Source organism: Stenotrophomonas sp. Steno-Z10-BAI, assembly GCF_056393115.1.
Window position 1 is genome coordinate 1 of sequence record NZ_JBWJOZ010000002.1, and the last position, 226,602, is coordinate 226,602.

A 226,602-nucleotide genomic window follows, 5' to 3' on the forward strand; every position below is an offset into this window, starting at 1 on the left:
ACTGTCCGGCGCCTCGAAAAGCGGCGTGCGGCCAAGATTAGGAGCGGTAGTGCCGGCCGCTGGCCGGCTCCCCAGCCGTGCAGGACAAGTCCAGCGGGCGAGCTAAGATGAGGTCTTTCCACCGGAACCCCTGCCATGACCACTGCCTTCGATTTCCCGTTCGTGGATCTGTCCGGCCAGCCGCAGGCGTTGGCGCAGTATCGGGGCAAGGTGTTGTTGCTGGTCAATGTGGCCAGCAAGTGCGGCTTTACGCCGCAGTACGAGGGGCTGGAAGCGCTGTGGCGGGAGTTCGGGGCGGGGGGGCTGGTGGTGATCGGGTTTCCCTGCGATCAGTTCGGGCACCAGGAGCCGGGCGATGCGGCGCAGATCGGGGAATTCTGTTCGCTGACCTATGGGGTCAGTTTCCCGATGTCGGACAAGGTGGAGGTCAACGGCGCCGGCGCAGATCCGCTGTGGCAGTGGCTCAAGGCCGAGAAGGCCGGGGTGTTGGGCACGCGCGGGATCAAGTGGAACTTCAGCAAGTTCCTGGTCGGCCGCGATGGGCAGGTGCTGGCGCGCTACGCGCCGACCGACACGCCGGCATCGCTGCGCGGGGATATCGAGGCGGCGCTGGGCTGAGGCGGTTGCCCGACCACGACGGGCCGGGATCGGGGAGTGCCGGCCGCTGGCCGGCTGCTCGTGTTGCATGATCTTCGCCGGCCCAGCCACGCATGGCGTGGCTCTACGTCATTTTTCGACGAAGGCGCGCTCGAACACGTAGTGGCCCGGCGTGCCGATGCGCGGGGAGGTCTGGAAGCCGCGGCTGTCCAGCACGGTGCGCAAGTCGGCCAGCATCTGCGGGCTGCCGCAGATCATGGCGCGGTCGTTTTCCGGATCCAGCGGCGGCAGGCCGAGGGTCTTCTGCATCTCGCCGCTTTCCATCAGCGAGGTCAGCCGGCCCTGGTTGGGGAAGGCTTCGCGGGTCACGGCCGGGTAGTAGAGCAGCTTGTCGCCGATCATCTCGCCGAGGAATTCGTGCTCGCGCAGTTCCTTCTCGAACAGGTCGCGGTAGGCCAAGTCCTTTTCGTAGCGCACGCCGTGGGTGAGGATCACCTTGTCGAAGCGCTCGTAGGTTTCCGGGTCCTTGATCACCGACAGCCACGGCGCCAGGCCGGTGCCGGTGCCGAGCAGGTACAGGTGCTTGCCCGGGTGCAGGTCGCTGATCAGCAGGGTGCCGGTGGGCTTCTTGCCGACCAGCACTTTGTCGCCCGGCTGGATGTGCTGCAGGCGCGAGGTCAGCGGGCCGTCCTGGACCTTGATGCTGAAGAACTCCAGGTTTTCTTCCCAGTTGGCACTGGCGATGGAGTACGCGCGCAGCAGCGGCCGCGCCTCGGTTTCCAGGCCGATCATCACGAACTGGCCGTTCTCGAAGCGGAAGCCGCTGTCGCGGGTCGTGGTGAAGCTGAAGTAGGCGTCGGTCCAGTGACGGACCTCAAGCACCGTTTCGGCGCCAAAAGCGGAAGACATGGGGGTGGGGTTCTGGTCGGTTTCGTCGGGTCTAGTTTATCTCAAATGAGATAAATTCTCATTGACTGGCTGGACAGGCCCGCCAGGCGTGGGTTTCAGCGGTAGCCAGCGGCCTGCAGCTCGAACAGTTCGGCGTAGCGGCCGCCCTGGGTCATCAGTTCGGCGTGGGTCCCGCTGGCCTCGATCCGGCCGCCGGCCAGCACCAGGATGCGGTCGGCCATGCGCACCGAGGAGAAGCGGTGCGAGATCAGCACCGCGGTGCGGTTGTCGGACAGTTCCTTGAAGCGCTGGAACACCTCGAACTCGCTGCGGGCATCCAGGGCCGCGGTCGGTTCATCGAGGATCATGACCTGCGCATCGCGCATGTAGGCGCGGGCGATCGCGATCTTCTGCCATTGCCCACCGGACAGGTCCACGCCCATCTTGAAGCGGCGGCCGATGAGCTGGTCGTAGCCGCCGGGCAGGCCGGCGATCACTTCATCGGCCATGCCACGGCGCGCAGCATCGCGGATGCGGGCGTCGTCGGTCATCGCCTCGACCAGGCCGACGCCGATGTTCTCGCCGGCGCTGAGGTTGTAGCGCACGAAGTCCTGGAAGATCACGCCCATGTTGGCCCGCAGGTCATCGAGGTCGTAATCGCGCAGGTCGCGGCCATCAAGCAGGATGCGGCCTTCATCGGGGTCGTACAGGCGGGCCAGCAGCTTGACCAGGGTGGTCTTGCCGGCACCGTTCTCGCCGACCAGCGCCAGCACTTCGCCGGCGCGCAGGTCGAAATCCAGATGGCGCACCGCCCAGCTTTCGGCATCGGGATAGCGGAAGCCGACGTTCTCGAACACGAAGCCCTGGGTGATCGGTTGTGGGATGGCGATGGCGTCCGGGCGCGAATGGATCTCCGGTTCGATCTGGAAGAACGAAAACAGGTCGTCCAGATACAGCGCTTGCCCAGCGACCTGCGAAAAACCGATCAGCAGGCCTTCCAGCAGCTGGCGCAGGCGCAGGAAACTGCCGGCCAGGAAGGTGAGGTCGCCGATCGAGAAATCGCCGCGCACGGTGCGCCAGGCGATGTAAGCGTACGCGGCGTAGTACCCGAGCGTTCCCAGCGCGGCGAGCAGCGTGCCCCAGATCGCACGCTTGCGCGCCAGGGCGCGGTTGGCGAGGTAGAACTTCTCGGCCAGCCGTTTGTAGCGGTCGATCAGGAAGCGATGGAGGTTGAAGATCTTCACCTCCTTGGCGGTCTCAACGCTGGCCCCGATCTGGCGCAGGTACTCCAGCTGGCGGCGCTCGGGCGTCCACTGGAAATTGAGGCTGTAGCCGGCAGCGTTGAAATGCGATTCGCCGATGAACGCCGGGATCAGCGCCACCGCGAGGAGCAGGATCAACCAGGGCGCGTACACGATCAGGCCGACCGCGAGACTGGCCACGGTGATGCTGTCCTGCACCTGGCCGAACAGCTGGCTCATCAGGTTCATCCGGCCCATGGTCTGGCGGCGTGCGCGGTCCAGCTTGTCCTGCAGGTCGGGGTCTTCGAAATCCTCCAGGTCCAGTTCGGCGGCGTGTTCCATCAGGCGCACGCTGGTGACGTTGGTGAACAGCTCCGACAGCAACGTATCGGCGTAGCTGACCATGCGGCCGAGCAGGTCCGAGGCCATGGCCAGGCCGAACTCGAGTGCGAGCAGACCGAGCAGCGGGTTCAGCAGCCCGCTGGAAAGTGCCTCGCCGAACGGCGGGAAGCCCGCATCGTGCTGGCTGAGCAGTACCGCCGCATCGATGATCAGCTTGCCGACATACAGCATCGCCACCGGCAGCAACGCACGGATCACGCGCAGGCCGAGGCTGGCCAGGGTCAGCCCGGGGCTGGTCTGCCAGACCTGACGCAGGAACGGGGGCAGATTGCGCATCGCGTTGACGCGCTCGCGCAGGCTGGGATTCTTCTGGCCGGGTGCACCGGCAGCGGGGGAGGCGGGCATGGGCGACATTGTGCGCGTCGTGACCGTGGTTGATGCATGAATTCAATGCACGCGCAGATTGCGGACGCATACGCACCGCAGCGCGGGAGTGCGCGCGGACCGCAGCCCGGCAGTGCCGGCCGCTGGCCGGCTCCAGGTGGCAGCCAGCATCGTGCAGAGCCGGCCAGCGGACGGCACTACCCGGCGCTTACGGCAGGGGCGGCAACAGCCCGGCGCCGAGGCGGTTCCAGGCATTGATCACCGCGATGCCCATGCTCAGGTCGCTGATGCCCTTTTCATCGAAGTGGGGGGGCAGTGCGTCGTAGGCCGCATCGGAGGGCGCTGCGGTGCTGAGCCGGGTCAGCGCTTCGGCCCAGCCCAGCGCGGCGCGCTCGCGCCCATCGAAGAAGCGGCTCTCGTGCCAGGCCGGCAGCGTATCGAGCTTGCGCGGTTCGATCCCCCCCTTGCGCAGGGTGGTGCCGTGCATGTCCATGCAGTAGCCGCAGCCATTGATCTGCGAGACACGCAGGAACACCAGCTCCATCAACACAGGATCGATGGAGCTGTCGTGGACGGCCTTGCTGGTGGCCAGCAGGCCCTTGAAGGCCTCGGCGGCCAGACGGGTGTACGGAACGCGGGGTAAAGCGGACATGCGGCTACTCCATGACGGCCGCAATGGCCGTCTTCATCAGGAGGACGCGCCAGCCTCGCGCGCTGTGACAAGCGCAGTGAGTTTTTCCGGATTGAGCACGCTGAGCACGCGCACGATGTGCCCCGCATCGACCGTGATCATCGTGACCGAGTGCAACTGGTCCCCGGCAAAGCGCAGGATCGCCGGCTCGCCGTTGACCTGGCCCAGTAGGGCTGGATGCTGGCCGTTGCGGCGCGCGATCGCCCAGTACAGCTGCGCGATGCGCTCGGCGCCGAGCAGGGGACGGATTGCCGCCGTCACGCGGCCACCGCCATCGGAGATCATCTCGGCGTTGGCGTCGAGCAGCGCGCGGATCGCCGCCAGGTCGCCCTGCTGGGAGGCGTCCATGAAGCGTGCCAGGAGGTTGCGGTGCTGCGCCGGCGAGACCGCGAAGCGCGGGGCCCCGGTCTGCAGCCGCTGCCGCGCCCGATGGACCAGCTGCCGGCAGTTGGCCGGGGTGTGCTCCAGCAGCGGGGCGATGTCCGGGTAGTCGTACTCGAACACGTGCTTGAGCAGGAAGGCGGCACGCTCGTCCGGCGTGAGCTGCTCCAGCAGCGCCAGGAACGCCACGGAGACCTCGTCGGCCAGCGCGTGGCGCTGGGCCGGGTCCTGCAGCGGGTCCGGGTCCAGGGAGATCTCCAGCGGCTCGGGCAGCCACGGCCCCACGTACTCCACGTGTGCGCTGCGCCGGGCGCGCAGCCGGTCCAGGCCCAGCCGGGTGGTGGCGGTGACCAGCCAGCCTTCCGGGTCGCGGATCACGGTGGTGTCGGCGCCCTGCCAGCGCAGCCAGGCATCCTGGACGATGTCCTCGGCGTCGCTGCGGCTGCCCAGCAGGCGGTAGGCCAGGGCGAACAGGCGGGGGCGGTGGGTCTGGAAGGTATCGGTCGGGGTCATGCCGGAAGGACGCGGCCGGGCAGGCCGCTGTGACAAGGCTGGGCGGCCACTGTGCACCAAACGCCGCGGCCGCGAGCGATTCTCAACGCCGCCCGGCGGTAGTTGTTAAAATCGGCGGTTCAACCCCGCCAGCCTCCAGCAAGCGAGCAAGTCGTGACATCGATCAAGCAGGAAGACCTCATCCAGTCCATCGCCGACGCGCTGCAGTACATCTCGTACTACCACCCGGTCGATTACATCAAGAGCCTCAACGCTGCCTACGAGCGCGAAGAGTCGCCGGCCGCGAAGGAGGCGATGGCCCAGATCCTGATCAACTCGCGGATGTGCGCCGAAGGCCACCGGCCGATCTGCCAGGACACCGGCATCGTGACCGTGTTCCTGGAAATCGGCATGAACGTGCGTTGGGACGACGCCACGATGGGCGTGGAGGACATGGCCAACGAAGGCGTGCGCCGTGCCTACAACTACCCGGACAACAAGCTGCGCGCCTCGGTGCTGGCCGATCCGGCCGGCAAGCGCATCAACACCAGGGACAACACCCCGGGCGTGGTCAACGTCAAGGTGGTGCCGGGTGACACCGTCGAGGTGATCGTCGCGGCCAAGGGCGGCGGTTCGGAAGCCAAGTCCAAGTTCGCCATGCTCAACCCGTCCGATTCGATCGTGGACTGGGTCCTCAAGACCGTGCCGACCATGGGCGCCGGCTGGTGCCCGCCGGGCATGCTCGGCATCGGCATCGGCGGTACCGCCGAGAAGGCGATGCTGCTGGCCAAGGAGTCGCTGATGGAGCCGATCGACATCAACGAGCTCAAGGCCCGTGGCGCCTCCAACCGTGCCGAAGAACTGCGCCTGGAACTGTTCGACAAGGTGAACGCGTTGGGCATCGGCGCGCAGGGCCTGGGCGGCCTGACCACTGTGCTGGACATCAAGGTCAAGGATTTCCCCACCCACGCGGCCAACCTGCCGGTGGCGATGATCCCGAACTGCGCGGCCACCCGCCATGCGCATTTCACGCTGGATGGCAGCGGCCCGGTGATGCTCGATCCGCCGTCGCTGGAAGACTGGCCGCAGATCACCTATGACGCCTCCAAGGGCACCCGGGTCGATCTGGACACGATCACTCCGGAAGACGTCGCCAGCTGGACGCCGGGCCAGACCCTGCTGCTCAACGGCAAGCTGCTGACCGGCCGCGACGCCGCGCACAAGCGCATGGTGGAGATGCTGGACAAGGGCGAGCCGCTGCCGGTCGACCTCAAGGGCCGCTTCATCTACTACGTCGGCCCGGTCGATCCGGTGCGCGACGAAGTGGTGGGCCCGGCCGGCCCGACCACCGCCACCCGCATGGACAAGTTCACCCGCCAGGTGCTGGAACAGACCGGCCTGCTGGGCATGGTCGGCAAGGCCGAGCGCGGCCCGGCGGCGATCGAAGCGATCCGTGACAACAAGTCGGCCTACCTGATGGCGGTCGGCGGCTCGGCGTACCTGGTCTCCAAGGCGATCAAGGCGGCCAAGGTGGTGGGCTTCGCGGATCTGGGCATGGAAGCGATCTACGAGTTCACCGTGAAGGACATGCCGGTGACCGTGGCGGTGGATTCCACCGGCGAGTCCGTGCACCAGACCGGCCCGCGCGAATGGCAGGCCCGCATCGGCAAGATTCCAGTTGTGGTCGCCTGAGGCCTCCGGTCGCGGCAACGCTGGAAACGAAAACGGCGCCCCAGGGCGCCGTTTTTCGTGGCTGACGCTGGCAGGCACCGACCGTTGGCCGCTACTTCCCCTCAGCGGCGCGCGTCCACCAGCATGCGCACCGCCAGCGCGCCGAGCACCGTGCCCATCAGGCCACGCTGTACCGTCTGCCAGCGCGGGCGCCCGGCCAGAAAGGTGGCGATACTGCCGGCGGCCAGTACGATCAGTGCGTTGACACTGACGCTGGTTGCGATCTGCACCAGCCCGAGCACCACCGATTGCACCATCACGCTGCCATGCCCACGGGGCTGGATGAACTGCGGCAGCAGCGAGAGATACATCACGGCGATCTTCGGATTGAGCAGCGCGGTGAACAGGCCCATGCCGAACAATCTGCGCGGGCTGTCATGGTCCAGCGTGCGCAGCTGGAACGGCGAACGTCCGCCAGGGCGCAGCGCCTGCCAGGCGAGGTAAAGCAGATACGCCGCGCCGGCGAAACGCAACACATCGTAGGCATGCGGCACTGCCATCAGCAGCGCGGTGATGCCCAGTGCCGCGCACACCAGATACACCAGAAAACCCAGCGCGACACCGCTCAGCGAGATCAGCCCGGCGGTGCGTCCCTGGCAGATCGAGCGCGAGATCAGATAGATCATGTTCGGCCCGGGCGTCAGCACCATCCCCAGCGAAATCAGACCGAAGGCGAGCAGAGCGGACGAATCGGGCATGGGGGGATCCTGGGCTGGCGGCGGGGCAGAGGACGCATTCTGCGAGCGTCCGCGGCGCAGTGGCAGAGACAGAACGCGTCCCCATCGCCCGTGCTCTGTACCCATGTGATGGCACGGAGCGCGGGCGCATACTGTGCGCCTCCCTCAAGAGGCCCTGAGCATGCGCACCACGTTGTATGGATCGCCGAGTACCGCCGCCCTGGTCGTCCATTGGCTCTTGCTGGAACTGCAGATCGAGCACGATCTGGTGCTGCTGGATTTCGACAAGCGCGAGCACAAGGATGCAGCGTATCTCGCCTTGAATCCCGCGGGCCTGGTGCCGACGCTGGTGCTGGACGGGCAGGTATTGACCGAAGCGGCAGCGATCGCGCTGCATCTGGCAGACCGCCACCCGGAAGCGGCCCTGCTGCCAGCACCGGGGTCTGCCGACCGCGCCGAGGCGTACCGCTGGATGTTCTGGTGCGCCAGCACCGTACAGCCGGCGTACCGGGCGTGGTTCTACCCGCAGGAAATGGCGGACCCCGAGCACGTGGACACGACCCGCCAGCGTGCGCGCGAGCGGTTGGAAGGCGCCTGGCAGCATCTGACCGAGCACCTGTCCACGCGCGGCCCGTATGTGCTGGGCGAGTCGTTGAGCGTGGTCGATTTCATGTTGGTGATGCTGATGCGCTGGTCGCGCAACATGCCCACGCCCAGTGACACCTGGCCGGCATTGAAGGCCTACGCGGATCGCCTGAAAGCACGGCCGGCGTTCGCCGAGGTCTACCGGCGCGAGGGCATCACCGACTGGCGCTGACAGGGTTCAGTCGACGTACTGGTCGAAGGTCCGTCGTGCACGGAATGGCATCAGGTGCTGGTTGAGCAGCCCCTTGGGCACGGTCTCCAGTTTCATGACGCCGTATTCCTGCGGCCATTCGCGCTGATCCCGGGGCAGTTTGAAGGTGCCCATCAGCATGTCCACCAGCGGTAGGTGGATGGCGTAGTTGACGTCGACGTACTCCTGCTGCCGCGCGTGATGCCAGTGGTGGTAGCGCGGCAGCACCAGCAGGTACTCCAGCCAGCCGAAACGGATGCCCAGGTTGGCGTGGGCAAGCACCGCCTGCAGACCCACCAGGATCACGTAGGCATTGATCGCCGGGGTCGAGAAGCCGAGTACCAGCAGTGGCAGCAGCACGCAGCTGCGGGTGATGACGATTTCGACGAAATGGATGCGCGAGCCGGCCAGCCAATCCATGTGCCGGCTGGAGTGGTGCACGGCGTGGAAGCGCCAGAGCCATGGGGTGTTGTGATACGCGCGGTGCAGAAGTGCCTGGGCCATGTCCGCGACGAATACCGCGATCAGGAACTGCAGCCACACCGGCATCGACTGGATCAGTGTCTTGAGCGCAGGGAACGCGGCTAGCCCGGCAATGGTCGAGGTCGAGGCGGTCACCAGGATCAGGATGAACTGCACCAGCACGTGGCTCATGAAGAAATAGCCGACATCGGTACGCCATCCCGGCCGTAGCGGCGAGAGTACGTGTTTGCCGAGGTAGCGCTCCAGCGGCACGAATACCAGTGCCGAGAAGAACAGCGACAGCACGAACCAGTCCAGACCCAGCGAGTAGGGTGTCTGCCCGATCGCATCGAACTGCACGTTGGTACCCCCCAGCAGCACCGCCAGGGTGGCGCTGCCGACGCCGATCGTGGCAATCCGCTTGTTGCGGTCGCGCAGGATCGCCAGGGTGCCCATGATGAAGGCGGCGGCCAGCCCGACCAGCAGCAGGTGGCGGGCGAACTGTTCGTTGTAGACCGCGCGGAACTCGCGGCTGGTCAACAGATCCGGAAAATGGAAGCAGGCCACGCCCATCAGGCTTAGCAGGCCCAGCAGAGCCGAGCCGTAGGCGAAGAACGAGCGTTGTGGTCGGGCCATCCGCTGGCATCCAGGTGAAAGGGCGGGGCTATTGTGGGCGCCGGAGCCGGCGTAACGGAAGAGGCATTTGCGGCTGCGGTGGCAGCCCGGGTATTAATTTGGAAAACAAGCAGTGCTACATTCCGGGCATGCACACATGCCGGCCATGGCCGGATGCTTTCGACACGGAGCACGACGATGCCGAGGATGCTTTCCGCCCTGCTGTTGATCCTGCTGGTCACCGCCTGCAGCAGTGGTGGCGATTTCCACACCGCCCCGCCCAGCCTGCGCGAGGTCACCGCCGCCAATCAGTGCATGCAGCAGTGCCAACGCCAGTACGACAGTTGCATGACCAACCGGACGGGATTTGGCAGCGGCGACAGCTGTGGCGCCGGGGTGGCGACCCAGCGCGACGCGAAGTGCGACAAGATCGACAACCCGGAGCTGCGCAAGGCATGCCAGGCCAGCAGCGACTACTGCCGCAACCGGCTGCCCGCGCTGACCTGCGGCGAGGATAACAGCCGGTGCACCAGCCGCTGCGGGGGCAGCTGAGGCACGGCCTTAGGCCGGCAGGATCGCCAGCACCGTCTCCGGCGGCCGGCACAGGCGTGCACCGCGCGGGGTCTCCACGATCGGGCGGTTGATCAGCTCCGGGTGGGCGACCATCGCCTCGATCAGCGCGGCATCGGGCAACGCGTCGTCGTCCAGCCCGAGCGAACCATAGGCCGGCTCCTTGCTGCGCAGCAACGCGCGCGGGGCGATGCCCATGCGCGTGATCAGCCCTGCGAGCGTGGCACGGTCCGGCGGCGTCTTCAGGTACTCGACCACCACCGGCTCGATGCCGTGTTCACGCAGGATCTCCAGCGCCCCGCGCGAGTTGCTGCAGCGCGGGTTGTGCCAGATCGTCACGGCCATCAATACCACTCCAGCAGCGACACACCCAGGCCGACATAGGTGGCCTTGTGGTTGTAATCGATCATGCTCTCGCCGTAACCATCGAAGATCTGCACGTGGCCGCGCAGCAGATTGCTGATCGGGAAGCCGTAATCGAGCTGCAGCGCACCGTGCGAACGGTCGCCGCCGCGCAGCGAGTGACGCGCCATCAGCGAGACTTCGTGACCGTTCTTGTTCCAGGTCAGGGTGGCGTCACCGCGGCCCATGTAATCGGAGATGTCCGGGTTGTTGTCGTCCTTGCGATCTTCCGGAATGCGATACCACGGGCGCAGCACCAGCGCCCAGTTTTCGCGGTCCAGGCCGACGGTGGCGATCACCCGGTTCCAGCTGCGCGACAGGGGATCGGCGCGACCGTTGGACATGTGGTTGATGCTGATCCCGCTCATGCGCCCGCGCCAGCCGCCGATCGAGTAGCCGTTGCGGAACATCAGCATCACTTCCGGCTCGTAATTGGTCTCACGGAACGGGCGCGAGTTGTCGGCGTTGTAGGCCTGCCAGCGCGAGCTCTGCGTGTAGCCGGCCCAGATGTCGCCGTTGTCGCCGAACAGGTTCTCCACGATCTTGGTCTTGAAGCTGAGCTGGAACTTCAGTTCCGCGCTGTCCAGCTGCTGCGAGGTGGTGACCGTGTTGACCGGATTGGGCGACTGCGGCATCTGGTTCTTGTCGCTGGTCCAGAACGCGGGAAGCAGGTAGACCGGCTTGTAGGCGCGCAGCTGGAACGCGCCGAGCTTGGAGTCCTGCGCGAGCTCCCAGCGGCTGTCGAGCAGCGAGCCCTTGCCGGCATTGGCCAGCGCATCTTCATGGCCGTCGTTCTTGAACACTTCTCCGAGGCGCTGCTTGACCCGCTGCGTCGCGGGCGCGTCGGCGTCGGCACTGCGGGCGGCATGACGTTCTTCCCGGCGCTCCTGCTTGGCGGCGGTGGCAGCGGCATCGGCGGCCAGGGTGACCTCGGGCGTACGCCCGAACAGCGTGTCGTAGCAGGCCAGGCGCGCTGCGTCTGTGTCCACCTGGGCGCAGGCCTCCGGCGAGGCCGGGGTGGGCGCGGCTTCCTGGGCAGCAGCAGGCAGCGCCGCGCAGGCCAGGGCCAGGGCGGTGAACAGGGCGGAGCGGGAATGGGGAATGGTCATGGGAGCAGGGCCGCGTGACAAGAATGAATGGGTCAACCGGCACAGTGTGGCCGCTGAGGACTATTCCCGCCAGCGCACGACACGGTCGATCTGATCCGGTTTATGCCGGTCAATGGTGTGGTCAGGGCGTGAAGCCGTCACGCCGCCGCCGGTCAGAAGAACCACGCGAACGCGAACAGGCCCAGCATCGCGATCACCAGCGCCAGTTTCAAGGCGAACCCGAGCAGGATGCCAACCCAGGTTGCCAGGCCCACCTTGGTCGAACGGCCGAGCTCGCGGGTATGCCAATACTCGCCCAGCAGCGCACCGGCCAGCGGCCCGACGAACAGGCCGATCGGCATGAAGAACAGCCCGGCGATGCTGCCGATGAAGGTGCCCCACAGCGCCTTGCGGCTGGCGCCGACCCGCTGGGCGCCGACCACCGTGGCGAGGATGTCCACCGCGAAGGAGAGCAGGGTCAGCCGCCCCAGTACCGCCAGGGGCATCCAGCCCACATGGACAAACCCATCTGCCCATGCCGCCAGCAGCAGGCCGGCGAACACCAGGGGAATTCCGGGCAGGGCCGGGAGGAGGATGCCGGCGATGCCGACCAGTACCAGGAGGGCTGCTAGCAGATACAAGATGAATGAAGGGTCCATGCTGTCGAGTATGGTTCCTGAAATGGGGTTGACATCGGAAGCTTTTAGCTAGTTGCTTTTTCGTTTTGCCCGGGTTAAGTTGCAGACGCTGAGCTTGGCAAGGTCACCGTGGATCGTGGCCTGATGATGGTAGATCTTCCAGATCCGCTGCATCGTTGCACCCCGCTTCCCCTTGCTGTCAGCCGCCTGTACGGGTGTATCCAACAACAAGACAGTTAGGGAGTAGCTGAGATGGCTGAGAAGGGCACCGTCAAGTGGTTCAACGACGCGAAGGGTTTCGGGTTCATCAGCCGTGAGAGCGGCGAAGATGTGTTCGTGCACTTCCGTGCGATCGAATCCCAGGGCTTCAAGAGCCTGAAGGAAGGTCAAGCGGTCGAGTTCGAAGTGGTCACGGGCCAGAAGGGCCTGCAGGCCGACAAGGTCAAGCCGCTCTGAGCGCAGACCGGGTCCTGCCTGGTTGAAACACGAAAAGGGCCCGCTTGCGCGGGCCCTTTTTTATTTACGTGTGCGTTGCGCCGATCAGCGCAGGATCACCTTGCCGTTGACCACGCGGACGTAGGTGTTCTCGCGGATACCACCCAGATCACGCTGGTTGACGACGACGGTACGGCCGTCATCCATACGCACGGTGATGTCGAACGTATCGCTGGTCACGTTCTTCTGGATCTGGTTGCCGGCCAGCGCACCACCCACCGCGCCTCCGGCGGCGGCGATGTTCTTGTTGCCACGGCTGCCACCGGTGTGGTCGGAGATCTCATGGCCGGCGACGGCGCCGACGATGCCACCCAGCACCGCGCCGGTCGCGCTCGGTGCGCTGCGGCCCGAAGCGACCTGATTGATACGGGTCACGATGCCGCAGTCCGCGCAGCGGTTGGTGTTGTAGTTGCCGCCGGAATTGCCGTAACCGTTGTTGTAACCACTGCTGCCGTAGCCCGGCGAGGTGGTGGCACAGCCAGCCAGGGCGACGGTGGCAACGGCAGCGGCGGCAATCAGTTGAATCTTCATGGTGTATCTCCTGGCCAGAGGGGTGGTCGAATGCGTCTGGTGCGCATGGAGCAGATCGTGTCCTGTGCTGCGTGAACAGCGTGCCAATCCCGGTGCGCCAGGGTGGCTGGAAGATGAATCAGCGGAAATCCTGGTGGCAGGCCTTGCAGTCTGTCTGGATCTTCTCCACCAGCGTAGCCATGCCCGGGCAGTCGGTCGGCGGCGCGGCCAGGGCCTCATTGAGGGTGGCGCGCAGGGCGCTGGCGTGCTGCTGGAAGCCTTGGCTGTCCTTCAGGCCGGGAAAGGCCAGGTCCAGATCATTGGAGAGCGAGCGCAGCGTCTGCAGCCGCGGCACGGTGTCGGCCAGGCTGCAGCGGTTCTGCGCCTGCGCCGCCTGAAGCAACTGCACCTGGCGGTTCATCACGTGCATCAGCGAATCCGGGAAGGGGTCCTGGCGGGCCTGGATCGCGCGCGAGACCATCACCGTGGCGATCAGGCCGATCACCAGGCCAAGCAGGCCGACGAACAGATAGCGGTACGCGGCGGACGGGCGGCGGGGCGGGGACATAGGGTCGTTCATGGTGAGGGCTTCGGTGAGGGTGGCTGCGGCGATGGTACGACGCGTCCTGTCCACGGCGCGTCCCGGACCGCCCTGTGCACATTAAAATAGGGGCATGAAGAACGACGTATTGCGCGAACGATTTGCCGGCATCGACCGGTTGTATGGGGTAGGCACCGTGGATCTGCTTGCCACCCGCCGGGTGGCGGTGGTGGGCATGGGCGGCGTCGGCTCGTGGGTGGTCGAAGCGCTGGCGCGCACGGCGCTGGGTCATCTGACCCTGATCGATGCCGATGACATCTGCGTGTCCAACACCAACCGGCAGCTGCCGGCGCTGGCCGGCCAGTACGGCCGCAACAAGGCCGAGGCGATGGCCGAGCGCTGCCGGGCGATCAACCCGGACATCAGCGTCGATGCGGTCGCCTCTTTCTTGACCGTGTCCAACATGGTCGAGCTGCTGGACCGCGATTTCGATCTGGTGATCGATGCCTGCGACAGCTTCCGGGTCAAGGTCGAGACCATCGCCTGGTGCCGCCGCCGCAAGCTGCCGATCCTGACCGTGGGCGCGGCCGGCGGTCGTACCGATCCCACCCTGGTGCGGATCCGCGATGTCTCGCGCACCGAACACGACGCGATGATGGCGCTGATCCGCAAGAAGCTGCGCAGCGATTTCAACTTCCCCAAGAACGCCTCGCGTTACTTCGGCGTGCCGGCGGTGTACTCGCTGGAAAACGTGAAGTACCCGCAGGCCGACGGCAGCGTGTGTGGCATCCGCCCGAACCTCGGGGCCGACGCGGCGCTGAAGCTGGACTGCGGCGCCGGGCTGGGCGCGGCCACGCATATCACCGGCGCGTTCGCGTTCGCGGCGGTGGGCAAGGCGCTGGAGATGTTGATGAAGAAGCCGGCCACGGCGGTCACGGCTGACTGAGCCGCTGCGGTCACGCAGTGGACCGGCTTACGCGTCCAACCCGAGGCCGGGCCGGTCCGCGACGACTTTCGCCACAAAGTCCATGACCGTGCGTACCGATGGCGAGCGCCGGAGGTCACGGTGCACCACCAGCCAGATGTCACGCGAGAACGGCGCCCCGTCATGCTCCAGCGGAGTCAGTCCGGGCGCGGCATCACCCAGAAAGCGCGGCAACGCGGCCACGCCCGCTCCGGCCAGAGCGGCTGCCCGATGACTGCTGATGTCGCTCAGTTCGCACGCCACGGTCCGGCTTCCCGCGATCTGCAGCAGCCACTGCTGCTGGGGCATGTCAGCAAACTGCGTGTCATAGGCAATGAAGGCCCAGTCTTCGGGCCGACGGGTGGCGACGTACTCGTGGCTGGCATAGAGCGCGAACGGCATTCGTCCGATTCTGCGCACAACGCTGCTGGCTTCCTTGGGACGGACCAGCCGCAGAGCCACATCCGCCTCGCGGCGGGCGAGTGATACCTGCTGGGCTTGGGCCGACACGGAAAGTTGAATGCCGGGCTGCGCTGCCCGGAAGTCGGCAACCCGTTCCGCCAGCAGGTGCGCCACCAGCACTGGCGGTGCACTAAGCGTCACCCTGGCATTGACGGCCTCCTGGCTGGCCCGGCTCACGCGGGCGACAGCAAATGCTGAGGCGTCCATGGCCTTGGCGTGCTCGTAAATCTGGACGCCCATCGCGGTAAGGCGGACGGAGCGTGGCAAGCGCTCGACCAGCGCAACCTGCAGTTCGACCTCCAGCGCCGCAACACGACGGCTGACGGTTGCATGGTCGACATGCAACGCCCGAGCCGCGCCTGACAAGGTGCCGTCGCGCGCAACCGCCAGGAAATGACGGAGATTCTCCCAGTCGAACATCGGTGCGTTTTCGCAGGTATGGAGTGTGATTTCGGGGAATTTTCGAGGGTGCTCGCCAAGCCTAGCATGGGCGGTCTCTTCTGCTTGTGGGACCCCAATGACAGCTTTTTCTGCTTCCGCGCGCGGTACGCTCTGGGCCGCCGCGCTCGGCTTCGTGGTGGTGCTGCTGGACATCAGTGTGGTCAATGTTGCACTGGATGCCCTGCAGCATGAATTTTCAACCGATGTGGCCGGCTTGCAGTGGGTGGTCAATGCCTACACCTTGGCTTTCGCCGCTCTGCTGCTTACCAGCGGGGCGCTGGGCGACCGCTTCGGCGCGCGCCGGCTCTATCTCTCGGGCTTGGTGGTGTTCACTCTGGCGTCGGCTGCCTGCGGGCTTTCGGGCAGTCTGACTGTGATGGTCGGGGCCAGACTGATCCAGGGCATGGGCGCGGCGTTGCTGGTACCCAACTCGCTGGTCATGGTGCAGCAGGCATTTCCGGACAGCCAGGCACGTAGTCGTGCCGTCGGTTGGTGGGGCGCTCTCGGGGGAGCGGCTCTGGCTGCCGGTCCCGTGCTGGGCGGAGTGCTGGTAGCGCATGCAGGCTGGCGCAGCGTGTTTCTGATCAACCTTCCGATGGGTTTGATCGGGATCTGCCTGACGCTTCGGCATGCGGCGCCTTCCGGCGGCGGACATCGGCGTGGCCTCGATTGGAGTGGGCAGGTGGCTGCCATGGTTGCGCTGGCAGCGACGACCATGACCCTGATCGAGGCAGGTCAGCTGGGTTGGGGGCATGGCGTGGTGCGCGGAGGGGCCCTGTTGGCGCTCATGTCCCTCACGGCCTTCCTCTGGATTGAAGCTCGCAGCACCTCACCCATGCTGCCATTGAATCTGTTTCGGAATCACACGTTCTCCATCGTCTCGCTGGCAGGCGTCGCGGTGAATTTCGCCTATTACGGGCTGATTTTTGTGTTCAGTCTGTTTTTTCAGATGCAGCAGCATCTATCCCCGCAACAGACCGGCCTGGCCTTTCTGCCGATGACCCTCGTTCTGGTCGCACTCAATGTGGTGGCGGGGCGCCTGATTACGCGGCTCGGTCCCAGGTTGCTGATGTTCATGGGTCTTGCGCTGGCAGGATCGGGTTACCTGTTGTTGATGCCGGTGAGCATCGGGGGCCATTACGCGCTGTTGATCGTACCGATGCTGATGGCGGCAAGCGGGGTCGCCTTGGTGGTGCCGACCATGACCAACGCGACGCTTGCATCGATCGACCGGTCGCGGGCAGGCATCGCCTCCAGCGTACTGAACTGTGCGCGACAGGTCGGCGGCATGCTGGGTGTCGCCCTGTTCGGCAGCCTGATCGGCGATGGCGCGCCGGATGCATTCATGCATGGCATGCACATCTCGATCGGCATGTCGGCGGCAGCGCTATTGCTGGCGAGCGTCCTGTGCTGGTCTGGCATGCGGCCGGGGCCGCTCCACCCGTTGCGCGCTTCAGGAGAAACCGTGAAGCCCGAATAGGCTGCGCGCATTGGCCGTGGTCTGCGCGGCAATCACTTCGGCCCGCTCCCCGCGCAGTCGCGCCACCGTCTCCAGGATCACCGGCAAGCGTGCCGGTTCATTACGCTCTCCGCGGATCCCAGCATCCGGCTGATCCGGCGCATCGGTTTCCAGGAGCAGCTGCTCCAGCGGCATGCTGGCGACCAGGCGGTGCAGGCGCTGGGCGCGGTCATAGGTGAGCGGGCCGCCCAGTCCGATCAGGAAGCCCAGCTGGTGCAGTTGCCGCGCCTGCTCGGGGCTGCCGGAGAAGCTGTGCACCACGCCGCGCAGCCCGCCGATCTGCTTGATCGCCGCGATCACCGCATCCACCGCGCGGCGCGCATGCACGATCACCGGCAGGTCGAATTCGCGTGCCAGCCGCAGCTGGCCCAGGAAGTAGTGCAGCTGAGCGTCCACGTCCAGACCCTCCACGAAGAAGTCCAGCCCGCATTCCCCAACCGCGCAGGGGCGCTCGCGTTCGAGCCACGCACGCAGAGCCTCCAGGTGTTCGGGGCGGTGCTGGTCCAGAAACATCGGGTGCAGTCCGTAGGCCGAGTGCAGCCCGTCGGCCAGCCGGCACGCATCGCGCAGGCCGGGCCAACTGGCGGCAGTGACGGCGGGAACGACCTGGGCCATGACGCCGGCCGCGCGCGCGCGCGCGATCACTTCAGGGCGATCCGCATCGAACTCGCCCGCATCCAGGTGGCAGTGGCTGTCGATCAACCTCACGCGCGGCGCTTGGCCGGCAGCGGCGGGGGAAGCTTGTCGCCGCGTCGCTTCCAGTTGGCCAGCAGCAGTGTGCCCAGGCCAAACAGGACTTCATCCACGAACGGCAGCGGATCGGGAATCACCAGCGTCACTGCGAACAGGGCGGCGGTGATCTTGAACAGGGTGGGGTAGCGCAGCCGACGGGCCCATTCCAGCACCGGCAACAGTATGGGATTGGACATGAGGCACTCCTGGGCAGATGCTGTAAACGCTATCACGAGCCCAAGGCTCACCGAACCTGAATGGGCGACCGGATGTTCACGATCCGTGGAGATTCCGTTCAGGGTGGCCGTGCTGGAATTCACTCAAGAACGTTGCGGATCGTCCGCAAGGAGCCGGTTATGAAAAGTACAACTACTACTGCGTTGGTCGCTGCGGGTGCGCTGCTGGTTGGCGGTATCGCCACCGCTGCCTTCATGAAGGGCGGCAGTTCCTCGCCCGATGCGGTGACCGCTGCTCAGACCCGGCCCACTCTGGACACCACGCCACTGGCCGACGATGGCGCGCGCACCGATCAGCTGGCCATTGAAGACAAGGCGGGCAAGCTCGAGTACGCCGACATCGTCAAGGTCGATCCGCTGACCAAGAAGGAAAAGGCCTACGCCACCGTGATCGGCACCGAGCCGGTGCGCGAGACCTCCAGCACGCAGACGCCGCATGAAGTCTGCCAGGACGTGGTGGTGCAGGAACGCCTGCCCGAGCGCGACGGCAACGTTGGCGGTACCGTCGCCGGTGCGGTCATCGGTGGCCTGCTGGGCAACCAGGTCGGTGGTGGCAATGGCCGCAAGGCCGCCACGGCCGCCGGTGCCGTTGCCGGCGGCATGATCGGCAACCAGGTGGACAAGCGCCATGTGGGTGGCCGCGTGGTCAACCGCACCGAGCGCCAGTGCCATACCGAAACCGCGACCTCCGAGTCGACCCGCGTGACCGGCTACAACGTGACCTACCGCAATGAAGACGGCACCACCGGCACCATGCGCATGGCTAGCAAGCCGGGCAACCGCATCCCGATGGGCACCACCAATGCGGTCACCGGTTACAACGTGACCTACCGTTACGACGGCGCCGAGAAGACCGTGAAGATGGACAACAAGCCGAGCAGCGATCGCCTGCCGATGATCGATGGCCAGCTGGTCACCCAGACCGCTGCACTGGATGCGAACAGGCAGTAAGTTCCTGCAGCTCCAAATGCACCACCCGCACGCCGGCATCTGCCGGCGTGCTGCGTTTTGGGGCGAGCCGCACGGCACGCCGATCACGGCATCTGCGATCATGCCGGCACGCATGCAACACACGAGGGCGCCATGAGCATTTTCGACCTCCAGCTGGAGACCGACCGTCTGATCCTGCGCCCACCGCGCGCCGAGGATTTCGATGCCTTCCTGCGCTTCTGCTCGGACCCCGAGGTGATGCAGCACCTCGGTGGCGTGCAGGCCCCGTCGCAGGCGTGGCGCAGTTTCAGCTGCCTGGTCGGCAGTTGGCATCTGTACGGGTTTTCGATGTTTTCGGTGATCGAAAAGAGCAGCGGTGAGTGGGTCGGCCGCATGGGCCCCTGGCAGCCGCTGGACTGGCCGGGCACCGAGGTCGGCTGGAGCATCCGCCGCGAGAGTTGGGGCAGGGGCTATGCGCCCGAAGCGGCCGTGGCCAGCATGGACTGGGCGTTCGACACGCTGGGCTGGGACGAGGTCATCCACACCATCGATGCCGCCAACGAAAACTCCAAGGTCGTCGCGCGCAAGCTGGGCAGCTCGCTGCTGCGCATGGGCGAGCTGCCGCCGCCGCATGCCGGCAAGCCAATCGAGATCTGGGGCCAGTCGCGGCAGCAGTGGCAGCAGCGCCGCGCCGGGCAGCGGTGATGCTGCACCCGCGCTTGGCAAAGGCGATGGGGTGAGGCCAGACTCGGCATCGCGGGCGAGCCGCCCGCGGTGCATGGCCAAGAGGGTGCGATGACGTCGTTGCGGGCTCCATTGACGGTGTACGGCATGTCCGTGTCGGGCAACTGCCACAAGGTGCGGCTGCTGCTGGAGCAGCTGGGGACGCGCTACCACTGGGTCGAGGTCGACAGCGCGCACGGCCAGACCCATACGCCGGATTTCCTGGCGATCAATCCCAATGCCAAGGTGCCGCTGGTGCAGCGCGATGATGGGCGTGTGCTGCCCGAATCCAACGCGATCCTGTTCTGGCTGGCCGAGGGCACGCCGTATCTATCCACGGATGGCTGGGAGCGCGCACAGACGCTGCGCTGGATGTTCTTCGAACAGTACAGTCACGAACCGTGCCTGGCGGTCGCACGTTTCATCAGCGGCTGGACACCCTTGGACTCGCCGCGCCGCAACGAGCTGCCGCGCCTGCGCGAGCGCTCGGCACAGGCCCTGGCGGTGATGGAAGAGCACCTGGTCACGTCGCCTTGGTTCAGTGGCCGCGCGTACGGCATCGCCGATATCGCGCTGTTCGCTTACACCGATGTCGCGGCGGATGGCGGCATCGCGCTGGCCCCGTATCCGGCCGTCCAGGCCTGGCTGCAGCGCGTGCGCGAGCAGCCGCGCTTCATCCCCATGCCCGTACCGCTGCCGGAGGTGCAGGCCCTGTTCGCGCAGTCCCGCTGAGTTCGTGCGGTTATCCGCCTACGCAACACGTCCCGGAGGGTGATGCATGTTTGCCGTGGTTCCCGATCCGATTCCCGCGCGCATGAAGGGCCTCAACCGGGCCGAGATCTGCGACGCCAACTTCATCGATTTCGTGCAGCAGTGGCGTGGCGAGCCTGCGCCGAGGCCAGCCCCCGGCAGCCCCGTCCTGCCCGGCAGCACGCTGGATGCGCAGGGCTTTGCCGACCTCTTCGAGTCGCAGCTGATCAGCCGCCACCTGGACCTGATGGCGCGCGTGCTGCGGGTGCAGAACAAGGTCTTCTACACCATCGGTTCGTCCGGGCATGAAGGCAATGCGCTGGTGGCGCGGCTGGCCCGGCATACCGATCCGGCCTTCCTGCATTACCGCTCCGGCGGCTTCATGGCCGAGCGCTTCCGCAAGCTGCCGGGCATGGATCCGGTGATGGATGCGGCGCTTTCGTTTGCGGCCAGTCGGGACGATCCTGCCAGCGGCGGACGCCACAAGGTGTGGGGCAGCAAGCCCCTGTGGGTACTGCCGCAGACCTCGACGATCGCCTCGCACCTGCCCAAGGCCCTGGGCACCGCGCTGGCCATCGAAAGCGGGCGACGCATCGGTCACACGCTGCCGATTCCCGAGGACAGCGTGGTGATCTGCTCCTTCGGCGATGCCTCGGCCAACCACGCCACCGCGCAGACCGCGTTCAACACGGCGGCGTGGGCGGCCTACCAGCGGCTGCCCGCGCCGATCCTGTTCGTCTGCGAAGACAACGGCATCGGCATTTCGGTCAAGACCCCGGACGGCTGGATCGCGCAGAGTTTCGCGCACCGCCCGGGCCTGGATTACTTCTTCGCTGATGGGCTGGATCTGGTCGAGGGGCATGCGCAGGTCGAGCGCGCGCTGGCGCATTGCCGGCAGACCCGCCGTCCGACCTTCCTGCACCTGCGTACCACGCGTCTGATGGGCCATGCGGGCACCGATTTCGAGATCGAATGGCGGCCGTTGCCGGAGCTGTGCGCCGCCGAGGCCAGCGATCCGCTGCTGCGCTCGGCGGCGATCGCGATGCAGTCCGGGTGGATGACCGCCGCGCAGGTGCTCGATCTGTACGAGCGCGTGCGCGCGCGCTGCTTCGCCGCGGCCGCCGAGGCGGACCGACGCCCGAAGCTGACCGCTCTCGCCGAGGTCATCGCCCCACTGGCGCCGTACTCGCCGGCGGCGGTGCATGCCGAAGCTACGCGCGTGGCCGCCGATGACGCGCGTGCTGCCGCATTTGGGGGTGCGTCGCAGTTGCCGGAAATACAGCCGCCGCGCCATCTGGCGATCCAGATCAACCAGGCCCTGCACGATCTGATGGCCAAGTACCCGGCCACGCTGCTGTTTGGCGAGGACGTCGCGCAGAAAGGTGGGGTGTACACGGTCAGCAAGGGTCTGCTCAAGGCGTTTGGCCCACGCCGCGTGTTCAACACCCTGCTGGACGAAACCATGATCCTGGGCATGGCGCAGGGCCTGGCCAACCTGGGCATGCTGCCGATCCCGGAGATCCAGTACCTGGCTTACCTGCACAACGCGGCCGACCAGCTGCGTGGCGAGGCGTGCTCGCTGCAGTTCTTCTCCAACGATCAGTACCGCAACCCGATGCTGGTGCGCATTGCCGGGCTGGGCTACCAGAAGGGCTTCGGCGGGCATTTCCACAACGACAACTCGATCGCTGCGCTGCGCGACATTCCCGGCCTGGTGGTCGGTTGTCCCTCGCGCGGCGACGATGCGGCGATGATGCTACGCACCCTGGCGGCGCTGGCGACCGTCGATGGCCGCGTCGCGGTGTTCCTCGAGCCGATCGCGCTGTACATGACCAAGGACCTGCACGCGCCGGGCGATGGCCAATGGCTGTTCCCGTATCCGGCCGCCGACCAGGCACTGGTGCTCGGCGAGGGCCGGGTCTACGCGCCGGAGGCCAGTGACCTGGTCATCTTCACCTACGGCAATGGCGTGCCGATGAGCCTGCGGGCGGCACGGGCGATCGAGCAGCAGCTGGGTTGGCAGGTGCGCGTGGTCGATCTGCGCTGGCTGGTGCCGCTCAATGCCGGTTTCATCGCTGGCCAGGCTGCCGATGCCCAGCGCGTGCTGGTGGTCGATGAGGGGCGGCACAGCGCCGGGGTGGGCGAGGGCGTGATCACCGCGCTGGTCGAGGCCGGGCTGGGGCACCTGCCGATCCGGCGGGTATGCGGGGCCGATACCTACACGCCGCTGGCGGGGGCAGCATTGTGCGTGCTTCCAAGCGACAATGCGGTATTGAACGCCGCCCTCGCGCTGGCGCAGGACCATTGATACATGTGTGGATTGGCAGGCATGTTGCTGCCCGCTCCGGCAAGGGAGCAGGCAGCACTGGAAGAACAGGCGCGGCGCATGGGCGACGCATTGGTGCACCGCGGCCCGGATGACAGCGGGGTGTGGGCCGATGCCTCGGCCGGCATCGCGCTGGCGCACCGCCGGCTGAGCATCCTGGATCTTTCGCCGCTGGGCCATCAGCCGATGACCTCCGTGGATGGCCGTTATGTGCTGGCCTACAACGGCGAGGTCTACAACTTTGCCGAGCTGCGCGCCGAGCTGGAAGCGCTGGGCCACGGCTTCCGCGGCCATTCGGATACCGAAGTGCTGCTCGCGGCGATCACCGAATGGGGCTTGGACGAGACCCTGCAGCGCAGCAACGGCATGTTCGCCATCGCTTTGTGGGACCGCGCCGAGCACTGCCTGTGGCTGGCCCGCGACCGGGTCGGCAAGAAACCGCTGTACTACGGCTGGGCCGGTGAAACGCTGGTGTTCGGCTCCGAGCTCAAGGCCCTGTGGCAGCACCCGGCCTTCGACAACGAGGTCGACCGCGATGCGCTGACCCTGCTGCTGCGGCTGGATTACATTCCCGCGCCGCACTGCATCCACGAACGCTGTTTCAAGCTGATGCCCGGCCGCGTGCTGCGGCTGGACGCCGAGGCGGTAGCCGCCGGTGCTGCCGCGCATCGCCCGGACCAGTTGCAGCAGCCGTTCTGGAACGCGCGCGAGCGCATGCAGCAGGCCCTGGCCGCGCCGTTCACCGGTAACGATGCCGAGGCCGAAGAACGTCTGGATGCCGTGCTGCGCGACGCGGTGGCGCTGCGCATGGTGGCCGATGTGCCGGTCGGCGTCTTCCTCTCCGGCGGCACCGATTCCTCGGTGGTGGCCGCCTTGATGCAGGCACAGTCGAGCCAGCCGGTGCACAGTTTCAGCATCGGCTTCACCGGTTCGGACCATGACGAGGCGCCGCTGGCCAAGTCGCTGGCCCAGCACCTGGGCTGCGATCACACCGAGCTGTATGTCAGCGGTGCAGACGCGCTCGCGGTGGTGCCCAGCCTGCCGGCGATGTTCGATGAACCCTTCGCCGATGCCTCGCAGGTGCCCACGGCGCTGGTTGCCAAGCTGGCGCGGCAGGGCGTGACCGTGGCGCTGTCCGGCGACGGTGGCGATGAACTGTTCTTCGGCTACACCCGTTACCAGCGGGCGATGCGCAACTGGCGCCTACTGGGCAAGGTGCCGGCGCCGCTGCGCCGCTGGATGGCCAGCCATGCGCACACGCAGGGCGAGGCCTCGCGCACGGGCGGGCTGGCCGCGCTGCTGGCCGAGTCGGGCGCGCGCGGCATTGGTGATGTCTACCGCAACCGCATTTCGCGCTGGCGCGATCCGGTGGCCGCCGTTCGCGGCGCACAGGCGGCCGGCAGTTTCTACGACCTGGCCGATCCGCTGCACGGTGCCGGCTCACCGGCGGACGCGATGATGCTGGCCGATTTCAGTACCTATCTGCCCGATGATCTGCTGTGCAAAGTGGACCGCACCAGCATGGCGGTCAGCCTGGAGGCGCGTGCACCGCTGCTGGACTGGCGGGTGGCCGAGTTCGCCTGGTCGCTGCCGATGGCGATGAAACAGCGCGATGGCGTCAGCAAGTACCTGCTCAAGCGCGTGCTGGGCCGCTATGTGCCGCAGGATATGGTGCACCGCCCCAAACGCGGCTTCGGGGCCCCGGTCAGCGCGTGGCTCAAAGGCGACCTGCGTGGCTGGGCCGATGAACTGCTGGATCCGGCGCGGCTGGCCGAGGAGGGGGTGTTCAACGTCGAGGCGGTGGCGCCGCTGTGGCAGCAGTTCAAGCAGGGCGAGCGCAAGTGGCACACGCATCTGTGGAACGTGCTGATGTTCCAGGCCTGGCAGGCGCATTGGCGCAACGCACGCGCCGAAGTGACCCGCGCATAGCGCCACGCGTGCGGGTACGTCTGGCCGGAAGGCAGCCACCCATGGGTGGCTGACGTCGCCTTCACCGTTGCCGAAGGTGGGCCCGCCTAGGCTGGGCCTTTCCCCCAACGGAGCGAACGTGATGGCCGAATACAAGATCGCCGTACTGGTCGGCAGCCTGCGCAAGGGCTCGCACAATCAGGCGTTGGCCCACGCGCTGGAGAAACTGGCCGCCGGCAAGGCGGTGTTCTCGTATGTGGAGATCGGTGACCTGCCGTTGTACAACCAGGATTTCGACAAGGACTACCCGAGCCAGGGCCTCCGCCTGAAGCAGCAGATCCGGGATGCCGATGCGGTGCTGTTCGTCACCCCCGAATACAACCGCTCGGTCCCGGGCGTGCTCAAGAACGCCATCGACCTGGGCTCGCGCCCGTATGGCGACAGCGCCTTCGCCGGCAAGCCCGCAGCGGTGATCGGCGCCTCGATCGGGGTGATCGGCACTGCGCTGGCCCAACAGCACCTGCGCAACATCCTGGCCTACCTGGACATGCCGGTGCTGGGCCAGCCCGAGGCCTTCCTGCACTTCAAGGAAGGGCTGATCGACGCCCACGGCACGATCAGCAACGAGGGCACCAAGGACTTCCTGCAGGGCTTCGTGGACACGTTCATTGCCTGGGTCGGCACCCACGGCGGTACGCACTGATCCACCGCGAGCGGGTCATGCATCTGCGATAATGGCGTGGACGGACGTCGCAAGGGCGTCCGTCGCACGCGATGCGACGGCCCCGGCCGATCGTACCGGCAGGCGCCGGTATCCCCAGCTCATCCACTGTTTATCCACAGGTTTGTGCATGGCTGCGGGGCTCGCCGCGTGCCTACCATGTCCCACGCCTCACACTGCAGGAAGTACGCCCCCATGTCCGCCCGTTCTGGCTTCCGTTCCGACCGCAAAGACCGCGGTGACCGCTTTGATCGCGATGAGATGCGCATCGACGCCCTGCGCGTGCCGCCGCATTCGATCGAGGCCGAACAGGCGGTGCTGGGCGGGCTGATGCTGGCCCCGGAGAGCTATGATCGGGTCAACGACCAGCTGACCGAAACCGACTTCTACCGCCGCGATCACCAGATGATCTACCGCGCGATCCGCGAGCTGTCCGAACGTGACCGCCCGTTCGATGCGGTGACGCTGGGCGAGTGGTTCGAATCGCAGGGCAAGATGGAGCTGGTTGGTGATGGCGCGTACCTGATCGAGCTGGCCAGCACCACGCCGTCGGCCGCCAACATCAGTGCCTACGCGGAGATCGTGCGTGACAAGGCGGTGCTGCGTCAGCTGATCCAGGTCGGCACGGACATCGTCAACGACGGCTTCCAGCCCGAAGGCCGCGAAAGCAGCGAGCTGCTCTCGGCAGCGGAAAAATCCGTGTTCGCGATCGCCGAGCAGGGCGCGCGCGGCCGTACTGATTTCGTGGCGATGCCCGGTGCGTTGAAAGACGCCTTCGAAGAGCTGCGCAACCGCTTCGAGAACGGCGGCAACATCACCGGCCTGCCGACCGGCTATACCGATTTCGATGCGATGACCGCCGGCCTGCAGCCGACCGATCTGATCATCCTGGCTGCGCGACCGGCCATGGGCAAGACCACGCTGGCGCTGAACATCGCCGAGTACGCCGCGATCAAGTCCAAGAAGGGCGTGGCGGTGTTCTCGATGGAAATGTCGGCCTCGCAGCTGGCCATGCGTCTGATTTCCTCCAACGGCCGCATCAACGCCCAGCGCCTGCGTACCGGTCAGCTGGAAGATGAGGATTGGAGCCGGGTGACCGGTGCGATCCGGATGCTGAAGGAAACCAAGATCTTCATCGACGATACGCCGGGCGTGTCGCCGGAAATCCTGCGTTCCAAGTGCCGCCGCCTCAAGCGCGAGCACGACCTGGGCCTGATCGTGATCGACTACCTGCAGCTGATGAGCGTGCCGGGCAACAGCGAAAACCGCGCGACCGAAATCTCGGAGATCTCGCGGTCGTTGAAGGGCCTGGCCAAGGAACTCAACGTGCCGGTCATCGCGCTCTCCCAGCTCAACCGCTCGCTGGAAACGCGTACCGACAAGCGCCCGGTGATGGCCGATCTTCGTGAATCCGGCGCTATCGAGCAGGATGCGGACATGATCGTGTTCATCTACCGCGACGACTACTACAACAAGGAAACCTCGCCGGACAAGGGCCTGGCCGAGATCATCATCGGCAAGCACCGAGGCGGCCCGACCGGCTCGTGCAAGCTCAAGTTCTTCGGCGAATACACCCGGTTCGACAACCTGTCGCACGATTCGGTGGGTTCGTTCGAGTAACGCCGAAGGCGTTACGGTAGTGCCGGCCGCTGGCCGGCTCCTATGGAACTGTCATCGTGCAGAGCCGGCCAGCGGCCGGCACTGCCGTTTCATCGGCGTATCCCGGGTTTCGTCGCAAACCCGTTGCAGTGCGCCCGGGCAGGGCGCGATGGTGGTCTCCGGGCGGCAGGGTGCCGCCAACGGAGACGTGCGATGAAGACCCTGTTCGCCTTGGGGGTGTGGTGCCTGCTGTTCGTGCTGTGCTGGCCGCTGGCGGTTCTGGCCCTGGTGGCGTGGCCGTTCGTGTGGCTGTTGAGCCTGCCGTTCCGGCTGGTGGGCATCACCTTCTCGGCACTGTTCGCGTTCCTGGGCGCGCTGCTCATGCTGCCGGCGCGGGTCCTGGGGGGCGGGCGCACGGCGACGGCCTGAACAACACCGCGATCGGGTAGTGCCGGCCGCTGGCCGGCTGCTCTTCTGTCGGGATGGCGTGGAGCCGGCCAGCGGCCGGCACTACCGATGGCGTGGAGCCGGCCAGCGGCCGGCACAGTACCTGTCGCCCACAAAAAACCCCGCCGAGGCGGGGTTTTTCGTTACGGCACCAACGCCGGCTCAGTTCGCCTTGTGGATCGCGCGCTTGCTGACGGCCATAGCGGCGTCATGCACCACTTCGGACAACGACGGGTGGGCGTGGCAGATGCGCGCCAGGTCGTCGGCCGAACCGCTGAACTCCATGGTCAGCACGCCTTCGTGCACCAGCTCGGAGACATTCGCGCCAACCAGGTGCATGCCCAGGATGCGATCGGTCTCGGCATGCGCCAGGACCTTCACGAAGCCGGTCGGCTCGATCATCGCCACGGCACGGCCGTTGGCGGCGAACGGGAAGCTGCCCGCCTTGTACGGGATGCCTTCGTCCTTGAGCTGCTGCTCGGTCTTGCCGACCCAGGCCAGCTCCGGCTCGGTGTAGATCACCCACGGGATGGTGTCGAAGTTGACGTGGCCCGGCAGGCCCGCGATCAGCTCGGCCACGGCGATGCCTTCTTCGAAGCCCTTGTGCGCCAGCATCGGGCCGCGCACGCAGTCACCGACCGCCCAGACGCCATTGACGCCGGTGTGGCAGTGCGCGTCCACTTCGATCTGGCCACGCTCGTTGATCTTGACGCCGGTGCCTTCGGCCAGCAGGCCCTTGGTGGCGGCGCGACGGCCAACGGCCACCAGCAGCTTGTCCACGATCAGGCTCTTCTCGCCTTCACCATCGGTGTAGGTCAGGGCGACTTCCTTCTTCTTGCCCTTGCCGGTCACCTCGGCCTTGGAGACCTTGGCGCCCAGACGGATGTCCAGGCCCTGCTTCTTGAATTCCTTCAAGGCGGTCTTGGCCACTTCGGCATCGGCGGCCGCCAGGAAGTCCGGCAGGGCTTCCAGGATGGTCACTTCCGAACCGAGGCGCTTCCAGACGCTGCCCAGTTCCAGGCCGATCACGCCGGCACCGATCACGGCCAGGCGGGCGGGGACTTCGGTGAAGTCCAGGCCGCCGACGTTGTCGACGATGGTCTCGCCGTCGAACTTGGCGAACGGCAGTTCGATCGAATCCGAACCGGCGGCGATGATGACGTTGGTGCCCTTCAGCTCGACTTCCGAGCCGTCGTGCTGCTTCACCTTGACGATGTTGCCCGGCTGCAGCTCACCGAAACCGTAATACGCGGTGACCTTGTTCGCCTTGAACAGCATGGCGATGCCGCCGGTGAACTGCTTGACGATCTTGTCCTTGCGGCCAACCATCGCCTCGACGTCCATCTTGGCGTCCTTGAAGCTGATGCCGTGGTCGCCAAAGATGTGGCCCATGTTCCAGAACTGGCGCGAGGAATCCAGCAGCGCCTTGGACGGGATGCAGCCCACGCGCAAGCAGGTGCCGCCCAGGGCCGGCTTGCCGTCCTTGCCCAGCGCAGCGTCGATGCAGGCGGTCTTCAGACCCAGCTGCGCGGCGCGGATGGCGGCATGGTAGCCGGCCGGGCCGGCACCGATGACGACGACGTCGAATTGTTCAGCCATTGAGATATTCCTTGTTTCTTTACCAGAACCCCTCCGCGCAGGCGCGGAGGGGTGGGAGGTCTTACAGGCCGAACAGCATGCGGCCCGGGTTTTCCAGCTGGTTCTTGATGTCCACCAGGAACTGGACCGAGTCCTTGCCATCGATGATGCGGTGATCGTAGGACAGCGCCAGGTACATCATCGGCGCGATCACGACCTGGCCGTTCTGGGCGATCGGACGCTCCTTGATGGCGTGCATGCCCAGGATGGCGCTCTGCGGCGGGTTGATGATCGGGGTCGACAGCAGCGAGCCGAAGGTGCCGCCGTTGGTCACGGTGAAGGTGCCGCCCTGCAGTTCTTCCAGGCTCAGCTTGCCGTCACGGGCCTTCTTGGCGTAGTCGGCGATGGTCTTTTCGATGTCGGCGAAGGACATGCGCTCGACGTTGCGCAGGACCGGGGTCACCAGACCCTTCTCGGTCGACACGGCGATCGAGATGTCCGAGTAGCCGTGATAGATGATGTCATCACCATCGATCGAGGCATTGACCAGCGGGAAGCGCTGCAGCGCGTTGGCGGCGGCCTTCACGAAGAAGCTCATGAAGCCCAGCTTGATGCCGTGAGCCTTGACGAACTCGTCCTGCAGATCCTTGCGCGCGGCCGAGACCTTGGACAGGTCGACCTCGTTGAAGGTGGTCAGCATCGCGGTGCCGTTCTTGGACTGCATCAGGCGCTCGGCGATGCGCTTGCGGATGCGGGTCATCGGCACGCGTTCTTCCGGACGTGCGCCACCGGACTTGCCGGCGCCACCGTTACGGGCGAAGTTGACGATGTCTTCCTTGGTCACTGCGCCACGACGGCCGGTGCCGTCCACGTCGGCCGGGTTCACGCCTTCAGTGATGGCGGTGAAGCGGGCGCCCGGGGGCAGGGAGTCGGCAGCGGACTTGGCGGCCGGTGCGGGCGCTGCGGCAGCGGCCGGAGCCGCCGCCTTGGCCGGTGCGGCCTCGGCCTTCTTCTCTTCCGCGGCCGGCGCCGGGGCATCGGCCACGGCGCCTTCTTCGATGATCGCCACGACCTGGCTGGAGGTCACAGTGGCGCCCACCTCGAACTTGATCTCCTTCAGCACGCCGTCGACCGGCGACGGCACTTCCAGGACGACCTTGTCGGTTTCCAGATCAAGCAGGTTTTCATCGCGCTTGACGGCATCGCCGACCTTCTTGTGCCAGGTGGCGATGGTGCCGTCGGCGACGGATTCGGGCAGTACCGGGGCTTTGACTTCGGTGGCCATGCGGGAGCTTCCTGGTTTGTCTTTTCTAGAATGAGGGGGAGAGTTATTCAGCGACCGAGTCGTTGAACGGGTTGACCAGGGCATCGGCGATCAGCTTCTGCTGTTCGATGATGTGGTCAGCCATGTGTCCAGCGGCCGGCGATGCCGAACGGGCGCGACCTGCGTAATGGATGCTCTGGCCATCGGCCAGGCACGCCTGCAGGTGGTGACGGATCTGGTACCAGGCACCCTGGTTCTGCGGTTCTTCCTGACACCACACCACATCGGCCGCCTTGCCATACTTCTTCAGCTCTGCTGCCAGTGCCACGCGCGGGAACGGATACAGCTGCTCCACGCGGATGATGGCGACATCGTCCTGGTCACGCTTGGTCTGGTCTTCCAGCAGGTCGTAGTAGACCTTGCCCGAGCACAGCACCACGCGCTTGACCTTCTTGGCGTCTGCGTTGGCATCGCCGATCAGGTGCTGGAACTCGCCGTTGGCCAGTTCCTCCAGGGTCGACACGGCCAGCTTGTGGCGCAGCAGCGACTTGGGCGACATCACGATCAGCGGCTTGCGGGTGGTCATGCGCATCTGGCGACGCAGCATGTGGTACGCCTGCGCCGGGGTCGACGGCACGCACACCAGCATGTTCTCCAGCGCGCACAGCTGCAGGAAGCGCTCCAGGCGCGCGGAGCTGTGCTCCGGGCCCTGGCCTTCGTAACCGTGCGGCAGCAGCAGGGTCAGGCCGGTGATGCGGCCCCACTTGGCTTCGCCGGCGGCGATGAACTGATCGATCACGACCTGGGCGCCGTTGGCGAAATCGCCGAACTGGCCTTCCCAGATGCACAGGGTGTTCGGATCGGTGGTGGAGAAGCCGTACTCATAGGCCATCACCGCTTCTTCGCTGAGCAGCGAATCGATGATGGTGGCCTGTTCCGGCGACTCGACCAGCTGGCGCAGCGGCAGGTAGTAGTTGTCGGTCTTCTGGTCGTGCAGGATCGCGTGGCGGTGCGTGAACGTACCGCGGCCCACGTCCTGGCCGACCAGGCGCAGGTTGTTGCCTTCGTCGAGGATCGTGGCGTAGGCCAGGTTCTCGGCAAAGCCCCAGTCGCCCGGGATCTCGCCGGCGGCCATCTTGCGGCGGTCGTCATAGACCTTGGCCACGCGCGAGTGCAGTTCCACGCCTTCAGGCACGGTGTTGATCATCTGCGCCAGCTGCTTGACCTTCTCCATGCCGACCGCGGTGGAGACCGCGTCGGAGAGCTTGCCGTTGAGCAGCTTGGGCCAATCCACGTACATCTTGCTGGTGGCCGGGGTCTTTTCGACCTGGGCCAGCTCGGTGGTGACTTCGCCGGCATCGAGCTTGTTGCGGTAGGCATCGACCAGCGCCTTGCCGCCACCGGCTTCGATCACGCCGGCAGCTTCCAGCGCCGCGGCGTACAGCTCGCGGGTGGTCTGGTGCTTGCGGATCACCTGGTACATCAGCGGCTGGGTGATCGCCGGTTCGTCGGCCTCGTTATGGCCCCAACGGCGGTAGCACATCAGATCGATGACCACGTCCTTGGCGAACTTCTGGCGGAACTCGAAGGCCAGCTGGGCAGCAAACACCACGGCTTCCGGATCGTCGCCATTCACGTGCAGCACCGGGGCGGCGATCATCTTGGCCACGTCGGTGGCGTAGCGCGTGGAGCGCGTATCCAGCGGGTTGGAGGTGGTGAAACCGACCTGGTTGTTGACCACGATGTGCACCGTGCCACCGACGGCGAAGCCGCGGGCCTGGGACATCTGGAACAGCTCCATCACCACGCCCTGGCCGGAGAAGGCCGCGTCGCCGTGGATCAGGATCGGCATCACCTGCTTGCGGGCGGTATCGCCACGACGTTCCTGGCGCGAGCGCACGCTGCCGGCCACGACGGGATCGGCGATTTCCAGGTGCGACGGGTTGAACGCCAGCGCCAGGTGGACGGCGCCGCCCGGGGTGGAGACGTCGGCGGAGAAGCCCATGTGGTACTTCACGTCGCCGGCGGAGGCGTGGTCATCGTGCTCGAACTTGCCTTCGAACTCGTCGAACAGCTTGCGCGGGCTCTTGCCGAGTGTATTGACCAGCACGTTCAGGCGGCCGCGGTGGGCCATGCCGATCACCACGTCCTTGACGCCATCCTTGCCAGCGTCACGGATGATGGTGTCCATCATCGGGATCAGCGCATCGCCGCCTTCCAGCGAGAAGCGCTTCTGGCCGACGTACTTGGTGTGCAGGTAGCGCTCCAGACCCTCGGCAGCCGTCAGGCGCTCCAGGGTGCGGCGCTGGGTATCGGCATCCAGGTTGTAGTTGCCACCGGCCAGTTCCAGGCGCTGGTACAGCCACTGGCGCTGCTCGACCTCGGAGATGTGCATGAATTCCGCACCGATCGAGCCGGTGTAGGTCTTCTTCAGGCGCTCCAGCAGGTCGCGCAGTTTCATGCGCGGCTGCCCGGCGACACCGCCGGTGCTGAACTCACTGCCCAGGTCGCTTTCCGACAGGCTGTGGAACGGCAGGCCCAGATCCGGCGGATTGGTCGGCGCGGTCAGGCTCAGCGGGTCCAGGCGGGCGGCCATGTGGCCACGCGAACGGTAGGCGGTGATCAGGCGGCCGACATTGCGCTCGCGCTCGTCGCCGGCACCGGCGGCGGTGCCGCTCTTGACGGCATTCCTGGCGGCGTCGGCAATGTGGGCGATGACGGCCGAATGCGGAATATCACCGGCTTCGCGGCCCTGGAAGCCGTCGAAGTAGGTCTTCCATTTGGGATCGACACTGTCCGGAGAAACGAGGTACTGCTCGTACAGATCCTCGATATAGGAGGCGTTGCCGCCGGCGAGCTGCGAAGATTGCGCAAACTGCTTCAGTTGATTGTCCACGATGGAGAGTCGGATTCGCTTGTGGGGTAAGGCTTCGATGATCCGGCAGGGAAAAGTGAATAGCCCTGCGCGGGCGGTATCTAACACCCCAAATTGTACCCCCATCGAGACAGGAAGGGGCACCGTACGGGCCAGTGCGGGGACCGCGGTGTCATTCCCAGACAGGTTCGGGAGCGTGGGGTGAGCTACAGGCCCAGTGCGCGCAGTTCGCTGCAATCACGCGAACGTTCCCATACGCGCTGCAAACCGTCCTGCAACGGTCGTGAACGTGCCGGCTGGGACAAGGCCGCCTCACCGTCGAAGCGGTGGCCACTCAGACGAAAGTAGTAGTCGCCGGCGTCATTGAGCAGACAGGCCGATGCCGTGGCGCGGTCGATCGGATCGCTTGCTTCGCGCACCCGGAAGACGCTCGGCAGGCGCTGCAGCAGGGTCAACAGGGGCGAGCCGGCCTGACGGATGGCGGCGCTGTCGTGGACGATCAGCCAGGCATGTTTGTCGTGGCGGGCGGTGGCGTAGCGGCGCAGCGCCTCCAGCACCGGCGGTGCATCAAGCAGGCCGGGGTCGAGTTGGCGGCTGTGGATCCAGAGCTGGCGGCGGGCGCGGTGGACCAGCGCGGTGGTGATCGCCACGGCGTCCTCGGCCCGGTCGATCGCGACCGCCCCGGACAGGGCCAGGCGCATGTGCTGGTGGGCGATGCCGGCCTCTTCGAACACCTCGCCCTCGGGCAGGAAGCCCTGCCGGGTGTAGAACACGCGGGCCGGCAGCTGCGCATGCAGCCCGACCTCGCGCCAGCCACGGGCCCGGGCCTGCTCGATCAGGGCCTGCAGCAGGGCGTCGCCAACGCCTTTGCCGCGCCATGCCGCAAGCACCGCCATCCGGCCGATCCGGCCATCCGGGGTGAGCCGGCCAGCACCGATCGGCGTGCCGTCGGTGTCCCGGGCCAGCACGTGCACGCTCAGGGGATCGAGCGCGTCGATCTCCAGCTCGTCCGGTACCTGCTGTTCCTCGACGAACACGGTGAACCGCACCCGGTGCAGCGCGGCGTGCTGCGCCGGGTAATCGACCACGTCAACCTGGAAACCGGAGGCGGCCATGGCGGGCGGGCGGATCAGCCGCGCGGGGGCTCGTCCTTGCCGTCGGTCTCGTCGCTGTCGTCGAAATCGACGATCACTTCGATGCCGTCGTCATGGATGGTGACCTCGTGCACATCGGCCTGGATGGCCTCGTCATCGATGACCTCGACCGCGTCGGTGCCGTCGACGATGTCGTACTCGGCGACGTAGTCGTCTTCGTCCTCGAACCCGGCATCGTCCACCAGCTGGTAGAAGCCGCCGGCGACCAGCGCCTGCACGGCATCGCGGCCCTTGGCCGAGAGCTTCTGGTACAGCGCCGCGCCGATCTGTTCGGCGCCGGCCAGCACCTGCGCATCCTTGACCGGCAGGGCGAAGTCCAGGCCGCTGCAGTACAGGCTGGCACCGCGCTTGGCACGACGCCAGGCCAGCCGCGCCCACGGGTGGCGCTGCAGTTCCACGCCTGCGCCCAGTGCGGCTTCGATTTCTTCGCGCGGCAGCGGTTCGCCGTGCGCCATCACTTCCCCGGCGGCGCGGTAGGTGGTGATGAAGCGGCCGAACCAGTCGCCCAGCTTGTCCGGGTCGTTCATGCGGATGGCGTTGAGCGCTTCGACCACGCGGTTCATCGAGACCACGTCGATCTCGTTCGGGTCCTCGGGCACCTTCAGGTCCGGATCCTGGTAACGGATGGACTCGTCGGCACCGTCGATCAGGGTATCGAGGTAGTCGCTGATCAGCTCGGCGGAGGCCGGGGCGCGCATGCCGAAGGAGAAGGTCAGGCAGGGGTCTTCGGCGACGCCGTTGTGCGGCACATTCGGCGGCAGGTAGAGCATGTCGCCCGGGGCCAGCACCCAGTCGTGGGTCGGCTTGAAGCGGCGCAGCAGCTTGAGTTCGACGTCGTCGCGGAAATCCAGCGGCGGGCGCTTGCCCTTGATGGATTCGCTGGCGTCGATCTGCCAGCGGCGATGGCCATGGGCCTGCAGCAGGAAGACATCGTACTGGTCCACATGGGCGCCGACCGAGCCGCCGGTGGCGGCGAAGCTGATCATCACGTCATCCATGCGCCAGCGCGGCAGGAAGTTGAAGTGGCTGATCAGGGCGCGCACGTCGGCGTCCCACTTGTCCACGTCCTGGACCAACAGGGTCCAGTCGTGGTCGGGCATGCCGGGGAATTCCTCTTCCTGGAACGGGCCGGTGCGCACGCTCCAGCCATCGGTGACGCGATCGTGCGTGATCAGGCGCGACAGCGCGCCTTCTTCACAGGCCAGACCGGCGAGGTCTTCGGGCTGCACCGGGGTTTCGAAATCCGGGAAGGCGCCACGGATGAGCAGCGGGCGCTTCTGCCAGTAATCGCGCAGGAAGGTGGCGGCGGGCATGCCCAGCGGCAGGCCGGGGCGGGCCTGGATGTCGATGACGGGGGTTTTGGTCTTGCGTGCGGCCATGGGGGAGATCCTTGCAGCGTATAGACGGGTATTGGGGGGCGCGACGGTGCCGCGCCCATGCCTTCAGATCGCCTTGGCCAGGTCCGCCGCCAGGCCGATGTAGCCGCCCGGGGTCAGGGCGCGCAGGCTCTGCTTGGCGTCGGCCGGCAGCTCCAGGGATTCGACGAAGGCCTGCATCGATTCGGTGGTGATGCCCTGGCCACGGGTGAGGGCCTTGAGCTGTTCGTAAGGGTTGGGCAGGCCGTGGCGGCGCATGACGGTCTGCACGGCTTCGGCCAGCACTTCCCACGCGGCGTCCAGGTCGGCGTCCAGGCGTTCCGGGTTCACGGTCAGCTTGCCCAGGCCCTTGGCCAACGAGTCCAGGGCGACCTGGGTGTGGCCGAACGCGGTGCCGACCGCACGCAGCACGGTGGAGTCGGTCAGGTCACGCTGCCAGCGGCTGATCGGCAGCTTGGCGCTGAAATGCTCGAACAGGGCGTTGGCGATGCCGAAGTTGCCTTCGGCGTTTTCGAAATCGATCGGGTTGACCTTGTGCGGCATGGTCGACGAGCCGACTTCGCCTTCCTTGAGCTTCTGCTTGAAGTAGCCCAGCGAGATATAGCCCCAGACGTCGCGGGCCAGGTCGATCAGGATGATGTTGGCGCGGCGCGCGGCATCGCCGATCTCGGCGACGTTGTCATGCGGTTCGATCTGGGTGGTGTACGGGTTGAACACCAGGCCGAGGCTTTCCACGAAGCGCTGGGCGAAGGCCGGCCAGTCCACGTCCGGGTAGGCGATGACGTGGGCGTTGTAGTTGCCCACCGCGCCGTTGATCTTGCCGGTCAGCTCCACTGCGGCGATCTGGCGGCGCTGGCGCTCCAGACGGGCCACGACGTTGGCCACTTCCTTGCCCAGGGTGGTCGGCGAGGCGGTCTGGCCGTGGGTGCGCGACAGCATCGGCTGGGCAGCCTGGGCGTGGGCCAGGGCGCGCAGCACGCCGGCGATGTTGTCCAGCGACGGCAGCAGCACCTCGCGGCGGGCCTGCTCAAGCATCAGGCCGTAGCTGAGGTTGTTGATGTCTTCGCTGGTACAGGCGAAATGCACGAACTCCAGCGCCGGGCCCAGCTCGGCATCGGCGGTGAGCTGCTCCTTGATGAAGTACTCCACGGCCTTGACGTCGTGGTTGGTGGTGCGCTCGATCTCCTTCACCCGCGCGGCGTGGGCCGGGGCGAAGTCATCGGCCAGGGCCCGCAGGCGCGCGGTGGCAGCGGCCGAGAACGGGGCCAGTTCGACGATGCCCGGCTCATTGGCCAGTGCCAGCAGCCATTCCACTTCCACCTTCACGCGGGCCTTGATCAGGCCGTATTCGGAGAAGATCGGGCGCAGGGCATCGACCTTGCCGGCGTAGCGGCCATCGAGCGGGGACAGGGCGAGCAGGGCGAATTCGGACATGGCAGGGCGCAGATCGGTGGCAGCGGGGGCCGTCATTCTACGCTGCCCCGGCGTCCTCGGCCTGTGCCATGCGCACCGTCACCGCCTGGATACGGTGCCCGGCCATGCGCTTGATCGTGAACAGGTGCCCGTCGATCTCCAGCTGCTCGCCTTCCTCGGGCAGGCGCTGGAGCTGGTGCACGATCAGCCCGCCGACCGAATTGAGGTGGTCCGGCGCGCTCAGGTCATGCCCCAGCAGGCGCTCCAGCCGGAAGATGGAGGTCGAGCCAGCCACCAGCAGGGTGCCGTCCGCGCCGCGGGTCGGGGCGTCCTTGATGACATGCGGGTGCTCGTCCTCGATATCGCCGACCACCACTTCCAGCAGGTCTTCCAGGGTGAAGTAGCCCAGGATGCGGCCGTGTTCTTCCACGCACAGTGCCAGGTGGGTGGTGCCGGTGCGGAAGCGTTCCAGCACCAGCGGCACCGGGGTCTCCAGCGCGATCAGGTTGGCCGGGCGCAGCAGCGGGCGCAGATCGTCGGTTGGGTTGCCGCGGGCGATTTCCACCAGCAGGTCCTTCATGTGCAGGATGCCGAGCACTTCCTCGCCGTCGCGGTCGAACCACGGGTAGCGGCTGTAGCGGCTCTCGGCGAACTCGGCCATCACGTCGGCCAGGCTCATCCCGTCGCGGAACGAACGCATATGGTCGCGTGAGCGCATCAGGTCGCCGGCCACCAGTTCGGGCAGTTCCAGGGCGTGGCTCATCAGGGTGAGGTCCTGGTCCGGCGCGCTGCCGGTGGGCTGCTGGCGGCCCACGATGAGCTTGAGCTCCTCGCGTGAATAACGGTGCGAGGTGTGCTCCACATCCCCCCAGCCGGCCAGGCGCAGCAGCGCGTTGGCGCTGTTGTTGAGCAGCCAGATGGCCGGGTACATCGCCCAGTAGAACAGGTACAGCGGTGCGGCCGTCCACAGTGACATCGCTTCCGGGCGGCGGATCGCCATCGACTTCGGCGCCAGTTCGCCCAGCACGATGTGCAGGAACGAGATGATGCTGAAGGCGATGATGAAAGCGGTCAGGCGCGAGGCTTCCGGGGTCAACCCCAGCGTATCGAACAGCGGCTGCAGCAGATGCGCGAACGCCGGTTCACCCACCCAGCCCAGGCCCAGCGAGGACAGCGTGATGCCCAGCTGGCAGGCGGACAGATACGCATCCAGGTGCGCGTGCACGTTGAGCAGCAGGCGCCCACGCCAGCCGTTTTTTTCCGCAAGGCCCACGGCCTGGGTGTGGCGCAGCTTGACCAGCGCGAACTCGGCGGCCACGAAGAAACCGTTGAGCACCACCAGCAGCAGCGCCAGCGCAAGGAGCAGGAGGTTGCCGATCATTCGCGGCCCCGCAGCGGCGCTGCCAGGGGCGAGGGGGTACCCGCGGTCGCCGGGGCGGCGAGGGCGGTCATCGGTGCGTGCGCGGCGGCACGCCCGGTACTACTGTCGGGATCGTCACCCATGGGGGCGGCAGGCTGTCTGAATGGAAGCGAATCCCGAGTCTAGCCGATCCATCGCGGCCTTGGGTTTCAACGGCGCTTGGGAGTATCGTGATGCGAGCCGCCAGCCAGGGAATCAGGCCCGTTGCCAGCCGCAGGTTCCCTTTCATCCACGAAAGATGTGCGGAGTTGAAGCAATGAGCAAGGGTTTCAGGATTGAACACGACAGCATGGGCGAGCTGCAGGTGCCCGCCGATGCATTGTGGGGCGCGCAGACCCAGCGCGCCGTCGATAATTTCCCGGTGTCGGGCCAACGTATGCCGCGTGGTTTCATCCGCGCGCTCGGCCTGGTCAAAGGCGCTGCGGCGAACGTCAATGTCGAGCTGGGCCATCTGCCGCGCAACATCGGCAAGGCCATCGAAGCGGCGGCGGCGGACGTTGCCGACGGCCGCCACGACGCGCACTTCCCGATCGATGTGTACCAGACCGGTTCGGGCACCTCCTCGAACATGAATGCCAACGAGGTCATCGCCACGCTCGCCAACCGCGCGGGCAAGGCCGGCAAGACCGCGGTGCATCCCAACGATCACGTCAACCAGGGGCAGAGCTCCAACGATGTGATTCCCACCGCGCTGCGTGTCTCCGCGCTGCTGGGCGTGCATGAGCAGCTGCTGCCTTCGCTGGTGCACCTGCGCAAGACCATCGACAAGCGCGGCCGCGCACTGCGCAAGGTGGTCAAGACCGGCCGCACCCATCTGATGGATGCGATGCCGCTGACCTTCGAACAGGAATTCGGCGCGTGGTCGGCGCAGTTGTTCTCGGCCCAGGATCGGATCGAAGACAGCCTCAAGCGGCTGCGTCGCCTGCCATTGGGTGGCACGGCGATCGGCACCGGCATCAATGCCGACCCGCGCTTCGGCGCGCTGGTGGCCAAGCAGCTCAAGCAGCAGACCGGCATCAAGTTCGACAGCGCGGAAAACAAATTCGAAGGCCTCGCCGCACAGGACGATGCGGTCGAACTGTCCGGCCAGCTCAACGCGTTGGCCGTGGCGCTGATCAAGATCGCCAACGACCTGCGCTGGATGAATGCCGGGCCGCTGGCCGGGCTGGGCGAGATCGAACTGCCGGCGCTGCAGCCGGGCAGCTCGATCATGCCGGGCAAGGTCAATCCGGTGATTCCCGAAGCTACCGTGATGGTGTGCGCCCAGGTGATCGGCCACCACACCGCGATCACCGTGGCCGGCCAGACCGGCAACTTCCAGTTGAACGTGACGCTGCCGCTGATCGCGGCCAACCTGCTTGATGGCATCCATCTGCTGGCCAACATCACCCGTCTGCTCGCCGATACCGCGATCGCCGGGTTGAAGGTGCGCGAGGATCGCGTCCGCGAGGCACTGGATCGCAACCCGATCCTGGTGACCGCCTTGAACCCGATCATCGGCTACGAGAAGGCGGCGGCAATTGCCAAGCGCGCCTACAAGGAACAACGCCCGGTGCTGGACGTGGCCAAGGAAGACAGTGGCCTGTCCGAAGCCGAACTGCGCAGGCTGCTGGATCCGGCGGCACTGACTGCCGGTGGCATCCATGGCGGTGGAGGTGGGGGCGGTTGACCGCTCGCACTACCTGAAACGAAAAACGGGCCGAACGGCCCGTTTTTTTGTGCGTGAGCCCCCTAGCGGCCGGCGGGCCCCAGGGCAAAATCAAGGAGGAGGCCGTCGCCGCCAGGCGGCGGACGGGGGACATTTGCCCAGGGGCCTGCCGGTCACTGCGGGGCTCGCGCACACACTCAGTGGCGAGCGGCCTGCAGGTTGCCGAAGGTTTCGGTGTAGTCCTTGAATTCCGGAATCTTCGTGATCAGGTCCGGCGGGATCGGCTGCATGCCCTCGGGGACCTGGATCTTCACCGAGCGCTTGGCCGGGTCCGGCGGGGCGTCGGTCAGGGTGTTCTGGCGCAGCACCTGCAGCTGGCCGAACATGCCCTGCAGCATCGCCTGCTGCTCTTCGTTGAGCGGAATTTCGATCTCATCGATTTTCATGTGCCCGTTGGGCAGGATGATAATGTTCGGCGCAGGCGCGCGGCGCACGGTGACCATGCCGTCGCTGACGGTGATCTTCGGCTTGCTGCGCTCGGCGCGGTGATTGCGGTACTCCTGATCGCAACCGGTGGCGACCAGGCAGAACAGGGCGAACAGCAACAGACTCAGCTTCTTCATGAGCAGGCAACGCATGCGACGGGAAGGGGGATTGTAGTCCTCCGGCGCCGGGAAGGGCCTGCCTGCGACGCATCGTCGCAGGCAGTGCCGGGATTACTTGCCGCAGTCGTCGATGTCGCTCTGGTCCATCGTTGCGTAGGGCTGGAAGGCCGGCAGCGCAGCGGCCAGCGCCTGCTGCTTCACCATCATGCCGGGTAGCAGCCCGCACAGCTTCTTGGCCTGGTCCTCGATTTTCCTGGCCTCGTCGTTCACGCGCGCCTCGATGCCCTGGGTGTCGCCGGAGAACATGCCCTTGATGGCTTCGCCGGCCGCCTTCACGCCGAGATTGGCACCGGCCACGCCGATCTCCATGCCGGCACTGGCCAGCTGCTCGACCTGCTTGCGGTAGTCCAGCAGCAGCGCACGCTGGTGGGCATCCACGGTAACGGCCTTGCCATCAATGAGCAGGTCGCCCTGCGGGCTGATCTCCGCCTTCGGGGTCTTCCCGTTGGCGATGGAAATGTTGCCCTGGCTGATCTCCCGGCGGGCCTTCTCGGTGGCCTCCTGCACGGTCTTGCCGATGCCATCGGTATCCAGCGCGCTGGTCGCCGGGGCGGCGGCGCTCTGGTCGGCGGGCGCCTTGCCCTTGCCACTGTCGGGGGCGGTACAGGCTGCGATCGGCAGGCACAACAGCAGGGCAGGCAGCAGCAGTCGAGTCGTCATGATGCGTATCCGTCAGAGGAGAAGAGAGGCTTACTTGCCGCGCGGCAGTTCCACCCGGCCGCGCACGTTGCTGTGGCGGATGTCGCCGCTGCCGCTGTTGGCCACGCGCAGGTCGCCGCCGACATCGCGCGCGGTGACATCGCCGGAGCCATGGCGGTCCACGGTGACGCTGCCGCCGATATCGCGCAGGTCGGTGTCGCCGGAGCCGACGGTGCCGACGCGCACGTTGCCCTTGGCTTTGCGCACATCGGTATCACCGGAGCCGACCACGCCGATCTCGACGTTGCCACCCACGGTATCCAGCTCGAAGTCGCCCGAGCCGATCGTGCCGACCTTGGCATCGCCGCGGATGTTGCGGGCCTTGAAATCGCCGGAACCGACCGAGAGCAGGTTCAGCGCACCGGCACCGTCGAGGATGACATCGCCCGAGCCGACCGCTGCGGTCACCAGGCCTTTGATCTGCTGAACCTTGATGTCACCCGAGCCGACGTCGGCGCTCAGCGAGTGCGCACCGGTGACGCTGGCATCGCCGGAGCCGACCTTGAGCTGGACCAGGATCGAGTCCGGTACGGTGCCGCGCATGTCCAGGTAGGCATAGCTGCTGCCGCTGATGGTGAGCGTGTTGCGGGCGTCGCGCTGCAGGCGGACGACCAGCTTGTCGCCGACCTTCTGCTGGGTCACGGTCAGTTCGCGCAGCCAATCCGCATTGGAGGCGCAGGCGCGCCCCCCGAGCTGGGCCGCACCCGGCCCGGCCTGCAGCACCAGGTCGTGCTGGTTCACTTCGAACACCACCGCCTTGGCGCCGGCCAGGTCGAGCTTGAGGTCACGCACTTCGTTGAACTTGCACTGCGGTTCATCGGCGAGGGCGGTCAGCGGCAGCAACAACAGGGAAGCAACAGCGAGCATGCGGATCATGGGTGGCTCCTCAGTGAAGGGCGGGGATCAGATTTCGCCGGCGCGGCGGCGCAGGCGGATGGCCAGGAACAGGAACACCACGCCGACGGCGGCACCGATCCACAGTTCCGGCATGGCGAAGGTAGCCAGCTGGTGGCTCGGGCCCAGTTCGTTGACCAGGTTGTCCATGTTGCCGTTGCCGCTGAACATCGACTCGCCGCGGTAGAACTGGTCGCTGGCCGGGACCGCGCTGAGCAGCAGGCGGCCCACGATGTGCTTCCAGAACCAGCCGCCGGTCAGGTCGAACAGGGTCATCACCTTGGTGGTGCTGACGATGATGCCGGCGAACAGCGGCAGCATCACCGCCCACAGGAACGGCTTGGTTTTGGCCCACGCCGAGCACAGCAGCAGCCAGCCGACGGTCGGCAACGCCCAGAGCAGGTAGACCGGGATCCAGGACAGATGACCGGCGAGAATGGTCAATGGGCTGGCCGGTCCCCAGATCAACATCATCGGGTCGCCGCCGTGAGCGATCACCACGATCGAGATCATCACCAGGAAGCCGAACATGGTCAGGGCCGAGGCGATCACCGCGATGATCGGGGCGATCAACAACGCGCTCAGCGCCTTGGACAGGACGGTGGACGTATCCGACAGCGGCAGCGACTTCCAGAACAGGATGCTGCGATCGCGACGGTCGTCGTACAGGGCGCCCAGGCAGTAGAAGAACACCACGAAGGCGAGCACGATCAGCGGCCAGCCCGAGCTCAGGATCAGGGTCAGATCCAGGCCGTTGGCCAGGTCATGCAGGTTCTTGGCATCGAGCTTGCTGGTCAGCAGGCTCAGGTCCAGTCCGTTGATGCTGACGTTTTCGTCGTTGAGGTGGAGGCCGCCACTCTTGACCGCACGGTGCATGGCCACCAGGCCCAACACGATGCCGAGCAGGCTCATCACCAGCGAGATGCCACCGGCGATCACCGGCGCATACAGGAACCCGCCACGGTTTTCCCAGTACTCACGCTTGAGCAGCCACTTGAACGAACTGGCCTTGCTGATGGGGTGGTTGACGGTGTTCATGCGTAGGTTCCCTTCATGATGGCCACGAACAGATCCGCCAGCCCCGGGCTGCGGATTTCCCCCAAGGGCGTGAGTTGGGCGCGTGGCACCCCGTCGAACAGCAGCACGGTCTTGCCGAAGGGCAGGGCGCGTTCGTCGATCGGCTTGAGTGCGCGCGCGGCCTCGACGGCATCGGCCGACACCAGCACTTCGGTATAGCGCTCGCCGATGTCTTCCATATCGGTGGTGAGCACGATGCGGCCATCACGGATGAACATCACATCGGTGAGGATGTGCTCGATCTCTTCCACCTGGTGGGTGGTGACGATGATCGTCTTCTGCTCATCGAAGTAGTCCTCCAGCAGACGCTGGTAGAACTCCTTGCGGTACAGGATGTCCAGGCCCAGGGTCGGCTCGTCCAGCACCAGCACCTTGGCATCGATGGCCATCACCAGGGCCAGGTGCAGCTGCACGATCATGCCCTTGGACAGTTCGCGCACGCGCTGCTTGGGATGCAGCTTGGTGGAGGCCAGGAAGCGCTCGCAGCGCGCCCGGTCGAAACGCGGATGGGTGCCGGCGACGAAATCGATCGCCTCGCGCACCTTCATCCAGCGCGGCAGCACCGCCACGTCGGCGATGAAGCACACATCGTTCATCAGGGCATTTCGCTGCTCGGTCGGGTCCAGCCCGAGCACGCGCAGCTCGCCTTCCACCGAGGTCAGGCCGAGCAGCGCCTTGAGCAGGGTGGTCTTGCCGGCGCCGTTGGGGCCGATCAGGCCGGTGATGCGGCCGGGCGCGATCGTGAAGCTGGTGTTGTCCAGCGCCACGGTCTGTTTATAGGCCTTGCGCAGGCCTCGAGCGGAAATGACGACATCACTTGCAACGGCATTCATGAGGATTTCCCCTGGGGCAGCAATTCGTCGAGGTTCAGGCCCAGGCGCTGGATGCGCTCCAGGACCAGCGGCCATTCTTCATTGAGGAACCGGTCGCGCTCGCTGCTGCGCAGCTGCGTGGCCGCTTCCTCGGTCATGAACATGCCCAGGCCGCGGCGCTTTTCGACCAGGCCTTCATCAGCCAGTTCCTGGTAGGCGCGCGATACGGTGATGGGGTTGAGCTGGTACTCGGCGGCAACCTGCCGGACCGAAGGCAAGGCGTCGCCGGGCTTGATGATGCCGTCAAGCATCATGGCGATCACGCGCTCTTTCAGCTGGCGGTAGATCGGAGCACCATCGCTCCATTGAATATCGCTCATGGTCAGCTCCGTGGGTTCAGCGACTGCGCGAATGAGAAGTAAGGCATGGACAGGGAGCTGTGCAGCCGGCGGGGGGGCGTGGGGGCGCCGTTGGCGGTCCCTGCCTCGATGACGCCTGCGTCCTGCGGGCCTTCAAACACATCGGCGCTGGCAGGGCTGCCAGCGTCACCGGAGGGGATGCCGAACCAGCCGAGCAGGAGCAGCGCCGAGGCGGCGGTGACGGCTTTGGCGGCGTGGCGGTGGCGCATGCGGTTCATGGGCTTCCCCTGTCTAGGTGACTGGTGTTGTATGCAACTATAACACCGGCACGCCGAAGATCAACAGGGGGCGATACCCAACTGATGGCAGGGGCCTGGCGGCCCCGTCCGGAATCTCCCAAGTCTTTGAATGGAAAGGATGTTTGTTGGATGCGCGACGGCGACATGCGCCAGCGCACATTCATTGATGTCAATGGTATGGCAAGCCGTAAGCGCATTCAGGCAATGGGATGCGGATGCCCGCTACCGCAACCGACACCGCCAAACGCGGCAAAGCAGCCCCCGAATGCGCTGGGCCCGCGCCCTGCATGGGGCGCTGCGACCGCGTTGCTGGCGTGTGCCTGAAACCGGCGGACCGGCGGCGTCCGGCGGCAAAAACACCGGTGATATAGTGCCCGCCGCAGCCTTGGCAGCCCTTGCCAGGCCCGTTCACCCCCTCGTTGTCCCCACTTTGGAGTGTCGCGATGCACCACGTGTCTCTGTCGTCTGTCCGTCGCGACCGCGCTGCGCGCCGGGCGCCTTGGTCCCTGCTGTTGCTGGCGGCCAGCCTGCTGGTGGGCGCGTCGGCCCAGGCGGCCGACCTGCTGGATGTGAGCTACCGCCCGCTGGCGGGCAAGGGTGAGGTCAATCTGGCCAAGCAGTACGGTGGCAAGGTGCTGTTGGTGGTCAATACGGCCAGCAAGTGCGGTTTCACCCCGCAGTACGAAGGCCTGGAGGCGCTGCAGCGCAAGTACGCCGCGCGTGGTTTCTCGGTGCTGGGCTTCCCCTCCAACGACTTCAAGGGTCAGGAGCCGGGCGATGAGAGCCAGATCCAGGAGTTCTGCACGCTGACCTACGGCGTGAAGTTCCCGATGTTCCAGAAGGTGGTGGTGACCGGGCCGGAAGCGACGCCGCTGTACCGCAGTCTCGCCACCGCCACGGGCGTGTCCCCGGGCTGGAACTTCCACAAGTATCTGATCGGCCGCGATGGCCGGGTGGTAGCGCAGTTCCCGAGCAAGGTCACGCCGGACGATCCGAAGCTGGTGGCGGCGATCGAACGTGAACTCTCTGTCACCACCAACACGCGCTGACGATATCGACATCTCGGACGCGCGTGCGACAATGGTTGCTTTCGCGCCGACGTCGGCGTCCAGTCACTTCCAGGAATGCAGCGAATGAAGATGGGAATGCGCGGCGCCGCGGCGTCGGTTCTGATTCTGGCGATGGGTGCCACCGGTACCGCGATGTCGCAACAACCAGCCGCCCGCGCGGCTGTCAAGGAGACTTCCACTTTGAACACCCAACGGGAAAAGCTCGGCTACGCCATCGGTATCGATGTGGCCAATTCGTTCGGTCCGATCTCCAGCGAGATCGACCTGGCCGCCCTGCGTCGCGGTGTGACCAATGCCTTTGAAGGCAAGCAGCCGCTGATCAGCCAGGAAGAGGCGCAGAAGACCGATGCCGCCCTGCGCCAGGCCGTGATGGCCAAGAGCGGCCAGCCGGTTCCGGGCGTTGCGCCGGGCACCGCGCCGCCGAAGGTGGACCGTGAAAAGGTCGGCCTGATGCTGGGCAGCTTCGCCGTGGGCCCGTCGCTGGCACCGCTGAAGGACGATCTGGACCTGGACGCGCTGTTCGATGCGGTCAGCACCACCTTCAACAACGGCACTCCGAAGATGAGCGCCGAGCAGGCCAAGGCCACGCTGGAAGGCTTCATGAAGGGCAAGCAGGCTGAAATGGACGCCAAGTCCGCCGCCCAGGCCGGTACCAACCGCGTGGATGGCAACAACTTCCTGGCCAAGAACAAGACCGCGCCGGGCGTGGTGACCACCGCCTCGGGCCTGCAGTACCAGGTGCTGCGCCCGGGTTCGGGCGAGCGCCCGATGCCGACCAGCAAGGTGCGCGTGAACTACGAAGGCAAGCTGCTCGACGGCACCGTGTTCGACAGCAGCTACCAGCGTGGCCAGCCGATCGAGTTCGGTCTGGACCAGGTGATCAAGGGGTGGTCCGAAGGCGTTTCGCTGATGCCGACCGGCTCGAAGTACCGCTTCTGGATTCCGGGCGAGCTGGCCTATGGCGAGCAGGGCACCCCGGGTGGCCCGATCGGTCCGAACGCGACGCTGACGTTCGACGTCGAGCTGCTGAACGTTCTGCCGTAACGGATCTGGAGCACCACCGCCCATGCGCGTTGCGATTTTCGGTACCGGCTACGTCGGTCTTGTCACGGGTACCTGCCTGGCCGAGGTTGGCCACCAGGTGATCTGTGTCGATATCGACCAGGCCAAGGTCGACGGCCTCAACAACGGGATCGTTCCGATCTATGAGCCCGGCCTGGAGCCGATGGTCAAGGCCAACCACGATGCGTCGCGGTTGACCTTCACCTCCGACGCCGCCGCCGCGATCGCGCATGGCCAGGTGATTTTCATTGCCGTGGGCACGCCACCGGACGAGGACGGCAGTGCCGACCTGCAGTACGTGCTGGCCGTGGCCCGCACCATCGGCCGGCACATCACCGTGCCGGTGGTGGTGGTGAACAAATCGACCGTGCCGGTAGGCACGGCCGACAAAGTCCGTGAGGCCATCGCGCAGGCGCTGGCCGACCGCGGCGTGGAGATCGCGTTCGACGTGGTCTCCAACCCCGAATTCCTCAAGGAAGGTGACGCGGTCGCCGACTGCATGCGGCCGGACCGCATCGTGGTGGGCGCGTCCAATCCCGAATCGGTCGCGCTGATGCGCCGCCTGTATGCGCCGTTCAACCGCAACCACGACCGCGTGGTGGAGATGGACGTGCGCTCGGCGGAGCTGACCAAGTACGCGGCCAACGCGATGCTGGCGACCAAGATTTCGTTCATGAACGAAATCGCCAACATCGCCGAGAAGGTCGGTGCCGATATCGAGCAGGTCCGCCAGGGCATCGGCTCGGATCCGCGCATCGGCTGGCACTTCATCTACCCCGGCGCCGGGTACGGTGGCTCGTGCTTCCCCAAGGATGTGCAGGCGCTGGCCCGGACCGCCCAGCAGTACGGCCATGAGCCGAAGCTGTTGAACGCGGTCGAAGCCGTCAACGAACACCAGAAGGGCCATCTGTACGCCCTGATCCAGCGCCACTACGACCGTGGCGAGGATGAAGGCGTGCGCGGCAAGACCTTCGCGGTGTGGGGCCTGGCGTTCAAGCCCAACACCGATGACATGCGTGAAGCCTCCAGCCGCCGCCTGCTGGCGCAGCTGTGGGAGGCCGGTGCGCAGGTGCGCGCCTACGATCCTGAAGCGACCGAAGAAGCGCGCCGCATTTTCGGTGAGCGCGATGATCTGGTGTTCTGCGACAACGCTTATGACGCCCTCGAGGGCGCCGATGCGCTGGTCGTGGTGACCGAATGGAAGCAGTTCCGCAGCCCGGATTTCGTCCGCCTGCGTGAAATGCTCAACGATGCGGTCGTGTTCGACGGCCGCAATCTGTACGACCCGCAGGACATCGAAGCCGCGGGCCTGGCTTATTACGGCATTGGCCGGGGACGTTCGTTGAATGCATGAGTCCACACCCTCCGAGCGCGAACAGGCACTGGAAGCACGCCTGATCGAGCTGGAAATGCGCGTCTCCTTCCAGGAGCAGGCGTTGGCCGAACTGAGCGAGGCCCTGGCCGATGCGCGCATGGAAGGCAACCGCAATGCCGACCTGACCCGCATCCTGCTCGAAGACCTCGGCAAGGTCCGCACCGCGTTGTATTCCGATTCGGCCGAAGAGCCGCCGCCGCCGCACTACTGATCTGACGTCATGAGCGATACTCTCCGCGACCAGCTGCTGGGCCTTGGCTTCAAAGCCGCGCCCAAACCCGAACGAACCAACGACCGCAAGCCGGATCGTCGACCCGACGCGCGCCGCGATGGCCGCCCGGCCGGCAAGCCGCAGGGCGCGCGCCCGGCCGGCAAGCCCGGCGAGGGCCAGCGGCCCGCCCGCGACGGCGAGCGCCGCCCGCAGGGCAAGGGCCGCCCCGCTGGTGCCCGCCCGCCGCAGGGCGCACCCGGCAAGCCGCGCTCGCGCGAGGACATCGACCTCGCCAAGGCGTATGCGATCCGTGCGCAGAAGGAAAAAGACGACCGTATCGAGGCCGAGCGCCTGAAGCAGGAAGAAGCCCGTCTGCGTCGCGAAGCCAAGGCCAAGCTGGAGGTCCTGCTGGAAGGCAAGTCCCTCAACGCTGAAGCGGCCGACATCGCGCGCCACTTCCCGTACGGCGGCAAGATCAAGCGTATCTACGTCACCGCCGACCAGCTCAGGGCACTCAATGCCGGCGAGCTCGGCGTGCTGCAGCAGAACGGCCGCTATGTGCTGGTGACTGCCGCGGTGCTGGCCGAAGCCGAAGCGGTGTTCGCACCGTCGGTGGCGCTGAAGGTCGATCCGGATGCGCCGGCCGGTGAAGATCCGTATGCCGATCCGCAGTACCAGGTGCCCGACGACCTGGTCTGGTAAACCAACGCAACCATTGTTGAACGCACTGGGCGCCGTGAGGCGCCCAGTGCATGTCAGGAGCAGGGCCATGCAGGAACGCAGTCCCGGGTATTTCCCGCATATCGATGGCCTGCGTGCGATCGCGGTCCTGGCGGTCATCCTCTATCACCTCAAGGCGAGCTGGTTGCCGGGCGGCTTCACTGGTGTGGACGTGTTCTTCGTCATCTCCGGTTTCGTGGTCAGCGCCTCGGTGGATCGCCTGCCGGCGGTCGGCGGCTGGGCCGGGCTGGCACGCTTCTATGCGCGCCGCATGCGTCGCATCGCTCCGGCACTGGTGGTCTGCCTGCTGGTAACGGCGATGCTCAGCGCGTTGCTGATTCCCGAATCCTGGCTCAGCGAGACCAGCGACAAGACCGGCCGGATGGCGTTCGTCGGGCTGAGCAACTGGGTGCTCGCCAGCACCGGCAACGATTACTTCTCGCCGCGCACCGAGTTCAATCCGTACACCCATACCTGGTCGCTGGGTGTGGAAGAGCAGTTCTATCTGCTGTTCCCGCTGTTGTTCCTGGCGTGGGCCAAAGGCCCGCGTGGGCGCTGGCTGTCGCTGGGCCTGTTCGGCGTGGCAACCGTGGCATCGCTGGGCTATGCGGTGTTCCGCGCGCGACAGGGCGGCCATGAGATCGATGCGTTCTACCTCACGACCACGCGCTTCTGGCAGCTGGGCGCTGGCGTGCTGCTGTTCCAGCTGCTGTCCCTGAGCGGGCGGTTCACGCCGCCGCCGGTGCCGCCGCGCGGTATCAGCTGGCGCTCGCCGCTGCTGGTGCTGAGCCTTGCGGCGCTGGGCTATGGTTTGTGGGCCGCACGGCCGGGGCATTCGCCATGGATCGATGGGCTGTGGCCGGTAGTGGGCACGCTGGGGTTGCTGGGCCTGCTGCAGCGCTCACCCGGGGGCTGGGTCGGGCGGGCGCTGGCGACCACACCGATGGTGACGATCGGTCGGCTGTCCTACTCGCTGTACCTGTGGCACTGGCCGGTCTTCGTGCTGTTCCGCTGGACGGTGGGCCTGGAGACGGTGGCCACCGGCGGCGCCGCGCTGCTGTGCGTGGCACTGTTGTCCTGGCTGTCGTGGCGCTGGGTGGAACAGCCCCTGCGGCATGGTGCGCGCTGGGGCGTCAGCAACGCGCGCTGGGTCGTGGTCGGGCTGGGCGTACTGGTGCTTGGCGCCGGCCTGCAGGCGGCGCTGGTCAAGACCCAGCAGTACACCTCGCTCAGCGTGGTCAGCCGTGCCCCGCTGGACTGGTATCCGTATGCCAAGGGGTTGAAGAAGGAGATCCCCGACTGCCGCGTGCGGGTCAGCAACGTGCCGGTGCTGGGCGGGCAAGCGCGTCTGTATGCGCGTGGTGAGTGCCCGGGACGCACCGCATCCACCCGCCAACTGTTCGTGGCCGGCGATTCGCATGCGCTGGCCTACCACGAAATGCTGCAGCGCCTGGCTGTGCTGGATGGAGCGCCGATCCGACTGTATGGCAGCGGAGGTTGCGCGCTGGTCGGGCTGCGCGCTTGGCAGGGGCCCAATCCGGCGTGCGAGGCCTATGCGCGCAATGTGCTGGACGATATCCAGGCGCGTGCGCAGCCGGGCGATGTGGTGCTGTTGGCAGGGCTGCGGCTGCCGCGCCTGTCCGAACAGTACGCACTGTTCGATGTCGCGCAGGTTCGCGCTGCCCATCTCAGCGAGGCGGCCAATGCAGGCCGTACCGCCGAAATATCCCACTGGATCGAGCAGCTCACGCCGCTGGCCGATCGCGGTGTTCACATCGTGCTGGAGGCGCCCAAACCCGTTTTGCCAGCGCCCCCGTACCGGTGCTCGGATGTGTTCAACCGGCACAATCCGATCTGCGCCAACGGCATGACCGTGCCGCGCACCGAGATCGAGCAGTTGCGTGCGCCGGTATTGGCCGGCCTGCAGCAGGTGGCTGCAGGTCTGCCCGGCGCGTCGATCTGGGATCCGATGCCGTTGCTGTGCCCCGGCGAGCAATGCCTGCCGACACGTGAGGGCAAGCCGCTGTTCTTCGATGGTGATCATCTCAGCGGCTATGGCAATCGTCTGCTGCTGCCTGATTTCCAGGCGCAGCTGAAGCGGTGGGAGACGACGGCACCCGCCGTCGCCCCCTGAATCACACACCCCGCGATCAGTCGCGGGTAGCCGTGTCTGCAGCGGCCTCGATCGGGCCGGCGACCTGCTGGCCGGCCTGCCAGACCGCGCCAATGCGCTGCGTGTTGGCGATATCCACCAGCGGATCGGCATCGAGCACCAGCAGGTCGGCGCGCTTGCCGGCGGCAATGCGGCCGCGGTCGGTCAGCCCCAGCAATGCCGCCGCTTGCGTGGTGGCGACCTGCAAGGCTTCGGAGGGCGTCAGCCCGGCTGCCACCAACAGCTGCAGTTCGCGATGTTCGGCCACGCCGATCACCCGTTGCGGCATCGCGCCGGCATCGGTGCCGAAGCCGAGCTTCACTCCCGCCGCATGCAGGCGGCGCACGTTGTCCAGATTGGTCACGACCGCCTTGCGCGCGGCGGGTATGCCGTCGCTGGCCAGCTGGCTGCGCTGCCAGTCCGGCTGCGACCAGCGCGCCAGCACATCGGCGTGCAGTGCCTGGCGCAGGAAGGGCTGCTGCAATGCCAGCGGATGCTCGGCATACCAGTAATTGGCCTCGTCGATGGCGATGGTGGGGATGTACCAGGTGCCCTGGTCGCGCATCTTCCGCGCCAGCATCGGGTCCACCGCGCGGTCGCGGATACCGTGGGCGAGGATGTCGACCTTGGCATCGACCAGGTCGCGGGCCTGCTCCAGATCGTGGATGTGCGCGGCAACCTTGAGCCCGCGCGCATGCGCTTCGGCGATGGCGGCGCGATACACCTCCGGAGTCATCATCGGGCGTTTGCCACCGAGGTCGTCCACCCACAGCTTGATCAGGTCCACGCCATCGGCATGCTGGGTGGCCACGGCCGCGCGCGCCTCTTCGGCGTTGCGCGGGCGTGCCACCGGATCGTGGCGCAGGCCCATGGTGTCGGCCGGGGGCGCACCCTCCGGGGCGCCGATACCGCCGCCGGCACCGTACAGCTGTGCGCCCAGGCGGGGATCGGTGTTCACCGCTTTGCGGATGGCGAAAAAGTCCGCGCCGTTCATGCCCAGCGCGGTCACCGTGGTGATGCCGTAGCGCTGGAACTGGCGCAGGTCGCGCACCACGTTGTCATGGGTGTAGAAACGGTCACCGTGCTCCAGCCCCTGCGTATTGCCGACGTGGGCATGGTCGCTGACCAGCCCGGGCAACAGGGTCTTGCCGGTGTAATCGATGCGGCGCGCACCGGTGGCGGCCGCCGGCAGCGGCGTGCCGACATGCACGATCCGCGCGCCGTCGATCAGCACTGGCGTGATGCCGAGGTCGCGGGTGCCATCGAAGACACGGGCGTTTTCGAACAGGATCGGCTCGGCTGCGGCAGGCAGGGCGGTGGTGGCGGCAAGCAGCAGCGCCCACAGGCGGGTCGGTCGCATCGGCGGCTCCAGTCAGGGGGAGCCTTGAGCCTACCCCATCCGGGGATCGGGTTGCCGGCCAGTGGCCGGCACTACCGGCAGCGGACAATCAGTGCGTGCGCGCCCGCAGCAGCGGCAGGCTGATCGCGAAGAAGCACAGCAAGGCCCCGGCCAACGCAAACCCGCTGCCCGCGAGGAACGCGGTACGGCCCTGATCGATCGGCCACAACTGGCCCGCGATCAGTGCGCCGAGCACGCCGCCCACTCCGGAGGAGAAGCCGTACAACAAACCCTGGCCATGGCCGTTCAGGCGCCCGGGGAAGTAGGTGGCCAGCATCTGCATCGCGGCGGCGAAGAAGGCGGCAAAACCGAGCGCATGCGCAGTCTGGGCGAGGAGCATCACCGGCAGGTTCTCCGGGAACAGCGCGGTCACCGCCCAGCGCACCGTGGAACTGAGCAGGGCGATCAGCAGCATCCAGCTGGCGTCATAGCGGCGGAAGAAGCGGCCGATGGTGAAGAACACACCCACTTCGAACACCACCCCGACCGTCCACAGCACGCCCAGCGTGGAGGTCGCGTAGCCGTGGTGATCCATGTAGACCGAGAAGAAGGTGTAATAGGGGCCGAACGACAGCTGCTCCATGAACGCGGCCAGGAAGAACGCCAGCACCTGCGGCTTGCGCACGATCGCCCAGAATCCACTGGCATCACCGTCGCTGCGCTGCAGGTTGCGTGCGTAGTGGTTGGCAAAGCCCGAGGCGGTCAGCAGGCCGAACAGCGGCAGCATCAACCACGGCAGCAGATGTGCGTTGCCGGCGCCGCCGTCGCCTTCGATGATCCAGCCGAACAGCATCACCACGGCGATGAAGCCCAGCGAGCCCCACACCCGGATCAGCCCATAGCGATGGCTGTCGCTGCCCAGGTGGGTCAACGTGATCGATTCGAACTGTGGCATCACCGCGTTGTAGAAGAAACAGAACGCGATCATCGCCGGGTACAGCCACGGCTGCGGCAACGGCAGCAGGAACGCGCAGAAGGTCAGCAGGGTGATCACGCAGCCCAGTCGCAGCCAGAAGATCGGGCGCGGCGAGGCGGCGGCGAGGGAGGTCCAGGTGGTGGGCGCCACGATGCGGGTGGCATACCAGATGCCCATCATCACGCTGATCGCGGTGACGCTCATGCCGCGCGAGGTCAGGAACAACGACCAGTACGGTGTGAACGCGCCCAGAGCGGCGTAGTAGAACAGGTAGAACGAGGACAGGCGGACGGCCGGTACGGCGTCGCGGGGGAGGGCGGTCATGCGGGATCTCGGTGACGACCGGTGCATTATGGACGCGCGCACCCGGGCACGGGGTGGGCGACCGCCTTATTCCGGATCGTAATCCAGATTGGACGCCAGCCAGCGCTCGGCCTGTACACGGTCCACGCCCTTGCGCTTGGCGTAATCGACCACCTGCTCGCGGGTGACACGGCCGACCACGAAATACTGGCTCTGCGGGTGGCTGAAGTAGTAGCCCGACACCGCCGCGGTGGGCAGCATCGCAAAGCTCTCGGTCAGCTGCATGTCCGCGTTGCGCTCGGCATCCAGCAAGCGGAACAGCGTGGCTTTCTCGCTGTGCTCGGGGCAGGCCGGGTAGCCGGGCGCAGGGCGGATGCCGGCGTACTTCTCGGCGATCAGCGATTCGTTGTCCAGCTGCTCATCGGGCTGGTAGCCCCAGTAATCCATGCGCACGTGCTGGTGCAGGCGCTCGGCCAGGGCCTCGGCCAGGCGGTCGGCCAGTGCCTTGAGCAGGATCGCGTTGTAGTCGTCGTGGTCGGCCTCGAAGCGGGCCACGTGCGGGTCGATGCCGATGCCGGCGGTCACCGCGAACGCGCCGATCCAGTCCTGCTTGCCGCTGTCGGCCGGGGCGATGAAATCGGCCAGGCAGAAATCCGGGCGCTCGACCGGCTTGTCCACCTGCTGGCGCAGGAAGTGCAGCTCGGCCGGGCCATTGTCGGTACGCAGGTGCACATCATCGCCAACGCTGTTGGCCGGCCACAGGCCGAATACGGCCTTGGCGGTCAGCCACTTCTCCTCGACGATGCGGGTGAGCATCGCGCGGGCGTCCTTGTATAGATCGGTGGCCTGCGGGCCGACGATCTCATCGGTGAGGATCGCCGGGAACTTGCCGGCCAGTTCCCAGGCCTGGAAGAACGGCGTCCAGTCGATCACCTCGACCAGGTCGGCCAGCGGGTAATCGTCGAGCACATGCAGGCCCGGCTTGCGCGGTGCCGGCGGTGTGTAGGTGGCCCAGTCGCCCACGAACCGCTGGGCGCGTGCCTTGGCGAGGGTGACCAACCGCTTGGCGTCGCCACGATTGCGGTGGCGCTGGCGGATGTCGGCGTAGTCGGCCTCGTTGGCAGCCACGAAGGCATCGCGCAGCTCTCGCGAGATCAGCGATTGCGCCACGCCGACCGCGCGCGAGGCGTCCTTCACCCACACCGTGGGTGCCTTGTAGTGCGGATCGATCTTCAGCGCGGTGTGCGCGCGCGAGGTGGTCGCACCGCCGATCATCAGCGGCATCGTGAAGCCCTGGCGCTCCATCTCGCGCGCGACGTGGCTCATCTCTTCCAGCGAGGGCGTGATCAGGCCGGACAGGCCGATGATGTCGGCGTTCTCGGCGCGCGCGGCATCCAGGATCTTCTGTGCCGGCACCATCACGCCCAGATCGATCACGTCGAAGTTGTTGCAGGCCAGGACCACGCCGACGATGTTCTTGCCGATGTCGTGCACGTCACCCTTGACCGTGGCCATGATGATCTTGCCGTTGCTCTTGGCAGTGTCGCCGCTGCGGGCCTTTTCCGCCTCGATGTACGGCAGCAGGTAGGCCACCGCCTTCTTCATCACGCGTGCGGACTTGACCACCTGCGGCAGGAACATCTTGCCGGCGCCAAACAGGTCGCCCACGATGTTCATGCCGTCCATCAGCGGTCCTTCGATCACATCCAGCGGACGGGTCGAGCGCGCACGGGCTTCTTCGGTGTCCTGCTCGACCCACGCATCCATGCCGTGCACCAGCGCATGCGCGAGGCGATCATTGACCGGCTTTTCGCGCCAGGCGAGGTCTTCGCCGCGCACTTCGCCCTTCTTGCCCTTGTAGCGCTCGGCAATTTCCAGCAGGCGCTCGGTGCCGTCACTGCGGCGGTTGAGGATCACATCCTCCACGCGCTCGCGCAGCTCGGCGTCCAGATCATCGTAGATCGGCATCGCGCCCGCGTTGACGATGCCCATGTCCATGCCCGCGCCGATGGCATGGAACAGGAACACCGAGTGGATCGCCTGGCGCACGGTTTCATTGCCGCGGAACGAGAACGACACGTTGGAGACGCCGCCGGAGACATGGCAGTGCGGCAGGGTGCGTTTGATGATGCGGGTGGCTTCGATGAAGTCGACCGCGTAGTTGTCGTGCTCTTCGATGCCGGTGGCGACGGCGAAGATGTTCGGGTCGAAGATGATGTCTTGGGGCGGGAAGCCGACCTGCTCGGTCAGGACCCGGTAGGCGCGGGTGCAGATCTCGACCTTGCGCGCGCAGGTATCGGCCTGGCCGTCCTCATCGAAGGCCATCACCACGGCGGCCGCACCGTAGCGCAGCACCTTGCGTGCCTGTTCGATGAACTGCGCTTCGCCTTCCTTGAGCGAGATCGAGTTGACCACGCTCTTGCCCTGCAGGCACTTCAGACCCGCTTCGATCACGCTCCACTTGGAGGAGTCGACCATCACCGGAATCCGGGCGATGTCCGGCTCGGACATGATCAGGTTGAGGTAGCGCGTCATCGCCTTTTCGGAATCGATCAGGCCCTCGTCCATGTTGACGTCGAGGATCTGCGCGCCGTTGGCGACCTGCTGGCGCGCCACTTCCACCGCCTCTTCATAGCGTTCTTCCTTCACCAGCTTGCGGAACTGCGCGCTGCCGGTGACGTTGGTGCGCTCCCCGATGTTGACGAACAGCAGGTCCGGGGTGATGACCAGCGGCTCGAGACCGGACAGGCGGGTGTGGCGGGAAGACGTCATGGGCAGGCTGGCACGGGCTGGCGGAGGAGGGTCAACGACAACGGGAGCGTGGGGCGGATGCGGTCATGCCGCGTCTTCCAGCGGTGGTGCGGGCAGGCGGCGCGGCGGCAGATCGGCCACCGCTTCGGCAATCGCGCGGATGTGCGCCGGGGTGGTGCCGCAGCAGCCGCCCACCAGGTTGAGCAGACCGGCGCTGGCGAACTCGCGCAGCGTGGTGGCCATTTCTTCCGGGGTTTCGTCGTACTCGCCGAAGGCATTGGGCAGGCCGGCATTGGGATGCGCGCTGACCAGACACTCGGCCACAGTGGACAATGTCTCCACGTGGGGCCGCATGTCGCTGGCGCCGAGCGCGCAGTTCAGCCCGATCGACAGCGGCCGGCCATGCGCGACCGAGGCGTAGAACGCCTCGGCCGTCTGCCCGGAGAGGGTGCGGCCGGAGGCATCGGTGATCGTGCCGGAGATCATCACCGGCAGTCGACCACCGCGCGCATCGAACACTTCTTCGATGGCGAACAGCGCGGCCTTGGCGTTGAGCGTATCGAAGATGGTTTCCACCATCAGGGTGTCGGCGCCACCGTCGATCAGGCCATCGATGGCTTCGCGGTAGGTCTCGCGCAGCGCATCGAAGCTGGTATTGCGGAAGCCGGGATCGTTCACGTCCGGGCTGATCGACGCGGTGCGGCTGGTCGGGCCGAGCACGCCGATCACGAAGCGCGGTTTGCCCGGCGTGGTCGCCGCGACTGCATCGCAGCAGGCACGCGCCACTGCAGCACCGGCTTTGTTGAGCTCGTAGACCAGGTGTTCAAGGTGGTAGTCGGCCTGGCTGACCGAGGTCGCATTGAACGTATTGGTCTCGACCAGATCGGCGCCGGCCTCCAGGTACGCGGTATGGATGCCGCCGATCACCTCCGGGCGGGTCAGCAACAGCAGGTCGTTGTTGCCCTTGAGGTCATGTCCCTCCGGCGTGTCACCGGTCGCGGCATGATCGCAGCCGGGCCCGTGCTGGTGGTCGTAACCGCCGGCGAAGCGCGCGCCGCGGTAATCGTCCTCTTCCAGCCCATGGCGCTGGATCATCGTGCCCATGGCGCCATCGATGATCAGGATGCGCTGGGCCAGCGCCGTTTCCAGCGCATGCACGCGGTCGGGGTGGAGCCAGGGCAGGGATGGCATGGGCAGACCTCAGGGCTTGCTGGCAATCAGCGAAATGACTTCGAAATGCGGCGGGCGCTTCTCGCGGGTCACGGTTTCCAGGCTGGAAACGACCAGGCCGGCCTTCTCCACGAACTTGCGCAGTTCCTTGTCGCTGAAGCCGAGGTTGACGTGGCCATAGGCATCCACGGCCGCACGGTGTTCGTGGCGGGCCAGGCTGCACAGCAGCAGGCGCCCGCCTGGGCGCAGCACGCGCGCACCCTCGGCGACGGCCTGGGCCGGCTTGGCCGCATAGGTCAGTGCGTGCATCAGCACGACCAGGTCGAAACTCTGGTCGGGGAAGGGCAGGGCATGCATATCGCCTTCGCGCACTTCCACATTGGCCAGCCGGCGCAGGCGCTCGCTGGCAGCGGCGACCACGCGCGCGCTGGTGTCGATACAGATGTAGCGCTTGGCGTGCGGCGCCACAAGCTCGGCCAGCACGCCGTCACCGGAGGCGATATCGAGCACGTCACCGGTTTCCAGCAACGGCAGGGCGGTGCGCGCCAGCGCTTCCCAGGTGCGACCCGGGGAATAATGGCGCTCCATGTCGCCAGCGACGCTGTCGGCCCAGTTCTGGTCCGCCGCTCGGCTGGCCATGACGGCAGCCACGCGTTCAGCGTCCTGGCGCAGCAGCGGGTCGTCGCTGCCGGTGCTCAGGGCATGCCACAATGCGCGCTGCGCCGGATCCAGCGCGGCGTCATCGAAGCGGTAATACGCCGAGACGCCAGAGCGACGGTCGCGTACCAGGCCGGCTTCCTTGAGCCGGGCCAGGTGGGTGGACACCCGCGGCTGCGCCAGCGTGGTGATGGCCGACAGCTCGGCCACAGTGAGTTCTTCCTGCTCCAGCAGCGCCAGCAGGCGCACCCGGGTGGCGTCGGCAAACACTTTCAGCCGGACGGACCAGTCCTCGAGATCCATAAATATCTACCTATCGCGATATAGAGATATTTTCGTCCTTTGGCGGCGGTGCGGTCAAGTCAGGCGTGCTTTCCCCGGCCCCCGGTACAATCGCCCGACCGGGCCGCGCGCACTGCGGCCCTTATCACTCTGTACCCGGGAGGGTGTTGTGGATTTCAGTTTTACCGAAGAGCAGTTGATGCTGCAGGACGTTGCGCGCCGAATCGCGCAGGAAAAAATCGCGCCCAGCGCCGAACACCACGACCGCACCGGCGAGTTCCCGCTGGAGAACATTCGCCTGCTGGGCGAGAACGGGCTGATGGGCATTGAAGTGCCCGAAGCCTACGGCGGTGCGGGCATGGACCCGATCGCCTACGTCCTGGCGATGGTGGAGGTCGCCGCCGGGGACGCTGCGCATTCGACGATCATGTCGGTCAACAACTCGCTGTTCTGCAACGGCATCCTGACCCACGGCAGCGAAGCGCAGAAGCAGAAGTATGTGCGCGCCATCGCCGAGGGCGAGGCCATCGGTGCGTTCGCGCTGACCGAGCCGCAGTCCGGTTCGGATGCGACAGCCATGCGCTGCCGCGCGGTCAAGCAGGCCGACGGCACCTACGTGATCAACGGCAAGAAGAGCTGGATCACCTCCGGCCCGGTGGCCAAGTACATCGTGCTGTTTGCGATGACCGATCCGGAACAGGGCGCGCGTGGCATCACCGCCTTCATGATCGACACCGACAAGGCCGGCTTCCACCGGGGCAAGACCGAGCCGAAGCTGGGCATCCGCGCCTCGGCCACCTGCGAAATCGAGTTCCAGGACTACGTGGCCAGCGCCGACGACGTGCTGGGCAAGGAAGGTGAGGGCTTCAAGATCGCCATGGGCGTGCTTGACGCCGGCCGCATCGGCATCGCCTCCCAGGCCATCGGCATCGCCCGCGCTGCCTATGAGGCCACGATCGAGTACGTGAAGGACCGCAAGGCCTTCGGCGCGGCGATCGGCACTTTCCAGATGACCCAAGCGAAGATCGCCGACATGAAGTGCAAGCTGGATGCAGCCCTGCTGCTGACGCTGCGCGCGGCGTGGGTGAAGGGGCAGGGCAAGCGCTTCAGCAACGAAGCGGCGATCGCCAAGCTGACCGCCTCCGAAGCGGCGATGTGGATTACCCACCAGGCCGTGCAGATCCACGGTGGCATGGGCTATTCCAAGGAAATGCCGCTGGAGCGCTACTTCCGTGATGCCAAGATCACCGAGATCTACGAGGGCACCTCGGAAATCCAGCGGTTGGTGATCGCGCGCAACGAGACCGGGCTGCGCTGATCGATAGGACAGCGGCGCCCGTTGGGCGCCGCTGGTCGGTCCGGGGCCTCTGAAGTGGCCTTGAGAGGTTGCGGACGCTCCAGCGTCGGATCAAGGTAGGTGCCGACCGCTGGTCGGAACGCGGGGTAGTGCAGAATGTGCGGCCCCGTTCTGCAGGTCACCCCATGGTTATTTATCGAGGCGCAGGGTTCCTGACCCTGCTCACCCCCATTGCCGCCCTGTTGCTGCTGATGTGGCTGTGGCCGGATCCTGCGGTTGCCAAAGGCAATACCTCGCTGGCGCAGCTGCTGGTCGGATTCGGCATCGGCGCAGCGATCAATGTCGTGCTCGGCATCGTGCTCAACCGCGGCCCGCGCGCGGTGGGCGAGCATGCCCGCCATCACTTCTTCTACATGCCAATGCAGTGGCCGTCGTTGGTGATCGTGTTGGTATGCGCGGCAGTAGCGTTGCTGCGCTGAGACCATTTGGTAGTGCCGGCCGTCGGCCGGCAACCCGGCGATCCTTGCCTGGCAGGTGCCCGGAGCAGCCGGCCAGCGGCCGTCATTACCTGGTCCCCCGATGCGTGCCTTCGCTCAGCCACACATGGTGTGGCTCTACCCGTCATGCGGCGCACACAAAAAAGCCCCGGCTCGCGCCGGGGCTTCTTCATTCCAGCGTGACCACCCGCGGTGGTCACCTGGCGGTGGGGCAACCGTGGCTGCCCCTGTGCATCAACGATCCGGACGGTGGGCCGTATTGGCTTCGCCCTGGCGTTCCAGGAACTCCTTGGACGGTTCGTCCAGCTTGTCACCCAGCATGCGGCGGACCACCACGAAGAACACCGGGATCATCAGCAGACCCAGGAAGGTGGCGAACACCATGCCGCCGATCACGCCGGTACCGATGGCGTGACGCGCGTTGGCACCGGCACCGGTGGAGATGGCCATCGGCACCACGCCCATGATGAAGGCGAACGAGGTCATCAGGATCGGGCGGAAACGCAGGCGGGAGGCTTCGATGGTCGCCTCGCGCAGGTTCTTGCCTGCAGCCCGCTGCTCCACCGCGAACTCCACGATCAGGATCGCGTTCTTCGCCGCCAGGCCGATCACCGTGATCAGGCCGATCTTGAAGTACAGATCGTTCGGCAGGCCACGTGCCAGCGAGAAGGCCAGGGCGCCGAGGACACCCAGTGGCACCACCAGCAGCACCGCCACCGGGATCGACCAGCTTTCATACAGCGCGGCCAGGCAGAGGAACACCACCACGATGGACAGCACCAGCAGCAGGGTCGCGGCGTTGCCGGCCAGGATTTCCTGGTAGGACATGCCCGACCAGTCGTAGCCGAAGCCGGCTGGCAGGTCGTCGTTGACGATCCGCTCCATCGCCTGCATCGCCTCGCCCGAGCTGCGCCCGGCCGCCTGCGAACCGACGATGTTGACCGCCGAGTAGCCGTTGTAGCGGCTCAGCGACGGCGGTGCGGACACCCACTCGGACTTCACCACGGTGCTCAGCGGGATCATCGCCTGCGTGCCGTCGGGATTGGTCTGCAGCGTGCTGGGCGTGTAGAAGCTGTTCAACGATTCCGCACCGGTGCGATACGGGCCATCGGCCTGCAGGGTCACGCGCTTGATGCGGCCTTCGTAGAAGAAGTCGTTGACGTACACCGGGGCCAGCATCAGCTGGATGGTGCTGTACACGTCCGACACCGACAGGCCCATGGTCTGCGCCTGCACGCGGTCCACGTGCAACTGCAGCTGCGGGGCGTTTTCCAGGCCGTTCGGGCGCACGCCGGTCAGCAGGTCGCTTTCCTGCGCCGCCTTGCCGAGCAGGATGTTGCGGGCCTGCGTCAGCTGCTCATAGCCCACGCCGCCACGGTCCTGCAGCCACATGTCGAAGCCGCCGAACTGGCCCAGGCCCTGCACGGTCGGCAGGTTGACCACGAAGATCTGCGCTTCCTTGATCCCGTAGAACGCGCCGTTCATGTTGTTGATGAACTCGGGCACCGTGATGTCACGGTCCGCCCAGGGCTTGAGGCGGATGAAGCCCATGCCCACGTTTTCACCGGAGCCGACGAAGCTGAAACCAGCCACCTGCAGCATGCCTTCGAAGCCATCCTGCTTTTCCAGGATGCCGCGCATCTGGGCAAAGGCGTGGTTGGTCTGCGACTTGGTCGAGCCCGGCGGCAGCTGCACGATCGCCAGCGCGTAGCCCTGGTCTTCTTCGGGCAGGAAGCTGCCCGGCATGCGCGTGAACAGGAAACCGCACAGCACGGTCAGCACCACGAACAGGATCATCCAGCGCGGGGCATGCTTCACCGCCGAGGTGATGTGGCCCACGTAGGTGTTGCTGACCTTGTCGTAGTACTTGTTGAAGGTGCGGTAGACGATGTTCGGCTTGTCGTTGTGCGTCGGCTTGAGGAACGTCGCGCACAGCGCCGGGGTGAAGCCCAGGGCCAGGAAGGCCGAGAAGGCCATCGCGATGGCGATGGTCAGCGCGAACTGCTTGTAGATCTCACCGGCGGCGCCGCCCTGCAGGGCCGACGGAATGAACACCGCGGCCAGCACCACGGTGATGGCCACCACCGCACCGGTGATCTGGGTCATGGCCTTCTGGGTGGCGGCCTTGGGCGGCAGCTTCTCCTCGGTCATGATGCGTTCGACGTTCTCGATGACCACGATGGCGTCATCGACCACGATGCCGATCGCCAGCACCATCGCAAACAGCGTCAGCTGGTTGATGGTGAAGCCGATGATGCTCATGCCCAGGAACGTGCCCAGCAGTGCGACCGGGATGACCAGGGTCGGGATCAGCGTGGCGCGGAAGTTCTGCAGGAAGATCAGCATCACCAGGAACACCAGCACGACCGCTTCGATCAGGGTCTTGACCACTTCCTCGATCGAGATCTTCACGAAGGTGGTGCTGTCGTACGGCGAGAACCAGCTGACACCGGCCGGGAAGCTCGGCTTGAGCTCATCCATCTTCGAGGTGACCGCATTGGCCACGTTCAGCGCGTTGGCGCCCGGCAGCAGCTGGATCGCGAAGGCACCGGTCGGCTTGCCGTTGTACTGGGTGTCAAAGCCGTAGTTGTTCGCACCGAAGGCGATCCGGGCGACGTCCTTGAGCAGCACGCGCGAGCCGTCGGCATTGGCGCGCAGGATGATGTTCTCGAACTCTTCCGGCGAGCTGAAGCGGCCTTCGGCCGACACGGTCGCGGTGAAGTAGTGCCCCTCGGGCGAGGGATCCGAGCCCAGCGAACCGGCCGCGAACTGCACGTTCTGGTCCTTGATCGCGGCCAGTACCTGGGTGGCCGACAGGCCGTAACCCTGCATCTTTTCCGGGTTGAGCCAGATATTCATGGCGTACTCGGAACCGAACTGCTGGGTGCTGCCCACGCCGGGGATACGCGAGATCTGGTCGAGCACGCGCGAACCGACGATGTCGTTGAGGGCGTCGCGGTCGATCGAGGCGCTGTCGGACTGCAGGGCCACCACCATCAGGAAGCCGGCGTTGGCCTTGGCCACCACCACGCCCTGCTGGGTCACTTCGGTCGGCAGGCGAGGCGTTGCCAGCGAGACCTTGTTCTGCACCTGGACCTGGGCGATATCGGCATCGGTGCCGGTTTCGAAGGTCAGGGTGATGGTGACGCGGCCGTTGGAGGCCGAAGAGGAGCTGAAGTACAGCAGGTGATCGATACCGGTCAGCTGCTGCTCGATCACCTGGGTGACCGACTTTTCGGCGGTGTCGGCGCTGGCGCCGGGGTAGGTGGCGCTCACCGTCACCTGGGGAGGCGCGATGCTCGGGTAGGACTCCACGCCCAGACCCAGGATCGAGATCACGCCCGCAAGCGAGATCAGGATCGCGACCACCCAGGCGAATACCGGGTGTTCAATGAAAAATTTAGGCATGACGGAGGATTCCCGTTATTGCTTGTTCGGTTCGGCAGCCGGAGCGGCGTCGGACTTTGCGGCGGCGGCATCAGCCGGGGCGGCCGCGGCATCGGGCTTGGCGGCAGCCGCCGGAGCAGCACCTGCCGGAGCAGCACCCGCCGGCGCCTGGCCATTGCCGTTGCCGGCAGCCGGGTTCCACGGGGCAGCCTTGGCCGGTTCGCCTTCCTTGACCTTCTGCACGCCGGCGACGATGACCTGATCGCCCGCATCCAGACCGCCGCTGACCAGCCAGTTGCTGCCCTGCTGGCCTTCGCTCTTCACATTCTTGCGGGCAACCTTGCCGTCCTTGCCCACCACCAGCACGTAGCCGCCGGTGGTGTCGCGCTGCAGCGCCTGCAGGGGCACCAGGTAGGCGTTGTTGCGCTCACCCAGGGTCGCCTGGAAGCTGACGAAGGCACCCGGCAGCAGGATCTGCTGCGGGTTGGGCAGCACCGCGCGCAGCGAGACCGCGCCGGTGGCCGGGTCGACCGTGGTCGAGGAGAAATCCAGTGTGCCCGGCTGGTCGTAGACGGTGCCGTCAGCCAGCTTCACCTGCACGGTGGACTTGCCGTCACCACTAAGGGCCAGTGCGCCCTTGGCCTGGGCCGCGCGCATCTGGGTCAGCTCATCCACGCTCATCGAGAAGTTCACGTACAGCGGGTCGAGCTGATCCACGGTGGTCAGCAGGGTCACATCGCCCTGGCCAACCAGCGCACCTTCAGTGACCTGCTGCTTGCCAGCGCGGCCGCTGATCGGCGAGCGCACTTCGGCATAGCCGAGGTTGATCTTCGCGCTGGCCAGCGAGGCCTGGGCCTGCTGCACGGCGGCAGCGGCAGTGCGCTCGGTGGCTTCGGCTGCATCCAGGTCGGACTTGGAGACGTAGGCCTGCGGCGCCAGCGAGCGGGCGCGGTTGGCAGCGGCCTTGGCATTGGCGGCGGTGGCCTGGGCCGAGGCCAGTTCGGCCTGCGCAGCATTGAGCGAGGCACGCAGGGGGGCTGGATCGATCAGGAACAGCACCTGGCCTTCCTTCACATCCGAGCCTTCCTGATAGACGCGCTTGAGCAGCACGCCCGGCACGCGGGCCCGGACGTCGGCACTGCGGAACGGCGAAAGGCGGCCGACCAGTTCACGCTGCAACGGCAGGGTCTGCGGCTTGGCCTCGATCACGCCCACCTCCGGCGGCGGCGGGGCCTGCTGCTCTTCCTTCTTGCAGGCGGTCAACGCAAGGGCGACTGCGCACGTCAGGGCAAGGGTGCGGAGTGGGGCGATCATCAGGAGAAGCTCCGGTGTTGGTTTGAATACGAAGCCGTGGCGGCTTCGGGCGCGGCGAACGCGCGCAGGAAGCTGTCAACGGAGAATTCTGCCCAGCGGCGGCGCACGGCGGCGTCAGCGCGATGGGGGATATGGAAGCGCTGTTTTTCGACATCCAAGCCGGCGATCATGCTCAATAGCAGTTCAGCCATGAAGTGCGGGTCGTCATGCCTCAATTGGCCCCGGGCAGAGCGTGTTGCCAGCCATTCAGATACATGAAGCGCCAGGGCCCCGGCGCCGTCCTGATAGAGGGTACGGGCTTCCTGGGGGAACTGGCTGGATTCTGTCGCGATCAGCCTTCGGGCCTGGACCACATGCGGCTGGTTGAAATGGTCCAGGTAGTCGTTGGCGAACTGCAGCAGGCTGCCACGCAGGTCATCACCGTCGAGTGAGCGCAGCCCGGCGGTCGCGCGGCAGACATGCCGCTGCATCACCCGGCGCAGCAGTTCCTGCTTGCTGCCGTAGCGGCTGTAGAGCGTCTGCTTGGAGCAGCCCGCGTGCTGGGCCACGGCGTCCATGCTCAATTGCATGCCGTGGCTGGCCAGCAGTTCGCGCACAGCATCGAACACGCGATGATCGCGCGCGTCCATGGCGCTGGCGGCGGGGGGTGGGGGAGTCACGGGGTGGACTATACCGTCCAGTTCAGAATTGTAGAAGCCTTGTCTTTCCGTCGCGTTTGATGACCAACGTCAAGTTGCAACCGAAGCGGCCGATGCTGCGTCGGATGAAACCCCGATGCGTTGATCCGTACCCGTCCGAACTGACGGTGGCGATGTAAACGGGACCCAACCCGAATCACCTTATTCCGTCCTGCAGCAAGGTATTTCTGTGCGGTAGGCCTACAATTTCATTTTCCCAACTGAGCAACACGCACCGCTCCGTCATGAAACCGCAGAAACCAGCAGCCAAGACCGTGAAAAACAAATCCAAACCAGCCGATACGCAGACTGTTTCGCCAGTGGGCTTCTCGCTGGAGCCGGTGTACACGGCCTTGCGCAAGCGCTACCCGTCGGCCGGGCAGGCCGAGGCAGTGGCTTTTGCCGCCGACTTCTACAAGCGCATGGAGGCGGACGAGTTCCCGCACCACAGCGCCGAGGAGTGGGCTGCACTGGCAGCGGACACGCTGGAATTTGCGCGCGTGCGCAAGTCCGGCAAGGCCAACGTCCGCGTGTTCAACCCGACGCTGAAGAGCAACGGGTGGGAGTCGCCGCACACGGTGCTGCAGATCGTCAACGACGATATGCCGTTCCTGGTCGACACCGTCACGATGTCGCTGGCCGAGCATGGCGTCGGCGTGCACGTGCTGGGTCACCCGGTGATCCGTTTCGCGCGTGACAAGGCCGGCAAGCTGACCGGTGTCAGCGACGGCACCGCCGAATCGGTGATGCTGCTGGAGATCGACCGCCAGCCGGCCGAGGCGATGGCCGACGTTGAGAAGGCGATCATCAAGGCGCTGGACGAGGTGCGTGCCATCGTCCGCGATTGGGACGCGATGCGTGCCAAGGCGCAGAGCCTGGCCGACGACCTCGGCAGCCGCCAGCTGCCCGTCGATGCCGCCTCGCGCGCTGAGGCGCAGGAGTTCCTGCGCTGGGCCGCCGACAACCACTTCACCTTCTTCGGTTACCGCGAATACCGCGTCGAGAAGCAGGGCAAGGAAGACGTGCTGGCGCCGTTGAACGACACCGGCCTGGGCCTGATGCGCGGGCAGGACAAGTCCGCTGCACGTCCGGTCAAGACCCTCGCCGCGCAGGGCCTCAATGCCACCACCGGGTTGAAGGACGCGCTGATCCTGACCAAGACCAATGCCCGCTCGCGCGTGCATCGCGCCGGTTACATGGATTACATCGGCGTGCTCGAATTCGACGCCAAGGGCAAGATCATCGGCGAGCAGCGCTTCCTGGGTCTGTTCACCTCCAGCGCGTACAACCGCCGCCCGTGGGAAATCCCGCTGGTGCGCCAGCGCCACGAATACGTGATGAGCAAGTCCGGCCTGGCACCGAGCAGCCACAGCGGCAAGGCCCTGCGCCACATCCTGGAAACCCTGCCGCGCGAAGAGCTGTTCCAGTCCAGCGAGGACGAACTGTTCCGCACCGCCATGGGCGTGCTGGGCCTGCAGGAGCGCGTGCGCAGCCGTCTGTTCCTGCGCCGTGACAAGTACAGCCGTTTCATCTCCGCGCTGGTGTACCTGCCGCGCGAACGCTTCAACACCGATGTGCGCCTGCGCATCGAAGCCATGCTCAAGGACGCCCTGCAGGGCGAGTACGTGGACAGCTCGGTCGTGCTCGGTGAGTCGCCGCTGGCCCAGGTGCACCTGATCGTGCGCCCGAAGGCTGGCCAGACCCTGGAAGTGGATACCAGCGCACTGGAGCAGAAGCTTGCCCAGGTGCTGCGCAACTGGCAGGACGATCTGCGCGAAGCGCTGGTGGCCCGTCACGGTGAGGGCGAAGGCCTGCGCATCGCGGCGCGTATCGGCAAGGCGTTGCCGGCCGGCTACATCGAAGACTCCAGCACCGAGATCGCCGCCAATGACGTCAGCCAGCTGGATGCGCTGACCGGCCCGGACGATCTGCGCCTGAGCCTGCAGGCCGTGCAGCGCGAAGGCGGCGATGGCCTGCGCCTGAAGCTGTATCGCCAGTTGGACGATATTCCGCTGTCCGATGCGCTGCCGATGATGGAAAACATGGGCCTGCGTGTCATCGCCGAGCGTCCGTACCGTCTGACGGTCGATAACGCCCCGGTGTATGTGCAGGACTTCGAAGTGGAATCGGTGGCCGGTGCGATCGATGCGCCGAGCGTTGATGCCGCCTTCGGTGAAACCTTCGCCCGCGTGTGGCACGGCGATGCCGAGAACGACGGCTTCAACCGCCTCGTGCTCGCCGCCGGCCTGCACTGGCGCCAGGTGGCGATGCTGCGTGGCTACTGCAAGTACCTGCTGCAGACCGGCGTGCCGTTCTCGCAGGCCTATGTGGAAGGCACCTTCACCCGTTACCCGCTGCTGGCCCGCCTGCTGGTGGAGTTGTTCGAAGCCCGCTTCGATCCGGCCACCGGCCACGAGAGCAAGGACGCGATCGCCGAGGGCCAGGCCCAGCTGCGCGCGCACCTGACCGTGCTCGCCGGCGGTGACGAAGCCACCCTGAAAGTGCTCAAGACCGTGGTCGATGCGCGCAAGGGCGACCGCACCGTGCAGATGGACGCCGCGCGCGATGCGCTGCTCAAGCTGATGGACCGCGTCTCCAGCCTCGATGAAGACCGCATCCTGCGCAGCTTCATGGGCGTGATCGATGCGACCCTGCGCACCAGCTACTACCAGACCGATGCCGAGGGCCGCCCGGGCCACGTCATCAGCTTCAAGTTCGATTCGGCGCTGGTGCCGGACCTGCCCAAGCCGCGCCCGTACCGCGAAATCTTCGTGTACGGCCCGCGCGTGGAAGGTACCCACCTGCGTTTCGGTGCCGTCGCCCGTGGCGGCCTGCGCTGGTCGGACCGTCGCGAAGATTTCCGTACCGAGGTGCTGGGCCTGGTCAAGGCACAGATGGTCAAGAACACCGTGATCGTGCCGGTCGGCGCGAAGGGCGGCTTCTTCGCCAAGATGCCGCCGGTCAACGGTGACCGTGATGCGGTGTTCGCCAACGGCGTGGCCTGCTACAAGCTGTTCATCCAGGGCCTGCTGGACATCACCGACAACATCGTCAACAACAAGATCGTGCCGCCGGTGGACGTGGTCCGCCACGACATGGACGACCCGTACCTGGTGGTGGCCGCCGACAAGGGCACCGCGACCTTCTCCGACATCGCCAACGGCCTGGCCGTGGCGCACGGCTTCTGGATGGGCGATGCGTTCGCCTCCGGTGGCTCGGTCGGTTACGACCACAAGGGCATGGGCATCACCGCACGTGGCGCGTGGGAGTCGGTCAAGCGCCACTTCCGTGCGCTGGGCCGTGACAGCCAGAGCCAGGACTTCACCGCGGTCGGCGTGGGCGACATGTCCGGCGACGTGTTCGGCAACGGCATGCTGTTGTCGCGCCACATCCGCCTGGTGGCTGCATTCGATCACCGCCACATCTTCCTGGACCCGAACCCGGATGCGGCCACGACCTTCGTCGAGCGCGAGCGTCTGTTCACCGTGCCGCGCTCCAGCTGGGCCGATTACGATGCCAAGCTGATCAGCAAGGGCGGCGGCGTGTACCCGCGTACGCTGAAGTCGATCGAGATCACCCCGCAGGTGCGTGAGGTGCTCGGCCTGGACGAGGGCATCAAGTCGATGACCCCGAACGATCTGATGAGCGCGATCCTCAAGGCGCCGGTCGATCTGTTGTGGAACGGCGGCATCGGTACCTACGTCAAGGCGGCCAGCGAGCAGCACAGCGATGTCGGCGACCGCGCCAACAACGCGCTGCGCGTCAATGGCGGCGAGCTGCGCTGCAAGGTGGTGGGCGAGGGCGGCAACCTGGGCATGACCCAGCTGGGCCGTATCGAAGCCGCCCAGGCCGGCGTGCTGCTCAACACCGACTTCATCGACAACTCGGCCGGTGTGGACACCTCCGATCACGAAGTCAACATCAAGATCCTGCTCAACGATGTGGTGCGTGCCAAAAAGTTGACCGTCGAACAGCGCAACAAGCTGCTGGCCTCGATGACCGACGAAGTGGCCGCGCTGGTGCTGATGGACAACTACCGTCAGAACCAGGCGCTGAGCCTGATGGAACGCATGGCGGTCAAGCGCCTGGGTTCCAAGCAGCACTTCATCCGCACCCTGGAACAGCAGGGCCTGCTGGATCGCCAGATCGAGTACCTGCCCTCGGATGCGGAACTGTCCGCACGCAAGGCGCGTGGCCAGGGCCTGACCCGTCCGGAACTGTCGGTGCTGTTGTCCTACTCCAAGCTGGTGGCCTTCCAGCAGCTGCTCGAGTCGGACATTCCGGAAGATCCCTACCTGTCCAAGGAGCTGCAGCGCTACTTCCCGACGCCGCTGCAGAAGAAGTACGCCGATGCGATGGAGCGTCACCGCCTGAAGCGCGAAATCATCGCCACGGCCGTGACCAACCAGACCATCAACCGCATGGGCGCCACCTTCCTGATGCGCATGCAGGAAGACACAGGCCGCACCGTGGCCGAGGTCGCCAAGGCGTACACGATCAGCCGTGAAACGCTGGATGCACGCGCCCTGTGGGCACAGATCGACGCCCTCGACGGCACGTTGCCTGAGTCGGTGCAGATCGACGCGCTGGAAGTGATCTGGAAGCTGCAGCGTTCGTTCGTGCGCTGGCTGCTCTCGCGCCCGGGCGCCATGCCGGGCATCACCGAAGCGGTCAACCGCTACCAGGCTGCCTTCAACGACATCCGCGACGCGTCGGGCGTGCTGCCCGATTCGCAGCGCCCGGCCTACGAGGCCAGCGTGCAGGAGTGGAAGGACAAGGGCCTGCCGCCGGCGTTGTCGCAGCAGCTCTCGGAACTGCAGTTCCTGGAGCCGGCGTTCGACATCATCGAGCTGGCCCGCACCCGCAAGCTCAAGCCGGTGGACGTCTCCAAGGTCCACTTCCGCCTGGGCGACGCCCTGCAGCTGCCGTGGCTGTTCGAACAGATCGACGCGCTGGAGGTCAACGGCCGCTGGCACGCCGTGGCCCGTGGCGTGCTGCGCGACGAGCTGGCCGCCCACCATCGCAACCTGGCTGCCCAGGTCCTGTCGATGAAGGGCAGCAGCGCCGAAGCCAAGGTCGCCGCCTGGATGGGGCGCGATGACAGCAGCCTGCGCTTCACCCTGGCGATGCTGGCCGAGCTGGCCGAGCAGAAGACCCTGGACTACCCGACCGTCTCGGTCGCGGTGCAGCGCCTGGGTCAGCTGGCCTCGCATGGTGCGTAAGCGCATTCGCGCTGACGCCCCACGGTTTGCTTTGCAAACCGTGGGGCCCATGCAAACGATGCTTCCAGACCCCCGCGCCTTCGGCGCGCCCCCCTGACTCAGGGGGGCTCTGCTCCAGAGGGATGGGCGGGGGCCGGTAACGGCATTGCATGAGAAACACACGGCTCCGCTTCGGCGGGGCCGTTTTCGTTTCCGTTCGTGCCGGCCCGCGACCGGCACGAACGGTTATGCTCTTGCCGGCATACCCCACCCGGATTCACCGATGAGCGACACCCCCCGTATCGCCTTCCTGGCCAGTTCCACCGAAGCGGCGCAGCTCGCCCTGGCACAGATGCGGGCCCGCTACGGCGACTACGCGCCCGAGCAGGCCGAGGTGCTGTGCCCGTTGGGCGGTGATGGCTTCCTGCTGCAGACCCTGCATCGCTACGGCGCGCTGGATCGGCCCGTGTTCGGCATGAAGCTGGGCACGGTCGGGTTCCTGATGAACCAGTTCCGTGATGACGATCTGCCCGCGCGCCTGGCGGCCGCCGAGCCGGCCAACCTGCGGCCGCTGGAGATGCTGGCCCTGACCGAGTCCGGCACCACCACCGGGTCGCTGGCCTACAACGACGTCTCGCTGCTGCGCCAGACCCGCCAGGCCGCGCATATCGGCATCGACCTCAACGGCCAGGAACGCGTGGCCGAGCTGATCGGCGACGGGGTGCTGGTCGCCACGCCTGCCGGCAGCACGGCGTACAACTATTCCGCGCATGGCCCGATCCTTCCGCTGGGCTCGCACACGATCGCGCTGACCCCGTTGGCGCCGTACCGTCCGCGCCGCTGGCGCGGGGCGATCCTCAAGGCCGACACCGAAGTGCGGTTCCGCGTTCTCGACCCCTACAAGCGCCCGGTCAGCGTCACCGCCGATTCGCATGAAACCCGCGATGTGGTGGAAGTGACCATCCGTGAATCGCGCGAACGCCGCGTCACCATGCTGTTCGACCCGGAGCACAATCTGGAAGACCGGATCCTGAGCGAGCAGTTCATGTTCTGACGGCGCACGGCCGTGGCGGCCATGCTCTGTGGGAGAATGGCTGGCCGGCCGCTGCGGCCGCATTGGATTGCTGATTGCCATGGGCGACAACACCCCCCGTTTGCTGACCGTTGCCGTGACGTCGCGGGCCCTGTTCGATCTGGAAGAGGGGCACGCGCTGTTCGAGGCCGAAGGCGTCGATGCCTACGCCGAGTACCAGCGCAAGCACGAAGATGATGTGCTGCGCCCCGGCGTGGCCTTCCCGGTGGTGCGAAAGCTGCTCGCGCTCAACCAGGGCCAGTCACCGGAACAGCCGCGGGTGGAAGTGATCCTGCTGTCGCGCAACTCGGCCGATACCGGCCTGCGCATCTTCAATTCGATCCAGCACTACGACCTGGGCATCATCCGCGCGACCTTCACCGCGGGCGAGCCGACCTGGCCGTATGTGAAGCCGTTCGGCACCGATCTGTTCCTGTCGGCCAACCCCGAATCGGTGCGGCGCGCGCTGCTGCACGGGATCGCTGCCGCGACCATCCTGCCCAAGCCGCCGGGCGAGACCATCGCCGCGGCCGAACAGGTCGATCTGGGCCGTCCGCTCGGCCAGCTGCGGATCGCCTTCGATGGTGATGCGGTGATCTTTGGCGATGAGAGCGAACGCATCTCGCGCGAGCAGGGCGTGGAAGCCTTCGGCCGCCATGAGCGTGAGAACGCCCGTGAGCCGCTCAGCGGTGGCCCGTTCCGCAACTTCCTCTCGGCGCTGCATACGCTGCAGGCCGTGTTCCCCTCGGGCGAAGATGCGCCGATCCGCACTGCGCTGGTGACGGCGCGCTCGGCGCCGGCGCACGAGCGGGTGATCCGCACGCTGCGCGAGTGGGGCGTGCGTCTGGACGAAGCGCTGTTCCTCGGCGGCCGGCACAAGGGCCCGTTCCTGGAAGCCTTCGGCGCGGACATCTTCTTCGACGATTCGCAGCACAACATCGACAGCGCGCTGCAGCACCAGAGCGTGGCCGCCGGGCACGTGCCGCACGGGGTCGCCAACGACGGTTGATGCGCCACGGGGGTGCGTGGGTTCCAGGTACCGACCCACGGTCGGTACCTACGGGATCGGCAGGACCGACGGCGCAGTGGTGTCAGGATTGAGCGGCAGGCGGATATCGACCAGCCGCCAGCGCAGCCCCGAGCGCTGCAGGATGAAGACCACCGGCGCGCCCTGCGGCGTGTAGGTGGTGGCGGTGAACCGCGACAGCGACTCGAATCGGTGAGTGGCGCCCTTCAGGGGCCGCGCCGGCCGTGGCGCCGCATAGGCGTCATTGCTGGGGCTGTCCAGATCGTTGCTGGCGCGCTTCCACAGGGTGTGGCCCTCCAGCAGCGCACCGATGCCGGTGGGGGTGACCAGCGCGTCCACGGCGGTCGCGCTGAGCCGGTCGCCGGCCGAGAGCAGCAACGCGCCAAACAGGCTGGACTGCATGTCCGGACCCGCGCGGCGGACCACGTAATCGCTCAGCTGGGCGCGCAGGTTGGCGCGCAGCATCGGGAAATCCACGTAACGGTCGAGTTTGGCGGTATCGCGCTGTTCGATCGCGCGGCTGAGGCCATGCACGGTCACGTAGGGGCCGCTGAACACGATGCCGGCCAGCACCAGCAGCACGCTGACCAGCAACCAGAGCAGCTTCTTCATCGGGTCTGCCTTGTCGTCATAGTGCCCAGCTTGACCCAGCGGGCGTCAGTGCACGTGAAGTTCAGAACTCCAGGTCCAGCGCCGCGCACAGGTAATCCACGAAGGGCGCGAGCGTGACCAGGTCGGCCGCGATGGTCTGGCGCAGGCGCGGGCCGGTCATCGTGGCGTCGTCCAGCGAGCGCCAGAACACCCAGTTGCGGTGCTTGAGATCGTCGATGAACTCGAAGTCCGGCTCGAACCCGCGCGGGGCCCGCACCAGCTTTTCGCTTTCCTCGAAATCAAACGTCTTGCGCAGCACCGGCGAATGCGCGGCGGCCTTCCAGCTGCCGGGGTTGTCGACGATGAAGTGCCGCACCTTGCGCTGGGTGGCCGGCTCGGGATGCCACAGCCCCGCGCCGACGAAGCTCTCGCCCGGCTGCAGGTGGATATAGAACGACGGCGCTGGAACCTGCTTGCGGCGCTCATGGAACAGGCGCGCGCCCTGCCAGCTCTTGTAGGGCGACTTGTCGTTGGAAAAGCGCGCATCGCGGTAGATGCGGAACAGCGAGCCACCCACGGTGCGCGGGTCGGCCCGGAAGTGCTCGCTGACCGCGGCCAGGTCCGGCTGCAGATCGGTGATCAGGCGCAGGAACGGCTGGCGGACGTGCGCTTCGTACGTCGGCTTGTGCTCGTTGAACCAGGTCTTGTCGTTGTTGCGGGCCAGGCCACGCAGGAACGTGAAGGTCGCCGGGCTGAAATAGGTGCTCATAGGCTGCTCTGCAGGTGGGTGCCCCAGTCGCGCAGCTGCTGCAGCAGGGCGAGCTTGCCGGCATCGTCGGCATGCTCTGCGGCCAGTGCATCCAGCTGCGCGGTGAACTGCGGCAGGGTCTGTTCGCCCAGCGATGCATCGCCGAGCAGGCGCTGGCGACGATAGTCGTTCCAGCGTGAGCGCTCGGTGGTGTCCAGGGTGTCCGGGTAGTTGCGGGCGCGGTACCGGAACAGCAGCTCGGGCATGCGCGGATCGCGCAGGCGCTCGGCGAAGCTGGCCAGTTCGGCCGGTGGGCTGGTGCGGATGCGCGACATCAGGGATTTGTCGCCGTCGGCCAGGAAGCCGTCATACAGCGACGCATCGACATCGCTTGGCGCCAGGGTGCGCTCGCCGGAGTACACCTGGCGGACCTTCTCGGCCAGGGCCGGGCCGATCTGGCGCAGGCGCTCGGCCTTGGCCTCGATCGCGGCCGGGTCGATACCCAGGCGCGCATGGTCGGCCGGGCGAAGATGGTTCCAGGCGACCAGCGCCGGGACCTTGTTGAGGTGCACTTCCTTGAGCGGCACGCGCTGCTCGCCCTCGGCCATGTCGGCCGCGCGGGTGTACAGGCGTGCGGCGATGGTTTCCGGCGGCAGATCGAGCAGCGGCTCGATATCGCCGTCCAGATCGAGCGCGATGATGCGGTTGTTGATGAAGGGATGGCGCGCCACTGGCAGTACCGGTGCGGCGCACATGCGTTGGGCGGGGTAGCGCATCGAGATGTGCAGCACCGGCTGCATTGCATCCACATCCAGCAGGCTACCCACGAAGCGCTTGTCGCGCAGCTTCAGCGCGTAGTCCCACAGCCGTGGCTGGGCCTGCTTGAACAGCTTCGCCAGGCCGATTGTCGCGTACACATCGGACAGCGCTTCATGCGCATCGCCCTGACGGACGTTGTTGGCCGTGGCCAGGTGCTCGAGCTTGAACGAGGTGGCGCCGTCTTCGCGCTGCGGCCAGACAATCCCGTCCGGGCGCAGCGCATGCAGCAGCCGCATCATGTCCAGCAGATCCCAGCGCGAATTGCCGTTGCGCCACTCGCGCTCGTAGGGGTCGTAGAAGTTGCGGAACAGCCCGTGGCGGACGAACTCATCGTCGAAGCGCAGCGTGTTGTAGCCCAGCGAGCAGGTGCCCGGCTGCGCCATCAGGTCGTTGATCCGCGCGAACGCCTCGGCCTCGGTGACGCCGGCGCTCAGCGCGTGCTGCGGGGTGATGCCGGTGATCAGGGTCGCGATCGGCGAGGGCAGCAGATCATCGGCCGGTTTGACGTAGAAGCTGACCGGTTCTTCGAGGATGTTCAGATCCGCATCGGTGCGGATACCGGCGAACTGCGCGATGCGCGTGCGGCGCGGGTCCTGACCGAAGGTTTCCAGGTCATAGAACAGGAAGCTGTCGGCCATCAGTGCGCACCCTCCAGGACGGGCAGTTGCTCGTGGACCAGCCGCTCCAGTGCGGCCCAGTCGATATGCGCCAGGCTGTCGTGCCCGGCAGTAGCTTGCTCCAGCATGCGCCGCTGCAGCTCGGTGCGCGCCAGCGCAACGGCGTACGGGGTCCGCAGGAAGGTGACCATCGTGTAATGCGGCACGAAGCGGGTCGGCCAGCGCGCCTGCAGCGCCTGTTCCAGTTCGCGCTGCAGCAGGAACTGCGGATCGGCCACGCGGTCGCGCATCTCCAGGTAGTTCTCCAGCGCCATCTGCTGGATCGCCTCGGCATTCGGCTTGCGGTCCGCTTCGAATGCAGCGAAGGCCTCGCCCAGCGAATCCTGCTCCAGCAGATGCGCGGCCAGGGCGATGCAATCCTCGAAGGCGCAGTTCATGCCTTGGCCGTGGAACGGCACCATTGCGTGCGCGGCATCGCCGATCAGCACCGCGCGGCCCTTCATGTGCCAGTGCTTGAGATGCAGCGTGCCGAGCAGGCCCGGCGGATGCTGCTCCCAGTCGCGGCGCAGGTTCGGGATAAGCGCCAGCGCATCGGGGAAGTCGCGCGCGAACAGCGCCTCGGCCTCGGCTCCGCTGTTGGTGGTGGCAAAGCTCGGATCGCCCTCGTTGGGCAGGAACAGCGTGACCGTGAACGTGCCTTCGTCGTTCGGCAACGCGATGCACATGTAGTGCCCGCGCGGCCAGATATGCAGTGCGTTGGCCTCGATCCGGAACCCACCATCGTCGGTCGGCGGGATCTCCAGCTCCTTGTAGGAGTGATCCAGGAAGTCGATGCGCTCGTCCAGCGGCTGCTTGCGGTTCATCGCCGCGCGCAGCGCCGAACCGGCACCGTCGGCCCCGATCAGGGTATCGAAGCGGATATCGTGCGGCTGGTCGTCGCGGTCATCGATGAAGCGTGCGTAGCCCGCATCGAAGTCCACCGTATGCAGGCGCCGGTGGAAGTGCACGGTGGCACCGGCATCCTCGGCCAGCTGCAGCAACGTGGTGTTGAGGTCCTTGCGATGGATCGACCAGATCACCTCGCTGTCGTCCCGCCCGTAGCGCTGCAGCTGCGGTTCGCCCTCGCGCGGGTGAATCATGCGCCCACGCATCATCACCGCCTTGGCCATGACCGCGTTTTCGACCCCGGCCTGGCGCAGCGCATGCCGGCCACGTTCGGCGAGCGCCAGATTGATCGAACGACCGGACTCGTAATCGCTCACGCGCGGATCGCCGCGGCGCTCATACAAGGTGATCTGCCAGCCCTGGCGGGACAGCAGGATGGCCAGCAATGAACCGGCCAGGCCAGCGCCGATGATGCTCAGCGAGCGGGAGGGGGTAGCGATCAAGGCGATGTCCGTGGGGGCGGGGAGGGCGGTCGGGTCAGAGACCGGCCCAGGCTTCCACTTCCTCGACGAAGTGGTGCAGGTCGAGGTAGCGGTTGTACAGCGGTGTCGGCGAGATGCGGATCACGTCGGGCTCGCGCCAGTCGCCGAGCACGCCCACGGTCTGCAGGTACTCGAACAGGCTGCGGCCGCGCTCGCGGCCACCGGCCACACGCAGCGAGAGCTGGCAGCCTCGGCGCTCCGGCTCGGAAGGCGTCAGCACCTCCAGCACACCGGACAGGCGCGCACGCACCAGCGCATCCAGCATCCCGGTCAGGCGCAGCGATTTGGTCCGCAGCGCATCGATGCCACCGGCTTTGTCGACGACATCAAGGGCAGCGCGCAGCGGGGCCAGACCCAGCACCGGCGGATTGCTGAGCTGCCAGCCTTCGGCACCGACCGCGGGCACGAACTGCGGCGCCATCTTGAAGCGGGTGGCTTCTTCATGGCCCCACCAGCCGGCGAAGCGCGGCAGCGTGGCATCGCGGTGATGGCGTTCGTGCACGAAGCAGCCGGCCACGGCGCCCGGGCCGGCGTTGAGGTACTTGTAATGGCACCACACGGCGAAATCCGGCGCGATATCGTGCAGCTGCAGCGGCACATTGCCGACCGAATGCGCCAGATCGAAACCGACGCGGGCGCCCTGCAGACGCGCCATGCGGGTGATGGCGTCCAGATCGAACACCTGGCCACTGCGGTACTGCACGCCGGGCCACAGCACCAGCGCCAGGCGCGGCCCGTGTTCGGTGATCGCGCGTTCGATCGCCTGCAGCGAGATCGTGCCGTTGGGCTCATCGGGCTGCACCTCGATCAGATCGGTATCGGGGTTGAAGCCATGGAAGCGGATCTGCGAGTCCACTGCATGCCGATCCGTCGGGAAGGCGCCGGCCTCCATGAGGATGACGGGGCGCTCGGCGGTGGGCCGGTAGAAGCTGACCATCATCAGGTGCAGGTTGACGCTGAGGGTGTTCATCGCCACGACTTCGCTGGGCAGGGCGCCCACCACGCGAGCGAGCTGTTCGCTCACCAGGCGGTGGTAGTGCAGCCACTGGGTGTCGCCGGTGAAGTGGCCTTCGACGGCCAGCGAGGCCCATTTATCCATGACTTCCTGGACGGCGGCACGTGCGCCGCGCGGCTGCAGACCCAGCGAGTTGCCGACGAAGTAGGTCTGGTCGCGGTGGTTGTGCTGGGGGAAGACGAATTCGTTGCGCAGGGCGCGCAGCGGGTCGGCGGCGTCCAGGGCAACGGCATGGGTGCGGCTGAGGAGTTCGGACATGGTGCAACCGGCGGTGTCAGTGAGCCGACAGTTTATCCGGGTGTTGGGGGTGTGGGCTGAATCTGGCTTGCGGTGCTGATTTGGCGTGGGCTGGCAGCTGGCGCTCTAGCTGGAGGCCGGAGCCAACGCCAACGCCAGCGCCAAAGCCAAAGCCAAAGCCAATGCGTACGGAGTGACGTTCCAGTGTACGGGCCGGTGTGGGTGGGTCTGCTGGACCCGCCGCAAGTACGTCCGTGTAGGCTCGTAGTGCGGCATCCATGCCGCACACGGTCCTGCAGACCCACCCACACCGACCCGCTGACAATTGGTCGGTGCGTACGGGAAAAGGCGGGCGCCTGCGCCTTGGACTGTTCACTGGTGCAGTTTGAGCGCGGAGGCCGGGTGAGCCAACAGCGGTGGACGATGCATCCACTTGCCGACGCTTGGCACTGTCCGCCGTGATCGGACACAACGGTATTGCTCGCTCACCCAATTTGCCGGTCTTCGCTCAACTTTCGGAGCTGGTCCAGACTTAATCGCAGTCGCAGTCGCAGTCGCAGTCGTTCATGCCTGCGCCGAGGTTGGCGGCGCTGGGACCAGCGCAGCTTGGTTTTGCTTGTGAGGCTGCGGCGCAGTATCAGCAGAAGCAGTCACGGCAGCAGAAGCAGCAGAAGCAGCAGAAGCAGCAGAAGCAGCAGAAGCAGCAGAAGCAGCAGAAGCAGCAGAAGCAGCAGAAGCAGCAGAAGCAGCAGAAGCAGCAGAAGCAGCAGAAGCAGCAGAAGCAGCAGAGGCCGCGCTAGCTCCAGCGTTGCTCTTTTCCATGCGCACCGCGAAGTGTGGATGGGTCGGTGGGGGTGGGTTTCCGGGACCGTGTGCGGCATGGATGCCGCACTACGAGCCTACATGGACGTACTTGCGGCGGGTCCAGGAAACCCGCCCCCGCCGGCCCACTCCCAGTCCACTCAACGGCTGGCTTTCAAGCTTTCAAGCTTCCAAGCTTCCAAGCTTCCAAGCCATCACCCCTCAACAGCGACCTTCGCAGGCAACGGATCCACGTGTCCGCACGCATCGCACGTGCGCAACTCCAGCGACGAGTGATAGCGGTCGAACACCTTCGGCAGATCCGTCTCGATGTTCTCCAGTGCGAAAAACTCCTCGTACAACTTGTGATTGCACCGCTCGCAGAACCACATCAGCCCATCGCGCTCATGCGCCAGCCGCTTGCGCTCCACCACCAGGCCCACACCGCCCGGCGGGCGGCGCGGCGAATGTGGCACACCGCCCGGCAACAGGAAGATCTCGCCCGCGCGGATGGGAATGTCGCGCACCGCGCCATCCTCCTGCACCTTCAGCGTCATCTCCCCTTCAAGCTGATAGAACCACTCCGGGCCCTCGTCGTAATGGAAATCCGTGCGGCTGTTCGGGCCGCCGACCACCATCACGATGAAATCGCCGTTCTCGATCATCTTGTTGCCGACCGGCGGTTTCAACAGATGCCGGTGTTCTTCGATCCAGCCGAGCAGATTGATGGGCGAGGCAAGCATGGGCGATGTCCGTAAAAGGAAGAATCAGTCGCGCCGACCGTGGCGCGGCACGTAGGACAGCGCCTTATCGTAGGCCGGCTGCAGGTCTTCCGGTGCGCCCACGTCGATGCCCATCTCGCGCACCCGGCCATCCTTCAGGCTGTATACCCAGCCGTGCACCATCAGCTTCTGGCCGCGTGCCCACGCGTCCTGCACGATCGTCGAGCGGCAGGCGTTGACCACCTGCTCGATCACGTTCAACTCGCACAGGCGCGCATGCTTCAGCGCAGGATCCTCGATCGCGTCCATGATGGCCGAGTGTTTCTGCGCCACATCGCCGACATGGCGCAGCCAGTTGTCGGCCAGGCCTACGCGCGTGTTGTTCAAGCTGGCGTGCACGCCGCCGCAGCCGTAATGGCCCACGATCAGGATGTGCTTCACCTTCAGCTGATCCACGGCGTACTGGATCACGCTCAGGCAGTTCAGATCCGTATGCACCACGACGTTGGCCACGTTGCGGTGCACGAAGACTTCGCCCGGTGCCATGCCGATGATCTGGTTGGCCGGCACGCGCGAATCGGAACAGCCGATCCACAGGTATTCCGGGTGCTGCTGCTTGGCCAGCTGGTGGAAGAACTCCGGGTCTTCTTTCTCGATCCGGTCCGCCCATTCGCGGTTGTTCTGCAGCAGCTTGTGGATGTCTTTCATCGTGCGGGGTCCCTGACGTCGGGTGGGGGCAAGGCGCGGCCAGGGTGGCCGCGTCGTCGCAGGAGTGGGGAAGGTCAGTCGGCGGCAGGACCGCCCTCGCGGCGCCAGCGCATCCACTGCGCCAGCTCGCGTGATGCCGGGGCGTCCAGCGCCGACAGTGCATCGATCACGCTGGACTGGTTGGCCTCGGGGTGGTTCTGGCTGAGCTTGAGTTTGATCTGCACCTGGGCCGGGCGGAAGCGGAAGCCGACGATGCCGGCGAGCATGCGCTGTTGGCGCGGCTCGATCGGCAGCAGGTCCCAGTGGCCGCCGACCTGTGCTTCATAGTGCGCGCTCAGGCCGTCCAGCATGGCGATCAATGTGTCCGGATCGGTGGTCGGTTCCAGCACCCCGCGCAGTTCCGCAGCGGCGTAGTTCCAGGTCGGGACGCGTGCCTGTGCTTCCTTGTCCGGGTACCACCCCGGCGATACATACGCATGCGGGCCGTGCACCAGCATCAACGCGGGGCCTGCATGGCCCGCCTGCGGGTTGGGCTTGGCCCAGTGGCCTTCGATCAGGATGCCGTCAGCATCGCGCCGGTAGAGCACCGGCATCCGCGTGGCCTGCGGCAGGCCGTCGGCCCCGGTCGTGACGAGGGTGACGAACGCATCGCGCGCCAGCAGTCGGTCCAGCCAGATCAGGTCGGTCTCGACGAAGGCGGACGGGATGAACATCGTCGGTTACGCGCGGGCGCCCAGGCTCTGGACCATGCGGCCGTGCAATGCGTCATCGCTGTCGGCCTGTGGCGGCTGCACTTCATGCAGCGAGAAGCCGCGCACCAGGGCGTCTTCTTCATCCAGACCGTCGTAGGCGACGAACTCGGCGTCGAACAGCTGCGAGCGCGCGGTGTCTTCGCTGTCATAGCTCAGCGTGTTGCCGTCGCTGTCCAGCACTTCGGCGGTGCCGGCCGGGCGCACGCGCAGGCGGGCCCAGATCAGGGTGTTGCCCAGGCTGGCCAGGAACCACTCGTCGTGGTGGGAGGTGTCGTCGTTCATGTGATTACCATCGAAAGCAGCCAGAGCAGGGCAGCCATGCCCAGTCCAGCAAGCAGCGTAAGCAGGGAAAGCCAGGCCGGCGCGGCCAGGCCGGTCAGCGAGCGGTCGGTGCTCTGGCGATAGTCGCGCCCGAGCAGCCAGCGCAGCGCATCCGGGCGCAGAAATGCGCCCGTGCCGAAACGATCCGCCAGCGCCGGGTGGCGGTCGCGGATGTGGACCAGGGTCAGCGGCCAGAAGATCACGAAGGCACTGAACCCGGCGATCGCCACGCCGACGAAACACAGCGCGAAGAACAGGGTCATGGTTCAGTGCCTCCGTAGGTCGATCAGAATTCGGCGCTGCCCGGTGCGCGCGGGTAGGGGATCGCATCGCGGATGTTGCTCAGCCCGCAGACGTAGACCACCAGGCGCTCGAAGCCCAGGCCGAAGCCGGCGTGCGGCACCGAACCGTAGCGGCGGAAATCGCGGTACCAGCCGTAGTGCGCCGGATCCAGGCCGAACTGCGCCATGCGCGCATCCAGCACATCCAGGCGCTCTTCACGCTGGCTGCCGCCGATGATCTCGCCGATGCCCGGGGCCAGCACGTCCATCGCCGCAACGGTCTTGCCGTCGTCGTTCAGGCGCATGTAGAACGCCTTGATGTGCTCGGGGTAGTTGGTCACCACCACCGGGCGGCCGATGTGTTCTTCGGTCAGCCAGCGCTCGTGCTCGGTCTGCAGGTCCAGGCCCCATTCGACCGGGAAGTCGAACTTCTTGCCCGAGTTCTGCAGCAGCTTCACCGCTTCGGTGTAGTCGATCTGCTCGAACGGGGCGTTGATGAAGCCTTCCAGCTTGGTGATCGCGTTCTTGTCCACGCGCTCGGCCAGGAAGGCCAGGTCATCGCCACGCTCATCGAGCACCGCGCGGAACAGGTACTTCAGGAACTGCTCGGCCAGGCGCGCGTCTTCGGCCAGATCGGCGAAGGCGATTTCCGGCTCGATCATCCAGAACTCCGCCAGATGGCGGGTCGTGTTGGAGTTCTCGGCACGGAAGGTCGGGCCGAAGGTGTAGACCTTGCTCAGCGCCAGGCAGTAGGCCTCGACGTTCAGCTGGCCGGACACGGTCAGGAAGGTTTCCTTGCCGAAGAAATCGCGGCTGAAATCCACCTCGCCCTTTTCGTTGCGCGGCAGGTTGGCCATGTCCAGGGTCGAGACCCGGAACATCTGGCCGGCACCTTCGGCATCGGACGTGGTCACGATCGGGGTGCTGATCCAGTTGAAGCCGTTCTGGTGGAAGAACCGGTGCACGGCCTGGGCCAGGCAGTTGCGGATGCGGGTGACCGCACCGAACAGGTTCGTGCGCGGGCGCAGGTGCGCCACTTCCCGCAGGAACTCCGGGCTCATCGGCTTGGGCTGGATCGGGTAGGTCAGCGGGTCTTCGACCAGGCCGACGATCTCGATGTCGCTGGCCTGGATCTCGAAGGACTGGCCCTTGCCCTGGGATTTGACCAGGGTACCGCGGGCGATCACCGAGCAGCCCGGGGTCAGGCTCTTGATGTCGTCGAAATTGGCCAGGGTGTCATTGGCCACCACCTGGATGGGGGCGAAGCAGGAGCCATCGGTGACATTGACGAAGGCAAGCGCCGCAGAGCCGCGCACCGTGCGGACCCATCCGCGTACTGTTGCCTCGCCGCCTTCCGGGATCTTCCCGGCAAGCGCATGTTCAACGCTGACCACCGTCATGACTTGAATCCTCTGTTGATCGACTCGATCTCTGAACACGGAGTTTAACGGGTGCGGTGTTCGGCTTGCGAGGCATTTCTCGCGTCCCCCGGGGCTGCGCGCCGTGTGAACCGCAGCTGCGGCCGCCGAGGCCGGGCCGCGCCATACCCTCTATAATGATCACGATCCGCTGGAGTTGCCTGTCATGGCCGTAAGCCTTACCCCTGTTGCCTTTGCCCGTGTGCAGAAGTTCGTCGAGCAGACCCCCGGTGCGCTGGGCCTGCGTTTCGGCGTGACCCGCACCGGCTGTTCCGGCTGGGGGCACATCACCGATCTGGCCCGCGATGAGCGCGAAGGCGACACCGTTTTCGAGCAGGACGGGGTCCGCATCTATGTGGATGCCACCAGCCTGGAGCTGGTGGACGGCACCGAGATAGACTTCGGCAAGCACGGCCTGAGCGAGACCTTCACGTTCAGGAACCCGAACGCGACCGCGGAATGCGGCTGCGGCGAGAGCTTCACGACCGAGGCCGACAAGGCCTGATCGCCTGCGCGCCGGGCCTGTTCCGCCCGCCCGGCTTGCCTGCAACCCCTTCTGCTGCCACAATGCGCGGCTTCCTGCCTGATTCCGGGCAGGACCCTTGCCCCACCGCGTTCACCTGCGGGGGGCTGTCCGGCCCTCAAAGGGCCACATCCGAAAGGTAAAAACACATGAGTCGTCATTACGAAGTCGTGTTCCTGGTCCATCCGGACCAGAGCGAACAGGTCCCGGCCATGATCGAGCGCTACAAGGCGCTGGTCGAGAACGGCAACGGCACCATCCATCGTCTGGAAGATTGGGGCCGTCGTCAGCTGGCTTACCCGATCCAGAACCTGGTGAAGGCCCACTACGTCATGCTCAACATCGAGTGCGACCAGGCCGTGCTGAGCGAGCTGGTGGAAAGCTTCCGCTTCAACGACGCCGTGCTGCGCAACCTCGTCATCAAGCGTGACGAAGCTGACACCGAGCAGTCGCTGATCATGAAGAGCAAGGACGAGAAGGGTGACAAGCCCGAGCGTGGCGAGCGTCGTCGTCGTGATGACGAAGAAGGTGAAACCACCCCCGCCGCCGCTGACACCGATGCCGGCGAAGACGCCGCTTCGGCCGCTTAAGGAGCACTGACATGTCCAAGTTCTTCCGTCGTCGCAAGTTCTGCAAGTTCACGGCCGAAGGTGTCAAGGAGATCGATTACAAGGATCTCAACACCCTGCGCCAGTACCTCACCGAGAACGGCAAGATCGTGCCGAGCCGCGTGACCGGTACCAAGTCGAAGTACCAGCGCCAGCTGGCAACGGCCGTCAAGCGCGCCCGTTTCCTGGCCCTGATCCCGTACACCGACAACCACGACGTCTGATGAAGGCTGGCGACTTCGAGTCGCCGCTTTCGCGGATCCGGCCGCCCGCGCTGTAAAGCGTCGGGCGGTTTAAGGATTCGCCGTTCGGATATTCGGACAGCCATCCGCTGCGGGGCCTGAGCCTCGCTAACGAATACATATTTGGAGCTACACCATGAAGCTGATTCTTCTTCAGAAGGTCACCAACCTCGGCGGTCTGGGCGATCTGGTCGACGTGAAGCCGGGCTACGGCCGCAACTTCCTCGTCCCGACCGGCAAGGCCGTTCCGGCCACCGCGACCAACGTGGCTGAGTTCGAAGCCAAGCGCGCTGATTACGAAGCCAAGGCCCAGTCGATCCACGCTGACGCCGAAGCCCGCAAGGCGAAGCTGGAAGGCAAGAGCGTCACGATCGCTGCGAACGCCTCGACCGAAGGCAAGCTGTACGGTTCGGTTGGCCCGCGCGATATCGCCGAAGCCTTCACCGCTGTCGGCCTGCCGCTGGAAAAGAGCGAAGTGATCCTGGGCGAAGGCGCGTTCCGCAACGTGGGCGAGTACGAGGTGACTGTTCACCTGCACGCCGACGTGGAAACCACCGTCAAGGTGGTTGTGGAAGCCGAAAAGGCCTGATCCCTGCCGAAAGGCGGGAGTCACTGAAACGGGCGCCCGCGAGGGTGCCCGTTTTTGTTTGTGGCAACGGCAACGGCAACGGCTGGGCGCCTTGATGACATCGGTGGGAGTGCGCCGGGTAGCCTGGGCCGGGACCCGCCGTAAACCCGTCCCTGGGGGCTCGAAATGCGCCATCCATGGCGCATTACGGTCCCGGCCCAGGCTACCCGGCACCCTCCAGCCAAATGTCCGGTCCGGGCGGTTGGAAGAGCTGGCGTCCGCCGGCTGTGGCGGGCGGTACCCAAGCCGGCATGTTGGTGGTCCAGCTCTCAGGTAGATCCACGCCATGCGTGGATGTTCTTGCTTCCCCGTCGCCCAGCCACGCATGGCGTGGCTCTCCCGCGCCGTTCCGACGCACAGACGATGGCGGCTCAGCTCGATTTGAGTCATTCCGCTCGGGTCAGGCCAGGCCAGGTCAATCCAAGGCTGCCATGCCTTGGCTCTCAGCCTGCACACCAGCCATGTGTCTACGGGATGGCGTGGGTGGGGTGGCGGGACCATAAGGCGCCATGGATGGCGCCTTATGAGCCCCCATGGGTGAGAGCGCATTGCTTGCGAGGCATTGCCTCGCATGCGTTCGAACGCACAGCCGCCAGCGGCTGGGCCGGACCGCGGAGCGGGGTTCACGGCGGCTCCCGCGACCCCACCCACGCCGTCCCGCCACGCACCAACCTGAAATGCCGCTTCTGCTCTGGCTCTGGCTACGGCTGCACGGCCACGGCCACGGCCAACACCAGCCCCCGCAGCCCGCCGAACACCTGCCCCGTTATACTCAGGCTATCGCGTCGCCCCCGGGGCCATTGAAACCCTGCAACATCAATGGCTTGAAGGGTAAATCCGCTCCGTAATCCACCATGGTGGGGGTCGCTTCAGGCCTTCGCCCGGAAAACCATCACGCCATGCGTCTGTCCACGATCAAGCTGTCCGGATTCAAATCCTTCGTCGATCCGACCACGCTGCACCTGCCGACCAACATGACCGGCGTGGTGGGCCCCAATGGCTGTGGCAAATCGAACATCATCGACGCCGTGCGCTGGGTCATGGGCGAAAGCTCCGCCAGCCGCCTGCGCGGCGACTCGCTCACCGACGTCATCTTCTCCGGCTCCTCTGCCCGCAAGCCCGTTTCGCAGGCTGCCGTCGAACTGATCTTCGACAACACCGACCACACCATCACCGGCGAGTACGCCTCGTTCAACGAGATCTCGGTGAAGCGTACCGTCAGCCGCGATGGCAGCAGCAACTACTACCTCAACGGCACCAAGTGCCGCCGCCGCGACATCACCGATCTGTTCCTCGGCACCGGCCTGGGGCCGCGCAGCTACTCGATCATCGAGCAGGGCATGATCAGCAAGATCATCGAGGCCCGGCCCGAAGACCTGCGTGTGTATCTGGAAGAAGCCGCCGGCATCTCCAAGTACAAGGAGCGCCGCAAGGAAACTGAAACCCGCATCCGGCATACCCGCGAAAACCTGGATCGCCTGGGCGACCTGCGTGAGGAAATCGGTAAGCAGCTCGAGCACCTCAAGCGCCAGGCGCGCCAGGCCGAGCAGTACCAGGCGCTGCAGGAAGAGCGCAAGGTCAAGGATGCCGAGTGGAAGGCGCTGGAGTACCGCGGCCTGGATGGGCGCTTGGGCGGCCTGCGCGAAGCGCTGTCGCGCGAGGAAACGCGCCTGCAGCAGTTGATCGCCGAACAGCGTGACGCCGAAGCCCGCATTGAAACCAGCCGCCTGCGCCGCGAAGAGGCCTCCGATGCGCTCAACACCGCGCAGGCCGAGGTGTACCAGGTCGGCAGCACGTTGGCCCGACTGGAACAGCAGATCCAGCATCAGCGCGAAATGTCGCAGCGACTCAACAAGGCGCGCGACGAAGCCCAGCAGGCGCTGGCCGATCTGGGTCAGCACATCAGTGGCGATGAGGCCAAGCTGATGGTGCTGCGCGAGGCGGTCGATGACGCCGAGCCGCGCCTGGAGCAGCTGCAGGAAGAGAACGAAATCAAGCAGGAAGCCCTGCGCGACGCCGAGGCCCGTCTGGCCGATTGGCAGCAGCGCTGGGAAGCCCATACCCGCAATACCTCGGAAGCCTCGCGCGCCGGTGAAGTTGAACGTACCCGCGTGGACTATCTGGACCGCCAGGTGCTGGAAGCTGACCGCCGCCGCGAGTCGCTGCAGGCCGAACGTGCCGGGCTGGATCTGGACGCATTGGCCGAGGTGTTCGAGGAGCTGCACATCCAGCACGAGACCCAGAAGGCCTCGCTGGACACGCTCAACGAGCAGGTGGAAGAACGCAAACTTGTCGTGGCCGGGCTGCAGGATCGCCAGCGTACCGGCCAGACCGAGCTGGCCGAGATCCGCAAGCAGGCCCAGGCCGCACGCGGCCGCTTGTCCTCGCTGGAAACCCTGCAGCAGGCCGCGCTGGGCCAGGAGCAGGGCGCCGCGGTGGCATGGCTGAAGGCGCGTGGGCTGGATTCCGGCGCGCGCGTCGGTGAGCGCCTGACCGTGGAGAGTGGCTGGGAAAACGCCGTGGAAAGCGCGCTCGGTCAGCTGATCGAAGGTGTGTTGGTCGATGCACCGGAATCGCTGGTGGATGCGCTGGGCGAACTCGGCGAAGGCCGCATCGCGCTGGTCTCTGCCGAGCAGGCCGCGCTGGACGTCGCCCCGACCTCCTTGGCCGCGAAAGTGCAGGGCCCGACGGCGATCCGTCGCCTGCTGGCGCGCCTGCATGCCGCCGAGGATCTCGAGGCCGCGCGTGCACTGCAGGCGACGCTGGGTGAGGGCGATTCGGTCATTACCCGCGGTGGCGAGCGCTTGGGCGAAGGTTGGGTGCGCGTGTCCCGCTCCGGCGCGGCCAGGCAGGGCGCGCTGCTGCGTGAGCGCGAGATCGTCACCCTGCGCGAGCAGATTGAAACCCTGCAGGACCGCGAAGCGGCCCTGGAACAGCAGTTGTCCGGTTTCCGTGACCAGTTGCTGGCGGGTGAGCAGCAGCGCGAAGACGCGCAGCGCCAGCTGTACCTGGCGCATCGCAGCGTGTCCGAACTCGGCGGTCAGCTGCAGAGCCAGCAGGGCAAAGTGGAGGCCGCACGCACCCGCATCGATCGCATCGAAGGCGAGCTGGTGCAACTGCTGGAAACGCTGGATGCCGGCCGCGAGCAGGTGCGCGAAGCGCGCGCGCGGCTGGACGATGCGGTCACCAGCATGGGCGATCTGGAATCGGTCCGCGCCGCGCTGGAGGGCGAGCGCCGCCAGCTCACCGATGCGCGCGATCAGGCGCGCGACCAGGCGCGCAACGTACGCGAGGCGGCGCACTCGCTGGCCCTGACCCTGGAATCACAACGGGCGCAGATCGCCTCGCTGAGCCAGGCACTGGAGCGCATGAGCACGCAGCGCGGGCAGCTGGATACACGCTTGGGCGAACTGCACTCGCAGCTCGACGAAGGCGATTCGCCGGTCAAGACGCTCGAAGCCGAACACCAGAACGCGCTCGGCGAGCGCGTGCGTGCAGACCGCGTGCTCGGTGAGGCCCGTACGCTGCTGGATGGCATCGATGCCGAGCTGCGCACCTTCGAACAGACCCGCCATCAGCGCGACGAACAGGCGCTGGCGCAGCGCGAGCGGATTTCCCAGCGCAAGCTGGATCAGCAGGCGCTGGTGCTCAGCGCCGACCAGCTGTCGGCCTCGGTGGAGAAGGCCGGGTTCGTGCTGCAGGACGTGATCAACGGCCTGCCCGAGGATGCGCGCATCACCGACTGGGAGCAGACGGTCCATCAGATCGACGGCCGCATGCGCCGCCTGGAGCCGGTGAACCTGGCCGCCATCCAGGAATACGGCGAGGCCTCGCAGCGTTCGGAATACCTGGACGCCCAGAACACCGACCTCACCACCGCGCTGGAAACCCTGGAAGACGCGATCCGCAAGATCGACCGCGAGACCCGCGGCCGCTTCAAGGACACCTTCGACCGGGTCAATGCCGGCGTGCAGCAGCTGTATCCGCGCCTGTTCGGTGGTGGCCACGCGTATCTGGAATTGACAGGTGAAGACCTGCTCGACACCGGTGTTGCGATCATGGCGCGGCCGCCGGGCAAGCGGGTATCGAGCATCTCGCTGCTGTCCGGTGGCGAGAAGGCGATGACCGCGGTGGCGCTGGTGTTTGCGATCTTCCAGCTCAACCCGGCGCCGTTCTGCCTGCTGGACGAGGTGGACGCGCCACTGGACGAAGCCAACGTCGGCCGCCTGGCCAACATGGTCAAGGAAATGAGCGAGAAGGTTCAGTTCCTGTTTGTGAGCCACAACAAGGCCACGATGGAGGCGGCGCACCAGCTTTCCGGCGTGACCATGCGCGAACCGGGCGTCAGCCGACTGGTCAGTGTCGACCTGGAGGAAGCCGCACGATTGGCGGGCGCGGCGTGACGTGCCATCCTTAAGTACCTGAATGATTTAGCCGGAGAACCTCCCGAATGTCCGACATGGCACTGCTCCGCATCGGCATCCTGGCCGCCGGCCTGCTGTTGATCGCTGCGATCTTCCTGTTTGGCCGTCCGAAAAAGAAAATGCAGGGCCGCCGCGTCGAGGGTGCCGAAGGCACCAACGGCCAGCGCCGCGAGCCCGTACTGGGCGAGGGCGAGATCCCGGCCGACGGCGCTGCGCCCGTGGTGGGCGAAGACGGCGTGACCCAGCCCGAACTCGGCCTGCCCGAGGTGGATGCCGGTCCGGCCAGTGACCTTGGCAAGCGCACCACCCAGGATTTCGACAAGATCGTCTCGCTGTTCGTGGCCGCCCGTGCCGGTGAGCAGCTGCGTGGCGAAGACATCGTCGTCGCTGCGGAAAAGACCGGCCTGGTGTTCGGCCACATGAATGTCTTCCACCGTCTGGTCGAAGGCCACCCCGAGCGCGGCCCGATCTTCTCGATGGCCAGCATCATGAAGCCGGGCAGCTTCGACATGGCCAACATCCGCGAGATGGAAACGCCGGCGATCGCCTTCTTCCTGACCCTGCCGGCCCCGCTGACCGCGCTGGACGCCTGGGAAAAGATGCTGCCGACCGTACAGCGCATGGGCGAACTGCTCGATGGCGTGGTGCTCGATGACAGCCGCAACGCCCTGGGCCGCCAGCGCATCGCGCACATCCGCGACGAACTGCGTGCCTACGACCGCCAGCACCAGGCCCCGCCGCTGACCAAAGCACCGCGTTGGTGATGATGTAGAGCCGACCAACGGTCGGCGCTACATTTACCCGTTGCGGCTGACCACCGCCTCGAACGCCTCACGGAACCGGGCCATCTCGGCCTCGGTGCCGACCGTTACCCGTACCCGCTGCGGCCAGATCGGCCAGCTGCGGCCGATGACCACGCCGCGCTCGGCCATCGCCGCGGAAAATGCTGCGCCGTCGCGCTGCACATCGACCACGAAACAGTTCGCTTCGGAAGGCACGCAGGTAAAACCGCGCTTGCCCAGCCAGCTGATGGTCTCCTGCCGCACCACGGCATTCTCTGCGTTGCGCTGCGCAATCAACCCCGGATCGCGCAGGCTCGCCAGGCCGGCGGCCACCGCCGTGACCGGCAGCGGGTTGTCGCCCAGGCTGGCCAGTTCCTTCAGCCGATCCGGATGCGCAGCCGCCACACCCAGGCGCAGGCCGGCCATGCCGTAGAGCTTGGAGAAGGTGCGCAGCACGATCACGTCATCGCGCTGCATCACCTGGGCAATCACCGAGCGTTGTTCGCTGTATTGCAGGTAGGCCTCATCGACCAGCACCCGGGTCTGCGCAGGCTTGTTGGCCAGCAGCCAGGCGATGTCGGCCGCCGGGGTGATCGAGCCGGTGGGATTGTTGGGGTTGCACAGGTACAGCAAGCCGGCATTGACCGCCGCGGCAGCGGCCGCCATCGCACGCACGTCGTGTGCCCCGTCGGCGCGCAGCGGCACCTTGGCCACCGTGGCCCCACGCGCAGCGGCAAGATCGCCCAGCGCCTCGAAGGTGGGATCGGCGACCACCAGCCCCGCGCCAGGCGAGGTCCAGAGCACTGCCGCCCGGTTCAGTGGCTCGCTGGAGCCCGGATACAGCCGCGCGTGATCCTTGCCGATGCCTTCCTGCTGGGCGAACAGGTCGCGCAGCTCGCCGGCCAGCGCAAACAGATACCGTCCGCTACCGGCGACGATGTCGCGTGCCGCGGCCTGCGCGGCGGGCGATGGCCCATACGGGCATTCGTTGAAGTTCAGCAGCACCGGTCCCGCACTGGCGGGGAGCGTGCGCGACGGCGCGGCCGATGCAGGCAGTGCACCCAGGCCGGACAACGCAAGGCCGGTGCCGGCCAACTGCAGGAACGAGCGACGGGAAGCGACGAGGGCAGGGGTCACGGGGCACCGGAAACAAGGGGTTTGGCGCACGCTAGCGCCACGGCGGATCGGCGGCAAGCGTTCTTCACTGCGCGCAGGAGCGGGGGGAGGGGTAAAATTGAATGCCCCACCAGGATCGCCTTCCGCATGACCCCCAGCCCCGCCGCACGTGCCGACGTCCTGCGCCGCCAGATCGAGGAGGCCGGCAAGGCCTACCACGAGCGCGACGAGCAGCTGATTCCCGACGTCGAGTACGACCGGCTGGTGCGCGAGCTGGAAGCGATCGAGCAGGCGCACCCCGAGCTCATCACCGCAGACTCGCCCACCCGGCAGGTGGGGGGGAAGGCTTCTTCGCGCTTCGCCGAGGTCCGCCATGCGGTGCCGATGCTGTCGCTGGGCAACGCCTTCAGCGATGAGGAAGTCCAGGATTTCGTGCGCCGCATCGGCGAGCGCCTGCGCCGCAGTACGCTGCATTTTTCAGCCGAACCCAAACTCGACGGCCTGGCGATCAGCCTGCGCTACGAGAATGGCCGCTTCGTCCAGGGCGCAACCCGGGGTGATGGCGCCACCGGTGAGGATGTCAGTGCCAATCTGCGCCAGATCAGTGTGATCCCGCAGACGCTCAAAGGCGAGGGCTGGCCTGGGGTGTTGGAAGTACGCGGCGAGGTCTACATGGCCCGCGCCGATTTCGAGGCCTACAACGCCGATGCCCGCCTGCATGACGGCAAGGTGCTGGCCAATCCGCGCAACGCCGCGGCCGGCTCGCTGCGCCAGCTGGATCCGAAGATGAGCGCCAAGCGCAAGCTCAGTTTCTACGCCTATGGCATCGGCCAGGTCGACGGCGGTGAACTGCCGCCCACCCACTCGGCCACGCTGGCCCAGCTGCGTGCATGGGGCTTCCCGGTCAGCGACCTGTGCCAGGTGGTGGAGGGCGCGGAGGGGCTGCTCGCCTATTACCGTGATATCGGCGAGCGCCGCGATGGCCTGGCCTTCGATATCGATGGGGTGGTCTACAAGCTCGATGACCGTGCCGGCCAGGAACAGATGGGCTTCGTCGCGCGTGCACCGCGCTGGGCGATCGCGCACAAGTTCCCGGCGCAGGAACAGACCACCACGGTGGAGGCGATCGAGATCCAGATCGGCCGCACCGGTGCGGCGACTCCGGTGGCGCGTCTGGCGCCGGTCGCGGTAGCTGGCGTGATCGTCTCCAACGCGACGCTGCACAACGCCGACCAGATCGCGCGTCTGGATGTCCGCGTGGGCGATACGGTGATCGTGCGCCGCGCCGGCGATGTGATCCCGGAAGTGGTCAGCGTGATCGCCGATCGCCGCCCCGCCGGTACCACACCGTGGCAGATGCCCTCGCAGTGCCCGGTGTGCGGCTCGGAGATCGTCCGCGAAGAGGGCGAGGCCGCCTGGCGCTGCTCGGGTGAGTTGAGCTGCCCGGCGCAGCGCAAGGAAGCCATCGCGCACTTCGCCTCGCGCCGTGCGATGGATATCGACGGATTGGGCGGCAAGTACATCGAGACGCTGGTCGATGCCGGCATCGTGCGCGGCGTGTCGGATCTGTACCGTCTGCAGCGCGATCAACTGCTGCAGCTCAAGCTGGTGCTGGATGCCGAATCGCCCGAGGCGCTGGCCAGCCAGATCGGCCTGCATCTGCCGCCGGAAGGCAGTGGCGACTATCTCCGCGGGCTGCTCAAGCTGGATGGCAGCGATGCGGGATGGCGCGCGCAGGCGCTGGCGATGCCGGCCACGTTCACCTGGAACACGAAGAAGATCGCCACCAAGTGGGCCGACAATCTGATCGGCGCCATCGACGCCAGCCGTACCACCACGCTGGAGCGCCTGTTGTTCGCGCTGGGCATCGAGCATGTCGGTGAAAGCACCGCCAAGGCCCTGGCGACCTGGTTCGGCGATCTGCAGCTGATCCGCCACCTGCCGTGGCCGCTGTTCAAGCGCGTGCCCGATATCGGCGGCGAAGTCGCGCGCTCGCTCGGCCACTTCTTCGAACAGGCCGGCAACCAGGAGGCGATCGATGCCCTGCTGCAGGTCGGTCAGGTGCGCATCAGCGATGTGCACCCGCCGATCGCCAAGCTGCGCGAGGGTCTGGATTTCGCGCAGTTGTTGGTCGAGGCGGAGATTCCGGGCATCACCCGCCTGCGCGCCGAGAAGCTGGCCGCCGTGCTGCCGGACGCTGCCGCGCTGCTGGATGCCGAGCCGGTACGCTTCGTGGCCGCCGGCCTGCCCAACGAGGTGGCCATGGGCCTGGCCGACTGGCTGGACAGCGAGGGCCACGGCCCGATGCTGCTCAAGGCCGAGGAGTACCGCCAGAGGCTGCTGGCGCTGGCGCCGGAACAGGCCGAGCAGGCAGCAGGTCCGCTGGAGGGCCAGACCGCCGTGCTGACCGGAACGTTGTCGCAGATGAATCGCGATGAGGCCAAGGCGCGCCTGGAAGCGTTGGGCGCCAAGGTGGCCGGCAGTGTGTCCAAGAAGACCTCGTTCGTGGTGGCGGGCGCCGAGGCCGGCTCCAAGCTGACCAAGGCGCAGGAGCTGGGCGTGCCGGTCTGGGACGAAGACCAGCTGGTCGCTTTCCTCGCGCAGCATTGAACAAGAGAGATCGCATGCAGACCATTCCCCTTGATTTCCGCCTGGCCACCGTGGCTGACACCGCGCTGTTGATCGGGCTGATGCGTGATTTCTACGCCGAAGATAAACTCGATTTCGACGACACCCGGGTCCGCAATGCCTTGGCCGCACTGCTGGAAGATCCGCGCAATGGCGAAGTGTTGTTGTGGCTGGACGAGGCGGGCGCTGTGGTGGGTTATGGGGCGCTGGCGATGGGCTTCAGCCTGGAGCAGGGCGGTCATTTCGCGCTGCTGGACGAGCTCTACCTGGCCCATGCCGCGCGCGGCCGAGGGCGCGGCAAGCAGGCGCTGGCGATTCTGGAGCAGCGTGCCAATGCGCGGGGCGTGGAACGCATGCGCCTGGAGGTAAACCACCACAACGAACTGGCGCGCCGGTTGTACCTGGGCACCGGCTATGTGGATGACACCCGCGATCTGCTCACCCTGCCGTTGGCCCAGCGCCTGAAGGACGCGCGCGCATGATCGCCGCGCTGCGCCAGCGTGCCGCGCTCAACGCGCTGATCCGCAGCTTCTTCGCCGCGCGCGATGTGCTGGAGGTGGAAACGCCGATCCTCTCCGCCGCCGGCAATACCGAGCCGAACATCGACAGCTTCCACACCCGCTTCAGCGGGCACGTGGATGCAGGCACGCCGCAACGCTGGCTACGCACCTCGCCGGAGTTTCCGCTCAAGCGGCTGCTCGCCGCCGGGGTGGGGGACTGTTACGAACTCGGCCGCGTGTTCCGTAATGGCGAGGCCGGTGGCCGCCACAACCCCGAGTTCACCATGCTGGAGTGGTATCGGGTCGGCTGGGATCAACGCCGCTTGATGGGCGAGACCGCCGAGCTGGTGCGCGCCGCGCTGCAGCTGGTCCAGCGCGAGGCCACGTTGGAGGTGATCGATTACCGCGGTCTCTACCAGCGGCACATCGGGCTGGACCCGTTCCAGGCCAACCTGGAACAGCTGCAGGCGCCGCTGGCCGAGGTCCGCATCGATGCCGATGGGCTCACCCGCGACGATTGGCTCGATCTGCTGATGACCCACTGCATCCAGCCGCACTTCCATGACGACACCATGACGGTCGTGCATGACTGGCCCGCGACCCAGGCGGCACTGGCCCGGATCCGTCCCGGTACACCGCCCCTGGCCGAGCGTTTCGAGCTGTACCTGGGCAGTGTCGAACTGGCCAATGGCTATCACGAGCTGAACGACGCGGTTGAGCAACGCGCGCGTTTCGAGCGCGACCATGCGATACGCACCGCACGTGGCGACGTGCTGCCGCCGCTGGATGAACACCTGCTCGCAGCGCTGCCGGACCTGCCCGATTGCGCGGGTGTCGCGGTCGGTGTGGACCGCTTGTTGATGGCGATGAACGGCACCGGCCGGATCGCCGATGTGCTGGCTCTGGATTTCGCCCACGCCTGAGGCGTTTTGACGCATTCGCGTCTTGCGCGGCCTGCATGATGATGCTCTGATCACACCGGATGTCCGAAGGTGGTCAGGTGATCGTTCAGGCGTGGCAGGGATCGAGTTGATGAAGCTGTTGGTAGGCGCGGGCATGCCCTTGTGGCCGGTGTTGCTGTGGACTGCGCTGATGCCGGAGACGGCCCTCGCGCAGGCGGGCGGCTATGCCGGCGAAGTGGTGCGCTGCGAATCGCGCGATATGGGATGGGTGCACTGCGATATTCCCACTGAGCGCGGCGTGGATCTGATCCGCCAGCTGTCCGACAACAGTTGTGTGCGTGGTTCGGAGTGGGGCACCGATCGCTCCGGCGTCTGGGTCACCCTGGGCTGTCGCGCCGAGTTCCGCGCGCGCACGGCCGTTGCCGCCACCCGCGCCGATGGAGAGCGTCGCACGCGCCGCGTCGTGCGCTGTGAATCCAATGGCCGCCCGCAGAGCTGTCCGGTGGTGTTGCAGGGTGCGCCGGTGCGCCTGCTTCGCCAGCTCACCTCGCTGCCGTGCCGCGAAGGTCACAGCTGGGGTTACCGCCGCAACGAGATCTGGGTGACCCGCGGTTGCCAGGGCGAGTTCGAGGTCGGTGCCGCCGATGGCAGCGGCTTCCTCAACGTGCCACGCATTCTCGTGTGCGAATCCAAATCCCGTCAGCGCCGCTTCTGTGGCGCCGGGATCACCCACGGTGCCACGCTCAACAAGCAGCTCTCCGGCACGCCCTGCGAGCAGGGCAGCAGTTGGGGCTGGGACAGCCGCGGGGTCTGGGTGGACAAGGGCTGCAGGGCCGAGTTCGCGGTCAACTGAGCACGCGATTCCGCCCGCATCGGCGCGCCGCTACAATGGCCCGATGAACGCATCCACCGACATCGATTACGCCCGTTACGACCATATCCGCCCGATCCTGTGGACCGGCGAGAGCCTGCAGCTGCTCGATCAGCGCAAACTGCCGTTCATTGTCGAGCACGTGGAGTGCCGCGACAGCGACGCGGTCGCCGAGGCCATCCACGCGCTGACCGTGCGCGGCGCGCCGGCGATCGGCATTGCGGCCGCCTGGGGTGTGGTGCTGGCGGCCAACGAGGTGCAGGCCGATGATGGCGCCCAGGCGCTGCTGAAGCTGGAACCTGCGCTGCAGCGCCTCAATGCCTCCCGCCCGACCGCCGTGAATCTGGCCTGGGCGCTGGCCCGGATGCGCCGCGCGCTGGCCCCGGCCGGTGCCGACTGGCAGCAGGTGCTGGCCGCCGAGGCCCAGGCGATCGCCGAGGAGGACCTGGCCGCCAACCGTCACATGGGCGCGCTGGGCGCTGGCTTGATCGAGGCGGGCAGCGGCGTGCTGACCCATTGCAACACCGGCTCGCTGGCCACCGCCGGCTTCGGTACCGCGTTGGGCGTGATCCGTGCCGGCATGGCCCAGCACCGCATCGCCCGCGTGTTCGCCGGTGAGACCCGGCCGTGGCTGCAGGGCGCGCGCCTGACCGTGTGGGAGCTGCAGCAGGACGGCATCGACGCCACCCTGATCGCCGATTCGGCGGCCTCGCACCTGATGAAGACCGGTGCGGTGCAGTGGGTCATCGTGGGTGCGGACCGCATCTGCGCCAACGGGGATACCGCCAACAAGATCGGCACCTACCAGCTGGCCATCGCCGCCCGCCACCACGGCGTGAAGTTCATGGTGGTGGCGCCGTCCTCCACCGTGGACATGGACACCGCCGACGGCGAGCAGATCGAGATCGAGCAGCGCGACCCGGGCGAGCTGTACGGGGTGGGCGGGACCCGCACCGTGGCCGAGGGCATCGCCGCCTGGAACCCGGTGTTCGATGTCACCCCGGGCAGCCTGATCGATGCCATCGTGACCGAACGCGGGGTGATCCTGAGCCCGACAGTGGCCAACATGCAGGCCGCCTTCGGCTGAGGCCTGCTGCGGCCCGCGCCACGACCAAGGGTCGTGGCCTGCCCGGTAGCGGCCAACCGTTGGTCGGTACCGCCGATGAGCATGGGTCGGTACCCACCCCAGCGTCCGGCAACGCCCTCGTAAGTTCCTGATTCTTGCCGGTAAAACCCCCGTAAAAGCAGGCGGAGAACGGCCTGCTGTGGTAGAATCCAACGGTTAATCGAGATTCCGGCGCAACTGCCCCGAAAGGGCGGTCGTGACGGACTGGACCGCTACCAGACAACGGAACCCGAATGGCAGAAACCGCCAAGGAAATCATCCAGGTCAACCTGGAAGACGAGATGCGCAAGAGTTACCTCGATTACGCGATGAGCGTGATCGTGGGGCGCGCACTCCCGGATGCGCGCGATGGCCTCAAGCCGGTGCATCGCCGCGTGCTGTTCGCGATGAGTGAACTCAACGCGCACGCCAACAAGCCTTACTTCAAGTCGGCGCGTATCGTCGGTGACGTCATCGGTAAGTACCACCCGCATGGCGATCAGTCGGTGTACGACACGCTGGTGCGTCTGGCGCAGCCGTTCTCGCTGCGTTACATGCTGGTCGATGGCCAGGGTAACTTCGGCTCGGTCGACGGCGACTCCGCCGCTGCGATGCGATACACCGAAGCCCGCATGTCCAAGCTCACCCATGAGCTGATGGCGGACATCGAGAAGGAAACGGTCGATTTCCAGCCCAACTACGACGAGAAGGAACTGGAGCCGACGGTCATGCCGACCCGGTTCCCGAACCTGCTGGTCAATGGTTCGGCCGGTATCGCGGTGGGCATGGCGACCAACATCCCGCCGCACAACCTGACCGAATCGATCAACGCCTGCATCGCGCTGATCGACAATCCCGAGATCGACGTCGACGGCCTGATGGAGTTCATCCCGGGCCCGGACTTCCCGACCGCAGGCATCATCAACGGCACCGCCGGCATCGTTGCCGGGTACCGGACCGGTCGTGGCCGTGTGCGCATCCGCGCCAAGGCCGAGGTCGAAGTGGCTGACAACGGCCGCGAATCGATCATCGTGACCGAGATCCCGTACCAGGTGAACAAGGCCCGATTGATCGAGAAGATCGCCGAGCTGGTCAAGGAAAAGAAGCTCGAAGGCATCAGTGAACTGCGCGATGAGTCCGACAAGGACGGCATGCGCATCTTCATCGAGATCAAGCGTGGCGAGTCGGCGGAAGTGGTGTTGAACAACCTCTACCAGCAGACCCAGATGGAGTCGGTGTTCGGCATCAACATGGTGGCGCTGGTGGATGGCCGCCCGCAGTTGATGAACCTCAAGCAGATGCTCGAGGCCTTCGTGCGTCACCGCCGCGAAGTGGTCACCCGCCGCACCGTGTTCGAGCTGCGCAAGGCGCGTGCCCGTGCGCACGTGCTGGAAGGCCTGACTGTCGCGCTGGCCAACATCGACGAGATGATCGAACTGATCAAGACCTCGCCGAACCCCACCGAAGCGCGCGAACGCATGCTCGCCCGCCTGTGGGAGCCGGGCCTGGTCGGCTCGATGCTGGGCGCCGCCGGTGCCGAAGCGTCGCGTCCGGATGATCTGCCCAAGGGTGTGGGCCTGCTCGAGGGCGGCTACCAGCTGACCGAGATCCAGGCGACGCAGATCCTGGAAATGCGCCTGCATCGCCTGACCGGGCTGGAGCAGGACCGCCTGACCGACGAGTACAAGCAGCTGCTGGAAGTGATCGCCGGGCTGATCGAAATCCTGGAAGATCCCGACCGTCTGCTGCAGGTCATCCGCGAAGAGCTGATCAACGTGCGTACCGAGTTCGGTGACGAACGCCGCACCGAGATCCGCCACAGCGAAGAAGACCTGGACATCCTCGACCTGATCGCCCCGGAAGACGTGGTGGTCACCCTGTCGCACGCCGGCTATGCCAAGCGCCAGCCGGTCAGCGCCTACCGGGCCCAGCGCCGCGGTGGCCGTGGCCGCAGCGCCGCGTCGACCAAGGAAGAGGATTTCATCGAACAGCTGTGGCTGGTCAACACGCACGATACGTTGCTGACCTTCACCAGCGCGGGCAAGGTATTCTGGCTGCCGGTGCATCAGCTGCCGGAAGCCGGTTCCAACGCCCGTGGCCGCCCGATCATCAACTGGATTCCGCTGGAAGCCGGTGAGCGGGTGCAGGCCGTGCTGCCGGTCCGCGAGTATGCCGAAGGCCAGTTCGTGTTCTTCGCCACCCGCAACGGCACCGTCAAGAAGACCCCGCTCAGCGAGTTCGCCTTCCGTCTGGCACGCGGCAAGATCGCGATCAACCTCGATGAGGGTGACGCGCTGGTCGGCGTCGGCCTGACCGATGGTGAGCGCGACATCCTGCTGTTCGCCTCCAACGGCAAGACCGTGCGCTTTGGTGAGGACAAGGTCCGCTCGATGGGCCGTACCGCTACCGGCGTGCGCGGCATCAAGATGCCCAAGGGCGAGGAAGTGGTCAGTCTGATCGTCGCCGAGAGTGCGGGTGGCAGTGAAGACGAGAACGAGGACGAGAGCCAGGTCGACGAGACCGTGATCGACAGCGGCGATGCCGTGATCGAGAACGGGGCTGACGATGACAACGCGCTGTACATCCTGACCGCGACCGAGAACGGCTACGGCAAGCGCACCCCGCTGCCGGATTACCCACGCAAGGGCCGTGGCACGCAGGGCGTGATCGGCATCCAGACCACCGAGCGCAACGGCAAGCTGGTGCGTGCGGTGCTTATGGGGCCGCGCGACGAAGTGCTGCTGATTTCCGATGGTGGCACCCTGGTGCGCACCCGTGGTTCGGAAATCTCGCGCGTCGGCCGCAACACGCAGGGCGTGACCCTGATCCGTCTGTCCAAGGAAGAGAAACTCCAGGCGGTGGAACGCATGGACGCCTCGCTGGACGAGGGTGTGGAAGAAGAGACACCGGCAGCCATCGAGGCCAGCCCGGCAGTGACACCCCCGGAGGCGTAAGCCCTGCCAGTGGGAGTCATACGGAGAACGCCGGCACACGCCGGCGTTTTTCGTTGTGGGGCAGGGGCTTGCCGGGTTTCATCGTCGGCTGTGCCGACGTTGGCGACCGCTGCAAAGAACGCGCAACGTTCACGACCCCGGTGGGATAAGAGCCGCGGGGCCGGCAGCAATGTCGGCGATCTTCGCGCTTCAGGAGAGACCGATGTCCACCACGACGCAGACCCGCCGCCCCCGCCATTGGCTGGTGGCTGTGCTGGCCATTGTCATTCTGTTGCTGGGGGTTGTATTCACCGCAGGGGGCGCTTGGCTCGCCAGCCTCGGTGGTTCCTGGTACTACGTGCTGGCCGGTGTCGGCCTGTTGATCTCTGGCGTACAGCTGTGGCGGGGCCGTTACAGCGGCGCGCTGTGGTTTGCGCTGGTGTTCGTCGGCACGCTGCTGTGGACATGGTGGGAGTCAGGCAGCAATTACTGGCGCTGGGTACCGCGCCTGGGCCTGATCGTGGCCATCGGCTTCGTGCTGTCGCTGCTGTTGCCCACGCTGGATCGCCCGGTCTCACGCAAGGTCTCGCGTGGCATCGCCGGCGTGCTCGCGCTCGTGTTCGTCGCCGCCTTCACCCTGGCCTTCGTGCCGCACGGCGTTACCGCCGCCGAGGGCGCGTTCCCCGAACCGATGACCAGCACCGGCCTGGCACCGACCGCCGATGCGCCCCTGCAGCCGGCCGACCGCCCGGTGGATGGCGACTGGGCCGCCTATGGCCGCAACAATGCCGCCACGCGCTTCTCGCCGCTGCAGCAGATCACCCCGGATAACGTGGCCAAGCTGGAGCAGGCCTGGTTGTTCCGCACCGGTGATCTGCCGGAGAAGCGCTGGGGCGCGGAAACCACGCCGCTGAAAGTCGGCGACAGCCTCTACCTGTGCACCGCGCGCAATCAGCTGGTCGCGCTCAACGCGGCCGATGGCACCGAGCGCTGGCGCTACGACCCGAAGATCAAGGACACGTCCATTCCGTACACCGCGGCCTGCCGTGGCGTCTCCTATTACGAAGTGCCGGCCACCGCGCAGGACACCGCGCTGAACGATGTCGCCGCCGATCTTGCCGTCCCCAGTGGCGTGCCGGTGCTGACCCAGGTGCCGCGCGGCGCCTGTGCCGCCCGCATCATTGAAGGCACCCTGGATGGCCGCCTGATCGCGGTCGATGCCGCCACCGGCAAGCTGTGCACAGGCTTCGGCAACAACGGTCAGGTGGACATCACCGTTGGCATGGGCGACAGCCCCGCCGGCTATGTCTCCATCACCTCGCCGCCGGCGATCGTGCAGGGCGTGATCGTGACCGGCCACCAGGTGCTGGATGGCCAGCGCCGCGACGCCCCCTCGGGCGTGATCCAGGCCTACGATGCCGTGACCGGCAAGCTGCGCTGGGCGTGGGATATGGTCCGCCCGGAACGCAACGGCGCACCGCCGGCCGGCGAGACCTATACCCGCGGCACCCCGAACATGTGGACCACCGCGACCGGTGACGACGAACTCGGCCTGGTCTACCTGCCGATGGGCAACTCGGCCGGCGATTACTGGAGTGGCTCGCGCACCGAGAACGAAAACAGATACGCCACGTCGCTGGTCGCCATCGACGTCAACACCGGCAAGCCGGCCTGGCACTTCCAGGCCGTGCGCAAGGACGTCTGGGATTACGACATGGGTTCGCAGGCGACCCTGATCGACTACCCGACCGCCGCCGGCAAAGTCCCGGCGCTGCTGCTGCCGACCAAGCAGGGCGACATGTACATCCTCGACCGCCGCACCGGCAAGCTGCTGACCCCGGCCGAAGAGCGCAAAGTGCCCACCGGCGGCGTCGAGCCGGAGCAGCGTTCCCCGACCCAGCTGTTCTCGCTGTATCACACGCTGCGCAAGCCGGACCTCACCGAGCGCGACATGTGGGGCATGACCCCGATCGATCAGCTGGTGTGCCGCATCCAGTTCCGCGAGGCCAGCTACGAAGGTTTCTACACCCCGCCGACCGCGGACCGTCACTCCATCGAATATCCCGGCTACAACGGTGGCTCGGACTGGGGCAGCGTGGCCGTGGATCCGCGCCGCGGCGTGATCGTGGCCAACTACAACGACATGCCCAACTACAACCGGCTGGTGCCGCGCGAAAAGGCGGACAAGCTGGGTTGGGTGCCGCGCGAGGAGATCACCGCCGACAAGGGCGGTGCCGAAGGCGCAGGCGATCCGCAGGTGGGCACGCCGTACGCCATCGACGTCAACGCTGGCTGGCGCCTGCCGTTCACCAAGCTGCTGTGCAAGGAGCCGCCGTACGGTGGCATCCGCGCGGTCGACCTGCGTACCGGCAAGACCCTGTGGGACCGCCCGTTCGGCAGCGCCCGTGGCAATGGCCCGTTCGGCATCCGCTCCGGCCTGCCGATCGAGATCGGCACGCCGAACAACGGTGGCTCGGTGGTCACCGCCAGCGGACTGATCTTCATTGCGGCCGCGACCGACGATCTGCTGCGCGCGATCGACCTGAAGACCGGCAAGGAACTCTGGCACACCAAACTGCCGGCCGGTGGGCAGGCCAACCCGATGATCTATGAATTTGGCGGGCGCCAGTATGTGGTCATCATGGCCGGTGGCCACCACTTCATGGAAACCCCGGCTGGCGATTACGTGATCGCTTACGCGCTGCCCAAAGGGTGAGGAGAGCCCCCGGCGCTACGCCGGTACCCGCACCATCTTACGCATCAGATGCTCCACTACACCGGCTGGATTCGCCGTGCGGCCCACATGCGTGCTCGACATCTGCACCACCGAGCTGCGTTTGGCGGTCAAGAAATGGAAACGTGCACGCGCCGGCAACTGCGCGATGGGGCCTGCGTTCGCATCGCCGCGGCAGATTGCCACGATGGCATCCAGCCACGGCTGCAGCCCTTCAATATCCAGGGCGGGCGCGAAGGCGCGCAGCCGGTCCAGATCCAGTTCGATCGCCGCTTCCAGGTGCTTGGCGCCCGGGCAGGACACGATGACCCCGACGTTGATGAACTCTTCGCGTTCCACGCGGGGCACCACGCGGATCACCGCATAGTCATACGTGTGCAGTGTGGGCACGGACGGCCTCCTGTACAAAGGCCGCGCGAACGCGAAGGCGGTGTTGCAGGTAATCGACATAGGCCTGGCGGTAGGCGGCCGGGCTGTCGAACACGGGTTCATCCACCAGCCAGCTGTCCGGCACCAGGCCGACGATGCGTTCGATCTCCGCATCGGGCAGCATCACCGCAAGACCGGCATCGACCTCGGCAATCTGCGTGGCGAAGGGCAGCAGTACATGATCGCGGATCAGCACGAAGGGCTTCTTGCAGGCCTCGCCCGCACTGGCCCAATCGTGATGGAAGTACATTGCTGCACCATGGTCGATCAGGTACAGCTTGCGATGCCACACCATCAGGTTGGGATTGCGCGCGGTGCGGTCCACGTTGCTGGTGAACGCATCGAACCACACGATCTTCGAGGCGAGTTCCGCATCGGGCTGCATCGCGGCCGGGTCGTAGTTGATCGCGCCGGGCAGGTAATCACTGCCCAGGTTCAGGCCTTCGCTGGCGCGGATCAGGTCCTGGATCTCCGGGTCCGGCTCGGTCCGCGCGAACTCGCGGTCGAGCTCGACGAACACGATCTCGGGGATCGGCAGGCCCAGCGTCCGCGCGATCTCGCCGGCGATCAGCTCGGCGATCAGGGCCTTCGGCCCTTGGCCAGCGCCGCGGAATTTGAGCACCACCATGCCGTCGTCGTCGGTCTCGACCACGGCGGGCAGGGAGCCGCCTTCGCGCAGCGGGGTGACATAACGAAGGGCGTGCACGGTTCGCACAGCGGCACCCGGAAGCAATGGAACGACAAGGGTACCGCACCGCGATACCGGTCTCGATGGCCGCCTGCGGCAGGCTTTGCCGGATCAGGTGAAAAGCCGCCGGCCATTTCTTCTGGCCCATCCTCGGGAAGGACGGCAGTGCTAGATTCGAGACGTGCCGACCGACGACCCTGCCGCGCCGGCTCCCACCATATCCAAGGGGACACGCATGCTTGCTCGTACGTTCTGGTCCACGGCGTTCACCGTGACAGCCTTCGCCACGCTGGGCACGATGCCGGCCCATGCCAGTGGCTACGCCACACCACCGGAGCGCCTGCTCAAGGTGCTCAAGGCACCGCCGCCGCCGATACCCAGTGTCGACCCGACCGGCCAGCGCCTGCTGCTGACGACCACGCAGACCTATCCCTCGATCACCCGCGTTGCCCAGCCGTACCTGAAGCTGGCCGGTGTGCGCCTGGAGCCCAAAAACCGCAGCCGCCACGACACGCCCGGCGGCTATGGCATTCCGCCGTGCGTGGGCGACTTCACCGTGGTGGAGACCGCCACCGGCCGCTCCACCAAGGTCGCCTTGCCCAGCGGTTGCGCCGGCATGGCGCTGTGGTCGGCTGACGGCCAGCGCTTCGCGTTCCAGAACGTGGCCGATGACAGCGTGCAGCTGTGGGTCGGCGATGCGGCCACCGGTCAGGTCCGCCAGGTGCCGAAGGTGGCGCTCAATCCGATTTTTGGCAGCACCGTGCAGTGGCTCGGTGGCAGCCAGCAGCTGCTGGTCAAGCTGGTACCCGCAAAGCAAGGTCCGGCGCCAAGCGCCGAAGGGGCGATCGGCCCGGACATCCAGGAATCGCTGGGGACGGCGGGCGAAAGCAGTACCTACGAAGCCCGCGATACGCTGACCAGTGCGTACGACGAGGCGCTGTTCGCCTATTACGGCCAGTCGCAGCTGGCGGTCGTGGATACCACCTCCAACACCGTGCGCACCGTGGGTGCCCCGGCGTTGCTGGACAGCGTCGGGGCCGCACCGGATGGCGTGCATGTGCTCACCAGCACGCTCAAGGCACCGTTCTCGCACGCGGTGACCTACCAGCGTTTCGCCAATGACGTGGCGGTGCTGGATCTCGCCAGCGGCCGCAGCACGCCGATTGCCAGCCTGCCGCTGGCCGACCGCGTACCGGTACACGGCGTGCCGGAAGGCCCACGCGATTTCGATTGGCGCGCCACCGATCCAGCCACACTGGTCTACGCCGAGGCGCTGGACAAGGGCGACTGGAAAGTCACCGTCCCGCATCGCGACCGCGTGCTGATGCTCAAGGCTCCGTTCACCGCCAAGCCGACGGAGATCGCCCGCACCGCGCAGCGCTTCGAAGGCCTTGCCTGGACCGCGCAGCCGGACGTTGCCTTCCTTGATGAGAACGACGAGAACCGGCATTGGCGCCAGACCCGCATCGTCAACGTGGACAAGCCGAAGCAGGAAGGTCGCCTGCTGTGGGATCTTTCCAGCGATGAGTTGTACGAGGACCCGGGCAATTTCGTTTACCAGCGCCTGCCCAACGGCGCCTACGTGGTGCGCCAGGAAGGCAACAGCGTGTTCCTGCGCGGGCAGGGTGCTTCGCCGCAGGGGGATCGTCCCTTCCTGGATGCACTCAACCTCGGCAGCCTGAAAACCGAGCGCCTGTTCCGCAGCGATGCCGATGCCTATGAGCAGTTCATCGGCTTCAGCGCGATGCCTGGCCACCTCCTCACGTGGCACCAGTCGGTGACCGATGCGCCGAATGCGTTCGTGCGCCTGTTGGGCGAGCGGGTCGCCGCCGCCACGCCGGGCGAAGCGCAGTTCGCGTCGAAGCCGGACGCACTGACCCACCTGGTGGACCCGACCCCCGAAGTGCGTCAGATCAAGAAGCGCCTGGTGACCTACAAGCGCGCCGATGGCGTGGACCTGTCGTTCACCCTGTACACGCCGCCGGGTTACAAGGAAGGCCAGCGCGTCCCAGCGATTCTCTACGCGTACCCGGCCGACTTCGCCAACGCGGCGCAGGCGGGGCAGGTGTCCGGTTCGCAGCAGACCTTCACCCGCCTGGCGCCGTACCGGCTGATGCTGCTGGCCGGCTACGCGATCATCGACAACGCCTCGTTCCCGATCGTCGGCGACCCGAAAACCGCCTACAACACGTATCTGGAACAGCTTGAAGCCGATGCGAAGGCCGCAGTGGACAAGGCCGTGGAGCTGGGCGTGGTCGACCGCAACCGGATCGGTGTCACTGGGCACAGCCATGGGGGCCTGATGACCGCCAACCTGATCGCGCATACCGACCTGTTCAAGGCCGGGGTCGCCACCAGCGGCTCGTACAACAAGACCTTCACCCCGTTCGGGTTCCAGAACGAACGTCGCTCGGTCTGGCAGGCGCAGGACGTGTACCTGAAGGCCTCGCCGTTCTTCTACGCCGACAAGATCAAGCTGCCGCTGCTGCTGGTCCACGGCGAGGATGACGCCAACCCGGGCACTGAGCCATTCCAGTCGCGCAAGCTGTTCCAGGCGATCCGCGGCAATGGCGGCACCACCCGCCTGGTGATGCTGCCGCACGAACCGCATTGGTACACCGCGCTGGAATCCAATGAGCAGCTGGTGTCGGAAATGCTGACCTGGTTCGACACCTATGTGAAGAATGCGCCGCCGGCCAAACGCTGAGGCGAGACATCGGTAGCGCCGCTCATCAGTAAGCCGCGATACGCATCAGACCCACGGCCGCCCTCAATGGGCGGCCGTTCTGCATTCCTGGGCGGGGGATGGAATTACACTCGGGTCAGACCACAAGGACGCAGGCATGGATATCCAGTCTTGGGGACCGGCGGGCAGCGGGATCGTTGGCGGCATCATCGCCACATGGCTCGTCGCGTACTGGGCGAGGGGACTGCAGACGCACTACCGTGGCTGGTCCAGGGCCTCGCTGCGGCGCCGTCACCGCACCACGACCCGGGTCGCCAACATCCTGTTTTTCGTGGGGCTGTTCAGTGGCTTGGCCCTGTACCCGCTGGGCGGATTTGCCCACAACGATCACCGGCCGGCGTTCCTCGGCTTCGGGCTTGCCTCGCTGTTGCCCCTGCTGGCACTGGTCGTCATTCCGTTCCTGACCGGCCGAAGCATACGGGAAGCGTTCGTTGCCTTCGCGATCGGCCAAGGGGCGCCGGTATGGGCCACCTATCTGCCGCTGGCTGGCGGCCTGGTCTGCCTGGTCGTGGCACTGGTGGGCTTTCTTCCCATCGGCCGTTGAGATGGCGGACCGACGCGCGACGGGTGGACCTCGCCCGGCCCGGCGGGCAAAGTGCGCTTCAAGGGGATGCCGGGGACCGGGGAGCGAGGGATCGAATGCAGCAGACACCATTACAACCCACCGGTCCCGCCACGCGGCGTCGGTGCAGCCGCTGGCTGTTCGTCCTGGCAGCGCTGGCGTTCGCCCCGCTCATGGCGGTGGCGCAGACCGCTCCCGCGCCCGTTGATTCCGCAACGCAGGTTCCCGACCGCCCCCGCACCTGCCTGGTCCTTGGCGGTGGCGGTGCCCGCGGCGCGGCCCATATCGGCGTGCTCAAGGTGCTCGAGCGCGAGCGCGTACCGATCGACTGCATCGTCGGCACCTCGATGGGCGCGGTGGTCGGCGGCCTGTATGCCTCCGGCTACACCGCCGATGAGATCGAGGCGGTGCTGGACCGGATCGACTGGGCCGAGGTGCTGCGCGACAAACCGCCACGCGATGAGCGCAGCATGCGTCGCAAGGAAGATGACCTGCGCCTGCTGGGCGGCGTCGAAGTCGGCCTGAGCAACGGCAAGATCGCGTTCCCGCAGGGCCTGATCCAGGGCCAGAAGCTGGAGATGCTGCTGCGCCGCCTGTTGCTGCCGACCTGGCAGGTGCGCGATTTCGACCAGCTGCCGATTCCGTTCCGGGCGATTGCCACGGACATCGTCAGCGGCGAGAAAGTCGTGTTCGCGCAGGGCGACCTGGCCTTGGCGATCCGCGCGAGCATGTCGGTGCCGGGCGTGTTCGCGCCGGTCCGCTATGAGGACCATCTGCTGGTCGATGGCGGCGTGGTCGACAACGTGCCGATCGACGAAGCGCGCCGGCTGGGCGCGCAGCGGCTGATCGTCTCGGGGGTCGGCTCGCCGCTGATGACCGAGGCGCAACTGGATTCGCCGCTGGCGATCAGCCACCAGATGGCCAGCGTGCTGATGCAGCGCGAAGTACTGGCGCAGTTGGCCACGCTCGGGCCACAGGATCTGCTGATCACACCGCCGCTGGGCGATATGGGCAGCCAGGATTTCAACCGCTCACCACAGGCGGTCGGCGTCGGTGAGCAGGCCACGCAGGCCGAGGTCGCGGCAGTTCGTCGCTTCCAGGTGGATCACACCCGCTACGCCGCCTTCCAGCGCCAGCATCGGCCGCCGGCATATGAAGCGCCGATCGTGGCCTTCATCGATGTGCTGCGCGATAAGACACGTACCGCGCGCTATATCGAGCAGCGCCTGAAGCCGGAGGTCGGCCAGCCGCTGGCGCCGGACCGCGTGGAGCAGAACGTGGCCACGGCCTACGGCGAAGGCCGCTACCAGCAGGTGCAGTGGCGGCTGGAAGAGCGCGACGGGCAACAGGGCCTGGTGCTTGCACCGCAGGACAAACGTTGGGGTCCGGATTTCCTGCATTTCGCGCTGCGCCTGTCCGATGATTTCGACGGCAGCAGCAACTACCAGCTCATCACCGAGCTGACCCGTACCGGCCTCAGCGAGCAGGGCGCGGAGCTGAAACTGCGCGTGGGGCTGGGCGAAGTCGAAGAGGCCTTCGCCGAGTACTACCGGCCGTTCGGCAGCAGTGGCCGGCATGCGCTGTCCACCTATGCCAAGTACCGCGCCACCGATCTGGACCTCGCCCTGATGCGCGGCGGCGCACTCGCCGAGTTCCGTTACAGCCAGTGGCTGGGCGGCTTGCGCTGGGCATACTCGCCGCATCCGGATTGGGAAATCGCGCTGTTCGGCGAGCGTGGCCGTGAGCGCCTGCGCCTGGACGTCGGCAACCCGACCGAGCTGGGCAATTACCGCGCGGACATGGGCAGCCTCGGTTGGCAGCTTCGGCACGATTCGATCGACAGTTCGGCTTTCCCGAGTCGCGGCCAGCGCCTGTCGCTCACGCGGCAGCACTATCTCGATGCACTGGGCACCGACAATTCGGCGGCGGTCACGCGGGTGCAGTGGGATGGGGCATGGGCGCACGGTCACAACCGCTGGCTCGGTGGCCTACGCGCCTCCTCCGCACACGGTGGCGATGATCTGCTGGCCACCTACGGTTTCCTGGGTGGGTTGGGAAATCTGTCTGGCTATCCGGAAGAATCCATCTTCGCGCCACAGACCGCGCTGGCGAGAGTGGAGTATTACCGTCGCGTCGCGCACGCCGATTCGCTGCTGACCATCCCGCTGTACGTCGGTGGCAGCGTGGAGTGGGGCGGATTCTGGCAGCGCCGCGAGGATGTCAGCCTGGATGGCATGCAGACCGCAGGCAGCCTGTTCGTCGGTGCCGATACGTTCCTGGGACCGGTGTTCCTCGGCTACGGCCGCGCGCAGGGTGGGCACACTTCGTTCTATCTGACCTTTGGCTCACTGCTGCGGACGCTGGATGGGTTCTGATGGGTTCTGCGCTTTATCCTGTGCAGCCATGTTGTTGGTGTGATGCCGATGAAATCGATGTTCCTGGCCGTGGTGCTCCTGCTGTCTGCCGGCCACGTGCATGCCGCTGATGCACCGTCGCTGCCGCCAGCGTGGACGCAGATCGGCATCACCGTCGGCATGCCATACGCGCAGGCCAAGGCGCTGCTCATCAAGGCCGGATGGCTTGTATCCGCGCCCGACAACGAGGGCACGCCCGTCTTTGCCGCGCATCCCGAAGTGGATTGCGGGCAGGGCTGGGACGCGATCTGTTCGGCAGGCTTCCATCGCGGAAACGAGGCTTACGGGTTGGTGCTCACACCGACCGATGATGACAAACTGCTGGTGCAAGGCGTCTTCTGAAAGGAGTGACACGGATGTCCAAACCTGACGTGGTGGTATTCGATTTCGACTTGACGCTGACCGGATGGGAGACCGCAAGCCGGTTCTTCAAAACGCTGCTGCGACGCCAGCCGTGGCGGATCGCCGGTGTGGTGCTGGCGCTGCCGGTGCTGGTTCCGCTTTGGGCGCTGCCGCACACGCGGCGGCTGCCCGTCCGCTTCTCGGTCTGGATGGCCACGTTCGGACGTAGCGGTGAGGCGCTGGCTGCGCTTGCGGTCGCGCATGCCGACGAGGTGTTTGGCGGACCGGAGCCGGTGTTCCTGGCGCAAGGCGTGGAACGGCTGCGCAACCATCTCGCGCAGGGCGACCAGGTGGTCATCGCCACGGGGTGTTGGGAGCCGCTGGCGCAGGCGCTGCTCGAACGCGAGGGTCTGCAGGACGTCCCATTGGTCGCCTCCACCCTGCGCCCCTGCCTGGGAGGGTGGGTCAGCGAGCGGCATTGCCTGGGTGAGAACAAGATTCCGATGCTGGCCGAGCGCGGTTATCCGCCGCCGTGGCGCGTCGCCTACACCGACCACTGCGCCGATCTGCCGCTGTTGCGCAACAGCGCGCAGTGGTATCTGGTCAGCCCGGGGGAGGAGTGCCTGCGCCTGATCGAACAGACAATGATGACCAAGGCGCAGATCCTTCCCTGGCGCGACGCCTGAGCGCTCCTGTCACTGCGCGACCAGCGCGAGCCTCAGTCCTCTTTCATCGCCACTTCCGCCGCAAGCAACGCTTGCGCGGCCCTGCTCAGTTCCGGCGAAGGCACGATGGGCGCGCCGATGGCCTCCATCATCTGATCGGTGGAGACGAACCGGCGATGCCGGCGGTCGTAGATGCCGGTGATCAGCAGGGCACGCGTGGCGACCTTTTCCTCCTCGCCGATCAGCACCCGCTGCTCCATGATGATGCGCGTGCCGACCCAGCCGGCCAGCCGCGTCTCCAGCACGAAGCGCTGGAACGGCTTGAGCTCGCGCCGGAACTGGATGCTGCCGCCACTGACGATCGGGGCCCACTTCGAGCGCCATGCCACCCGGCCCAGGCCCATGCGGAATACCAGATCGAGCCGGCCCAGGTCGAAGATCGTCCAATAGCGGCCGTTGGTCATGTGCAGGTTGCTGTCGATGTCGTTGGGCAGCACCCGGAAGGTCAATCGCGACACGGCCAGCGGGGCGGTGAGTTTGGCTCGGAACGGCGTGGACAGCAGCAGGAACAGCAGGCGGAACCAGAGATTCATGGGCGTGGGTGCTCATCTATAACAGTCGTCATAATTCAAATACGCTAATCTATGACACTCGTCTTAGCAAGGAGTCCGGCCCATGAGCGCACGTCATTCCGATGCACCGCAGCGCGTTGTGGCTGCGGCCGCGGAAATGCTGGCCACCTACGGACTCAATGCCTCCAGCGTCCGCGAGGTCGCCAGGCGCGCGCAGGCGCCGTTCGGTTCTACGTATCACCACTTCCCGGGCGGCAAGCAGCAGGTGCTGGCCGAAGCCACGACATTGGCGGGTGCCAAGGTGGATGCGCTGCTCGATACCTGCCTGCAGGGAGCGGCCCCCGAGGGGCTGCACCTGTTCCTGGCCGCGTGGCGCGAGCGCTTGATCCGTTCGGATTTCCACGTGGGCTGCCCGGTGCTCGCGGCGGCGGTCGAAGAGCCGATCGACGATGCCCCCGACGATGCACGGCGGGCCGCGGCCGAGGTATTCGCGCGCTGGGAAGCGCGGCTGACCGAAGCGCTGGCCCGCGGTGGCCGCTCGCCCGAGCAGGCCAATGGCATTGCCACCATGATCATCGCCAGCATCGAGGGCGCGGTGGCGATGAGCCGGGCCACGCGCGACATCGGCCCGTTCGATCGCGTCGCAGCGCAGCTTGTTTCCCTGGTCGCCGATCGCTGAGACTGTCGGCCTGCCGCAACCGGAGTGCCGCGCTTTGACCGCCTTGATCCGTTCCACCGTGTTTGCCGCGACGCTTGCCGCATGCGCCCTGCATCCGAGTGCGCACGCGCAGGAATCGCCTGCGACCAACCCGTTGTATCGGGTGCCTGCCGACCAGGCGACGCCCGCGCAGGTCACGGAGATGCAGCAGCGCCTGCTGGACTGGCCGCAACTGCAGCGCTACCGGGCCGAGAATGCGGCGTTGGCGCCGGTCGCGCCGGGGACCAGGCGCGTGGTGTTCTACGGTGACTCGATCACCGAAGGCTGGGGGCCAACCGGCAGTGAGCGTTTCTTCCCGGGCAAGCCCTACGTCAACCGCGGCATCTCCGGGCAGACCACGGCGCAGATGCTGCTGCGCTTCCAGCAGGATGTCATCGCCCTGAAGCCGGCGGTGGTGGTCATCCTCGCCGGCACCAACGACATCGCGGGCAACACCGGGCCGACCACGCAGGCGATGATCGAAGACAATCTGCACGCGATGGTGGAACTGGCGCAGGCGCACAACATCCGCATCGTGCTGGCGTCTGTCCTGCCGGTCAGCGACTACCCGTGGCAACCCGGCGTGCAGCCTGCGGGCAAGGTGACGGCGCTCAACCGGGCATTGCGTGCGTATGCGGAGCAGCAGGGGCTGGTCTATCTGGATTACCACACCGCCATGACCAACAAAGACGGCGGCCTCGACCCGCAACTGGCCGCCGATGGCGTGCATCCCACGCCGGCAGGTTATGCGCGGATGGTACCGTTGGCCGAAGCGGCGATCGCGCGGGCGCAGGCGCGTTGACGATGAACAATCCCTACTCGGTGGCGGTACGAGCCTCGCTCCCGCCTGCCTCGCGCGGCTACGGCCTGCTGGCGGTGGGCGTGCTGAGCAGTGGCTTGACCGCGATCGTGATGACCGCCATCGGGTTCTTTGTGGTGCCGCAGTTCCAGGAGGTGTTCACCAGCTTCGGCGTGGCGCTGCCGTGGCTCACGCGCGCGCTGATCCACGGGTATGGCTGGGCCTGGATCGCGCCGGTGCTGGTGCTGCTGCAGTGGTTTCGCGGCCCGGGCGGCCTGTATCGCCCCCATCTGGCGGCCGTGCTGGGCGTGCTGGCGATGCTGGGCGGTGCGCTGGTGACTGTGTTCGGGCTGTATCTGCCGATGTTCCAGATCGGCGCGGTGGTGTGAGGCACCGCGCCGTCCGCAGCGCTCAATCGAAGCGCCAACGCACCCCGGCGTACACACCACGCCCATCACCGGGCGTCGAGCGCGCGACATCCTTGCCCGCGTCGTCGTAGCCCGGCGTGACCGTGGCGGCGTAGTGGCGGTCGGTGAGATTGCGCAGCTCCGCCCAGGCCTGCCAGCGGCCGCCGGGGGCGTCGTAACCGATGCGGGTGCCGAAGATGACGTGACTATCGGCGGCCATGCTGTTGGCATAGTCGACGAACATTTTCGACGCGTACTCGGTGTTCAGCCCGGCGTAGAAGCCGGCCGGGTGGTCGTAGCGCAGTTCGGCCTGGTAGTAGTGGCGCGGCAGGCCGGGCAGGCGATTGCTGCCGAAGCGCGCATCATCGCGGTAGCGGAAGTCGCTGAAGGTGTAAGCCTGGCGCAACGACAGCCGCCCGCCGACGCCTTGCCACAGCGCACTGTCCAGACCAGCTTCGATGCCGCGGTGCACGGTCGGGCTGGCGTTGGATTCGGCGATGAACAGGTTCGGCACCGGCTGCACTTCCACGGTGAGCAGTTCGTGGTTGAGGCGAGCGTAATAGCTGGTCAGCTCCCAGCGGCCGAGTGCGCTGTCGCCGCGCGCGCCGAGTTCCAGCGTGGTCGCGGTCTGGTTGTCCAGGTTCACCGGCGCGCGCTGGCGGCCGGTGGAGGCACCGTTGCCGGCGGTGAAGTACTGGTTCGAGCCCCAGATCATCGACCACGGGTGCGCCGGTTCCACCGAACGGCTCAGGTTGCCGAACCACTGTGTCTGCGGCGTCTGCTGCCAGGTGAAGCCCAGCCGCGGCGCATAGTCCCATTGGCGCTCGGACAGCCGTTCCGGCGTGGCCGGCCAGGTGACCTGCACATCGCGGCGGGTGTGGATCAACGCCATGCCGGTCTGCAGGCGCAGCGTGTCGCTCAGCGCCAGATCATTGCCGACGTGCAGCACGCTGTCGGTGCCGTAATGCTCAACGTCGCGGGTGTGCGTGCCGGCCGCATACCCGTTGCTGGAAAAGCGCAGGGTCTCGCGCACGTCGGCATCCAGATCGTGGGTGACGCGCAGGCCGATCGTGGTCACGCTGTCATGCCCGAACAGCGCGTGCCGGCGGCGGTAGTCGAGCGTGCCGTTGAGGTTGGCGTAGTCCAGCTGCTGGCGGTACAGGCTCTCGTTCAAGTCCATCGGGTACTTGTGGTACACGAGGCCGGCCTGCAGCGACGAATCTGCATCGATGGTGTAGGTGGTGGTATTGCCGACCCACGTGCTGCCCGGCTGCGGGCGGCGTGCGTCGATGGCCACGTTGGCCGGGTTGGCGGCGCGGGGATCGTTGCGGATCTGCGCGCGGGTCAGGCGTCCCGGAGTTTCGTGATCGGTCTCGCGGTAGCGCAGGAAGAAGCGCGTTTCCAGATCCGGGGTGAGCTGCCAGCCGAGGTTGGCCACCGCACCCTTGCCCTTGCCGGCGGCGTGCTGCTGATAGCCGTCGTACTCGGTGTCGGTGTAGGCGATGAAGTAATCGACAGCGTCCCGCACGCCACCCAGGCTGATCCCGCGCTTCTGGTAGCCGCGTGCGCCAGCTTCGTAGTGCAGCTCCAGCCCGGGCGTATCGCGGCCACTGCGGGTGATGTAGTTGATCGCACCGCCCAAGGCCAGCGCGCCGCGCTCGAACCCGTTGGCGCCGCGCAGGACCTCGACGCGGCTCAGCCACAGCGGCTCCAGCAGCTCGTAAGGCGTGCCACCCGGGCCGGTCAGCGGCAGGCCATCCAGCGAGACCGACAGGCCGGAGGCATGCGCACCCGGCGCCCGGTTGAGGCCCGAGCCGCGGATGGAGACCTTGACGCCTTCGTTGCCGGCGCTCTGCGCGCTGATGCCGGGCTGATAGGCCAGCACATCGGCCGTGCTGGCGACGCGGCCCTGGCCGACCTCCGCCAGATCCACCACGTTGCCCGCACCGGGGACCCGGTCCAGCGCGCGGCGCGCCGCCTCGGTGGCGTCGGCGGCGGTGACGTTCACCGCATCCAGGGTGACCGCCTGACCGGCGGGCGCCGCATGGGCGATGTCGGTGGCGGCAAGGCTGGCCAGCAAGGCAGCCGCGAGCAGGGACAGGGAAGGGGCGGTGGAGCGATTCGGGAGGGCAGTCATTCGTGCGCGGTATCAGTGCGGACACGGCCCACGTCGCCGCAGCACCCTGTCAACTTCATGTGGGGCGCGCAAGTTAACAGGATGTTGCGGGTTCGTCACCCTTGTGGGGCGTATGGGTGACGAACGCCGACGGCGGGATGTCCGTAGTGCCGGCCGCTGGCCGGCTCGCCAGGATCTACGCGATCCCGTCGCGTGAGAACCATGATTGCGTGGTTGCCGGCCAGCGGCCGGCACTACCGGGCCGCTGCCAGAGCTTTCGACTTGGCGTACAGCCGTTCGGCCTGCTTCAGGTCACCCAGCGCGGAGTAGGTCTCCGCCAAGCTGTCCCAGGCATTGGGCGAGCGTGGGAACAGCGTGGTGTTGAGGGTGAAGATGTGCACGGCGGTGGCGTGGCCCAGGTTTTCGGCCACCGCGTAGCCAACGCGGTTGATGTCCCGCTCCAGCATCGGCTGACCACCGCGCCCGGTAGTGATGAGCCACTGTTTCAACGCGGTTGTGCGTGCGGCCGTCGGGGGCTCCAGTGCGTAGGTGATCAGCCTTTCCGACAGGGCCTCGCGAGGGAATTGCATCGGGGCCACCACCGCCATGGTGCTGTCCACCAGCGTGCGCGACCACACATTCTTCGCACTGCCGTTGGTGAGGTAGAGGAAGCTGTAGGTATCCCCGCCCAAGTCGTCCAGGAAGGCAATCCGTGCACGTACCCGCGTGCCACCGTCATGCCCCACGAAGCGGTAGTCGCCGCTTTCTTCGAATTCCCAACCCGTGGAGAAGCCGCTGCGTTGTCCGCTGCTCAGCAGCTGTGGCTGCCACAGCTGCTGCAGCGTGGCACGACCCACCAGCTCACCACGGGTCAGGGCCAGCAGGAAGCGGTCCAGATCACCGACGGTTGTATGCAGCGCGGCATGCCCGTAGGCATAGGAGGGCCAGGCGATGTCGTCTTCGCGCTGCAGGGCGCCCTGCTTGCCGATGTAGGCGATGGCGATCTCGTGGCGCGCATCCGTCGCCGGGCCGAGCGAGGTATGCGTCATCGACAGCGGACGCAGCACGCGGTCTTGGACGATCTGCGCATAGGGCTGCTGGTACTGCGCTTCCAAAAGCGCGGTGAGGACCAGATAGTTTGTCTGCGTATACCGATTGGCAGTGCCCGGCGTGAACTGCAGTGGTGCGCCGGCGAGTGCCTTGAACACCTCCGCCGCCGTGGTCGGGAAGCGGTTGCCCTGCGAGGTGATCACCTCACCTTCCCGATACTGGAAATACTCGGGAACGCCGGACGCATGGTTGAGGAACTGCCGCACGGTGATCGTCTGCCAGGCCTCGGGCAGATCGGGAAGATAGCGGCTGGCCGGTGCATCCAGCTCGACCCTGCCGGCCTCCACCCGTTGCATGACCAGAGCGCTGACCAGCAGTTTGGCCAGGGAGTAAGTGTTGAACACCGTCTCGGGTGTTACCGGTTGGTGCGTGGTGAGGTCGGCCTCTCCGGCGACGGCCTGCGCAAGCAGCATGCCGTTGTGCCGTATCAGCACTGCCTGGCCGGCGATGCCATAGCGCGCGGCGTTGGTGTGCATCTGCTCGCCGATGCGGCGGTGCAGTTCATCGGCACTAGTGTCCTCCGGCGGCAGGTAAGCGGCCAATAGCAGCACAAACACGAAGGCGAAGCGAAGCGTGGCCGGACATCCTTGGGGGTTGCCGTACAGTAGGGACAGCGCGGCTCCGGATCAACTCTACTCCCGTCATGCCGCCCTTACGGGGCGGGCAGCTCTTCACTGTTGGAAAGTGTGGCCCCAAGGGGGCCGACGGGTGGCTCCCCATAGATGAAGCGCTTGCTTGAAACAAACCCGACGATCTCTGAAACATCCGGCGGCGGAGACAGATAAACGATGTTGCATCCCTCGGCCTCCCTCGTTGATCCGTAGCGAATGGCATCGAAACCATCTGCGATAGCACAGTCAGCGATGAATCGCGAGAAGGCGTATTCGGGCTTTCTCCATCCTTCGTTCCTCGCTGGGGAGGCAACCAGAATGGATTGAGCTACAGCCTTGAGTACGTCATCCTCTTCGCCGTCTTCGGAGATCTCTTCAAGATCCAGAATTGCAAGCAGATGACCGATGGGATTGAGCTGCGCGACTACGTATTCTTGCCCCGTCTTTCCGACTTCTGCCAGCGCCGTTTTCTGCGACGTTGCGGCGTAGAGCATCGGATGCCCGGCGTGATTGAATCTACCCTCGGTTACCAATCTGCCGGGTGGAGGTGAAAAGGTTTGCAGATCCTTTGGATCTTGCCCAAGTCGAGCAAGACCCAAAGCATCTCGGGCACGGTATAAGGGTCGATCCATCACCTTGTTCGATACAGGTCGGAGCTGACTGATTCGATCGCGCACCTTTCTCGCGAACTCATTCTCAAGAAGCAGGAAAGGAGTGTGTGCCGCCAGAACGGCAGTTTCGGCGATCTGGCGCTCGACTTCGTCCGAGTTGTTGAAGGTGTGCTCGTAGATCCAGAAGTTGCAGGCACCGAAGGAACCACACCTTGTGCACTGCGCAAAGTGCCTAAGCGTACTGAACTCCCCTTCGCTGTAAATATCTCGGATCCGGGAGCTATCCAAGTAGTCATCCATATCGATGGATGACGTCTGGAAGTCCATCCTTCTGTTTATGATCCCAGGCCAGTGCTTTGCAAAATCGTCGAAACAATCGTCGCAGCAGCAGATGCTAGATGAGAATGATGAGTCAATTTCATCCGAGAGAATGTCATTGAAAGTCGCGATATCCTCCATGGAGACCGGCAGTGATGCTTCGGTGGCGCCTGGCGGAAGGTGGGTTGAGTCAATCCCTGGTGTGGTTATGTTGCGCATTCTGGACGCCAGTGTATGGATGGAGATTTTGATTGGTGCGGTCTGGTATGGCCGATCGACGGAATTTGGTCCCGAAGTGGAATCTGTCGAGTTTCCCTCCTCCGTTGATGTGTCCATCAGGGGGTGGCGAGCCTTGGAGATGCGGGCTGGGAAATCGGGAAGGTTCCAACTAGGGAGGCGGGGTTCTGTGGGCCTGCCCAGAATCTCAGGCAGATCCAATTGCTTTTCCTTCGCGCAGTACACCGCGATCTCATTCCACGTATCCGGCGACAGGGCGCGTGTTGGTGCGCACCTTGTCAATTCCATGTTGGTCGCGATAGTCAACAGGATTGACGTGGCTAGTCACCTTTGGCGAATCCGGTCTTTGAATAGAATGGGCTTCCGAAAAAGCTATTCGTCGAGAGAGGTAAGCCGCCGGAGAACCGCCTCTTCAGGTTTTGCAATAGCCGAGAGCACGTTCTCAGCAACCTTGTCCATCAATTTGCTCCCCCAAAAGGGATCACTAGTATCATAATAAATGACGCGAATGTGCTTTAGGTCGAATGGAACATCTGTTTCGTTTCCGCAGACCAATACCACCGGCTTTTCAAGCGCGTGGGCTAAGCCAAGCTCATAGAAGACGTTGGGATTGCGGGTTGTCAATTCAGCGACCAGCACTTTTGCGGAATTGATACCCGACCATATCTGATCGATGATATTTCCGGTGCCGAATATTTCATTGTCGGCACGGATAGGCTTTAGTCCAGCCTTCTCGATCGCAGGCTTATAGACGTGGTGGTAGTAGTCTCCGTGAGGGGATGCAAAGGGCATAACAACAAAGCAGGTGTCACCAGCATCAACCTTGACTGTTCGGTCAAGTTTTTTGAATGTGCGGGTATTTCCTGGTACGGAATCGTGGCTGGAGGATGCATCCAGAATTCGGTATTTTCCATCGCTCTCAGAGATCAGGTCTGCTGAGCGAAGGGACTCAATAAATACCTCTTGGAACTCAATGACCTTGTCGGCAGGGATGCCGAATGTGTCGGTTAGGGTGTTGTGGAAGAATTGACTATCGGGAAGGTGCTCGCCGCGATAGTGTTCATATACTTCAGAAATCACTGGTGCCGAAGATACCGCGTCTCTAAGTCCGCTTAGTCGATCTTCTGAATCCTTGGGGCGGAGGACCTGCTTGGCTCGATCTGTGACTTGGATTAGACCCTGCTGTGGGCGACTTAAGAAGCCATATTTTATGCCTGAGCTCACCTCAACAATAAATGGCCCGGTGGCTGATATACCTAGAAAGGCAGCTGCTTCCTTGGCTGTACAGGGTCGTCCAGCGTTCTGCTCAAGTATGGCCTTAGGAATTCTAAGAGATCTTTCTACTGATTGACGTGGATAATTGGGGGTCGAATTTGCCGATGATCCTGCTTCTTTCGGCTTCTTGTCTGAGGCCTTTTTTGCAGTCTTTGTGGCAGGTTTCACGGGCTTCTTGGGCTCGAGCTTTCGATTCTTCGCAGTCTTGCGAGCAGCCATGACTTATTTCCTTATATGAATTTTAGGTTGCGACTACCGGCTTTGCCCGACGCACCTTCCTTCAGGCAAACACTCGGGAGTCTCATGGGGAGGGACGCCGACCAACTCGCTTTCTAATTCGTAGTGTGTTGCAGCATGAGTGCAGCAGGGCTGTCAAAGCCAAGTGCCCGCTACTTCATAGCTCAAAGGACAAGGCAAATCCAGCCTTTTGTCCTTCCTACGCTCCACGGGAATCTCATATATAGCATCTGCATTCCGCCGAGGATCGGCTCGTTCGACACGGCGCGCGCTGCGCTTGGCCCCACCTCGGTGCAGTGAAACACGGGCGCTCCGCTGGCGGCGCCGAGAGCGGTGCATCGAACAAACGTCTTCTGGGAGCGGCATCCCAGGCGCTCTGCAAGGCTTTGGCCTTGAGGTTGGGGGAGGCATCACTGATCTTGTCTAGGTGGTGGCATCCGATTGTCACCGGGACCTTCAGGTTGCTCTTTGCTTTTCCTCGACGTCGAACGCATCACTGGTGGAAAGGCGATTTCCAGTACTTCGCTCCTTGGGCTTCAATCACCAATTCAAGGAACTCCTCCAAATTATTGGCGATTTCGGACCAGTGACTTCTCTCATCGAGAGGGTGGACCACATGAATTCGACCGTAGCCAGATATGAGAAGGAGTTCCGTGTCTCCAAGAAAACGTCCGAAAACAACATCGCCGGGCCGTACGTCCAACGGTCTTGCGTTGCTGAATGAGCGAGTCTGGTCCAGCAGTCGTACTGGAGAGAGTAGCTCAGTACCCCACTGTCCGAATGCCTCGTTCTCGAACAAGCGGGCAGTCTCAAAACTTCGCCACACTTCAATCGGTGTGTGGGGCATATCCCGCACGCATTGATCTTCAGGTGAGCAGCTTGCCGCTTGGGCAAACGTGCACGGCAGTAGGAAAGGACACCTTTCGCCATGATGAAAAGCTGATCGGGCGGTGGACCAGTATCGGAGAAGGTTGGCAACGAGTTCTTGAATGGCCGCTATGCTGGGGCGATCGGTGGCAGGACGTGGAGCAGGCGAACCACGCCAGCTTCGTCCGCCACGAGTTGGGGTCGTTCCAGAGGCCGCAGGCGGACAGGATGGCCAGCGACGAAAGGCCGGAAAAGACCCCGCGGAGCTCTGTAGCTCCCGACGGCTGGTCGGGAGCTACCCACATCAGCCCAGAATCCCAGGCAGATCCAGCCCCTTTTCCTTAGCGCAGTCCACCGCGATCGCATACCCCGCATCGGCATGCCGCATCACGCCCGTGGCCGGGTCATTCCACAGCACGCGCGCGATGCGTTTGGCTGCCGCTTCGGTGCCATCGCAGACGATGACCATGCCCGAATGCTGCGAGAAGCCCATGCCGACGCCGCCGCCGTGGTGCAGCGAGACCCAGGTGGCGCCACTGGCGGTGTTGAGCAGGGCGTTGAGCAGCGGCCAGTCGGAAACGGCATCGGAGCCGTCCTGCATGGCCTCGGTTTCGCGGTTGGGCGAGGCGACGCTGCCCGAATCCAGGTGATCACGGCCGATCACCACCGGCGCCTTCAGTTCGCCATTGGCGACCATCTCGTTGAAGGCCAGACCGAGTCGATCACGATCGCCCAGGCCGACCCAGCAGATGCGCGCGGGCAGGCCCTGGAACTTGATCTTTTCGGCGGCCATGTCCAGCCAGCGGTGCAGGTGCGGGTTGTCCGGGATCAGCTCCTTGACCTTGGCGTCGGTCTTGGCGATGTCTTCCGGATCGCCGCTCAGCGCGGCCCAGCGGAACGGGCCGATGCCGCGACAGAACAGCGGGCGGATGTAGGCGGGCACGAAGCCGGGGAAGTCGAAGGCATCTTCCACGCCTTCTTCCAGCGCCATCTGGCGCAGGTTGTTGCCGTAATCCACGGTCGGTACGCCGAGCGAGTGGAAGCCGAGCATGGCGCGGATGTGGTTGGCCATCGATTCGCGCGCGGCGGCTTCCACTTCCTTCGGCGCGCAGACGCGCTTGGCGTCCCATTCTTCCACCGTCCAGCCCTGCGGCAGGTAACCGTTGACCGGGTCGTGCGCGGAGGTCTGGTCGGTCAGCAGGTCCGGCTTCACGCCGCGGATCAGCAGCTCGTCCAGCACGTCGGCGACGTTGCCGAGCAGGCCGACCGAGAGCGGCTTCTTGGCGGTGCACGACGCTTCGATCAGGCGCAGCGCTTCGTCGAGGTCGTCGGTCCAGGTGTCCAGATACCCGGTGCGCAGGCGCATCTCGATGCTGCTCTTGCGGCATTCCACCGCCAGGCAGGAGGCGCCGGCCATCACCGCAGCCAGCGGCTGCGCGCCGCCCATGCCGCCCAGCCCACCGGTGAACAGCCACTTGCCGGCCAGGCTGCCGTTGTAGTGCTGGCGGCCCATCTCCACGAAGGTCTCGTAGGTGCCCTGCACGATGCCCTGGGCGCCGATGTAGATCCAGCTGCCGGCGGTCATCTGGCCGTACATGGCCAGGCCCTTTTTATCGAGCTCGTTGAAGTGGTCCCAGTTGGCCCAGCGCGGCACGAGGTTGGAGTTGGCGATCAGCACGCGCGGGGCATCCACATGGGTGCGGAACACGCCGACCGGCTTGCCCGACTGCACCAGCAGGGTCTGGTCATCTTCGAGCCGCTGCAGGGTCTCGATGATCTTGTCGTAGCTCTCCCAGTCGCGCGCGGCGCGGCCGATGCCGCCGTAGACCACCAGCTCCTGCGGGCGCTCGGCCACGTCCGGGTGCAGGTTGTTCATCAGCATGCGCAGCGGGGCTTCGGTCAGCCAGCTCTTGCAGGTCAGCGTGGTGCCGGTCGGGGCGAGGATGGTGCGGGTGGAATCGAGACGGGTCATGCAGCACTCCGGGACGTAGCGAAGTCGAGACAGGCATCGAGCACCTGCTGCAGCGTGGCGCGCAGCGGGGCGGCGTGATCGGGATCCAATGGCGTGGGCCAGCTGTGCTCATCCACGGCCTCGGGCTCGTGCATGTAGCCGCGGCAGGCCAGCTCCATCTGCAGCGTGTGCACGCCGCCGGGGATGTCGCTGTAATGGCGGGTGATGTAGCCGCCCTTGAAGCGGCCGTTGCGCACATGGCTCATGCCGCTCATCGCGCACAGATTGTCGACCACGTCGGTCAACGCGTTGTCGCAGGTGGTATCGCCGTTGGTGCCGAGGTTGAACTGTGGCAGCTGGCCATCGAACAGGTGCGGGATGTGCGAGCGGATCGAGTGCGCGTCGTACACCACCACGGTGCCGTGCCGGGCACGCAGTCGCGCGATCTCCGCCGCGAGGGCGTCGTGGTAAGGCGCGAACCAGGTATCGCGGCGGCGCGCGATCTCCGCCTCGTCCGGGCCGTGGCCATCGCGGTACAGCGGCTGGTTGTCGAAGGTGGTCAGCGGGCACAGGCCGGTGGTGTTCTGGCCCGGGTACAGCGAGGTGCCGCTGGGGTCGCGGTTGACGTCGATGACCGAGCGCGACACCGCGGTGCGCACGGTGGTGGCGCCCATCTGCTGCGCGAAGGCGTACAGCTCATGCACCCACCAGTCGGCGTCGCGGCGGGCCAGCCACGGCGACACGAACTGCGCGGCCAGTGCATCGGGCAGCTCGGTGCCGGTGTGCGGGAAGCTGACGATCAACGGCACATCGCCGCGGTGGATCTGCAGCCAATCCGGTTGGGAAGTCATGCCAGCGGCTCCAGTGGCGGCAGGATGTCGTCCAGCCCGGCAGCCAGCACGCCACTGCGCACCAGGTCGGTCGCGGCCACCATGTCCGGGTGGAAGTAACGGTCGTCTTCCAGCGTCGGCACCTGCGCGCGCAGGCGCTGGCGTACGGCTTCAAGTGCATCGCTGGAGCGCAGCGGGGCATGGAAATCGCAGCCCTGTGCAGCGGCCAGCAGCTCGATGCCGATCACGTTGGCGGCGTTCTCGGCCATCGCCATCAGGCGGCGCGCACCGTGTGCGGCCATCGAGACGTGGTCTTCCTGGTTGGCCGAGGTCGGGATCGAGTCGACGCTGGCCGGATAGGCGCGCTGCTTGTTTTCCGAGACCAGCGCCGCGGCGGTGACCTGCGGAATCATGAAGCCGGAATTCAAGCCGGGCTTCGGGGTGAGGAAGGCGGGCAGGCCGGACAGGGCCGGGTCGACCAGCATCGCGGTGCGGCGCTCGCTGATCGAGCCGATCTCGCACACGGCCATCGCCAGCATGTCCGCCGCGAAAGCGACCGGCTCGGCGTGGAAGTTGCCACCGCTCAGCGCCTCGTTGGTATCGGTGAATACCAGCGGATTGTCGGACACACCGTTGGCTTCGATCGCCAGCGTGGTGGCGGCCTGGCGCATCACGTCGAACGCGGCGCCCATGACCTGCGGCTGGCAGCGCAGGCAGTACGGATCCTGCACGCGCACGTCGTTGTCGCGGTGCGATTCGCGGATCGCCGAGCCCTGCATCAGGGTACGCAGCGCGGCGGCGGTGGCGATCTGTCCGCGCTGGCCGCGGATGCTGTGGATGCGCGGGTCGAACGGGGTGTCCGAACCCTTGGCCGCTTCCACCGAGAGCGCGCCGGTGACCAACGCCGCGCGGAACACGGTATCGATCGCGAACAGACCGGCCAGTGCATAGGCGGTGGAGTACTGGGTGCCGTTGAGCAGGGCCAGGCCTTCCTTCGCGCCCAGCACCAGCGGGGCCAGGCCGACCTTGGCCAGCGCCTCGGCCGCCGGCAGGCGCTCGCCCGCCACGAAGGCTTCGCCGACGCCGATCATCACGCTCGCCAGGTGCGAGAGCGGGGCCAGATCGCCGGAGGCGCCGACCGAGCCCTGGCACGGAATCACCGGAATGAAGTCGTGCTGCAGGAAGGCTTCCAGCAGGGCCAGGGTCTGCGGGCGGATGCCCGAGGCGCCCTGGGCCAGGCTGGCCAGTTTCAACGCCATCATCAGGCGCACCACCGGCGCCGGCATCGGCTCGCCGACGCCGGCGGCATGCGAAAGCACGATATTGCGCTGCAGGGTTTCCAGATCGTCGCGCTCGATGCGCACGCTGGCCAGCTTGCCGAAGCCGGTATTGATGCCGTACACCGGCGCGCCCTTGGCGACGATGTCGGCCACGGTCTGCGCGCTGCGCAGCACGGCCGCGGCCGAGGCCGGGTCCAGCCGCACCCGCGCGCCGTCATGGATCGCGCGCCATTGCGCCAGCGTGACGGCGCCGGGGTGCAGGGTCAGGGTAGTGCTCATGAAATCTCCAGACATCACTAGATTCAGACGGGTTGGCCGCGCATCACGCGGCTGTGCAGAGGGTTGAAACCCATGCGGTAGACAAGGTCGGCAGGCGCCTCGATGTCCCACAGGGCGAGGTTGCAGTCCAGGCCGACCGCCAGCCGTCCGATCCGGTCCTGGCGGCCAAGGGCGCGCGCCGCTTCACGGGTGAAGCCGGCGATGCACTCCGCCACGGTCATGCGGAACAGGGTGGCGGCCATGTTCATCGCCAGCAGCGGGCTGGTCAGCGGCGAGGTACCGGGGTTGGAATCGGTGGCCAGCGCCAGCGGTACGCCGGCGGCGCGCAGTGCGGCGATCGGGGGCAGGGTGGTATCGCGGGTGAAATAGAACGCGCCCGGCAGCAGCACGGCCACGGTACCGGCGCTGCGCATCGCGTCGATGCCGTCGGCGTCGAGGTGTTCGATATGGTCGGCCGACAGTGCGCCGTGACGTGCCGCCAGGGCAGCACCGTGCTGGTTGCTGAGCTGCTCGGCGTGGATCTTGATCGCCAGCCCGTGTTGCTGCGCGGCGAGGAAGACCTGCTCGGCCTGCGCGGCGCTGAAGGCGATGTTCTCGCAGAACACGTCCACCGCTTCGGCCAGCCCGGCCGCCGCAACGGCCGGAATCATGACGTTGCAGACCTCGTCGATGTACTCCTGCGCCTGTCGGCCGGGCGGGATCGCATGCGCGCCGAGGAAGGTCGGCACGATCTCGACCGCGCGCTGGCGGCCCAGTTCGCGCGCGACGGTCAGCTGCTTGGTCTCATCGGCCAGGGTCAGCCCGTAACCGGATTTGATCTCGAGCGTGGTGATGCCTTCGGCCAGCATGGCGTCCAGCCGCGGCAGGCTGGCGGCCAGCAGGTCGGCCTCGCTGGCGGCGCGGGTGGCACGCACGGTGGAGACGATGCCGCCGCCGGCGCGGGCGATGTCGGCATAGCTCACGCCCTGCAGGCGCTGTTCGAACTCGCCAGCGCGGTTGCCGGCATAGACCAGGTGGGTGTGGCAGTCGATCAGGCCGGGGCTGATCCAGCGTCCGGCGCAGTCGATACGCTGGGCCGGCTGCAGATGATCGGCCGAACCCGCCGCCCCGACATGCACGATGCGGCCATTGCTGGCGGCGATCACGCCATTCTCGATCACGCCCAGGCCCGGGCCATCGACGGTGATCAGGTTGGCGTGGTACCAGAGGGTGTCACAGTGCATGGCAGCAACCACATCGGTGTATATGTCTATACAATATAGGCACCTCTTCCGGGATGTCCAGTGATGTCAGCCACCCCCGCACCGATCCTTCGTTTCCACGCTGCCCATGCGCTGCTGCCGCAGGGCTGGGCGCGCGATGTGCGCATCCTCAGCCAGGGTGGCACGCTCCTCGAGGTGACCGAAGGTGTGTCGGCCGAGCCGGGCGATACCGCGCTGGCGATCGCGGTGCCGGGCCTGGGCAATCTGCATAGCCACGCTTTCCAGCGCGGCATGGCCGGGCTGACTGAGATCGGTGGCAACAGCGGCGACAGCTTCTGGAGCTGGCGCGAGCTGATGTACCGCTTCCTGGCGCATCTGCAGCCCGAGGCGATGCAGGCGATCGCCGAGCAGGCCTATGTGGAGATGCTGGAATCCGGCTTCACCCGGGTCGGCGAGTTCCATTACCTGCACCATGGCCCGGACGGCGCGCCGTATGCCAACCGTGCCGAAATGGCCGAGCGCATCGCGGCCGCTGCCCACTCCAGTGGCATCGGCCTGACCCTGTTGCCGGTGTTCTACGCGCATGCCGATTTCGGCGGCGCCGCGCCGAATCCGGCCCAGCGGCGGCTGATCCACGATGTCGACGGCTTTGCGGAACTGCTGCAGGGCTGCACGCGCGCGCTGCAGGACCAGGACGATGCGGTGCTCGGCTTTGCCCCGCACAGCCTGCGCGCGGTGACCGGCGAGGAACTGTCCGCGCTGCTGCCGCTCAACACCGGACCGGTCCACATCCACATCGCCGAACAGACCCGCGAGGTCGATGCCTGCGTCGCCTGGAGCGGCATGCGGCCGGTGCAGTGGCTGTACGAACACGCGCCGGTGGATGCGCGCTGGTGCCTGGTGCATGCCACCCACATCACCGAGGCGGAGATGCAGCAGATCGTCGCCAGCCATGCGGTGGCCGGGCTGTGCCCGATCACCGAGGCGAACCTGGGCGACGGTCTGTTCCCGATGCAGGCCTTCGCGCGCGCCGGTGGCCGGTTCGGCGTGGGCTCGGATTCCAACGTGCTGATCGATGCCGCCGAAGAGCTGCGCCTGCTCGAGTACGGCCAGCGCCTGCAACTGCGCGGGCGCAACGTGCTGGCCCCGGGCGATGGGCAGTCCACCGGCCGCTGGCTGTACGAACAGTCGTTGAACGGTGCTGCGCAGGCCCTGGGCGTGACCACCGGACTGCAGGCAGGTGCACCGGCTGACATCGTCGAACTCGATCCGGACCACCCGGCGCTGATCGCCCGCGACGGTGATGCCTTGCTTGACAGCTGGGTGTTCGCCGCACGTAATGGCGCCGTGCGATCGGTGTGGCGCCAAGGGCGCCAGTGGGTCCGTGAGGGTCGCCACCCGCAACGCGAGGCGGTGGCCGCACGGTTCGCCGCGGCACTTCGACCGTTGTTGAGGGTCTGATCCGGCCCTCCCATGCAGGAATCCAGAGTGACGGGCAAGAAAGCAGCAACCCTCAATCAGCGCATCCGTGCTGATCTGGAAAGCCGCATCCTCAGTGGACAGTGGGCGCCTGGCTTCCGCATCCCCTACGAACACGAGCTGATGGAGCAGTACGGCTGCTCGCGGATGACCGTGAACAAGGTGCTGACCGCGCTGGCCGAGAGCGGCATGATCGAGCGCCGCCGCCGTGCGGGCTCGTTCGTCGCGCGCCAGCCGCCGCACCTGGAACAGGTGGCGCTGGAGATTCCTGATATCGCGATGGCGGTGGAAGCGCGCGGGCACGTCTATGCCTACCAGCTGCTGGAGCGTGCCTACCGGCGCCCGCGCGAGCAGGTGGCCGAAGAGACCACCCTGGCCGGCGGCGAGAAGCTGCTGGCGATCCGCTGCCTGCACCTGGCCGATGGCCGGCCGTTGGCGCTGGAGCACCGCCTGATCAGCCCGGTCGGCGTGCCGGAGGTGCTGGAGGTGGATTTCGAGACGACCGCGCCGGGCAGCTGGCTGCTGCAGAACGTCTCCTGGACGCGCGCGCAGCACCGGATCAGTGCCTGGGGCGCGGATGAGGCGGCCGCGACGCTGCTGCAGGTCAAACCCGGCACGGCGTGCCTGGTGATCGACCGCCTCACCTGGCGCGGTGAGCAACCGATCACCTGCGTGCGGCAGATGTTCCTGGGCGATGCCTACGATCTGGTCGCCCGGTTCTCGCCGGGCGCGCGCTGAGCCCTACAGCGTGGTGCACTGCCGCCAGCGGACCGGCTCATCCACGCCGGGGCGCGGGTTGAGCTGGATGCGCACCGTGCGCAGCGCCGGGTAGCGGGTCACTTCCTCGCAGATCAGCGGCCAGATCGTGTCGATCTCGCCGGTGCGGTTGATCGCCAGCGTCTGCCGGGTCAGCCAGATGCCACTGGCCACGCCGGGGCGGCTGGCCACGTTGCGGGACAGCTCCTGCTGGTAGCGGTCCAGCGTGGCGTCGTCCGGGTTCGCTTCCATTGCAGGCGGAGCGGCGTCGGCCGCGCCGCCAGCGGCCTGCGGGGCTGCCGGCGCAGGCGTCGCAGCAGTGGGCTGGGTGCCGGCCGGCGCGGGTGCTTTCGCTGCAGCCGGCGCGGCCGCCGCGGTTTCATCGTCGGCCCACTCCTTTTCCAGCCCGGCGGTCAGCGAGCCCAGCCCGACCATCAGGCCCAACGTCGCCGCGCCCAGTGCCGCGATCGAGATACGGCGGAGGGCTTCGCCACGGGCACCGGCCTCGACCCGGGCCTCCATGTCGCCCGGCAGGTAGGGCTTCAGCAACGGCCACAGCAGCGGGCCATCGAGGACCTCGACGCTCTGTTTCTCAGCGGCGATGCGTCCATCGCGCTCCACCTTGCCCTCGGTGATCAGGATGCCGCCACGGGCACCGGCTAGGCGCGCGGCGGCACCCAGTTCGTTCACGGCCGCCGTGCCGATCCGGTAGGCGCGGCCATGCTTGCAGGAGAGCAGCCAGCGCTGCGGACCGTCGTGCATCAGGAAATCGCTGCGCGGTTCGCGACTGTCTGCGGTCTCGTCCGGTACATCCTGCAGCCCGCGCTGCTCGTGCATCGCGCGCCGGACGATCAGGGAAAACTCGCGCCAGTGCATGCCGGCCAAGGCATTCAGGCCGAGCTGAGTCTCCTTGCGCTTCCGTTTGATCAGCCAGAAGTAGGCCGTGGCCAGGAACCAGACGATGAGGGCCAACAGCAGGGCCAGAATCCAGGAGAGCATGCAGGGGGATATGAACAGGGAAGTGCGATAGACAGTTTATATGCGCCTTTGCACGTCTGCGGCGCGTCGTTGTCGGCGCGGTTCGCATCCGGCGGTCACGTCGGTGACGGCCGTCTCACTTTGCGGGGCCTTGCGCTAGCAGCGCCCACAAAAAACCCGCCAATCCAGAGCCGTGAGGGGAGGGAACAAACGGCGGTGGAAGCGATTGGCGGGTCGATTTCGATTGTCAACAAAGTCGTGCTGCTTTGCAACAATCGACGCAGCGGGTCAGTTCAGGCGTCGGAGGTCGGCGACTGGTGCGTGCCCGGCGATGGATCGGCCGACGGCGAGGCATTGCGGGCCTCGGCACGGTTGACCCGGGTGTTGAGCGCGTCGATCCGGGCATTGAGCGCGGCGACATCCTCGGCGGTGGGGATGTGCAGACGCTTGAGCACGCCCTGGACCCGGTCATCGAAGGCCTTCTCGACCTTGTCCCAGGTGCCGCTGGCCTTTTCGCGGGCCTCGCCGAGGTGTTCCTCGACATTGTCGCGCCAGCGCGGCGTATCGCCGGTCTGCTCGCGGTTGCGGGCCTCGATGTTCTCGCCTTCCTTGACCAGGTTGTCGAAGACACGGCTGCCTTCGGCCTGCGCACGCCCGAAGGCGCCCAGACCGGCCAGCCAGATCTGCTGGGCCGAATCGGTCAGCTTGCGCGAGAAGCGCTCGGCCTGATCCTGCAGCGAGGGCTTCTCGCCGGGGATGCGATCGTCGAAGTCGTTGGGTGAATTCATGGGGCGATCCCTTGGGTGGACACCCTTGGATCGTATGCATCGCCGGCTTCAAGCGATGTGATGGCCGGCGCCTGTGCAGCGCCGGGCCGGGCGTCGGTTCAGCCGAGCTTTTCCTGCAGCACGCGCTGGATCTCGCTTTCCACCATGCCCTTCATGGCCGAGAGCAGGAAGCCGAGCTTGGCGGTGACCTGCACCTGGCCGGGCTGCAGCGCGATCGCGCCGTCCACGCCGGAGCCGCTGAAGTTCAACACGTCGCCCACCCAGTTGGACTGCAGACCGAAACGCTCGGACAGTTTGGCGGCGACTTCTTCGATGGCTTTGCGCGCATTTTCGGCGGGCAGGGCGTGGGCGTGACGGATATCGATGGTGGACATACAGCCTCCTGGCGGACAACGGCGCGGATTTGGGCGTGCATTGTGCGCATCCTCAGGCACAACTCCAAGGTCTGCGTCACACTTCTTCTTCCCTGACATTCAACCTGCTAGGCTGCGCCGCGTGCAGAACCTGCTAGTTCACTTTACTCACCGCCAACATCCCGACCAGCCCCTGCGGCCCGGGGTGCAGCGCATCGTGCGTCATGCATCGGGCACCGTCCGGCTTGGCGATGACACCCCCGGCACCTTGCTGCTTGCCCAGTTCTGCCTGGATGACCGCGGTCTGTGGCTGCAGGTCGCCAACGGCATCCGCGGCATTCACGTCAACGGCCGCCCGGTGCGCCGGATGGCGCTGCTGCGCGCCGGCGACGCCGTCTACGCCGACGGCGTGGAGATGGTGGTGCAGGGCGATTGCGAAGCGGTCGCGCACGCGCCGCCACGCAGCGATGAGGGCGGCGACGACCAGCGCCTGTTGCGTGGGGTCGGCGGCCAGCACCACGGGCGCAGCTTCACGCTGGACCGGCCGCGCGTGATCGGCCGCGGACCCGAGGCGGACATCGTGATCGATGACCCCGCCTTCGCCGAGCAGCACGCCCGCCTGGAGCAGCACGGCGAGCGTCTGCTGTTGCGCGACCTGGGCGCGGGTGAGTCCACGCGGGTCAATGGCGTCACCGTTCGCCATTGCTGGCTGCAGCCGGGTGACCAGCTGGTCTTCGATGCCCAACACCGTTTCGTGCTCGAAGTCCCGCACGACGGCCGCAAGCGCATCGTGATCGAAGAAGAGGACGACGGCTTCGACGCACGCCAGCGCCCGGAACCGGTGGCCGCGCCCAAACGCGTGAGACGCTGGCCGTGGCTGCTGGCCAGCGCGTTGCTGCTGGCCGCAGCGCTGAGCGGGCTGCTCTGGTTCGGGGCGCGGTAGTGCCGGCCGCTGGCCGGCAACCAGGCACGTCTCGCGTGGGCCATTAGATTCGTTTGCAACCAAATTCGCCTTGTGCTGCAAGGCCTAAAGGCTGGTGCGCTGCGGCATACTAGGGGTCTTGCCCCATAGGTGTGACATGACGCGCGCGTTCAATTTCAGTGCCGGCCCTGCAACGTTGCCGGAATCGGTCCTGCGCCAGGCGCAGGAAGAGATGTTGGAGTGGAACGGCGCGGGCGCCTCCATTGTCGAAATGAGCCACCGCGGCCCGGAGTTCATGGCCGTCGCCGCCCAGGCCGAGGCCGATCTGCGTCGCCTGATCGGCATCCCGGACGACTACGCGGTGCTGTTTCTGGCCGGTGGCGCGACCACCCAGCAGGCCCTGCTCGCGCTCAACTTCGCCCAGCCCGGCCAGACCGTGGATTACGTGCTCACCGGGCACTGGGGCAAGACCGCGATCAAGCAGGTCAGCCCTTACGTCACGGTCAACGTCGCCGCGAGCAGTGAAGCCAACGGCTTCCACGACATCCCGGCGCGCGCCAGCTGGCAGCTTTCCGATGACGCGGCCTACGTGCACATCACCGCCAACGAAACCATCCACGGGGTGGAGTTCCGTGACACCCCGGACGTGGGCGAGGTGCCGCTGTTCGCCGATTTCAGCTCCTCGATCGCCAGCGAGCCGCTGGATGTCAGCCGGTACGGCCTGATCTATGCCGGCGCGCAGAAGAACCTCGGCCCGGTCGGCGTGTCGGTGGTGATCGTGCGCCGCGACCTGCTTGAGCGCAGCGGCCAGCCGCGTGCGGACATCTTCGATTACCGCTCGCACGTTGCGCGCGATTCCATGCTCAACACCCCGCCCACCTGGAACTGGTACCTGGCCGGGCTGGTGTTCCAATGGATGCTGGCCGAAGGCGGCGTGGAAGCATTCGCCCGCCGCAACGCGGTCAAGTCGGGCCTGATCTATGAGGCGATCGACCAGTCCGGCGGCTTCTACCGCAATGAGGTCGTCGCGGCCGCACGCTCGCGCATGAACATCCCGTTCTTCCTGCCCGACGAGGCGCTCAACGCGCGTTTCGTCAGTGAATCCAAAGCCGCCGGCCTGCTGGCGCTGAAGGGCCACAAGGCGGTCGGCGGCATCCGCGCCTCGCTGTACAACGCCATGCCGGTGGAGGGCGCGCAGGCGCTGGCCGCCTTCATGCGCGATTTCCAGCAGCGCAACGGCTGACGCATTCGTTTTTCCCGGGGCGCCCGCCGCCCCACTGCAATTGGAACCCAGATGGCCACCAAACCCGCCAAGCCCAAGGCTGCCAAGCCAGCGCCGACCCCGCCCAAGGCGGCTGCTCCCGCGAAGAAGGCCAAGGCCGCCAAGCGCGACGCCGCGCCGGCCGTTGCCGCGCCCGTGCTGTCGGACGTGCGCGCCAAGATCGACCATATCGACCGCAGCATCCAGGCGCTCATCGCCGAGCGCGCCAACTTCGCCCACCAGGTCGGCAAGGCCAAGGGCAAGCTTGCTGCCGCGGTGGATTACTACCGCCCCGAGCGCGAAGCGCAGGTGCTGCGCATGGTGGTGGACCGCAACGAGGGCCCGCTCAGCGATGAAGTGCTGGTCCACGTCTACCGCGAAATCATGTCGGCCTGCCTGGCCCAGCAGGAGCCGCTGAAGATCGGCTATCTCGGCCCGGAAGGTACCTTCAGCCAGCAGGCCGTGCTCAAGCACTTCGGCCGCTCGGCGCTGGGCCTGCCGTTGGCCAGCATCGAAGAAGTGTTCCAGGAAGTGGAAGCGGGCAACGCCGATTTCGGCGTGGTGCCGGTGGAGAACTCGGGGCAGGGCACCATCCAGATCACCCTGGATATGTTCCTGACCTCCAACCTGAAGATCTGCGGCGAAGTGGAACTGCGCGTGCAGCAGTACCTGATGTCGCGCAGTGGCCGGCTGGAGGATGTCGAGCGCGTCTACGGCCACCCGCAGTCGTTCATGCAGACCTCCTCGTGGCTGCGCGCCAACCTGCCCAAGGCCGAGAAGATTCCGGTCTCCAGCAATGCCGAAGGCGCGCGCCGCGCCCGCAATGCCGATGATGCCGCCGCGATTGGTGGCGAGAGCGCCGGGCATGTGTACGGCCTGAAGAAGGTGGTGACCAAGCCGATCCAGAACGACGCGGACAACACCACGCGCTTCCTGGTCATCGGCCGCAACATCTTCCCGACCTCCGGCCACGACCGCACCTCGGTGCTGGTGTTCATCCACGACAAGCCCGGTGCGCTGTTCGATGTGCTCAGCCCGTTCGCGCGGCATGGCATCAGCATGAACCGGATCGAGTCGCGCCCCTCGCACAACGCCAAGTGGGAGTACGGCTTCTTCATCGATCTGGCCGGCCATGTCGACGACGAGGCGATGCAGGCGGCCTTGGCCGAGCTCAAAGCGCACTCGGCGCAGATCAAGATCCTCGGCTCCTATCCGGTCGCCGTGCCCTGATCCGACCGGCGTAGCCGCCTCGCGCGCTGCGCTCGGCCCGGCGCCCGTAGGGGCGCTGCGGCCCCTCCCGCACACCGTTGCATCGCCGCCGCGGCGGCCCGCCCCCTAGGATTTCCGATGACCGCATCTCCGTACTGGATCGCCCACAAGGGCCAGCCCCTGCAGGGCAGCCTGACCATTCCCGGCGACAAGTCTGTCTCGCACCGCTCGGTGATGTTTGCCGCGCTGGCCGATGGCGTGTCGCGTATCGATGGCTTCCTGGAAGGCGAAGACACCCGCGCCACCGCGGCGATTTTTTCGCAGATGGGCGTGCGCATCGACACCCCGTCGCCCTCGCAGCGCATCGTGCACGGCGTCGGCGTGGATGGACTGAAGGCACCGAGCGCCCCGCTGGATTGCGGCAATGCCGGCACCGGCATGCGTCTGCTGGCCGGGCTGCTGGCTGCACAGCCGTTTGACTCGGTGATGGTCGGGGATGAATCGCTGTCGCGCCGCCCGATGCGCCGCGTGACCGGTCCGCTGGCCGAGATGGGCGCGAAGATCGATACCGAGGCCGATGGCACCCCGCCGCTGCGTGTACACGGGGGGCAGGCGCTGCACGGCATCGCGTTCGCCTCGCCGGTCGCCAGCGCGCAGGTCAAATCCGCCGTGCTGCTGGCCAGCCTGTATGCCGAGGGCGAAACCTCGGTCACCGAGCCGCATCCGACCCGGGATTACAGCGAGCGCATGCTGCGCGCGTTCGGCGTGGATATCGAGTTCTCCCCGGGCAAGGCACGCCTGCGTGGTGGCCAGCGGCTGCGCCCGACCGATATCGTGGTGCCGGCCGATTTCTCCTCGGCCGCGTTCTTCCTGGTGGCGGCGAGCGTCATCCCGGGTTCCGAACTGCGCCTGCGTGCGGTGGGCCTCAACCCGCGCCGTACCGGGCTGCTGGCGGCGCTGCGCCTGATGGGCGCGGACATCACCGAAGAAAACCATGCCGAGCAGGGTGGGGAAGCGGTGGCCGATCTGGTGGTGCGCTACGCACCGCTGCACGGTGCCGAGATTCCCGAAGCGCTGGTGCCGGACATGATCGATGAGTTCCCGGCGTTGTTCGTCGCGGCGGCAGCGGCGCAGGGCAACACGGTGGTGCGCGGTGCGGCCGAACTGCGGGTCAAGGAATCGGACCGCCTGGCCGCGATGGCAACCGGCCTGCGTACCCTGGGCGTGCAGGTCGATGAAACCGATGACGGCGCGACGATCCATGGCGGCGCCGTGCTTGGCAGCGGCACCATCGAGAGTCACGGCGATCACCGCATCGCGATGGCCTTCGCGATTGCCGGCCAGCTCAGCAGTGGCGAGGTGCGCGTCAATGACATCGCCAACGTGGCGACGTCCTTCCCGGACTTCGATGGCCTGGCGACGGGCGCCGGCTTCGGGCTTCGCGCCGCTTGAGGTAGCGCCCGGCTCTGTCCGGCGGCTGCGTCGAGACCTGGGTGGTTGCCGGGCAGCGCCCGGCACTACCTGTCGCCGTGGCGTCGATACGCGGGATGAAAAAAGGGAGGCCATTGGCCTCCCTTTTCGTTTCCGCCTCAGCGCCTCCGTTTAGCGCTCGGTGCGGAAATCCACCGGCACGCGCACCACGCTGGCCACGGCACGGCCGTTGTGCATCGCCGGCTCGAACTTCCAGTCGCGCACGGTGGTCAGTACCGCTCGATCCAGATCGCGATCACGCGTGCCACTACGCTGCACGATATTCGCCTCGGTCACCTGGCCGCGGGTATCCACGTTGAGGCTGGCCACCACGCTGCCCTGCACGCCGCTGCGCAGGGCAGTGCGCGGGTAAGCCGGCTTGGCGTTGCTTGCCAGCGGACGGGCCTCGCGGTTTCGCACGGCCGGCGTCGCCTTGCGCTGCTCGGCCGCCGGTGCGGCCTGGCGCTCAGCAGGTGCCGGCGTGGTGGCCACGGGTGCAGTTTCGGTGGCGGGCAACATGCGCTGGCCCACCGGCGCGTCGTTCGTATCGCCCGGGGTGGCATACCGCAACCACACCAGCGCGGCGGCGAACATCGCCACGATCAACGCCACCCACAACCAGGGGGAGGTGCGGCGATGGTGGGGCTCATCGATCACGTCGCGCTGATGCTGCGGCGAATGGGGCATGTCCGGGGCATGGGTAACACTCATGGCTGACTCCTGGTGTCGATGTGACACCCGCAGTCTTGCCCGGACACGGTTGTGGATGTGTCAGCGCAACGTCAACGCGACGACTGCATTCCCATCGAGGTTCAGTTTGCTGAGCCGTTGCACAATCGCCGCACGTGGCGGCGATGATTCACTGCGGCGTGAAGTCGAACGGCACTTCCAGGCTGCCAGGCACGGGCACACCGTTGTTCTGCGCCGGCTGGAAACGCCAGCGACGCACCGCATCGGACGCCGCGCGGTCAAGGTCGCGTGAACCGCTGCGCTGGATCAACGTCACGGCCGAGGGATAGCCGGTGGCATCCACATCCACGCGGACCACCACCGTGCCGCGGTCACCGCGGCGCAATGCGGCGGGCGGGTAACTCGGCGGCGGCGACTGGTCGGCAATCGGCTGCGGGCGGTCGCTCGGCGCCATGGCCGTGGGCGCGGCGGGTGCGGCGGCCGCAGCCGGGGCGGACGGCGGTGGCGGCGGGGCCGTCTCCACCAGCTGCGGCTTTTCCTCGTTGACCGGCGGGGCCTTGGCGTCGGGCATGTCGCTGGAGCCGGCGGCAGCGGCCAGCGGCTCGGGCAGCGGCACCACGTCGGCCACCTGGGCGGGGGTCTGCGCGGCCGGGTCGGCCTTGTAGAAGTCGGTGTTGCGGCTGCTCAGCCATACCACCAGGAACAGCAGCAGGCCCACGCCGAAGGCGATCGCGGCGATCACGAGGCTGCGGCGGGGCAGATGGAAGGTGATGTTCTTGCCAGAAGTCGAGCGGGAAGCAGACATGGGGCATACCGTATGGATCACCGCGATTCTGCCACGCCCGGGATGAACCGGCGGCAGAAAAACGCATAACAGGCGATAATCCCCCTCCGAATCCGTAGACCCCTCTGCCGCCATGCTCGATCCAGCCCTGCTCCGCCAACAGCCCGCCGACCTTGCCGAACGCCTGCGCTCCTCGCGCGGTTTCGAGCTGGATGTCTCCGGGCTGGAGTCGCTGGAAGCCGATCGCAAGCGCATCCAGGTGCGCACGCAGGAGCTGCAGAGCCTGCGCAACAGCCGTTCCAAGGCGATCGGCCAGGCCAAGGCCAAGGGCGAAGATGTCTCGGCGATCATGGCCGAGGTGGCCGCGTTCGCCGATGAGCTGAAGGCCTCGGAAGTGGCCCTGGATGAGTTGCGCGAGAAGATTGAAGCGATCGCGCTGGGCATTCCGAACCTGCCCGCCGAGGATGTGCCGGCCGGCAAGGATGAGTCGGAGAATGTCGAACAGAAGCGCTGGGGCACCCCGCGCGCGTTCGATTTCCCGGTGCTTGATCATGTCGAGCTGGGCGCCCGCAACCGCTGGCTGGATGGCGAGACCGCGGCCAAGCTGTCCGGCTCGCGTTTCACCGTGCTGCGTGGCCCGATCGCGCGGCTGCACCGTGCGCTGGCGCAGTTCATGCTAGACCTGCACACCGGCGAGCATGGCTACGAAGAGACCAATGTGCCGGCGCTGGTCAATGCCGAGTCGCTGCGCGGTACCAGCCAGCTGCCGAAGTTCGAGGACGATCTGTTCAAGACGGCCGTGGGCGATTCCACGCGCTACCTGATTCCGACCTCGGAAGTGCCGCTGACCAACATCGTGCGCGATGACATCATCGATGCCGACCAGCTGCCGCTGCGCATGACCGCCCATTCGCTGTGCTTCCGTGCCGAAGCCGGCAGTGGCGGCCGCGACGTGCGCGGCATGATCCGCCAGCATCAGTTCGAGAAGGTGGAGCTGGTCGCCGCGTGCACCCCGGCGCAGAGCGATGAAGAGCACCAGCGCATGACCCGCTGTGCGGAAGTCGTGCTGGAGAAACTCGGCCTGCCGTACCGCAAGGTGCTGCTGTGCACCGGCGACATGGGCTTTTCGGCCATCAAGACCTATGACCTGGAAGTGTGGCTGCCCTCGCAGGACACCTACCGCGAGATCTCCTCGTGCTCCAACTGCGGTGATTTCCAGGCGCGCCGCATGCAGGCACGCTGGCGCAACCCGGAAACCACCAAGCCCGAGCTGCTGCACACGCTCAACGGCTCCGGCGTGGCGGTCGGCCGCGCGATGATTGCAGTGATGGAGAACTACCAGAACGCCGACGGCAGCATCACCGTGCCGGATGCGCTCAAGCCCTACATGGGCGGTGTCGAGATCATCGGTTGATCCAGCGCCGTGACGCATGAAAAAAACCCGCCGGAAGGCGGGTTTTTTGTGGGTGGCTACCGGGGCGTCATCGGCGTCAACACGCCCATCGGCAACCAGCCAGAGGACGTGCCGCCGACCACCTCGCACCACACCCAGCTGTTGAGCTCGCGCTCACCGCGCACCTGCTGGCCCACGTCGACATCCAGTTCGCGCGCACAGTAAGCCTCGGCCGCTACCGCATCGCCCTGTGCGTTGCCGCCGATCACCTGCGCCGGCACCCACCCAGCGGCCTGGCCCGGCGTCTGGCACAGATACCAGTTGTCCCAGCCTTCGGGCCCCTGATAGCGCTCGCCGACCTGCAGTGCGTCGCCGGGTTGCAGGGTGATCGGATGTGGGAATTCGCTGCGGTGGGCGGCGGTGACGCGGTAGTCCATGCGGGCTGATCCAGAGAAGGACGGATCAGCATAGCGATCTGCGCGACCGCCTTGGGTCGAATGCGTCACGTCGGGTGCTTCCGGTCCAGAGCCTGATCGAGTAAGGCGGAACTCCGTTGTGCTGTCGGTGCAGAGCTCCATCGATCACCAGATGAATTCCCGGCCAGCGCGGAACCCTCTGCCCACAAGGCGCGCAGGGCAAAGGGGGCGGTTCTGGAGTTTCCGGCGGAGTCCGTGGGATGTGACCTGCGTCCACTCGCGCAGCCGGGCGGCAACGACGATGGATAACGTCATTCACCTCCCGCAGGACCATCCCCGTGAACGCAGTGGGCACAACAACGCCGCCTTTCCACCCGGCAGGGGCTGCTGCGTGGATGCTTCTGGTGATCGCCTGGCTGTGCTTCCTGATTCCCTTTCCGGGGCTGGGGCTCTTCATCGGCTGGCCACTGAATCTGGTGGCCTTCACCCTGGCCATCGTGGCGATGTCCAGCGGTGGGGTGACCAGGGGTCTCGCACCGTTGCTGCTCTCGCTGATGGTCTCGCCGATGGTGTACTTCGTTGGCATCGCCATCTTTGCCGGAACGCTGAGCGCAGTCAGCGCCCCGCGGGAAGATGCGCACGCCGCCGAGACCGAGAGCGAGGCGATCAGCGTGCTGGCCGACACCATCGAGCTGGCCGCGCGGCAGCTGTATCTGGACTACCAGGCCAATGAGATCGCCGCCGACGTGCTCTACAAGGGCAAGCCCCTGGTGATCTCCGGCGATGTGGAGGCCATCCAGGGCGATTCTCTGGATCAGCCCGTCGTCCACTTGTCCGCCGGCCCTGACGCGCGGGTGCTGCTGATGGGGCTGACAACGACGGATGCCGCCGGCCTGCGTAAAGGCGAGGCCATCACCGCGGCCTGCACCGGCGATGGCATGGCACGGGAGACCCCGGCAATGCGCCATTGTGACCTGAGGTAGGTTACAGGGGGCCAGGCGCGCCGCGGCGGCAGGACGCCGGCAGCCGGCAGCCAGGCAAAAAGATGGCCCCGAAAGGGGCCATCAGGGGGAGCGCCGGCAGGGGAGAGAGAACCGGCGTCCCACCACCACACCGTCACGACGAGGGGGAGGGAACGGTGTGGGTCGCCTGACTCACGCCGCGGCGAGTGCTTCCGGCTGCGGCAGCGCGGCCAGCGCCTGCGCAATCGCATCGGTGCGGTGCTGCGGCGAATAGGCAATGCCCTCGGCACGCACGAACTCGACGTTGTCGATGCCGAAGAAGGCGAACACTTGGCGCAGGTACGGATCCTGGAAGTCGGTCGGGGCGCCGGTATGCAGGCCACCGCGGCTGCTGGCCACGATCACGCGCTTGCCGCCGGCCAGGCCCACCGGGCCGTTTTCGGTGTACTTGAAGGTGCGCCCGGCCACGGCCAGGCGGTCAATCCACGCCTTGAGGGTGGAGGCGACGCTGAAGTTGTACATTGGGGAGCCAATGACCACCACGTCGGCGGCGAGGAACTGTTCCAGGACCTGCTCGGCATCGGCCACTTCGGCCGGGTCGGACTGGGCCAGCGACGAGCTGCGCAGGTGCGGGACCGGCTGGGCGTCGAGGTCGCGGTAGCTCACCTCCAGGCCCGGCACCTGGTCGCGCCACTGCTGGACCACGGCGGCGGAGAGCTGGCGGGAGACCGAGTTGTCGCCAAGCACGCTGGCGTCGATGTGAAGAAGCTTCATGGCAATCACCTGTTATCTGGGGAGGGGCGGGGCAGGGCGCCGCCGACGGAGATCAGGTTAGGTTGTTGCCTGTTTGGAATAAAGGTGGTTGAATACCACGTATTGTTCTATATCTGGAACTTCGGTATGCAAGACCTCAACGACCTCTACTACTTCGCCATGGTGGTGGATCATGGTGGCTTCGCCGCAGCAGAACGCGCGCTCGGCATCCCCAAATCCCGCCTGAGCCGCCGTATCAGCCAGCTGGAAACCGACCTGGGCGTGCGCCTGCTGCAGCGCTCCACGCGCCGCTTCGCGGTGACCGACGTCGGCACCAGCGTGCATCGCCACGCGCAGACCATGCTTGCCGAGGCCCAGGCCGCACGCGAGGTGGTGGATCGCCTCAGCGCCGAGCCGCGCGGCCTGGTGCGCGCCAGCGTGCCGGTCTCACTCGCGCAGATGCAGCTGCCCAAGCTGCTGCCGATCTTCCTGGCGCAGTACCCCAAGGTGCGGCTGCAGCTGAACATCAGCAACCGCCGCGTGGACATCATCAACGAAGGCTACGACGTCGCCCTGCGCGTACGTTCGCGCCTGGATGACGATGGCAGCCTGGTGATGCGCAGCTTCGGCCAGGTGCAGGAATTGCTGGTGGCCAGCCCCAAGTACCTCGACCGCGCCGGCCGCCCGAAAGACCCGGACGAGCTGACCAATCACGTCACCCTGAGCATCAGCGAAGACGAAGCCCGTCAGCGCTGGGAACTGCACGGCCCGGAAGGCGCGGTCCGCCGCGTGGACCTGCAGCCGCGCGTGGCCGGCTTCGACTTCCCGCTGCTGCAGAGCATGGTCAAGGACGGCTTCGGCATCACCATGCTGCCGGAAACCGTCTGCGCCGACGCCGTGCGCAACGGCGAACTGGAAGTGGTGCTGCCGGACTGGTCGCTGCCGCAGGGCATCTGCCACGCCGTGTTCGCCTCCCGCCGCGGCCTCCTTCCGGCGGTGCGGGTGTTCATCGACTTCCTGGCCGAACACCTGCCGCCGCAGCTGGAGGCTTCGCGCCTGGATTGCGGTGGCGCGTGCGAGCGGGCCAAGGAAAAGATCAAGGCCAGTGCCTTGGGCGCGTTGGCGGTGGATGCCGGGTGAGCCGCGCAGGTCTTGGGTAAATCGGGCCTGTCATGCGAGAATGCGGCCCCGGCCAAGCGCCGGACCGCACACCGGAGAGATGGCCGAGCGGTTTAAGGCACCGGTCTTGAAAACCGGCGAAGGGTCATTCCTTCCGTGGGTTCGAATCCCACTCTCTCCGCCAGATACGCAAAGCGCCCCGAAAGGGGCGTTTTGCGTATCTGGCGGAGAGAAAAGGGTGCCGAGGCCACGCGGGTTCGACGGATTCGCCGGGAGCGAATCCGGACAGCCGAACGGCTGGCCCTGGAGCGCGCAGCGCGGAAGGGTTGGGTGCATGGATGCACCCAACAATCTCAGGCCACCGATCGCTATCAGCACGGAGCGCCCCAAAAGGGGCGTTTTGCGTATCTGGCGGAGAGAAAAGGGTGCCGACGCCGCGCGGGTTCGACGGATTCGCCGGGAGCGAATCCGGACAGCCGGACGGCTGGCCCTGGAGCGCGCAGCGCGGAAGGGTTGGGTGCATGGATGCACCCAACAATCCCTGGCCACCGGTCTCTATCAGCACGGAGCGCCCCGGAAGGGGCGTTTTGCGTATCTGGCGGAGAGAAAAGGGTGCCGACGCCACGCAGGTTCGACGGATTCGCCGGGAACGAATCCGGACAGCCGAATGGCTGGCCCTGGAGCGCGCAGCGCGGAAGGGTTGGGTGCATGGATGCACCCAACAATCCCTGGCCGCCGATCCCTATCAGCGCAAAGCGCCCCGAAAAGGGCGTGACACATCACCGCTGATCGCATTCGACCAGCGGTAGCGCGTTCCGATGCGATCGCTAACCAATTGCAGCCCGTTCACGAAGTTCAGGCAGCTTGAGCCACTGACCAAACTGCCCGCTATGCCAAGGCCAAGCGATGTCCCCGCCGAGTCGCGCCAGGCGAGTGCCCCATGACCCGCTTGTACGCGCGACTAAAGGCAGCCTGCGACGCGTACCCAAGACGCTCTGCCACTATCTCGATGGATAGGCTTTGCTGGCTCAGCCATTGACTCGCCAATTGCATACGCAGCTCAGTCACGTATCGCAGAGGCGCGGTCCCTATGACGGTCTGGAACCGGTCCGCAAAGACAGATCGCGAGATGTTGGATTCTGCAGCCAGCGCTTCGACGGTCCAGTCACGTCCAGGGTCTCTGTGTAGAGCAAGCAACGACAGCGACAAACGAGGGTCGCGCATGGCCATGACCAGGCCGGCGGCTCCGTCGCAACCGCGCTCGACCCAGTCACGCACGATCATGGCGGCGACGGCATCCGCCAGCCGGGCGAGTATGCCTGCATAGCCAATACGTCCGGAGCACACCTCGCGCTTCATCGCGTCGACCATCGGCAACAGCCCAGGGAACGCAGCGGCGTTGCCATCGGCCAACATCACGGCCGGCATCAACTTGCTCAACCCTTGCATGCCACCGAGATCGAACAGCATGCATCCGTGGAAAAGCACTGCGCTTGGCACGGAATGTGTACTCGGGCACGTGTCTATCCCGCTCACCGTGTCACCCAGTGGGGCGGCCTCTATCGTTTCCAGGCACTGGACGGGATGGTCCTCGCCCGACACCAGTGCGTGGCCTTCTCCGCGGGGAAGAAGCACGACATCCCCGGCGGACAGAAGGTGTTGGCTGCCATCCGCGCCTCGAAGGATCGCACTGCCCACTGCCAGGTAATGGAAGTAGGCATGGCCTGGCTTCGGGGGAAATCCAAGTCCAAAGGTCGGCCCGGTCTGGATGCGTCGGTATTGGACGCCATGCAGTCGCATGCCGGTCAGCAGCTCGCTGATCAGGTCGGAGGGCTGGGACTGGTGTGGAGCGTGGATCATTGAGCGGACCGGGGCTTCGATCAAAAATATAGGTTGGACAATCATAGATCATCCTGCCCTGCCTCCCTAGACTCTCGGCTGCACGAATGTACTGGGATCTGTGATGAGCAATAACGTAGTTGATGCCGCGAACACGCCTGATTCTGTGGACAGGGGGAGCGGGGAGCCTTCTTCATCGGCATGGGTGGCGGTGTTTTCGCTGGCCATGGGGGTCTTCGGGCTGCTCACGGCGGAATATCTACCGGCCAGTCTGTTGACGCCGATGGCGGCGGACCTCGGGGTGTCGGAGGCGCTGGCCGGCCAAGCGGTGACGGTCACCGCAGTTGTGGCGCTGTTTGCTGGCCTGCTTGTGCCGCGGCTGACCCGTTCGATAGACAGGCGGCGGGTGCTGCTGGGTTTCACGGCTCTGATGATCCTCTCCAACGTCTTGGTGGCGTTGTCATCCAGCATGGGGGTCCTGCTGCTGATGCGCGTGCTTCTGGGCATTGCGCTGGGCGGTTTCTGGAGCATGGCAGCGGCCGTGGCCATGCGGTTGGTGCCGTCACAGCGCGTGCCTCGCGCGCTGTCCATCATCTTCAGCGGGATTGCGGTCGGCACGGTGGTGTCGGTTCCTTTGGGGAGCTACCTCGGCGGGTTGCTGGGCTGGCGCAGCGCCTTCTGGGCGGCGACGGCGGTAGGGGGACTCACGTTTGCGTTCCAGTGGTTCACGCTGCCCCGAATGGCGCCGCGCAAGGCGGCGACCCCTGAGTCGGTGGTGGGGCTCCTACGCCGGCCGGGTGTTGCAGTCGGAATGCTCGGTTGCGTTCTGGCACACACCGGTCAGTACTCGCTCTTTACCTATATCCGCCCAGCGTTGGAGAGCTTGGGGCAGATGAGCGCTGATGGCCTGGCGCTGATTCTGCTCGGCTTTGGTGTGGCGAACTTTGTCGGCACACTGCTGGCCGGCTGGCTCATGGAGCGCAGTATGAAGGTCACGTTGGTGATCATGCCTGCCGTGGTTGGCGTAGCTGCTCTGGGCATGCTCCTGTTGCCGGTGGGCGCTGGCGGGCTGTCACTCCTGGTCGCGCTCTGGGGCCTGGCCTTCGGTGGCGTGCCGGTGGCGTGGTCGAGCTGGGTCGCACGTGCGGTGCCCGATCAGGCCGAGAGTGCGGGCGGGATGGTGGTTGCAGCGGTGCAGTCCTCCATCGCCGCGGGCGCTGCCTTGGGCGGCCTGGTGTTCGGATTGGGCGGCATCGTCGCAGTCCTCACTGTGGCTGCAGCGGTGATGCTCCTCGCCAGTCTGCTCATTGCGTTGCGGGTCAGGGTGAACTCGCCGACGTTCTCGGCAGGCCCGGCGTTTCATATGTGACGACCCCACCAGGAACACACGTCCGAATTGAAGGGCCGTCGATGTGGTCGGCGTCCTTTCTCCACCTCCGCTAAAATGTTCAGCCCTGTTTGAACTGGCGCCCGCATACGAGCATGCGCTTAGAGGACGTTGTTGTTGATGATGTTGAAAGGTCTGGTGGTGTTGTTGTTGGTTTTTGCTTCGGTTCCTGGCATGGCAGCAGAGCTGGTTGGCCGCGCGACGGTCACGGATGGGGACACGCTTACCGTGGCGAAGCAGCGCATCCGCCTCTGGGGCATCGATGCGCCGGAAAGCGCCCAGCAATGCACCGCCAAAGACGGACGTCCCTGGCCCTGTGGCCGGCGGTCAGCCGCCGTGCTGGATGAGTATCTGCTGGACAAGACCGTTCGTTGCCAGCCCAAGGACACCGACCGCTACGGCCGGGTGGTGGCGGAGTGCTTTGTCCAGGGGGCGTCGGTCAATCGGTGGATGGTGCGCTCCGGTTGGGCGGTCGCGTATCGCCAGTACGCCACGGCATTCATCGCGGACGAAGCCGACGCGCGCCAGCACCAGCGGAACCTCTGGCAGGGGCCATTCCAGATGCCAGCTGACTATCGGCGCAGCAAGCGTGACCAGACGGCACGACAAGCCCCGGTGGCCGCTCAGTCGTCGTCGGGCGGGTGCCGCATCAAGGGCAACATCTCCCGCGAGGGCAGGAAGATCTACCATGTGCCCGGCCAGCGGGACTACGAGCGCACGCGCATCGACCTGAGCCACGGCGAGCGCATGTTCTGCAGCCCTGCGGATGCCATGCGCGCAGGGTGGCAGCCGGCGAAGCGCTGAGCGTCTCAAACCCTCCCATACAGGCGGCGACGCAGCGCGCCCGCCACTGCCGCGATAGCCATCGCAGGCAACGCCAGCACCAGTGCGTAGACCACTCCGGCCAGCAACAACGGACCAACGCCTGACATCACGGCCACCACCGGCACTTGCAGCACCATGAGCAACAGTCCCCATAGCCAGGCCTTACGGGGAAAACACGCGCCTAGCACTGCGGCAATGGCCAGTGCGAGGGGATAGACGACGGTCCAGAACGCAGGCGCGTCCCAAGGCTCGCCGCCGGGCGTCCGCCAGGCCACCAGCACCCAGAACACCACGCCGACCTTCAGCGTGACAGCACTTGCTGCAATGGAATTTCCCGTTATCCGCATTGTTGGGCTCCCGCACGAACATGCAGGATGCCACTGTTGCGTTGACGGTGTATGACCAGCACCGGCATCGGGACACACGCCCGCCAGCGCAGAAAACGGCAGCCTCCTATCTGACCGCCTTGCCATACATCTCCGACAGCATCGCCTTGTACGCCGCCAACGGCTGCAAGCCCACCGCACGCCGCCGTGCATCCAGCGTTTCCATATCCTCGGTGGGCCGCAGTTCCATCGCGCCATCGGCAGCATCCCCGAACTGCGTTCCGTAACGCTGCGATTTCCCCTGCGCCAGCAACACGCGATCCGTAAGCAGCGCCACGTCAGCGGCATCGGCATCGCCGGCTTCAGCGGCTTTCTGCATCAAGCCCAGTGCCTGCGCCTGGAACGCGGGATCATGATCGGCATGCTGCACGATCACCCATGCGGCCTTGGCCCCATCGCGGTCGACGCGCGCGATACCCGGCCAGCCCTTCTCGGCGATGATGCCCTTCAGCCAGGTCGCATTGGCTTCCTTCACCGGCGCGGTCTGCCCCCACGCATCTCCGCCGCCTGCCGCGATGGCGGCATGTTGTGCTGCCTGATCCTTGGCCTCACGCGCCAACAGTTCAAGTCGCAGGGGCGCATCGCGCAGCGTCTCGCGCTTCTTCTCTTCGGCGATCACGCGCTGCAGCACCGCCGGCCACGCCGGATCGTCACGCAGTGCGTCCAGCCCGGGCCGTTGTTTCGTGCGCAGGTCGCCCAGCGCAAGGCGACCGCTCGCGAGCAGGGCATCAACGTATGCAAACGCCTCAGCATGATCGCCCGCAGCGGCTGTGCATTCGATCAACAGGAGTTCGCCGCCGTCGGGGAAGGGGATGTCCTGCCTGTACAGCTCACCCAAGGTGGTGCTGCAGGCGGCATAGTCCTCGTTGCCGTAGTGATCCAGCGCGGAGAAGAAGCTGGGCGGCTCAGCGGCGGTTGCCGCGGCGGCTGCGAACAGGGCGACAGTCAGCGTTGCTGCCCGGGTTGCCGGGTAGGAGCGTATCAACCTTGAACGCATCGCAGTTCTTCCACGCAGGGCGTACAGGAAACGTAGCCGCTACCTGCCAGGGAGTTCAAGCCCTCATCCCGCCGTCAGGGGCATGCGCGTCGAATCCTGCTGCCTCACAGGCTGTAGCCGATGGGCGGGCGCATGATGCCCTCAGCCCAGCCCTGGAAGCCGTATGTCCACTCCCGCGCCAGAGAACGGAAAGTACGACGTGATGATTATCGGCGGCAGCTACGCCGGCATGTCCGCAGCGCTGCAGCTTGTGCGCGCCCGGCGCAACGTGCTGATCATCGACGGGGGAAAGCCACGCAACCGCAATGCCCGCGTCGCCCATGGCTTCCTCGGCAGGGAAGGCCTGCCGCCGGCGGACATTGCCTCCCAGGCCCGCGACGAGCTGCTGCGCTATCCCACCCTGACCTGGCTCACCGGTACGGCGGTGGCGGCGCAGCCGATCGATGACGGCAGACGCTTCAAGATCCGGGTTGAAGCGGGCCAGACATTCGTGGCGGATCGAGTGATCCTGGCCCACGGGGTAACCGACGACCTGCCCGACATCGAAGGCATCGGCGAGCGCTGGGGCCGAAGCGTTTTTCATTGCCCGTACTGCCACGGCTACGAGGTGTTTGAGGGGCGCATCGGGGTGATTGGCTGCGCGAAGGATGGCGGTGCGGCCCAGGCGCTGCTGCTGTGCGATTGGGGGCAGATCACGCTGTTCTGCAGCGAGGCATCCGCCAGGATCGATGCCGAGCAGCGTGCACGGCTGGAGGCGTGCGGCGTCGTGATCGAGTCGGCCCAGGTGCAGCGCGTGGAGGACGCCGCCACCGTGGTGCTCGCCGATGGACGAAGCGTCGCGGTGGATGCGCTGTTCATCTCGCCGCACTCGCGGCTGTCCAGTGATCTGGCCGAGCAATTGGGCTGTGAGCTGAAGGATGGCGGCTGCATCACCACCGATTCGGCTAAGCAGACTACGGTGCCGGGTGTCTTCGCCTGCGGCGACGCGGCCCGGATGGCGGGCAGCATCGCGCTGGCAGTGGGTGAGGGCGCGCTGGCGGGGGTGGCGGTGCACCACGCATTGATGGGGTTGCTGGAGTGATGCGATCTTTAATGTAACTAAGAATGTTACATTATGCGCCACTGTGAACAAGGTGGCCTGCATGTCCTTCTCCAATCCCGATGCCGTCGCCCAGTACACCGACAACCTGGTCCGCCAGGTACCCGGCGTCCAGGCGTTGCATCAGATGGCCCACGTTCTGCTCGCCGAACACGTACCGCCACATGGGCGCGTATTGGTGCTCGGGGCTGGCGGTGGCATGGAGTTGAAGGCCTTTGCCGAGGCGAGTCCTGCCTGGCACTTCACCGGCGTGGATCCTTCCGCCGAGATGCTGGGGCTCGCCAAGCGCGTGCTCGGGGGTGCGCTGTCGGCCCGGGTGGAACTCATCGCAGGCTATATCGACAGTGCGCCAGCTACCGCATTCGATGGCGCCACCTGCTTGCTGACGCTGCATTTTCTCTCGGCCGAAGAGCGCCTGCGTACGCTGCGTGCACTACGGCGTCGGCTCGCGCCTGGTGCACCGCTGATCATTGCGCACCATAGCGTGCCGGGCGATCCGGCAGAGAAGCGCCGGTGGTTCCAGCGCTGGGCGGCGTTCGTGACAGCGCGTGGACTGGGCGGTGAGACGGCCGCTGTACGAGCCGATACGATCACCAACCGATTGCCCACCCTGTCGCCGGAGGAAGAAGTCGAGCTGCTGGAGGAGGCAGGATTCGAGCGGCCGAGTCTGTTCTATGCCGCGCTTTCGTTCAGAGGTTGGGTGGCGTACGCCGGCGATGCACACGGCTAGCCTCCCACTGCTCTCTGCCCGATGTGGGTCAGAGAGCGGTGGGGTCAAGACTCAGCGGCGAGCGTCGTCGCGCGCCTTGCCCACGTCGCTTTGGACTTCGCCAACACCCTTCTGGATCTTGCCTTCCACTTCCTTCGTCTTGTCGCCGGTGACCTTGCCCACGACTTCCTTTACGGTGCCCTTGACCTGGTTCTTGGCGCCTTCAGTGCGATTCTTGTCCATGGTTGACTCCACAATTGGTTAGAGAGAGGGCCCGTGTTGCTGGGCATCTCCACCCTGACGGCAGCGCGGTGGCGCGAAGGTGAAATCTGCGCGCGGGCCCGGAATCCGTTCAAGCGCCGGAAAGGTTGATGCTCACGTGCGCTGCACGTCACTCATCCGCATCGCGTTCATCCCATCCATCGCCATCCCATGGCTGCGGTTCGGTGCTGGCTACGGTGGTATCCGGATCGACAGGCTCCAACAGGGTGTAATCGTCACGCGAAGGATCACGAAACGCGCGGCTGACCGGATAGGCCTCCAACGCCGCGGTGGAGGCGCGGGCACGCAATGCCGCAGGCGTCTGGAAGGCGCCACTCAACCAGTCCAGGGCGGTGGCCGGCGCGATGCAGATCGGCCCGTCCGGTGTGAGTGGGGAAGGGATCGCACTGTTGGGGCCGGTCAATACGGTGAAGCTGTCCAGCTGCTGGCCGTCGTCGCTTTCCCAGTGCTCCCACAAGCCGGCTGCGAGCAGGGCAAGGCCATCCGTGCGCTGCACGAACAGGGGCCAGGGGGGGCGGCGCTCGCGATCCCATTTGTAGTAGCCGGTCATGGGCAGCACGCACGGGCGCTGCGCCCAGGCCTGCGCGTAGATGCGGCTGCGTGGCGCGCGGTCAAGCCGTGCGGTCACCGTGGTATACGGCGTGGCCGGCTCCTTGGACCAACGCGGCACCAGGCCCCACACCATGTCGGCCACGGCGATGGAGCCGTCATGGTCGCGCGCGAGCACCGTGGCCACGCCACCCTTGGCGATGTTGTAGTGGTCCGGCGCGGCCGCCAGCGTCCGCGCCAACTCAGCAGGAAGGCCGGCGGGGAGTGACTCGCTATCAGCGATGGCTTGTGCGAAGCGGCGCATGGCAGCTGAGCATCCAACGGCATCCGTGACGGCATCGTGCGCAGCGCCTGCGATGTTGCACGCGTTGCAAGGGAGTCACGTGTCGGGATGGGGTTCCCCCAACGCTGCCCGCCGCGCCTGGAACACCTCCGGCGTCTGCGGTTTCACGAACAGCGCGACCAGCTCCGGGTACTCGGCTTTCACCGCCTTTTCAATGCGCGTGATGCAGGCCTCGATCTGCGGGGTGGTGCGATCATCCTCGAACTCCGCACTCAGCATCGCGACCACCTGGTCCGGGCCCATCTGCATCGTGGTCACGCCATTGGCGCGGCGCAGGTCCGCATCGTGGGTGGCGACGGCAAGAATACGTTTGGCGACGGCCGGGTGCGCGGGCTCACCGACCAGCAGGCCCTTGGTCTCGCGGGCGAGCAGGAAGGCGGTGACCGCGAGCACGCCGGCGATGCACAGCGACGCCACGCCATCCAGGACCGGCATGTCCAGCAACTGCGCGGCAAGCAGGCCGACCAGAGCAAAACCCAGGCCGAGCAGGGCGGCGCTGTCTTCCAGCAGCACGGTGAAGGTGGAGGGGTCCTTGCTGCGGCGGAACGCCTCGAAGTAACCCATCGCCCCCTTGGTGGCGCGGAATTCGCGCAGCGCGATCCACCATGAGGTGCCTTCGAACACAAAGGAGATGCCCAGCACCACGTAACTGATCAGGTGGTTGGTGGCCGGCTCGGGGGTGCGGATGTGCTGGATGCCTTCATAGGCCGATACACCGGCACCGGCTGCGAACACCAGCAGCGCCACGATGAAACTCCAGAAGTACAGCTCGCGCCCGTAGCCGAAGGGATGGAGCGTATCCGGCTTCTGCTCGGCACGGCGCAGGCCGTACAACAGCAGCAACTCGTTGATGGTGTCCACCAGCGAGTGGACGCCCTCGCTGAGCATGGCCGAGCTGCCGGAGATGCCGGCGGCGACGAACTTGGCGATGGCAATGGCCAGGTTGCCGGCGAGGGCGGCATAGATGACGAGACGGGAGCCCGTTGGCTTGGCCATGGCAGTGGTGGGGTGGGGAGGTGCGCGCATCATCGCCAACGGTGCGTCCCGGGCGCGTGCACATCGATCCAGGCGCTGGCACCGCCTGCCGGCCTTGACATGGATTTGCCCCGCTTGGCTTACATTGCTTTCCGCCTTCCGGCTGGCCCCCGCTGCCTGCCGTTCCCCCAGCTCCTGCAATGCCTTCAGTTCAAGGTTCGGTGCCCCGATGATGTCCATCCTTCCCTGGTCTGCCGCGCAGCTGCGCGGCACGCGCGCCCCGGTGGTTCTGGAGCGGTGCGCATGAGCGCAGTGGCGGGGCGCTTTCCCGGCAGCACCGGGCCGATGGCCGAGCAGGTCCGTGCACTGGATTGGCAGGCGACCCCGGTGGGGCCGATCGAGACCTGGCCGGGCGCGCTGCGCAATGCGGTCAATCTGATCCTGGCCTCGCCCGAAAGCATGTACGTGGTCTGGGGCGATGACCTGACGTTCTTCTTCAACGATGCCTACAGCCCGATTCTGGGGCCCCGCCTGGAGGGCGCGCTCGGCGCGCCGTTGAGGGAGCTGTGGGCCGATGCCTGGGGTGCCGTACGCGCGCCGATCGAGAACGCCTTTGCCGGTGAATCCTCCCGCTACGAGAACCTGCCGGTGGCGATGAGCCGTCAGGGCGTGCCTGAAGAGACCTGGTGGACGTTCTCGTTTTCGCCGATCTTCCTCGACGATGGCAGGGTCGGTGGCGCGTTCTGCGTGACCAACGAGGTGACCAGCATCATCGTGGCCCAGCAGCGCCTGGCCAAGGAGAACGAGCGGCTCATCGCGCTGTTCGACAAGTCGCCGATGTTCATGGCCTTCCTCAGCGGGCCTGAGCATCGGGTCGAGCTGGCCAATCCGGGTTACCAACGGCTGGTCGGCAATCGCCATGTGCTGGGCAAGTCGATCCGGGAGGCGCTGCCGGAAATCGTCGACCAGGGTTTCATGCCGCTGTTGGATGAGGTGTACCGCACCGGCACACCGTATATCGGCAGCGAGGTGGTGTACGACGCGCCGTTCCCGTCCGATCCGTCCTCGGCCCGGCGCATGCTGGATATCGTCTTCCAGCCTGTGGCCGGTGAGGATGGCAGCACGGCAGGCGTATTCGTTCAGGGCCTGGATGTCACCTCCCACATCGAGCTGCAGCGCACGATGCGGCAGGTGGAGGCGCGCAATCGCCAGATCATCGACAGTGCCAGCGATTACGCGATCGTCGCCTCGGACCTGCAGGGCAAGGTGACCCTGTGGAATGCCGGGGCCGAGCACATCTTCGGCTGGACCGAGGCGGAGATGCTGGGTCAGAACGTGGAGGTGATCTACACCGCTGACGATATCCAGGCCAAGCGGTTGCGGCACAACCAGGGCGTCTCGATGGCCTCGGGTGGGGTCAGTGGTGAGCGCTGGCTGGCGCGCAGGTCCGGCGAGCGCTTCTGGGCCAGCGGGGCGATGACCGTGCTGCGCGATGAAGATGGCGCCGTGCTGGGCTTCGTCAAGGTACTGGGCGACCGCACCCAGGAGCGCCGCGCCAGCGATGCACTGGCCCATAGCGAGCGCCGCCTCGGCGCGCTGGTGAGCGCCTCCTCGCAGTCGCTGTATGCGGTCACCGCGGACTGGCGCGAGATGCGTCAGATCCTGGCGACCGGGCCGGTGGCACCGGACGAGAGCCTGCCTGCGGTCACCGACTGGCGAGAACGCTACGTACACCCCGATGATCGTGCCCTGCTTGAGCAGGCCATTGCGCGTGCGATGGCGCAGCGGCTGCCGCTGGAACTGGAGCACCGCAGCCTGCTGGCCGATGGCAGTGTGCGTTGGGTGCAGATGCGTGCGGTGCCCTTGCTGGACAGCGCCGGTGAGATCACCGAGTGGTTCGGCACCGCCTCGGATGTGACCGAGCGGCGTCAGGCCGAAGAGCAGCTGCGCGAGTTGACCTTGACCCTGGAAGAGCGCGTGCAGACCCGCAGCGCCGCGTTGCAGGTGGCCGAGGAGCGGCTGCGGCAGAGTCAGAAGATGGAGGCCGTGGGTCAGTTGACCGGTGGCCTGGCGCATGACTTCAACAACCTGCTGACCGCCATCTCGGTGGGGCTGGAGCTGCTGGAGCTGCGGATCGATCAGGGGCGGTATGACGACATCGGCCGCTACCTGGAGATGGCGCAGTCCAGCGCGTCGCGTGCCACGGCGCTCACCCAGCGCTTGCTGGCGTTCTCCCGCCGGCAGACGCTCGCGCCCACGCCGGTGGTGGCTGATGCGATGGTGCGCGGCATGCTGGATATCATTTCGCGCACGCTGGGGCCTTCGATCGCGATCTCCACGCAGTTGGCGTCCGATCCCTGGGCGGTACTGGTGGATGTGCCGCAGATGGAAAATGCGCTGCTGAATCTGTGCATCAATGCCCGCGACGCGATGCCTCAGGGTGGCCCGCTGCTGATCAGCGCGGCCAACGTGAGCCTGCGTGGCGAGGGCGCGGCGGCGCTGGATACGCCGCCGGGCGATTACGTCCGGCTGGCCGTCAAGGACGCGGGGACCGGCATGGAGGCGGCGGTGATCGAAAAAGTATTCGAGCCGTTCTTCACCACCAAGCCGATCGGGCAGGGGACCGGCCTGGGGCTGTCGATGATCTATGGCTTCACCCGCCAATCCGGCGGGCAGGTGCGGATCGATTCCCAGGTTGGCCACGGCACCACGGTGGAACTCTACCTGCCGCGCTTCGTCGGCGAGACCCCTGCGGACGCCGCCCAAGAACCCTCACAGGACCTGCCGGCGCGTTCAGCGCCCAGCGTCGGCACCATTCTGGTGGTGGAAGACGAGGAAGCGATCCGCGCGCTGTTGACCGAGGTCCTTGGCGGCGCGGGTTATAGGGTGTTGCAGGCACCGGAAGGAGGCCAGGCCATCGACCTGCTGCGCTCCGACGAGACGATCGACCTGCTGATCACCGATGTGGGGCTGACCGGTGGGCTCAATGGCCGTCAGGTCGCTGACGCCGGCCGCCAGGTGCGTCCCGCGTTGCCAGTGTTGTTCATCACCGGCTACGCGGCGTCGGCAGCGGTGGGCGCGGGCCAGCTGGAGGACGGCATGGAAGTGCTGACCAAGCCCTTCACGACCGCCGAACTGGAGCGACGCGCCCGCGCGCTGTTGGCGATCAGGAACCCGTCGTAGCCAGGCCAGCTGCTGTCAGAGCAGGGACCTGACCGAGGTCACCAGTTGCTTGAGCGTGAATGGCTTGCGCAGCAGTTTGATCTCCTCGCCGCGGAAGTCGGGCCGGGCCCCGGCGGGCCCCGCGTAGCCGGTCACCAGCAGGATCGGCATGGCCGGGTGCAGGGTCGTGGCGATCGTGGCCAGATCGCGACCGTCCATGCCGGGCAGGCCGACATCGGACACCAGCAGGTCGAACGGGCCGTCGTGCCTGAGGCAACCCAGCGCGGCCTCGGCATCGCCGACGTCGAGGACATCGAAGCCATCGTCGTTGAGGATGTCCTTGGTCATCTCCCGGATGGGCGCATCGTCTTCGACGAGAAGCACGCGGCATCGTGGGTGGGTTCGTGCGGCAGTCATTGCGGGCGGAGATCCTCGTGGCGTGCAGCCACCGGTGCGGATCTCCACCTTAGCGCCGGTGCGTGTTAGCCGGCCGTGCATCGCGTGCCAGCCCCATGTCATCAGCGGGGGCGGGTGCCCGTCACGGCACCGCCTGGCATGGCCTCAGTTCAGGCGCTGCCGCTCTGGGTGGGGCTTTCATCCAACAGGGCAGTGCGGATGGACCGCGCCAGATCGCTGCGGGTGAAGGGCTTGGCCAACAGGGCGATGGTGCGGCCAACGGTGCCGCTTGCGTCGATATCGCGCGGATAACCCGAGGTGAACAGCACCCGCAGGCCGGGCTTGCGGACCAGTGCCTGCTTGGCCAGGGCCCAGCCGGACATGCCCGGCATCACGATGTCGGAGAACAGCAGGTCCACGCTGACGTCGGTGCGATCCAGCAGCCGCAGCGCCGAGGGGCCGTCATGCGCCTCGAGCACGCGATAGCCCAGCTGGCGCAGGGTATCGACGGTGTAAGCGCGCACATCGTCGTTGTCCTCGGCGACCAGCACGGTCGTTTCCGCCTCGACCTCGAAGGCGTCCAGCGCCTGTGCATCGGCCGGGCGCACGCTCGGCAGGGCGGAGGCCGAGCGCGGGAACAGCAGCGTGATCGTGGTGCCGCTGCCCTCGGTGGAATCGAGCAGAACGTGCCCGCCGGATTGCTTGGCGAAGCCATACACCATCGACAGGCCCAACCCGGTGCCACGGCCAACCTCCTTGGTGGTGAAGAACGGCTCGAACACCCGCGCCATGACCTCCGGCGGCATGCCCTGGCCGCTGTCGCGGACGCGCACCATGGCGTACTGGCCGGGCGGAACGTCCGGGTGCTGCGCCGCGTAATCCTTGTCCAGGTGGATGTTGTCCATCTCGATCGTCAGGCGGCCGCCCTCGGGCATGGCATCGCGTGCATTCACCGCCAGGTTGAGGATCGAGGCTTCCAGCTGGCTCGGATCGATCTCCACGCACCAGATATCCGGGCTGTGCACCATGTCGATCTGCACCAGCTCGCCCAGCGACCGTTTGAGCATGTCCTGCATGCCGCGCATTTCTTCGTTCAGATCCACCGGCAGGTTCTTCAGCGGCTGCCGACGCGAGAAGGCGAGCAGGCGCTGGGTGACGTTGGCCGCACGCATGACGCCCTTCATCGCGTTGTCTAGCGCGCGTGAGGAATTGCCTGCCGTGTCGCCGAGCCGGTCGGTCAGCATCTTGGCGTACTCGATGTTGCCGGCGATGACGGTCAGGATGTTGTTGAAATCATGCGCGATGCCACCGGTCAGCTGGCCCACCGCCTCGATTTTCTGGCTGTGCCGCAGCGCTTCTTCAGCCTGCCGCCGCGCGGTGGTTTCCACGGCCTCGGAGACGACGGCGGTGATCCGTGCCTGATGGTCGAACAGGGGGCGGAAGGAGAAATCGAACGTGCGCTTGCCGGTTGGCAGGCGCAGTTCCAGTTCGTGGCGCGACGCCGTGCCCGCCGCAGCCTCCAGGATGGCCGTGCAGACCACGCCGGGAACGCCGGGCGTGTCGGCGAACCAGGCCGATTCGCAATAAAGGCTGCCGCGCACGTCCTGCTTGTCGGCGAGGATGGCCGCCAGCGAGGCCGAATTGGTGTCGATGATGTGGCCATCCAGGGTCAGCAGGTTCTGGTGCTGGAAACTGGATTCGAACAGCGCCTGCAGGCGGCTTTCACTGCGGTGCAGCGCGGACGTCCGCTCATCGACCTGGCGTTCCAGGGATTCGTTGCTGGCCTTGAGCAGCGACTGCGCATGCTTGAGCTCGCTGATGTCGCGCGCCATGGCGTAATAGCCCAGCACCGCGCCATCCGGCGCCAGCTCGGGCACGCAGTCCACCTGTGCGTGGCGGGGCGTACCGTCGCTGCGCAGCGAGAGCAGGTCGAAGCTCACCTTTTCGCCGAGCAGGACCCGCTCCAGGTGCTGCTGGATGCTGTTGAAGGTGTCCTCGCCGACGACCTCGCGGGTATGTCGGCCGATCAGGCTCTCCGGCGTGCGGCCGTGCCACTCGACATAGGCGTTGTTGGCGAAACGGTAGCGGTGGTCATGGCCGAAGTAGGCGATCAGCGCGGGCAGCGAATCGGTGATCAGCTTCAGCCGCTGGTGGCTGTCGTGCAGTTCGGCCTCGATACGCAGCAGCCGGCGGCGCTCCTGGGCTTCATGGATGCCCCGGACCACGGCATCGGGCAGGCGCTGCAGGCGCGATTTGACTACATAGTCGCGCGCGCCGCGCTTGAGCGCCTGCACGGCGAGTTCTTCGGTAAGCGTGCCGGAAACGAAGATGAAAGGAATCCCGGGGGCGATCTCGCTGGCCAGGGCGAGGGCAGCGTCGCCATCGAAGCCTGGCAGCACGTGGTCGGCCAGGATCACATCGAACGAGGCGGTGGTCAGGGCATCGAGCATGCCCTGGTGCGACCAGGTGCGTTCGGCCGTGAACGGGAGCCCGGCGCGGCGCAGCTGCGCGGTGATCAGCTCTGCATCCAGTGCACTGTCTTCGACCATCAGGATCCTGATGGTCTTTGTTGTGGCGGCCTCAGCCATCGTTTGTACTCTTCCCACCGAACAGGGTGCCGTGCGGTGGCGGCTGATTGGTGATGCCCCAGAACATGCCCAGCCCCTGGATCGCCTCGAGGAACTCCTTGAAATCCACCGGCTTGACCACGAAGGCGTTGACGCCCAGTTCGTAGCTGCGGATCAGATCCTGTTCTTCCCGCGAGGAGGTCAGCATCACCACCGGGGTGCTGCTCAGGGCGCGGTCGCTGCGGATTTCCTTGAGGACTTCCAGGCCGTTGAGCTTGGGCAGTTTCAAATCCAGCAGCACCACCACCGGGCCGCCGTGCATGGCGCCTGCATAGGGACCCTGGCAGCGGAGATACTCCAGCGCTTCCACGCCGTCGCGCACATGGGTCACGTCGTTGAGCAGCTGGCAGCGCGCAAGCGCCGCCATCGTCAATTCGGCGTCTTTCGGGTTGTCTTCTACGAGCAGGATCGGTCGCAGATCTCTCATAGGTGGTCTCCATCAGCAAAGGGAATGGTGAAATAGAAGGTGGCGCCGGCGCCGACCTGGCCTTCGGCCCAGGTGCGGCCGCCATGGCGGGTGATGATGCGGTGCACGTTGGCCAGGCCGATGCCGGTGCCTTCGTACTCATCGACGTGATGCAGCCGCTGGAACACGCCGAACAGCTTGTCCACATAGCGCATGTCGAAACCGCAGCCGTTGTCTTTCACGAAGAAGATGTCCTCCGTGTCATTGCGTTGGTGACCCACCTCGATGCGTGGCTCGGGCGTGTCACGGGTGAACTTGATCGCGTTGGACAGCAGGTTCTGCCAGACCAGCCGCAGCATGCCGGGGTCGGCCAGTACCCTGGGCAGCGTCCTGATCTCCCAGGCGATGGCACGGCCGGTGTATTCCATGTCCAGCTTGTGGCGCACGTCATCCGCCAGGGCGGTCATGTCCATCGCGATCTGGCCCATCGTCGAGCGGCCCATCTGCGAGAAGCTGAGCAGATCATCCACCAGCGTCCCTGCCGATTTTGCCGACTCCACGATGGTCTCGAGGAATCTCTTTTCTGAATCGTTCAATCGCTCGCCGGCCGACGACCACAGCAGTTCGGAGTAGCCCACGATGTGGCGGAATGGTGCGCGCAGGTCATGACTGACCGAATAGGAGAACGCTTCGAGCTCCTTGTTGCTGCGGAGCAACTGTTCATTCAACGCCGCCATCTCCTCGGCCTTGCGCAGCACGATGTCCACGATCGCGGTGCGCAGTTCCAGCGCGGCATCACGGTCCACCTCGTTCCAGGGCAGCGACTGCTCGCGCACCGTCTGCTTCCAGCCTTCGAAGGAGGTGCGCGGCGACAGCGGCTGCTCGCTTTCTTCCTTGCGCGGATCACCGCCCCAGCGGACGGTGCGGACCACCTCCGGCCGGAACCAGATCACGAAGCTGTCGTGGATCTGCGAGATGGAGATGGCCAGCACGCCACTGGCGACGCCGGCGAAGGCTTCGGCGTGCTTCCATTGCTGCGGGAGCGTGTCGGTGCAGAAGATGTCGCCCTCGATAGGCTGGGCGGTCAACCACTGGACCAGCTGCATCACCTGGCGCTGGCTCGGGCAGTCGCCGTGCAGGATGCATTCGCCACGGTGCACGATCGCCGCACCGGCCGATTGGGTCAGCGCGAGCAGGCTGCGTTGATCGCGGCCCAGCGCGGCCATGAAGTCGGTATCGCCGGCCATCCGGCCGAGCAGCCGCACCTGGATGGCGCGGCGTGCAATGCGTTCTTCGACCTGCACCGCGCGCTGCTTCAGCGAAATCTGCAGCGACAGGATCTGGCCAATGAACTCGCAGGCCGTGCGCACGTGGTACGGCACCCGGCGCGCGCGCCGGTTATGGCAGGAGATCAGGCCCCACAGTTCGCCCTCGCACAGCACCGAGACCGACATCGATGCACCGGTGCCCATGTTGCGCATGTACTGCAGGTGCACCGGGGAGACGCTGCGCAGCATGGCCGGGCCGAGGTCGGTGGGCGGCGCCTCGGCGATCGCGGGCACGCGCACCAGCGGTACCGGGGTGTAGTGGCTGTCAGCGATCAGCCGGATCCGGTTCTGCCGGTACAGCTCACGCGCCTGCGCGGGAATGTCCGATTCCGGGAAGCGCAGATCCAGGTAGGAGGGCAACACGCTGTTGCGGTCCTCGGCCACGACCGCGCCGTTCCAGTCCGGGTCGAACTGGTAGATCATCGTGCGGTCGAAGCCGGTCAGCTCGCGGATATGCACCGCGGCGATCTCACTTAGGGCCTGCGTGGTGGGCGCCCGCTCGATCGCGGCCATGAAGCGGCGGATCGAGGGATAGAGGTCTTCCAGCGAGCCTGGCTCGCCCGGCACCGGGGCTTCCAGCTCGATGATGACGTCATCCCCGATGCGGTGCGCCACCGTAGGGTGGTGGCCGGCCATGCCGACCGGAAGCGCGCCGAGGAAGTGCGAAGCACCTTGCTCCAGCGCCACCAGCAGCGGCCTGCAGTGGGCCAGCGTGCCGCCGAGCACGGTGTCAAGGGATTGCCCGAGCGGATCGCCGAGCGTCTCGATGAGCTCCGGCCGCGCGACGGCGCGGGCGTTGACGGTCAATGTCGGGTGGTCGAGGACCAGGATCAATCCGTAGGGCTGGATCGCGCCGGGGGTACGGATCGGCTCACGCGCACAGCTGGACAGATCCAAGGCGCTTGCGCCGGAATTCCTCGAGGACATTCATTGACTCCTGATCTTTACCAGTGCTGGACACCGCCCAAAGGGCACGGCGGCACCTGGTCTTTCAGGAGCACACACCGTCACCTGCGACGCGGTGTGCCACAGTTCCCTTATTTTTGCATAGGCGATCGTCCTGATTTGTGAGGATGCGACGGTGTTCCTTGCGCTGCGCGCGGATCAGTCCCAGCGGTAACGGAGGGTGGCTGACCAGAGCCCACCGGAGCCATCGATCGGACCCCCATTGGCGTAGCGGTAGTACTCGTTCGCCGCCAGCAGCGGCTCGGGCAGTTTCGTGACCTTGCGGTCGAACACGTTGTTGGCGTTCAGTGCCACGTCCCAGCCGCCGGGCAGGGTGGCGCCCAGTTGCAGATCGGTGATCCAGAGGCCGCCGATGTCGTAGGCGATCTCGGCCTGGCCCGCATAAGGCCCACTGCTGGCCACCGTGGTCGGCGATCCATAGCGTTGGATGTCCCCGTAGCGGCTCTGGCGCAGGCCGACGCGGTAGCGGCCCAAGCTCCAGTCAAGGCCCAGCACCTGCCGGGACTTCGGCGCCTTGTAAAGCAACTCGTTCTGCGATCCGGTGCTGAACACCGGCACATTGAAGGCGGCCAGCACCGCGGGTGTGGGGGCCAGCCCGGTGATCTCCGCGCGGGTGTGGCTGCTGGCCAGGGTCCAGCGCAGGGCGCCGCCGCGACCAAGATCGAAGCGGCCTTCGAGCGTGGCCTCCACACCTTCGGTGCGCGTATCGGCGGCATTGATGAAGTAGCGCACCCCATCCTGCGCGCCGAGGCCCACCGCGGTGACCAGCGCACCGGAGCCGGGATACAGCCCCTCGCGGAAGGTGGTGGACAGTGCGATGCGGTCATCCACATCGATGCGGTAGGCATCCACGGTCAGCGACGCGCCCTGCCACGGCTCGGCCACGATCCCCAGACTGAGGCTGCGCGAGGTTTCCGGGCGCAGTGGCTGCGCGCCCAGGGCGATGGCCTGCGGCGAGCCGGCCTGCAGGATGTGGTCGGTGTAGAAATTGCCATTGGAGGTGTTGCGGTAGGCCTGCGCAGCCAGCGAAGGGGCCTGGAAGCCGTTGCTGATCGTGCCGCGCAGGGCAAGCCGGGGGTGCAGAGCGAAGCGGGTGGACAGGCGACCGGTGGTCTCGCTGCCGAAATCCGAGTAACGCTCATGCCGGCCGGCCAGGTCCACCCGCCAGCGTGCGCCCAGGTCGGCAGCGACACCGACGTACACCGCGCCGCTGTTGCGGCTGACATCCACCGCATCTTCCGGCCGATAGCCGGGCAGGGCCTGCGAGCCGCCCAGGCCGATGCCCAGTACGGTGCCGGCATACGGACCCTCCAGCACCCGCTGCCCGCCATGGGTATAGGACTGCACGTCGCCGGCGCCGATCCGGTAGCGCTCGTCGCGGTACTCCGCACCCGCGCTGAGCTCCAGTGGCGCGGCCAGCCACGCGGTCTGCAGCCGGCGGCGCACATCCAGGTTGTGGGTCCAGGCGCTGTAGCGCAGGTCGCCGATATAGAAGTCGGTCTGGCTGTCCAGCCCATAAGTGGGGTTGATGCTGTTGTGCAGGTTGATGTCCATCGCATCGCGCCCGTAGCCGCTGCTGAGGTCCCAATCCCACTCGCCGGCCTGGCCGCGGACGCCCAGCGTCAGCGCGGCATCGTTCTCGTCGATGTGCTCGGTGGGTGCGAAGCCATCCGGATCGATGGCCCGCACCACTTCGTTGCGAAGCGGCTGGCGGAAGTTCTGCGGTGCCCATGCATCGCGCTGGGCCAGCGTCAGCAGCCCGTAGGCCTCTACCGTCGCCGCCAGGGGCAGGCTGGCATTGGCGGTGGCGGTCTTGGTGCGGAACGCGCGGATGCCGCGGTTGCGCCAGGCGTTGTTGTCGCGGGTGGCTTCGCGCGGATCCGGCGTGGCACCGGCGGGTAGCGTCGGGTTGCTGGCCTGGTTGCCACCGGGCCGGATCGCCGTGCCGGCCGAGTTGCGCGGGAAGTAATACAGGAAGGTATCGCGTGCGGGGCTGGTGTAGTCGGTGGCGTGCTGATCATCCAGCTGTGCGGCCAGATGCAGATAGCCGCCATCGCCGATGCCGAAGCCGACATCGGCCTGCACCACGCGCGAACGGCCATCGCCGGCGAAGTAGGTGCCATCGCGGTAGGAGACGTTGCCGCCACGCGCCGCCTTGTTGGTGACGATATTGATCACCCCGGCGATGGCGTCCGAGCCGTAGATCGCCGAGGCGCCATCGCGCAGCACTTCGATGCGCTCGATCGCACCGGTGGGGATCAGGGCGAGATCGGCCGGTGCGGCGCCGCCGAAACCACCGGCGCCCAGCAGTGCGGTGGCGTGGCGGCGTTTGCCATCCACCAGCACCAGCACGTGGCTGGCGTTGAGGCCACGCAGCTGTCCGGCGCGCACCATGCTGTTCAGATCGCCGGTTTCCAGCGGCAGGTTGAAGCTGGGCACGGTGGTGTTGAGCACATCCAGCAGGCTGGTCGCGTTGGCCGCGCGGATGTCTTCGGCCGACAGCACATCGATCGGTGCCGCGCTTTCGCGCACGGTGCGGCCTTGGGCGCGGGTGCCGGTCACGGTGACCGTATCGAGCGTGGCGGTGCTGGTAGCGGTGATGGCACTGGCATTCGTCTCCGGCGCTGCGTGGGCGGCAAGGGGCAGGGAGAGCGCGGAAACGATGGCCAGGGCCAACGGCAGGCGATGGTGCGTGGACAGCATGGAGGATCCCCAGGGAGAAGAAAGGCCGATGCGCAGGGGCATGCGGCGGGCAGGCAACGGCGGTAGCGCCGGATCAGGCGCGGTGAGGCAGCGCACCCGGACAACAGCGTTCGGCCGCGGCGGCGATGCGCCGGGCGTGGATCACGGCGCCCCCCTCGCGGCAGCGGCCCAGCGCTCGAGATCGGCCGGATGCAGCGGTCCGTTGTGGACCTGCAGGACCGTGCCCTGCGCATCGATCAACACCGAAAAGGGCAGCGTGCCGATGCGGTTGCCGAACGTGGCGGCGCTGCCGGGCGGGCCGTCGCTCTCCACCAGTTGCCGATAGGTGAGCTGAAGCTGGTCGCGCAGGGCGTTGGCAGCCTCGATGTCGTCCAGTGCGATGCCGACCACCTGCACGCCGTTCGGCAGCGGTGCCTGCGCCTGCGAGAAATGCTGCAGGTCCGGCAGCTCCTTCAGGCAGGGCCCACACCAGCTGGCCCAGTAGTTGAGCAGCACCGGGCGGCCGCGCCATTGCGCCAGCGCCGCCGGGGCGCCGTCCAGATCGGTCCAGTGCAGGGCGGGCGCGGCCTGGCCGGCGGATGCGTGGGGTGTTGGCGGGGCTGCGTGCGATGCCAGGGGCAGCGCGAGCATCAGTACGCCGGCCAGCAGCGCCGGCAGATGCGAAGCAGGAGAGGTCATGGAGGGGAGGCCATCGAAGACGTCGCACGCGACGCGAAGCGGTCATCGGTCAAGGTGTGCAGGAACTGTTCGATATCGTCGATCTCCGCTTCGGTCAGGTGCAGCGGATCGCGCAGCTGTGCATCGCGGCCGATCGAATCGGGGATCACCTTGCCGGGGTCGTCGTAGTACACGATCACCTCGCGCAGGGTCTTGAACATGCCGTTGTGCATGTACGGCGCGGTCAGTGCGACGTTGCGCAGGCCGGGCACCTTGAACTCGCCCTTCTGCGTGGGATCGCCGGTGATGCCGCCGCGGCCCTCGTCATTGAACTCGCGGCCGTTGTAGATGCCGATGTTCTTGAAACGGTCCGAGGTGAAATCCTCGCCGGCGTGGCAGCTCACGCACTGGGCCTTGGTGATGAACAGCAGGCGGCCGCGCTTGGCCGCGTCGCTGATCGCGTCTTCCTGGCCGAGTGCATAACGGTCGTAGGGACTGTCCACGGTATTGAGGGTCTTCTGGTAGGCGCCCAGCGCCCGGCCCAGCGTGCGCGGGCTGGGTGCGGCGTTGTAGGTCGCCTGGAAGCGCGCGACCCACGCCGGGTCTGCAAGCAGCCGGGCCACTGCCTGGTCCACCGGCAGGTCCATTTCCAGCGGGTTGGCGATCGGCGCCAGGGCCTGCTCTTCCAGGGTTTCGCTGCGGCCATCCCAGAAGAAACGGGTGCGCCCGGCACTGTTCATCACGCTGGGGGTGTTGCGGGTGCCCACACGGCCTTCCACGCCCAGGCTGAGCGCACGGTCATCGGCGAATGCGCGGGCAGGCTGGTGGCAGCTGGCGCACGACACCGTACGGTCGCGCGACAGGATGGGATCGAAGAACAACTGGCGGCCCAGCTGGGCGCGTGGGTTGTCGGAGAGATCGCCGTCGTAGGTCGGGGCATCGGCGGAGAACACCGGCGCCAGTACCGCCACGCCGATCAGCGCGGCCAGCAGGGCAAGGGAGCGGACAGGGCGGGACATGGCGGTGCCGCGCTCAACGCGCGGCGATCTCCTGCTGGACCAGCTCGCACAGCCCACTCTCCTCGAAGCACACCTGGGCACGCAGGGTGCCGTTCACCGGTCCGGTGCCGGCGGCGACCGGCAGGCGCAGCTGACCGCGTTCGCTGAAGTAGGTGTAGCGATACTCGCCGGCGAAACTGCGGCCGTGCCCTTCGCGCGGCGCGACCGAGTGCAGCGGTCCCTGCGCCTGTTCGCCACCGGCCAGGGTCACCCGCGCTGCCCGTGGGCCGATCTGCGGTTGCTCGAAATCCGAGGCATACAGAATCCAACCGGGTTCGATGCGGGCGTCGATCACCAGCTCACGGGTGCCGTCGGTGCGCGCTTCCAAGCGCGGATCGAGTGCGACCTTCGGGGTATCGGCGGCGGCCGCGCCGAACGGGATGAGCAGCAACGCGGCAACCCACGGGGCAAGGCTGCGACTCACTCCTTCGCCCCCTGGCCCTCGGTGGTGATGCGCAGCTGCACCTCGTCGGCGATGTTGGGCAGGAACCCGGTCAGGCCGAACTCACTGCGGCGGATGACGGCCGTGGCGTTGAAGCCGATCGTGGGCACCTTGCGGCTCGGGTGTTCGCCCACTTTGTTGAGCGTGGCCTCAAGCACGACCGGGCGGGTCACCCCATGCAGCGTCAGCTCACCGGTGATTTTCAGGCGGCCGGTGCCTTGCGACACCACCGAGGTACTGCGGAAGCTGGCCTGCGGGTGCTTGGCCACATCGAACAGCTTGTCGCCCTTGACGATCTCGTCCAGTTTCGGGACGTGGGTGGCCAGCTCGGCCAGTGGCAGCTCCACCTGCACCTGCGACGCAGCGGGCTTGGCCGCATCGTAGATGAGCGTGCCGCTGCTGATCGCCGCGCGGCCGGTCGGGAAGGAGAAACCGTTGTGGTTCCAGGTGAACAGCACATCGGTGTGGGTGGGGTCGAGCTGATAGGTCACCGGTGCGGCGGTCGCCACGGCGGGTGCGCTGGAAAGGGCAAGCAGTGCGAGTATCAGGGGAGTACGCATGTGAAGTTCTCTGGGCAGTGGCGCGCAGTCGCCCGCGGCATCACGAAGAGGCCGTGCCGGGCAGGCAGCGCAGGAGCGGGTGAGCAACGGCCAGACGCGCTGGCCGCTGCAGCGGGTTACGGGGCGACTGCCAGTGATGCGGTCGTCGCCGGGGCGGCGGGAGCAGCGGCGCTGGCCGCGTGCGGATCCGGTTCGGCGATCAGTCCGTCAAGCAGGCTGTTGAAGCGGGTCACGTAATCCCGGTGATACTCACCGGTGACAGTGCCGGTGTAGCCGGTATAGATCTCGCGGACCTTGCCGTCGCGGCCGATGATGATCGTGGTCGGGAAGGCGGCCATGTAATTGAGCCCCTTCAGTTTTTCGGTGGCGACTTTCTTGTCGGCGATACCACCGAACACGATGTCGTAACGGATGTCGAAATAATCCTTGAAGGTGGTCAGGGTCTTCTGGAAATAATCGAAGTTGTCTTCCTGCTCGAAGGCAACGGCCACCGCTTCCACCCCACGGTGATGGTTCTGCTTGAACCACGGCGCCAGGAAGTAGGTCTGGTCGGTGCAGTTGGGGCACCAGGTGCCGATCACTTCAACGATCACCACCTTGCCGCGGTACTTGTCGTCCTGCAGCGAGACCTGCTTGCCCTGCAGATCGGGGAAGCTGAAATCAATGCGGTCCTGGCCATCCTTGAGGAAGGTGAGCTTGTACGGATCGGGCAGCTCCACCTTGTCGCTCTTCTCGGCCTCGAACTTGACCACGTTGTAAATGCCGCTGCCGAACGCGCCCTGGATGTTGCCGTCTTCATCGATCGTGCCGCGGATCAGCAACGGGCTCGGCCCGCTGAAGCCGGACAGATAGAAGCGGTTGCCCTGTACGGTGCCTTCCAGCTCGCGGGTATCGCCGACGACGGTCATGAACACGCCCGAGAGGCGGTTTCCTTCCTGCTTGAGCAGGGCCACCTGGTTGCGCTTGTCCTGGCGGGCAGCCTTGTCGATGGTCTGCACGGCCCACTTGCCGCTGAGGTCCGCTGCCGGCGCCTCGTCCTGGCCTGGCTTGACGAAGCGCCATGCCGCGCCCTGTTCGGCGGTGAAGGCAAGGTTGCGCGCCCCGTTGCGGCTGGGCACCAGGTCCTTGTACTGGCCCACGAGGTGTTTGCCATCCTCGGAGACCTTGCCTTCCAGGACGGCGTCGTAGGTGTTCATCCGCACCGAGAACGTCCCGTCATCGCGCGGGGTGACCTTGAATTTGTCCGTGCGCGTGCCGTTGAGCAGGGTGAAGGTCGCGTCCTGCGCGCGCTTGCCCTTCACTTCGAAATTGAAGGGGATGGGGTCGCCATCGATGGTGAATTCGCCGCGCCAGACGCCTTCGGCAGGAAAGGGTGCCTTGGTCGCCGCCGATGCGGCGAAGGACAGGCTTGAGGCCAGGAACAGGGTCGCGACAACGCGACCGGATAATGCCAGTGTCATGAGAGTGCTTCCAGATAATCCCCTTGGACGCGCCAAGTCGCCGGCGATGCAGCCCCCGTTCCACTGCATCCGCTGAAAGGCCATCCCTGGCCGGTCACGTGCCATCCCTGGCGTAATGGGATTATTGCCACGTGAATGTCGTAAAAGTTCATCGCCGCTTGGTACGCATGTTCATCAGCATATTCACAGGCGCGACGATGGCAGCCTGATAACCGTTTTGATATCAGCGGATTTGCCGCTGTGCACGACATCGAAGACCATGGTGGCCTGAGCTGTTCGGCCGCGGGCCGATAAAGGAGGGAGGTCATCGTGACGCCAAGGGAAGGTATCCAAGTCTCGGTCTACACCCGCTGGCACCAGCTGGCAGTGCCGCTCGCATTCGCGTTGGCGGCGGGCAGTTTCATGTTCATCGTGCTCAATCGCGGCCCGGTGGGCGTCGCCATCCTGGTGGCGATGCTATGCCTGGTGCTGCCACCGCTGCTGGCCTTCCAGGGGTTCCCGACGCGCAACGAAGTGATGGTCCTGCCCGACGGTTTGATGTTCTCGCGGCGCGATGCGGTGCCCTTCGATGAGCTGTCCAGCTGGGGCACCGATGACTATCTGAAACTGGTGCGGCCGGGCCGGGCGACACTGATGGTGAGTGCGGCCGATCTGCAGAGCCGTGATCGCTTGCTGCGCGAATTCGACCAGGCGCTGGCGACCTGGCAACGCCAGCAGCCAGCGGTCAGCGAGCCGATCCGCCGCACGCACTTCTATGGCTCCGCGCGTGCGGCCGCCATCGGCGCGGTGATCATCGGATTGGGCGCGCTGTGCATGGTGATGGCATTGCGGCTGCGTGAGCCGTCCATCGAACTGGCGGCTGTCGGTGCGCTGGGTGGGCTGGTCGGTGTGATCATGCTGCTCGGTCGCCGGGTCTGATCAGGCCTGGTGTCCACACCGTCTTGTTTTCAGCGTCTCGCATATTTCACGAGCTGAAGCGCAGCCTGCCGATGCGAGCTGCGTCCGCAGCGCATGAAAAGGAGTGCCATACGCTATGAATACCCGAGGCGATTACGCCCACCCCGAGCCCGTCGCTGCGGCGACCGTGGCCGTGGTCACCCCACCGCCGGTGGTGGATCTTCCGCGCGACAGCGCCGTGTCATGGGGTGCGATCCTGGCCGGTGCGATTGCGGCGGCCGCGCTTTCGTTGATCCTGGTGATTCTCGGCGTGGGCCTGGGCCTGTCGTCCGTCTCGCCGTGGTCGTTTGAAGGCGTGACGGCCGAGACGTTTGGCTGGTCCAGCATAGCCTGGTTGACCTTCACCGCCATCGCAGCCTCCGGTCTGGGTGGCTATCTGGCCGGTCGCCTGCGCACGAAGTGGAGCAACCTACACGGCGATGAAACCTACTTCCGCGATACCGCGCATGGTTTCGTGTCGTGGGCCGTGGCCACGCTGCTGACGGCCGCGCTGCTGACCTCTGCGATCGGCGGCATTCTCGGTGCCGGTGCCAAGGTGGCTGGTGCTACCGCAGGTGCGGCAGCCTCCACTGCGGGTGGTATCGCCGCCGCGGGTGCGGGCTCGGCCGCGATGGGCAGTGACCAGGGGGACGTGCAGTACTGGGTGGATTCGCTGTTCCGCGCCAACCCGACCGCGGCGCAGCCCGCGCCGCCGGCCGGCCCGGCCGATGCAGCGGCACTGTCGGCACCGCCAGTCAATGGCGCACCGCCGCCGCCGCGCCCGATGCCGGGTGCAGACCGCCGTCCGGACAGTCGTGAGGTGCGCACCGAGGTCAACCGCATCATCGTCAACAGCCTCAAGTCCGACACCATGGACCCCGCCGATACGCAGTACCTGGGTCAGCTGGTGGCGGCACAGACGGGCATGAGTCAGGCCGAAGCGCAGGCCCGCGTGACCGATGTGCAGACCCGCCTGCGTGCGGCCCTGGACAACGCCAAGCAGCAGGCCAAGCAGGCGGCGGACGATGCCCGCAAGGCCACCGCTTACGCTGCGCTGTGGCTGTTCATCACGCTGCTCATCGGTGCCTTCATTGCCAGCCTGAGTGCCACCTGGGGCGGCCGTCGCCGCGACCTGTGAACCTGATCATCCCAAGGGAGGAAACACCATGAAGTACATTCTGCTGTGGATGCTCGGCATTCCGATTCCGCTGCTGCTCCTGTTTGCGCTGCTGCGCTGACCGCTCCACCATCAGGCCGCCTTAGGGCGGCCTGATGCGTTATGGCGGGCTGCCCATGGAGGGGCGCTACGCGCACTGCCTATCGCACCAATCTGAATGAGTCAGGGAGGTGCACGGAACCTTCACGCCATCGGCATCTGCCGTCATGCCCAATCTTCCTGAATTCATTTAAGCTTTGAAGATTGCGACCCCCATTCATATCGGTGATGGGTCGCCAGCCCACCCGGTGTATCCCTTCTTTCAGGACCCTTTCCATGGCGGCTTTGCAGCAGCGCACGATCGATCTCATCCGCAGCCATCAGGAGCCCCTGCTGGCCGCATGGGCCGGCAATCTGGCCGGTTCCAGCCAGGCGCAGGACGGCCGGCTGTCGTCCCGCGAGCTGGACAGCCAGGTCCGCGAATTCTGGCGCCTGTTCCTCGATGCGGTGTCGGCCACCGACGTCAGCTCGATCGCACGCGTGGAGTGGCAGGACATCCGCCGCTTCCTGGAAGAGCTTTCCCGCGAGCGCGTGCTGAAGGGATTCAACTCGTCGGAGACCGCGAGCTTCATCTTCTCGCTCAAGCGACCGCTGTTCGACGTGATCCAGCAGGGGTATGCCAATGACCCGGCGCAGCTGGGCGACCAGCTGTGGGCGATCTCCGAGCTGATCGATCAGCTGGGGCTGCACACGGTCAGCGTGTTCCAGAAAACCCGCGAAGACGTGATCCAGCGCCAGCAGGAAGAAATGCTCGAGTTGTCCACGCCCGTGGTGAAGCTGTGGGACGGTGTGCTGGCGCTGCCGATGATCGGCACGCTGGATTCGCAGCGCACCCAGGTGGTGATGGAGTCGCTGCTGCAGCGCATCGTGGATACCGGTTCTGAAATCGCCATCATCGATATCACCGGCGTGCCGACCGTGGATACGCTGGTGGCCCAGCATCTGCTGAAGACCGTCACCGCCATCCGCCTGATGGGCGCCGATGCGATCATCAGCGGCGTGCGACCGCAGATCGCCCAGACCATCGTGCACCTCGGGCTGGACCTGCAGGGCATCGTGACCAAGGCCAATCTGGCCGACGCACTGGCGCTGGCGCTCAAGCGCACCGGCCAGACCGTCACCCGGACCGCCCGCTGAGATGGAGCGCATCCCGATCCTGCAGATGGGCGATCTGCTGCTGGTGACGATCCAGGTGGACATGCATGACCAGCTCGCGCTGACGCTGCAGGACGACCTCACCGAGAAGATCCGCAGCACCTCCGCGCGCGGTGTGCTGATCGACATTTCCGCACTGGATATCGTCGATTCGTTCATCGGCCGCATGATCGCCACCATTTCGTCGCTGGCCCGGATCATGGATGCCACCACGGTCGTGGTGGGCATGCAGCCGGCCGTGGCGATCACGCTGGTGGAGCTGGGCCTTACGCTCAGTGGCGTGCGCACCGCGCTCAATGTGGAGCGGGGCATGAAGCTGCTGCAGCGTACCGACGAAGACGAAGCTGCCTCATGAGTGCGTCCAGTGGTTCGCTGCCGATCCGCATCGAGCAGGATGTCGTACTGGCCCGCCAGGCCGCGCGCCAGATCTGCGTGGCCTGCAAGCTGCGTCTGATCGACCAGACCAAGCTGGTCACGGCCGCCAGCGAGCTGGCCCGCAACGCCGTGATCTACGGCGGCGGCGGAACCATGGATTGGGAGGTCGTGGAGAAAGGCCTGCGCAAAGGCGTCCGGCTGGTCTTCGCCGACAACGGGCCCGGCATCCCTGATGTCGCGCAGGCCCTTACCGATGGCTGGTCATCCGGCTCGGGCATGGGCCTGGGGTTGTCCGGTTCGCGCCGCCTGGTGGATGAATTCGAACTGGAGAGTGCGCCGGGGCAGGGCACCCGCATCACGATCACCAAATGGAGCTGAACTTCGCCGGCCAGGTAACGCGGGTCGTGCTGGTCGAAGAAACCTCCCAGGTCGGACAGGCCCGGCGCGAAGCGCTGGCGCTGGCCGATCATGTCGGCCTGGATGAAATGGACGCCGGCCGCGCGGCGTTGGTGGCCACGGAGATGGCGACCAACGTGCTCAAGCATGGGCGCGGCGGACGCATGTATCTGTCCGTGGTCTGTGGCCGCGGCGACAACGGTGTGGAGCTGTGCACCGTGGACACCGGTCCGGGCTTTTCCCTGGCCGAGTGTCTTCCAGACGGCTACTCGACCGGGGGCACCCAAGGGCTGGGGCTCGGTGCGATCCAGCGCCAGGCCACCGTGCTGGATGCCTGGTCCGATGCCAAGGGCGCGGTGGTGGTGGCGCGGATCTACGCCAGCCGTACCCCACGCGATATCGATGTGGCCTACGGCGCGCTGCGCATTCCGATGCGGCACGAGTTGGCGTGCGGCGATGCATGGCATATCCGCGCCGACGGACCAACCGTGGCGGTGACCGTGATCGATGGCCTCGGCCATGGACTGCCCGCCGCCGATGCGTCGCGGGCCGGCATGGAGGCAGTCGCGCACACGGCCGCGGGCGGCGCAGCGGCGTTGATCGGCGTCCTGCACGCGGGCATGTCCGGCACCCGGGGCGGTGCAGCGGCCGTTGCCTGCGTGGACGTGGCCACCCTGCAGGTGGAGTTTGCCGGTATCGGCAATATCGCCGCGAGCCTGTGCGAGCCCACCGGTTCGCGTGGGTTGGCCTCACACCCGGGTATCGTGGGCGTGCAGTACCGCAAGGCACAACCATTCCATTTTCACGCCGCGGCAGGCACGCTGCTGGTCATGCATAGTGATGGCCTGCAGGCGCGCTGGAGCCTGCGTGACTACCCCGGTCTGCTGCACCGCCACCCGGGTTTGATCGTGGCGGTGCTGCAGCGTGATTTCGATCGTGGCCGGGATGACGCCGGCATTGTTGCCCTGCGTCTTGGAGATCTGCATTGAGCGCTTCACCCGATGATCAGGAGCTGCAACGGCTGCGCCTGGAAGCCGATGCGCTGCGCGCTGAGTTGGATGAAACCAATCAGGGGGTGCTCGCCTTGTATGCCGAGCTGGACGAGCAGGCCGAGCAACTGCGCGAGGTGTCCGAGCTGAAGAGCCGGTTCCTGTCGTACATGAGCCATGAGTTCCGCACGCCGCTGGGCTCGATCCTGAGCATGACGCGCCTGTTGGAGGACGGCATGGATGGCCCACTGACCGAGGAGCAGCGTCGGCAGGTGCGCTTCATCAGCGCCTCGACCAGTGAACTGCGCGAGATGGTGGACGACCTGCTGGATCTGGCCAAGATCGAGGCGGGGCGGATCACCATTTCGCCGGCCTGGTTCGACCTGATGGACCTGTTCTCCGCGCTGCGTGGCATGTTCCGCCCGCTGGTGGAAGGCAATCAGGTGGACCTGGTATTCGAAGACCCCCCGGTCATGCCGCTGCTCTATACCGACGACAAGAAGCTGGCGCAGATCCTGCGCAACTTCATTTCCAACGCATTGAAGTTCACGCCCAATGGCCAGGTGGTGGTATCCACCCGGCTGGAAGGTGAGAGCGCCGTGCGCTTCAGCGTGCGCGATACCGGCATCGGTATCCCCGCCGAACTCCAGTCGACCCTGTTCGAGGATTTCGTGCAGGTGGATACACCGCTGCAGAAGCGCCTGCGCGGAACCGGCCTTGGTTTGTCCCTGTGCAAGCGATTTGCCGAGCTGCTGGGTGGGCATGTCGGGGTTGAGAGTGACATCGGCAAAGGCTCGGACTTCTATGTCGTACTGCCGCTGACACTGGCCACGGAGGCCACGCATGCCCAGTCCTGATCGCATCCTGGTGGTGGATGACAATGTGGCGACCCGTTACGCGGTGCGCCGCGTACTTGAGCACCACGGGTTCCATGTCGAGGAAGCGGGCACCGGCGGTGAGGGACTCACACGCCTGGCCGAACATGATTTCGGCGCGCTGGTGCTGGATGTGAACCTGCCGGACATGAGCGGCTTCGATGTGGTGCGCCAGCTGCGTGAGGACGCGCGGCTGCAGTTGCTGCCGGTGGTACACGTCTCTGCCGCATCCATCGCTACCGGTGACATGATCACCGGCCTGAACGCCGGCGCCGATGCCTATCTGATCCATCCGGTCGATCCGGATGTGTTGTTGGCCACGCTGCGCAGCCTGCTTCGCGCCCGCCGGGCCGAAGAGGCGCTGCGCGAAACCGAGGCGCGGTTCCGCGAGATTTTCCGCCATATCAATGCCCCGATCGCGGTACTGGATGCGTCACTGAACGCACACGATGCCAATGATGCCTTCACCCGTCTGCTGGGCCAGCAGGCAGGGCCGGGGCAACTCGATCAGCTGCTGCAGGATCAGGTCGTCCCGCTCAGTGCGTTGAAAGTGGCGCTGGCCGAAGGCGAACGGTGGCAGGGAACCTTCAGCCTTCGGGTCGGCGGTGCCGTGCGCATGACCGAGTGGCGGGTGACCCCGTACCAGGCCGCAGGGCAGGGCCTGGTGCTGATCGAAGACACCACCGAACACCATGCGCGTGCCAACGAGCAGCGCCAGGAACTGGAGAGCGCAACCTCTGAGCTTGCCTTCCAGATCGCCGAGCGCGAGCGCACCGAGATCGAGTTGATGCAGGCGCAGAAGATGGACGCGCTGGGCCAGCTCACCGGCGGCATCGCGCACGATTTCAACAACCTGCTGACCACGATCATCTCCGGGCTGGACATGATCGAGATCGCCGCCTCCAGCGGTAAATGGGACAAGGCTTCGCGCTATGTCGAGATCGCTACGGGCTCGGCACACCGTGCCGCCGCGCTGACCCAGCGCATGCTGGCGTTTGCCCGCAAACAGCCGCTCGATCCGCAGACCTTCGATGTCGTGGCGCGGGTGCGGTCGCTGGAAGACATGCTGCAGCGATCGATCGGTGAGAACATCGAACTCGAGCTGGAACTGGGCGTTGAACCGCTGATCGCGGTCGCCGACCCGAACCAGTTCGAGAACGTGATCCTCAACCTGGTCATCAACGCCCGCGATGCACTGGCGGGCCAGGGGCTGATCCGCATCCGCGCCGGACGTGCCCAGATCGAGCGCGACCATGAGCTTGCGCCTGGCCACTACATCACCGTCACCGTGCTCGACAATGGCGTCGGCATACCCGCGGAGCTGTTGACCAAGGTATTCGAGCCCTTCTTCACCACCAAGCCGCAGGGCGAGGGGACCGGGCTGGGGCTGTCGATGACCTATGGGTTCGCGCGCCAATCCGGCGGCAGTGCGCGCATTGCCAGCGAACGGGGCGAGGGCACCGAGATCGAGCTGCTGCTGCCCGAGGGGCAGCTCCAGTCTGCGGCCCACGACACATTGGCACCCGCACAGCTGACCCGTGGCAGTGCCGAGCGGATTCTGCTGGTGGACGATACCGATTCGGTACGCATGATGGTCCGGGAGATGCTGGTGGAGGCCGGTTATCAGGTCGTTGAGGCCATCAACGCACAGCAGGCCCTGTTGGAACTGCATTCGGACCGCGAGCTGGACCTGCTGCTGTCCGATGTGGGGCTGCCGGGCATGAACGGCCGTGAGCTTGCCGACGCAGCACGGGTATTGCGCCCGCATTTGCCGGTGCTGTTCGTCACCGGTTACACAGAGAGTGCGGCCGTCCGCAATGAGTTCCTGGGGCAGGGCATGTCGTTGCTGCCCAAGCCGTTCAGCGTGAACGAGCTGCTTCGGGGCGTGCGGCAGATGTTCAACCCGGGCTGAGCTGGCGGACCGCCGGCATGGGTACAATCCCCCGACGCCTCCGGGGGAAACCGCCATGTCGCCACCCGCCATCGGCCCTGCCGCCCGCGCACTGGCAGACCGTGAGTGCAGGGCCATCGCCGCTGCGCTGGCGCTCCAGCCCGATGTCCACGATGCCGTGCATCGGGCGCGCAAGACGATACGCCGCCTTCGCGCGCTGCTCGCCGTGCTGGAGAGCAGCGACCTTGAGACCGCCCGGACCGACGCGGCCCTGCGCCGGCTCGGCCACGGGTTGTCGGCCTTGCGCGATGCCCATGTGGTGGTGGAGACCTGCCAGCACCTCGCCGCGCAGCAGCCCGCCCCGCCGTGGTCAGAGGTGTGCAGGCGGTTGATGGCGCGGCGCGACGTATTGCTCGCCCGGGCGCTGGCGCGCGACCCGGCGTTTGCACGTCGTCACGCGGCGCTGCTGCGTATCGCCGGTGAACTCCAGGCGCAGCCATGGGACGCGCTGAGTGCGCGCGATCTCCGCAAGGGTCTGGCCCGCAGCGAACGCCGTACTGCCAAGGCGGAGAAGCGCGCCGCCCGCACCGCAGATCCGCAGGACCTGCATCGCTGGCGGCGCAGAGTGCGTCGCCTGCGGATGCAGCTGGAGGCGATGCCCGCACTGGACAGTGCGCGCGCGGCCTCGGTCAAACGGACAGGACCGGGCCACCAGGCGCGCGCGCTGCATGCGCTGGGTGATCAGCTTGGCAGGCAACAGGACCTGCGGATGGTCCGCAACCTGGTGCGGGTGATGCCGGGCGTGCCGGAACGGCGTGGGTTGCTTGCGCAGATCGATGCTGCACTGGCCGCTGCGCGCGGCTGAGCGGTGGCCGCCGGCGCCACGACAAGGATCATGTCGCCAGTGCGGCACCGCGGTGACTGGCGCGCCGGGCAAGCACCGCGACCCACATCGAAGCCATCAATATCCCGGCGCTGGCGATGAACGTGGCGCGATAGCCGAGCCCGTCAAACAGCACGCCGCCCAGGGTGGCGCCCAGCGCGATCGCCATCTGTACAACGGCCACCATCAGCCCACCGGCGGCTTCTCCATCGCGTGGCAGCGTCCTGGCCAGCCAGGTCCACCACGCAACCGGTGCCGAGGTGCCGAACAGACCCCACAGGCCAAGCAGTATCGCCGTCAGCGGGAGCGCCGGGTCCGCCAATGCCAGGGCCAGGGCCAACGCCGCCATCAGCAACGGAAGCACAATCAAGGTGGCATACAGCCAGTTCCTCACGAACGGCTCGATCAACACGGTGCCGATCACCCCGGCACCGCCGATCATCAGCAGGATCAGCGACAGCGTCGAGACGGTGATGCCGCCCACTGTCTCCAGATAGGGCCGCAGGTAGGTGAACAGTGCGAACTGCCCCATGAAGAACAGACAGGTGGCGAGCATGCCCAGCGCCACAACGCGGTGCCGGAGCAGCCCGAGCACGTTCCATGAGGCGGGCGCACCGGTTGCCTGCATGCGCGGCAGCGTCGCCATCTTCCACAGCAGGGCGGCAAAGGCCACGGGCACCAGCAGGAAGAACGCGCCGCGCCAGCCGACCACGGCACCGAAGTAGCTTCCCAGCGGTGCCGCCACCACCATGGCCAGGGCATTGCCGCCATTGACCAGCGCCAGCGCGCGCGGCACCTGGTGTGGTGGTACCAGGCGCATGGCAGTGGCCGCCGACATCGACCAGAAGCCACCGATCGCGATGCCGATCAACGCGCGCCCGACCATGAAGGTGGTGAAGTCGGGGGCCAATGCGGCGAGCGTCGCCGACAGCATCATGGTCACGGTAAGCGCGAGCAGCAGCCGCTTGCGATCGACCCCGCCGGCGAGCGGCGCGATGATCAGGCTGGTGACCAGTGCGAAGGCGCCGGAGACGGCGATGGCCTGACCGGCCTGCCCTTCGCTGACGTGCAGATCGCGCGCCAGCGGAGTGAGCAGGCTCACCGGCATGAACTCGGCGGCCACGAGGGCAAACGCACCGAGGGACATCGCCAGCACGCCGCCCCATTGGCGGGCGGTGGCATTCACCGGCGGTGAGGGCACGAGCACGTCCTGATGCCGGTTCAATGCAGGTTGGCGCGGAAGAACTGCGTCAACGTATCGAACGGGATCAGGTCCACCCGGTCGTACAGGTCGACATGGCCGGCGCCCGGCACCACGACAAGCTGCTTGGGCTGCCCGGCCAGGCGGTAGGCCTCTTCACTGAACTCCCGCGAATGGGCGGTCTCACCGGTGACGAACAGCATCGGGCGCGGCGAGATCGTCTCGATATCTGCGAACTGATGGAAGTTCAGGAATTTCAGGTTGCTGGTCAGGGTAGGGTGCGTGGTCAGCTCGGGCGACGAACCGGCCGGCGTGTACTCACCCCGCGGCGTGCGGTAGAAATCGTAGAACTCGCGTTCGATCGGCGAGGAATCCGCATCGATCCGATGCACCGAGCCGCTGGTGTAACGGGGCGGCTGGCCGGCGAATTCGGCATCGCGATGGGCGACGGCAGCGGCGATGGCGGCTTTGCGCTGTTCCACGGTGACGGCATGGCCCAATCCATTGCGGTTGGCGCCGCCCATGTCATACATGCTGATCGTGGCGATGGCCTGGATCCGCGGGTCGATCTTGGCGGCACTGATCACGAAGCTGCCGCTGCCACAGATGCCGATGGCACCGATGCGGTCTTTGGCCACGAACGATTGCGCGCGCAGGAAATCGACGGCGGCGCTGAAGTCTTCGGCATAGATGTCGGGCGACACTGCATTGCGCGGTTCACCTTCGCTTTCGCCCCAGAACGACAGATCCAGCGACAAGGTAATGAAGCCCTGCTCGGCCATGCGGGTGGCATAGAGGTTGGCGCTCTGTTCCTTTACCGCACCCATCGGGTGACCGACGACAATCGCGGCGTGCCGGGTGGAACGGTCCAGTGCCTTGGGCACGAACAGATTGCCGGCGACCTGCATGCGGTACTGGTTTTTGAACGTGACCTTCTGCACGGTCACCTGGTCACTGGTGTAGAAGTTGTCTGCGCCGTGGGACATGTCGGCTCCTGAGGCAAGCAAGGGAAGGATCAGCAGCGCCAACAGCGCCAGGGTCTTGTTCATCGGCGTCCAGAGAGAGGTGGGGAGGCCGGACCAGTCTGCCGGGGCGGCAGGGCGTTGATTAGATAACGAATGAAGAAGGGGGTATGCAGCTTTACTAATCAATCCGCCGTGGCAGACTGCGCCCATGGCACGCCGCAACCTCAATGATTTGCTCGCCTTCGTCACGGTCGCCCGGGAGGGCAGTTTCACGCGGGCGGCCAGTGTGCTCGGGGTGACTCCCTCGGCACTGAGCCAAGCCCTCAAGGCCCTGGAAGAACGGCTTGAGATACGCCTGCTCACCCGCACCACGCGCAGCGTGTCAGCCACCGCCGCCGGGGAGCGATTGCTGGCGGCGATCGGCAACCGGTTCGATGAGATCGAGGCCGAGCTGGATGCCCTGACCGAGCTGCGCGACAAACCCGCGGGCCTGGTGCGGCTGACCAGTGGCGATTTTCCGTTGAAGACCCTTCTGCTGCCGAGGCTGACGCCGCTGCTGCAGGACTACCCGGACATCGGCATCGAGTTCGATGTCAGCTATGGGCTCCGGGATATCGTTGCCGACCGTTTCGATGCCGGCGTGCGCCTGGGCGAGAGCATCGACAAAGACATGATCGCCGTACCGATCGGCCCGCCGCTGCGGATGGCGGCGGCGGCCTCTCCAGCCTATTTCGCCTCCCGGCCCGTGCCCACGGTGCCGGCCGAACTGACGGCGCACCGCTGCATCAACATGCGGTTCCCGACCCGTGGCGGGCTGTATGCCTGGGAATTCGAACGCCGGGGGCGTGCGGTCAACGTGCGTGTGGATGGACAGCTGACCTTCAACACCTCACCGCACATGGTGCTGGCCGCGCTGGACGGCCTGGGCATCGCCTTCCTGCCGGAAGACGAGTTCGCCCCCCACCTGGCGCAGGGGCGCCTGGTGCGCGTGCTGGAGGACTGGTGCCCGCCGTTCCCGGGCTACCACCTGTATTACCCCAGCCGCCGCCAGCATTCTCCCGCCTTCGCGCTGGTGATCGAGGCGCTGCGCATGCAGCGGTAGCGCATCGCTCAGGCTCCCGCGACCGTACGCAAGCCGGCATGGCCCCCTGTCTTCGGCGGCTTGTATTCGCAGCGTGGATACGCCGAGCAGGACTGGAACGCGCCATACGGCCCGGTGCGCGGCACGATCACACCCACCTTGCAGGCAGGGCAGGCCTGTTCGTGGATCGTTTCACCGGCCATGGATGTCACGCGTACCGCGCCGTCGTTGACCAGTTCGGTCAGGAACGCCGAGCGTTTGCCCTGCACGGTGAACATCGCCACCGAACGGCGCGCGCGCGTCAGCGCGACGTAAAACAACCGGCGTTCCTCACCCAGCGGATACGCATCGCCGTCGGGCATCGCCAGCGCCAGTACGGGGTCATCCGCGCGGGCATTGGGGAAGCGGCGATCCAGCATGCCGGGCAGGATCACGTAGTCCGCCTCCATGCCCTTGGACCGGTGTACGGTGAGGAAGCTCACCTCTATGTGCTGCCCATGGCGTGCCCGCCATGTGGTCGGCAGCATCGCGCGGTCTGCGTTGTAACGGCCGAGTACGAATACCGTGACCTTGCCGTCATGGCCTGGTGGCACCTGACCTGTCAGCAACTGCTGGTGCAACTGGGCCAGATACTGCTCGACCGCGCCGGCCAGCCGGTCGCGCGAGGCCACCTGGAAGGCCTGCAGCACCGCGCCATACGCCGGGGTGAGCGAGTGGACCTGCTTGGGTATCTGCGCTGGATTGCGTGACACGAACGCACTGGAAACATCGCACAGCGCCTGCGGGCAGCGGAACGTCTGTTCAAGCTTGAGCACTTGGCCCGGGCCGAACCAGTCCAGGAAGCCGGTCATCACCGAGACGTCCGCGCCGGCAAACCGGTTGATCGACTGCCAGTCGTCGCCGACCGCGAACAGATGCTTGCCAGGCGCCTGCACCAGCGCGCGGCACAGACGGGCCCGGGCGCGCGAGGCATCCTGGAATTCGTCGGCCATCACCAGATCGAACGGGGCGACATAGCGGCCCTGTTCCAGGTGCTCGGCAGCCTGGTTGAGCATGTCCTCGAAGTCGATGCCGCCCTCGGCGACCAGCGCATCGTCCCAGCCGTCCAGGATCGGAATGACCAGCTCGAGGAACAGGCGGTAACGGTGCTTGAAGTGATCCTCGGGCAGCCGACGCAGCCGCTCCACCATGTCCTGCACGTGCAGGCCGTTGCTCTTGGCGTGGCTGATGAAGGTCCGGACCAGGCCGATCAGGTCGGTATCCGGCATCGGTGTCGCGCCGCCCTCGGGCAGTTCGCGGTCGGGATTCGGGTCGAGTTCGAGACCGCGCTGCGACAGCGCATCGCCCAGCCGCAGGAACAGTTCGCCCGTGCGCAGTTCGTGCGAGGTGGTCTCGATCCGGTCGGTGCCGTGGGAGCGCTGATGGCCAGCTGGAGGCGCCGGCGACTGGCCGTGTCCCTCCGGGGCGAGGTGGTCGTGGTTCAGCGCAATGCCGGGGTAGCAGAAATCCGGCCGGTACTGGCGGTATTCGTCCGTGCCGGCATCGAAGGCGTGCCGCCGGGCATAGGCGTAATCCACGCCGTTGTAGAACAGCCAGTCCGCGATCACGCATTCTTCGATGCTGCGCACGCGCTCGCCCTGAAGCGTACGCACGTAGACCTGCCCATCCTTGTCCCATTCCTCTGCCTCCAGCGGCCCGCCGGCAACGGGCAGATCACGGCCGAACACCAGCCGGAACAGGTCCCACTGGGTACGGAAATGGAGGGAGCGATCCTTGAGCTGGTCGATGATCTCGGCCAGCCGGTGGAAGCCCTGCGTGGCATCCACGGCCCACTCCGGCACCTGCGGCATCCGCCCCGTGGCCTGGGCGATGATGTGCCGGCCCAGCGCGTGGAACGTACGCGCCTCCACCCGGACCTCGCCCAGGCCGAGGCGATGGAACGCGCGATCGGCGCGTGCCTGCAGTTCCGTGGCGGCCTCCTTGTTGAAGGCGAGCATGACGATGCGCTCGGGCGCGACCAGCCCGCGTTCGATCGCGTACGCCGCCTTGGCCACCATCGTCGAGGTCTTGCCCGAACCCGCTGCGGCCACCACCTGGACGCGGTTGTCGAAGCAGATCACCGCGCGGGCCTGCTCATCGGTGAGCGGGCGGCTTTCCACGTGATCCAGCAGCGCACGGCTGGCCATCCGCTCGCGCACCTGATGCGCCTCATTGCGGCGCGCCCACGTCGCTGGCCAGTCGGCCAGCCACCGCATCAAGGTTGCTTCGATCGCAGCGAGATCACCGTCGAGTTGGCTGCGCAGTGCGGCATTGTCGAACACCGCCCACAGCGCCTCTTCCTCGAGTGGCAGGGTGGGGCGCGCCTGCAGCAGCGCCTGCTGTTGCTCGTGGGTCAGCCACAGCGCTTCCTCGTCGGCCCGTTCGGTGGCGGTCTGCACCTGGCCAAGCCAGCGCTGGATCGCGGCGTGGGCCTGCTGGAACAGAGCGACATGGTCGCGCTGGCGCTGTTCACCGCGCAGCTCGGCCAAGGTGGAGGCCAACTGTCGAGCCGCGGCCGTGTTCAAGCCGCCAAGCGTCAGCGGGGCATGCCCGTCGCGGTGCAGGGTAAGCCGTGCCCAGGGCAGGCGCGGGTGCACCTGCAGTGCCTCCAGCGGCGCGGGGCAGGGGCGACCGTCAACGGTCAGGACCAGCTGGTCGTCTTCCAGGCGCAGGTGCCAGTGCGGTGATCGCGTGAGGCGTTGACCCCAGTCGCTCGGGGCCCATTCGTACGTCATCGGTGTATCCAGGTGCGGCCATCGTTGCGGCCGTGGCCGGAACAGCACGGGTGGCGCGGTTTGATCGGATGCCCATGATAGGGGAAATAAAAAAAATCCCTGCCTGGGCAGGGATTCGAATTGGCCGACGGGGCTGGCGGTGCGCTTACTGCTGCAGCACCGGCACGCTGCGCGAGCGGCGGTCCACCAGCATCGCCACGCCCCATAGCAGCAGGCCGCCCAGCGCGGTGGCGGCGCCGACGTAACCGGTCACCGCCGGGCTGAAGCCGGCGCCGATCGCCATGCCGCCGAACCACGGGCCCAGTGCGTTGGCGGTGTTGAACGCCGCGTGGTTGGAGGCGGCCGCCAGCGTCTGCGCTTCGCCGGCCACATCCATCAGGCGGGTCTGCAGTACGGCCGCCAGGGCGCCCATGGTGCCGACGGCGATGATCATCGGGAACACGCTCCACACCGACTGCGCGGCCAGCGGGAAGGCGAGCAGCACCAGGATCGACCACACCAGCACCACCGCCGCAGCGCGGAACTGGAAGCGGTCCACCAGCCAGCCACCAGCCACGTTGCCGATGATCGCGCCGATACCGAAGATGCCCACGGCCAGCGGCATCCACGATTCGGCCAGGCCGGTGACCTGCACCAGGGTCGGGGCGAGGTAAGTGAACACGCAGAACATGCCGGCAAAACCGACCGAGCCGATCGCCAGCGCCAGCCACACCTGGGTGCGGTTGAAGGCGCGCAGTTCGCGCATCGGCGAGGTGCGGACTTCATCCGGATCGGGCAGCAGGAAGCGCGCGATCATCACCACGGTGGCGATCGCCAGCACGCTGACCACCGCGAACGCAGTGCGCCAGCTGAGCTGCTGGCCGAGCCACGTGGTCAATGGGTTGCCGACCAGGATGGCAACGGACAGGCCGAGCAGCACCTTCGATACCGCCGCGCCGCGCTGGGCCGGGGGACTGATCGCTGCGGCCACCAGCATTGCCACCCCGAAGTAAGCACCATGGGGTAGACCAGCGACGAAACGGGCGAGCAGCATCGTGCCGTAGTTGGGGGCCAGCGCGCTGGCCAGGTTGCCGATGGCATAGAACCCCATCAGCGCCAGCAGCAGGTTGCGGCGGGCGAAGCCGGCACCGGCGAAGGCCAGCACCGGTGCGCCGACCACCACGCCGACGGCGTAGGCACTGATCAGATGGCCCACCTGGGTCTCGCTGATGGACAGTCCGCGGCTGATTTCCAGCATCAGCCCCATGCTGGCGAACTCGCTGGTGCCGATGGCGAAGCCGCCCAGCGACAAGGCCAGCAGGATCAGAGTGCGCTCGCGCGGCGAGAGCCGGGCGGCCAGAGGGACGGAGGAGGAGCTCATGCAGGCGGCGGCGTCGATCGGGGAAGCGCGGCATTGTACTGCTGCGGCGCAACATTAATCAGTGGGGCGCATGGAACGCTGGATTCGCACCCTCGCTGGTCACACAGCCGACGCCGCCGTGTAACCCAGGCGGACGCTGCTTATCGCTCCCATTCACGGATACGACGCGACCCTGAACGGTTGCGGTTCGGGCGCGGGTGGCGGAATACGGTCGCCGTGGACGCGGCTGAGAATCTCATTGGTCCGTCGCTGCTCCGCCACGAGCTGCCGCAGCAGGCCCTTGATCCCGAAGATGGCGAACGGAACGAAGATCCACAACAGCCCAAGCAGGCCCCAGAAAATGCTGATCAGCAGCGTGAAGCCCAGACTCGCAGAGCCCATATCGAAACGTCCTTGTCGTTGGAGGGGGCGTCCGTTGGATGATAGCGTCAGCGGTCCGCCTCCGGGCCGGATCGGCAGCCGATCACGGCCGGTCTCGCCCATTCATGCGACAATTTCGCTCCAAAGCCACCCCTTCGATGGCTGCGCGGTGCCGCCAGAGAGGTTGTTGCGATGTCCACCCGTCCGGGCTTTCCCGCCCTCATCGGTTTTGATCTGCCCGGTCCGCAAGCGGGCACGGCGCCGCAGCGCGTGATTGTGACCGCGCTGCTGGATGACACCCCACGCAATGACTGGATGCGCATGCTGCACCGTCTGGCCTGGCCATTGCTGCGGGTGGATCACGGCGTGGAGCAGATCCGCCTGGTCGGGGAGGGTATCCATTTCGTCGGTGCCATTGCCGATGCCAGGGCGTTGTCGGCCGCCGTGCGCGGCCTGTTCAACGAGGTCAACGCGAAGGTGCTCAACCGTCGGCTTGCCGCGCTGGACAACCCGTTGGACGATGATGGTCCCGGCATGGCGCCGGCGGCATCGCTTGCCCATTCCACGGATCCGCGCCTGGATGACGTGGCCGCTTTGATGGCCATGCCGGCGGTGCCGGGCATGCTGGAACTGGCCAGTGCGATGACCGGCATGCGCTTCGTCGCGGTGGCGCGCGTCACTGCAGACCGCTGGACCGCCTGCGCCGTGCATGATCGTCTTGATTTTGGCTTGCGACCCGGCGATGACCTCGTGCTGGAAACCACCATCTGCGATGAGATCCGCGAACATCGCCATCTGGTGCAGTTCGATCAGGCCAGCACCCACCCGGTGTTCTCGAGCCATCCCACGCCGGCGCTGTACGGGTTCGAAAGCTACATTTCGGTGCCGATGTTCCGCCGCGACGGCGGTTTTCACGGCACCCTGTGCGCGCTCGATCCGAATCCCTCCAGGCTCGATGGCGCTACGGTGAAAGCCTTCGAGGTGCTGGCCGGTGTGATCGGCGCGCACCTGGATGTCCCGGAGGCGCAGGGTGAGGCAGGGCAGGCGGTGGTCAGCATGGCCGAGGCGCTGTCGCTGCTGTCGCGCCAGGTCGATGCACTGGATGCCGCGACGCTGCCGGCGCAGTTCCGCGCGGTGACGGCGCGGTTGCGTGAACTAGTGGATGGGCGTGGGGCCGCGTTGAGCTGATCGCACGGTATGGGCGAACCGGTCGCCTTTCAGTCCTTTGCTTCAACCCGCGCGAAACGCGCACGCCACTGCCCCTCCACCTCCACCTGTGCCACGAACATCTCGTACGGGCGCACCCACAAGCCGACCTGCGAATCCAGCGGCCGGTAGAGCACCATCGGCGCCAGCGTTTCGCTATGGCGGACGATACCGATGACCTCGTAGTTGCCGCCTTTGAAATGGCGGTAATGGCCGAGCGGCAGGGTGGGCAGCGGGGTGAGATCGGTCATGGTCTGGCAGCGAGGCAGGCGGGCTGGCCATTATCGCCCGGGCTGCCGATCGCGTCGCGGGGTCTCAGCCGGCATCCGGCAAGGGACCCGCGCGGCAGGCACTGACCAGCTGCAGCACCGCGTCAGGGTGCATGGGGCGCGCGAGGTGATAGCCCTGTGCTTCGTCGCAGCCCCACAGCCGCAGCAGCGAGAGTTCGGCTTCGTTCTCCACGCCTTCGGCCACCGTGCGATACCCGAGCTGCCGCGCGAGCTTGATGATGGCCTCCACTTTCAGCCGCGCGGTGCGTGAGCGCGCCAGCCCGGTGACCAGCGTCTGGTCGATCTTGATGTGGCTGATCGGCACCTCGCTGAGGTAGCCGAAATTGCTGTAGCCGCTGCCGAAGTCGTCAATCGCGATGGGCACGCCTGCCGCCGCCATGTCGCGCAGTTGCGGCAACGCCGCGGGGTGGTGATTGAGCCATTGGCCTTCGGTGATCTCGATCTCGATCAGGCCGGGGGCGAGCCCGTAGGCGTGCAGTCGCTCGGACAGCACGCTCCATACACACTGATCATCGAAGTCGCGCGGGGAAAGATTGATGGAGAGGCTGAAGCCGGGCACGCGCTCCTGCCATTGCGCGGCCTGGGCCAGGGCGTGATCGATGACCCAGCGGCTGATCGCGGGCATCAGCGCGGTGCGCTCGAGCACCGGGATGAATTCGCCGGGGCTGATCGGGCCGAGCATCGGGTGGGTCCAGCGCAGCAGCGCCTCGGCCGATACCGGCAGCCCGTCGAGCAGATCGAAGCGTGGCTGGTACACCAGGCTGAACTGGTGCTGGGCCAGCCCGCGCCCGGCGTCGGAGGCCAAGCGGTAACGCCGGCGCAGGGCATCGTCGCGTTCCTGCGAGTACCAGCACAGGCAGGCATCGGTCTGGATGGCGTGGTGCATGGCGACCAGGCATTTGCGGACCAGATCCGCGGTCTGGCCCGGTACGGGGAGGAAGTCGCATACACCGGCATGGAACTGCGGCGACATCGGAATGCGGCCAGCCATCAGCGGCCGGCGCATGCGGACGCGCAGGCGGTCAAGCAGTGCTTCGGTCTGGTGATGCGAGTGGTCCGGCAGCAGGAAGGCGAAGCGGGTCACCCCCACGTGATAGACCTGTGCGATATCGCGCAGCACGTCCTGCACCCGCAGCGCCGCTTGGCGCAGCAAGGTTTCCACCGGCTTCATGCCCAGCGCCTGGCCGGCCTCGTTGGCACTTTGCAGATCGAATACATCCAGCAGCACGGCGGTGAATGCATGCGCCTGGCCACGGCGGGACAGGGCATTGAGGTCAGCCTGGAACTGCTGCCGATTGGGCAGGCCGCTGATCTGCTCGCGCCGGCCCAGCGACATCTTCAGCTCCATCTGCGCGACCACCACCCGTGACAGCGTCTGCAGCTGCAGCTGTTCTTCGGCCGACAACTGACGGGGCTCACGGCCCATGATGCACAGTGTGCCAAGTGCGATGCCGGCCTTGGTAACCAGCGGGGCGCCGGCGTAGAAGCGCAGCTGCTGCGGGCCGGTCACCAGGGCATTGTCGGCAAAACGCGAATCCAGGCGCAGGTCCGTCACCTGCAGCACGTCGCTGGCGCCCAACGCCCAGGCGCAGATCGATGCGTGCCGTTCGTTGCGGGTGAGCGTCAGCCCGACGCGCGAGATGATGTGCTGGTGCTCGGCATCGAAGATGGACACCAGCGCGATCGGAACGCCGAAGGTAAACGCCGCCAGTTCGGTGATCGGGTCCAGCGCAGTACCCAACGCAGGGTCCATCACGTTGAGCGCTTCGATCAGCGCCATCCGATCTACATCATCACTTCTGTCCAGCATCTACCGCGCCCTGTTCCGACTACACCACGACTATCCCCAGTGGAATGCAGAACCGATGTGAAGCATGAGCGGCGCGGATGAAGCGTTCACGCTGGCGGCATTGCGCTCGCTCAGCAGGGCGCGACCGGTGACTGCAGCAACGTCACCAGCTGGCGAAGACGATACGGTTTGGGCAGGAATTCGACATGCTCGGGCAGCGGCGGCAGCTGCGAGCGGGCGTAACCGGAGGCCAGGATGATGCGCGCATTGGGCAGTACATCGGCCACATGCTCGCTCAACTCAACACCACTCATGCCGTTGGGCATGCTGATATCGCTGAACACCACATCGAACCCGCCCGGGTCCTGCATCAGCCGCAGCGCGGCCGGGCCGTCGTCGGCGGTGTGGATTTCGATACCGAAGTCCTGCAGCGCCTGGCCGATCAGTTCACGCAGGTCCTGCTGGTCTTCGACCATCAATACGCGTAGGGGCTCAGACATGCTCGACTTCCTCAATGACAGGTAACAACAGACGGACGGTGGTCCCGCGTCCGGGGGCGGTTTGTACGTCGACGAAGCCGTCGCACTGGGAAACGAAGCCGAACACCTGGCTCAGCCCCAGTCCGCTGCCTTTGCCGATTTCCTTGGTGGTGAAGAACGGCTCGCTGGCGCGCTCGGCGATGTCCGGGGGCATGCCATTGCCCTGATCGGTCACCGCGATGGCGACATAGTGGCGGCGCATGGGCTGGGACAGATCCGGCGCCAGCCGCTGTTCGACCTCGGCCGTGATCGTGACCGTGCCGCCCTGGGGCATCGCTTCGCCGCTATTGAGCACCAGATTCAACACGGCGCTGTGCAACTGTACGCCATCGGTGACGATCGGGGGCAGATCCGAGGTCAGATCCAGCTGCACCTCGATGCCCGTCGGGCAGGCGCGGCGCAGTACGGGCAGGGCATCGAGCAGGAAGTCCTGCACCACGATCGGCTCGCGCACCAGCGTCTGATCAGCGGAGAAGGCCAAGAGTTGGCGGGTCAGCAGCGAGCCGCGGTCGGCGGCGGCATGGGCCAGGTCCACCAGCTCCTGGGTACGCCCGTCGGCGCCGGGGCGCAGGGCGATCAGATCCAGGGCGTTGCCGATGGTGGTCAGCAGGTTGTTGAATTCATGGGCCAGGCCGCGGGTCAGCCGGCCCACATTGTCCAGTTGGCGCTGCTGCACGTGCGCGCGCTGCGCATCCTGCAGCAGGCGCTGGGCCTGGTAGCGTTCGGTGACATCCTGGGTGACCTTGACGAAACCGAGCAGGCAGCCGTCTTCGCGGACAGGTTCGATCACCTCGCCGGCGCGGAACCGCTCGCCGTTGCAGCGCACCCGCCAGCCTTCACCGACGAAGCGGCCATGGTCCCGCGCGTACGCCAGCGCCTGCTCCGGGACGCCCAGCTGCTGGTCTTCGGGGGTATAGAACAGGCTGACGTGCCTGCCGATGACGGCCTCGGCGGCATAGCCCTTGACCCGTTCGCAGCCACGGTTCCAGCTGCAGATACTGCCCTGCGTATCGAGCAGATAGATCGCGTGATCGCTCACGTTGTCGATCAACAGCTTCAGCTGCCGGCTTTCGTCGGCGAGCGGTGCAACGCTGGATACGGCCTGGACCACGACGGTTATCGACTCCCCCGATAAGGGACCGAACCGTAGGGGCGTCCATGTGAAGAAAGTGTCAAGAACGTGCGTCAAACACGCTGACTTCTGGCGCTTAACACCCGTTTACCGCTTCGGGTACCATCAGGCCCCTTTTGAGCTGGAACACGGTATGAATTCTGCGCCTACCGCCCGTGACCGTTGGATCTGGCTGGCGTCGGCCGCCTTGATGGCCGCCACGCTGGGCACGGAGATGGTGGTGCCGCTGGGCTACGCGGTCTGGTTGACCTACTTCATGGCGGTCGGCATCACGCTGTTCCAGCGCCGGATGGAAGTGCCTCTGCTGGTGGCGATCGGGTCCTGCATCCTGCTTGCGGTGGGCTACAACGTGGCCCCGTCCAGCAGCAACTCGGCGTTCTCCTTCGTCAACCGCAGCATCGGCGGCGTTGCTTTCCTGATGATGGCGCTGACCGTGATGAAGGCCATCAGTGCGCGCCGTGAAGCGGCCGATGCGCTGTGGCTGCAGGCCGGCGAAAACGTGGTGGGCACCAGCCTGCAGGGCGATCCCACCCCGCGTGAACTGGCCGATGCGGCCATGCGCGCGCTGTGCGCGCAGCTCAATGCCGATGTCGGCGCCATGTATCGCCTGCAGGGCGAGCGGCTGGTGCTGGTCGGTGGTGCCGCGCTGCCTTCGCAGCTCCCGGAGACGCTGCCGGCGCATACCGGGCAATGGGGCGAGATCATCCGCGAAGGCCGCGCGCGCCGGCTGGAGGACAGTGACAGCCCGCTGGATATCGATACCCTCCTGGGCCGCACTACCGTGCACCAGCGCCTGCTGGGGCCGATCACCGCCGATGGCGTGGTGATCGGCGTGATCGAGCTGGGCCGGGCAGGTGTCTCGCCTGCGCGTGGCCTGGAGATGGCGCTGCTGCTGCAGTGCGCCGAGCCGATCGGCATCGCGCTGCGCGCGGCGCTGCTCAATGCGCAGCTGGTGGAACTGCTGGAGGAAACCCAGCGCCAGAGCGAAGAGCTGCAGACCCAGCAGGAAGAACTGCGCGTGGCCAATGAGGAGCTGGAAGAGCAGAGCCGCAGCCTGCTGCATTCCCAGGCCAACCTGGAGCAGCAGCAGGCCGAGCTGGAACAGACCAATGTGCAGCTCGAAGAGCGCACCCATGAGCTGGAGTCGCGCCAGCAGGCCCTGCTGCTGGCCCAGGCGCAGCTGGTCCAGAACAGCGCCGAACTGGAGGCCAGTTCGCGCTACAAATCCGAATTCCTGGCCAACATGTCCCACGAGCTGCGCACCCCGCTCAACAGCTCGCTGATCCTGGCCAAGCTGCTGGCCGACAACAAGGACGGCACGCTGACCGCCGAGCAGGTCAAGTACGCCCAGGCGATCCATTCCTCCAACAACGACCTGCTGGCGCTGATCAACGACATTCTGGACCTGTCGCGGATCGAGGCTGGCCATGTCGAGCTGGTCGAAGAAAACCTCGCGGTGTCCAGCGTATTGCAGCGCCTGAAGGAAACCTTCGAGCCGATGGCCGTGCAGAAGGGCCTGAGCCTGGAGATCAGCGCCGCGCCGGATGCGCCGGCCCAATTGCTGGCCGACAGCCAGCGCCTGCAGCAGATCCTGAAGAATCTGCTGGCCAATGCGGTCAAGTTCACCGAACACGGCAGCGTGTCGTTGAAGGTGCGCAGTGCCGGGGCAGGGCGGATCCAGTTCGCCGTGTCCGATACCGGCATCGGCATTCCCGACGAACAGACCGCGGTCATCTTCGAAGCCTTCCGCCAGGCCGATGGCAGCACCCGCCGCCGTTATGGGGGCACCGGGCTGGGACTGTCGATCTCGCGCGATCTGGCTGCCCGGATGGGCGGCAGCATCGCTGTCTCCAGCGAGCCGGGCCGGGGCAGTTGCTTCACGCTGGAGCTGCCGCTGCTGGCCGGTGGCGGTACCGGCAGCGCCCACAACGTCGTGCACGACGTACGTCCCGCCGCCGTGGCAGCACCGGCCGTGCCTGCCGCTGCTTCGCTGGGCCGTGCCCACGCCGAATCCACCCCCGCACCCGCACCCGCGGCCAAGGTGATGGATGACCGGGGCCGCCGCAGCCGCGCGGGCCGCATGATCCTGGTGGTCGAGGACGATACGGCGTTCGCCAGCGCGCTGGTCTCGATGGCGCATGAACTGGACTTTGATTGCGTGGTCGCCGGCACCGCCGAGGAAGCGCTGAGTCTGGCTGCCGAGTTGCGCCCCAACGGCATCCTGCTCGATATCGGCCTGCCCGATGTCTCCGGGCTGAGCGTGCTGGAGCGCCTCAAGCGCGACCCGGCCACGCGCCACATCCCGGTGCACGTGGTGTCCGGGCTGGAACGTTCGCAGGTGGCGATGGAGCTGGGTGCGATCGGCTATGTCATCAAGCCGGCCACGCGCGAGCGCCTGCTCGGCGCGATCCAGCAGCTGGAGGCCACCAGTCAGCGCGACATGCGCCGCCTGCTGATCGTCGAGGACGACAGCGAGCTGCGCTCCAACCTGCAACTGCTGCTCGGCCGTGACCAGCTGGAAATCACGGCGGTCGGCACCATCACCGAAGCGATGGCCGAACTGGCCGGCTCCACCTTCGATTGCATGGTCACCGACCTGGCGCTGCCTGACGGCACCGGTTATGACCTGCTCGAACGCATGGCCGGCAATGACGCCGTCGCGTTCCCGCCGGTGATCGTCTATACCGGCCGCGCGCTGACCCGCGATGAAGAGCAGCGCCTGCGCCGCTATTCCAAGAGCATCATCATCAAGGGCGCGCGCTCGCCCGAGCGCCTGCTCGATGAGGTGACCCTGTTCCTGCACAGTGTCGAGGCCTCGCTGCCGACCGACCAGCAGCGCCTGCTGCGCGAGGCCCGCCGCCGCGATGCGGTGCTGGATGGCCGCACCGTGCTGCTGGCCGAGGACGACGTGCGCAACATCTTCGCGCTGTCCAGCGTGCTCGAGCCGCTGGGCGTGACCCTGGATATCGCCCGCAACGGCCGCGAGGCGCTGGAGAAGCTGCGCCCCGAGATCGACCTGGTGCTGATGGACATCATGATGCCGGAGATGGACGGGCTGACCGCCATGCGCGAGATCCGCGCCGACAACCGCTGGCGCGACCTGCCGATCATCGCGCTGACCGCCAAGGCGATGCCGGACGACCGCGAGCACTGCCTGCAGGCCGGTGCCAATGACTACATCGCCAAGCCGATCGACGTGGACAAGCTGGTCTCGCTGTGCCGGGTGTGGTGCTCGCGCCGATGAATGAAACGGAGCTGTTCGACCTGGAGTTGAAGCTGTTGCTGGAGGCGGTCTACCAGCGCTACCACTACGACTTCCGTGACTATGCGCTGGCATCGCTGCGGCGGCGCATGCGGCATGCCATGGCACGCTTCGACTGCCCGACCATGGGGGCGCTGCAGCACCGGCTGCTGCACGAGCCGGAGACCTTCGCCCAGGCGATGCAGTACTTCACCGTGCAGGTCTCGGAGATGTTCCGCGACCCGCCGTATTTCCGGGTGCTGCGTGAGCATGCCGTGCCAGTGCTGCGCACCTATCCGTCGATCAAGCTGTGGATCGCCGGGTGCAGTACCGGCGAAGAGGTGTGGTCGCTGGCGATCCTGCTGCATGAGGAAGGCCTGCTGGACCGCGCGATCATCTACGCCACCGACATCAACCCCGAAGCACTGCAGGCGGCCGAATCCGGGGCGTTCGCGCTGGACCGGCTGGCGCAGTTCAGCCGCAACTATCTGGCCGCCGGCGGCACCGGCTCGCTCTCGGATTACTACAGCAGCGGCTACGGCAGCGTGGTGTTCGATCGCCGCCTGAAGCGCAACATCGTGTTCGCCGACCATAGTCTGGCCACCGATACCGTGTTCTCCGAAGTCCACCTGGTGTCCTGCCGCAACGTGCTGATCTATTTCCAGCGGCCCCTGCAGGACCGTGCCATCGGCCTGTTCCATGAGGCGCTGGTCCATCGCGGCTTCCTCGGGCTGGGCAGCAAGGAATCGCTGCAGTTCGGCGCGCATGCCGACCTGTTCGAGGCCTGCGCGCGCGACCAGCGCCTGTATCGGAAGCTGGCCTGATGAGCGGCGCGTCGCAACGCAGCCGGTTCGATCTGGTGGTCATCGGCGCGTCGGCCGGCGGGGTCAGCGCGCTGCAGGCGCTGCTGTCATCGCTGCCGACCACACTGGCGCTGCCCGTGCTGGTGGTGCTGCATCTGCCACGTGATCGGCCGAGCCACATTGCCGGCCTGCTCGACGCCGGCTGCCCGCTGCCGGTGCGCGAGGCCGAGGACAAGCAGCCCCTGCAGCCGGGTATGGTCACCTTCGCGCCGCCGGACTACCATCTGCTGGTCGAGGACCGTGCCACGCTGGCGCTGTCGGTAGACCCGCCGGTGCTGTTCTCGCGTCCGGCCATCGATCCGCTGTTTGAAAGCGCCGCCGATGTGTTCGGCGATGGCGTGCTGGCGATCCTGCTGACCGGCGCCAGCGCGGATGGCAGTGATGGCGTCGCCGCTGTCCGCCAGGCCGGCGGCGAAGCCTGGATCCAATGCCCTGAGGAGGCATATTCCTCGATGATGCCCGCATCCGCCCTGGCGCACGCCGGTGCCGATGCCGTGCTCCCGCTTACCTCCATCTGCACGCGTATGAAAGGTCTTACCCGATGAACCTGATCGAACCCGCCGGGTCGACTGCCACCACCGATTGCGTGAAGCTGCTGATTGTCGATGACATCCCGCAGAACCTGGTCGCGATGGAGGCGCTGCTGCGCCGCCCCGGCCTGGAGATCCTGTGCGCGCTGTCCGGCGCCGAGGCGCTCGAGCTGCTGCTGGAGCATGAGGTCGCGCTCGCGCTGCTGGATGTGCACATGCCGGAGATCGACGGGTTCTCGTTGGCCGAGCTGATGCGTGGCTCGCAGCGCAGTCGCGATGTACCCATCATCTTCCTGACCGCCTCACCGAACGACCCCGTGCGTGCCTTCAAGGGCTACGAATCCGGCGCCGTGGATTTCCTGCACAAGCCGATCGAGCCGCAGGTGATCATGAGCAAGGTCAATGTGTTCATCGAGCTCTACCAGCAGAAGCAGCTGCTGAAGACGCGCAACGAGGCGCTGGAGCATGCGCTCAAGCTCAACGAGACGATGATGGCCGTGTTGACGCACGATCTGCGCACGCCGCTGGCATCGATCCTGCTGTGCGCCGATAAGTTGTCGCTGGACCTGCCCGACGATGGCGCGGTGCAGCGCACGCTTGGCCACCTTGAGAACAGTGCGCAGCGGATGGCGCGGATGGTGGATCAGCTGCTGGATTTCTCGAAGATCCGCACCGGTGGCCTGCGCCTGCACAGCACCGAATGCGATCTGGCGGACGTGGCCGCATCGGTCGTGGCCGAGATCGGGCGTGCGCATCCGCAGGCGACCATCGAGCTGCAGGTCCAGGGTGATGCCCACCTGCAGGGCGATCCAGATCGCCTGGCGCAGCTGTTGTCCAACCTGATCGGCAACGCGGTGCTGCATGGTGGTGATGCACCGGTGGTGGTGCGCCTGGAGGGCGAGCGCAGCGCGCCGCTGCGGTTGCAGGTGCGCAATGCCGGGCAGATTCCCGAGGCGTTGCTGCCGCGGTTGTTCGAACCGTTCAAGGCCAGTTTCCACGATAGCCGCGGGCTGGGGCTGGGCCTGTTCATCGCCAGCGAGTTCGCGCGTGCGCATGGCGGCACACTGGTGGCGCAGAATCGCGAAGGCACCGTGCTGTTTGAGACTGCGCTTCAGCGTCGACCACGCTGACGCCGGTAGAACCATCCCGGCATGGCGCCGGGATGGTCGTGGTGCTTACAGCGGCTCGCAGCACAGATACAGGCCGTGGCCGCCGTAGGTGCAGCCGGGCTGATCTTCGCAGCCCGCCAGTGGCGTGGGCTGGCTGGAGGTCGCCAGCGCCTGGCCGGAGGCAAAAGCCAGTGCGCAGATCAGCGTCATGCCACCGAAGGCCGACAACAGTTTCCTGGACATCATGGTCACTCTCTCCTTGCAAGGATGATGCGGGCGGAGCGTGTGGCTGCAGCTGGGGTGTTACACCGGCTGGCAGCAACGGATCTCGCTGTGCCCGCCATAGGTGCAGCCGGGCTTGTAGGGGCAACCTTCCAGCTGTTTGGGCTGGCTGGAGGTTGCCACCGCCTGGCTCGAAGCAAATGCCAAGGCGCAGACAACAGCGATACCGCCAAAGACCGAGACGACTTTCTTGGACTTCATGGTGTTTCTCCTGTTGTGGATCATGCGGATGCAACGGGTGGTGCGCGATGCGGTTTACCGAGCCGGTGGATCCGTCAGCGGGCAGCACGTGCCGTCCGGATTGGCGCCATAGTCGCAGTGCGGTGCCGCCTTGCAGCCGGACAACGCGGCGGGCGTGGCAGCGGTGGCGAAGGCCTGGGCCGAAGCAAAGGCGAGCATGCCGGCGACGGCGAGGCCGCCAAGCAGGGACAGCGTGTGTTTCGACGTCATCGTTCAACTCCTCGGATGGGAAGGAAAATCGACGAACTGTCGATCCGCTCCATGAGCCGGTGCGGACAGACCTTGGGTACGCCGCCGGGAGCGGCGTCAGAGGGACTCAGCCTGCCGGGACGGGCACCGCACTGCGCGCAGCGTTCACCACGAAGGCGCCGGTGATGGCATTGACCGAGCTGTCCTTGAGTTGGCCGACGTGGCGATAGATCACCTTGCCGTCCTGGATCACCACTACCATCGGCACCATGGTCGCGGTGTAGCGCTGCCGGATCCGGTCATCGGTATCGTTCACTACGGGAAACGCAAAGCCATGCTGGCGCGCGTAGTCCGCAGCGCTTTCATGGGGCGGCAGGCTGACGCCGAGCATCTCGAAGGCGCGGTTCCCGTTGTTCCGTCCGGCGGCGTCCAGCGCCTGGATCTGCGGCACGGAGGCCAGGCAGAACTTGCAGGCGGGAGAGAAGAAATACAGGACCTGGCGGCCGCTGGCCGGGCCGGCGAGGGTGACCGCCTGGCCGTCCAATGCGGTGCTCTGGAGTGCTTCAGGCTGGGCGCCTTCCGGAAGGCCGTGAGCGGCCTTGGAGATCTGTTCGACCTTGCTCACCAGCACGGCCTGCTGCTGGCGGAGCTGCCGGTTCTGCACGGCCAGCGCCGTCATCAGCGCGGCCAACACGATGATCAGAGCGAGGCTGCCGTACTTCCGTAGCGCGGATGCGTCCATGCTGCTCCTTGGCCTTCGGCCGGGTCCATGGCTGAGTAGGTGGGGTATATATCCGGCACCAAAAATCATTTGTCAAACAAAAGATCCTGTGAATGAGACGTCGGTTTGATTCTGCTCTCCATCTATCGCTGGCCGGGGCGCCCCGGCCGCCCCAGGCCGGCCCGGATCAGTCGCAAACCCCCGTGAGGTAAACTGTGCGGGCGCCGCAGCCCTTCGCCACCGGCCTATTGCTGGAGCCACCATGCCGTCCTCGACCCGTAAAGCCACCTCGCCCCTGATCGATGCCCAGGTGCATGTCGAGGGCTTCGTGCAGGTGCGTGAGGCGCGCCGGTCCGAGCTGGTCGAGGATTACGTGGAGCTGATCGCGGACCTGATCGCCGATGGCCGCGAAGCCCGCCAGGTGGATATCGCCACCCGGCTCGGGGTTGCGCAGCCCACGGTGGCCAAGGCGCTCAAGCGGCTGGTCAAGGAGGGTTGGGCGATCCAGCGGCCATATCGCGGCGTGTTCCTGACCCCGGCCGGCGAGCAGCTGGCGGTGGAGATGCGCGCCCGCCACCAGACGGTGGAGCAGTTCCTGCTGGCACTGGGCGTGGACGCCGATTCGGCGCGCCGCGACGCGGAAGGGATCGAGCACCACGTCAGCGAGGCCACCCTGGCCGCATTCGAGGCCTACGTGCGCACGGCCAACGGCCATGGTTGAGCGCCTCGCCCCGCCACCACCACTGGGCGTGCCGGTGCACGACCAGGATGAGCATTGGATGCGCCACGCGTTGGGCCTGGCGGAGCGTGCCGAGCGTGAATTCAATGAAATTCCGGTCGGCGCGGTGCTGGTCGGTGCCGATGGCACCGTGCTCGGCGAAGGCTGGAACCTCAACATCGCCGACCATGACCCCAGCGCGCATGCCGAGATCGTGGCGATGCGGCAGGCGGGCAGGGCGATCACCAACCACCGGCTGATCGGCAGCACGCTGTACGTCACCCTGGAGCCGTGTGCGATGTGTGCCATGGCCATCGTGCACGCACGCGTGGCGCGGCTGGTGTATGCCGCCACAGACCCCAAGACCGGTGCCTGCGGCAGCGTGTTCGACCTGATCGGCGATCCGCGCCACAACCACCGCGTGGAGATCCACGGTGGCGTGCTCGCCAAGGACGCCAGCACCCGGCTGACCAACTACTTCCGCGCCAAGCGCGGCAAGCCGCCGCTGCTGCTGGAATAAGGCCTCCACAGCGACAGGGTCGTGACGGGTTGGCGGTATCATGGGCGCCTTATCCATTTCCGGTCGCGGCGCAAGCGGCGGCCCAGCACAAGGCGAACACATGGCGGACAACGGCGCAGAAGGCGAGCGACTGATCTGGATCGATCTGGAAATGACCGGTCTGGACACCGGCAACGATGCGATCATCGAGATCGCCACCGTGGTGACCGATGCGCAGTTGAAGGTGCTGGCCGAAGGCCCGGAATTCGCGATCCATCATCCGCTCGAGCGGCTGGAGGCGATGGACGAGTGGAACCGTAACCAGCATCGTCGTTCCGGCCTGTGGCAGCGCGTGGTCGAGAGCACCGTCACGCTTGGGCAGGCCGAAGCGCAGACGATCGCCTTCCTGCAGCAGTGGATCAAGGCGGGCGCCTCGCCGATGTGCGGCAACTCGATCTGCCAGGACCGTCGCTTCCTGCACCGTGAAATGCCGCGTCTGGAAAAGTACTTCCATTACCGGAACCTGGACGTTTCCACGATCAAGGAACTGGCCAGGCGCTGGGCCCCGGGCGTGGCCGCCGGCGTGGGCAAGACCGCCAGCCATACCGCGCTGAGCGATGTGCATGATTCCATCGAAGAGTTGCGCCATTACCGTCAGTTCATGGGCGCGCTGTCGGGCCTGCCGGCCTGACCCGAATGCCGGGCGTCGCCCGGCAAGGCGGCCTGTACGCAGGCGTTCAGCCACTGGCAGGCGAGGCAACGAGCGGTATACATCGGCGGCGCTATGATCGCGGCCATGAACGCCATGACCTCGCCACAACCGCCGCCGTTGGAGTCCTCGATCCTGCCCACCTCGCAGGACTGGCGCGACCTGCAGCGTGCGGTGGACCTGCTGGAATCGCCCACGCTGACCGCCAAGATGGCCAACCTGATCGGTTCGCCGCTGGAGTTCGCGGTCAAACGCCTGCCGGATTCGGTGTCCCGCCGCATCCACGGCGCGGTCGAAGCGGCGCTGTTCAAATCCGCCCAGGCGGCGTTGTGGACGATGGACAATACGCCGGGCAAAGCGGCGTCCACCCGCTGGCACAAGCTGGCCGCGGCCACCTCCGGTGCGGTCGGCGGCGCCTTCGGTTTCACCACGCTGTTCATCGAACTGCCGGTGTCCACCACGATCATGATGCGCTCGGTAGCTGACGTGGCACGCAGCGAAGGCTTCGACCTGCGCGAGATGAGCACCCGGCATGCCTGCCTGGAGGTGTTTGCGCTCGGTGGCAACTCCGGCAAGGACGATGCCAGCGAGACCGGCTACTACATCACGCGTGGCTTCACTGCCGAGGTGATGCGTCACCTGTCGGCCGAGTTGGCCGGCCGCGCGGTCGGCGGCAGCCCGGTGATGATCGGGCTGACCCCGAAGGAAGCCGGCAAGTGGCTGGCCAAGCTCGTGGAGAAGGTCGCCGCGCGTTTCGGCGTGGTGGTCACCGAGAAGTTCGCCGCGCAGGCGGTGCCGATCGTGGGGGCGGTGGCCGGCGCGACGCTCAACACCATGTTCACCGACTACTACCAGGACGTGGCACGCGGCCATTTCATCGTGCGCCGCCTGGAGCGAACCTACGGGTATGAGACCGTGCGGGCGGCCTACTCGATGCTGGCGGCCGAGCGCAGCTGAGCGATCGTTGCACTGGCGGCACAACTGTTTTGCCGCCGCAGCTCTGTTGACCGGTCTGCACTGTCCCCATCCTTGTCGGCATCACCGCTGCGGCGGCTCTCCCGATCAAGGATTTCCCATGCTGTTCTCCCCCTATACCCGCGGCGCCCTGGCGCTGCCCAACCGTATCGTGATGCCGCCGATGACCCGCTCGCGGGCCGGGGAGGGCAACGTGGCGACGCCGCTGATGGCCGAGTACTACGCCCAGCGGGCCTCGGCCGGCCTGATCGTCAGCGAAGGCACCCAGATCAGCCAGCAGGGCCAGGGCTACGCTTGGACACCGGGCATCCACGACGAGGCCCAGGTGGCCGGCTGGCGCGGCGTCACCGATGCCGTGCACGCTGCCGGTGGGCGCATCGTCGCCCAGCTCTGGCACGTCGGCCGCGTTTCGCATGTGGCCCTGCAGCCGGGCGGTGCCGCCCCGGTGTCCTCGTCAGCGCTGCTGGCCGAGGGCGTCAAGGTGTTCGTCGATCCCGAGGGCCGTGGCCCGCTGAGCGGCGTCGGCGAGATGGTGCAGCACTCGATGCCGCGGGCACTGGCCATCGACGAGATCGCCGGGATCGTGCGCGACTACGCGGCCGCCGCGCGCAATGCGATCGCGGCGGGGTTCGATGGCATCGAGCTGCACGGTGCGAATGGCTATCTGATCAACCAGTTCATCGATTCCCAGGCCAACCAGCGCACCGATGCCTACGGTGGCTCGCTGCAGAACCGCCTGCGCTTCCTGCGCGAGGTGGCCGAAGCGGTGGCCGAGGAGATCGGTGCCGAGCGCGTCGGCGTGCGTCTGGCGCCGCTGACTACGCTGCAGGGCGCGGTGGACGACACGCCGCAGGCGACCTACCTGGCCGCTGCGCATCTGCTCGATGCGATCGGGGTGGGCTACCTGCACATCGCCGAAGCCGACTGGGAAGACGCCCCGGTGATGCCGGTGGCCTTCAAGGAAGCGCTGCGCATGATCTACCGCGGCACGCTGATCTACGCCGGCAAGTACACGGTGGAACGTGCGGAAGAGGCCCTGGCGAAGGGCTGGGCCGACCTGATCGCCTTCGGCCGTCCGTTCATCGCCAACCCGGACCTGCCGGAGCGGCTGCAGCAGGGCCTGCCGTTGAACCCGTCGGACAAAGCGACGTTCTTCGGGGGTGGGGCGAAAGGGTTCACCGATTACCCGGCGGCCGTGGTGGCCGAGCCCGCTGAAGCCTGACGGTAGTGCCACGCTGAACAACAAAACCCCGCCTGAGCGGGGTTCTGCTGTTCATCACATTGCCAAAAGGATCACCCCTTGGCTTTGAGCTTGGCCAGACGCAGCCAGGTATCCACCACGGTATCCGGGTTCAGCGATACCGACTCGATGCCTTCCTGCATCAGCCATTCGGCCAGGTCCGGGTGATCGGACGGGCCCTGGCCGCAGATGCCGACGTACTTGCCCTTGGCGCGCGCGGACTTGATCGCCATCGACAGCAGCTTCTTCACCGCCGGGTTCCGCTCGTCGAACAGGTGCGCGACGATCGAGGAATCGCGGTCCAGGCCCAGGGTCAGCTGGGTCAGGTCGTTGGAGCCGATCGAGAAGCCGTCGAAGATCTCCAGGAACTCATCGGCGAGCAGTGCGTTGGACGGCACTTCGCACATCATGATGATCTTCAGGCCGTTTTCGCCCTGCTTGAGGCCGTTCTGTTCGAGCACTTCGACGACCTTGCGGCCTTCTTCCAGAGTGCGCACGAACGGGATCATGACCCACAGGTTGTCCAGGCCCATCTCGTTGCGCACGCGCAGCACGGCCTGGCATTCCAGGGCGAAGGCGGCCGAGAAGCTCGGATCGACGTAACGGCTGGCGCCGCGGAAGCCGATCATCGGGTTCTCTTCGTGCGGCTCGTAGTTCGTACCGCCGATCAGGTTGGCGTACTCGTTGGACTTGAAGTCCGACAGGCGCACGATCACCGGGTTCGGGGCGACCGAGGCGGTCAACGTGGCGATGCCTTCGGCCAGACGACCGACGTAGAAGCTGACCGGATCCGCGTAACCGGCGATCTTCTCGTCGATCTTCTTCTTGGTCGCCGCGTCCTGGCGGTCGTACTCCAGCAGCGCGTTGGGGTGGATGCCGATGTGGCTGGCGATGATCATTTCCAGACGGGCCAGGCCGATGCCGGCGTTCGGCAGCTGGCCGAAATCGAAGGCACGTTCCGGGTTGGCCACGTTCATCATGATCTTCAGCGGCGCCGGCGGCATGTTGCCCAGGTCCGTGGTGGTGCGCTCGAACTCCAGGATGCCGTCGTAGATGAAGCCGGTGTCACCCTCGGCGCAGCTGACGGTCACTTGCTGGCCGTCCTGGATCAGCTGGGTCGCATTGCCCGAGCCGACCACGGCCGGCACGCCCAGCTCACGCGCGATGATCGCCGCGTGGCAGGTACGGCCGCCACGGTTGGTCACGATGGCCGAGGCGCGCTTCATCACCGGCTCCCAATCGGGATCGGTCATGTCGGCGATCAGCACGTCGCCGGGCTGCACGCGGGCCATGTCGTCCAGGGTGCGCACCACGCGGGCGGTACCGGCACCGATCTTGGCACCCACGGCGCGGCCTTCGGCCAGCACCTTGCCGTCCTTCTGATTCAGTGCGAAACGTTCGATCTGGGTGGCATGGCCACGCGACTTCACGGTCTCCGGACGCGCCTGCACGATGAACAGCTTGCCGCTGACACCGTCCTTGGCCCACTCGATATCCATCGGGCGGCCGTAATGCTTTTCGATCACCAGCGCCTGCTTGGACAGTTCCTGCACGTCCTCGTCGCTGATGGAGAAGGTGTTGCGCAGCTCGGCCGGGGTGTCTTCGATGCGCACGCGCTCACCGGCGACATCCGAATACACCATGCGGATCGCCTTGCTGCCGAGCGAGCGGCGCAGGATCGCCGGCTTGCCCGCGCTCAGCGTGGGCTTGTAGACGTAGAACTCGTCCGGGTTGACCGCACCCTGCACGACCATTTCGCCCAGGCCGAACGAGGAGGTGACGAACACCACGTCGCGGAAGCCGGACTCGGTGTCCAGGGTGAACAGCACGCCGGAGGACCCCACGCCCGAGCGCACCATCAGCTGCACGCCGGCCGACAGGAACACGTCCTCGTGCTTGAAGCCGTGGTGGACGCGGTAGGCAATCGCGCGGTCGTTGTACAGCGAGGCGAACACTTCCTTGACCTTGAGCACGACATCGTCGGCGCCGGTCACGTTGAGGAAGGTCTCCTGCTGGCCGGCGAAGGACGCATCGGGCAGATCTTCGGCGGTGGCCGAAGAGCGCACCGCAACGGCCACGTCACCGCCGCCGTTTTCGCTGCAGAGCTTGGCATAGGCAGTGCGGATGTCCTGGTCCAGTGCCGGATGCAGCGGGGCATCGATCACCCAGCCGCGGATCTCCTTGCCGGCCACGGTCAGGGCACCGACATCTTCCACGTCCAGCGTGGCCAGCTTGTCGAAGATGCGCTTGGACAGATCGTTGTGGGCGATGAAGTCCTTGAAGGCTTCAGAGGTGGTTGCGTAACCGCCGGGGACAGACACCCCCAGACCGGCAAGATTGCCGATCATTTCGCCAAGCGACGAATTCTTGCCGCCTACGCGGGCCAGGTCGGCCAGGCGCAGTTCGTGCAACCACAGGATGTTCTCGTTCAAGCGCGATGCTCCGTTTGGCCATCGCCCGAGGCGGGCTGGATGGCCACGTCCGTAGGAAGAAGCCGATATGATGCCGGGCAGACCGCTGTCGGCACAAGCTTGTATCGACGGCCTTTTTAAGCTTCGGAGGGGGTAAAAGCCGTATGTCGACGATCCGTCCGGTGTTCTACGTGTCCGATGGAACCGGTATCACCGCTGAAACCATTGGGCATAGCCTCCTGACCCAGTTCTCCGGGTTCAGCTTCATCACCGACCGGATGTCGTTCATCGATGATCCGGAAAAAGCGCGGGAAGCCTGTGAAAGGATCCGTGCAGCGGGTGAGCGATACCAGGTTCGGCCCATTGTGGTCAGTTCCTGCGTGGACAGCGGGCTGAGCATCATCCTGGCCGAAAGTGGCGGGTTGATGCTGGACGTGTTCGCCCCCTTCATCGAGCCGCTGGAGCGCGAACTGGCGGTCAACCGCCACTCCCGGGTCGGCCAGGCCCACGGCATGGTCGACTTCGAGACCTACCACCGCCGCATCAACGCGATGAACTTCGCGCTGACCCATGACGATGGCATCGCCATCAATTACGACGATGCCGACGTGATCCTGGTCGCCGTGTCCCGGGCTGGCAAGACCCCGACCTGCATCTACCTGGCCCTGCATTACGGGGTCCGCGCGGCCAATTACCCGCTGACGGATGAGGATCTGGAGCAGGACCGCCTGCCGCCGCGCCTGCGCCCGTACCGCAAAAAGCTGTTTGGTCTGACCATCGACCCGGACCGCCTGCAACAGATCCGTCAGGAGCGCCGCCCGAACTCGCGCTACGCGAATCTGGAGACCTGCCGCCGCGAGGTCGCCGCCGCCGAGACCATGTTCCGGATGGAGCGGATCCCGACGTTGAGCACCACCCATACCTCGATCGAGGAAATCTCGAGCAAGGTGCTGGGCACGCTGGGGCTGCAGCGCGAGATGTACTGATCCGGCGCGCCCCCTTGAACAACAAGGGGGCTCTTCCTTCGTCCGGGGCCGGGACTACCCTGCGTCCGTGAACCGGCTGCGGGCCGCCCCTTTGGCCGGGCCGGTGCCGCCCCCACGTTGGGAGATCAACGTGTAGGATCGACCCATGGCCCAGGCATCGCCCCGTATCGAACGCATCCCCCGGCTCAGCCGCCTGAGCTGGCTGATGGGCCTGTACGCCGAGAATTACCAGCACCTGGTGCGCCTGTTCGCACCGTCCGAGCTGATGCCCGGCAGCTACGTCTCCTCGATCGGCGATGGGCTCGATGTGCGCCTGGACGTGATCGAGTGCCACCGCTATACGGTCGAGCTGCGCCTGACCTACGACTTCGCCGACCCGGTCACTGGGCAGCCGGATCCTTCGGCCTATGTGCGCCTGTACCGTGACGCCCGCCAGGCCGAGACCACGCATTGCTACGTCGGTCGCCGCTGGCAGGACGTGATGGGCATGTACCCGCCGCCGGCCGAACTGATCAGCCACCGCATGCGGATGAACACCTTCCTCGGCAAATGGCTGGAATACCTGGCCGAGCGCGGCCACGGCGTGGCCACGCTGCACCGCGATGGCGCGGTGGCGGCACCGGCCGACGCGCGCCGCACCAGCGTGGTGCCCTGAGCCGGGTGCGCTGAGCCGGCCGCGGGCGGATCGCGCATAATCGGGGGTCTGTGTTCCAGAGCCTGTGCGAAATGCCCTATACCCCCATCGTGGCCACCCTGGGCTACGTGCTGTCCGCCGACGGCAAGCAAGTGCTGATGATCCACCGCAACGCCCGGCCCGGTGACCTGCACCTGGGCAAGTACAACGGCCTGGGCGGCAAGATGGAGCGCGATGAAGATGCCGCCGCCTGCATGCGCCGCGAGATCCGCGAAGAGGCCGGCATCGAGTGCGGCACCATGCGCCTGCGCGGCACGATCAGCTGGCCGGGCTTCGGCAAGAACGGCGAGGACTGGTTCGGCTTCGTGTTCGTCATCGATGACTTCACCGGCACCCCGCTGACCTCCAATCCGGAGGGCACGCTGGAGTGGGTGGACGTGGACAAGATCGACAGCCTGCCGCTGTGGGAAGGCGACCGCAGCTTCCTGCCGCTGGTCTTCGACGATGAGCCGCGCGCCTTCCATGGCGTGATGCCGTACCGCGATGGCGCCATGCAGTCCTGGAGTTACACCCGGCTGTAGGGCCGGCCAACGGCCGCTACTACCGGCGGGCCAGCAGCAGATGGAAGTGCTTGGTCACCTCGCGCCCATCGTTGCTGCGCCCGGTTTCGTGATGGGCGCGCCAGCCTTGTACGGTCAACCCAGCGCTGCGCAGGGCCTGCTCGACCTCGGCCAGCTCGCGCAGGTGGAACCCATGCGCAGTGAACGGCAGCGTGCGCATGAAAGCGGCATCGCCGAAGGCCAGGCAGAGCCGGCGGCCGGGCCGCAGCACGCGGGCCAGCTCGGCGAACGGGAATTTCAGTTCGTCCCAGAAGTACAGCGTGTTCACTGCCAGCGCCGCATCGATGCAGGCCGAATCCAGGGGCAGGGCGTGGGCATCGCCCAGGTGGACCTCGGCGCGATCCTGCAGCCCATGCATGGCCAGCACCGCAGTGCCCGCCTCGACCATCGCCGCTGAAACATCGACGCCCACATAGCGGCTGTGCGGTGTACGCAACAGATCGGGTGCGAAGGCTGCGTTGCCCGGGCCGATCTCCAGGACCTGTTCGCCGGGGGTCACTGACAGCAGGGCGATGGCGGCCCGGTTGAGGTCGCCGTTGCTGCGGTTCATCGATTCGGCCACGACGAGCGCGTGCTCACCGTGCGGGTGGCGCAGCTGGGCGGCCAGATGGTCGGGGGAAAGCACGCGCAAGACTCCTGTCGGTGGGCGGCAGGACCTGGCGGCGGCGGAGTCCATCCACCAGCTTAGCCCACTGATGGCACCGATGGGCGCGCGTGTGAAGGGGGATCGCGCCGCGGCAATGAGGATCGGTGATCAAGAAATCACCAGCGTCGCGTCTATTGAGATCGAGTTGTCCACAGGGGGTGTGGATGACTCGTGGGCAAGTTTGTGGATAAGCCGCGCCGGCCCCCGCCGGTACTCGCTGTCAAGATGGGTGGCCAAAAATTCACCGCAGGTCGTGCTGGCGTGAACGGCGCGGCAAGCGGGAGTACGGTGGCGTAGGGAACGCTGTCCCGGCGCGGGCCGCTCGCGGTACTCTCTTGCGATTGCCGCCACCTGATCCTTCATGAAACGTCACTTCTCGATGTTGCGCGAGTTCCACCTGGCTGACTGGTTCACCTTGGCCAACGCGTTCTGTGGCACCGGGGCGGTCTTTGCCGCCATGCGGTATCTGCAGGATGGCGAGCGCAGCTATCTGCTGTTCGGCATGGCCCTGATCCCCTTGGCCTTCATTTTCGATGCGCTGGACGGGCGCATCGCGCGCTGGCGCAAGTCCAGCTCCACGCTGGGCCGTGAGCTGGATTCGCTGTCGGACATCATTTCCTTCGGTGTCGCCCCGGCCGCGCTGGCCTACGCCTGCGGCATGCAGGGCGGCTGGGACTGGCTCGTGCTGAGCTACTTCGTCTGCTGCGGCGTCAGCCGCCTGGCCCGCTACAACGTGACCGCCGAAGCACTGGCCGGCGAGGGCGACAAGGTGCCGTACTTCGAGGGCACCCCGATCCCGACCAGCCTGGCGCTGGTGGTGGTGCTGGCCGTGGCGGCGAGCGTCGGGGCGACCGGCGCGGATCTGTGGCTGGGCCAGTGGCAGCTGGGCCCGTGGCAGCTGCACCCGCTGGTGCTGCTGTTCGCGCTGTCCGGCTCGCTGATGATCAGCAAGACCCTGCGCATCCCCAAGCCGTGAGGCAGGGCAGCGCGGCATTGCTATCATCGTTTCCCGAGACGGGAGGACGGTCATGACCACGGCGGGCAGCGGCAGCGGCGCAGGCGATGTAGAGGCCCTGGCGCGGCAGTATTTCAGTGCCTGGGGCGATGCCCTGCGGCATGCTGCGGCACCGCCCGGCCATAGCGCCGGCCCCGAGGGGCAGGGCAACTGGCAGCAGGCGATCGACTGGTGGGCGCAGATGATGCCCAACGCCGCCAGCGGCCCGGCCGATGAAGCCGTGCACCGTTTCCGTGAGCAGGCCGGTGGCTGGTACGGCACCATGCAGCAGGTGGCCGCGCAGTTTGCCGGCCGCGACACCACCAGTGCGGAAGTCGCGCAGGCGTGGCGTACGGCAGTGCTGGGCCAGGGCGACGGGCTGCTGCAGTGGATGCTGCAAGGCGCGCGTGGGCACACCCATGCCGAGGGGCCGGACCTGCTGCAACTGCTGGAAACCCTGCAGCGCCAGCTTGGCCCGTGGCTGCAGAGCCCGGCGTTCGGCCCCGGCCGCGAGCACCAGGCGCGCTGGCAGGCGTTGCTGCGCGCCCAGCAGGACTTCCAGGCACGCTCGCGCGATTACGTGGAACAGATCAAGCAGGCGCTGGACGATGCGTTCACCCTGTTCGAGCAGCGCCTGGCCGAACACGAACAGCCCGGCAAACAGCTGACCAGTGCGCGGGCGATGTTCGATCTGTGGATCGACGCGGCCGAAGAGGCGTACGCGAAGGTCGCGCTGTCCGAGCCGTTCCAGGCGGTCTACGCCGCGCTGGGCAACGCCCAGATGCGGCTGCGCGCGGCCACCCAGCAGGAAATCGAACGGTTGACCGAGAGCTTCGGGCTGCCGACACGCACCGAAATGGACGCGGCGCATCGGCGGATCGCCGAGCTGGAGCGGCTGGTGCGGCGCATGGCCGCCGGCGCGGCTGCGGGTGCGGCACCTGCCAGTGCGGCCAAGGCGCGCAAGCCCGCAGTGAAACCCGCCGCCGCGAGCCAGCGCACAACCCGCGCTTCCAGGCCGGCCAAGGCCACCGCCAAGCCCTCCAAGGCCTCCAAGGTCACCAAGCCCGCCACCACGCCGACCAAGCCGGCCAAGCCAAGGAAGCGCAGCGTATGAAGGGCCCCCTGGGCTTCAACGCCGAAGACCTTCTGCAGGAAACCCTGGCCATGCAGCGCAAGCTGATGGATGGCCTGAAGCTGCTGCCCGCAGTGGACGATGTCGATTACGGCGCGACCACCCGCGAGGAGGTCTGGCGCGACGGCAAGGTCACGCTGTACCGCTTCGTCGGCAGCGAGCCGCCGGTGCATGCCACGCCGCTGCTGATCGTCTATGCGCTGGTGAACCGGCCGTACATGGTCGACCTGCAGACCGACCGCTCGCTGGTGCAGAAACTGCTGGCACTTGGTCACGATGTCTACGTGCTGGACTGGGGCTACCCGGACCGCTCCGAGCGCTACCAGACGCTGGAGGATTACCTGCTGCGCTTCGTGGATGGTGCGGTGGATCACCTGCAGGCGCACAACGGTGGCGAGCCGATCAACATGCTCGGCATCTGCCAGGGCGGCGTGTTCGCGCTGTGCTATGCCGCGCTGCGCCAGGCCAAGCTGGCCAACCTGATCACGATGGTCACCCCGGTCGATTTCCACACGCCGGACAACATGCTCTCGCACTGGGCGCGCCAGGTGGACGTGGACCTGCTGGTGGACACGCTGGGCAACATCCCGGCCGACCTGATGAATGCCAGCTACCTGATGCTCAAGCCGTTCCGCCTCAACGTGCAGAAATACGTGGGTTTGCTGGACATCCTGGACGACAAGGATGCGCTGGAAGATTTCCTGCGCATGGAGAAGTGGATCTTCGACTCGCCCGATCTCGCCGGCGAAGCGTTCCGTGACTTCATCAAGCAGTTCTACCAGGGCAATGGCCTGATGCACGCCGGCGTGCGCATCGGCGAGGATACCGTCGACCTCCAGCAGGTCACGTTGCCGGTATTGAACATCTATGCCGAGCAGGACCATCTGGTCCCGCCGGATGCGTCACGCGCGTTGCGCAGCCGGATCGGCAGCACGGATTACACCGAGAGCAGTTTCCGGGGTGGCCACATCGGTATCTATGTCTCCGGGCGGGCCCAGCGCGAGGTCCCCGGTACGATCAACGATTGGTTGAAGGAACGTTCCGCATGACCCATCGCACCCGAGCCGTGCTCGCACTGGCCCTCATCGCCCCCAGCGTGGCGCTGGCCGCCCCGACCGACACCGCCCGCCGCGAGATCGCCGGCCTGATCGGCGCGCTGGATGGCTCCAGTTGCCGGTTCCAGCGCAATGGCAGCTGGCACGATGCGCCCGAGGCGCGGGCCCATCTGCAGCGCAAGTACGACTACCTGCTCAAGAAGGACAAGGTCGACACGGCCGAGCAGTTCATCGAACGTGCCGCCAGCCAGAGCAGCATGAGCGGCAAGCCCTACCGGATCGCCTGCCCGGGCCAGCCCGAGCAGACCGCAGCGGTGTGGTTCGGCGCGCGCCTGAAGGCCCTGCGCCAACGCACCCCGTAGACACGGTTCGCGCTAGAGTCGGCGCATTCCGGACCGAGACCCCGTGCATGAATACACCGCCGCGCCCGCTGTCCCGTTCGCTCAACGACCGCATGATCGCCGGGGTGATGGGCGGTATCGCGCATCGCTACGGCTGGAACGTCACCCTGGTACGGGTGCTGTTCGTGCTGATCTCGATCGGCTCGGCGGCCTTCCCGGGCATTCTGATCTATCTGATCCTGTGGCTGTTGATCCCCAACGAGGCCGATTGAGCCTGTCACCGGTGCTGCTGCGCGCGCTGCAGGTGCTCGGGGCGCTGTGGACCTCACCCAACACCCTGATCGGCCTGGCCGCCGGCACCGCCGGGATGCTGGCCGGTGCGCGCCCGTCATGGAACGGGCGCGACTGCGCGATCGTGTTCCGCCAGTTTCCGTGGGGCCCGGGCGGAGCGATCACACTGGGCAACGTCATCCTGCACACGGGGCCGGTGCTGGATGTGCCGTGCCGGACGTATGCGCATCAGGCCGGCCACGCCACCGAACCGGTGATCGGCCTGCACGACCATGAGCGGGCGCACGTCTACCAGTATCTGGTGTTGGGGCCGCTCTATCTGCCCGTGTACCTGCTGTGCGGTGGGGTGAGCGCGCGCAATCCGTTCGAGCGCGCGGCCGATGTCTATGCGCTGCAGGGGCGGGGCTGGTGGCCATCCATTCGTGATCCGCAGTGACGTTATCTCGGCGTTAAATCCATGTAAGAAAAATGTCGACAACGCGACGTCATCTGCATGCAAAAAAACGTTATTAGCCTGCATGACGAACCAGTCAGGTTTACCGGGGTAAGCTTGCAGCGCTGTATGAGCAAACGTTTTTCTGGAGGAATACATCACATGGCAATCGTTCTTTATGTCGGTGGTAGCAAGGATGGCGACAAGGGCCTGGTGCCCCATGGTTTCAGCAAGTCCCAGGCCGATACCGAACTGGGTCCGGAGATCTACACCGAGCGGTTCATGGAACTGCAGGGTGTGGGCAAGGTGCGGGTGATGGCGTTGGAGTCGATGCAGGACGAGATCGTCCACCAACGCGCGGCCGTGCATTACCGGTAAGCCAGTCACACCGCACAGGTGCCCGGTTGTCGCGGGCGCCCGCGCCGGCATCCCAGCCCCACGCAGGATGCCGGCGTGAACGCAGGCCCCCTCGTGTGGTCATCGCCACGGGGCGACAGGTTCGGCCCGACCTGTCAACGGCTTTCCCCCGCCGCCGCGCATCGCCAGAATGGGTTCTTTCCGCAAAAGCGGCTCCGGCCGGAAGCAATGCCTGACATCAAGCTCGCGCAGCAGATCGCCCAGACCATCGCCGATGAGATCGGTGCCCAGACCGCCCAGGCCCTCGCCGCCATCGCCCTGTTGGACGAAGGCGCCAGCGTTCCGTTCATCGCCCGCTACCGCAAGGAAGTCACCGGCGGCCTGGACGATACCCAGCTGCGCAACCTCGAAACGCGCCTGACCTACCTGCGTGAGCTGGAAGACCGCCGCGCCGCGGTGCTGTCCAGCATCGACGAACAGGGCAAGCTCAGCGACGAACTGCGTAACGAGATCCTCGGCGCGGACACCAAGTCGCGCCTGGAAGATCTGTACCTGCCGTACAAGCCCAAGCGCCGCACCCGTGCCCAGATCGCGCGCGAAGCCGGCCTGGAGCCGCTCGCCGATGGCCTGCTGGCCGATCCGGGCCTGGATCCGCAGGTGTTCGGCGCGACCTTCGTCGATAGCGACAAGGGCGTGGCCGACGTCAAGGCGGCCCTGGAAGGTGCGCGCGCGATCCTGATGGAGCGTTGGGGCGAAGATGCCGCGCTGGTCGGCGAGCTGCGCAGCTGGCTGGGCGAGAACGGCGTGATCCGCGCACGTGTCGCCGAGGGCAAGGAAGAGCAGGGCGCCAAGTACCGCGATTACTTTGAACACGCCGAGTCGCTGGCGAAGATTCCGTCCCACCGCTTGCTGGCACTGTTCCGCGCGCGCCGCGAGGAAATCCTGTTCCTGGAACTGGACCCGGGCAGCGATGCCGAGGCCGGCAATCTGTATGCCGAAGGCCGTGTCGCGCACAACGCGGGGATCCGTGATGCCGGCCGCCCCGGTGATCGCTGGCTGCTGGACGCCTGCCGCCTGACCTGGCGCGCCAAGCTGCACATGCACCTGCTGCTGGACCTGTTCAACCAAGCGCGCGAAAAGGCCGAGGCCGAAGCCATCTCGGTCTTCGGCGACAACCTCAAGGACCTGCTGCTGTCCGCCCCGGCCGGCCCCAAGGCTGTGCTTGGCCTGGACCCGGGCATCCGCACCGGCTGCAAGATCGCGGTGGTCGATGCCACCGGCAAGCTGGTCGCCACCGACACCATCTACCCGCACGAGCCGCGCCGCCAGTGGGACCAGTCGCTGCATACGATCAAGCAGCTGTGCGTGCAGCACAACGTGGAGCTGATCGCGATCGGCAACGGCACTGCCAGCCGCGAGACCGACAAGCTGGCCGGTGACGTGATCAAGGCGCTGGGCGACACCAAGCTGCAGAAGATCGTTGTCAGCGAAGCCGGCGCGTCCGTCTACTCGGCGTCGGAATTCGCGGCCAAGGAGTTCCCGAACCTGGACGTGTCGATCCGCGGTGCGGTATCGATCGCGCGCCGCCTGCAGGATCCGCTGGCCGAGCTGGTCAAGATCGAGCCCAAGGCGATCGGTGTGGGCCAGTACCAGCACGACGTGGACCAGTACCGGCTGGCACGTGCGCTGGATGCGCGCGTGGAAGACTGTGTCAACGCGGTCGGCGTGCACGTCAACACCGCCTCGGCGGCGCTGCTCTCGCGCGTGTCGGGGCTGTCGTCCACCGTGGCCGAGAACATCGTGCGGCATCGCGATGACAACGGTCCGTTCAAGCGCCGCAAGGACCTGCTCAAGGTGCCGCGGCTGGGCGAGAAGACCTTCGAGCAGTGCGCCGGCTTCCTGCGGATCGCCGACGGCGACCAGCCGCTGGATGCCTCCTCGGTGCACCCGGAAGCCTACCCCGTGGTGGAGCGCATCGTGGCCGCCACCGCACGCCCGATCAAGGCACTGATTGGCGACGGCAGCTTCCTGCGCGGCCTCAAGGCGGAGCAGTTCACCGACGCCACCTTCGGTGTGCCGACCGTGCGCGACATCCTCAAGGAACTGGAAAAACCCGGCCGCGATCCCCGCCCGGAGTTCAAGGCCGCGCGCTTCGCCGACGGGGTCGAGGAACTGAAAGACCTCAAGGTCGGCATGATCCTGGAAGGCGTGGTCAGCAACGTGGCCGCGTTCGGTGCCTTCGTGGACATCGGTGTGCACCAGGATGGCCTGATCCACATCTCCGCGCTGTCCGATACCTACGTCAAGGATCCGCGTGACGTGGTCAAGGCCGGTGACATCGTCAAGGTGAAGGTGCTGGAGGTCGACGTGGCGCGCAAGCGCATCGCGCTGACCCGCCGTCTGGATGACACCCCGGCCCCGGCCAAGGCCCCCGGTGAGCGCGATGCGCGCCCGGCCGGTGGCGGCCGCCGTGACGGCGGGGCGGGCAATGGGCCGCGCGGTAGCGGTCGTGGCACCCCGTCCGGGCCGCGCCCGGGCAGCGCCGCACCGCCGGCCAACAACGCGCTGGCAGACGCCTTCGCCCGGGCCAAGCGCGGCGGCTGACAGCGCTGTTGGTGCTGCCAGGGGCCGCCTTCGGGCGGCTTTTGGCGTTTTCCGGGGTCCCGGTGGCCGGGGGCACTTCTGGTTTGACGCGCGTTTACGCACACTTCCCCTTGAATGCCCGTAGGGTGGGTGGACGGCGGGGAGCCCAGATGACAGACGACCAGGCAGGACCGGGCAGCCGGGCGGGCCGCAGCGCCGATCACCGCGCTGGCGCAGGGCTGTGCGCGGCGTGTCGGACCGGAGCGCACGCATGAGCCGGCAACCGGACGCCCCCCTTGATGCGGCTGCCGCGCTGCGCGACATGGCCGAGCAGCGGCATCGGCTGGAAATGATCATCGAAGGCACCGCGGCGGGCACCTGGGACTGGGACATCCCGGGCAACCAGATGCGGGTCAACGAGCGCTGGGCGGAGATCGTCGGCTATACGCGCGAGGAACTTGCGCCGATCACGCCGGAGACATTCTTCAAGCTGGTGCATCCCGACGATCTGGCCCAGTCCAATGCGCTGCTCGAGGATCATCTGGAAGGTCGCTCGTCGCATTACGACAGCCTGTGCCGGATGCGCCACAAACAGGGCCACTGGATCTGGGTGCAGGACCGTGGCCGCGTCTACGAGCGCGATGCGCAGGGCCGCCCGCTGTGGATGGCCGGTGCCCACGCCGACGTCACCGAACTGCAGCAGGCCCGCCAGGAGGCGGCCAACATGCGCCAACGCCTGCAGGCGGTGGTGGATGCGTCTGATGAGGTGGCGGTGATCGCCACCGATGTCGATGGGGTGGTCAATCTGTTCAACACCGGTGCGCAGAAGCTGCTCGGTTACCGCCCCGATGAAGTGATCGGCCGGGTCAACCCGGGGCTGTTCCACGATCCGGATGAGATGCGCGCCTACCTGCAGCCCCAGGTGGGCGCGGATGGGCGCATGCCGACCATTTTCGAAGCGCTGACCGCGCGCGCCGCGCAGGGCACCTGGTCGCACCAGTGGACCTTCCTGCGCAAGGACGGCGAGCGGCGCCAGGTGCGCCTGTCGATCAGCCCGCTGGACTGCGCCGGCGGCAACCGGATCGGCTACGTCGGCATGGCGGTTGACCTTACGCCCCTGCTGCAGGTGCGTGAGCAGGCCTTCGTCGCGGCGGAGAAGTTCGCCGGCGCGTTCTCTTCGGCGGCGCTGGGCATGGCCCTGGTATCGCTGGAAGGGCGCTGGCTGGACGTCAACGATTCGCTGTGCGGCATCCTCGGCTACACCCGTGCCGAACTGCTGCAGATCGATTTCCAGACGCTGACGCATCCGGACGATCTGCATACCGATCTGGCCCTGCTCGGCGACCTGCTGGCCGGGCGCCGCGAGCATTACCACATGGAGAAGCGTTACCTGGGCAAGGCCGGCAACCTGGTCTGGGGGCGGCTGTCGGTGTCGCTGGTGCGCACGGAAAATGGCGAGCCGCTGCATTTCGTTTCGCAGATCCAGGACGTGACCGCCCAGCGGCTCAGCGGCCAGCAACTTCGCGAATCCGAGCAGCGCACCCGCGTCACGTTGGATGCGGTGGCCGACATGGTGCTGACCCTGGACCTGCACGGCGGCATCCAGTACGCCAACGCCGCGGCCACCCGCGCGCTGGCCGGGGAGGGCGCCGGGGCCTTGGCGGGCAGCCAGCTGCAGGAGGTGATGGAGCTCACGACCGAATACGCGCCGCGCTCCCCGCTGGATGTGGCCGTGCTGCTCGACCCGGACAGCAATGCGGTCGACCTGCATTCGGACCTGCTGCTGTCAGTGGGGGCGCATCTGCTGCCGGTCGACCTGACCCGCGCCTGGCTGCGCGATGAAAACGGCCAGTCCACCGGCGCGGTCTGGGTGATCCGTGACGTCACCCAGCAGCGTGCGCGCCAGCGTGAAGCCCGGCATCTGGCCGAAATCGATCCGCTGACCGAGCTGAGCAACCGGCGCGGCTTCGAAGCGCACCTGCAGCAGGCCATCACCCGGGTCGCGCGGACCGGGCAGTCGGCCTCGTTGATGTATATCGACCTGGACCACTTCAAGCCGGTCAACGATACCCATGGCCATCTGGCCGGCGATGCCGTGCTGTGGGCGGTGGCCAGCGTGCTGCGGCACGGCGTGCGCGATTCGGACATCGTGGCGCGCTTGGGGGGCGACGAGTTCGCGGTGATCCTGGCCGGCTGTTCGCTCAAGCGTGCCCGCCGCATCGCCAGCGATCTGCTCGAGGCGATGCGGGGGTTGTCGATCCCCTGGGACCAGCGGCGGTTGAGTGTGGGCGCCAGCATCGGCATCGCGCCATTGTTCGGGGGTATGAGCGTGGATGACGCGGTCGCCGCGGCCGATGCACAGTGCTACCGGGCCAAAGCGATGGGACGCGACAACGTCCAGGTGGAGGCCGACGCGCTCGGGGCCGTGGATCCCCTCGACGCCCTGGATGCGAGCGAAAGTGGCGAATGAGCACGGCCGGCCCTGCGCGGCGCCGGCCCGATGGTCGCCCTAAAGGTTTCAGAATCTCCGCCGTTATATGACTCGCAGTTGCTGCCCGTCTGCTCACGTGGATATCTGGCCGTACACCTTTTTTAAATGGTTCATGTTCGCCGGCCCGCCCGGTGTTTGAAGCCCATCGAAGTTGCGTCATCCCCACTGACGATCTTCGTGAGTCCCAGCCAACGGAATACCGCCACCGGGCCACCGCCCGGCGCTGACCTATTCGCTAACCGGACACCGAGGTCTAACGATGATTACTTCAGGCTTGCACACGCATGTGCCAGGTCGCGCCAGCGACGCCGACGCCGACGCCGGGTCGTTGTGGCGAACGCTCACGGCATGGTTCGTTTCCCGTCGCGCGGCCCATGGCAGCGCGGCATCGGCCGCGCTGCAACGGCAGGCCGAGCTCGAAGAGCAGATCAAGGCGCTGCATAGAGTCCAGGCCGTCATCGAGTTCCACCTCGATGGCACCATCGTGCATGCCAACGACAATTTCCTGCAGACACTGGGCTACACGCTGGAGGAGATCCAGGGCAGGCACCACGCCATGTTCGTGGATGCCGAGTATGCGAAGAGCGGGGAGTACCGGGACTTCTGGGCCAACCTGGGCCGCGGTGAGTTCGACGCCGGCCAGTACCGGCGGATCGGCAAGGGTGGACGCGAGATCTGGATCCAGGCGTCCTACAACCCGGTGTTCGACAGCAACGGACGACCGTACAAGGTGGTCAAGTTCGCGACCGACATCACCGCGCAGAAATTGCAGGCGGCCGACTTTGCCGGCCAGCTCGCCGCGATCAACACATCGCAGGCCGTGATCGAGTTCGACCTCGAGGGCCGCATCCTGGCCGCCAACGAGAACTTCCTCTATGCACTGGAGGAGGTGCGCGGGCAGCACCATGCGATGTTTGCCGAACCGGCGTATCGCGAGAGCGCGCAATACCGTGCGTTCTGGGCAAAGCTCGGCCGCGGCGAGTACGATGCCGGCCAGTACAAGCGCATGGGAAAGGGCGGGCGCGAGGTCTGGATCCAAGCTTCGTACAACCCGATCTACGATATGAACGGACGGCCGTTCAAGGTGGTCAAGTACGCTACCGACATCACGGCCCAGGTGCGTGACTCCCTGGCGCTGCAGCAGGCCGTCGCGCAGACGCGTGAAGTGGTGGCGGCCGCGCAGGGTGGCGATCTGACCGGCCATATCGCCACCCAGGACAAGACCGGCCCGATCGCCGAGTTGTGCGAGGGCATCAATGCGCTGGTCGAAGCGATGGCCGGCATCATCACCCAGATCAAGCTGGCGGCCGACACCATCGCCGTGGGTGCCAGCGAGATCGCCGAAGGCAACAGCGACCTGTCCGTGCGCACCGAGCAGCAGGCGGCCTCGCTGGAGGAGACCGCCGTCTCGATGAAGGGGCTGACCGCAACCGTGCGGCGCACCGCGGACAACGCCCGCCAGGCCAATGAGCTGGCCGGTGGCGCGGTCGAGGTGGCGGCGCAGGGTGGCCACGTGGTGCAGGAGGTGGTCTCCACCATGTCGCTGATCAATGACTCCTCGCGGCGCATCGTCGACATCATCGGCGTGATCGACGGTATCGCGTTCCAGACCAATATCCTGGCCCTCAATGCCGCCGTGGAAGCGGCCCGTGCCGGCGAGCATGGCCGCGGCTTTGCGGTGGTCGCCTCGGAAATCCGCTCGCTGTCGCAGCGTTCTGCCGAAGCCGCCAAGGAGATCAAGCAGCTGATCGGCGACTCGGTGGAGAAGGTCGGGGCGGGCACGCGCCAGGTCGAAAGCGCGGGCCGCACCATGGACGAGATCGTGGTCAGCGTGAAACGCGTGAGCGATCTCATGGCCGACATCAGCGCGGCGGCCCAGCAGCAGAGCGAGGGCATCGAGCAGATCAACCAGGTGGTCGAGCACATCGACGAGAGCACCCAGCAGAATGCCGCGCTGGTCGAAGAGGCCTCCGCGGCGGCCCGCAGCATGGAAGAGCAGTCCACCCAGTTGCTGCAGACGGTGGCGGCGTTCCGGGTGGCGGGGGCGGGCACGCATCGCTCGGTGCACCTCAATCCCACTACTGGCCAGCCCGCATTGCGTCTGGTCTGACTGCCGTGCGGGATGCATACGGCGCGCGGCTTTGGGATACTCGATCTTCCAAGGACAGGTCGGAGTATCACAATGCGGATTGCACCACGGTTGAGCATGCTGCTGGTCATGGGGATGGCCCTGCCTTGCACTGCGGGCGCGGCGTCGGCGGTGTTTTACGACGCCGACACCGGTGCCTACGGCTATTCGATGAACAACCGCAGCGTCAGCACGGCCATGCAACAGGCGCTGGGGTATTGCGCGCAGCGCTCACCCAACTGCAGCACTGTGGCCAGCACGTCGGAAGGCGGTTACTCGGCGCTGTATACGGGCACGGGTGCCATGGGTGTTGCCCTGTCCGCACAGGATGATGCCGCTGCTCAGCGCAAGGCCGAGGCGATGTGCCGGCGAAAAGCAGGGGACTGCCGGCTGGCGCTGCTGTGGCGCGAAGAAACGGTGGCCCCGTCCGTGCCGCCGGTTCCCCCGATCCCGCCACATACCCTGCCTCCGATCGAGCCGGCCGGGTAACGGTCGCGGCGCTGCCGAGCAGAATGAAAAAACGCCCCGGATCCGTCGATCCGGGGCGTTCTGGTTTTCCATGGTGCCGAAGGTGGGACTCGAACCCACACGCTTTTAAGGGCGGCGGATTTTGAGTCCGCTGCGTCTACCGATTCCGCCACTTCGGCTGGCTGGCCGCGTAGTGTATACAAGATGTCGGCATTTGTGCAGACCTGAATGCTTAAGTTCCTGTCAGGGTTTCACCTACGCAGGACGCTATACTCATCGCGCTGAACCATACAGGGAGTCGTCATGAGCGCGCTGCAGGATCTTCGGGTGCTGGTGGTGGAGAACGACGAAATGAGTGCCGCCCTGCTGCAGATGCAGTTGGTGCAGTCTGGCGCGGTGGTGGTGGGGCTGGCGGCGTCGGTATCCGAGGCGCTGCGGCTGCTCGGCGAGACCCAGCCACACGTGGTGCTGCTGGATTACCGCCTGGCCAACAATGAAACCAGTGAAGCGGTTGCTGCGGCGTTGGCCGCGCGCCAGATTCCCTTCGTGCTGGCCACCGGCATGGCGACCGAGCATCTGCCCGAGGCCTTCCGGGCAGGCATCATCCTGACCAAGCCCTACCTGACGGCCGAGTTGAATGCCGCGCTGGGGCGGGCACGGATAGGCGATTCGGTCGCCGGCTGAGCAGCGCTCACGCCGCTTCGGCGTGCGCCAGTGTTACCGGCTCGCGATCGTCCAGGATCCGGTACAGCGCAGCGAGGTCGCGGGGGTCCGGGTTCAACCAGGCATCCAGATGTTCGCGCCGGATCGGCACGATGCAACGGTCGTGGCCGGTGCGTGCCACATCGGCCGGTGGCGCGTCGGTGATCGCGGCAAACGACAGCAGGCGGCCTTCCGGTCCTTCCCACGCCGCCCACAGGCAGGCGATCAACAGATCGCGCGGCGGCTGCGGGCTGAATTCCAGCACCACGTTCTCGGCTTTCTCGCCGGGTGAGAGCGGGCGCTGCTCCAGTGCATGCCGCGGCACGTGCTCGTAGAACGATTGCACCACCACCACGCCATGCTGGTGGCCGAACGCGGATTTCCAGTACGCGTCCAGGCTGTCGCGGCGCGCGTTGTAGGTGCCGGGAAACAGCACGTCGTTGCGCGCGGGCTTGTCCGGCAGCCGGCATTGGTAGCGCATCGGCTTGATCACGCGCTGGCCCTGCTCGGACACGATCACCGGCGCGTAGACGCCGGGGAAAATGCGGCTGTCGCGCGGTACCAGGCCGGCACGCTGCAGATCGGACAGGCGCGTCTGCGCACGTTCAATCCGATTGCCAGCCACGCGCAGTTCATTGCGCGCCTTCTGCGTGGGACGGGCGGCCAGGTGTGCTTCGGCCGCCTTCAGCCGGGCGCTCTGCAGGCGCACCTCCTCATCCAGCGCCTGCATCTCCTCGGCATGCCATTGCTGTATCCGCGCCACGATCTGCTGGCCCCGCGCGGTGCGCGCGCCGGCGAAGCCATCGTCCATCGCCTTGGGGGTTTTCGGGCGTTGCTTGCCGGCGTCATGGGCATACAGCTGGGCGAACTCGTCCAGGGACAGCATGGCGCCGTACTCACGGACCAGCTTGGTGTAATCGGCGCGGATCTGGGCGGAATAGCACATGGCGGCATAACAGGGTGGGCAGGGGGACAGGATAGGCCGGTGGGTCGCACATGCTGCGAATACGTTCGGGCATGCTGAGCGTCCATTCATTGCCGGACCGGTCTCATGTTGCTGCCTGCTGGTGTTCATTGCATTCCCCTGGCGCCGAGCGTGGAGGAATACCGCGCGCTGCGGGTGCTGGCCGGCCTGAGTCCGAAAACGGCCGATGCGGCGGCGCGTGGCCTGCCCAACACGGTCTTCGGTGTGAGCCTGCGCGAGGGCGACCGGTTGCTGGCGATGGGCCGGCTCATCGGCGACGGCGGCTGCTTCCTGCAGGTGGTGGATATCGCCGTGGTCCCGGACCGCCAAGGTCAGGGGCTGGGCAAGGCGGTGATGGCCGAGCTCGATGCCTGGCTGCACGCCAATGCCCGAGGTGCCTATGTGAGCCTGATCGCCGATGGCCAGGCGCACCGGCTGTATGCGCAGTTCGGTTTCAGCGTGACCGCGCCGCGCTCGGTGGGCATGGCGAAGGTGGTGGCGTAGGCCCATAAACAAACAGCCCCGACCGAAGTCAGGGCTGTTTGTTTGAAGCTGGCGTCCCCACGGGGATTCGAACCCCGGTCGCCACCGTGAAAGGGTGATGTCCTAGGCCTCTAGACGATGGGGACGCGTTAAACCGAATTTTGGCTTCTATCGGACGGCCTGTGTCCGGAGAAGTGGTGGAGCCAGGCGGGATCGAACCGCCGACCTCCTGCATGCCATGCAGGCGCTCTCCCAGCTGAGCTATGGCCCCACAGTTGTGCTGCGAGCCGCCTATCATAGCGGCGGTCTTGCCGAATGGGAAGGGGTTCGTCAAACAAAAAGCCCCGACCGAGGTCAGGGCTGTCTGTCTGAAGCTGGCGTCCCCACGGGGATTCGAACCCCGGTCGCCACCGTGAAAGGGTGATGTCCTAGGCCTCTAGACGATGGGGACGCGTTAAACCGAATTTTGGCTTCTATCGGACGGCCTGTGTCCGGAGAAGTGGTGGAGCCAGGCGGGATCGAACCGCCGACCTCCTGCATGCCATGCAGGCGCTCTCCCAGCTGAGCTATGGCCCCACGTTGTACCGCGAGCCGCCTAGTGTATCTGCCTGTTCACGTTTGTGGAAGCCTTTCGGGCATCCGCATCGCAACCGCAGTAGGCGGTGAACAAAAAGACCCGGCATGCCGGGCCTCGGTGTTCTTCTGATGAGTGGCGTCCCCACGGGGATTCGAACCCCGGTCGCCACCGTGAAAGGGTGATGTCCTAGGCCTCTAGACGATGGGGACGCATAAACTCATCAAATTGTTCAGCACACCCGAACGGCCTAAGGTCCGGAGTGGTGGAGCCAGGCGGGATCGAACCGCCGACCTCCTGCATGCCATGCAGGCGCTCTCCCAGCTGAGCTATGGCCCCACGATGCTGGAGGCGGAATTCTACGCGGCCGTGAAGCATTCGCCAAGTCTTTTTTCTGAAATACCGAAGAAAGAATGCACGCAGGCATCCATCTGCAGAGGCCGACGTCTGCGTGGGCGAGCGCATCAACACGCACGCGATATAACAGGCGGCCAATGCCGAGTGTTGATCGATGCGTGAGAAACAAAAAGCCCCGACCGAAGTCAGGGCTGTTTGTTTGAAACTGGCGTCCCCACGGGGATTCGAACCCCGGTCGCCACCGTGAAAGGGTGATGTCCTAGGCCTCTAGACGATGGGGACGCACGAAAACTTCAAATTTTGTCACTGCAATCTGATCGGCCTAATGATCGGATTGGTGGAGCCAGGCGGGATCGAACCGCCGACCTCCTGCATGCCATGCAGGCGCTCTCCCAGCTGAGCTATGGCCCCACGTCGTGAGGAGCGAAATCATAGCGACGACGTTTTCGATTGGCAAGAAAAAAGTGAAGAAATATCGTCATGCAATCCGTTGTCACTCGCCGGGCAGTCGTTGATGGCGAAGCCGTAGTGCATTGCTGATCACCGAGACCGAACTCAGACTCATCGCCACCGCCGCCAACATCGGCGACATCACGATGCCCAGCGGATACAGCACGCCGGCCGCCACGGGAATGCCGAGGCCGTTGTAGAGAAACGCAAAGCCCAGGTTCTGCCGCATGTTGCGCACGCTCGCGGTGGACAGTTGGCGCGCACGCAGGATGCCGCGCAGATCGCCTTTGACCAGCGTGACCTGTGCGCTCGACATCGCCACATCGGTGCCGTTGCCCATCGCGATACCAACGTCGGCACTCGCCAACGCCGGCGCGTCGTTGATGCCATCGCCGGCCATCGCCACCTTGCGGCCCTGTGCCTGCAGCGAACGGATCAAGGCGGCCTTGTCGGCGGGGCGCATCTCACCGTGGACGTCATCCAGGCCGAGTTCCCGCGCGACGGCCTTCGCGGTGGCCGCGCCGTCGCCGGTGGCCATGACGATGCGCAGGCCATCGTGGTGCAGCTGCACGATGGCTTCGGCGGTGGAGGCCTTGATCGGGTCAGCCACCGCGAGCAGGCCCCCAAGCTGGCCATCGACGGCGAGGTACATCACGCTGGCGGCGGTGCTGCGCAAGCGCTCGGCATCTTCGCGCAGCGCCTCCAGTGCGACACCGTGTTCGTCCATCAACGCGGTATTGCCAAGCAGCAGCCGCCTGCCGTCCACCACGCCCTGCACACCCATGCCGGTCAGGGAATCGAAATCGTCCACGCTGGCCAGCGGCATCCTGCGCGCGTGCGCTTCGGCCACGATCGCGGCCGCCAACGGATGCTCGCTGCCTTGGTCCAGGCTTGCCGCCCACTGCAGGATCTGGGCGGCAGCGAAGGGCGCCACCGCCCGCACGTCGCGGAATGCTGGCTTGCCCTCGGTCAACGTACCGGTCTTGTCGACCACCAGCGTGTCGATGTGGCGCAGTGCTTCGATCGCCTCGGCATCGCGGAACAGCACGCCGTGCTGCGCGGCGCGACCGGTGGCGACCATGATCGTCATCGGTGTGGCCAACCCCAATGCGCACGGGCAGGCGATGATCAGCACCGCGACCGCGCTCAGTACCGCATGTGTCCATGAGGGCGCCGGACCGAACAGCCCCCAGCCGAAGAACGTCAGCACCGCCACCGACAACACCACCAGCACGAACCAGTACGCGACGGTGTCGGCCATGCGCTGCATGGGGGCACGTGAGCGCTGCGCCTGCGCCACCAGCTGCACGATCTGCGCCAGCATGCTGTCATCGCCAAGGCGATCGGCGCGCACGACCAGGCTGCCAGTGCCGTTGAGTGTCGCGCCGATCACCGTGTCGCCCACGGCCTTGGCCACCGGCACCGGCTCACCGGTGAGCATCGATTCATCGATGGAGGAGCGGCCTTCGACGACCGTGCCATCCACGGGCACCTTCTCACCGGGGCGCACGCGCACGCGGTCGCCGGGCTGCAGCGCGGTAATGTCGACGTCTTCCTCGCGGCCATCCCCGCGCAGCACGCGCGCGGTCTTCGGTGCCAGGCCGAGCAGCGCCTTGATCGCGGCAGAGGTCTTCGCCCGTGCGCGCAGCTCCATCAACTGGCCGAGCAGCGTGAGCGAGATGATCATCGCCGCCGCCTCGAAGTAGACGCCGACATGTCCATGCTGCTGGAACGACGGCGGGAACAGACCGGGCGCGACGGTGGCGACCACGCTGTAGCCGTAGGCCGCCAGTACGCCCGTCCCGATCAGGGTCCACATGTTCGGGCTGCGGTTGCCGATCGACTGCGCCCAGCGCTGCAGGAACGGCCAACCGGCCCAGAGCACCACCGGCGTCGCCAGGGCCAGCTCGATCCACACCCTCAGATCGGGCGCGAGGCCGTGCAGCACGGGTGTCATCGCCAGCATCGCCAGGGCCATCGTCGCCACACTCAGCGGCAGGCTCCACCAGAAGCGGCGACGGAAGTCGATCAACTCGGGATTCTCGCCCTCATCCAGGCTGGGCATCTTCGGCTCCAGCGCCATGCCGCACAGCGGGCAGGTGCCGGGGCCTTCCTGCACGATCTTCGGGTGCATGGGGCAGGTGTACAGCGTGCCGGTGGGGGCCGGGTCGCCGATGTGTGATGCCGGTTCCAGATAGCGCTGGGGGTCGGCGATGAACTTTCGCCGGCAGCCATCGCTGCAGAAGTGGTAGTCGCTGCCGTCATGGCGGGCATGGTGGGCCGTGGCGGCCGGGTCGACGGTCATGCCGCAGACCGGGTCGGTGGAAGGGCCGTCGTCCGCACGGGAGACCTTGCTGTGGCCGTGGCTGGCGTTCATTGGCGTGACTCGGTCAACGCGGTCAGGATCGGGCACTGTTGCTGATCGCCATGCCCGGGGCAGGCATCGACCAGCTGCTTGAGCGCGCCGTGCATCCGCTGCAGTTCGCTGATGCGCTGTTCGATGTCGGTGAGCTTGTTCACCGCACTGTCGCGGATCTGCGCCATGTCCTGGCCACGCTGATCGCTGAAGGCCAGCAGATCGGCGATTTCATCCAGGCTGAAACCCAGTGCCTTGGCGCGGCGGATGAACTGCAGGCGGGTCAGGTCGCTCTCGCTGAAGACCCGGTAGCCGCCGGCGCTGCGCCGTGCGGTAGGCAGCAGCTGCTGCCGTTCGTAGTAGCGCACCGTGTCGATGGGCACGCCGGCCTGGCGCGCGAGCTGTCCAATGTTCATGAGCACCTCGTGGATGACGCTCCATTCTGAACCTTGGAGTCTGCTCCAGAGTCAAGCCGGAACCCCACTGGAAATTCAGTTGGCGTGAAATTTACAACTAGTTGCATGGTCGTTCTCCCGGGACGCCCGTAGCCTCAGGCGATCTTATGTATCGACCTGTTCTGCCCGGCCCCACGCCGGCAGGCACTGTCCCAGGAGAAGGGCCATGGACGCACCCCGCAACACGTTGCAGCCGGACCGCCGGCCGGACACGCCGACCCTGATGGAAGTCGCCGTGGTGGAATTCCCCGGCAGCCTGCGTGCCGCCGCGCCCGTACTGTCCGAGCTGGCGCAGCGCTGCAACCGCACCGTGGCGGCCGGGCGCCGCACCGGCCCACGCATGCTGGTCACGCGCTGGACGATGTCCGCCCGTGGCATGCAGCGGGTCGCGGGGGCGGAGCTGTTCGGCGAGGCCCTGCCGGCGATCATTGTCGTGCCAGGCAGCGAATCGAGCTGGACCATGGCGCCGCCGGACGAGCGCCTGCTGGCCTGGGTGCGGGAATGTCATGATGGCTGCAGCCTGCTCGCCGGCTGCGACGAGGGCGGGCTGCTGCTGGCTGCCGCCGGCGTGCTGGCCGGGCGCTCGGTCAGCGTTCCCGATCCCGCGCGCTGTCCGGCGCTGCGTACGATGGTGCCCAGCTGGCTGCCCAGCGAGCGCACGCTGGTCGATGACGGTGACCTGCTGACCGCAGCAGGCCAGGAGGCTTGGAAGTACCTCAGCCTGCGCCTGCTGGCACGGGTGTACGGGCAGGGTGTGATGAACACCGTCATCCAGCAGCTGCAACTGGTGATCCCGCGCACCGAACTGGATGATCTGGAACGTTTCAGCCCGAATTTCGCCCACGGCGACCGCTGCATCCTCAAGGCACAGCGCTGGCTGCACGGTATCGCCGCACGCGGCGTGGGGCTGGACGACATCTGCGCACAGGCCGGTCTGGAGCCGCGGACGCTGCAGCGACGGTTCCTGAAAGCCACCGGCATGCGTCCGATCGAGTACTGCCAGCGCCTGCGCATCGCCAAGGCGCAGTTGCTGCTGCAGGCGGGCGGGGTCGTGGACGAGGTGGCGTGTGCGGTGGGCTATTCCGACCAGAGTGCGTTCCGGCGGTTGTTCCTGCGCATCGTCGGGCTGACGCCGGCACGCTATCGCCGCCAGCTGGCGGCGCAGCAGCGCGAGCATGCAGCAGTACGACCGGTCGGCCGAGGGGTCGAGGCCATCCGTTCGGTGGCCTGAATCGCGCGGTACCGGCACGCTTGATCCATTGATGCCTTGCTGGGACCATGCGGGCGGGCCCGATGCAACAGCCGTCGCAGTTGGCGTGTCCCGGGCGACGGCGGAGAGAAGCAATGATCAGCAGTGTAGGCCCGGTACCGCTTGCGGTCGTGTGGGTGTTGGTGGGTCTGGGCATCGCGATGCTGGTGGCCAGTGTGGTGCGTGCCCCGGCAATCGAGGGCGCACCGCGTCCGCGATCGGTGGTGGTGGACATGCTGCTGCTGGGCCTGCTCGCCGGGCGGGCAGGTTTCGTGATCTGGCATGCAGCCGACTATGTGGCCGATCCCTGGGCAGTGCTGCGTATCGGCGATGGCGGGTTTGTGCTGTGGCCGGCACTGCTGGTCGGGCTGGGGTGGGGCGGGTGGCGCCTGCGTCGCTGGCCCACACTGCGCCGCCCCGTGGCTGCCGCTGCGCTGGCAGGCCTTCTCGGTTGGGCCGTGCTGTCCACCGGCGCCGGCTGGCTGCAGCAATCGCGGGTGTCATTGCCTGCGATCACCCTGACATCGCTGCAGGGCGCGCCCGTCGCGCTTGACGAGGCCCGGGGCGAGCCGGTGGTGATCAACCTCTGGGCGAGCTGGTGCGGCCCCTGCCGCCGCGAGATGCCGGTACTGGCACGCGCACAGCAGCGCCATCCTGATATCCGCTTCCTGTTCGTCAACCAGGGCGAAACGCGCGACGAAGTGGATGCCTTCATGGCGGCCGAACACCTGTCGCTGCGCAATGTGCTGCTCGACCAAGAAGCACGTGTTGCCGAACGGCTGCAGGTACATGCGTATCCGACTACCCTGTTCTTCGATGGGCAGGGCCGGCTGCGGCACCTGCACCTGGGCGAGCTGACGGCCGCCGGCCTGCAATCCAAGCTCGACGACCTGTAAGGGTCGCGGGTCGTTTATTCCATGAATCCAGGAGTCTCCATGACGTTGAAATCCTCGCGCACGCTGATCACCGCGCTGTCCGCCGCGCTGCTGATCGCACTGGCCGGCTGCAGCCAGGCGCAGACGCCGAAGGCCCCGGCAGAGAAGGCCGGCGGTGAACGGCCGGCGGTGCTGAAGGGCATCGAGAAGCATGGGTTCGAGGTGATCGGCGAGTTCGAC

At 66.4% G+C, this 226,602-nt stretch carries 201 protein-coding genes, 10 tRNA genes and 1 pseudogene (1 of these 212 only partly in view); 103 read left to right on the forward strand and 109 right to left on the reverse strand.

Going from position 1 to position 226,602, the window contains the following annotated elements:
* Positions 1-135: 135 nt before the first annotated feature.
* Positions 136-618 carry a glutathione peroxidase gene (locus AC06E9_RS04900; RefSeq protein ID WP_282264307.1) on the forward strand — a complete coding sequence of 161 codons (483 nt, stop codon included), beginning with the start codon at positions 136-138 and terminating at the stop codon, positions 616-618.
* Positions 619-726: 108 nt separating this feature from the next.
* On the opposite strand, the gene AC06E9_RS04905 is transcribed toward AC06E9_RS04900, so the two are convergent.
* The 4 genes from AC06E9_RS04905 to sigJ all read right to left on the reverse strand — a co-directional run bounded on the left by AC06E9_RS04905 (position 727) and on the right by sigJ (position 5,037).
* A complete protein-coding gene (locus AC06E9_RS04905; protein WP_121038039.1) occupies positions 727-1,506 on the reverse strand; it encodes a ferredoxin--NADP reductase in 780 nt (259 codons plus the stop codon).
* A gap of 95 nt (positions 1,507-1,601) precedes the next feature.
* Positions 1,602-3,473 carry an ABC transporter ATP-binding protein gene (locus AC06E9_RS04910; protein ID WP_152152678.1) on the reverse strand — a complete coding sequence of 624 codons (1,872 nt, stop codon included), beginning with the start codon at positions 3,471-3,473 and terminating at the stop codon, positions 1,602-1,604.
* Between the two features lie 187 nt (positions 3,474-3,660).
* Positions 3,661-4,104, reverse strand: coding sequence for a carboxymuconolactone decarboxylase family protein (locus tag AC06E9_RS04915; protein ID WP_478055593.1), 444 nt, complete (start codon positions 4,102-4,104; stop codon positions 3,661-3,663).
* A gap of 36 nt (positions 4,105-4,140) precedes the next feature.
* Positions 4,141-5,037 carry an RNA polymerase sigma factor SigJ gene (sigJ, locus tag AC06E9_RS04920; protein WP_478055594.1) on the reverse strand — a complete coding sequence of 299 codons (897 nt, stop codon included), beginning with the start codon at positions 5,035-5,037 and terminating at the stop codon, positions 4,141-4,143.
* A gap of 153 nt (positions 5,038-5,190) precedes the next feature.
* Between sigJ and AC06E9_RS04925 the strand changes: the two genes are divergently transcribed.
* Positions 5,191-6,708: a fumarate hydratase gene (locus AC06E9_RS04925; RefSeq protein WP_478055595.1), complete on the forward strand. Its 1,518-nt coding sequence runs from the start codon at positions 5,191-5,193 to the stop codon at positions 6,706-6,708.
* 101 nt (positions 6,709-6,809) lie between these two features.
* On the opposite strand, the gene AC06E9_RS04930 is transcribed toward AC06E9_RS04925, so the two are convergent.
* Positions 6,810-7,445, reverse strand: a complete 636-nt coding sequence (locus AC06E9_RS04930) for a LysE family translocator (RefSeq protein ID WP_121038027.1) — start codon at positions 7,443-7,445, stop codon at positions 6,810-6,812.
* A 160-nt stretch (positions 7,446-7,605) separates the two neighbouring features.
* Here AC06E9_RS04930 and AC06E9_RS04935 point away from each other — a divergent pair, with 160 nt between their 5' ends.
* Positions 7,606-8,241 (forward strand): glutathione S-transferase family protein, encoded by a 636-nt coding sequence (locus AC06E9_RS04935; RefSeq protein ID WP_478055596.1) that lies wholly within the window; start codon positions 7,606-7,608, stop codon positions 8,239-8,241.
* A gap of 6 nt (positions 8,242-8,247) precedes the next feature.
* Here AC06E9_RS04935 and AC06E9_RS04940 read toward each other — a convergent pair whose 3' ends face one another.
* Positions 8,248-9,357, reverse strand: coding sequence for a sterol desaturase family protein (locus tag AC06E9_RS04940; RefSeq protein WP_478049321.1), 1,110 nt, complete (start codon positions 9,355-9,357; stop codon positions 8,248-8,250).
* A gap of 186 nt (positions 9,358-9,543) precedes the next feature.
* Here AC06E9_RS04940 and AC06E9_RS04945 point away from each other — a divergent pair, with 186 nt between their 5' ends.
* Entirely contained in the window at positions 9,544-9,888 is a 345-nt protein-coding gene (locus tag AC06E9_RS04945; RefSeq protein WP_478055597.1) for a hypothetical protein, read from the forward strand.
* Positions 9,889-9,897: 9 nt separating this feature from the next.
* Here AC06E9_RS04945 and arsC read toward each other — a convergent pair whose 3' ends face one another.
* From arsC to AC06E9_RS04960, 3 genes are all read right to left on the reverse strand, one after another.
* The gene (gene arsC / locus AC06E9_RS04950) at positions 9,898-10,251 is read right to left on the reverse strand and encodes an arsenate reductase (glutaredoxin) (protein WP_121038015.1); all 354 of its coding nucleotides are present in this window, start codon (positions 10,249-10,251) and stop codon (positions 9,898-9,900) included.
* Positions 10,251-11,417: a phospholipase A gene (locus AC06E9_RS04955; RefSeq protein ID WP_121038012.1), complete on the reverse strand. Its 1,167-nt coding sequence runs from the start codon at positions 11,415-11,417 to the stop codon at positions 10,251-10,253. The genes arsC and AC06E9_RS04955 overlap by 1 nt, the downstream gene beginning before the upstream one ends.
* 152 nt (positions 11,418-11,569) lie before the next feature.
* Entirely contained in the window at positions 11,570-12,055 is a 486-nt protein-coding gene (locus tag AC06E9_RS04960) for a DUF456 domain-containing protein (protein ID WP_478055598.1), read from the reverse strand.
* A gap of 231 nt (positions 12,056-12,286) precedes the next feature.
* Here AC06E9_RS04960 and AC06E9_RS04965 point away from each other — a divergent pair, with 231 nt between their 5' ends.
* Complete coding sequence (locus tag AC06E9_RS04965) at positions 12,287-12,490, forward strand: cold-shock protein (RefSeq protein WP_019185917.1); 204 nt, start codon at positions 12,287-12,289, stop codon at positions 12,488-12,490.
* 84 nt (positions 12,491-12,574) lie between these two features.
* Here AC06E9_RS04965 and AC06E9_RS04970 read toward each other — a convergent pair whose 3' ends face one another.
* Positions 12,575-13,060, reverse strand: a complete 486-nt coding sequence (locus AC06E9_RS04970) for a glycine zipper 2TM domain-containing protein (RefSeq protein ID WP_478055599.1) — start codon at positions 13,058-13,060, stop codon at positions 12,575-12,577.
* Positions 13,061-13,178: 118 nt separating this feature from the next.
* Entirely contained in the window at positions 13,179-13,607 is a 429-nt protein-coding gene (locus AC06E9_RS04975) for a hypothetical protein (RefSeq protein WP_428999399.1), read from the reverse strand.
* Between the two features lie 106 nt (positions 13,608-13,713).
* Between AC06E9_RS04975 and AC06E9_RS04980 the strand changes: the two genes are divergently transcribed.
* Positions 13,714-14,526 (forward strand): tRNA threonylcarbamoyladenosine dehydratase, encoded by an 813-nt coding sequence (locus tag AC06E9_RS04980; RefSeq protein WP_478055600.1) that lies wholly within the window; start codon positions 13,714-13,716, stop codon positions 14,524-14,526.
* A 27-nt stretch (positions 14,527-14,553) separates the two neighbouring features.
* Here AC06E9_RS04980 and AC06E9_RS04985 read toward each other — a convergent pair whose 3' ends face one another.
* Complete coding sequence (locus AC06E9_RS04985) at positions 14,554-15,426, reverse strand: LysR family transcriptional regulator (protein WP_121038000.1); 873 nt, start codon at positions 15,424-15,426, stop codon at positions 14,554-14,556.
* A gap of 97 nt (positions 15,427-15,523) precedes the next feature.
* Between AC06E9_RS04985 and AC06E9_RS04990 the strand changes: the two genes are divergently transcribed.
* Positions 15,524-16,927: an MFS transporter gene (locus AC06E9_RS04990; protein ID WP_121037997.1), complete on the forward strand. Its 1,404-nt coding sequence runs from the start codon at positions 15,524-15,526 to the stop codon at positions 16,925-16,927.
* Here the strand turns inward: AC06E9_RS04990 and AC06E9_RS04995 are convergent.
* Positions 16,901-17,674: a TatD family hydrolase gene (locus tag AC06E9_RS04995; RefSeq protein ID WP_478055601.1), complete on the reverse strand. Its 774-nt coding sequence runs from the start codon at positions 17,672-17,674 to the stop codon at positions 16,901-16,903. The two genes, AC06E9_RS04990 and AC06E9_RS04995, sit on opposite strands and share 27 nt — an antisense overlap.
* Positions 17,671-17,895: a DUF6116 family protein gene (locus tag AC06E9_RS05000; RefSeq protein ID WP_121037992.1), complete on the reverse strand. Its 225-nt coding sequence runs from the start codon at positions 17,893-17,895 to the stop codon at positions 17,671-17,673. The genes AC06E9_RS04995 and AC06E9_RS05000 overlap by 4 nt, the downstream gene beginning before the upstream one ends.
* Positions 17,896-18,054: 159 nt before the next feature.
* On the opposite strand from AC06E9_RS05000, the gene AC06E9_RS05005 reads away from it, so the two are divergent.
* The 8 genes from AC06E9_RS05005 to AC06E9_RS05040 all read left to right on the forward strand — a co-directional run bounded on the left by AC06E9_RS05005 (position 18,055) and on the right by AC06E9_RS05040 (position 27,320).
* Positions 18,055-18,885 (forward strand): glycine zipper 2TM domain-containing protein, encoded by an 831-nt coding sequence (locus AC06E9_RS05005; protein ID WP_478055602.1) that lies wholly within the window; start codon positions 18,055-18,057, stop codon positions 18,883-18,885.
* 132 nt (positions 18,886-19,017) lie between these two features.
* Complete coding sequence (locus AC06E9_RS05010) at positions 19,018-19,569, forward strand: GNAT family N-acetyltransferase (RefSeq protein ID WP_121037986.1); 552 nt, start codon at positions 19,018-19,020, stop codon at positions 19,567-19,569.
* A gap of 90 nt (positions 19,570-19,659) precedes the next feature.
* A complete protein-coding gene (locus AC06E9_RS05015; protein ID WP_478055603.1) occupies positions 19,660-20,319 on the forward strand; it encodes a glutathione S-transferase family protein in 660 nt (219 codons plus the stop codon).
* 46 nt (positions 20,320-20,365) lie between these two features.
* Entirely contained in the window at positions 20,366-22,645 is a 2,280-nt protein-coding gene (locus AC06E9_RS05020) for a thiamine pyrophosphate-dependent enzyme (protein ID WP_478055604.1), read from the forward strand.
* Between the two features lie 3 nt (positions 22,646-22,648).
* Positions 22,649-24,592: an asparagine synthase (glutamine-hydrolyzing) gene (gene asnB / locus AC06E9_RS05025; RefSeq protein WP_478055605.1), complete on the forward strand. Its 1,944-nt coding sequence runs from the start codon at positions 22,649-22,651 to the stop codon at positions 24,590-24,592.
* A gap of 121 nt (positions 24,593-24,713) precedes the next feature.
* A complete protein-coding gene (locus AC06E9_RS05030; RefSeq protein WP_265308332.1) occupies positions 24,714-25,274 on the forward strand; it encodes an NADPH-dependent FMN reductase in 561 nt (186 codons plus the stop codon).
* Between the two features lie 213 nt (positions 25,275-25,487).
* Positions 25,488-26,912 carry a replicative DNA helicase gene (locus AC06E9_RS05035; RefSeq protein WP_121037974.1) on the forward strand — a complete coding sequence of 475 codons (1,425 nt, stop codon included), beginning with the start codon at positions 25,488-25,490 and terminating at the stop codon, positions 26,910-26,912.
* 192 nt (positions 26,913-27,104) lie between these two features.
* Entirely contained in the window at positions 27,105-27,320 is a 216-nt protein-coding gene (locus AC06E9_RS05040; RefSeq protein ID WP_282262641.1) for a hypothetical protein, read from the forward strand.
* A 180-nt stretch (positions 27,321-27,500) separates the two neighbouring features.
* Here the strand turns inward: AC06E9_RS05040 and lpdA are convergent, their stop codons facing one another.
* The 7 genes from lpdA to AC06E9_RS05075 form a co-directional block, all read right to left on the reverse strand.
* On the reverse strand, positions 27,501-28,937 hold the full coding sequence (lpdA, locus tag AC06E9_RS05045) for a dihydrolipoyl dehydrogenase (RefSeq protein WP_121037968.1): 1,437 nt from the start codon (positions 28,935-28,937) through the stop codon (positions 27,501-27,503).
* Between the two features lie 61 nt (positions 28,938-28,998).
* Entirely contained in the window at positions 28,999-30,201 is a 1,203-nt protein-coding gene (gene sucB / locus AC06E9_RS05050) for a dihydrolipoyllysine-residue succinyltransferase (RefSeq protein ID WP_121037965.1), read from the reverse strand.
* Positions 30,202-30,244: 43 nt separating this feature from the next.
* A complete protein-coding gene (locus AC06E9_RS05055; RefSeq protein WP_478055606.1) occupies positions 30,245-33,076 on the reverse strand; it encodes a 2-oxoglutarate dehydrogenase E1 component in 2,832 nt (943 codons plus the stop codon).
* A gap of 185 nt (positions 33,077-33,261) precedes the next feature.
* Entirely contained in the window at positions 33,262-34,170 is a 909-nt protein-coding gene (locus tag AC06E9_RS05060; protein ID WP_478055607.1) for a GNAT family N-acetyltransferase, read from the reverse strand.
* 14 nt (positions 34,171-34,184) lie between these two features.
* Complete coding sequence (locus tag AC06E9_RS05065; protein ID WP_478055608.1) at positions 34,185-35,588, reverse strand: ribosomal protein uL16 3-hydroxylase; 1,404 nt, start codon at positions 35,586-35,588, stop codon at positions 34,185-34,187.
* A 63-nt stretch (positions 35,589-35,651) separates the two neighbouring features.
* Complete coding sequence (gene purB, locus AC06E9_RS05070) at positions 35,652-37,019, reverse strand: adenylosuccinate lyase (protein ID WP_123730904.1); 1,368 nt, start codon at positions 37,017-37,019, stop codon at positions 35,652-35,654.
* Between the two features lie 37 nt (positions 37,020-37,056).
* Complete coding sequence (locus AC06E9_RS05075; protein ID WP_461770059.1) at positions 37,057-38,379, reverse strand: hemolysin family protein; 1,323 nt, start codon at positions 38,377-38,379, stop codon at positions 37,057-37,059.
* Positions 38,380-38,674: 295 nt separating this feature from the next.
* Here AC06E9_RS05075 and AC06E9_RS05080 point away from each other — a divergent pair, with 295 nt between their 5' ends.
* Positions 38,675-40,087, forward strand: coding sequence for a class II fumarate hydratase (locus tag AC06E9_RS05080; protein ID WP_152152634.1), 1,413 nt, complete (start codon positions 38,675-38,677; stop codon positions 40,085-40,087).
* Between the two features lie 176 nt (positions 40,088-40,263).
* Here AC06E9_RS05080 and AC06E9_RS05085 read toward each other — a convergent pair whose 3' ends face one another.
* The 7 genes from AC06E9_RS05085 to AC06E9_RS05115 all read right to left on the reverse strand — a co-directional run bounded on the left by AC06E9_RS05085 (position 40,264) and on the right by AC06E9_RS05115 (position 44,850).
* A complete protein-coding gene (locus AC06E9_RS05085) occupies positions 40,264-40,689 on the reverse strand; it encodes a hypothetical protein (RefSeq protein WP_121037947.1) in 426 nt (141 codons plus the stop codon).
* A gap of 93 nt (positions 40,690-40,782) precedes the next feature.
* Positions 40,783-41,391, reverse strand: a complete 609-nt coding sequence (locus AC06E9_RS05090; RefSeq protein WP_478049309.1) for a DUF2884 family protein — start codon at positions 41,389-41,391, stop codon at positions 40,783-40,785.
* A gap of 30 nt (positions 41,392-41,421) precedes the next feature.
* Positions 41,422-42,306, reverse strand: coding sequence for a DUF4097 family beta strand repeat-containing protein (locus AC06E9_RS05095; protein ID WP_478055609.1), 885 nt, complete (start codon positions 42,304-42,306; stop codon positions 41,422-41,424).
* Positions 42,307-42,333: 27 nt separating this feature from the next.
* On the reverse strand, positions 42,334-43,362 hold the full coding sequence (locus AC06E9_RS05100; RefSeq protein ID WP_478055610.1) for a hypothetical protein: 1,029 nt from the start codon (positions 43,360-43,362) through the stop codon (positions 42,334-42,336).
* Positions 43,359-44,234, reverse strand: a complete 876-nt coding sequence (locus AC06E9_RS05105) for an ABC transporter ATP-binding protein (RefSeq protein ID WP_121037935.1) — start codon at positions 44,232-44,234, stop codon at positions 43,359-43,361. The genes AC06E9_RS05100 and AC06E9_RS05105 overlap by 4 nt, the downstream gene beginning before the upstream one ends.
* The gene (locus AC06E9_RS05110; RefSeq protein ID WP_019185943.1) at positions 44,231-44,593 is read right to left on the reverse strand and encodes a GntR family transcriptional regulator; all 363 of its coding nucleotides are present in this window, start codon (positions 44,591-44,593) and stop codon (positions 44,231-44,233) included. Before AC06E9_RS05110 ends, AC06E9_RS05105 begins: the two co-directional genes overlap by 4 nt.
* 2 nt (positions 44,594-44,595) lie before the next feature.
* Positions 44,596-44,850 (reverse strand): hypothetical protein, encoded by a 255-nt coding sequence (locus AC06E9_RS05115; protein ID WP_282262813.1) that lies wholly within the window; start codon positions 44,848-44,850, stop codon positions 44,596-44,598.
* Positions 44,851-45,314: 464 nt separating this feature from the next.
* On the opposite strand from AC06E9_RS05115, the gene AC06E9_RS05120 reads away from it, so the two are divergent.
* The 6 genes from AC06E9_RS05120 to AC06E9_RS05145 all read left to right on the forward strand — a co-directional run bounded on the left by AC06E9_RS05120 (position 45,315) and on the right by AC06E9_RS05145 (position 51,443).
* Positions 45,315-45,920, forward strand: a complete 606-nt coding sequence (locus tag AC06E9_RS05120; RefSeq protein WP_152152627.1) for a glutathione peroxidase — start codon at positions 45,315-45,317, stop codon at positions 45,918-45,920.
* A gap of 84 nt (positions 45,921-46,004) precedes the next feature.
* The gene (locus AC06E9_RS05125; RefSeq protein WP_121037926.1) at positions 46,005-46,985 is read left to right on the forward strand and encodes an FKBP-type peptidyl-prolyl cis-trans isomerase N-terminal domain-containing protein; all 981 of its coding nucleotides are present in this window, start codon (positions 46,005-46,007) and stop codon (positions 46,983-46,985) included.
* A gap of 22 nt (positions 46,986-47,007) precedes the next feature.
* Positions 47,008-48,357 (forward strand): UDP-glucose dehydrogenase family protein, encoded by a 1,350-nt coding sequence (locus tag AC06E9_RS05130; protein ID WP_282262809.1) that lies wholly within the window; start codon positions 47,008-47,010, stop codon positions 48,355-48,357.
* On the forward strand, positions 48,350-48,589 hold the full coding sequence (locus AC06E9_RS05135) for a SlyX family protein (RefSeq protein ID WP_019185948.1): 240 nt from the start codon (positions 48,350-48,352) through the stop codon (positions 48,587-48,589). Before AC06E9_RS05130 ends, AC06E9_RS05135 begins: the two co-directional genes overlap by 8 nt.
* 9 nt (positions 48,590-48,598) lie before the next feature.
* Entirely contained in the window at positions 48,599-49,291 is a 693-nt protein-coding gene (locus AC06E9_RS05140) for a DUF2058 domain-containing protein (RefSeq protein ID WP_121037920.1), read from the forward strand.
* Positions 49,292-49,358: 67 nt separating this feature from the next.
* The gene (locus tag AC06E9_RS05145) at positions 49,359-51,443 is read left to right on the forward strand and encodes an acyltransferase family protein (RefSeq protein WP_121037917.1); all 2,085 of its coding nucleotides are present in this window, start codon (positions 49,359-49,361) and stop codon (positions 51,441-51,443) included.
* A 16-nt stretch (positions 51,444-51,459) separates the two neighbouring features.
* On the opposite strand, the gene AC06E9_RS05150 is transcribed toward AC06E9_RS05145, so the two are convergent.
* From AC06E9_RS05150 to AC06E9_RS05170, 5 genes are all read right to left on the reverse strand, one after another.
* The gene (locus AC06E9_RS05150) at positions 51,460-52,821 is read right to left on the reverse strand and encodes an amidohydrolase family protein (protein WP_478055611.1); all 1,362 of its coding nucleotides are present in this window, start codon (positions 52,819-52,821) and stop codon (positions 51,460-51,462) included.
* A gap of 88 nt (positions 52,822-52,909) precedes the next feature.
* Positions 52,910-54,100, reverse strand: coding sequence for an MFS transporter (locus AC06E9_RS05155; protein ID WP_152152619.1), 1,191 nt, complete (start codon positions 54,098-54,100; stop codon positions 52,910-52,912).
* Between the two features lie 66 nt (positions 54,101-54,166).
* Positions 54,167-56,851: a methionine synthase gene (metH, locus tag AC06E9_RS05160; protein WP_478055612.1), complete on the reverse strand. Its 2,685-nt coding sequence runs from the start codon at positions 56,849-56,851 to the stop codon at positions 54,167-54,169.
* Positions 56,852-56,914: 63 nt separating this feature from the next.
* Entirely contained in the window at positions 56,915-58,021 is a 1,107-nt protein-coding gene (locus AC06E9_RS05165) for a homocysteine S-methyltransferase family protein (RefSeq protein WP_478049305.1), read from the reverse strand.
* A gap of 9 nt (positions 58,022-58,030) precedes the next feature.
* Positions 58,031-58,960, reverse strand: coding sequence for an ArsR/SmtB family transcription factor (locus AC06E9_RS05170; protein ID WP_121037902.1), 930 nt, complete (start codon positions 58,958-58,960; stop codon positions 58,031-58,033).
* A gap of 112 nt (positions 58,961-59,072) precedes the next feature.
* Between AC06E9_RS05170 and AC06E9_RS05175 the strand changes: the two genes are divergently transcribed.
* Together AC06E9_RS05175 and AC06E9_RS05180 are read left to right on the forward strand one after the other, a co-directional pair.
* Positions 59,073-60,257, forward strand: a complete 1,185-nt coding sequence (locus AC06E9_RS05175; RefSeq protein WP_428999441.1) for an acyl-CoA dehydrogenase family protein — start codon at positions 59,073-59,075, stop codon at positions 60,255-60,257.
* Between the two features lie 164 nt (positions 60,258-60,421).
* Positions 60,422-60,715 carry a hypothetical protein gene (locus tag AC06E9_RS05180; RefSeq protein ID WP_121037897.1) on the forward strand — a complete coding sequence of 98 codons (294 nt, stop codon included), beginning with the start codon at positions 60,422-60,424 and terminating at the stop codon, positions 60,713-60,715.
* Between the two features lie 252 nt (positions 60,716-60,967).
* On the opposite strand, the gene AC06E9_RS05185 is transcribed toward AC06E9_RS05180, so the two are convergent.
* From AC06E9_RS05185 to AC06E9_RS05195, 3 genes are read right to left on the reverse strand one after another with little or no spacing between them, the layout of a single operon-like run.
* On the reverse strand, positions 60,968-64,141 hold the full coding sequence (locus AC06E9_RS05185; RefSeq protein ID WP_121037894.1) for a multidrug efflux RND transporter permease subunit: 3,174 nt from the start codon (positions 64,139-64,141) through the stop codon (positions 60,968-60,970).
* 15 nt (positions 64,142-64,156) lie between these two features.
* On the reverse strand, positions 64,157-65,434 hold the full coding sequence (locus AC06E9_RS05190; RefSeq protein WP_478055613.1) for an efflux RND transporter periplasmic adaptor subunit: 1,278 nt from the start codon (positions 65,432-65,434) through the stop codon (positions 64,157-64,159).
* On the reverse strand, positions 65,434-66,063 hold the full coding sequence (locus tag AC06E9_RS05195; RefSeq protein ID WP_282263817.1) for a TetR/AcrR family transcriptional regulator: 630 nt from the start codon (positions 66,061-66,063) through the stop codon (positions 65,434-65,436). Before AC06E9_RS05195 ends, AC06E9_RS05190 begins: the two co-directional genes overlap by 1 nt.
* Positions 66,064-66,437: 374 nt before the next feature.
* Here AC06E9_RS05195 and AC06E9_RS05200 point away from each other — a divergent pair.
* From AC06E9_RS05200 to AC06E9_RS05210, 3 genes and pseudogenes are all read left to right on the forward strand, one after another.
* Positions 66,438-71,333: pseudogene (locus AC06E9_RS05200) on the forward strand (NAD-glutamate dehydrogenase); the annotation flags it as partial.
* Between the two features lie 262 nt (positions 71,334-71,595).
* Positions 71,596-72,366 carry an NAD kinase gene (locus AC06E9_RS05205; protein ID WP_121037882.1) on the forward strand — a complete coding sequence of 257 codons (771 nt, stop codon included), beginning with the start codon at positions 71,596-71,598 and terminating at the stop codon, positions 72,364-72,366.
* Positions 72,367-72,445: 79 nt separating this feature from the next.
* Complete coding sequence (locus AC06E9_RS05210; protein ID WP_088434636.1) at positions 72,446-73,393, forward strand: 5'-nucleotidase; 948 nt, start codon at positions 72,446-72,448, stop codon at positions 73,391-73,393.
* A 48-nt stretch (positions 73,394-73,441) separates the two neighbouring features.
* Here AC06E9_RS05210 and AC06E9_RS05215 read toward each other — a convergent pair whose 3' ends face one another.
* The 5 genes from AC06E9_RS05215 to kynU form a co-directional block, all read right to left on the reverse strand.
* Positions 73,442-74,023, reverse strand: coding sequence for a DUF2939 domain-containing protein (locus tag AC06E9_RS05215; protein ID WP_282264061.1), 582 nt, complete (start codon positions 74,021-74,023; stop codon positions 73,442-73,444).
* A 61-nt stretch (positions 74,024-74,084) separates the two neighbouring features.
* Entirely contained in the window at positions 74,085-74,771 is a 687-nt protein-coding gene (locus AC06E9_RS05220) for a DUF2461 domain-containing protein (RefSeq protein ID WP_478049303.1), read from the reverse strand.
* Complete coding sequence (gene sbcB, locus AC06E9_RS05225; protein WP_478055614.1) at positions 74,768-76,207, reverse strand: exodeoxyribonuclease I; 1,440 nt, start codon at positions 76,205-76,207, stop codon at positions 74,768-74,770. The genes AC06E9_RS05220 and sbcB overlap by 4 nt, the downstream gene beginning before the upstream one ends.
* Positions 76,207-77,574: an FAD-dependent oxidoreductase gene (locus AC06E9_RS05230; RefSeq protein ID WP_282264057.1), complete on the reverse strand. Its 1,368-nt coding sequence runs from the start codon at positions 77,572-77,574 to the stop codon at positions 76,207-76,209. Before AC06E9_RS05230 ends, sbcB begins: the two co-directional genes overlap by 1 nt.
* Positions 77,575-77,608: 34 nt before the next feature.
* Positions 77,609-78,886: a kynureninase gene (kynU, locus tag AC06E9_RS05235; protein WP_259261601.1), complete on the reverse strand. Its 1,278-nt coding sequence runs from the start codon at positions 78,884-78,886 to the stop codon at positions 77,609-77,611.
* 545 nt (positions 78,887-79,431) lie between these two features.
* Between kynU and AC06E9_RS05240 the strand changes: the two genes are divergently transcribed.
* Positions 79,432-79,665: a hypothetical protein gene (locus AC06E9_RS05240; protein WP_478055615.1), complete on the forward strand. Its 234-nt coding sequence runs from the start codon at positions 79,432-79,434 to the stop codon at positions 79,663-79,665.
* A gap of 216 nt (positions 79,666-79,881) precedes the next feature.
* Here AC06E9_RS05240 and AC06E9_RS05245 read toward each other — a convergent pair whose 3' ends face one another.
* The 6 genes from AC06E9_RS05245 to asnS all read right to left on the reverse strand — a co-directional run bounded on the left by AC06E9_RS05245 (position 79,882) and on the right by asnS (position 83,850).
* Positions 79,882-80,409, reverse strand: a complete 528-nt coding sequence (locus tag AC06E9_RS05245) for a 3-hydroxyanthranilate 3,4-dioxygenase (protein WP_121037860.1) — start codon at positions 80,407-80,409, stop codon at positions 79,882-79,884.
* A gap of 24 nt (positions 80,410-80,433) precedes the next feature.
* Complete coding sequence (gene can, locus AC06E9_RS05250; protein WP_478055616.1) at positions 80,434-81,096, reverse strand: carbonate dehydratase; 663 nt, start codon at positions 81,094-81,096, stop codon at positions 80,434-80,436.
* A gap of 74 nt (positions 81,097-81,170) precedes the next feature.
* On the reverse strand, positions 81,171-81,809 hold the full coding sequence (locus AC06E9_RS05255) for an FMN-binding negative transcriptional regulator (RefSeq protein WP_478055617.1): 639 nt from the start codon (positions 81,807-81,809) through the stop codon (positions 81,171-81,173).
* A gap of 6 nt (positions 81,810-81,815) precedes the next feature.
* Positions 81,816-82,130, reverse strand: coding sequence for a hypothetical protein (locus tag AC06E9_RS05260; RefSeq protein ID WP_121037851.1), 315 nt, complete (start codon positions 82,128-82,130; stop codon positions 81,816-81,818).
* Complete coding sequence (locus AC06E9_RS05265; RefSeq protein WP_102787980.1) at positions 82,127-82,432, reverse strand: hypothetical protein; 306 nt, start codon at positions 82,430-82,432, stop codon at positions 82,127-82,129. The genes AC06E9_RS05260 and AC06E9_RS05265 overlap by 4 nt, the downstream gene beginning before the upstream one ends.
* A gap of 23 nt (positions 82,433-82,455) precedes the next feature.
* Complete coding sequence (gene asnS, locus AC06E9_RS05270; protein WP_019184350.1) at positions 82,456-83,850, reverse strand: asparagine--tRNA ligase; 1,395 nt, start codon at positions 83,848-83,850, stop codon at positions 82,456-82,458.
* 184 nt (positions 83,851-84,034) lie between these two features.
* Between asnS and AC06E9_RS05275 the strand changes: the two genes are divergently transcribed.
* The 6 genes from AC06E9_RS05275 to zipA all read left to right on the forward strand — a co-directional run bounded on the left by AC06E9_RS05275 (position 84,035) and on the right by zipA (position 91,057).
* The gene (locus AC06E9_RS05275) at positions 84,035-84,373 is read left to right on the forward strand and encodes a HesB/IscA family protein (RefSeq protein ID WP_019184349.1); all 339 of its coding nucleotides are present in this window, start codon (positions 84,035-84,037) and stop codon (positions 84,371-84,373) included.
* A 167-nt stretch (positions 84,374-84,540) separates the two neighbouring features.
* Positions 84,541-84,981 (forward strand): 30S ribosomal protein S6, encoded by a 441-nt coding sequence (rpsF, locus tag AC06E9_RS05280; protein WP_019184348.1) that lies wholly within the window; start codon positions 84,541-84,543, stop codon positions 84,979-84,981.
* Positions 84,982-84,992: 11 nt separating this feature from the next.
* The gene (rpsR, locus tag AC06E9_RS05285; RefSeq protein ID WP_002804494.1) at positions 84,993-85,223 is read left to right on the forward strand and encodes a 30S ribosomal protein S18; all 231 of its coding nucleotides are present in this window, start codon (positions 84,993-84,995) and stop codon (positions 85,221-85,223) included.
* 154 nt (positions 85,224-85,377) lie between these two features.
* The gene (gene rplI, locus AC06E9_RS05290) at positions 85,378-85,830 is read left to right on the forward strand and encodes a 50S ribosomal protein L9 (protein WP_121037848.1); all 453 of its coding nucleotides are present in this window, start codon (positions 85,378-85,380) and stop codon (positions 85,828-85,830) included.
* 938 nt (positions 85,831-86,768) lie between these two features.
* A complete protein-coding gene (smc, locus tag AC06E9_RS05295) occupies positions 86,769-90,272 on the forward strand; it encodes a chromosome segregation protein SMC (protein ID WP_478055618.1) in 3,504 nt (1,167 codons plus the stop codon).
* A gap of 47 nt (positions 90,273-90,319) precedes the next feature.
* Positions 90,320-91,057 carry a cell division protein ZipA gene (gene zipA, locus AC06E9_RS05300; RefSeq protein ID WP_121037842.1) on the forward strand — a complete coding sequence of 246 codons (738 nt, stop codon included), beginning with the start codon at positions 90,320-90,322 and terminating at the stop codon, positions 91,055-91,057.
* A gap of 33 nt (positions 91,058-91,090) precedes the next feature.
* On the opposite strand, the gene AC06E9_RS05305 is transcribed toward zipA, so the two are convergent.
* Complete coding sequence (locus AC06E9_RS05305; RefSeq protein WP_478055619.1) at positions 91,091-92,212, reverse strand: pyridoxal phosphate-dependent aminotransferase; 1,122 nt, start codon at positions 92,210-92,212, stop codon at positions 91,091-91,093.
* 126 nt (positions 92,213-92,338) lie between these two features.
* Here AC06E9_RS05305 and ligA point away from each other — a divergent pair, with 126 nt between their 5' ends.
* The 7 genes from ligA to AC06E9_RS05340 all read left to right on the forward strand — a co-directional run bounded on the left by ligA (position 92,339) and on the right by AC06E9_RS05340 (position 103,846).
* Positions 92,339-94,801, forward strand: a complete 2,463-nt coding sequence (ligA, locus tag AC06E9_RS05310) for an NAD-dependent DNA ligase LigA (RefSeq protein WP_478055620.1) — start codon at positions 92,339-92,341, stop codon at positions 94,799-94,801.
* Between the two features lie 14 nt (positions 94,802-94,815).
* On the forward strand, positions 94,816-95,301 hold the full coding sequence (locus AC06E9_RS05315) for an N-acetyltransferase family protein (protein ID WP_478055621.1): 486 nt from the start codon (positions 94,816-94,818) through the stop codon (positions 95,299-95,301).
* On the forward strand, positions 95,298-96,242 hold the full coding sequence (gene epmA, locus AC06E9_RS05320; RefSeq protein WP_478055622.1) for an EF-P lysine aminoacylase EpmA: 945 nt from the start codon (positions 95,298-95,300) through the stop codon (positions 96,240-96,242). Before AC06E9_RS05315 ends, epmA begins: the two co-directional genes overlap by 4 nt.
* A gap of 109 nt (positions 96,243-96,351) precedes the next feature.
* Positions 96,352-97,074 carry a DUF3011 domain-containing protein gene (locus tag AC06E9_RS05325; RefSeq protein ID WP_121037829.1) on the forward strand — a complete coding sequence of 241 codons (723 nt, stop codon included), beginning with the start codon at positions 96,352-96,354 and terminating at the stop codon, positions 97,072-97,074.
* 43 nt (positions 97,075-97,117) lie between these two features.
* Positions 97,118-98,179 carry an S-methyl-5-thioribose-1-phosphate isomerase gene (gene mtnA / locus AC06E9_RS05330; protein ID WP_282262134.1) on the forward strand — a complete coding sequence of 354 codons (1,062 nt, stop codon included), beginning with the start codon at positions 97,118-97,120 and terminating at the stop codon, positions 98,177-98,179.
* Between the two features lie 272 nt (positions 98,180-98,451).
* Positions 98,452-101,151, forward strand: coding sequence for a DNA gyrase subunit A (gene gyrA / locus AC06E9_RS05335; RefSeq protein ID WP_121037823.1), 2,700 nt, complete (start codon positions 98,452-98,454; stop codon positions 101,149-101,151).
* 202 nt (positions 101,152-101,353) lie between these two features.
* On the forward strand, positions 101,354-103,846 hold the full coding sequence (locus AC06E9_RS05340; RefSeq protein WP_478055623.1) for a membrane-bound PQQ-dependent dehydrogenase, glucose/quinate/shikimate family: 2,493 nt from the start codon (positions 101,354-101,356) through the stop codon (positions 103,844-103,846).
* 15 nt (positions 103,847-103,861) lie between these two features.
* Here the strand turns inward: AC06E9_RS05340 and AC06E9_RS05345 are convergent, their stop codons facing one another.
* Together AC06E9_RS05345 and AC06E9_RS05350 are read right to left on the reverse strand one after the other, a co-directional pair.
* Positions 103,862-104,254 (reverse strand): DUF3037 domain-containing protein, encoded by a 393-nt coding sequence (locus AC06E9_RS05345; protein WP_121037817.1) that lies wholly within the window; start codon positions 104,252-104,254, stop codon positions 103,862-103,864.
* Positions 104,232-105,008, reverse strand: coding sequence for a HipA family kinase (locus AC06E9_RS05350; protein ID WP_121037814.1), 777 nt, complete (start codon positions 105,006-105,008; stop codon positions 104,232-104,234). Before AC06E9_RS05350 ends, AC06E9_RS05345 begins: the two co-directional genes overlap by 23 nt.
* A 208-nt stretch (positions 105,009-105,216) precedes the next feature.
* Here AC06E9_RS05350 and AC06E9_RS05355 point away from each other — a divergent pair, with 208 nt between their 5' ends.
* The 5 genes from AC06E9_RS05355 (at position 105,217) to AC06E9_RS05375 (ending at position 111,731) form a co-directional block, all read left to right on the forward strand.
* On the forward strand, positions 105,217-107,688 hold the full coding sequence (locus tag AC06E9_RS05355) for a S9 family peptidase (protein ID WP_478055624.1): 2,472 nt from the start codon (positions 105,217-105,219) through the stop codon (positions 107,686-107,688).
* 136 nt (positions 107,689-107,824) lie between these two features.
* Positions 107,825-108,271 carry a hypothetical protein gene (locus tag AC06E9_RS05360; protein WP_478055625.1) on the forward strand — a complete coding sequence of 149 codons (447 nt, stop codon included), beginning with the start codon at positions 107,825-107,827 and terminating at the stop codon, positions 108,269-108,271.
* Positions 108,272-108,366: 95 nt separating this feature from the next.
* Positions 108,367-110,664 carry a patatin-like phospholipase family protein gene (locus AC06E9_RS05365; protein WP_478055626.1) on the forward strand — a complete coding sequence of 766 codons (2,298 nt, stop codon included), beginning with the start codon at positions 108,367-108,369 and terminating at the stop codon, positions 110,662-110,664.
* A 48-nt stretch (positions 110,665-110,712) separates the two neighbouring features.
* Positions 110,713-111,045: a hypothetical protein gene (locus AC06E9_RS05370; protein WP_478055627.1), complete on the forward strand. Its 333-nt coding sequence runs from the start codon at positions 110,713-110,715 to the stop codon at positions 111,043-111,045.
* A 14-nt stretch (positions 111,046-111,059) separates the two neighbouring features.
* Positions 111,060-111,731 (forward strand): HAD family hydrolase, encoded by a 672-nt coding sequence (locus AC06E9_RS05375; protein ID WP_478055628.1) that lies wholly within the window; start codon positions 111,060-111,062, stop codon positions 111,729-111,731.
* A gap of 32 nt (positions 111,732-111,763) precedes the next feature.
* Here the strand turns inward: AC06E9_RS05375 and AC06E9_RS05380 are convergent, their stop codons facing one another.
* Positions 111,764-112,303, reverse strand: coding sequence for an acyl-CoA thioesterase (locus AC06E9_RS05380; RefSeq protein WP_478055629.1), 540 nt, complete (start codon positions 112,301-112,303; stop codon positions 111,764-111,766).
* Positions 112,304-112,385: 82 nt separating this feature from the next.
* On the opposite strand from AC06E9_RS05380, the gene AC06E9_RS05385 reads away from it, so the two are divergent.
* From AC06E9_RS05385 to AC06E9_RS05395, 3 genes are read left to right on the forward strand one after another with little or no spacing between them, the layout of a single operon-like run.
* Positions 112,386-112,961: a TetR/AcrR family transcriptional regulator gene (locus AC06E9_RS05385; RefSeq protein ID WP_478055630.1), complete on the forward strand. Its 576-nt coding sequence runs from the start codon at positions 112,386-112,388 to the stop codon at positions 112,959-112,961.
* A gap of 34 nt (positions 112,962-112,995) precedes the next feature.
* Complete coding sequence (locus tag AC06E9_RS05390) at positions 112,996-113,781, forward strand: SGNH/GDSL hydrolase family protein (protein ID WP_478055631.1); 786 nt, start codon at positions 112,996-112,998, stop codon at positions 113,779-113,781.
* A gap of 2 nt (positions 113,782-113,783) precedes the next feature.
* Positions 113,784-114,167, forward strand: coding sequence for a hypothetical protein (locus tag AC06E9_RS05395; protein WP_282262115.1), 384 nt, complete (start codon positions 113,784-113,786; stop codon positions 114,165-114,167).
* A gap of 22 nt (positions 114,168-114,189) precedes the next feature.
* Here the strand turns inward: AC06E9_RS05395 and AC06E9_RS05400 are convergent, their stop codons facing one another.
* From AC06E9_RS05400 to hutI, 8 genes are all read right to left on the reverse strand, one after another.
* Positions 114,190-116,322 carry a TonB-dependent receptor family protein gene (locus tag AC06E9_RS05400; protein ID WP_478055632.1) on the reverse strand — a complete coding sequence of 711 codons (2,133 nt, stop codon included), beginning with the start codon at positions 116,320-116,322 and terminating at the stop codon, positions 114,190-114,192.
* A gap of 233 nt (positions 116,323-116,555) precedes the next feature.
* Complete coding sequence (locus AC06E9_RS05405) at positions 116,556-117,968, reverse strand: serine hydrolase (RefSeq protein WP_478055633.1); 1,413 nt, start codon at positions 117,966-117,968, stop codon at positions 116,556-116,558.
* Positions 117,969-118,063: 95 nt separating this feature from the next.
* Positions 118,064-119,170: an RES family NAD+ phosphorylase gene (locus AC06E9_RS05410; protein ID WP_478055634.1), complete on the reverse strand. Its 1,107-nt coding sequence runs from the start codon at positions 119,168-119,170 to the stop codon at positions 118,064-118,066.
* Positions 119,171-119,560: 390 nt separating this feature from the next.
* A complete protein-coding gene (locus AC06E9_RS05415; protein ID WP_478055635.1) occupies positions 119,561-120,682 on the reverse strand; it encodes a hypothetical protein in 1,122 nt (373 codons plus the stop codon).
* 1,189 nt (positions 120,683-121,871) lie between these two features.
* Positions 121,872-123,539 (reverse strand): urocanate hydratase, encoded by a 1,668-nt coding sequence (gene hutU, locus AC06E9_RS05420; protein WP_478055636.1) that lies wholly within the window; start codon positions 123,537-123,539, stop codon positions 121,872-121,874.
* Positions 123,536-124,369: an N-formylglutamate deformylase gene (hutG, locus tag AC06E9_RS05425; protein WP_282258397.1), complete on the reverse strand. Its 834-nt coding sequence runs from the start codon at positions 124,367-124,369 to the stop codon at positions 123,536-123,538. The genes hutU and hutG overlap by 4 nt, the downstream gene beginning before the upstream one ends.
* Positions 124,366-125,907, reverse strand: coding sequence for a histidine ammonia-lyase (gene hutH, locus AC06E9_RS05430; RefSeq protein ID WP_282258395.1), 1,542 nt, complete (start codon positions 125,905-125,907; stop codon positions 124,366-124,368). Before hutH ends, hutG begins: the two co-directional genes overlap by 4 nt.
* Positions 125,908-125,930: 23 nt before the next feature.
* Positions 125,931-127,130 carry an imidazolonepropionase gene (gene hutI / locus AC06E9_RS05435; RefSeq protein ID WP_478055637.1) on the reverse strand — a complete coding sequence of 400 codons (1,200 nt, stop codon included), beginning with the start codon at positions 127,128-127,130 and terminating at the stop codon, positions 125,931-125,933.
* 63 nt (positions 127,131-127,193) lie between these two features.
* Here hutI and AC06E9_RS05440 point away from each other — a divergent pair, with 63 nt between their 5' ends.
* Positions 127,194-128,570 (forward strand): formimidoylglutamate deiminase, encoded by a 1,377-nt coding sequence (locus AC06E9_RS05440; RefSeq protein ID WP_478055638.1) that lies wholly within the window; start codon positions 127,194-127,196, stop codon positions 128,568-128,570.
* 12 nt (positions 128,571-128,582) lie between these two features.
* Positions 128,583-129,326 carry a histidine utilization repressor gene (gene hutC / locus AC06E9_RS05445; protein ID WP_478055639.1) on the forward strand — a complete coding sequence of 248 codons (744 nt, stop codon included), beginning with the start codon at positions 128,583-128,585 and terminating at the stop codon, positions 129,324-129,326.
* Between the two features lie 3 nt (positions 129,327-129,329).
* On the opposite strand, the gene AC06E9_RS05450 is transcribed toward hutC, so the two are convergent.
* The 3 genes from AC06E9_RS05450 to AC06E9_RS05460 all read right to left on the reverse strand — a co-directional run bounded on the left by AC06E9_RS05450 (position 129,330) and on the right by AC06E9_RS05460 (position 131,484).
* Entirely contained in the window at positions 129,330-130,343 is a 1,014-nt protein-coding gene (locus tag AC06E9_RS05450; protein WP_152153319.1) for a restriction endonuclease, read from the reverse strand.
* A 272-nt stretch (positions 130,344-130,615) separates the two neighbouring features.
* The gene (locus AC06E9_RS05455; RefSeq protein ID WP_019184310.1) at positions 130,616-131,110 is read right to left on the reverse strand and encodes a phasin family protein; all 495 of its coding nucleotides are present in this window, start codon (positions 131,108-131,110) and stop codon (positions 130,616-130,618) included.
* A gap of 98 nt (positions 131,111-131,208) precedes the next feature.
* Entirely contained in the window at positions 131,209-131,484 is a 276-nt protein-coding gene (locus AC06E9_RS05460; RefSeq protein WP_121037754.1) for a polyhydroxyalkanoic acid system family protein, read from the reverse strand.
* Between the two features lie 121 nt (positions 131,485-131,605).
* Here AC06E9_RS05460 and AC06E9_RS05465 point away from each other — a divergent pair, with 121 nt between their 5' ends.
* From AC06E9_RS05465 to aroA, 4 genes are all read left to right on the forward strand, one after another.
* Positions 131,606-132,406: an FHA domain-containing protein gene (locus AC06E9_RS05465; RefSeq protein WP_478055640.1), complete on the forward strand. Its 801-nt coding sequence runs from the start codon at positions 131,606-131,608 to the stop codon at positions 132,404-132,406.
* Positions 132,407-132,542: 136 nt separating this feature from the next.
* Positions 132,543-133,628, forward strand: a complete 1,086-nt coding sequence (serC, locus tag AC06E9_RS05470; protein ID WP_121037748.1) for a 3-phosphoserine/phosphohydroxythreonine transaminase — start codon at positions 132,543-132,545, stop codon at positions 133,626-133,628.
* 51 nt (positions 133,629-133,679) lie between these two features.
* Entirely contained in the window at positions 133,680-134,876 is a 1,197-nt protein-coding gene (pheA, locus tag AC06E9_RS05475) for a prephenate dehydratase (RefSeq protein ID WP_102787963.1), read from the forward strand.
* 117 nt (positions 134,877-134,993) lie between these two features.
* Positions 134,994-136,307, forward strand: a complete 1,314-nt coding sequence (gene aroA / locus AC06E9_RS05480) for a 3-phosphoshikimate 1-carboxyvinyltransferase (RefSeq protein ID WP_478055641.1) — start codon at positions 134,994-134,996, stop codon at positions 136,305-136,307.
* Between the two features lie 150 nt (positions 136,308-136,457).
* On the opposite strand, the gene AC06E9_RS05485 is transcribed toward aroA, so the two are convergent.
* Both AC06E9_RS05485 and AC06E9_RS05490 read right to left on the reverse strand, forming a co-directional pair.
* On the reverse strand, positions 136,458-137,036 hold the full coding sequence (locus tag AC06E9_RS05485; protein ID WP_152153310.1) for a TonB family protein: 579 nt from the start codon (positions 137,034-137,036) through the stop codon (positions 136,458-136,460).
* Positions 137,037-137,184: 148 nt separating this feature from the next.
* Positions 137,185-137,820 carry an energy transducer TonB gene (locus tag AC06E9_RS05490; RefSeq protein WP_478055642.1) on the reverse strand — a complete coding sequence of 212 codons (636 nt, stop codon included), beginning with the start codon at positions 137,818-137,820 and terminating at the stop codon, positions 137,185-137,187.
* Positions 137,821-137,932: 112 nt separating this feature from the next.
* On the opposite strand from AC06E9_RS05490, the gene serS reads away from it, so the two are divergent.
* Positions 137,933-139,213 (forward strand): serine--tRNA ligase, encoded by a 1,281-nt coding sequence (gene serS, locus AC06E9_RS05495; RefSeq protein WP_152153306.1) that lies wholly within the window; start codon positions 137,933-137,935, stop codon positions 139,211-139,213.
* A gap of 56 nt (positions 139,214-139,269) precedes the next feature.
* Here the strand turns inward: serS and AC06E9_RS05500 are convergent, their stop codons facing one another.
* Positions 139,270-139,629, reverse strand: coding sequence for an SH3 domain-containing protein (locus AC06E9_RS05500; RefSeq protein WP_478055643.1), 360 nt, complete (start codon positions 139,627-139,629; stop codon positions 139,270-139,272).
* A gap of 383 nt (positions 139,630-140,012) precedes the next feature.
* On the opposite strand from AC06E9_RS05500, the gene AC06E9_RS05505 reads away from it, so the two are divergent.
* On the forward strand, positions 140,013-140,591 hold the full coding sequence (locus AC06E9_RS05505) for an OB-fold protein (RefSeq protein ID WP_478055644.1): 579 nt from the start codon (positions 140,013-140,015) through the stop codon (positions 140,589-140,591).
* A 171-nt stretch (positions 140,592-140,762) separates the two neighbouring features.
* Here AC06E9_RS05505 and AC06E9_RS05510 read toward each other — a convergent pair whose 3' ends face one another.
* On the reverse strand, positions 140,763-141,344 hold the full coding sequence (locus tag AC06E9_RS05510) for an FMN-dependent NADH-azoreductase (RefSeq protein ID WP_152153302.1): 582 nt from the start codon (positions 141,342-141,344) through the stop codon (positions 140,763-140,765).
* Between the two features lie 126 nt (positions 141,345-141,470).
* On the opposite strand from AC06E9_RS05510, the gene AC06E9_RS05515 reads away from it, so the two are divergent.
* Both AC06E9_RS05515 and AC06E9_RS05520 read left to right on the forward strand, forming a co-directional pair.
* The gene (locus tag AC06E9_RS05515; protein ID WP_019184298.1) at positions 141,471-142,463 is read left to right on the forward strand and encodes a LysR substrate-binding domain-containing protein; all 993 of its coding nucleotides are present in this window, start codon (positions 141,471-141,473) and stop codon (positions 142,461-142,463) included.
* Between the two features lie 73 nt (positions 142,464-142,536).
* A tRNA-Ser gene (locus AC06E9_RS05520) sits at positions 142,537-142,626 on the forward strand.
* 704 nt (positions 142,627-143,330) lie between these two features.
* On the opposite strand, the gene AC06E9_RS05525 is transcribed toward AC06E9_RS05520, so the two are convergent.
* Positions 143,331-144,347 carry an AraC family transcriptional regulator gene (locus AC06E9_RS05525; RefSeq protein WP_478055645.1) on the reverse strand — a complete coding sequence of 339 codons (1,017 nt, stop codon included), beginning with the start codon at positions 144,345-144,347 and terminating at the stop codon, positions 143,331-143,333.
* Positions 144,348-144,405: 58 nt separating this feature from the next.
* On the opposite strand from AC06E9_RS05525, the gene AC06E9_RS05530 reads away from it, so the two are divergent.
* Positions 144,406-145,650, forward strand: coding sequence for an MFS transporter (locus AC06E9_RS05530; RefSeq protein ID WP_478055646.1), 1,245 nt, complete (start codon positions 144,406-144,408; stop codon positions 145,648-145,650).
* Positions 145,651-145,788: 138 nt separating this feature from the next.
* On the forward strand, positions 145,789-146,472 hold the full coding sequence (locus AC06E9_RS05535) for a thermonuclease family protein (RefSeq protein WP_282257617.1): 684 nt from the start codon (positions 145,789-145,791) through the stop codon (positions 146,470-146,472).
* 5 nt (positions 146,473-146,477) lie between these two features.
* Here the strand turns inward: AC06E9_RS05535 and AC06E9_RS05540 are convergent, their stop codons facing one another.
* Together AC06E9_RS05540 and AC06E9_RS05545 are read right to left on the reverse strand one after the other, a co-directional pair.
* Positions 146,478-146,840: a hypothetical protein gene (locus tag AC06E9_RS05540; protein WP_478055647.1), complete on the reverse strand. Its 363-nt coding sequence runs from the start codon at positions 146,838-146,840 to the stop codon at positions 146,478-146,480.
* A gap of 106 nt (positions 146,841-146,946) precedes the next feature.
* Positions 146,947-147,876 carry a DUF6624 domain-containing protein gene (locus AC06E9_RS05545; RefSeq protein ID WP_478055648.1) on the reverse strand — a complete coding sequence of 310 codons (930 nt, stop codon included), beginning with the start codon at positions 147,874-147,876 and terminating at the stop codon, positions 146,947-146,949.
* Between the two features lie 163 nt (positions 147,877-148,039).
* On the opposite strand from AC06E9_RS05545, the gene AC06E9_RS05550 reads away from it, so the two are divergent.
* The gene (locus AC06E9_RS05550) at positions 148,040-148,957 is read left to right on the forward strand and encodes an NAD(P)/FAD-dependent oxidoreductase (RefSeq protein WP_478055649.1); all 918 of its coding nucleotides are present in this window, start codon (positions 148,040-148,042) and stop codon (positions 148,955-148,957) included.
* A gap of 61 nt (positions 148,958-149,018) precedes the next feature.
* Positions 149,019-149,705 carry a class I SAM-dependent methyltransferase gene (locus AC06E9_RS05555; protein WP_478055650.1) on the forward strand — a complete coding sequence of 229 codons (687 nt, stop codon included), beginning with the start codon at positions 149,019-149,021 and terminating at the stop codon, positions 149,703-149,705.
* A gap of 51 nt (positions 149,706-149,756) precedes the next feature.
* Here the strand turns inward: AC06E9_RS05555 and AC06E9_RS05560 are convergent, their stop codons facing one another.
* The 3 genes from AC06E9_RS05560 to AC06E9_RS05570 form a co-directional block, all read right to left on the reverse strand.
* A complete protein-coding gene (locus tag AC06E9_RS05560) occupies positions 149,757-149,927 on the reverse strand; it encodes a CsbD family protein (protein WP_019184192.1) in 171 nt (56 codons plus the stop codon).
* Positions 149,928-150,075: 148 nt separating this feature from the next.
* Complete coding sequence (locus AC06E9_RS05565) at positions 150,076-150,819, reverse strand: SOS response-associated peptidase (RefSeq protein ID WP_478055651.1); 744 nt, start codon at positions 150,817-150,819, stop codon at positions 150,076-150,078.
* 75 nt (positions 150,820-150,894) lie between these two features.
* A complete protein-coding gene (locus AC06E9_RS05570) occupies positions 150,895-151,854 on the reverse strand; it encodes a cation diffusion facilitator family transporter (RefSeq protein WP_152151190.1) in 960 nt (319 codons plus the stop codon).
* Between the two features lie 282 nt (positions 151,855-152,136).
* Here AC06E9_RS05570 and AC06E9_RS05575 point away from each other — a divergent pair, with 282 nt between their 5' ends.
* The gene (locus tag AC06E9_RS05575; protein WP_478055652.1) at positions 152,137-155,016 is read left to right on the forward strand and encodes a hybrid sensor histidine kinase/response regulator; all 2,880 of its coding nucleotides are present in this window, start codon (positions 152,137-152,139) and stop codon (positions 155,014-155,016) included.
* 15 nt (positions 155,017-155,031) lie between these two features.
* Here AC06E9_RS05575 and AC06E9_RS05580 read toward each other — a convergent pair whose 3' ends face one another.
* From AC06E9_RS05580 to AC06E9_RS05625, 10 genes are all read right to left on the reverse strand, one after another.
* A complete protein-coding gene (locus AC06E9_RS05580; protein ID WP_183073659.1) occupies positions 155,032-155,412 on the reverse strand; it encodes a response regulator in 381 nt (126 codons plus the stop codon).
* 149 nt (positions 155,413-155,561) lie between these two features.
* Complete coding sequence (locus AC06E9_RS05585; RefSeq protein WP_478055653.1) at positions 155,562-157,979, reverse strand: hybrid sensor histidine kinase/response regulator; 2,418 nt, start codon at positions 157,977-157,979, stop codon at positions 155,562-155,564.
* On the reverse strand, positions 157,972-158,445 hold the full coding sequence (locus tag AC06E9_RS05590; RefSeq protein ID WP_282257462.1) for a response regulator: 474 nt from the start codon (positions 158,443-158,445) through the stop codon (positions 157,972-157,974). The genes AC06E9_RS05585 and AC06E9_RS05590 overlap by 8 nt, the downstream gene beginning before the upstream one ends.
* The gene (locus AC06E9_RS05595) at positions 158,442-160,679 is read right to left on the reverse strand and encodes an ATP-binding protein (RefSeq protein WP_121037449.1); all 2,238 of its coding nucleotides are present in this window, start codon (positions 160,677-160,679) and stop codon (positions 158,442-158,444) included. Before AC06E9_RS05595 ends, AC06E9_RS05590 begins: the two co-directional genes overlap by 4 nt.
* 177 nt (positions 160,680-160,856) lie before the next feature.
* On the reverse strand, positions 160,857-163,421 hold the full coding sequence (locus tag AC06E9_RS05600; protein ID WP_478055654.1) for a TonB-dependent receptor plug domain-containing protein: 2,565 nt from the start codon (positions 163,419-163,421) through the stop codon (positions 160,857-160,859).
* A 141-nt stretch (positions 163,422-163,562) separates the two neighbouring features.
* The gene (locus AC06E9_RS05605; protein ID WP_152151199.1) at positions 163,563-164,099 is read right to left on the reverse strand and encodes a TlpA family protein disulfide reductase; all 537 of its coding nucleotides are present in this window, start codon (positions 164,097-164,099) and stop codon (positions 163,563-163,565) included.
* On the reverse strand, positions 164,096-165,097 hold the full coding sequence (locus AC06E9_RS05610; RefSeq protein WP_121037440.1) for a cytochrome-c peroxidase: 1,002 nt from the start codon (positions 165,095-165,097) through the stop codon (positions 164,096-164,098). The genes AC06E9_RS05605 and AC06E9_RS05610 overlap by 4 nt, the downstream gene beginning before the upstream one ends.
* Before the next feature lie 13 nt (positions 165,098-165,110).
* Entirely contained in the window at positions 165,111-165,560 is a 450-nt protein-coding gene (locus AC06E9_RS05615; protein WP_478055655.1) for a protein-disulfide reductase DsbD domain-containing protein, read from the reverse strand.
* The gene (locus AC06E9_RS05620; protein ID WP_121037434.1) at positions 165,557-166,138 is read right to left on the reverse strand and encodes a YceI family protein; all 582 of its coding nucleotides are present in this window, start codon (positions 166,136-166,138) and stop codon (positions 165,557-165,559) included. The genes AC06E9_RS05615 and AC06E9_RS05620 overlap by 4 nt, the downstream gene beginning before the upstream one ends.
* Positions 166,139-166,254: 116 nt before the next feature.
* The gene (locus AC06E9_RS05625; protein WP_478055656.1) at positions 166,255-167,598 is read right to left on the reverse strand and encodes a peroxiredoxin family protein; all 1,344 of its coding nucleotides are present in this window, start codon (positions 167,596-167,598) and stop codon (positions 166,255-166,257) included.
* A 309-nt stretch (positions 167,599-167,907) separates the two neighbouring features.
* On the opposite strand from AC06E9_RS05625, the gene AC06E9_RS05630 reads away from it, so the two are divergent.
* The 9 genes from AC06E9_RS05630 to AC06E9_RS05670 all read left to right on the forward strand — a co-directional run bounded on the left by AC06E9_RS05630 (position 167,908) and on the right by AC06E9_RS05670 (position 176,296).
* Entirely contained in the window at positions 167,908-168,516 is a 609-nt protein-coding gene (locus AC06E9_RS05630; RefSeq protein ID WP_461770014.1) for a hypothetical protein, read from the forward strand.
* A 115-nt stretch (positions 168,517-168,631) separates the two neighbouring features.
* Positions 168,632-169,672, forward strand: coding sequence for a hypothetical protein (locus tag AC06E9_RS05635; RefSeq protein ID WP_121037426.1), 1,041 nt, complete (start codon positions 168,632-168,634; stop codon positions 169,670-169,672).
* A gap of 354 nt (positions 169,673-170,026) precedes the next feature.
* Positions 170,027-170,887, forward strand: coding sequence for an STAS domain-containing protein (locus AC06E9_RS05640; RefSeq protein ID WP_121037423.1), 861 nt, complete (start codon positions 170,027-170,029; stop codon positions 170,885-170,887).
* A 1-nt stretch (position 170,888) separates the two neighbouring features.
* Entirely contained in the window at positions 170,889-171,260 is a 372-nt protein-coding gene (locus AC06E9_RS05645; protein ID WP_019184175.1) for an STAS domain-containing protein, read from the forward strand.
* Positions 171,257-171,658 carry an anti-sigma regulatory factor gene (locus AC06E9_RS05650; protein WP_121037420.1) on the forward strand — a complete coding sequence of 134 codons (402 nt, stop codon included), beginning with the start codon at positions 171,257-171,259 and terminating at the stop codon, positions 171,656-171,658. The genes AC06E9_RS05645 and AC06E9_RS05650 overlap by 4 nt, the downstream gene beginning before the upstream one ends.
* Positions 171,649-172,665, forward strand: a complete 1,017-nt coding sequence (locus tag AC06E9_RS05655; protein WP_478055657.1) for an ATP-binding protein — start codon at positions 171,649-171,651, stop codon at positions 172,663-172,665. The genes AC06E9_RS05650 and AC06E9_RS05655 overlap by 10 nt, the downstream gene beginning before the upstream one ends.
* Positions 172,662-173,522 (forward strand): sensor histidine kinase, encoded by an 861-nt coding sequence (locus AC06E9_RS05660; protein WP_121037414.1) that lies wholly within the window; start codon positions 172,662-172,664, stop codon positions 173,520-173,522. Before AC06E9_RS05655 ends, AC06E9_RS05660 begins: the two co-directional genes overlap by 4 nt.
* A complete protein-coding gene (locus AC06E9_RS05665; protein WP_461770010.1) occupies positions 173,509-175,452 on the forward strand; it encodes a response regulator in 1,944 nt (647 codons plus the stop codon). Before AC06E9_RS05660 ends, AC06E9_RS05665 begins: the two co-directional genes overlap by 14 nt.
* A 55-nt stretch (positions 175,453-175,507) precedes the next feature.
* Positions 175,508-176,296, forward strand: a complete 789-nt coding sequence (locus tag AC06E9_RS05670; RefSeq protein WP_478055658.1) for a CHAD domain-containing protein — start codon at positions 175,508-175,510, stop codon at positions 176,294-176,296.
* A gap of 28 nt (positions 176,297-176,324) precedes the next feature.
* On the opposite strand, the gene AC06E9_RS05675 is transcribed toward AC06E9_RS05670, so the two are convergent.
* Both AC06E9_RS05675 and AC06E9_RS05680 read right to left on the reverse strand, forming a co-directional pair.
* Positions 176,325-177,515, reverse strand: a complete 1,191-nt coding sequence (locus AC06E9_RS05675) for an MFS transporter (RefSeq protein ID WP_478055659.1) — start codon at positions 177,513-177,515, stop codon at positions 176,325-176,327.
* A 20-nt stretch (positions 177,516-177,535) separates the two neighbouring features.
* Positions 177,536-178,564, reverse strand: coding sequence for an alpha/beta hydrolase (locus tag AC06E9_RS05680; RefSeq protein ID WP_478055660.1), 1,029 nt, complete (start codon positions 178,562-178,564; stop codon positions 177,536-177,538).
* A 124-nt stretch (positions 178,565-178,688) separates the two neighbouring features.
* Between AC06E9_RS05680 and AC06E9_RS05685 the strand changes: the two genes are divergently transcribed.
* Positions 178,689-179,582, forward strand: a complete 894-nt coding sequence (locus tag AC06E9_RS05685; protein WP_478055661.1) for a LysR family transcriptional regulator — start codon at positions 178,689-178,691, stop codon at positions 179,580-179,582.
* Between the two features lie 8 nt (positions 179,583-179,590).
* Here the strand turns inward: AC06E9_RS05685 and AC06E9_RS05690 are convergent, their stop codons facing one another.
* From AC06E9_RS05690 to AC06E9_RS05700, 3 genes are all read right to left on the reverse strand, one after another.
* On the reverse strand, positions 179,591-182,335 hold the full coding sequence (locus AC06E9_RS05690) for a UvrD-helicase domain-containing protein (RefSeq protein WP_478055662.1): 2,745 nt from the start codon (positions 182,333-182,335) through the stop codon (positions 179,591-179,593).
* Positions 182,336-182,480: 145 nt separating this feature from the next.
* Positions 182,481-183,695 carry an MFS transporter gene (locus AC06E9_RS05695; protein WP_121037395.1) on the reverse strand — a complete coding sequence of 405 codons (1,215 nt, stop codon included), beginning with the start codon at positions 183,693-183,695 and terminating at the stop codon, positions 182,481-182,483.
* 153 nt (positions 183,696-183,848) lie between these two features.
* Positions 183,849-184,076: a hypothetical protein gene (locus AC06E9_RS05700; protein ID WP_478055663.1), complete on the reverse strand. Its 228-nt coding sequence runs from the start codon at positions 184,074-184,076 to the stop codon at positions 183,849-183,851.
* Positions 184,077-184,247: 171 nt separating this feature from the next.
* On the opposite strand from AC06E9_RS05700, the gene AC06E9_RS05705 reads away from it, so the two are divergent.
* Positions 184,248-185,243 (forward strand): GAF domain-containing protein, encoded by a 996-nt coding sequence (locus tag AC06E9_RS05705; RefSeq protein WP_226956574.1) that lies wholly within the window; start codon positions 184,248-184,250, stop codon positions 185,241-185,243.
* Positions 185,244-185,272: 29 nt separating this feature from the next.
* On the opposite strand, the gene AC06E9_RS05710 is transcribed toward AC06E9_RS05705, so the two are convergent.
* The 4 genes from AC06E9_RS05710 to AC06E9_RS05725 form a co-directional block, all read right to left on the reverse strand.
* Positions 185,273-185,512: a DUF1653 domain-containing protein gene (locus AC06E9_RS05710; protein ID WP_152151218.1), complete on the reverse strand. Its 240-nt coding sequence runs from the start codon at positions 185,510-185,512 to the stop codon at positions 185,273-185,275.
* 64 nt (positions 185,513-185,576) lie between these two features.
* Positions 185,577-187,331 carry a putative bifunctional diguanylate cyclase/phosphodiesterase gene (locus tag AC06E9_RS05715; RefSeq protein ID WP_478055664.1) on the reverse strand — a complete coding sequence of 585 codons (1,755 nt, stop codon included), beginning with the start codon at positions 187,329-187,331 and terminating at the stop codon, positions 185,577-185,579.
* A gap of 140 nt (positions 187,332-187,471) precedes the next feature.
* Positions 187,472-187,840, reverse strand: a complete 369-nt coding sequence (locus AC06E9_RS05720; protein WP_121037386.1) for a response regulator — start codon at positions 187,838-187,840, stop codon at positions 187,472-187,474.
* Positions 187,833-188,990: a two-component system sensor histidine kinase NtrB gene (locus tag AC06E9_RS05725; protein ID WP_282257507.1), complete on the reverse strand. Its 1,158-nt coding sequence runs from the start codon at positions 188,988-188,990 to the stop codon at positions 187,833-187,835. The genes AC06E9_RS05720 and AC06E9_RS05725 overlap by 8 nt, the downstream gene beginning before the upstream one ends.
* 154 nt (positions 188,991-189,144) lie before the next feature.
* Between AC06E9_RS05725 and AC06E9_RS05730 the strand changes: the two genes are divergently transcribed.
* From AC06E9_RS05730 to AC06E9_RS05745, 4 genes are read left to right on the forward strand one after another with little or no spacing between them, the layout of a single operon-like run.
* A complete protein-coding gene (locus AC06E9_RS05730; protein WP_121037380.1) occupies positions 189,145-192,255 on the forward strand; it encodes a response regulator in 3,111 nt (1,036 codons plus the stop codon).
* Complete coding sequence (locus tag AC06E9_RS05735; RefSeq protein ID WP_183073658.1) at positions 192,228-193,076, forward strand: CheR family methyltransferase; 849 nt, start codon at positions 192,228-192,230, stop codon at positions 193,074-193,076. Before AC06E9_RS05730 ends, AC06E9_RS05735 begins: the two co-directional genes overlap by 28 nt.
* Positions 193,076-193,660 (forward strand): chemotaxis protein CheB, encoded by a 585-nt coding sequence (locus tag AC06E9_RS05740; protein WP_478055665.1) that lies wholly within the window; start codon positions 193,076-193,078, stop codon positions 193,658-193,660. Before AC06E9_RS05735 ends, AC06E9_RS05740 begins: the two co-directional genes overlap by 1 nt.
* Complete coding sequence (locus AC06E9_RS05745; RefSeq protein ID WP_121037374.1) at positions 193,657-194,775, forward strand: hybrid sensor histidine kinase/response regulator; 1,119 nt, start codon at positions 193,657-193,659, stop codon at positions 194,773-194,775. The genes AC06E9_RS05740 and AC06E9_RS05745 overlap by 4 nt, the downstream gene beginning before the upstream one ends.
* A 45-nt stretch (positions 194,776-194,820) precedes the next feature.
* Here AC06E9_RS05745 and AC06E9_RS05750 read toward each other — a convergent pair whose 3' ends face one another.
* From AC06E9_RS05750 to AC06E9_RS05765, 4 genes are all read right to left on the reverse strand, one after another.
* A complete protein-coding gene (locus AC06E9_RS05750) occupies positions 194,821-194,997 on the reverse strand; it encodes a hypothetical protein (RefSeq protein ID WP_478055666.1) in 177 nt (58 codons plus the stop codon).
* Between the two features lie 60 nt (positions 194,998-195,057).
* Positions 195,058-195,237 (reverse strand): hypothetical protein, encoded by a 180-nt coding sequence (locus AC06E9_RS05755; RefSeq protein WP_121037368.1) that lies wholly within the window; start codon positions 195,235-195,237, stop codon positions 195,058-195,060.
* Positions 195,238-195,291: 54 nt separating this feature from the next.
* Positions 195,292-195,486, reverse strand: coding sequence for a hypothetical protein (locus AC06E9_RS05760; RefSeq protein ID WP_121037365.1), 195 nt, complete (start codon positions 195,484-195,486; stop codon positions 195,292-195,294).
* A gap of 106 nt (positions 195,487-195,592) precedes the next feature.
* A complete protein-coding gene (locus AC06E9_RS05765; RefSeq protein ID WP_478055667.1) occupies positions 195,593-196,207 on the reverse strand; it encodes a peroxiredoxin family protein in 615 nt (204 codons plus the stop codon).
* A 241-nt stretch (positions 196,208-196,448) separates the two neighbouring features.
* Here AC06E9_RS05765 and mntR point away from each other — a divergent pair, with 241 nt between their 5' ends.
* The 5 genes from mntR (at position 196,449) to AC06E9_RS05790 (ending at position 200,309) form a co-directional block, all read left to right on the forward strand.
* The gene (gene mntR, locus AC06E9_RS05770) at positions 196,449-196,907 is read left to right on the forward strand and encodes a manganese-binding transcriptional regulator MntR (protein ID WP_121037359.1); all 459 of its coding nucleotides are present in this window, start codon (positions 196,449-196,451) and stop codon (positions 196,905-196,907) included.
* A complete protein-coding gene (tadA, locus tag AC06E9_RS05775) occupies positions 196,900-197,424 on the forward strand; it encodes a tRNA adenosine(34) deaminase TadA (protein ID WP_088435395.1) in 525 nt (174 codons plus the stop codon). Before mntR ends, tadA begins: the two co-directional genes overlap by 8 nt.
* A gap of 100 nt (positions 197,425-197,524) precedes the next feature.
* Entirely contained in the window at positions 197,525-198,094 is a 570-nt protein-coding gene (gene orn, locus AC06E9_RS05780; RefSeq protein ID WP_478055668.1) for an oligoribonuclease, read from the forward strand.
* A gap of 114 nt (positions 198,095-198,208) precedes the next feature.
* A complete protein-coding gene (locus AC06E9_RS05785) occupies positions 198,209-199,069 on the forward strand; it encodes an EcsC family protein (protein WP_121041096.1) in 861 nt (286 codons plus the stop codon).
* A 118-nt stretch (positions 199,070-199,187) separates the two neighbouring features.
* The gene (locus tag AC06E9_RS05790) at positions 199,188-200,309 is read left to right on the forward strand and encodes an alkene reductase (RefSeq protein WP_478055669.1); all 1,122 of its coding nucleotides are present in this window, start codon (positions 199,188-199,190) and stop codon (positions 200,307-200,309) included.
* Between the two features lie 71 nt (positions 200,310-200,380).
* Here the strand turns inward: AC06E9_RS05790 and ppsA are convergent, their stop codons facing one another.
* The gene (ppsA, locus tag AC06E9_RS05795; RefSeq protein WP_478055670.1) at positions 200,381-202,759 is read right to left on the reverse strand and encodes a phosphoenolpyruvate synthase; all 2,379 of its coding nucleotides are present in this window, start codon (positions 202,757-202,759) and stop codon (positions 200,381-200,383) included.
* A 143-nt stretch (positions 202,760-202,902) separates the two neighbouring features.
* Between ppsA and ppsR the strand changes: the two genes are divergently transcribed.
* The 3 genes from ppsR (at position 202,903) to AC06E9_RS05810 (ending at position 204,939) form a co-directional block, all read left to right on the forward strand.
* The gene (gene ppsR, locus AC06E9_RS05800; RefSeq protein WP_019184148.1) at positions 202,903-203,724 is read left to right on the forward strand and encodes a posphoenolpyruvate synthetase regulatory kinase/phosphorylase PpsR; all 822 of its coding nucleotides are present in this window, start codon (positions 202,903-202,905) and stop codon (positions 203,722-203,724) included.
* A 145-nt stretch (positions 203,725-203,869) separates the two neighbouring features.
* A complete protein-coding gene (locus AC06E9_RS05805) occupies positions 203,870-204,379 on the forward strand; it encodes a DUF1249 domain-containing protein (protein WP_121037347.1) in 510 nt (169 codons plus the stop codon).
* A gap of 71 nt (positions 204,380-204,450) precedes the next feature.
* The gene (locus AC06E9_RS05810; RefSeq protein WP_088435401.1) at positions 204,451-204,939 is read left to right on the forward strand and encodes an NUDIX hydrolase; all 489 of its coding nucleotides are present in this window, start codon (positions 204,451-204,453) and stop codon (positions 204,937-204,939) included.
* 19 nt (positions 204,940-204,958) lie between these two features.
* On the opposite strand, the gene AC06E9_RS05815 is transcribed toward AC06E9_RS05810, so the two are convergent.
* Positions 204,959-205,609: a class I SAM-dependent methyltransferase gene (locus AC06E9_RS05815; protein ID WP_478055671.1), complete on the reverse strand. Its 651-nt coding sequence runs from the start codon at positions 205,607-205,609 to the stop codon at positions 204,959-204,961.
* Positions 205,610-205,985: 376 nt separating this feature from the next.
* Between AC06E9_RS05815 and AC06E9_RS05820 the strand changes: the two genes are divergently transcribed.
* The 11 genes from AC06E9_RS05820 to AC06E9_RS05870 all read left to right on the forward strand — a co-directional run bounded on the left by AC06E9_RS05820 (position 205,986) and on the right by AC06E9_RS05870 (position 217,918).
* Positions 205,986-206,600: a CDP-alcohol phosphatidyltransferase family protein gene (locus AC06E9_RS05820; RefSeq protein ID WP_070474651.1), complete on the forward strand. Its 615-nt coding sequence runs from the start codon at positions 205,986-205,988 to the stop codon at positions 206,598-206,600.
* Between the two features lie 52 nt (positions 206,601-206,652).
* A complete protein-coding gene (phaE, locus tag AC06E9_RS05825) occupies positions 206,653-207,732 on the forward strand; it encodes a class III poly(R)-hydroxyalkanoic acid synthase subunit PhaE (protein ID WP_478055672.1) in 1,080 nt (359 codons plus the stop codon).
* A complete protein-coding gene (gene phaC, locus AC06E9_RS05830; protein WP_478055673.1) occupies positions 207,729-208,799 on the forward strand; it encodes a class III poly(R)-hydroxyalkanoic acid synthase subunit PhaC in 1,071 nt (356 codons plus the stop codon). The genes phaE and phaC overlap by 4 nt, the downstream gene beginning before the upstream one ends.
* Positions 208,796-209,167: a YfeK family protein gene (locus tag AC06E9_RS05835; protein ID WP_152151245.1), complete on the forward strand. Its 372-nt coding sequence runs from the start codon at positions 208,796-208,798 to the stop codon at positions 209,165-209,167. Before phaC ends, AC06E9_RS05835 begins: the two co-directional genes overlap by 4 nt.
* Positions 209,168-209,214: 47 nt before the next feature.
* Positions 209,215-209,418 (forward strand): PspC domain-containing protein, encoded by a 204-nt coding sequence (locus AC06E9_RS05840; RefSeq protein ID WP_121037325.1) that lies wholly within the window; start codon positions 209,215-209,217, stop codon positions 209,416-209,418.
* Complete coding sequence (locus tag AC06E9_RS05845; RefSeq protein ID WP_478055674.1) at positions 209,415-209,873, forward strand: hypothetical protein; 459 nt, start codon at positions 209,415-209,417, stop codon at positions 209,871-209,873. Before AC06E9_RS05840 ends, AC06E9_RS05845 begins: the two co-directional genes overlap by 4 nt.
* A 159-nt stretch (positions 209,874-210,032) precedes the next feature.
* Positions 210,033-210,248 carry a hypothetical protein gene (locus AC06E9_RS05850; RefSeq protein WP_121037322.1) on the forward strand — a complete coding sequence of 72 codons (216 nt, stop codon included), beginning with the start codon at positions 210,033-210,035 and terminating at the stop codon, positions 210,246-210,248.
* Between the two features lie 207 nt (positions 210,249-210,455).
* Complete coding sequence (locus tag AC06E9_RS05855) at positions 210,456-212,831, forward strand: Tex family protein (protein ID WP_478055675.1); 2,376 nt, start codon at positions 210,456-210,458, stop codon at positions 212,829-212,831.
* Positions 212,832-213,081: 250 nt separating this feature from the next.
* Positions 213,082-215,280, forward strand: coding sequence for a PAS domain-containing protein (locus AC06E9_RS05860; protein ID WP_282257567.1), 2,199 nt, complete (start codon positions 213,082-213,084; stop codon positions 215,278-215,280).
* Between the two features lie 280 nt (positions 215,281-215,560).
* Entirely contained in the window at positions 215,561-217,411 is a 1,851-nt protein-coding gene (locus AC06E9_RS05865) for a methyl-accepting chemotaxis protein (protein ID WP_478055676.1), read from the forward strand.
* Between the two features lie 96 nt (positions 217,412-217,507).
* Positions 217,508-217,918 carry a DUF4189 domain-containing protein gene (locus AC06E9_RS05870; RefSeq protein ID WP_226956585.1) on the forward strand — a complete coding sequence of 137 codons (411 nt, stop codon included), beginning with the start codon at positions 217,508-217,510 and terminating at the stop codon, positions 217,916-217,918.
* Positions 217,919-217,989: 71 nt separating this feature from the next.
* On the opposite strand, the gene AC06E9_RS05875 is transcribed toward AC06E9_RS05870, so the two are convergent.
* Positions 217,990-218,076, reverse strand: a tRNA-Leu gene (locus tag AC06E9_RS05875).
* 124 nt (positions 218,077-218,200) lie between these two features.
* Between AC06E9_RS05875 and AC06E9_RS05880 the strand changes: the two genes are divergently transcribed.
* Positions 218,201-218,581 (forward strand): response regulator, encoded by a 381-nt coding sequence (locus tag AC06E9_RS05880; RefSeq protein WP_121037162.1) that lies wholly within the window; start codon positions 218,201-218,203, stop codon positions 218,579-218,581.
* A gap of 7 nt (positions 218,582-218,588) precedes the next feature.
* Here AC06E9_RS05880 and AC06E9_RS05885 read toward each other — a convergent pair whose 3' ends face one another.
* Entirely contained in the window at positions 218,589-219,545 is a 957-nt protein-coding gene (locus AC06E9_RS05885) for an SOS response-associated peptidase family protein (protein ID WP_478055677.1), read from the reverse strand.
* A 105-nt stretch (positions 219,546-219,650) separates the two neighbouring features.
* Here AC06E9_RS05885 and AC06E9_RS05890 point away from each other — a divergent pair, with 105 nt between their 5' ends.
* Positions 219,651-220,067, forward strand: a complete 417-nt coding sequence (locus AC06E9_RS05890) for a GNAT family N-acetyltransferase (protein ID WP_152151265.1) — start codon at positions 219,651-219,653, stop codon at positions 220,065-220,067.
* A gap of 49 nt (positions 220,068-220,116) precedes the next feature.
* Here the strand turns inward: AC06E9_RS05890 and AC06E9_RS05895 are convergent.
* From AC06E9_RS05895 to AC06E9_RS05940, 10 genes are all read right to left on the reverse strand, one after another.
* A tRNA-Glu gene (locus tag AC06E9_RS05895) sits at positions 220,117-220,192 on the reverse strand.
* Positions 220,193-220,241: 49 nt separating this feature from the next.
* Positions 220,242-220,317: transfer RNA gene (locus tag AC06E9_RS05900), tRNA-Ala, on the reverse strand.
* Positions 220,318-220,421: 104 nt separating this feature from the next.
* Positions 220,422-220,497: transfer RNA gene (locus tag AC06E9_RS05905), tRNA-Glu, on the reverse strand.
* A gap of 49 nt (positions 220,498-220,546) precedes the next feature.
* Positions 220,547-220,622 (reverse strand) — tRNA-Ala (locus AC06E9_RS05910).
* A 134-nt stretch (positions 220,623-220,756) separates the two neighbouring features.
* Positions 220,757-220,832, reverse strand: a tRNA-Glu gene (locus AC06E9_RS05915).
* Between the two features lie 51 nt (positions 220,833-220,883).
* Positions 220,884-220,959 (reverse strand) — tRNA-Ala (locus AC06E9_RS05920).
* A gap of 224 nt (positions 220,960-221,183) precedes the next feature.
* Positions 221,184-221,259 (reverse strand) — tRNA-Glu (locus tag AC06E9_RS05925).
* A gap of 53 nt (positions 221,260-221,312) precedes the next feature.
* A tRNA-Ala gene (locus tag AC06E9_RS05930) sits at positions 221,313-221,388 on the reverse strand.
* Between the two features lie 82 nt (positions 221,389-221,470).
* On the reverse strand, positions 221,471-223,732 hold the full coding sequence (locus tag AC06E9_RS05935; protein WP_478055918.1) for a heavy metal translocating P-type ATPase: 2,262 nt from the start codon (positions 223,730-223,732) through the stop codon (positions 221,471-221,473).
* A 68-nt stretch (positions 223,733-223,800) separates the two neighbouring features.
* Complete coding sequence (locus tag AC06E9_RS05940; RefSeq protein WP_121037154.1) at positions 223,801-224,199, reverse strand: heavy metal-responsive transcriptional regulator; 399 nt, start codon at positions 224,197-224,199, stop codon at positions 223,801-223,803.
* Positions 224,200-224,404: 205 nt separating this feature from the next.
* Here AC06E9_RS05940 and AC06E9_RS05945 point away from each other — a divergent pair, with 205 nt between their 5' ends.
* The 3 genes from AC06E9_RS05945 to dsbG form a co-directional block, all read left to right on the forward strand.
* Positions 224,405-225,469: a helix-turn-helix domain-containing protein gene (locus tag AC06E9_RS05945; protein ID WP_121037152.1), complete on the forward strand. Its 1,065-nt coding sequence runs from the start codon at positions 224,405-224,407 to the stop codon at positions 225,467-225,469.
* Positions 225,470-225,582: 113 nt separating this feature from the next.
* Complete coding sequence (locus AC06E9_RS05950; RefSeq protein ID WP_478055678.1) at positions 225,583-226,383, forward strand: TlpA family protein disulfide reductase; 801 nt, start codon at positions 225,583-225,585, stop codon at positions 226,381-226,383.
* A gap of 39 nt (positions 226,384-226,422) precedes the next feature.
* Positions 226,423-226,602 carry the 5' portion of a thiol:disulfide interchange protein DsbG gene (dsbG, locus tag AC06E9_RS05955; protein ID WP_121037148.1) on the forward strand. 633 nt of this gene lie beyond the right edge of the window, so 180 of the gene's 813 nt are visible here — the first part of the coding sequence; the start codon lies at positions 226,423-226,425; its stop codon lies beyond the right edge, outside the window.

Excerpts from the sequence above, each read along its gene's own strand:
- AC06E9_RS05155 (WP_152152619.1), bottom strand. The coding sequence starts at position 54,100 with ATGACCGCCCTCCCCCGCGACGCCGTACCGGCCGTCCGCCTGTCCTCG.
- asnB (WP_478055605.1), top strand. The coding sequence starts at position 22,649 with ATGTGTGGATTGGCAGGCATGTTGCTGCCCGCTCCGGCAAGGGAGCAG.
- AC06E9_RS05075 (WP_461770059.1), bottom strand. The coding sequence starts at position 38,379 with ATGATCGGCAACCTCCTGCTCCTTGCGCTGGCGCTGCTGCTGGTGGTG.
- AC06E9_RS05010 (WP_121037986.1), top strand. The coding sequence starts at position 19,018 with ATGAGCATTTTCGACCTCCAGCTGGAGACCGACCGTCTGATCCTGCGC.
- hutH (WP_282258395.1), bottom strand. The coding sequence starts at position 125,907 with ATGAGCACTACCCTGACCCTGCACCCCGGCGCCGTCACGCTGGCGCAA.
- AC06E9_RS05935 (WP_478055918.1), bottom strand. The coding sequence starts at position 223,732 with ATGACCGTCGACCCGGCCGCCACGGCCCACCATGCCCGCCATGACGGC.
- AC06E9_RS05865 (WP_478055676.1), top strand. The coding sequence starts at position 215,561 with ATGATTACTTCAGGCTTGCACACGCATGTGCCAGGTCGCGCCAGCGAC.
- AC06E9_RS05105 (WP_121037935.1), bottom strand. The coding sequence starts at position 44,234 with ATGAATGCCGTTGCAAGTGATGTCGTCATTTCCGCTCGAGGCCTGCGC.
- sbcB (WP_478055614.1), bottom strand. The coding sequence starts at position 76,207 with ATGGCCGACAGCTTCCTGTTCTATGACCTGGAAACCTTCGGTCAGGAC.
- AC06E9_RS04945 (WP_478055597.1), top strand. The coding sequence starts at position 9,544 with ATGCTTTCCGCCCTGCTGTTGATCCTGCTGGTCACCGCCTGCAGCAGT.
- AC06E9_RS05685 (WP_478055661.1), top strand. The coding sequence starts at position 178,689 with ATGGCACGCCGCAACCTCAATGATTTGCTCGCCTTCGTCACGGTCGCC.
- AC06E9_RS05000 (WP_121037992.1), bottom strand. The coding sequence starts at position 17,895 with ATGTCCAATCCCATACTGTTGCCGGTGCTGGAATGGGCCCGTCGGCTG.
- AC06E9_RS05570 (WP_152151190.1), bottom strand. The coding sequence starts at position 151,854 with ATGGCCAAGCCAACGGGCTCCCGTCTCGTCATCTATGCCGCCCTCGCC.
- AC06E9_RS05095 (WP_478055609.1), bottom strand. The coding sequence starts at position 42,306 with ATGATCCGCATGCTCGCTGTTGCTTCCCTGTTGTTGCTGCCGCTGACC.
- AC06E9_RS05260 (WP_121037851.1), bottom strand. The coding sequence starts at position 82,130 with ATGAACGACGACACCTCCCACCACGACGAGTGGTTCCTGGCCAGCCTG.
- AC06E9_RS05510 (WP_152153302.1), bottom strand. The coding sequence starts at position 141,344 with ATGAAGCTTCTTCACATCGACGCCAGCGTGCTTGGCGACAACTCGGTC.
- tadA (WP_088435395.1), top strand. The coding sequence starts at position 196,900 with ATGGTTGAGCGCCTCGCCCCGCCACCACCACTGGGCGTGCCGGTGCAC.
- pheA (WP_102787963.1), top strand. The coding sequence starts at position 133,680 with ATGGCCACCAAACCCGCCAAGCCCAAGGCTGCCAAGCCAGCGCCGACC.
- AC06E9_RS05610 (WP_121037440.1), bottom strand. The coding sequence starts at position 165,097 with ATGTCCCGCCCTGTCCGCTCCCTTGCCCTGCTGGCCGCGCTGATCGGC.
- rpsR (WP_002804494.1), top strand. The coding sequence starts at position 84,993 with ATGTCCAAGTTCTTCCGTCGTCGCAAGTTCTGCAAGTTCACGGCCGAA.
- AC06E9_RS05210 (WP_088434636.1), top strand. The coding sequence starts at position 72,446 with ATGGGCGACAACACCCCCCGTTTGCTGACCGTTGCCGTGACGTCGCGG.
- lpdA (WP_121037968.1), bottom strand. The coding sequence starts at position 28,937 with ATGGCTGAACAATTCGACGTCGTCGTCATCGGTGCCGGCCCGGCCGGC.
- aroA (WP_478055641.1), top strand. The coding sequence starts at position 134,994 with ATGACCGCATCTCCGTACTGGATCGCCCACAAGGGCCAGCCCCTGCAG.
- AC06E9_RS05550 (WP_478055649.1), top strand. The coding sequence starts at position 148,040 with ATGTCCACTCCCGCGCCAGAGAACGGAAAGTACGACGTGATGATTATC.
- AC06E9_RS05195 (WP_282263817.1), bottom strand. The coding sequence starts at position 66,063 with ATGGACGCGCGCGATCATCGCGTGTTCGATGCTGTGCGCGAACTGCTG.
- AC06E9_RS05640 (WP_121037423.1), top strand. The coding sequence starts at position 170,027 with ATGGCGGCTTTGCAGCAGCGCACGATCGATCTCATCCGCAGCCATCAG.
- AC06E9_RS05820 (WP_070474651.1), top strand. The coding sequence starts at position 205,986 with ATGAAACGTCACTTCTCGATGTTGCGCGAGTTCCACCTGGCTGACTGG.
- AC06E9_RS04970 (WP_478055599.1), bottom strand. The coding sequence starts at position 13,060 with ATGAAGATTCAACTGATTGCCGCCGCTGCCGTTGCCACCGTCGCCCTG.
- hutG (WP_282258397.1), bottom strand. The coding sequence starts at position 124,369 with ATGACTTCCCAACCGGATTGGCTGCAGATCCACCGCGGCGATGTGCCG.
- phaE (WP_478055672.1), top strand. The coding sequence starts at position 206,653 with ATGACCACGGCGGGCAGCGGCAGCGGCGCAGGCGATGTAGAGGCCCTG.
- AC06E9_RS05460 (WP_121037754.1), bottom strand. The coding sequence starts at position 131,484 with ATGTCCACCATCGATATCCGTCACGCCCACGCCCTGCCCGCCGAAAAT.
- AC06E9_RS05730 (WP_121037380.1), top strand. The coding sequence starts at position 189,145 with ATGAATTCTGCGCCTACCGCCCGTGACCGTTGGATCTGGCTGGCGTCG.
- AC06E9_RS05245 (WP_121037860.1), bottom strand. The coding sequence starts at position 80,409 with ATGCTTGCCTCGCCCATCAATCTGCTCGGCTGGATCGAAGAACACCGG.
- AC06E9_RS05360 (WP_478055625.1), top strand. The coding sequence starts at position 107,825 with ATGGATATCCAGTCTTGGGGACCGGCGGGCAGCGGGATCGTTGGCGGC.
- AC06E9_RS05625 (WP_478055656.1), bottom strand. The coding sequence starts at position 167,598 with ATGACACTGGCATTATCCGGTCGCGTTGTCGCGACCCTGTTCCTGGCC.
- AC06E9_RS05515 (WP_019184298.1), top strand. The coding sequence starts at position 141,471 with ATGCAAGACCTCAACGACCTCTACTACTTCGCCATGGTGGTGGATCAT.
- arsC (WP_121038015.1), bottom strand. The coding sequence starts at position 10,251 with ATGGCCGTGACGATCTGGCACAACCCGCGCTGCAGCAACTCGCGCGGG.
- AC06E9_RS04955 (WP_121038012.1), bottom strand. The coding sequence starts at position 11,417 with ATGACCATTCCCCATTCCCGCTCCGCCCTGTTCACCGCCCTGGCCCTG.
- AC06E9_RS05560 (WP_019184192.1), bottom strand. The coding sequence starts at position 149,927 with ATGGACAAGAATCGCACTGAAGGCGCCAAGAACCAGGTCAAGGGCACC.
- serS (WP_152153306.1), top strand. The coding sequence starts at position 137,933 with ATGCTCGATCCAGCCCTGCTCCGCCAACAGCCCGCCGACCTTGCCGAA.
- AC06E9_RS04930 (WP_121038027.1), bottom strand. The coding sequence starts at position 7,445 with ATGCCCGATTCGTCCGCTCTGCTCGCCTTCGGTCTGATTTCGCTGGGG.
- AC06E9_RS05670 (WP_478055658.1), top strand. The coding sequence starts at position 175,508 with ATGTCGCCACCCGCCATCGGCCCTGCCGCCCGCGCACTGGCAGACCGT.
- can (WP_478055616.1), bottom strand. The coding sequence starts at position 81,096 with ATGAAAGACATCCACAAGCTGCTGCAGAACAACCGCGAATGGGCGGAC.
- AC06E9_RS05190 (WP_478055613.1), bottom strand. The coding sequence starts at position 65,434 with ATGATCGCCCCACTCCGCACCCTTGCCCTGACGTGCGCAGTCGCCCTT.
- AC06E9_RS05870 (WP_226956585.1), top strand. The coding sequence starts at position 217,508 with ATGCTGCTGGTCATGGGGATGGCCCTGCCTTGCACTGCGGGCGCGGCG.
- AC06E9_RS05760 (WP_121037365.1), bottom strand. The coding sequence starts at position 195,486 with ATGACGTCGAAACACACGCTGTCCCTGCTTGGCGGCCTCGCCGTCGCC.
- AC06E9_RS05100 (WP_478055610.1), bottom strand. The coding sequence starts at position 43,362 with ATGAACACCGTCAACCACCCCATCAGCAAGGCCAGTTCGTTCAAGTGG.
- AC06E9_RS05750 (WP_478055666.1), bottom strand. The coding sequence starts at position 194,997 with ATGTCCAGGAAACTGTTGTCGGCCTTCGGTGGCATGACGCTGATCTGC.
- AC06E9_RS05620 (WP_121037434.1), bottom strand. The coding sequence starts at position 166,138 with ATGCGTACTCCCCTGATACTCGCACTGCTTGCCCTTTCCAGCGCACCC.
- phaC (WP_478055673.1), top strand. The coding sequence starts at position 207,729 with ATGAAGGGCCCCCTGGGCTTCAACGCCGAAGACCTTCTGCAGGAAACC.
- mtnA (WP_282262134.1), top strand. The coding sequence starts at position 97,118 with ATGAACGCATCCACCGACATCGATTACGCCCGTTACGACCATATCCGC.
- AC06E9_RS05500 (WP_478055643.1), bottom strand. The coding sequence starts at position 139,629 with ATGGACTACCGCGTCACCGCCGCCCACCGCAGCGAATTCCCACATCCG.
- AC06E9_RS04960 (WP_478055598.1), bottom strand. The coding sequence starts at position 12,055 with ATGGACCCTTCATTCATCTTGTATCTGCTAGCAGCCCTCCTGGTACTG.
- AC06E9_RS05185 (WP_121037894.1), bottom strand. The coding sequence starts at position 64,141 with ATGCCTAAATTTTTCATTGAACACCCGGTATTCGCCTGGGTGGTCGCG.
- AC06E9_RS05635 (WP_121037426.1), top strand. The coding sequence starts at position 168,632 with ATGAATACCCGAGGCGATTACGCCCACCCCGAGCCCGTCGCTGCGGCG.
- AC06E9_RS05545 (WP_478055648.1), bottom strand. The coding sequence starts at position 147,876 with ATGCGTTCAAGGTTGATACGCTCCTACCCGGCAACCCGGGCAGCAACG.
- AC06E9_RS05490 (WP_478055642.1), bottom strand. The coding sequence starts at position 137,820 with ATGTCTGCTTCCCGCTCGACTTCTGGCAAGAACATCACCTTCCATCTG.
- AC06E9_RS05665 (WP_461770010.1), top strand. The coding sequence starts at position 173,509 with ATGCCCAGTCCTGATCGCATCCTGGTGGTGGATGACAATGTGGCGACC.
- AC06E9_RS04935 (WP_478055596.1), top strand. The coding sequence starts at position 7,606 with ATGCGCACCACGTTGTATGGATCGCCGAGTACCGCCGCCCTGGTCGTC.
- AC06E9_RS05170 (WP_121037902.1), bottom strand. The coding sequence starts at position 58,960 with ATGGATCTCGAGGACTGGTCCGTCCGGCTGAAAGTGTTTGCCGACGCC.
- AC06E9_RS05315 (WP_478055621.1), top strand. The coding sequence starts at position 94,816 with ATGCAGACCATTCCCCTTGATTTCCGCCTGGCCACCGTGGCTGACACC.
- AC06E9_RS05530 (WP_478055646.1), top strand. The coding sequence starts at position 144,406 with ATGAGCAATAACGTAGTTGATGCCGCGAACACGCCTGATTCTGTGGAC.
- AC06E9_RS05005 (WP_478055602.1), top strand. The coding sequence starts at position 18,055 with ATGAAAAGTACAACTACTACTGCGTTGGTCGCTGCGGGTGCGCTGCTG.
- AC06E9_RS04900 (WP_282264307.1), top strand. The coding sequence starts at position 136 with ATGACCACTGCCTTCGATTTCCCGTTCGTGGATCTGTCCGGCCAGCCG.
- AC06E9_RS05395 (WP_282262115.1), top strand. The coding sequence starts at position 113,784 with ATGAACAATCCCTACTCGGTGGCGGTACGAGCCTCGCTCCCGCCTGCC.
- AC06E9_RS05355 (WP_478055624.1), top strand. The coding sequence starts at position 105,217 with ATGCTTGCTCGTACGTTCTGGTCCACGGCGTTCACCGTGACAGCCTTC.
- AC06E9_RS05365 (WP_478055626.1), top strand. The coding sequence starts at position 108,367 with ATGCAGCAGACACCATTACAACCCACCGGTCCCGCCACGCGGCGTCGG.
- AC06E9_RS05575 (WP_478055652.1), top strand. The coding sequence starts at position 152,137 with ATGAGCGCAGTGGCGGGGCGCTTTCCCGGCAGCACCGGGCCGATGGCC.
- AC06E9_RS05855 (WP_478055675.1), top strand. The coding sequence starts at position 210,456 with ATGCCTGACATCAAGCTCGCGCAGCAGATCGCCCAGACCATCGCCGAT.
- AC06E9_RS04910 (WP_152152678.1), bottom strand. The coding sequence starts at position 3,473 with ATGCCCGCCTCCCCCGCTGCCGGTGCACCCGGCCAGAAGAATCCCAGC.
- AC06E9_RS05680 (WP_478055660.1), bottom strand. The coding sequence starts at position 178,564 with ATGAACAAGACCCTGGCGCTGTTGGCGCTGCTGATCCTTCCCTTGCTT.
- AC06E9_RS05840 (WP_121037325.1), top strand. The coding sequence starts at position 209,215 with ATGAATACACCGCCGCGCCCGCTGTCCCGTTCGCTCAACGACCGCATG.
- AC06E9_RS05710 (WP_152151218.1), bottom strand. The coding sequence starts at position 185,512 with ATGACCGATCTCACCCCGCTGCCCACCCTGCCGCTCGGCCATTACCGC.
- AC06E9_RS05085 (WP_121037947.1), bottom strand. The coding sequence starts at position 40,689 with ATGAAGAAGCTGAGTCTGTTGCTGTTCGCCCTGTTCTGCCTGGTCGCC.
- sucB (WP_121037965.1), bottom strand. The coding sequence starts at position 30,201 with ATGGCCACCGAAGTCAAAGCCCCGGTACTGCCCGAATCCGTCGCCGAC.
- AC06E9_RS05110 (WP_019185943.1), bottom strand. The coding sequence starts at position 44,593 with ATGAGCGATATTCAATGGAGCGATGGTGCTCCGATCTACCGCCAGCTG.
- AC06E9_RS05700 (WP_478055663.1), bottom strand. The coding sequence starts at position 184,076 with ATGGGCTCTGCGAGTCTGGGCTTCACGCTGCTGATCAGCATTTTCTGG.
- AC06E9_RS05255 (WP_478055617.1), bottom strand. The coding sequence starts at position 81,809 with ATGTTCATCCCGTCCGCCTTCGTCGAGACCGACCTGATCTGGCTGGAC.
- AC06E9_RS04975 (WP_428999399.1), bottom strand. The coding sequence starts at position 13,607 with ATGTCCCCGCCCCGCCGCCCGTCCGCCGCGTACCGCTATCTGTTCGTC.
- AC06E9_RS05585 (WP_478055653.1), bottom strand. The coding sequence starts at position 157,979 with ATGGCTGAGGCCGCCACAACAAAGACCATCAGGATCCTGATGGTCGAA.
- AC06E9_RS05240 (WP_478055615.1), top strand. The coding sequence starts at position 79,432 with ATGCCTGCGCCGAGGTTGGCGGCGCTGGGACCAGCGCAGCTTGGTTTT.
- AC06E9_RS05340 (WP_478055623.1), top strand. The coding sequence starts at position 101,354 with ATGTCCACCACGACGCAGACCCGCCGCCCCCGCCATTGGCTGGTGGCT.
- AC06E9_RS05950 (WP_478055678.1), top strand. The coding sequence starts at position 225,583 with ATGATCAGCAGTGTAGGCCCGGTACCGCTTGCGGTCGTGTGGGTGTTG.
- AC06E9_RS05130 (WP_282262809.1), top strand. The coding sequence starts at position 47,008 with ATGCGCGTTGCGATTTTCGGTACCGGCTACGTCGGTCTTGTCACGGGT.
- AC06E9_RS05580 (WP_183073659.1), bottom strand. The coding sequence starts at position 155,412 with ATGACTGCCGCACGAACCCACCCACGATGCCGCGTGCTTCTCGTCGAA.
- AC06E9_RS05205 (WP_121037882.1), top strand. The coding sequence starts at position 71,596 with ATGAGCGACACCCCCCGTATCGCCTTCCTGGCCAGTTCCACCGAAGCG.
- AC06E9_RS05890 (WP_152151265.1), top strand. The coding sequence starts at position 219,651 with ATGTTGCTGCCTGCTGGTGTTCATTGCATTCCCCTGGCGCCGAGCGTG.
- AC06E9_RS05600 (WP_478055654.1), bottom strand. The coding sequence starts at position 163,421 with ATGCTGTCCACGCACCATCGCCTGCCGTTGGCCCTGGCCATCGTTTCC.
- metH (WP_478055612.1), bottom strand. The coding sequence starts at position 56,851 with ATGACGTCTTCCCGCCACACCCGCCTGTCCGGTCTCGAGCCGCTGGTC.
- AC06E9_RS05400 (WP_478055632.1), bottom strand. The coding sequence starts at position 116,322 with ATGACTGCCCTCCCGAATCGCTCCACCGCCCCTTCCCTGTCCCTGCTC.
- AC06E9_RS05325 (WP_121037829.1), top strand. The coding sequence starts at position 96,352 with ATGAAGCTGTTGGTAGGCGCGGGCATGCCCTTGTGGCCGGTGTTGCTG.
- kynU (WP_259261601.1), bottom strand. The coding sequence starts at position 78,886 with ATGTCCGAACTCCTCAGCCGCACCCATGCCGTTGCCCTGGACGCCGCC.
- AC06E9_RS05650 (WP_121037420.1), top strand. The coding sequence starts at position 171,257 with ATGAGTGCGTCCAGTGGTTCGCTGCCGATCCGCATCGAGCAGGATGTC.
- AC06E9_RS05605 (WP_152151199.1), bottom strand. The coding sequence starts at position 164,099 with ATGACCTCTCCTGCTTCGCATCTGCCGGCGCTGCTGGCCGGCGTACTG.
- AC06E9_RS05645 (WP_019184175.1), top strand. The coding sequence starts at position 170,889 with ATGGAGCGCATCCCGATCCTGCAGATGGGCGATCTGCTGCTGGTGACG.
- AC06E9_RS04985 (WP_121038000.1), bottom strand. The coding sequence starts at position 15,426 with ATGTTCGACTGGGAGAATCTCCGTCATTTCCTGGCGGTTGCGCGCGAC.
- AC06E9_RS04990 (WP_121037997.1), top strand. The coding sequence starts at position 15,524 with ATGACAGCTTTTTCTGCTTCCGCGCGCGGTACGCTCTGGGCCGCCGCG.
- serC (WP_121037748.1), top strand. The coding sequence starts at position 132,543 with ATGACGCGCGCGTTCAATTTCAGTGCCGGCCCTGCAACGTTGCCGGAA.
- AC06E9_RS05880 (WP_121037162.1), top strand. The coding sequence starts at position 218,201 with ATGAGCGCGCTGCAGGATCTTCGGGTGCTGGTGGTGGAGAACGACGAA.
- AC06E9_RS05450 (WP_152153319.1), bottom strand. The coding sequence starts at position 130,343 with ATGCTCTCCTGGATTCTGGCCCTGCTGTTGGCCCTCATCGTCTGGTTC.
- AC06E9_RS05595 (WP_121037449.1), bottom strand. The coding sequence starts at position 160,679 with ATGTCCTCGAGGAATTCCGGCGCAAGCGCCTTGGATCTGTCCAGCTGT.
- AC06E9_RS05945 (WP_121037152.1), top strand. The coding sequence starts at position 224,405 with ATGGACGCACCCCGCAACACGTTGCAGCCGGACCGCCGGCCGGACACG.
- AC06E9_RS05860 (WP_282257567.1), top strand. The coding sequence starts at position 213,082 with ATGAGCCGGCAACCGGACGCCCCCCTTGATGCGGCTGCCGCGCTGCGC.
- AC06E9_RS05125 (WP_121037926.1), top strand. The coding sequence starts at position 46,005 with ATGAAGATGGGAATGCGCGGCGCCGCGGCGTCGGTTCTGATTCTGGCG.
- AC06E9_RS05035 (WP_121037974.1), top strand. The coding sequence starts at position 25,488 with ATGTCCGCCCGTTCTGGCTTCCGTTCCGACCGCAAAGACCGCGGTGAC.
- AC06E9_RS05120 (WP_152152627.1), top strand. The coding sequence starts at position 45,315 with ATGCACCACGTGTCTCTGTCGTCTGTCCGTCGCGACCGCGCTGCGCGC.
- AC06E9_RS05215 (WP_282264061.1), bottom strand. The coding sequence starts at position 74,023 with ATGAAGAAGCTGCTCTGGTTGCTGGTCAGCGTGCTGCTGGTGCTGGCC.
- AC06E9_RS05705 (WP_226956574.1), top strand. The coding sequence starts at position 184,248 with ATGTCCACCCGTCCGGGCTTTCCCGCCCTCATCGGTTTTGATCTGCCC.
- AC06E9_RS05695 (WP_121037395.1), bottom strand. The coding sequence starts at position 183,695 with ATGAGCTCCTCCTCCGTCCCTCTGGCCGCCCGGCTCTCGCCGCGCGAG.
- epmA (WP_478055622.1), top strand. The coding sequence starts at position 95,298 with ATGATCGCCGCGCTGCGCCAGCGTGCCGCGCTCAACGCGCTGATCCGC.
- sigJ (WP_478055594.1), bottom strand. The coding sequence starts at position 5,037 with ATGACCCCGACCGATACCTTCCAGACCCACCGCCCCCGCCTGTTCGCC.
- AC06E9_RS05410 (WP_478055634.1), bottom strand. The coding sequence starts at position 119,170 with ATGCGCAACATAACCACACCAGGGATTGACTCAACCCACCTTCCGCCA.
- AC06E9_RS05655 (WP_478055657.1), top strand. The coding sequence starts at position 171,649 with ATGGAGCTGAACTTCGCCGGCCAGGTAACGCGGGTCGTGCTGGTCGAA.
- AC06E9_RS05810 (WP_088435401.1), top strand. The coding sequence starts at position 204,451 with ATGCCCTATACCCCCATCGTGGCCACCCTGGGCTACGTGCTGTCCGCC.
- AC06E9_RS05485 (WP_152153310.1), bottom strand. The coding sequence starts at position 137,036 with ATGAGTGTTACCCATGCCCCGGACATGCCCCATTCGCCGCAGCATCAG.
- AC06E9_RS05090 (WP_478049309.1), bottom strand. The coding sequence starts at position 41,391 with ATGACGACTCGACTGCTGCTGCCTGCCCTGCTGTTGTGCCTGCCGATC.
- AC06E9_RS05720 (WP_121037386.1), bottom strand. The coding sequence starts at position 187,840 with ATGTCTGAGCCCCTACGCGTATTGATGGTCGAAGACCAGCAGGACCTG.
- mntR (WP_121037359.1), top strand. The coding sequence starts at position 196,449 with ATGCCGTCCTCGACCCGTAAAGCCACCTCGCCCCTGATCGATGCCCAG.
- AC06E9_RS05015 (WP_478055603.1), top strand. The coding sequence starts at position 19,660 with ATGACGTCGTTGCGGGCTCCATTGACGGTGTACGGCATGTCCGTGTCG.
- ppsR (WP_019184148.1), top strand. The coding sequence starts at position 202,903 with ATGTCGACGATCCGTCCGGTGTTCTACGTGTCCGATGGAACCGGTATC.
- AC06E9_RS05265 (WP_102787980.1), bottom strand. The coding sequence starts at position 82,432 with ATGACCCTGTTCTTCGCGCTGTGTTTCGTCGGCGTGGCGATCGCCGGG.
- AC06E9_RS05690 (WP_478055662.1), bottom strand. The coding sequence starts at position 182,335 with ATGACGTACGAATGGGCCCCGAGCGACTGGGGTCAACGCCTCACGCGA.
- AC06E9_RS05785 (WP_121041096.1), top strand. The coding sequence starts at position 198,209 with ATGACCTCGCCACAACCGCCGCCGTTGGAGTCCTCGATCCTGCCCACC.
- AC06E9_RS05440 (WP_478055638.1), top strand. The coding sequence starts at position 127,194 with ATGTCAGCCACCCCCGCACCGATCCTTCGTTTCCACGCTGCCCATGCG.
- purB (WP_123730904.1), bottom strand. The coding sequence starts at position 37,019 with ATGTCCGAATTCGCCCTGCTCGCCCTGTCCCCGCTCGATGGCCGCTAC.
- AC06E9_RS05030 (WP_265308332.1), top strand. The coding sequence starts at position 24,714 with ATGGCCGAATACAAGATCGCCGTACTGGTCGGCAGCCTGCGCAAGGGC.
- AC06E9_RS05940 (WP_121037154.1), bottom strand. The coding sequence starts at position 224,199 with ATGAACATTGGACAGCTCGCGCGCCAGGCCGGCGTGCCCATCGACACG.
- AC06E9_RS05135 (WP_019185948.1), top strand. The coding sequence starts at position 48,350 with ATGCATGAGTCCACACCCTCCGAGCGCGAACAGGCACTGGAAGCACGC.
- AC06E9_RS05590 (WP_282257462.1), bottom strand. The coding sequence starts at position 158,445 with ATGAGAGATCTGCGACCGATCCTGCTCGTAGAAGACAACCCGAAAGAC.
- AC06E9_RS05790 (WP_478055669.1), top strand. The coding sequence starts at position 199,188 with ATGCTGTTCTCCCCCTATACCCGCGGCGCCCTGGCGCTGCCCAACCGT.
- AC06E9_RS05065 (WP_478055608.1), bottom strand. The coding sequence starts at position 35,588 with ATGGCCGCACGCAAGACCAAAACCCCCGTCATCGACATCCAGGCCCGC.
- AC06E9_RS05080 (WP_152152634.1), top strand. The coding sequence starts at position 38,675 with ATGAGCAAGGGTTTCAGGATTGAACACGACAGCATGGGCGAGCTGCAG.
- AC06E9_RS05745 (WP_121037374.1), top strand. The coding sequence starts at position 193,657 with ATGAACCTGATCGAACCCGCCGGGTCGACTGCCACCACCGATTGCGTG.
- zipA (WP_121037842.1), top strand. The coding sequence starts at position 90,320 with ATGTCCGACATGGCACTGCTCCGCATCGGCATCCTGGCCGCCGGCCTG.
- AC06E9_RS05115 (WP_282262813.1), bottom strand. The coding sequence starts at position 44,850 with ATGAACCGCATGCGCCACCGCCACGCCGCCAAAGCCGTCACCGCCGCC.
- AC06E9_RS05380 (WP_478055629.1), bottom strand. The coding sequence starts at position 112,303 with ATGAATCTCTGGTTCCGCCTGCTGTTCCTGCTGCTGTCCACGCCGTTC.
- hutC (WP_478055639.1), top strand. The coding sequence starts at position 128,583 with ATGCAGGAATCCAGAGTGACGGGCAAGAAAGCAGCAACCCTCAATCAG.
- AC06E9_RS05740 (WP_478055665.1), top strand. The coding sequence starts at position 193,076 with ATGAGCGGCGCGTCGCAACGCAGCCGGTTCGATCTGGTGGTCATCGGC.
- rpsF (WP_019184348.1), top strand. The coding sequence starts at position 84,541 with ATGAGTCGTCATTACGAAGTCGTGTTCCTGGTCCATCCGGACCAGAGC.
- hutI (WP_478055637.1), bottom strand. The coding sequence starts at position 127,130 with ATGCACTGTGACACCCTCTGGTACCACGCCAACCTGATCACCGTCGAT.
- AC06E9_RS05525 (WP_478055645.1), bottom strand. The coding sequence starts at position 144,347 with ATGATTGTCCAACCTATATTTTTGATCGAAGCCCCGGTCCGCTCAATG.
- AC06E9_RS05415 (WP_478055635.1), bottom strand. The coding sequence starts at position 120,682 with ATGGCTGCTCGCAAGACTGCGAAGAATCGAAAGCTCGAGCCCAAGAAG.
- AC06E9_RS05020 (WP_478055604.1), top strand. The coding sequence starts at position 20,366 with ATGTTTGCCGTGGTTCCCGATCCGATTCCCGCGCGCATGAAGGGCCTC.
- AC06E9_RS05140 (WP_121037920.1), top strand. The coding sequence starts at position 48,599 with ATGAGCGATACTCTCCGCGACCAGCTGCTGGGCCTTGGCTTCAAAGCC.
- ligA (WP_478055620.1), top strand. The coding sequence starts at position 92,339 with ATGACCCCCAGCCCCGCCGCACGTGCCGACGTCCTGCGCCGCCAGATC.
- AC06E9_RS05060 (WP_478055607.1), bottom strand. The coding sequence starts at position 34,170 with ATGGCCGCCTCCGGTTTCCAGGTTGACGTGGTCGATTACCCGGCGCAG.
- AC06E9_RS04915 (WP_478055593.1), bottom strand. The coding sequence starts at position 4,104 with ATGTCCGCTTTACCCCGCGTTCCGTACACCCGTCTGGCCGCCGAGGCC.
- AC06E9_RS04980 (WP_478055600.1), top strand. The coding sequence starts at position 13,714 with ATGAAGAACGACGTATTGCGCGAACGATTTGCCGGCATCGACCGGTTG.
- AC06E9_RS05165 (WP_478049305.1), bottom strand. The coding sequence starts at position 58,021 with ATGCCATCCCTGCCCTGGCTCCACCCCGACCGCGTGCATGCGCTGGAA.
- AC06E9_RS05805 (WP_121037347.1), top strand. The coding sequence starts at position 203,870 with ATGGCCCAGGCATCGCCCCGTATCGAACGCATCCCCCGGCTCAGCCGC.
- AC06E9_RS05565 (WP_478055651.1), bottom strand. The coding sequence starts at position 150,819 with ATGCGCCGCTTCGCACAAGCCATCGCTGATAGCGAGTCACTCCCCGCC.
- asnS (WP_019184350.1), bottom strand. The coding sequence starts at position 83,850 with ATGACGGTGGTCAGCGTTGAACATGCGCTTGCCGGGAAGATCCCGGAA.
- hutU (WP_478055636.1), bottom strand. The coding sequence starts at position 123,539 with ATGACCCGTCTCGATTCCACCCGCACCATCCTCGCCCCGACCGGCACC.
- AC06E9_RS05715 (WP_478055664.1), bottom strand. The coding sequence starts at position 187,331 with ATGGCGCTGATCGAAGCGCTCAACGTGATGGACCCTGCGTTGGGTACT.
- AC06E9_RS05455 (WP_019184310.1), bottom strand. The coding sequence starts at position 131,110 with ATGAATTCACCCAACGACTTCGACGATCGCATCCCCGGCGAGAAGCCC.
- gyrA (WP_121037823.1), top strand. The coding sequence starts at position 98,452 with ATGGCAGAAACCGCCAAGGAAATCATCCAGGTCAACCTGGAAGACGAG.
- AC06E9_RS05150 (WP_478055611.1), bottom strand. The coding sequence starts at position 52,821 with ATGCGACCGACCCGCCTGTGGGCGCTGCTGCTTGCCGCCACCACCGCC.
- AC06E9_RS05535 (WP_282257617.1), top strand. The coding sequence starts at position 145,789 with ATGATGTTGAAAGGTCTGGTGGTGTTGTTGTTGGTTTTTGCTTCGGTT.
- smc (WP_478055618.1), top strand. The coding sequence starts at position 86,769 with ATGCGTCTGTCCACGATCAAGCTGTCCGGATTCAAATCCTTCGTCGAT.
- AC06E9_RS05540 (WP_478055647.1), bottom strand. The coding sequence starts at position 146,840 with ATGCGGATAACGGGAAATTCCATTGCAGCAAGTGCTGTCACGCTGAAG.
- AC06E9_RS05375 (WP_478055628.1), top strand. The coding sequence starts at position 111,060 with ATGTCCAAACCTGACGTGGTGGTATTCGATTTCGACTTGACGCTGACC.
- AC06E9_RS05765 (WP_478055667.1), bottom strand. The coding sequence starts at position 196,207 with ATGGACGCATCCGCGCTACGGAAGTACGGCAGCCTCGCTCTGATCATC.
- AC06E9_RS05145 (WP_121037917.1), top strand. The coding sequence starts at position 49,359 with ATGCAGGAACGCAGTCCCGGGTATTTCCCGCATATCGATGGCCTGCGT.
- orn (WP_478055668.1), top strand. The coding sequence starts at position 197,525 with ATGGCGGACAACGGCGCAGAAGGCGAGCGACTGATCTGGATCGATCTG.
- AC06E9_RS05385 (WP_478055630.1), top strand. The coding sequence starts at position 112,386 with ATGAGCGCACGTCATTCCGATGCACCGCAGCGCGTTGTGGCTGCGGCC.
- AC06E9_RS05555 (WP_478055650.1), top strand. The coding sequence starts at position 149,019 with ATGTCCTTCTCCAATCCCGATGCCGTCGCCCAGTACACCGACAACCTG.
- AC06E9_RS05370 (WP_478055627.1), top strand. The coding sequence starts at position 110,713 with ATGAAATCGATGTTCCTGGCCGTGGTGCTCCTGCTGTCTGCCGGCCAC.
- AC06E9_RS05850 (WP_121037322.1), top strand. The coding sequence starts at position 210,033 with ATGGCAATCGTTCTTTATGTCGGTGGTAGCAAGGATGGCGACAAGGGC.
- AC06E9_RS05180 (WP_121037897.1), top strand. The coding sequence starts at position 60,422 with ATGGTTATTTATCGAGGCGCAGGGTTCCTGACCCTGCTCACCCCCATT.
- AC06E9_RS05885 (WP_478055677.1), bottom strand. The coding sequence starts at position 219,545 with ATGTGCTATTCCGCCCAGATCCGCGCCGATTACACCAAGCTGGTCCGT.
- rplI (WP_121037848.1), top strand. The coding sequence starts at position 85,378 with ATGAAGCTGATTCTTCTTCAGAAGGTCACCAACCTCGGCGGTCTGGGC.
- AC06E9_RS05835 (WP_152151245.1), top strand. The coding sequence starts at position 208,796 with ATGACCCATCGCACCCGAGCCGTGCTCGCACTGGCCCTCATCGCCCCC.
- AC06E9_RS05040 (WP_282262641.1), top strand. The coding sequence starts at position 27,105 with ATGAAGACCCTGTTCGCCTTGGGGGTGTGGTGCCTGCTGTTCGTGCTG.
- AC06E9_RS05755 (WP_121037368.1), bottom strand. The coding sequence starts at position 195,237 with ATGAAGTCCAAGAAAGTCGTCTCGGTCTTTGGCGGTATCGCTGTTGTC.
- AC06E9_RS04965 (WP_019185917.1), top strand. The coding sequence starts at position 12,287 with ATGGCTGAGAAGGGCACCGTCAAGTGGTTCAACGACGCGAAGGGTTTC.
- AC06E9_RS05275 (WP_019184349.1), top strand. The coding sequence starts at position 84,035 with ATGGCCGTAAGCCTTACCCCTGTTGCCTTTGCCCGTGTGCAGAAGTTC.
- AC06E9_RS05220 (WP_478049303.1), bottom strand. The coding sequence starts at position 74,771 with ATGAGCACCTATTTCAGCCCGGCGACCTTCACGTTCCTGCGTGGCCTG.
- AC06E9_RS04940 (WP_478049321.1), bottom strand. The coding sequence starts at position 9,357 with ATGGCCCGACCACAACGCTCGTTCTTCGCCTACGGCTCGGCTCTGCTG.
- AC06E9_RS04905 (WP_121038039.1), bottom strand. The coding sequence starts at position 1,506 with ATGTCTTCCGCTTTTGGCGCCGAAACGGTGCTTGAGGTCCGTCACTGG.